A 217973-nucleotide genomic window follows, 5' to 3' on the forward strand; every position below is an offset into this window, starting at 1 on the left:
GCGACCTCGCCGCGGCTGTCGTACCTCTTCGTGCTGGTCACACCTGTGGGGGTGGTGCGGCTCAGCGTCCGCCCCGCCGCATCGTGCGTGAAGGTGGTGGTCCGGCCGTTGACGGTCTCCGAAAGGAGGCGTCCTTCGGGGTCTCGCCGGAGGACCACCGTGGCGTCCCGGCCCACGGCCTCGCAGAGACGGTCGTTCAGGTCGTAGGTGTACGTGCTCACCGCACCGTCCACGTCCTTGACGATCATGCGACCGAAGGTGTCCCTGGTGATGCGGACCGTCTGCCCGAGCCCGTTCCTGCGCAGGACGACCTGGCCCTTGGCATCCCGGCCGTAGTACCTGGACCGCCCGTCGAAATCCGTCTCCGAGGCGAGTCGCCCCGCGACGTCGTACTCGTACGTCCAGTGACGACCGTCAGGGCGGCCCACCTCGATCAGCCGCAGGGAGGGGTCGTACGCGAAGGTGTGGCGGACGCCGTCGGGCCCGGTCCGTGCCGCGAGCAGATTGAAGTGGCCGTACTCGAAGCGTGTGACGGCTCCCATGGCATCGGTGTGGCTGACCCGGTTCCCCTCGGCGTCGTACGTCCACACCTCCGTCCGCCCGTCCGCGTCGGTGCGCCGCGTCAGTTCGCCGTCCGCGCCCCACTCCATGGAGGTCATGTGGCTCAGGGGGTCCGTGACCGTCGCCACGCGGCCGAGGGCGTCGTGTGCGTAGCGCGTGACACCGCCCAGGGGATCGGTGACGTGTTCGGCCAGGCCCGCCGGGTTGCACCGCACCCGGGTGAGGCCCCCTGCCGGATCAGTCACCGATGACAGGTGTCCGGCGTCGTCGTAGGTGTAACGAGTCGTCGCTCCACCGGGCTTGACGACCGTGACGCAGTTGCCGCGGGCGTCGTACTCCCGACGCAGCACCCGGCCGTCCGGGCGGACGGTGGTGACGAGGTGGCCCCGGGTGTCGTACGCGAGACGCACAGGTGCACCGTCCGGGCGCCTGACCTCGAGGAGTCGACCGAGGTCGTCGTAGCTCCTGGTCGTGGTGTGGCCCAGCTCGTCCGTCCAGGAGGTCGGCCGGTGGTGCTCGTCCCATGCCGTGCGGGTCGTGCCGCCGAGCGGATCGATCTCGGCGACGACCTGGCACCTGTCGTTGACGACGAACCGGCTGACAGCGCCCTCCGCCGTGGTGACGGTGGTGATCCGGGCATCGGGCCAAGCGGCGTCGATGCCGTCGTAGTCCAGGCTGAGGCTGAGGTGCCCCGCCTCCCCTCCTTCCGCTACGCATCGGTCCGCCGTGTCGTACGCGTACGAGTAGCCGCGGCCGTTGCGATCGGTCCACGACGTGATGCGGTGCCGCTCGTCATAGGTGAACCGCATCGGATGGCCCGCGGCGTTGACGACGGTGGTGAGGCAGCCGTCGGTGTAGCCGTAGGAGCGCAGGAGGAGGTTCGAACCGTCCTCGCCCGCGCCCGCGAGGTGAAGAGCCGTGACCCGACCGTCAGTGACCGTGACCTCGATTCGGTAGCCACCGGAGTGCCGGATCGCGAACGGGGTTCCGTCGGGGGCGTGATCGAAATCGATCGTTTCACCGTTGCGGTTGGATATGCGCTTGAGGAGAGCGATGCCGTCGACCGGAACGTCGAACTCACGAGTGATGCCGGTGAGCGGGTCGTCCACTCGGTAGCGGCCGTCACCGAGACGGGTCAGGGGGAAACGCGGGCCCGTCTCGGGAAGGACCGATCGCTGCGGCTCCACGGGATGGGCATAACTGAGGAGCAATCCGTCCTCGGTGACCAGCACGACGCCGGCTCCGTCGACTTCCAGGCGCTGGTCGACCGTGGAGGCCCAGGTGCTGCCGAACCACCAGCCCGTCCGGTAATCGGACGCGGCCCTGCGCGTGAAGACGAGGGGCAAGCTGCCGGGCAGACTGACGTCGGTCTCCGGGAAATACATGGCCCCGGTGGCCATGTCCACGGGGTCGCTGCCCTTGGAGCGGACCGCGTTCTTGAGCCGGTTGTACGCGCCCTTCGCACCGTCCACGAGCATGCCACGGGCGTTCTTGCCCAGCCCCCGCGCCGCCAGGCTCATCCCCTTCAGCCCGCCCTTGAGCCCCTTCATCGCGGCAAGGCCGCCCTTGAGCCCCTTGGCGAGTCCGCCGAGGGTGGTGAGCCCCTTCATGCCCGGGATGCAGTCCAGCGCCGCGAAGGCCACGTCCCATAGGGAGGCTTGGCCCTTCGCGTACTTGTTCAGCGTGTCGGCGAGGACGACCAGGGCCGCGATCAGCACGATCGCGCCGAGGATCGGCCCACCGATGATCATCACGATGATCCCGAGCACCGCCACCACGACCTTGCACACCGTGACGATGGTGTCCCAGTTGTCGGTGAACCAGTCCCCGACCTCCTCCCACCACTTCCGGTTGCGGATACCGGCGTCCGACGCCTCGTCGATCTTCGACTTCGCGTCCCGCGCCGCCTCCTCCCGCATCTTCCGCGCGTCCGCGGCCATCTTCTTCGCCGCGTCCAGCGCGCTGTTCGCGTCCGTCACGTCCGACCGGGCGCTGGTCTGCGCGGACTTGGCGTGCTGGGCGTCCCTCGTGGCGGCGCGGACCTTCGCCTCGTCCGGCTTCTCGGTGTCCTTGCTGCCGGTCGGGTCGTCCTTGTACTTGTCCGCTTCCTTGTTGGCCCGGGTCACCCACGAATCGGCCGACGACAGACGGGACTTGGCGGACGTCAGATCGGCCTGCGCCTCCCGCCCCCGCGCCAGCGCCTTGTCCGCCAGCGCCTGCGCCCGCTCCAACCTCGGCCAGTAGTCCGCGAGCGCGTCCCCCGCCATCTCGTAGGACTTCTTCAGCTTCTTCAGCTGCTTCGGCACATCCGAGAACTCGGCCTGGAACGCCTCCGCCGACTTCCCCGCCCACGCCAGGACCGCGTCCTCACCCGCCATCCCCTTGATCAGCCGCAACGCGTCCGACACGTCGTCGGCGAAATCGTGCAGGTCCTTCGACAGCTTCCGCACCCGGTCCGGATCACCCGGCGTCGGATCCCGGTCCAGATCCAGCACATGCCAGTCACCCGGCCGGTTCCCCGCCATGCCGCAACCCCCGTCACGTCTGCCTCGACAACACCCGTACGCACAAGCGAACTTACAGGGAACACCCATGCGGCACGACGGCCGTCGCGGGGCGGGGCGCGGGTGCGCCACCGGCCCCGGGCCCGTGCGCCACCGGCGCGCCGAGCCCGGAATCAGCCCATCCACCCGCAGGGCGGCGGCCGTTGGGCTCGTAGCCTCTCCCCATGACTCGCACCACTCCCCCGCGGCCCCTCGACATCACCGTCCCGTTCCCCGAGCTCGCGCCGCTGGCCCGCACCGCCGTCCGGCTGCATCCGCGTCCGGGCGCGCCGACGGCCGAGGACAGTTCGATCGGCGGCCCCCTGCTGTGGCCCGCCGGCGAGCCCTGGCCCACCTGCCCGGACCACGACGCGCCCACGCACCTCGGCCTGGCCCCCGGTGACGTACGACAGGGTCGGCGCGTCCTCGGCGAGGCATGGACCCGGCCCCGCGCGGAGGGCGCCGACCTGCTCACCCCCGAGGAGCGCGAGGTCGTCGACCGCGCCAACGCCGAGAGGCGGATACCGCAGGACGGCCCGGTCCCGCTCGTCCCCGCGGCCCAGCTCTACGCCGCCGACGTCCCCGCGCTGCCCCGCCCGGCCGGCACGGACCTGCTCCAGGTCCTGTGGTGCCCGTTCGACCACGACGAGGACCACCTCCCCGCCGTGGAGCTGTACTGGCGGTCCTCCGCCGACGTCACCGACCCGCTCGCCGCGCCCCCCGAGCCCTCGGTGATCGGCAACGACGACTACCTGCCCGAGCCCTGCCTCCTCCACCCCGAGACGGTCACCGAGTACCCGGCCCCGCACGAGCTCCCCGAGGAACTGGCGGAGCGGATCGAGGCGTGGGAGGAGGAACAGGACCCGGACGAGGAGGACGAGAGCGAGGAAGGCGAGGAGGGCGACGTCGAGGAGAGCGAGGAGGGCGACGTCGAGACCGTCGACTATCAGTACGACCTCAGCGTCGCCCCCGGCTGCAAGCTCGGCGGCCACGCACCCTGGAGCTTCAGCGACCCGTTCCCGATGTCCTGCCCCGAGTGCGGCTCGGACGTGCGCCCGCTGCTGACCATCGACGGCTCCGAATGGGACGGCGGCAGCGGCAGTTGGCGCCCCCTGGAGGACGCCGGCTACGACGGCCTGCACTTCCTCGGCCCGGCCTGCGCCACACGGCTCAACATCGGACGCGGCTACGCGATGCAGATCTACGTGTGCGTGGCGTCGTACGACCATCCGCACGTGCAGAACATGCAGTGACCGTTTCCCGGGGGGAGGCGGGTGGGTCTCACCCGGGCGCGAACAGCCGCTCCAGCTCCGCGTCGTAGGCCCTGTACCCCGCTTTGCCGGGCTCCGGTGCACCGGAGCCCGGGCGCAGGATGTCCGGCAACTCGGCCACCCGCCACATCCGGAACACGCCCTCCGGAGTGCTGCGACCGGCATCACCCACGAGCTCACAGGCGATGCGGACGATCCCGGCGGTCAGGTTCCCGCCCTCCTCGGCGTCCACCCCGGCCGCGATTCCGGCGGTCACCAAGGCGTCCAGCAGATGGGCCAGCTGGAGGTCCGCGCCCATGCGGCACATCCGGCGCACCACCCGCGGGTCCTTCAGATACGCGAGGTCCTCCGACGACTCCGGGTCCCAGGCGACGCCCGCCGACCAGAGCAGCAGGAACTCGGGAGTCACCGGGTGCTCCCTGAGGTACCCGAGTTCCTCCGAGATGGCCATGACGGGGTCGTCGAACCGGCCGATCGTCCGGATCGCCGCCATGATCCGCGCGACTTCCCCGCCCCTGGGCGCCAGGAAGTCCCCCACCGAGACGTCGGCCAGGTCCCAGGTGCCGGTGTGGTTCACCGCGCCGATCTCGACGACTCCGCCGAGGGCCGCGAAGACGGTACGGGCGTAGCTCTGCGGGTGGATCTCCGCTCCCCCGGTCAGCCCTGAGCGGCGAAGCCGATGAACGCCGTCCAGGCCGCCGGGGCCATCGCCAGACGGGCGCCGCCCGGATTCTTGGAGTCGCGGACGTGGATCGTGGTGGGGGTAGGGGCTATCTCGACGCAGTCACTGGGGTTGCTGCTGTCGCTGTAGCTGCTCTTGAACCACGTCAGCCCCGAGGTGTCCTCGGGGGAGGTCGCATGGGTCATGTCTCTCCCAGCACTCGCTCGATGAAGGCCAGCGACTCCCCCGGGGAGAGAGCTTGGGCCCTGATGATGCCGTACCTCAATTCGAGAATCCGGAGCTGCCTCGGGTCGGAGACCGGACGCCCGTTGAACTCGTCATCAGTACGTCCCACTGCCGTGCCATCCCCGAACTTCAGCACCTGGATCCGCCCAGCCGCACCGGGATGATCGGCACGCGCAATAGGCATCACCTGGAGCTCGACATGCGTCAACTCGGCTACCTCAAGCAGATGTTCGAGCTGGCGTCGGAGCACCATTGTGCCTCCGACCGGACGACGCAGGGTCACCTCTTCCTGTACGAAGCTGAGTTCCGGAGCGGGCGAGCGGTCAAAAACGGACTGCCTGGCCATGCGCGCGGCCACAGCCCGTTCCAACTCATCCTGCGACAACGTGGGCCGCCACGTACCGAAGAGCGCCCGTGCGTATTCCTCCGTCTGCAACAGCCCATGGACGTTGTGGTTGCTGTACAGCAGCAACTCGACCGCCCGCTCCTCCAGCATCTTCAGCTCGCGCACCTTCTTCGGGTACCGGGCCTTCTCCATGTCCTCCTTGAAGGCCCTGAGGTGCCCGTCGGCGTTCAGGACGTCGTCCGCGCGGTCCAGGAAGTCCGCCCGGGGGATCCGGGCACCCCTCTCGACCTTCCGGACCAGGTCCTCCCCGTACCCGATCGCCCGCCCGAAGTCGACCACCCGCATCCCGGCCGCCTCCCGCCACAGCCTGACCTGGCGGCCGGTCGCCTCGACCACCGGGGCGATCTCGTCCTCGGGGCTCACGTCCCACCCCGGCTCGTCCGCGCTCTCGCTGCTCACACCCACCCACCTCCAACGCCCACCGTTCCCGTACGACACCCGGGACAGCCGGGACAGATCGGGACAACGACCGGACAGTCCCTGTACGCACAGGCGTCATCGCAGCTCAGAGTAGGCAGGGTCGGACACGCTGAGTGATGTGAATCAGGAAACCGCCGGGCGCGAAGCCCAACGTGTCGAACCCGTCCGCAACTTCAGCGTGCTGCTGTCCCCCACGCCACGCGGCGCACGTCTGGCGAGGCTGCTCGCGACCGAACAACTCCGCTCCTGGGAGCTCCCGTTGAGCCCGGCGGACCAGGTCGTCGCGGAGCTCGCGAACAACGCGGCGACGCACGGCCGCGTACCGGGACGGGACTTCCGTCTCACGCTGTACGTCATCGGCGACACCCTCCGCGTCGAGATGACGGACACGATGGGTGACCGGCTTCCCCGGCTCGGCGTGCCGGAGGCCGAGACCGAGTCGGGCCGCGGCCTGCTCCTCGTGACCGCGTTCGCGGACCGCTGGGGCGTGACGCCAGGGCCGCCCCCGCGCAAGACCGTCTGGGCCGAACTGGGACTCCGGAAACCGGAGCGTGAAGTCCCGTGCCTCGGCGTGACCAGCGGTCTTCCCTAAGAACCACCGGGGAGAAAGAACCCCACCAAGCCCCACCCCTCCCGCCCGCGGCGCGGCATCACTCCCCCGAGTGAATATGCCCAACTGGACTGGATTTGGGACGGGTTGCCTGCCCTACGCTCAGCGCGACAGAGCACGACCGCAGGCCGACCGTGGACCTGCGGCAGAAAATGTGACGGCCCCCGCCGGGAGTAGCAATCCCAGTGCGAGGGCCTGACCACCGAGGAAGTAGGAGCTTCCCGATGGACACCGAAAACCCTAGCGCGCCCGCACGCCCCCAGTCCCGTATCCCGGGCAAGAATCACCCTCGCAGACGCCCGCATTCCGGCGTGGTCCACGACAACGTCCGCCTCACCTCTCACTTCACGGTGGTCAGCAACGACCTCGCCCAGCACCCGGAGCTGTCCGGAGTCGCCATCGGGCTGGGCCTCTACATCCAGTCCGTCCCCACTGGCACCCCCGTCGACATCAAGACGCTCTCCGCCCGCTTCTCCGAGGGCGCCACCCGTATCGCCGCCGCCCTGCGTGAGCTGGAGACCCACGGCTACCTGCGCCGCACCCGCGAACGCACGTCCGACGGCCGGATCGCCACCCGCACAATCTTCTGCAACAACCCTGGACGCCACGGCACACAGGCGGCGACCACAGCCCCCGAGTCACCGGCCCGACGCCCGGCCCCGGCCGACCGCCCCCGCCGCAAGGCGCTCCCGGCCGTCCCCCAGCCCTCGTGCCCCTCCCCCGCCCTCCTCCGGACAGCCATCGACCTCCTCGCCGGACTCCGCCGCGAGGACCCCCGCCTCCTCCTCTCCGCCACCGACACCGAACACCTCGCCCCCGGCGTCGCCGCCTGGCTGGAACGCGACCTCACCCCCACCGCCGTGCGCCACGCCCTGACGAGCGCCCTGCCGGACGAACCCCTGCACCGCCCGGCCGCCCTCATCGCCCACCGCCTCACGGCCCAGTTGCCGCCACCACCCCCGTTCCGTGCCCCCGCGCCGCCCCCGACCGTCCGCCACCCCCTCCAGAACTGCGACAACTGCGACCTGGCATTCCGTGGCCCCGAACCAGGTACCTGCCCGTCGTGCACATCGAAAGGCCGCCTTCCAGGCATCTCCAGCAGTTCCCTGACCGACCCACCAAGATGAACCCCGTCACCCGACAGGACCTCATGTGCTGCCATCCTTCGCCGCGAGCGGATTCCTTCCCCTGGGCCGGTACTCCGTCTCCTTCGACGAAGCAGAGTCCCTGCTGGTCAGCGCACCGGAATTCTTGGATTCCGCGACACGCACGGGATTGTGGGACGGCCTCCGCGACTACCTCGACCGTTTCCTCACGCTCGAGGATGTGTACGCGGACGCGCTGGCCGGTCTCCCGCTCGTCCACAGGCTGTGGCTCGGCGGCAGCTTCGTCAGCACGAAACCCGATCCCGGGAACGTCGACGCCACCCTCCTGATCGACACGCGTGCGGAGCGTGCGGTACGGGGAAAGCCCGGCTCCAAGTGGCTGACCACCGCTTTTCAGAGCCGCGAGAGGATGAGGGAGAAGTTCGGCGTCTCGCCGCTGAGAATCGGGTACCAGCCCGTTGCCCATATCTTCCGGCCAGAACTCTTCACTCCCGACGAACAGACATACTTCACCCAACGAGGTGTGTGGGACGACTGGTGGCAGCGTCGCAGGCTGCCCGACCAGGACGACCGCTCGCCGTCGGAAGAGAGTGCCGCTCCGGCACGCGGATACCTGGAGGTGCGACTGTGACCGGCGGAAGTCCCCGAGAGCGCAGGCGTGAACTCCTGGCGGACGATCCGGAGGCGATGGCTGACGTCACCGCGCGCCTGCTGGACGAGATGGGCACCGAGGACAGGGACGACGAGGAGATCGAGGCGGAGCACCGGGCGAGCCGACTCGCCGCGGCACGCGAGTACGCACCGGATGCCCGGCTCGACGAAGAACTCCAGCTCCGCCTGACCGGTCCGGACACGGACGCCGGCGCCCTCCGCTTCCAGTGGGGTGACGCCCTCCTCGGGCCCGTCGAGCACGCGGTCTCCGTCGCCGCCCGTACACCCGTCCAGCTGGAGCTCACGGGAATCTCGGCGGGTAGCACCGTGGTCCACGCCCGGCCTGTCGTCCCCGCCGTCCCCCCGGAGCCGGACGTCCTCGGGGCTCCCGTCGTATCCGCCGCGAGCACCGGCATGAGCGCACTGACCGAACTGCTGGCCGCGCTGGAGTCCGAGAGCGACGTCCGCGAGTGGGCACGGCTCTTCGACACCGTCGAGACGCTGTCCCGTGCGCTCGGCAAGTACGACCTGGACCTGGGGGTGACCTGGTACGGCGCCGACGGCGGCATGCGCCGCGCCCGGCTGACCGAACGAGGCAGACACTACGTCGAACGCCTCAGCGAGACACGGGACCGCGATCAGCCGATCACCATCTCGGGCCGCGTCACCGAGCTGCGCGAGAGTGGCTGGGTGAAGGTCAAGACGGGCACGGCCAAGAACGCGCCGGCCTATGACGTCCGCTTCGAGGAGCCCGAGGAGCTGTTGCGGATGCGCCCCGGCCTCGGGGACAACGTCCATTTCCGGGTCCGTTTCCGGCAGCGGCTGGACTCCGTGGGCACCGCGAGGTCCACGGAATACACGTACCTCGGACCGGCCGCCGAACAGACGTCGATCCCACTCGAACCGTAGACACGTCCGCCCTGCCGGGCCGTCGTCGGCGACCGTAGGACCTTTGGCCGACCGCTTCCGCCGACTCATCGCACCCGAGAACGGCGTCATGCATCACGCCCGATACCCGCCACCTCACTCTCGCGGGTGAACATCGCCAACTCGACCGGGTTCAAGGCTGGTTGCCCGTCTTACGTTCAGTACGACACAGCACGAGCCCAGCCGTGCGACGGCCCCGCCGGAACGGCGATCCCAGCACGAGTGCCTGACCGCCCAGAAAGGTGTCCCTTCATGATGAGCGCGAAAAACGCCGGCGTACCCACGCGCGCCAAGTCATGGCCCACCGCCGACGGACACCCGGACCGAGGCTCCGACCACGGCGGTCTCATCCACGACAACGTCCCGCTCACCGAAAACTTCACGGTGGTCAGCAACGACCTCGCCCAGCACCCGGAGCTGTCCGGAGTCGCCATCGGGCTGGGCGTTTACATCCAGTCCGTCCCCACCGGCACCCCCGTCGACATCAAGACGCTCTCCGCCCGCTTCCCCGAAAGCCCGACCGAGATCGCCGCGGCCCTGCGCGAGCTGGAGACACACGGCTACCTGTGACGCTCCGCGCGGGTGCGGCGATCGCCGGGCTGCCCTAGGGGCTGCGCTCCAGCGCCTTCGGAGAAGGAGACGGTCGACCTGGCACTGCGGGAGTACGCCGAGCGTCGGCGGCGCGCCGAGACCCGGCTGCGGCACCTGAAAAGGGCCCGGCAGTGGGACGAGGACGAGTTCTGGGCACGGCACGCGGCGGAGAAGGGCCCCATGGGTGACGACCGCGCGGGCAGCGCCGGAGCCCGCCCCCGGCCGCTGCCGCGACTGCCGATCCGATCCTCCGGGAGCCGCCTAGCATGAACGGGACGATCCTTGCCCCCGGGCACAGACGAGGAGCGAGCGCCATGACCATCGCCCCGGACAACGCGCAGCAGGGCGCCGCCCACCGGTACCGGGCCATGCGCGATTTCGTTCAGTCCATGGACGACACCCTGCCCGGCAAGTTCGAGGTCACCAAGGAAGGAATCGTCCACGACATGATGGCGCCCATCGGCCCACATGAGCTGACCACCCTGCACCTGCGGAAACGGCTCGAAAAAGTGATGCCGGACGAGAACGTGGCCCACACGGGCGAGCCAGATGTCGAGAACGCGCCCGAGGGCATCATGCGACGCCCGGACGTGATGGTGATCGCGCTCGCCGACATGGAGGTCCCGGGCAGCTTCGATCCACGTACGCTCATCGCGGCCATCGAGGTCGTCTCCCGCTCCAACCCCGACAACGACTGGGTGAGCAAGACACGCGACTACCCCCTGATGGGCATCCCCGTCTACGCGATCTTCGATCCCCGCACCGGCACCGGCGCCGTTCTCACCGACATCCACCCCACCCCGGACGGCCCCCGCTACGCGACCCGGAAGGACTTCGTCTACGGCGAGGACGTCACCATCGCCGACTGGACGATCTCCACGGCGGACCTGCCGCTCTACCCGGGCACCTGACCCGGACACGGTGAAGGGGCCCGTACGGACGAAATCGTACGGACCCCTCTGAAGCTCGGCTCAGACCGAAGTCACCGGGTCAGATCACACCCTGCTCCAGCATCGCGGAAGCGACCCGCTCGAAGCCCGCGATGTTCGCGCCGCTGACGTAGTCGCCCGGGACGCCGTAGCGCTCGGCGGTCTCGTGGCAGGTGTCGTGGATGCCGTTCATGATCTGGGTCAGCTCGTCCTCGACCCGCTCGCGCGACCACGAGGTACGGGCGTGGTTCTGGCTCATCTCCAGCGCGCTGACCGCGACACCGCCCGCGTTGGCCGCCTTGCCGGGGCCGAAGGCGACGCCCGCCTTCTGGAAGAGGTGGACCGCCTCGGGGGTGGTGGGCATGTTGGCGCCCTCGGAGACCGCCTTGACGCCGTTGCCGATCAGCGTGGCCGCCGCGGCCGCGTCCAGCTCGTTCTGGGTGGCCGAGGGCAGCGCCACGTCGGCCGGCACGTCCCAGACGCTGCCGTTCGCGACGAACCGCGCCGACGCGCCGCGCCGTGCCGCGTAGTCGGCGACCCGGCCGCGCTCGACCTCCTTGATCTGCTTGAGCAGTTCGAGGTCGATGCCCTTGTCGTCGACGACGTAGCCGGTCGAGTCGGAGCAGGTCACCGCGTTGGCGCCGAGGGCGGCGAGCTTCTCGATGGTGTAGATCGCGACGTTCCCGGAACCGGAGACGACCGCGGTCTGGCCCTCCAGGTCCTCGCCGCGCTGCCGCAGCATGGCGGCGGCGAACAGGACGTTGCCGTAGCCGGTCGCCTCGGGACGGATCAGCGAACCGCCCCAGCCCGTGCCCTTGCCGGTGAGGACACCGGCCTCCCAGCGGTTGGTGATGCGGCGGTACTGGCCGAACAGGTAGCCGATCTCCCGGCCGCCCACGCCGATGTCGCCCGCCGGCACGTCCGTGTGCTCACCGATGTGCCGGTACAGCTCCGTCATGAACGACTGGCAGAACCGCATGACCTCGGAGTCCGACTTCCCGCGCGGGTCGAAGTCGCTGCCGCCCTTGCCGCCGCCGATGCCGAGACCGGTCAGGGCGTTCTTGAAGATCTGTTCGAAGCCGAGGAACTTCACGATGCCGAGGTTCACCGACGGGTGGAACCGCAGACCGCCCTTGTACGGGCCGAGCGCGCTGTTGAACTCCACGCGGTAGCCCCGGTTGACGTGCACCTTGCCGTGGTCGTCCTGCCACGGGACGCGGAAGATGATCTGCCGCTCGGGCTCCACCACGCGCTCGACGAGAGCCGCCTCGGCGTACTCCGGGCGCTGCGTCAGGACCGGGGCCAGCGTTTCGAGCACCTCGTGCGCGGCCTGGAGGAACTCGGGCTGCGCGGGATTGCGCCGCTCGATGTCGACGAGCAAGGAGGCGATACGGCTCTTGGTGTCGGGGCGGGTCACCTGGGGTCCCTTCAGACGGGGGTTGCCGGAACGGCTGACCGGGGTCGGTTTCGACCGGGTCGTTTCCGGCGGCATCGGCGTAAGGGGCCAGGGCTCACCCGCACACGGCGGACGCCTGGGGCCCCGGCACTCCGGTACGACCGGACGGGGTGCGCTCGGCGCCGTTGCCGGTGCGCAGTCCTATGGATCCCCCGCCCAGAGACGGAAGACCGCCCCTACAGTGTTACTCCTGAATTACGTCTGCGTTACGTGATTCTGCATACAGGCGGCAGGAATCGTTTCACCTGCGGGGATCGTCTCGACACCGTACGCCTGCGCGAGTTTCGTATACGCATACGACCAACTGGCGAGACGGGCGCGAGCGGCGGGACAGAGGCCCCTCGCCTCACCGCACGACCGCTCCCGGGCATGCGAAAGGGGCCCGTACGACCGAAGTCGTACGGGCCCCTTCGTGGAAGCTCAGCTCAGGCTGAAGCTACCGGGTCAGGCACAAGGTCACTTCGTGATCTTGGTGACCTGGCCGGCGCCCACGGTCCGGCCACCCTCACGGATGGCGAACTTCAGGCCCTCTTCCATGGCGACCGGCTGGATGAGCGCGACGGTCATCTCGGTGTTGTCACCCGGCATGACCATCTCGGTGCCCTCGGGGAGGGTCACAACGCCCGTCACGTCCGTCGTACGGAAGTAGAACTGCGGACGGTAGTTGTTGAAGAACGGCGTGTGGCGGCCACCCTCGTCCTTGGACAGGATGTAGGCCTGGGCCTCGAACTCGGTGTGCGGGGTGACCGAACCCGGCTTGATGATGACCTGGCCGCGCTCGACGTCCTCGCGCTTGATGCCACGGAGGAGCAGACCGACGTTCTCACCGGCCTGGCCCTCGTCGAGCAGCTTGCGGAACATCTCGATGCCGGTGACCGTGGTGGTGGTCTTCTCGGTCTTGATGCCGATGATGTCGACGGTCTCGTTGACCTTCAGGACACCACGCTCGATACGGCCGGTGACGACCGTACCGCGACCGGTGATCGTGAAGACGTCCTCGACGGGCATGAGGAACGGCTTGTCGACGTCACGAGCCGGGGTCGGGATGGACTCGTCGACGGCGGCCATGAGGTCCAGAACGGTCTGGCCCCACTCCTTGTCGCCCTCGAGCGCCTTGAGCGCCGAGACCTTGACGACCGGCAGGTCGTCGCCCGGGAACTCGTACTCGGAGAGGAGCTCACGGACCTCGAGCTCGACGAGCTCCAGGATCTCCTCGTCGTCCACCATGTCGGCCTTGTTCAGGGCGACGACGATGTACGGAACGCCGACCTGGCGGGCCAGGAGCACGTGCTCCTTGGTCTGCGGCATCGGGCCGTCGGTGGCGGCGACAACGAGGATGGCGCCGTCCATCTGCGCCGCACCCGTGATCATGTTCTTGATGTAGTCAGCGTGACCGGGGCAGTCGACGTGGGCGTAGTGACGGCCCTCCGTCTGGTACTCGACGTGCGCGATCGAGATCGTGATACCGCGCTGGCGCTCCTCGGGAGCCTTGTCGATCTGGTCGAAGGCCGAGGCCTCGTTCAGGTCCGGGTACGCGTCGTGCAGCACCTTGGTAATGGCGGCCGTGAGGGTCGTCTTACCGTGGTCGATGTGACCGATGGTGCCGATGTTGACGTGCGGCTTAGTCCGCTCGAACTTCGCCTTCGCCACTGGGGTCCTCCTACGGAGTGGTTCTGTACGCCTTACTCATCGGCGCCAGGTGATCTTTGCTGGGGTGCCGTCCGCCGGGGTTCTCCCTTGCCGGTCGAACCCCGGCGGTCGGTGTCAAGCCTAAAGCGTGTAAACGAGCTGTGTTACTCGCCCTTGGCCTTCGCGATGATCTCCTCGGCGACGTTCCGCGGAACCTCGGCGTAGGAGTCGAACTGCATCGAGTAGCTCGCGCGACCCGACGTCTTGCTGCGGAGGTCTCCGACGTAGCCGAACATCTCCGAGAGCGGGACCAGACCCTTGACGATCCGGGCGCCCATGCGCTCCTCCATGGCCTGGATCTGGCCACGGCGGGAGTTGATGTCGCCGATGACCTCACCCATGTAGTCCTCGGGCGTGGTGACCTCGACGGCCATCATCGGCTCGAGGAGCACGGGAGAAGCCTTGCGCGCGGCCTCCTTGAAGGCCTGCGAACCGGCGATCTTGAAGGCGAGCTCGGAGGAGTCGACCTCGTGGTAGCCACCGTCGAGAAGAATGACGCGGACGCCCGTCATCTCGTAGCCGGCCAGGATGCCGAACTGCATGGCCTCCTGCGCACCCGCGTCGACCGAAGGGATGTACTCCTTCGGGATGCGGCCACCGGTGACCTTGTTCACGAACTCGTACGAGGCGTCGCCGCCCTCGATCGGCTCGATCGCGATCTGCACCTTGGCGAACTGACCGGTACCACCGGTCTGCTTCTTGTGGGTGTAGTCAAGACGCTCGACGGCCTTGCGGATCGTCTCGCGGTACGCGACCTGCGGCTTGCCGACGTTGGCCTCGACCTTGAACTCACGGCGCATACGGTCGACCAGCACCTCGAGGTGCAGCTCGCCCATACCACCGATGATGGTCTGGCCGGTCTCCTCGTCCGAGTGAACCTGGAAGGAGGGGTCCTCCTCCGCGAGACGCTGGATGGCGACACCCAGCTTCTCCTGGTCACCCTTGGACTTGGGCTCGATGGCGACCTGGATGACCGGCGCCGGGAAGTCCATGGACTCCAGGATCACCGGGTTCTTGTCGTCGGACAGCGTCTCACCGGTGGTGGTCTGCTTCAGGCCCATGACGGCGACGATGTCGCCGGCGCCCACCGACTCGATCTCCTCACGCTTGTTCGCGTGCATGCGGTAGATCTTGCCGATGCGCTCCTTCTTGCCCTTGACGGAGTTCAGCACAGCGCTGCCCGCCTCGAGGCGGCCCGAGTAGACCCGGACGAAGGTGAGCTTGCCCAGGTGCGGGTCGCTCATGATCTTGAACGCGAGCGCGGACAGCGGCTCGTCCACGGACGGCTTGCGCTTGATGACGACCTCGGGGTCCTTCACGTCGTGGCCCTCGATGGCCTCGACGTCAAGCGGGGTCGGCAGGTAGCGCACGACCGCGTCGAGCAGGGGCTGGACGCCCTTGTTCTTGAACGCGGTACCGCAGAACACGGGGGTGACCGTGACGTCGCTGGACTTGCCGGACGCGATGGTGACGCGACGGATCGCGGCGTACAGCTGCTCCTCGGTGGGCTCCTGGCCCTCCAGGAACAGCTCCATGATCTCGTCGTCGTGCTCCGCGACGGTCTCGACCAGCTTGCCGCGGTACTCCTCGGCGGCCTCGGCGTGCGTGGCCGGGATGTCGACGACGTCGTACATCTCGCCCTTGGCCGCCTCGGCGGACCACACGAGCGCCTTCATGCGGACCAGGTCCACAACGCCCTTGAAGTCCATCTCGGCACCGATCGGGAGCTGCATGACGATCGGGACGGCGCCGAGGCGGCTCTCGATCATGTCGACACAGCGGTGGAACTCGGCGCCGGTACGGTCCAGCTTGTTCACGAAGCAGATGCGCGGCACGCCGTAACGGTCGGCCTGACGCCACACCGTCTCGGACTGCGGCTCGACACCCGCGACACCGTCGAACACCGTGACGGCACCGTCGAGGACGCGCAGCGAGCGCTCCACCTCGACCGTGAAGTCGACGTGGCCCGGGGTGTCGATGATGTTGATCGTGTGGTCGACGTCCTCGAGCGACCAGTGACAGGTGGTGGCAGCAGAGGTGATCGTGATGCCACGCTCCTGCTCCTGCTCCATCCAGTCCATGGTGGCGGCGCCGTCGTGGACCTCACCGATCTTGTAGCTGACGCCGGTGTAGAAGAGGATCCGCTCGGTGGTGGTCGTCTTGCCCGCGTCGATGTGGGCCATGATCCCGATGTTGCGGACCTTGGCCAGGTCAAGTGAAGTGGTAGCCATAAGGCTTCAGTCTTCTCTCGGTCTCGATGTGGGTAGCGACTACCAGCGGTAGTGCGCGAAGGCCTTGTTGGACTCGGCCATCTTGTGGGTGTCCTCACGCTTCTTCACAGCGGCGCCGAGGCCGTTGGAGGCGTCGAGAAGCTCGTTGAGCAGACGCTCGGTCATGGTCTTCTCGCGACGGGCGCGGGAGTAACCGACCAGCCAGCGCAGCGCGAGCGTGTTGGCACGACCGGGCTTGACCTCGATCGGAACCTGGTACGTCGCACCACCGACACGGCGGGACTTGACCTCGAGGGTCGGCTTGATGTTCTCCAGCGCGCGCTTCAGCGTGATGATCGGGTCGTTGCCCGTCTTCTCACGCAGACCCTCCATGGCGCCGTAGACGATGCGCTCGGCGGTGGAGCGCTTGCCGTTCAGCAGCACCTTGTTGATGAGGGAGGTCACCAGAGGGGAACCGTAGACCGGGTCGATGATGACCGGGCGCTTCGGGGCGGGGCCCTTACGAGGCATTTCTACTTCTCCTTCTTGGCGCCGTAGCGGCTGCGGGCCTGCTTGCGGTTCTTGACACCCTGGGTGTCGAGGGAACCGCGGATGATCTTGTAACGAACACCAGGCAGGTCCTTCACACGGCCGCCGCGCACGAGCACGATGGAGTGCTCCTGCAGGTTGTGTCCCTCACCCGGAATGTAGGCCGTGACCTCGATGCCGCTGGTCAGACGCACACGCGCGACCTTACGCAGGGCCGAGTTCGGCTTCTTCGGGGTGGTCGTGAACACACGCGTGCAGACGCCACGACGCTGGGGCGAACCCTCGAGTGCGGGCGTCTTGTTCTTCTCGACCTTGTCCTGCCGGCCCTTCCGGACCAGCTGCTGGATCGTAGGCACTACTTCTCCGGTTTCTGTGTGCCGAATGGTGAAGCTAACCTGGAACGCCACCGACCCACGCGGTCGGGTGTGTCGAATGCTGCAGACCCCTCGCCGCAAGGCGGAAAGGGCGCAGATCGCGGTGGCCACTTACGGCTCCCCTTGCGGTCTGAAGGCACGCACGAGAGCCAGGGCACACCCCAGGCACAAGGTATGAGCGTACCTACCTCACGGACTTCGGTCAAAACAAATGCCGTGGTGCCCGACACGCCGGACTTCTCCCGATCCATTCTCGGGGCACTTCACACTTGGCGCAGCTTGTCACCGGTTCCGCGATGAAAGTCCCCGATTCGGTTCGCACCGCACACACTGGGTGATGACGTTGACCCATTGCGACGCGCCGGTCACGGTGCGTCGCGACGGGCTGGCCCGGGGGACGGGGGATGGACCATGGCGGCTGCGCCCTTGAGCGGGGACGAGAGCCTGGACGACCGGGTGCCGTTCCTGGCACGCCTGGAGAACGAGGACCGCTCCGCGCTGCTGTCCCTCGGCCACGAACTGTCCTTCACGCCCCGGACGGTGCTCCTGCGCCAGAGCGATCCCTCGTCGCACGTGCTGATCGTGACGCACGGCTGGACGAAGGTGACGGCGTCCGCCGCCAACGGCTACGAGGCGCTGCTCGCGCTGCGCGGCCCCGGCGACATCGTCGGGGAGTCCGCCGCGCTCACCGGCCGACCGCGCTCCGCGACGGTCACGGCCCTGGAACCGGTCCGCACGGTCGCGCTCGTACGCGAACACTTCCGGGACCTCCTCGCCCGCTCCCCCGCGGTCTCCTTCGCCCTCCTCGGCCTCACCTCGGACCGCACCCGCGCCGCCGACCGCCGCCGCCTGGAGTTCGCCTCCATGAGCGTCCGCGAGCGCTTCGCGGCGCTCCTGCTCGACCTGGCCCGCACGAACGGCCGGCGCACCGAGGAGGGCGTCGAACTCTCCGTCCCGCTGAGCAAACAGGAGCTGGCGGGCTCGGTGGGGGCGTCCCGGGAGATGGTCCAGCGCCTGCTGAAGGAACTCCGGGAGCGGGAAGCGGTGCTGACGGGCCGTCGGACGATGGTGATCCTGCGCATGGACGTCCTGCGGAGGATCGCCCGGCGATGAACCCCCAGCCCCTACGGGGACGCGCCGACGGCCCCGCCGGCGGCGCGCCGCCCGGCACCGGACTCCCCGACGGCCGGTACTCCCGTGACCGCGGAGCACTTATGTGCACACGGTCACACTTCGAGTGGGACATCCGTCCTCACACCCGTCCCACCGGTGACGCCACCCTGCTTGCCAGGCGAGGCACCCACCGAAAGGCGACCATGACCGACCCCGTGAGCCGGACGATCCTCCTGCTGGACATCGAGAAGTACAGCGACCGGGACGACGTGGAGCAGGCCTACCTGCGCCGGATGCTGTACGACATCACGGACCGCGCGCTGGAGAGCGCCGGCATCGACGAACGGCTGCGCCTGCGGGCGGACCGCGGCGACTCGGTGATGGAGCTGATCGACGCGGGCGCCTCCGTCACGGCCCTGCTGCGCACCCTGCTCGCCGAGGTGCCCGACCTGCTCCAGGCGGTCAACCGGACGGCGTCCAGCTCGGCCCAGATCCGGCTGCGCGGTGTCGTGGCCACCGGATACGTCGCCGTCGACGAGCACGACGGCTGGGTCGGCTCCGACCTCAACCACGCCTGCCGGCTCCTCGACGCCCACCTGCTGCGCGCCGCCCTGCGGGAGCGTCCGGACGACTTCGCCCTGTGCGTCTCCGAGGGCGTGCACGCCGGGATCGTGCGGCACGACCACCCGGGCGTCCCGGCGCAGGACTTCCACGCGGTGACGGTGGACAGCAAGAACGGACCCCTGCGGGCCTGGCTGCACGGCCCGGTCCCGCACTGGGCGAAGGGCCCCGGAAGCGGGGGAGCCCCGGCGCCGGACTGCTCGGGGGAGAGCCCGGCGCCGGGGGCGGACACCACCGGGCCCCGGGCGGAGCCGAAGGGAACGGCGGGAACGCCGGCGCCGCCCGGGAACGTCGTCTTCAATTTCAGCGGCGGCTCCCCCGCCTTCGGCGGCAGCCTCGTCGCGGGGGACCAGCACGGGGTGTCCGGCGGACAGGTCACCGGGGACGTCCACCTGGGCCGGAGCGGGGGTGGGCCCGCGTGACGGCACCCTCCCCCACCGACCGGGGCGGCCCCGACGAGGCGGCCCCGCCGTGGCCGCCGGGACCCCGCCCCGACACCGAGGCGGACACCGGCACGGGCGAGCCCGAGGAGGAGACCCAGGAGGCCAGGGCCGCACAGCGCGAACTCGTCGCGCACACCCCGGGATTCATCTTCGGCGAGGCCTCGTCCTTCGGCGGCAGCCTGGTCGCCGGGGCCCAGCACGGGGTGTCGGCGGGCGGCTCGGCCCGTGACGTGTTCCTGGGCGGCAAGACGGAGATCCACCACCACGGCACGGGCCCCGCGTCGGCGGCGTACGTCTCCGGCGAGATACCCCGGCAGCGGCTCGACGCGCTCGCCGCGGTCTTCGTCGAGAGCCCCTCCTTCGCCGCCGCCCTGGCCCGGCTGCGCGACGAACGCGTCCTCGTCCTCGCCGGCGCCCGCTCCACCGGCCGCCACTCCGCCGCGCTCATGCTCCTGCACCGCCTGGGCGTACCCGCCGTGCACGCGCTGTCCGCCGAGACCGGCCCGGCGAACCTGGGCACCCAGCTCCCGTCGCCCGCCGGCCACGTCCTGCGCGACCTGACGCTCAGCCGCAACCGCCCGCTGCGCGACACCCACCTGTACGCGGCCCGCGACCGGCTCGCGAAGACCGGCGGGTATCTGGTCGTGACCCTGGAGAACTCCCCGTTCCTGCTCGGGGTCACCCCCTCCGCCTGGGAACCCCCCGAGGCCGCCGCCGTGCTCCGCGCCCACCTCGCCGACCTGCGGAAGGAGCCCGCGGACATCCCCGGCCTGCTCGACCTCGCCCCGGTCCGCGACTTCCTCGCGCGCGGCGCCCACCGGCCCGCCGAGGCGGCCCGGTTCGCCGCCGAGGTCGCCCGCTACGACGGCGGCGAACAGGCGGCGGCCCGCCTCGCCGACTTCGGACACGCGGCCGTCGAACAACAGTGCCGCGAATGGCTCGGCGACCCCGAGACCACCCTGCGCGACAAGGCGTTCCTCATCTCGCTCGCCGTCTTCGACCAGGCGCCCTACGTGCTCGCCGCCGAACTCGCCGACAAGCTGTACGTGCACTTCCAGCGGCTCCAGCACCCCGAGCAGCCACCGGAGATCCCGGTGTTCGGACTACCCGCCGAGACCCGGCTGGAGCGGGCGCGCGCCGAGGGCGAGTTGCGCGACGAGGACACCGACTGGGGACCGGTCCCGCAGTTCACGGCCCGCTTCAAGAAGGAGAACACCCCCCGGGTGCTGCTCGGCGAGGTCTGGACGGGACACCCCTCGGCACGGCCCGCGCTGGTCGCCTGGCTCAAGGAGCTGGCCCGCGACGGCCGGCCGGTCGTCCGGACCCGGGCCGCCGCGGCCGCCGCGCTGCTGGCCCACGCCGACCTGCCCTCGGCGATGGCGCTGCTGATCGACGGCTGGGCGGTGTCCAAGGCCTTCGGACCCCGGATCACCGCCGCGAACACCCTCACGCTCGCCCAGCTCCTCGACGCGCCCGTCGTCCTGCGCCTGCTCACCCGGTGGTGCACGGACGGCCACTGGGCCCGCCGCTGGACCGCGATCCGCGCCTTCGGCCTGCTCACCCCGCTGCGCCCCGACCTCGCGGGCCCGGCGCTCAGCGCCCTCGCCGCCCGTGCCCGCGCCGGAGGCAGCGACAGGACCGAGTCGAAGAACCTGGTCGACTCCACGGCCCTGCTGCTCTCGGTGGGCGCGCGGCGCGGCGAGATGCTCTCCGAGCTGGTGCGCCTGCTCCACCACGACACGGCCTCGGTCCGGGCGCTCGCGCTGGCCGCGTTCGTGCGCTCCTGCGACAACGCGGAGGAGGGCGCGCTCGTCGAGTGGTACGCCGACACCGGCATGTACGAGACGGACTCGGCCCGGGACCTCGCCACCCTCTGGCGGACCGCGCTCGGCGACCGCGGGCACACCCGCGCCGCCCTGGCCGCCCTGCGCACCTGGGTACGGCTGGCCGAGCGCCGCCCGGACGTCGCCCAGGCCCTGGAACTGCTGCTGCCCGCGCTGGTCGTCACGGCGGACGACCGCAAGCGGCTGGGCCACGAACTGGCCGGCATGCCCGCCCCGGACGGCGGTGCCCGCTCGCCCGTGGCCGACCGGCTGCTCGGCCTCCTGATCCCCTCCACCCCAGATCCATCGAGAGATCCATCGAGGAGTTGAACCATGGCGGAGTTCCGCCGTCAGCCGGAGTGGCAGCAGGACGCCAACCGGCACACCATGCTCATCGACCCGGTGCTCACCGTGCGGCCCATGTCCCGCTTCGACCACACCGTCCGCCGCACGGTCACCGCGATCGACCACGCACTGGTCTTCGTCACCGCGAAGGGCACGTACGACGTCTACACACCGCCGCACCGGCCGAGCCGCTCGGACGCGGCCACCCGCCGCTACACCTCCGTCTACGAGGTGGACATGGGCAGCCACCCCGTCCAGCTCGCGCTGGAGATGCCGAGCGACGACGACGCGTTCTCCTTCGGCGCCACGGCCGACCTGACCTGGCGCGTCGCGGACCCGATCGCGTACGTGGCGAGCGGCGAGCGTGACGTGCCGACGCGGCTCACCCGTGAACTGCACCAGCTCGCGCGGCCGGTGAGCCGCGCCTTCTCCATCGAGGACAGCCCGGCCGCCGAGCGCGCCGTCCAGCGGGCCGTGGACGAGGGCGGTTTCGCCACGGGCATCGGACTCGCCGTGACCTGTGCCGTGCGGCTGCGGCTGGACGACGAGGCCATCGCGCACCGGCGCCGACGCCGGAACCTGCGCTACGAGTCCGACATGCTCGACCCCGAGCACGAGTACCGGCTGCGGGCGGCCCGGCAGCAGCACGAGCTGGAGATGCTGCGCCGGCAGCAGGAGCACCAGCTGATCGCCGAGAAGATCGGCTTCTACCAGTACCACCTCCAGCACGGAGGCGTCGCCGCCTGGGCCCTGCACCTGTCCCAGCACCCCGAGGACACCAAGATGGTCGTCGGGTCCATCCAGAAGGACCAGCTGGCCATCATCAGGGGCCAGCTGCAGGTCCTCGCCGGGGACAGCCTGGAGGACTTCCAGAAGGCGGAGTCGGCGCGCTCGACCCTGCGCGCCGTGGACGAGCTGATCCAGCAGCAGACGCCTCCGGCGCAGGGGGCGCTGCCCGCCGGAGCGACACCCGGACAGCCGCCGGCACCGCCCCAGCCGCCGTACCCGGGCCAGTCCCCGTACCCGGGCCCGTCGCCCCAGCCGCCGTACGCCGGACAGCCTCCGTACGGGGGCGGCCCGCCCTCGTACGCCGGGCAGTCCCCGGCCCCGTACGCGGGCGGTCCGCCGCCGTACGCGGAAGGTCAGCCGCCGTACGCGGGACAGCACCCGTCCTCGGACGGACAGCCTCCCTACGCGGGAGGCCGGCCGCCGTACGCCGGACAGCCCCCGTACGCCGGTGGTGCGGACGCCGGGTCCCCCGTGGTGCCGGGACCGGCCCCGGCCGTGCCTCCCCTGCCCGGCCGCCCCGACGACACACGAGCCGCCCTGCCGCCGGACGCGACCTCGGAGGACGGGCCCGCCTGACCACGCCCGCCGAGGCGCCGTCGGCCGCGCCGACCACCGGCTGACGTCCCCGCACAGCCACCAGCCACACCGAAGGAGCCGTCATGTCCCAGCCTCCGGGCCCGCCCCACGAGCCCGCCTACCCGGGAACCCCGTATCCGGGAACCGCGCCCCCGCCGCCCGAGTACCCAGGGGCCTCCGCTCCCCCGCCGCAGTACCCCGGCGGACCGGAGCCCCAGTACCCCGGAGCGGGAGGCCCCGCGCCCCAGTACCCGGGCGGTCCCTACCCGGGAGGCCCCTACCCGGGAGGCCCAGGCGGACCGGGCCCGCGGTACCCGGGGACGGCGGCCGCGAGCCCGGCGCCGCCCCAGTACCCCGGAGCCGGAAGCCCCGCGCCCCACTACCCGGGCGGTCCCTACCCGGGAGGCCCGGGCCCCGGCGGACCAGGACCCCAGTACCCCGGCGCCCCCGGCCCCGGCGGACCGGCACCCCAGTACCCCGGAGTCGGCGGAGTCGGCGGGCCGGGACCTCAGTACCCGGGCCCGGGGGCCGAGCCCCGGTTCGCGGGGCAGCAGCCGGAGCCGAAGCCGTTCATCCCCCGGCCCGCCGTCGCGCCCGACGACCTCGACTACCGCCACCAGGGCTCACGCGTCCACCTGGCGAGCCACCAGCGCGGCGCCGACGCCACCGCCATCGGACAGCTGGCCACACAGGTCCCGGGCGCCCTGGTGAGCCTCGCCGTGGTGTCGGCCTTCGCCCTGGGGCTGCTCGGCACGGTCCTGGGCTGGGTGGTCGTCGTGGCCTGGCTGGCCTCCGGCGCGCTCGTCTTCCACCGGCCCACCGAACTCCGCTTCGCCCGGCACGTGCTCAAACTGCGGGAGCCGCTGGCCGAGGAACGCGCCCGGCTGGAGCCGATCTGGCGCGAGGTCACGGCCCGCGCCGGCATCGCGGCCGACACCTACGAGCTGATGATCGAGAACAGCGAGGACCTGAACGCGGTCGCCGCCGCCGGCCACGTCGTCGGCGTCACCACCTACTCCCTCAACAAGATCCCCAGCAGCAACCTCGCCGCCGTGCTCGCCCACGAACTCGGCCACCACACCGGCGGCCACGCCTGGGCCGGCCTCCTCGGCTACTGGTACTCGCTGCCCGGCAGGCTCGCCTGGGCCTTCACCCGCGCTCTGGCCAGGATCGCGCTCGCCGTCGCCGGGGTCTTCTCCGCGGCCGCGACCGGGCTGCTCATCCTCTTCATGGGCATGTTCGTCGTCGCCGGGTTCCTCGTCGCCTGGTACATCACGGTCCCCCTCGTCGTCGCCCCCTACCTCCTCGCCTGGGCGGGCCGCCTCGGCGAACTGCGCGCCGACCAGCAGGCCGCGGCCCTCGGCTTCGCGCCCGAGATGGCCGAGGTCCTGCACCATTTCCAGGCCGAGGAGGACGCGGCGAAGTCGGCCGCCGCCGCCCGGGGCAAGAAGCTCCAGGAGCCCACCGGCCTCGCCAGGCTGCTGTCCACCCACCCCGACAACCACACCCGGCTGCGCGCCCTGGAGCCGTACCTCCAGCTCGCGCGCTGATCCCGGGAACGCCGAAGGGCGGTCACCCCCGGTGGGGATGACCGCCCTTCGTACTAGCTAGCGCCTATCGGCAGCCGCTCACTGGTTGTACGGACCGTAGTCGTAGTCCTCCAGCGGGACGGCCTGGCCGGAGCCCGTGCCGAACGGCGAGTAGTCGATGTCGTCGTAGCCGACGGCCGAGTACATCGCGGCCTTGGCCTCCTCGGTCGGCTCGACCCGGATGTTGCGGTAGCGGGACAGACCCGTACCGGCCGGGATGAGCTTACCGATGATGACGTTCTCCTTGAGGCCGATGAGGCTGTCGGACTTGGCGTTGATCGCCGCGTCCGTCAGAACTCGGGTCGTCTCCTGGAAGGAGGCGGCCGACAGCCAGGACTCCGTCGCCAGCGAGGCCTTGGTGATACCCATCAGCTGCGGACGGCCGGAGGCGGGGTGACCGCCCTCGGTGACCACACGACGGTTCTCGGTCTCGAACTTCGAGCGCTCGACCAGCTCGCCGGGCAGCAGCTCCGCGTCGCCCGACTCGATGATCGTCACACGGCGCAGCATCTGCCGGATGATGATCTCGATGTGCTTGTCGTGGATCGACACACCCTGCGAGTTGTAGACCTTCTGGACCTCGCCGACCAGGTGGACCTGGACGGCACGCTGGCCCAGGATGCGCAGCACGTCGTGCGGGTTGGTGGCACCCACGGTGAGCTTCTGGCCCACCTCGACGTGCTCGCCCTCGGACACCAGGAGACGGGCGCGCTTCGAGATCGGGAACGCCGTCTCGTCGCTGCCGTCGTCCGGGGTGACGACGATCTTCTTGGTCTTCTCGGTCTCCTCGATCCGCACGCGGCCGGAGGCCTCGGAGATCGGGGCGACGCCCTTCGGGGTACGGGCCTCGAAGAGCTCGACGACACGGGGCAGACCCTGGGTGATGTCGTCACCGGCCACACCACCGGTGTGGAAGGTACGCATCGTCAGCTGGGTACCGGGCTCACCGATGGACTGGGCGGCGATGATGCCGACCGCCTCACCGATGTCGACCAGCTTGCCGGTGGCCAGCGAGCGGCCGTAGCACATGGCGCAGGTGCCGACGGCGGACTCACAGGTCAGGACCGAGCGGGTCTTGACCTCCTCGATGCCGTGCTTGACGAGCTCGTCGATGAGGACGTCGCCGAGGTCGGTGTTGGCCGGGGCCAGCACCTTGCCGTCGACGGTGATGTCCTCGGCCAGCGCACGTGCGTACACGCTGGTCTCGACGTTCTCCGTCTTGCGCAGCACGCCGTCCTCGCCGCGCTCGGCGATGGCCAGACGCAGACCGCGGTCGGTGCCGCAGTCCTCCTCGCGGATGATGACGTCCTGCGAGACGTCCACCAGACGACGGGTGAGGTAACCCGAGTCGGCGGTACGCAGGGCGGTGTCGGCCAGACCCTTACGGGCACCGTGCGTGGAGATGAAGTACTCCAGCACGGACAGGCCCTCACGGAACGAGGCCTTGATGGGACGCGGGATGGTCTCGTTCTTGGCGTTCGACACCAGACCACGCATACCGGCGATCTGACGCATCTGCATCATGTTGCCTCGGGCGCCCGAGTTCACCATCATCGAGACCGGGTTGGTCTTCGGGAAGTTCTCGTTCATCGCCTCGGCGACCTCGTTGGTCGCCTTGGTCCAGATCGCGATGAGCTCCTGAGTGCGCTCTTCCTTGGTGATCAGACCACGCTCGTACTGCTTCTGGACCTTCTCGTCCAGGTCCTCGTAGCCCTTGACGATCCCGCGCTTGGCGTCGGGAACGACGATGTCGGAGATGGCCACGGTGACACCGGAACGGGTCGCCCAGTAGAAGCCCGCGGACTTCAGGTTGTCGAGCGTCGCCGCCACGATGACCTTGGGGTAACGCTCGGCGAGGTCGTTGACGATCTCGGAGAGCTGCTTCTTGCCCACCTCGTAGTCCACGAACGGGTAGTCCTCGGGCAGCAGCTCGTTGAAGAGCGCGCGGCCCAGGGTCGTCCGCAGGCGGAAGGTGTCACCCTGCTGCCACTCCGGCTCGCCCTCCTCCTGCGCCGGCGGGGTCCAGCCGCGCGGCGGGATGGTGCCCACCGGGAAGCGGATGTCCACGCGCGACTGCAGCGAGAGCTCGCCGGCGTCGAACGCCATGATCGCCTCGGCCACGGACGCGAAGGAGCGCTCCTCGCCCTTGACGTTGCGCAGCTCGCCGTCGGTGGTCAGGAAGAACAGACCGAGGACCATGTCCTGGGTCGGCATCGTGACCGGGCGGCCGTCGGCGGGCTTGAGGATGTTGTTCGAGGACAGCATCAGGATGCGGGCCTCGGCCTGCGCCTCCGCGGAGAGCGGCAGGTGCACGGCCATCTGGTCACCGTCGAAGTCCGCGTTGAACGCGGTGCAGACGAGCGGGTGGATCTGGATGGCCTTGCCCTCGACGAGCTGCGGCTCGAAGGCCTGGATGCCGAGGCGGTGCAGCGTGGGCGCACGGTTCAGCAGGACCGGGTGCTCGGCGATGACCTCTTCGAGGACGTCGTACACGACCGTGCGGCCGCGCTCGACCATCCGCTTGGCGCTCTTGATGTTCTGCGCGTGGTTCAGGTCGACCAGGCGCTTCATCACGAACGGCTTGAAGAGCTCCAGCGCCATGGCCTTGGGCAGACCGCACTGGTGCAGCTTCAGCTGCGGACCGACGACGATGACGGAACGCGCGGAGTAGTCCACGCGCTTGCCGAGCAGGTTCTGACGGAATCGACCCTGCTTGCCCTTGAGCATGTCGGACAGCGACTTCAGCGGACGGTTGCCGGGGCCCGTGACCGGGCGACCACGACGGCCGTTGTCGAAGAGCGCGTCGACGGCCTCCTGGAGCATGCGCTTCTCGTTGTTCACGATGATCTCGGGCGCGCCGAGGTCGAGAAGCCGCTTCAGGCGGTTGTTGCGGTTGATCACGCGGCGGTACAGGTCGTTCAGGTCGGAGGTCGCGAAGCGGCCACCGTCCAGCTGCACCATCGGACGCAGGTCCGGCGGGATGACCGGCACGCAGTCGAGCACCATGCCCTTGGGGCTGTTGCTGGTCTGCAGGAACGCGGAGACGACCTTGAGGCGCTTGAGCGCGCGGGTCTTCTTCTGGCCCTTGCCGGTGCGGATGATCTCGCGGAGGCGCTCGGCCTCCTCGTCGAGGTCGAAGGACTCCAGGCGCTTCTGCAGCGCCGCGGCACCCATCGAACCGTCGAAGTACGTGCCGAAGCGGTCACGCAGCTCGCGGTAGAGGAGCTCGTCGCCCTCCAGGTCCTGGACCTTGAGGTTCTTGAAGCGGGTCCACACCTCGTCGAGACGGTCGATCTCGCGCTGCGCGCGGTCGCGCAGCTGCTTCATCTCGCGCTCGGCGCCCTCGCGCACCTTGCGGCGCACGTCGGCCTTGGCGCCCTCGGCCTCCAGCTCGGCCAGGTCGGTCTCGAGCTTCTTGGCGCGGGCTTCGAGGTCGGCGTCGCGACGGTTCTCGACCTGCTGGCGCTCGACGGAGACGTGGGCCTCCAGCGAGGGCAGGTCGCGCGTGCGGCGCTCGTCGTCGACGTACGTGATCATGTACGCGGCGAAGTAGATGACCTTCTCGAGGTCCTTCGGGGCGAGGTCGAGCAGGTAGCCCAGACGCGACGGAACGCCCTTGAAGTACCAGATGTGGGTGACGGGAGCGGCCAGCTCGATGTGGCCCATCCGCTCACGGCGCACCTTGGCGCGAGTGACCTCGACGCCACAGCGCTCACAGATGATGCCCTTGAAGCGGACGCGCTTGTACTTGCCGCAGTAGCACTCCCAGTCCCGGGTCGGACCGAAGATCTTCTCGCAGAAGAGTCCGTCCTTTTCGGGCTTGAGGGTGCGGTAGTTGATGGTCTCGGGCTTCTTGACCTCGCCGTGGCTCCACTGACGGATGTCGTCAGCGGTGGCCAGACCGATCCGGAGCTCATCGAAGAAGTTGACGTCGAGCACTATGCGTCAATCCCTCTCAGGGTTGTAAGTCTTAGGGGTCTGATACGGGGGTCCTGGGGCCGGCGGGCCTCCGTCACCTTTTCCACAGGTGGCCGAAGGCCCGCCGGACTCCCGTCAGACCTCTTCGACGCTGCTCGGCTCGCGCCGGGACAGGTCGATGCCGAGCTCCTCCGCCGCGCGGAAGACGTCCTCGTCGGTGTCACGCATTTCGATGGACATACCGTCGCTGGACAGCACCTCCACGTTGAGGCAGAGGGACTGCATCTCCTTGATGAGCACCTTGAAGGACTCGGGGATGCCGGGCTCGGGGATGTTCTCGCCCTTGACGATGGCCTCGTAGACCTTCACGCGGCCGGTCACGTCGTCGGACTTGATCGTCAGCAGCTCCTGGAGGGCGTAAGCGGCGCCGTACGCCTCCAGCGCCCACACCTCCATCTCACCGAAGCGCTGGCCACCGAACTGAGCCTTACCACCCAGCGGCTGCTGGGTGATCATCGAGTACGGACCGGTCGAGCGGGCGTGCAGCTTGTCGTCGACCAGGTGGTGCAGCTTGAGGATGTACATGTACCCGACCGAGATCGGGTCCGGGAACGGCTCGCCGGAGCGGCCGTCGAACAGCCTCGCCTTGCCGGACGGGAGGACCAGGCGGTCACCGTCGCGGTTGGGCAGGGTGTGCTCGAACAGACCCGCGAGCTCGTCCTCGCGCGCACCGTCGAAGACCGGGGTGGCGACGTTCGTCCGCGGCGGGACCTGGTCGGCACCGATGGCCTGGAGGCGCTTCGCCCAGTCGTCCGCGAGGCCGGAGACGTCCCAGCCGCGGCTGGCGAGCCAGCCGAGGTGGATCTCCAGGACCTGTCCCGGGTTCATTCGGGACGGGACACCGAGCGGGTTGAGGATGATGTCGACCGGGGTGCCGTCCTCCAGGAACGGCATGTCCTCGATCGGCAGGATCTTCGAGATGACACCCTTGTTGCCGTGGCGGCCGGCGAGCTTGTCACCGTCCGTGATCTTGCGCTTCTGCGCCACGTAGACACGAACCAGCTGGTTCACGCCCGGCGGCAGCTCGTCGCCCTCCTCACGGTCGAAGACGCGGACGCCGATGACCTTGCCGATCTCGCCGTGCGGGACCTTCAGGGAGGTGTCGCGGACCTCGCGGGCCTTCTCACCGAAGATCGCGCGCAGCAGGCGCTCCTCCGGCGTCAGCTCGGTCTCACCCTTGGGCGTGACCTTGCCGACGAGGATGTCGCCGGCGACGACCTCGGCACCGATACGGATGATGCCGCGCTCGTCGAGGTCGGCGAGGACCTCCTCGGAGACGTTCGGGATGTCCCGGGTGATCTCCTCGGGGCCGAGCTTGGTGTCACGGGCGTCGACCTCGTGCTCCTCGATGTGGATCGAGGAGAGGACGTCGTCCTGCACGAGGCGCTGCGACAGGATGATCGCGTCCTCGTAGTTGTGACCCTCCCACGGCATGAACGCCACGAGCAGGTTCTTGCCGAGGGCCATCTCGCCGTCCTCGGTCGCGGGACCGTCGGCCAGGACCTGGCCCTCGATCACGCGGGCGCCCTCGTCCACGACAACCTTCTGGTTGACGGAGGTGCCCTGGTTCGACCGGGAGAACTTGTGCAGGCGGTACGTGGTGTACGTGCCGTCGTCGTTGGCGGTGGTGATGTAGTCCGCGGAGACCTCCTGGACCACACCGTCCTTCTCCGACTTCAGGACGTCACCGGCGTCGACCGCGCAGCGGTACTCCATGCCGGTGCCGACCAGCGGCGCCTCGGACTTGATGAGGGGCACGGCCTGGCGCATCATGTTCGCGCCCATGAGGGCACGGTTGGCGTCGTCGTGCTCCAGGAACGGGATCATCGCGGTCGCGACCGACACCATCTGGCGCGGGGAGACGTCCATGTAGTCGACGTCGTCGCCGGCGACGTAGTCGACCTCGCCGCCACGACGGCGGACCAGGACGCGGGACTCCTCGAAGCGGAGCTCGTCCGTCAGCGGCGCGTTGGCCTGCGCGATGACGAAGCGGTCCTCCTCGTCGGCCGTGAGGTAGTCGACCTCGTCGGTGACGACACCGTCGGTGACCCGGCGGTAGGGCGTCTCGACGAAACCGAACGCGTTCACGCGGCCGTAGGAGGCGAGCGAGCCGATCAGACCGATGTTCGGGCCTTCGGGGGTCTCGATCGGGCACATGCGGCCGTAGTGCGACGGGTGCACGTCACGGACCTCGAAGCCGGCCCGCTCACGGGAGAGACCACCCGGGCCAAGGGCCGACAGGCGGCGCTTGTGGGTGAGACCCGACAGCGGGTTGTTCTGGTCCATGAACTGCGACAGCTGGCTGGTGCCGAAGAACTCCTTGATGGAGGCGACGACCGGCCGGATGTTGATCAGCGTCTGCGGCGTGATCGCCTCGACGTCCTGGGTCGTCATGCGCTCGCGCACGACGCGCTCCATACGAGCCAGACCCGTGCGGACCTGGTTCTGGATGAGCTCGCCGACGTTGCGCAGACGACGGTTGCCGAAGTGGTCGATGTCGTCGGTCTCGACGACGATCGACGTGCCGTTGTCGCCGACGGTCTCGGTCTCACCGGCGTGCAGCTTCACCAGGTACTTGATCGACGAGATGATGTCCTCGACGGTCAGGATGCCGGCGTCGAGCGGGGCGTCGCCGCCCAGCTTCTTGTTGACCTTGTACCGGCCGACCTTGGCGAGGTCGTAGCGCTTCGGGTTGAAGTAGAGGTTCTCCAGAAGCGTCTGCGCGGCCTCGCGGGTCGGCGGCTCGCCCGGACGCAGCTTGCGGTAGATGTCCAGCAGCGCGTCGTCCTGGCCCTGGGTGTGGTCCTTCTCCAGGGTGGCGCGCATGGACTCGTACTCGCCGAACTCCTCGAGGATCTGCTCGGTGGTCCAGCCGAGGGCCTTCAGGAGGACGGTGACGGACTGCTTGCGCTTGCGGTCGATGCGGACACCGACCATGTCGCGCTTGTCGATCTCCATCTCCAGCCAGGCACCCCGGGAGGGGATGACCTTGGCCGAGAAGATGTCCTTGTCGGACGTCTTGTCGATGGAGGAGTCGAAGTAGACACCCGGCGAGCGGACCAGCTGCGACACGACGACACGCTCGGTGCCGTTGATGACGAAGGTGCCCTTGTTGGTCATGAGCGGGAAGTCGCCCATGAAGACCGTCTGGGACTTGATCTCGCCGGTCTCGTTGTTGGTGAACTCGGCGGTGACGAAGAGCGGGGCCGCGTACGTGAAGTCGCGGTCCTTGCACTCGTCGATGGAGTTCTTCGGCGGCTCGAAGCGGTGGTCGCGGAACGTCAGGGACATCGACCCGCTGAAGTCCTCGATCGGGGAGATCTCCTCGAAGATCTCCTCCAGACCGGACTTGGTGGGGACGTCCTGTCCGTTGTCCAGAGCCGCCTCGACACGAGCCTTCCACGCGTCGTTGCCGAGCAGCCAGTCGAAGCTCTCGGTCTGCAGCGCAAGAAGGTTCGGAACCTCGAGGGGCTCCTTGATCTTTGCAAAGGAGATGCGCAGCGGGGCGGTGCTGGCGCCGTTGTTCGTATTCGCGGTCGAGGCAGTGCGCGAGGCGGCCAAGAGGGGGTCCTTCCGAGGGCTCGGACTCACTACGCGCGTACCGGTCCCATGTCCGACCTGGCGCCGAACCGGTCCCCGTCCGGCCGTATAAGGCCAGGTCAGAGATGGTCCAACAGTCGATGCTCGAACACGGGCATGCCCCTGGTGACGGGCAGGAGGCAGCTAACAGGCAGCGCAAAGGGTCAGTGTAGCCACTAGGCCCACTGATGTCCAGTCCCTGTTTTTTGAGACCTTCACTGCTCTCAACACCTGCGGCAAGCCACGCCCTCAATGCACATCGATACTGCCCTCTTCGTCGGCGATCCATGCCTCGGATACGGATCGTTGTGACGACGCGTCCTGAGAATTGCGCGCTGCGTGCGGTTCGTCAAGGCCCCCCATGCCCAAAGCAAGTGCCGCGATCGTCACGTGCGGCTCGTCTTGCAACCCGTCCCTCTGCCTGTCACGGGGCGGCCGGAGGCACAACGAAGATCACCATACTCGTCGCGGCCCACAGCGCAAGGCTGCCGCTTCAGAGACCCCCTGGAACGCCGAAGAGCGACCACCCAACTGGGTGATCGCTCTTCGGTGCTTCAGCGTTACAGCGCTACGAGAGCGGCTGTGACAGCCTCACAGGAGTCCTCGGGGGACTCGCCGGGTTTACTTGACCTCGACGGAGGCGCCGGCGCCCTTGAGGGACTCGGCAGCCTTCTCGGCGGCCTCCTTGGCGACCTTCTCGAGGACGGGCTTCGGAGCGCCGTCGACGAGGTCCTTGGCCTCCTTCAGACCCAGGGAGGTGAGCTCGCGCACGACCTTGATGACCTGGATCTTCTTCTCGCCGGCACCCGTGAGGATGACGTCGAACTCGTCCTGCTCCTCGACGGCCTCGGCGGGGGCACCGGTGGCGGCGGGGCCGGCAACGGCGACCGCAGCGGCGGCGGTGACGTCGAACTTCTCCTCGAAGGCCTTCACGAACTCGGCGAGCTCGATGAGGGTGAGGTTCTCGAACTGCTCGAGCAGCTCTTCCTGGGACAGCTTCGCCATGATGGCGTCCTTCCACTAATTCGGCAGGTGCCGGATGTACGGGTGAGGCGGGCGTACGTTCGGCCCGCTACGACCGTCGCCTCAGGCGGCGGTCAATGCGCGAGCCGAATTACTCGGCACCGCCCTGCTCGGCCTGCTTGACACGAAGCGCCTCCGCGGTGCGGACGAACTTCGAGGGCAGGGCCTGGAAGAGGCGAGCAGTCTGCGTCTGCTTGCCCTTGAAGGCACCCGCCAGCTTGGCGAGCAGAACCTCGCGGGACTCGAGGTCCGCAAGCTTCTTGATCTCGTCGGCGGACAGCGCCTTGCCGTCAAGGACACCGCCCTTGATGACGAGGTTCGGGTTGTCCTTGGCGAAGTCACGAAGACCCTTCGCCGACACCACCGGGTCACCGGTGATGAAGGCGACCGCCGTCGGACCGTTGAACAGGTCGTCGAGCGTGGAGATCCCGGCCTCGTTGGCCGCGATCTTGGTCAGCGTGTTCTTCACCACGGCGTACTGGGCGTCTTCACCGAGCGAACGACGCAGCGTCTTGAGCTGCGCCACGGTGAGACCCCGGTACTCGGTCAGCACGGCGGCGTTCGAGCTGCGGAACTGGTCCGCGAGCTCGGCTACCGCGGCAGCCTTGTCGGGCCTTGCCATAAGCGTGGCCTCCTTCCGGGTGATGAGGACCGCTCAGAAGGGGCCGACACAACAAAACGCCCCGGCGCAGGCGCACGGGGCGTAGCTCGACCGGATTCCTCCGCACGCTGGGCGTACGGACTCCGGGAACACATCCACGATCACCTGCGCGGGTCGTCCGCAGTTCAGCGGATCCTTCGGTCACCACGCCCTCTTGCGAGCGCGAGGCAACGACCAGCGGTCTTTGGCTTCTCGAGGAGAGTACGTGAAGGGGACGGCGTCAAGCAAATCCGGCCGAACGGCCCGGCCGGCGGCCGCGTTTCGCGGCCGTCGCCGACCGCGTCCGGCGGACCCGGCGGCGCGGATCAGCCCTCCTGGGCACCCTTCATCATCTCGGCGAGGTCGACGGTGTCCTTGGCCGGCGGGGCGGTCACGGACACGGGCTCGTTGAAGTCCAGGAAGGTGATGGTCATGTCGAGCGGGCCCTTGTCGGCGGTCCCGCGCATGCGGAACTGCTTGGTGTGGTCCTCGCCGTCGATCCACATGTCCATCGTGAGCGAGTCGACGCCCATCTTCGTGTACTGCTCCAGGGCCTTCTCCCGCTTCTCCCGCGTGGCCTTGTCCCGGCTCTTGAGCGACTTGCGGAACTCGTCGAGCGGGACCGTTCCCTTGTAGTGCGTGGTCTTCACGCCGTCGACGGTCTCGGTCCCGACCTTCTTCAGGTCCTTGGAGCCGGTGAGGAAGGTGGACTCGGTGGCCGGGTTCTTGTCGGCCTGCCCGCCGCCGAGCTGACCCGCGTTCAGCTCCTTGTCCTTGCCCAGGGCGGACAGGTCGAACTTCATCCAGCTCTTGCCGTCCATCTCCTTGGCGGCCGCGGCACCCCCGCCGATGTACATGGCGTTGTCCACGAGACGGATCTCGACCGGACCGTCGGTGCCCTGGTCCTCGGCGGTCATCTTCATGCTCATGGCCAGCGGCTTCATGCTCATCGCCGCCTCGCCGCTGACACGGCCCTGCTCCGGAACCTTGCCGGTCATCCGGTAGTGGAGCGAGGTGATGTCCTCGGTCTTCTTCGCCGCCTTCGCCACGGCCGCGGCGGGCGTGAGCGCGGGCGACTCCTCCGCGGTGCCCTTCGAACAGCCCACCGCGCCCCCGCCGAGGGCCAGGGCCGCGAGTGCCGCTCCGGTCGCCCGGCGCCGTACCGGGATGCTCACAGAAAGCTTCAAGGTTCCCCCCAAGGAACAGTTGAACGATTCACAGATTCGGCGTGAGCGTAGCCCAGGAAATCCGGACGATCACCTGGGTTTTCACGCAACTCCGTTGTGCCCGAAGGATTTTGGGAAGGCACCGCAAGATCCGGGACGGGCGGGGAGCGGAATTCAGGAGCCGGTGCCGAAGCCGGTCGCGCCGTCGCCGCTGCCCGGCGTCACGCCCTGCTTCGTCAGGAGGTCCTTGAAGTCCTCGGTGTCGGAGGCCGGGGGCGCGACGGCGGAGACCTTCACCCCGTAGTCGCTGTAGTACGTCGTGGAGGACAGCGTGCCGCTCGCCATCTCGGCCTTGGAGACGGCCTTGACCAGCAGGTCGTCGGCGTCGACCCAGATGTCCACGTCCTCGGTCGTGATGCCGGCCTGGGTGAACTGCTTCTTCATGTCGGAGAGTTGACCCGCGGTGAGGTGGGAGCTCCGGGCCGCGAGGTCGCTCACGTCCACCGTGCCCGCGTAGTGCGTGGCCTTCTTGCCGCGGACCGTCTCCTCGCCGACCTTCTCGACGTCGCCGGACGCCAGCAGGAGCTTCACCGACTGGTTCGGCGAGCTGTTCTGCATCTGGTCCTTCAGGAGCGCGCCGGAGCCGCCCCCGAGCTTCGCCAGGTCGTCGTACCCGTACCGGATCCAGTGCCTGCCGCCCGCCTGCTCGGCGAAGGCGTCGCCCATCTTCGCGTAGTAGGCGTCGGACAGATAGCGGGCCTCCATGGAGTCGCTGCCCATCCGGCGCATCGTGTCGGCCATCGTGCCGCCGGTGTACGTGATCGTCATGTTGCCGCTGAAGCCGTCGTCCCAGGCCATGACGCCGCGCGACTCCATGGACATCAGCGTGCCCATGGCCGTCGTGGACTCGATCCTCGCGGAGTCGGCGCCGTCGGTCGACCTCTCCGCGGAGCGCAGGGCCGCGATCGGGCTGACGCGCGTGACGCTCTTGCGGTCGGCCTTGCCGTCCTTGCCCGAACTCCCCGAGGAGTCCGAGGAGTTGCAGGCCGCGACCCCCGCCAGCGCCGTCGTCAGCGCGATCGAGACACTCACACGGCGCACGATGGTGCTCTTCATTCGTCCCACCCTTATGCGATCTCTGTGCACCGCACGCTAACGCGGCCCACTGACACTCGTACCCGGATCCCGGCCGGGGCGTTCGCCCCGTAAAGGCCGGGAAAGGTCCTCGAACATGAGGACGGGCCCCGCACCTCGAAAGGTTGCGGGGCCCGTTCAGATACGCGTGCGCGACGCGGTCACCGGGGTGAGCGGAGGGCTCAGACGGCGGCCGGGTCCTCCTCGACGAGGAGGTTGCGGGTGCGGTTGGGGTCGACAGGAATGCCGGGGCCGATCGTGGTGCTGATCGCGGCCTTCTTGACGTAGCGGCCCTTGGCGGCCGACGGCTTCAGACGGAGGATCTCGTCGAGCGCCGCACCGTAGTTCTCCACCAGCTTGGCGTCGTCGAAGGACACCTTGCCGATGATGAAGTGCAGGTTCGAGTGCTTGTCGACGCGGAACTCGATCTTGCCGCCCTTGATCTCGGTGACGGCCTTGGCGACGTCGGGGGTCACGGTGCCGGTCTTGGGGTTCGGCATGAGACCACGGGGACCGAGCACGCGGCCGAGGCGGCCGACCTTGCCCATGAGGTCCGGGGTGGCGACGACGGCGTCGAAGTCCAGACGGCCCTTCGCGACCTCGTCGATCAGTTCGTCGGAGCCGACGATGTCGGCGCCCGCGGCCTCCGCGGCCGCAGCACGGTCACCGGTCGCGAAGACCAGGACCCGGGCGGTCTTGCCGGTGCCGTGCGGCAGGTTCACGGTGCCACGGACCATCTGGTCGGCCTTGCGCGGGTCGACACCCAGGCGGAAGGCGACCTCGACGGTGCCGTCGAACTTCGAGGTGGAGGTCTCCTTGGCGAGACGGACGGCCTCGAGCGGGGCGTAGAGCTTGTCCCGGTCGACCTTGGCGTCCGCAGCCCGGAGGGACTTGCTGCGCTTGCTCACTACTGCTCCTGATGTGTTCTGAGGAGTCGTGGTACGGGCCGAGCAGGCCCCGCCACGTGCGGCCGAGGCCGCATGGTTCCTACGAAGGTGGGTGTCAGCCCTCGACCGTGATGCCCATGGAACGGGCGGTGCCGGCGATGATCTTCGCGGCGGCGTCCAGGTCGTTGGCGTTGAGGTCGGGCATCTTGGTCGTGGCGATCTCGCGGACCTGCGCCTCGGTGATCTTGGCGACCTTGGTCTTGTGCGGCTCGCCGGAGCCCTTCTCGACACCCGCGGCCTTGAGGATCATCTTGGCGGCCGGCGGAGTCTTGGTCACGAAGGTGAAGGAACGGTCCTCGTAGACCGTGATCTCCACCGGGATGACCCAGCCACGCTGCGACTCGGTCGCCGCGTTGTAGGCCTTGCAGAACTCCATGATGTTGACGCCGTGCTGACCGAGCGCGGGGCCGACCGGCGGGGCCGGGTTCGCCGCACCGGCGTTGATCTGGAGCTTGATGAGCCCCGTGACCTTCTTCTTCTTGGGAGGCATTCCGGGTCCTCTTTCGTTTTCGCCTTCCTACGTCCGAGTCGCCCCGGACGGCTGCCCACAACCGAGGAAATGATCCGGATGGAGGCATACCGCACAACGATAACGGGTATCTGCGCGCGGCTAAAAACCGAGCAGGTCAGACCGGCTGTGACAGCCCGTCTGACCTGATCGGAAGACGTACGTCCAGAAGGTGCTAGTTCTTCTGGATCTGGTCGAAGGAAAGCTCGACCGGGGTCTCGCGGCCGAAGATCTCGACGAGGCCCTTGACCTTCTTCGAGTCGGCGTTGATCTCGTTGATGGTGGCCTGCAGCGTGGCGAACGGGCCGTCGGTGACGGTGACCGAGTCGCCGACCTCGAAGTCCAGCACCTGGACCTCGACCTTGCGCTGCGGAGCGGGCTTGCCCTCGGCCTCGGCGGCCTCGCGGGCGGCCTTCTCCTCGGCCTCCGGGGCGAGCATCTTGACGATCTCGTCCAGGGTCAGCGGGTACGGGTCGTAGGCGTTGCCCACGAAGCCGGTGACGCCGGGGGTGTTGCGGACGACGCCCCAGGACTCGTTCGTCAGGTCCATGCGGACCAGGACGTAGCCCGGGAGCTTGTTCTGCTTGATCGTCTTGCGCTCGCCGTTCTTGATCTGCGCGACCTCTTCCTGCGGCACCTCGGCCTGGAAGATGAAGTCCTCGACGTTCAGCGAGACGGCGCGCTGTTCGAGGTTGGTCTTCACGCGGTTCTCGTAACCGGCGTACGTGTGGATGACGTACCACTCGCCGGGGAGCAGGCGCAGTTCGTCGCGCAGGGCGGTCACGGGGTCGACGGGCTCGGCCTCGACGGCGGGCTCGTCCTCGGCCTCGTCCTCGTCGGACGCGTCCTCGTCCTCGACGTCCTCACCGGACTCGTCCTCGGCGCCCTCGCCGGCAGCCTCGAACTCGTCCTCGACGTCCGCTCCCTCGACGATCTCGAGCTCGTCGTCTACGGACTCGACCGACTCGGAGGCGTCGTTCAGGTTCGGGTCAGACACGGTGGCTGCTTCTTCCTGGTTACATGGGGGTGGAACGCGCGAAAGGGGCGCCGATGTCGGCGCCCTTCGCTCTCGGCTCAGCCGAAGACGTACTTGGCGGCGTGGTTGAGCCCATAGTCAATCACGGTCACCAGGCCGATCATGATGACGACGAACACGATCACCACAGTGGTGTAAGTCGTCAGCTGGCTGCGAGTCGGCCAGACGACCTTCCGGAGCTCAGCGATGATCTGGCGGTAGAAAGTGGCCAGGCGCTTGAGCGGGCCCTTCTTGGCGCGCTTGCCGCCCTTGCGGGCCTTCTTCTTGGACTCCGGCGCCTCGGCATCAGGCATGTCGATGGAGCCCACGGCGTCCGTCACTCGTCCTCACCTGATTCCCGGGTCGTGACCGTGCCGCGCCCGGTTGAGCCGCACGGCGGTGCATTGCAGTACGTACATGCGCACACATCCTGGCGAAAGGTGTGTGTAGCAGGGCCGGAGGGACTTGAACCCCCAACCGCTGGTTTTGGAGACCAGTGCTCTACCAATTGAGCTACGACCCTTTGGTTCCCCCAACGTACCGCATTCGACCGGGTGCTCGGTGTGCACCGGTTGAGCGCGGCCGGTGAAGGCCAACGAGGTGAGAGTGTACGTGGTCCTGAGCCGGGCGTCGAACAGAAAGTGTCGGCACGGACCCGTCGCGCTGAAGATCCACTGGTGGGACGTGCGGATCCGTACGGATGTTCTGCCCCCGTTCAGTCCGTGAAACCCGTGTACCGGGGGCGTTTCCGGTCTGAAACGATAGGGGTCATGAGCCCTGCAACCCCTCCCACCGAGCGCCGGGTCTCCGCCCGAGTCGGCGCGATCTCCGAATCCGCCACCCTCGCCGTGGACGCCAAGGCCAAGGCACTCAAGGCCGCCGGACGTCCGGTGATCGGTTTCGGCGCCGGTGAGCCCGACTTCCCGACCCCGGACTACATCGTCCAGGCCGCCATCGAGGCCTGCTCCAACCCCAAGTACCACCGCTACACGCCGGCCGGCGGACTTCCCGAGCTGAAGGCCGCGATCGCCGCGAAGACCCTGCGCGACTCCGGCTTCGAGGTGGAGGCCGCCCAGGTCCTGGTCACCAACGGCGGCAAGCAGGCCATCTACGAGGCCTTCGCCGCGATCCTCGACCCGGGCGACGAGGTCATCGTCCCGGCGCCGTACTGGACGACCTACCCTGAGTCCATCCGTCTCGCCGGCGGCGTCCCGGTGGAGGTCGTCGCCGACGAGACCACCGGCTACCGCGTCTCGGTCGAGCAGCTCGAGGCCGCCCGCACCGAGAACACCAAGGTCCTGCTCTTCGTCTCCCCGTCCAACCCGACGGGCGCGGTCTACACCCGCGAGCAGATCGAGGAGATCGGCCGCTGGGCCGCCGAGAAGGGCCTGTGGGTCCTGACCGACGAGATCTACGAGCACCTGGTCTACGGCGACGCGGAGTTCCACTCGCTGCCCGTGGTCGTGCCCGAGCTGCGCGACAAGTGCATCGTCGTCAACGGCGTCGCCAAGACGTACGCGATGACCGGCTGGCGCGTGGGCTGGGTCATCGGCCCCAAGGACGTCGTCAAGGCCGCGACCAACCTCCAGTCGCACGCCACCTCGAACGTCTCGAACGTGGCCCAGGTCGCCGCGCTCGCCGCCGTCTCCGGCGACCTCGCGGCCGTCGCGAAGATGCGCGAGGCCTTCGACCGCCGCCGCAAGACCATGGTGCGCATGCTGAACGAGATCGACGGCGTGCTCTGCCCCGAGCCCGAGGGCGCCTTCTACGCGTACCCCTCGGTGAAGGGCCTGATCGGCAAGGAGATCCGCGGCAAGCGCCCCGCGGACACCGTCGAGCTGGCCGCGCTCATCCTGGAGGAGGCCGAGGTCGCGGTCGTCCCGGGCGAGGCCTTCGGCACGCCGGGCTACCTGCGTCTGTCGTACGCGCTCGGCGACGAGGACCTCGTCGAGGGCGTCAGCCGGATCCAGAAGCTGCTGGCCGAGGCCACGGACTGACCTCGGGCGTCCTCGCGCGCCCTTGGGGGCACCGGTGACGTCACCGCGCTCCACGCGCGCGCAACGGGGGCCGGCCACTCTCCGCGGAGTGGCCGGCCCCCGTTCGTCCGTTCGAGCAAGCGCCCGATCAGGGAAAGCCCTACCGGCACGGCGTCCGGGTGCGGCAGGATCTCCGGATGGAGCGCGTACGTGATGTCAGTCAACTTCCGAAGGCCCATCTGCACCTGCACTTCACCGGGTCGATGCGGCCCGGCACCGTTCTGGAGCTCGCCGACAAGTACGGCGTACGGCTGCCCGAAACGCTGACCGAGGCGCTGGTCAGCGGGGAACCGCCGAAACTGCGGGCGACCGACGAACGCGGCTGGTTCCGCTTCCAGCGCCTGTACGACGCCGCGCGGTCCTGCCTGAGAGAGCCCGAGGACATCCAGCGCCTGGTGCGCGAGGCCGCCGAGGAGGACCTGCGGGACGGCTCCGGCTGGCTGGAGATCCAGGTCGACCCGACGTCGTACGCCCCGCGCCTGGGCGGTCTGATCCCGGCCCTGGAGATCATCCTGGACGCGGTCGACTCGGCCGTGCGGGACACCGGGCTCGGAATGCGCGTCCTGGTCGCCGCCAACCGGATGAAGCACCCCCTGGACGCCCGCACGCTGGCCCGGCTCGCCGTGCGCTACGCGGACCGGGGGATCGTCGGCTTCGGGCTCTCCAACGACGAGCGGCGGGGCATGGCGCGGGACTTCGACCGGGCCTTCGCCATCGCGCGCGAGGGCGGGCTGCTGTCCGCGCCGCACGGCGGCGAGCTGACCGGGCCCGCCTCGGTCCGCGACTGCCTGGACGACCTGCACGCCTCCCGGATCGGTCACGGCGTGCGGGCCGCCGAGGACCCGCGGCTGCTCCAGCGCCTCGCGGACCGCGGGATCACCTGTGAGGTCTGCCCCGCCTCGAACGTCGCCCTCGGCGTCTACGAGAAGCACACCGACGTCCCCCTGCGAACCCTGTTCGAAGCCGGGGTCCCGATGGCCCTCGGCGCCGACGACCCGCTGCTCTTCGGATCCCGGCTCACCGCCCAGTACGAGATCGCCCGCCGCCACCACGCCTTCACGGACCGGGAACTGGCCGAACTGGCCCGCCAGTCGATCCGCGCCTCGGCCGCGCCCGAGGACGTCCGGGCGAAGCTGCTGTCCGGGGTCGACGACTGGCTGACCGGCTGAGCGCCGCCCGACCGCTCCGGCCGGACTATCCCGCGTCGACGGCCGCGGCACCCGTGTCCCGGGGCGCGATCCCGGCGAGCAGGGTGCGGGCCAGCGCCGGAGCGAAGGCGTCCAGGGGCGGCGGCGTGCCCTCCTCGGTGGCGTCGTAGGCGAAGGCCCGCTGCGCACAGGCCCCGAGGAGCAGGGAGGCCGCCGCGTAGGTGTCGGCGTCCGGCTGCACGCGCCCGGCCCGCTGCTCCGCCAGCAGATAGGCGGCGACGCCCCGGATCGGCATGTGCGGCCCCGCGCCCATGGCCCGCACGGCCTCGTCGTGGCGGCGCTTGAGCTGCGGGTCCGCGTACAGCGAGGCGGCGATCGGGAAGCTCTGCTCGTAGAAGAGGGCCGCCTGGCGGGCGATCTGCGTGAGGTTCTCCTCCAGGGAGTGCTCCCGCGGCTCGGCCGTCAGCCGCTCCAGGAGAGGGCCCAGCCGGGGCAGCCGCTCGTGGAGGACCCGGATGAACAGCTCCTCCTTGCTCGCGAAGTACTTGTAGAGCGCCGCCTCGGAGCAGCCGGCCGCCCTGGCGATCTCCTTGGTGGTGGTGCGGGAGAGGCCGAGCGTGAGCATGAGCTCGTGCGCCGCGTCGAGGATGCGGATCCTGGCCGGCTTCGGCGGCGTGGTCTCCGTGGCGGATTTCTGCTGCATGGGGCCCAAGGATTCCATGGCCCGTCCTCTTGGGGTTGACGAGTGGGTGAGTACTTACTCACCCTAGAGGGGACAGGGGTGAGTGAACACTCACCCACCCGGACGGAGGCCGCCCGGCCGGACGGACGGCCGTCCCGGCGTTCCGTCCCTCGTCCACCCCATCTCCCCTCTCACACGTTGCGGAGCAGGTCATGAAACTCACCGTTCTGGGTGCCACCGGAGGCATCGGCCAGGAGATCGTCCGCCAGGCCCTGGGCGCGGGCCACCAGGTCACGGCGGTCGTCCGCGACCCCGCGCGGCTCACCGTCACGGGCGCGGGTCTGGAGGTCGTCCGCGCGGATCTCACCGACCCGGGACCGCTGCGCCCCGCCGTCGCGGGGCGGGACGCGGTCCTGTCCGGCCTCGGCGCGCGCAGCCTCAAGGACGCCGGGGTCGCGGCCCGGCTCACCCGTACGGTGCTGGCCGCCGTGGAGGCGGAGCAGGCACGGCGGCTGCTGGTCGTCAGTGCGGCCCCGGTCGGACCCGCCGCGCAGGACGACACGCTCCTCGACCGCGCGATGCTGGGGCTGATCTCCGCGCTGCTGAAGGACGTCTACGCCGACCTGCGGGAGATGGAGGGCGCGCTGGCGGCCAGTGCCACGGACTGGACCGTGGTCCGGCCGCCCCGGCTCCGGAACAAGCCGCTGACCGGCTCGTACCGCACGGTCGTCGGAGGCTCCCCGCCCCGGGGCCGCTTCATCGCGCGCGCCGACGTGGCCCACGCGATGCTGGCGATGATCGACGATCCGGGGACCGTGAAGCAGGGTGTGGGGATCGCCTACTAGGGCGCGCCCGCGCGGCTGCGTGGGAGCGGGGGCGTGGGTGACGGGCGCCCGCCGGGGGGCCGGGGTGCCGTGGTGCCCGGGTGCCGGTACGCCGGTACGCCGGTACGCCGGTCAGAGGCTCGCGTTCACCGTCACCGGCTCGTTGACGAGCGTGATCCCGAACGCCTCGCGGACACCGGCGACGACTTCCCGGGCCAGCCCGAGCAGGTCCTCGGTGGTGGCCCCGCCCCGGTTGGTCAGGGCGAGGGTGTGCTTGGTGGAGATGCGGGCGCGCCCGGTTCCGTAGCCCTTGGTGAAGCCCGACCTGTCGATGAGCCAGGCCGCGGAGGTCTTGGTGTGTCCCTCGCCCGCCGGGTACGCCGGCGGTGCGGCGTCGGCGCCGAGCCGCTCCTCCACGCGCGCGCGGAACGCGGTGAACGCCTCGTCCGTGAGGATCGGGTTGGTGAAGAACGATCCCGCGGACCAGGTGTCGTGGTCCTCGGGGTCGAGCACCATGCCTTTGCCCGCACGGAGCTTCAGGACGGTCTCGCGCGCCGCGTCGAGGGGCACGCGGTCGCCGGGCTCCACGCCGAGCGCACGGGCCGTCTCGGCGTACTTGATCGGCGCCGACAGCCCCTGGGCGTCCTCAAGACCGAAGCGCACCCGCAGCACCACATGGCGCTCGGGGTCCGCCTTGAAGCGGCTGTGGCGGTACGAGAAGTCGCACTCGGCGTTGGTCAGCGTGACCGTCTCGCGCGTCTTCCGGTCGTAGGCGATCACTTCGGTGATCGTCGACGACACTTCCTGGCCGTACGCGCCCACGTTCTGGATCGGTGTCGCACCGGCCGACCCGGGGATCCCCGCGAGGCACTCGATCCCGGCGAGCCCGGCCTCGACGGAGCGGGCGACCGCGTCGGTCCACACCTCGCCCGCGGCCAGCTCCAGGTTCGTACCGTCGAGGGAGAAGCCCTTCGTGGCGATGCGCAGGGCGGTCCCGGCGAAGCCCTCGTCGCCGATGACCAGGTTCGAGCCGCCGCCGATGAGCAGCAGCGGCGTACCGGAGTCGTCGGCCTCGCGCACGGCGGCGACGACCTCGTCGTCGGTCGTGGCGGTGATCAGCCGGGCGGCCGGACCGCCGAGCCGGAAGGTGGTCAGCGGGGCGAGCGGGGCATCGTGGAGTTCCTGCACGGGCCCAAGAGTACGAGAAGGGGTGGGGGCGCCCCGCCACCGGTGCGCTCCCGGCGTGCGAACGGCCCCGCCCGTGGGGGCGGGGCCGTGGCACCGGCGCCTTCGGCGGGGCGTCCCGTCAGCGGGAGACGGTCTCCAGCGGGACGGCCTCCGGAGCGTCCGGCAAGCGCGTGGGAGCGTCGGCCGTCGGCTCGGTGCGCCGGGCGGCCGGGATGGCCAGGACCGCGATCCCCGCGAGGGCCACGGCGAAGGCACCGACCACGAGCGCGGGCCGCAGTCCGTCGATGAAGGTCTCGGCCGTCGCGTAGCCGCCCTGCGCCGAGAAGATCGAGGACATCACCGCGACGCCGAGCGCGCCGCCCACCTCGCGCAACGCGTTGTTGGCGCCGGAGGCGACGCCCTGCTCCTGGGGCCGGACGCTGGACATGACCAGGTTGGAGGCCGGGGCGAAGTAGAGCGACATCCCGATGCCGCTGATGATCAGCGCGGGCAGCTGGGAGGCGTACGAGGCGTCGGCGGCGACCACGACGGCGTAGTACGCGAGCCCGGCGGCCTGCAGGAAGAGCCCGGTGGCGACGACGGGGCGCCCGCCGACGCGGTCGGACAGGTAACCGGCGACGGGCGCGACGAGCATCGGCATGCCGGTCCAGGGAAGCATCCGCAGCCCCGCCTCGGTCGGCGAGTAGCCGAGCACGCCCTGCATGTACTGGCTGAGCAGGAAGATCGAGCCGAACATCCCGAGGAACATCAGCAGGCCGGCCGCGTTGATCCCGGCGAAGGCGCGGGAGCGGAAGAGCCGCATCGGGAGCATCGGGTTCTTCGCCCGGGTGCCGTGGACGACGAAGCCGACGAGCAGCGCGGCGCCGAGGATCAGGCCGGTCAGGACGTACGTGCCGGTCCAGCCGTCGGCGGGCCCGCGGACCAGGCCGTAGACGATCCCGAAGAGGCCGCCGCTGGCGAGCAGGGTGCCGGGCAGGTCGAGCCGGGCGCCGGCGCCGAACGACTCGGACAGGCGCAGCCGGGCGAGCGGGAGCACCGCGAGCCCCAGCGGAACGTTAAGCCAGAAGATCCAGTGCCAGGAGACGTGCTCGGTGAGGCTGCCGCCGATGAGGGGCCCGGAGGCGACCGCGAGTCCGTTGACGGCGCCCCAGATCCCGTACGCCGTTCCGCGCTTGGCGGCGGGGACCGCGGCCGTCAGCAGGGTCAGGGTCAGGGGCATCATGATCGCCGCGCCGACGCCCTGGACCGCGCGGGCGGCGATGAGCGAGTCGATGCCGGGCGCCATGGCCGCGGCGGCCGAGGCGCCGGTGAAGACGCTCAGGCCGACCAGGAAGAGCCTGCGGCGGCCGAACCGGTCCCCGAGCGCAGCGCCGAACATCAGCAGGACGGCGAAGGTGAGCGTGTAGGCGCTCACGGTCCATTCCAGGTCGTCGAGCGCTCCGCCGAGATCCTCGCGGATGGAGGGCAGTGCGGTGGTGACGACGAGGTTGTCGAGGGCCGCCATGAAACCGGCGACGCTCGTGACGAGGAGCGCCCACCCGGCTCCGCCGCGACGCGTGGTCGGTTCCGGTTCCGGTGCCGTGTCCGCCGTCTTTGTCGTCCTCTGAGACATCGCTCCCCCTGAGCGTGATGTGATCGCCATTGACGTTAGTTATTGATGACTAACTTTGATGGGCATGAAAAGGCGCGGAGTTCCGCCTTCCCTCTCGCGCTACTTCTCCAGCCGGCCCGTGATCCGCGCCGACGGGTAGACCCCTTCCCAGACCCGGTGCCCGGGCGGGAACCCCATCGCCACCATGCAGTTGATGAGCATCCCGTACGCCATGAAGGTCGAGGTCTCGCCGACGTCGGCCCCGAGCGGCCCGTGAACGGCGTCCCACAGCCGCATCCAGCCCGCCCGGACGGCCTCGCCGAACTCGTGGTCGCCCGCCTCCTCGGCCGCCGCCACCGCGACGTACGTCTGCATCTGCATGAGCAGCCGCTCCGGGTGCTCCGAGATGACCTTGACGTAGGCGTTGGCCATGGCGTGCAGGGCCTCCTCGCCCTCCAGCCCTTCGGCGGCCCCCACCATCGTCTGCCGGGACAGTTCCATGCAGCGTTCGGCGGCCGCCAGGAAGATCGCCTTCTTGCCCGGGAAGAGCCTGAAGAGATACGGCTGCGAGACGCCCACGCGCCGGGCGATCGCCTCGGTGGACGTGCCGTGGTAGCCACCGCGGGCGAACTCGCTCATCGCCGCGCGAACGACGCTCTCGCGCCTCTCCTCCGCGCTCATCCTGACCATGCGACAAAGTTAGTACTCAATCACTAACTGGGTCAAGGACGGACGGAGGCCGGAAACGCGTAAGGGGCGCCCGTCATGGACGGGCGCCCCTTACCGGGAAGCCGAAGCACTGCCGCCCGGCAGCCGGAGCGCGGACGCCCGGTGGCCCCGGGCGCCTCCGGACCCCGAGGTCAGGCCAGCCGTACGACCGCTCGCGACATCCCCAGCACCTTCTGGCCGCCGCTGGTCGCCGTGAGGTCGACGCGCACGGTGTTGTCGTCGAGCTTGGCGGCGACCTTGGCGCTCACCTCGACGGTGGCGCCCTTGTCGTCGTTCGGGACGACGACGGGCTTGGTGAAGCGGACCCCGTACTCGACGACGGCGGCCGGGTCGCCCGCCCAGTCGGTCACCACACGGATCGCCTCGGCCATGGTGAACATGCCGTGCGCGATGACGTCGGGAAGGCCCACCTCGACCGCGAACTTCTCGTTCCAGTGGATCGGGTTGAAGTCCCCGGAGGCCCCCGCGTACTGCACGAGCGTGGCGCGCGTCACGGAGAACGTCCGGGCCGGCAGCTCGGTGCCGACCTCGACGTCCGCGTAAGAGATCTTCGCCGCCATGTCAGCCCACCTCCGCCGCGCGGGCCACGAGCTTCGTGACGGCCGTCACGACGTGCTCGCCCGCCTCGTCGTGGACCTCGCCACGGACGTCCAGGATGTCGTTGCCCGCGAGGGACTTGATCGACTCGATGGTCGAGGTGACCGTGAGCCGGTCGCCCGCGCGCACCGGGCGCGTGTAGACGAACTTCTGGTCGCCGTGCACCACGCGGCTGTAGTCGAGGCCCAGCTGCGGGTCCTGGATGACCTGGCCCGCCGCCTTGAACGTGATGGCGAACACGAAGGTGGGCGGGGCGATCACGTCGGGGTGACCGAGAGCACGTGCGGCCTCGGGGTCCGTGTACGCAGGGTTGCTGTCCCCCACGGCCTCCGCGAACTCGCGGATCTTCTCCCGACCGACCTCGTAGGGGTCGGTGGGCGGGTAGGACCGCCCCACGAAGGACTGGTCGAGCGCCATGGGCTCGGCACCTCCTGGTTGTCTTCGCTGCGCTGGTTGTCTTCGCTGCGCCCGGCACCTTCACCGCACCGGGTGTCTTCACCGCGCCGGCCGCCTTCGTCGTGACGGCCGTCACGGCTGCCGCAGCGGGACCGGCCGTTTTGGCCGGACGGCCCATCTTCGCTCGAAAACTCCGGTCCCGCTCATGACGCCGGGTACGCACCGGGCACCGGTTCCACAACGACGCGAGGCCGCCCCCCGTGAGGGGGACGGCCTCGTGTACGAGCCTGAATTATCGCGTTTCGCGGTGCGCGGTGTGCGCGTTGCAACGCGGGCAGTGCTTCTTCATCTCCAGTCGGTCCGGGTTGTTACGCCGGTTCTTCTTGGTGATGTAGTTCCGCTCCTTGCACTCCACGCAGGCCAGCGTGATCTTCGGGCGGACGTCGGTGGCAGCCACAGGAGTGCTCCTTGACGAACGGATGGGACATTAACGCATAGAAGAGTAGCCGATCGAAGGACCGACCCCACAATCGGCTACTGTCTGTAGCGGTGACCGGACTTGAACCGGTGACACAGCGATTATGAGCCGCTTGCTCTACCGACTGAGCTACACCGCTGAGATGCGATCGGGCCCCGTCTCTCGACGGGAACCTCTCACACCAGAGCCCCAATACGGAATCGAACCGTAGACCTTCTCCTTACCATGGAGACGCTCTGCCGACTGAGCTATTGGGGCGAGCGATGAAGACATTACACGGTCCGCCGCCGATCGCCCAAATCCGTTTCGCGGCACCCGCCCGGCCCTGATCACGGGCCTTTCCCCGGACGTTCCCGGGAGCCCTCACACGTCCCTTGGGGCTCCTGGATCACAGGGGGTGACGGCTCTCCGGCCACCGGGGCGGCACGGCCGGTGCCGGGCCGGTACCGAAGACCTCCGGCCCCCGGGCCCACCCCGAAGACGGCCGGTCCCGGCCCACGGGCCACGCCGGTACGACTATTGCGCTCCTCCCTGACGCCGACGGGTCGCCGTCCTAGGCTCGACCCACACTGCGTGATCTTGTGTCCCCACGCTCCGCAGCCGTCCCTCCGCAGCCGCCCCCGAGCCACAGGAGCGCGATGCCCGACAGTCAGCAGCAGCCGCCCCACTCGTCCTCGGGACGGACCGCCACGGCCGCTCTCCTGCTGTGCGGGGCACGGCTCACCGACGGCCGGACCGTGGACGTACGGCTGGGCGGCGGCCGTATCGAGGCGGTGGGCACCGCCGGAAGCCTGGCGGCGGGCGCCTCGGGGGCTCGCGCCGCGAAGGTGGACCTCGACGGTTACCTCCTCCTGCCGGCCCCCGCCGAGGCCCACGCGCACGGCGACACCGCCCTGACCGCCGAGGACGACGGACCTCTCGCCTACGACGACCGGGCGGTCCGGCGCCGGGCCACCGAGGCGGCCCTGCTGCAACTGGGGCACGGGGCGACGGCGTTGCGGTCCCACGTGCGCGTCGGTGACGTACAGGGGCTGGACGCGCTGGCGGCGGTGCTCGAGGTGCGGCGGTCGCTGCGGGGGCTCGCCGAGGTGGCGACGGTCGCGATGCCGCGGGTGCTGACCGGGGCGGCCGGTGCCGACGGTCTCGCGATGCTGCGGGACGCCCTGAAGATGGGCGCTTCCGTGGTGGGCGGCTGCCCGGACGCCGACCCCGATCCGACGGGGTACGTCGAGGCGGTCCTGGAACTCGCCTCCGAGCACGGCTGTCCGGTCGACCTGCACACGGACGCGGCCGATCCCGCCCGGCTCGCCCGCCTCGCCGCGATGGCGGGCGGGCTGCGGCCCGGGGTGACCCTCGGCCCGTGCGGCGGGCTCGGCCGGCTGCCCGCCGGGGCGGCCTCCCGCGCCGCGGACCAACTCGCCGCGGCGGGAGTGACGGTGGTGTGTCTGCCGCAGGGCGGCTGCGGCTCGGCCGACCGGCGGGGCACCGCTCCCGTACGGCTGCTGCGGGCGGCCGGGGTACGGGTCGCGGCGGGCAGCGGCTCCCTGCGCGACGTGTCCAACCCGGTGGGCCGCGGGGACCCGCTGGAGGCCGCGTACCTGCTGGCCTCGCGGTACGGGCTGCGTCCCGAGGAGGCGTACGACACGGTCGGTCGTGCCGCCCGGGCCGTCCTCGGGCTGCCCGAGGTGCGTGTGGAGGCGGGGTTCCCGGCCGAGTTGCTCGCCGTCCGCGGGGACCGGCTGGCGGGGGTGCTGTCCCTCGCGTACAGCCGGATCGTGATCCACCGCGGGCGCGTGGTGGCACGGACCAGCGCGGTGCGGGAGTACTGCGACTCGGCGGCCGATTCCGGGCTCGAACTGCCCCGGCAGGGACGGGAAGAGCCGTCCTGGCCGGGGTTCTGACGCCTCGGGCGGCAGGAACCCGCCCCCCCCTTTTTCGCTAGAGCCCGCCGCCCATGAAGGCGCCCAGCGGACTGTCGCCGGGAATCTTGCCCACGGGGAACTCGGTGGCTCCGGACGGCGCCCCGACGTCACCCGCTTCGGAGAACTTCAGGACGAGGGGAAGCTTGGCCTTGACCGGGCCGTCGACGAGAACGGACAGGTCGAACCGGATCTGCCGGAGGTCGCCGTCCTTCAGGGTGAAGTCGACGGCGGCCTTCTTGTTCGGCGCCTCCTCCAGCTCCTCCGCGGCGGGGAGTTCCGCGCCCGCCGGAAGGTCCTTCTGCAGCGGACGGAGCTTGTCGAAGACGCCGGTGAGCAGGTCACGGACGTTGCCCGTGGCGATGACGTGCTCGACCCCGCCGGAACCGCCCTTGGTCCGGAACCTGACCTCGTGGCCGATGACACCGCGCACGGCGTCGAGAACCTTCTTCTGGGTCTTGGCGTCGATCTCCTCGTCGTCACCCTTCGGGGCGCCCCCGGCGGACTTCCGCGCCCGCTCCAGCTCCTTGGTGTCGACCTTCACCCACTCGCCTTCGAGGATCTTCCTGAACTCCTTCTGGTCCGAGGAGAAATCGTCGGCCGTCGGTACGGGAAAGCCCATCGCCTCACCGATGGCCTTCATGTCGCTGCGGTAGTACATGAAGTCGCCGACGATCCGGTACTCGACCAGGACGCCGTCGGCGCCCGCGATCTTCACGCTCGTTCCGACGAGGTCTTTCTCACCCGAATCCGCCAGTTCCTTGCGGGACTTGACGGAGACGTCGACCTGCAGACCGCTGACGAACTTCGCGAACTCCGGCGGAAGGGGTTCCTCGGAACCGTCCTCGCCCGCGACGGCGTCGATCGCGGCCGCGTCGGCGTCCAGGTCCAACTGGAAGGCGAGCGACTTCTGTTCGCCGAGACGGGAGACGGCCTGGTCCACCTTCTGCCCGGCCGTGAGGTTCTGGACCGTGCCGCAGGCGGCGGCCGCGGTGAGAAGGACGGCGGTGCAGCCGACCGCGGTGACGGTCTTGCGTATGACGGTGATGATGGTCTCCTCGTGCGACGCCGCACGGCCCCGCACGGCGTTCCTTCGTTCGCGTGTTCACTCGTTCCGACGCGTTCTCGCGGCGATCACCCACGCGTTCACAGTGATCACCCATGTGACGCACGAGTTGCCCACAGGGTTGTGCGGCGAACGCGGTCATCCGGGCGTACGGTCGGAAACATGCGCATTGTCATCGCTGGTGGTCATGGTCAGATCGCGCTGCGGCTGGAGCGGCTGCTCTCCGCACGCGGGGACGAGGTCGCGGGGATCATCCGCCGCGCCGAACAGGGGGACGACCTGCGGACGGCCGGCGCCGAGCCCGTCCTGTGCGACCTGGAATCGGCATCGGTGGAGGAGGTCGCCGCGCATCTGCAGGGCGCGGACGCGGCCGTCTTCGCGGCGGGCGCGGGCCCGGGCAGCGGCGCGGACCGCAAGCAGACGGTGGACAAGGGCGCCGCGATCCTGTTCGCGGACGCCGCCGAGCGCGCGGGCGTACGTCGACACGTGGTCGTCTCCTCCATGGGCGCGGACCCGGCCCACACGGGTGACGACGTCTTCGACGCGTACCTGCGCGCCAAGGGCGAGGCCGACGAGTACATCCGCGGCCGTACGGGTCTGGACTGGACGATCCTGCGCCCCGGCGGCCTGATCGACGACGCCGGAACCGGCCTCGTACGCCTGGAGGTCTCGACCGGCCGCGGCACGATCCCCCGCGACGACGTCGCCGCGCTCCTCGCCGAACTGGTCGACACCCCGGCCACCACCGGCCTGACCCTGGAAGCCGTCAGCGGCTCGACACCGGTCTCGGTCGCGGTGAAGGCGGTGGCGGGGAACTAGGGCCGCTCCTGACCGCCACCGGGGCTGCCAGGCCCCCACTCTCCGCTTCCCGCTCCCCGCTCAGAACAGCGGGAGCTGGCCGGGAAAATCGGGAACGACGTAGCCGTCCAGCGTGGGCTGCGCCGCCCCGATGAACGCCTCCCGGCGCGAACCGGGGCACGAGACCAGTTCCCCGGTCCCCCGCGCGCCCTGCGGATCGTGCCGGGCGAACCGCCCGGCGACGACGGCGATCTCCCGACGGCACTCGGGGCAGCTCCTGCGACGCGATGACATGGGATCAGTGTGCCCCGCGGACCAGGACTCCCGTCACCACCCACCGCACCGATGCACTACGCCGGACCGGACGAAAACTCCCCGTCCGAGGAATGTCACGCATTTTCGTATCCGTATCCGCATCCGTCACCGGGTGAAACTTTCCCCCGCAGGAAGAATTCGAAGCACGGGAACGAAACAGACCATGGCCGACGCCCGCCTGGTATCAGCTCCCCCGCATCAACTCACCGCCCTCACCCGGGCAGTTCATCCACGTAGCGCTTCGCCATCACGAGCGAGACGTACGGGTGCTCCTCACGCACCGCCTTTGTCACGTTCCCGATGCAGTCACCGGCCCGGGCGGGTGGTGAACCAAACAGCACCGACGCCCCCGCCGCAGTCACCCCGGCCAATGACCGCTTCAACCTCTTGGAGTTCATGCCGCCCCGATGTTCCCGATCGCCACAGGGCGAACAAGGGGTAGCTTTCACTCCGGTTGCAGTTTTCATGTGCAGCCCGACAGGGCGCGGGGACGACACGGGTGCGCACACCACCGCATGAAACGCAACGCGCCAGCCGCTGCCCCCTGGGACGGGACTTCGGCACGGCACCCCGCCATCCCGGTGCCACCGCGATGGCGGCGGCAGACCCGACGTCCGGCCGTCCGTGATCAAGCGCAGTCGTTTCTGCAGCTGGCTACGCACGCCGATCCGGCTGGGGCCGGTCCAGGCCCACTGAGCCGACGCCGGGGTGTCGGCTCGCCCGAACGGTCCTCTCGGCGAGAAAGACGAGCCCGAAGGAAGCAAGCCTTGCCACCCATCGGATCGGGTCGGTGAGCACCACCATTTCGACCGCCAGCGAGGCCACCCCGACGGCCATCACCAGCATCCCCCAGCCGAAGACGCGGGGCCGCACGACATGTCGCCCAGCACGGGCGAACAGCCGACCACGCGTGATCGCCGCGATGCCTTTGCCGGCAGACCACAGCGCCGCCACCCCCATGAGCATCGCGAAACAGATCACGACCTGGTGCATCACGCCCCCCCACGCGCCGGATTCACGCCGGACGCCAGCGTGAGCATGACAGCGCGGCCGTCACACGTCCACGCATCCTCGTGAACCGCAGCCATCCCCGTTCGGCCGAACACGAAGCCCCCCGATCCCTGCGTCCGCCCACCACACGGACCGTGCGGACGCCCCGGGGTGAACACCGGATCCACCAGGGCGCCACGCGGTCCGTGAACGCCGTCCGGTGCCGATCCCGCCGCACTTCGTCCGCATGCTGCGGGAGCACATCACCGCGCACGGCACGGCACCCGACGGCCGGCCCTTCCGGGCGAACCGCAATGGGCTCCTGCAAGAGACGGGCTACGGAGAGGTGTGGGCGAACGCCCGAAAGAACGTGCCGAGCAAGACGGAGACGGCTTCTCCGCCGGCCCGCCGCCCCTACGACCCACGGCACGCCGGGGTGTCGTTCCGGCTCAGTTCCGGGGTGGACGCCAAGGTGCTCGACCAGACCCGGGGGCGCGCGGACAGCCGGATCGAACAGGACCGGGAACGAAGAAACCCCCTCCGACCTGCCGTTAAGGCTGGTCGAAGGGGGTTTACCTTCATGTGGCGGCGCCAGGATTCGAACCTGGGAAGGCGAAGCCGGCAGATTTACAGTCTGCTCCCTTTGGCCGCTCGGGCACACCGCCGGGGTTGCTGCCCCTGAGCCTCGCTTTCGCGGTGCTCCCTGGCAACGACGTAAACGATACCCGATGCTCGGGGATGCTTCGCCACCCAATTGATCGACGCTTGGGGGGAGGGGGGTGGCTAGGCTTATGCGGATGCGGCCGGAGGCCTACGTCGGGCTCGACGGCCGCCCCTACGCACCCCGATACAAGGAGCCACAGGACATGGCCGACTCCAGTTTCGACATCGTCTCGAAGGTCGAGCGGCAGGAGGTCGACAACGCCCTCAACCAGGCCGCCAAGGAGATCTCGCAGCGCTACGACTTCAAGAACGTCGGCGCCTCCATCTCCTGGTCCGGCGAGAAGATCCTCATGGAGGCGAACTCCGAGGAGCGGGTGAAGGCCGTCCTCGACGTGTTCGAGACCAAGCTGATCAAGCGCGGCATCTCGCTGAAGTCGCTGGACGCCGGTGAGCCCCAGCTCTCCGGCAAGGAGTACAAGATCTTCGCGACCATCGAGGAGGGCATCTCCCAGGAGAACGCGAAGAAGGTGGCGAAGATCATCCGCGACGAGGGCCCCAAGGGCGTGAAGGCCCAGGTGCAGGGCGACGAGCTGCGTGTCAGCTCGAAGAGCCGCGACGACCTGCAGGCCGTTCAGGCCCTCCTCAAGGGCAAGGACTTCGACTTCGCCCTGCAGTTCGTGAACTACCGGTAGAACGCCCGGCAGGCGCCATGACGGGCCCGCGGGAGCGGACAGCGGTACGAGGAAGGGTGGGCACCCCGGGTGTCCACCCTTGTCGTCCGTCGGCCGCGGTCCGGGCGACGCCGGCTCAGCGGCGCGAGTCGCCGAACAGGATGCGGTAGAGGATCAGCAGGACGAGCGAGCCGCCGATGGCCGCGACCCAGGTGGCACCGTCGTAGAAGTGCTTGCTGACGGGGTGGTCCAGCCAGCGGGCCGATATCCAGCCGCCGACGAAGGCGCCCACGACACCGATGACGGTCGTTCCGACGAAGCCTCCCGGGTCACGCCCCGGGAGCAGGAACTTGGCGATGGCGCCGGCGAGCAGCCCCAGAACGATCCAGCTGATGATCCCCATGCCCTGAAACCTGCCCTTCCGTCCCGTGTTCACGCTGTCCAGGCCCTGTGATCCCGGTCCGGACGGGCCGTGTCCGTGCTGTCCGTGTCCGGTGCGAGTCGCACGTACCGGTGCCGTTCGGGCATCGGGCTGATGAACAGGACGTCTCCACGGCTCCCGGCGGTTGCGGTGATCAGTAGGGTGCGGCGTATGCCACCGTCCAGTCCCGAATTGCGCCGCACCCTAGGGGTCGGTGACGCCGTGGTCATCGGGCTCGGCTCGATGATCGGTGCCGGTGTCTTCGCCGCGCTCGGCCCCGCCGCGCGGGCGGCCGGGTCCGGGCTCCTGCTCGGGCTCGCGGTCGCCGCGTTCGTCGCCTACTGCAACGCGATGTCCTCGGCCCGCCTGGCCGCCCTGTACCCCGCTTCCGGCGGCACGTACGTCTACGGGCGCGAGCGGCTGGGGACCTTCTGGGGATATCTGGCGGGCTGGTCGTTCGTCGTCGGCAAGACGGCCTCCTGCGCGGCGATGGCACTCACCGTGGGCGCGTACGTCTGGCCCGCGCACACGCACGCGGTGGCGGTCGCCGCGGTCGTCGCGCTGACCGCCGTGAACTACGGCGGCATCCAGAAGTCGGCCTGGCTGACGCGGGTGATCGTGGCGGTGGTCCTGGCGGTCCTCGCTTCCGTGGTGGTGGGGTGTCTCGGGTCCGATGCCGCCGATGCCGGGCGGCTGGGCATCGGTCTGTCGTCCGGCGCGGCCGGGGTGCTCCAGGCCGCCGGTCTGCTCTTCTTCGCGTTCGCCGGGTACGCGCGGATCGCCACGCTCGGCGAGGAGGTGCGCGATCCGGCGCGCACCATCCCGCGCGCGATCCCGTCGGCGCTGGGCATCGCGCTCGCGGTGTACGCGGCGGTCGCCGTCGCCGTCCTTTCGGTGCTCGGAACGGACGGGCTGGGACTCGCCCCGGCGCCGCTGGCGGACGCCGTACGAGCGGCCGGACTGCCGGGGCTCGTGCCGGTCGTGCGGGTGGGGGCCGCCGTGGCCGCGCTCGGCTCTCTTCTCTCCCTGATCCTGGGTGTCTCGCGGACCACGCTGGCCATGGCCCGCGACCGTCATCTGCCGGGTGCCCTGGCCGCCGTCCATCCTCGATTCCAGGTCCCGCACAGGGCGGAACTGGCCGTGGGCGCGGTGGTCGCGGTGCTGGCCGCGACCGTGGACGTGCGCGGTGCGATCGGCTTCTCCTCCTTCGGTGTGCTGGCGTACTACGCGATCGCCAACGCCTCCGCCTGGACGCTGGGTCCGGCCCCGGCATCGCGGGTCGTGCCGGTGCTGGGTCTCCTCGGCTGCGTGACGCTGGCCTGTGCACTGCCGGGGGCTTCGGTGGTCGCCGGCGCGGCGGTCCTGGCGGTGGGGGCGGCCGCGTACGGCGTACGGCTGTGGGCGGCCTCTCGCTGAGTGCCGTCCCGTGCTCCCGTGGTTCAGGAGGTCAGGGAGCCCGCGTCGCCGTCGTACGCAGGGGGAAGTCGGGCCAGGGAGGGAGGTCCGCGTCGTCGCTGGACTCCTCGTACCAGCCCGTTCCCTCCAGCCATGCGAGCAGCCAGGTCGCGAGGTCGGGTGCGTCCACGTACCAGGCGTGGTCGGCCCGGTCGGCGTTGGGCTCGAAGAGCAGGACGGTGCCGTCGGGGCTCCGGCAGTCCACGCACGCGTACATTCCGCAGCCCCAGTGGGATATGGGCAGGACGCCCTCGGGCCAGGGCCAGTCGGGGTCCTTGCGGCCGCTCTCGCGGCTGGCGAGGTACTGCGGAACAGCCGCCGGCTCGCCCGACGGCTGGCCGTCGAGCAGGGGCAACAGGCCGTATTCCGGACCGAATCCGCCGTCCCCTATCCGCAGGTAGAGCGAGGCGAGCAGTGCGGGCAGGGGGAAGCCGAGGGCGGCCTCGGCGCGGGCGACCTCGTCCGGCCCCACGGGGGCGGGGAGCGAAGGCCAGCCCCACGGACGGGTGTTGCGGGCCTCCGTGGCGACCCGTGCCAGCAACTGCTCGATCTCGGTCATGGGTTCATGATGCAGCGCACCGCCGACAATCGGGCGGCCTGTGGACAACCCGGACGCGAGAGGGACACCGGCCCCGTTCCCGGCGCGGAGCGCGGTGGGTGGTCCCGTGCTCCTACCGCCCGGCGAACGGCTCGTCGGTGCGGACGATTTCGCGTCCCAGCGGGAACAGCGAGATCGGGATGAGCTTGAAGTTGGCGATGCCGAAGGGGATGCCGATGATCGTGATGCACATGGCGATGCCCGTGACGACGTGGGCCAGGGCGAGCCACCAGCCCGCGAGGACGAGCCACAGGACGTTGCCGATGCAGGACGGGGCGCCGGCGTCGTGGCGCTCCACCGTCGTATAGCCGAACGGCCACAGCGCGTAGATGCCGATACGGAACGACGCGATGCCGAACGGGATTCCGATGATCGTGATGCACAGGATGATGCCCGCGGCGAGGTACCCGAGGAACAGCCAGAAGCCGCTCAGGACGAGCCAAATGACGTTCAGAATTGTCTTCATTGCTGACGGCCTGCCATCTGCTCGAGCCGGGAGATGCGCTCCGCCATCGGCGGATGCGTGGAGAACATCTTCGACATTCCCTGTCCCGGACGGAATGGGTTCGCGATCATCATGTGGCTTGCGGTCTCGATGCGCGGCTCGGGAGGCAGCGGGAGTTGCTTCGTGCCCGTCTCGAGCTTGCGCAGCGCGCTCGCGAGGGCGAGCGGGTCGCCGGTGAGCTGGGCGCCGGACGCGTCCGCCTCGTACTCCCTGGAGCGGCTGATGGCGAGTTGGATGAGAGATGCGGCGATCGGGCCGAGGATCATGACCAGGAGCAGTCCGAGGATGCCGGGGCCGTCGTCGTCGTTGGACCGGCCGACGGGGATCAGCCAGGCGAAATTGACCAGGAACATGATCACGGAAGCGAGGGCGCCGGCGACGGACGAGATCAGGATGTCGCGGTTGTAGACGTGACTGAGCTCGTGGCCGATGACACCGCGCAGCTCGCGCTCGTCCAGGATGCGCAGGATCCCCTCGGTGCAGCACACGGCCGCGTTGCGCGGGTTGCGACCCGTCGCGAAGGCGTTCGGCGCCTCCGTCGGTGAGATGTACAGGCGCGGCATGGGCTGGCGGGCCTGTGTCGAGAGGTCGCGGACCATGCGGTACAGGGCCGGGGCCTCGAACTCGCTCACCGGGCGGGCGCGCATCGCGCGTAGAGCCAGTTTGTCGCTGTTCCAGTACGCGTAGGCGTTCGTCCCGACGGCGATGAACAGCGCGACGATCAGGCCTGTGCGCCCGAAGAAGCTGCCGATGACCAAGATGAGTGCGGACAGTCCCCCGAGGAGTACGGCTGTCCTGAGCCCGTTGTGCCGGCGGTGCACGGTAGCCCTCCAAGTCGTGCGGCGGGGGAACCCTTTGCTTGCTGATGCTCTGCTTCCACTCTTCAGTGGATCCTCCCGTACTGGTCAACGCCAGACGGGAGGCACTAGTTCCCTTGTGCGCGTTGCCTGGCGGGTGGGCCGTCCGGGTGATTCGGACGGCCCGTCCACGCGCGCGCGTGTGCCCCTCGGGGACTCCGTGGAGGGCCGTTTCAGGGGGTGGCGGTTCAGAAGAGGGCGGTCTCCGAGAAGCGGAGGACCAGCTGGGGCGCCCCGGACAGGACGACGCCCAGGACGGCTGTCAGGGCGATGGCCGCGGTGAGCGGAGCCGGTGCGCGGTGCGTGCCCGGCTCGCCTTCGGGGGCACGGAAGAGCAGCGCCGTCCACTGGAGGTAGTAGAAGAGCGCGATCACCACGTTGACGGCCATGACGACGGCCAGCCAGCCGAGCCCCGCGTCGACGGCCGCCGAGAAGACGGTCACCTTGGCGAAGAGGCCGATGACGCCCGGCGGCAGGCCGGCGAGGCAGAGCAGGAAGAAGCCGAGGACCAGCGCGGAGAGGGGGCTCTCGGCGTACAGGCCGCGGTAGTCGCTGATGCGGTTCAGGGGGCTCCGGCGGGCCACCACGGCGGCCACGGCGAAGGCTCCGAGGTTCACGGCGGTGTACATGAGGGCGTACGCGACCGTGGAGCCGATGGCCTTCTGGGCGTCCTCGGAGTAGGCGGCGGCCGCGATCGGGACCAGGAGGTATCCGGCCTGGCCGACGGAGGACCAGGCGAGCAGCCGTACCGCGCTGTACGCGCGCGTGGGCCGCTGCCGCAGGGCGCCGACGTTCCCGACGGTCATGGTGAGGGCCGCAAGCGCCGCCAGCGCCGGGCCCCAGACGTCCGCGTACGAGGGGAGGGCGACGACGGTGACGAGGATGAGCCCGGAGAAGCCGACCGCCTTGCCGACGACCGACAGGTAGGCGGCGATCGGCAGGGGCGCGCCCACGTAGGTGTCGGGCACCCAGAAGTGGAAGGGCACGGCGGCCGTCTTGAAGGCGAAGCCGACGAGGGTGAGGACGACACCTGCCTGGGCGAGGGTGTGGAACTGCCCGTCGACGTGCTGGATCCCGTCCGCGATCCGGGTGAGGTAGAGGGTGCCTGTCGTCGCGTAGACGAAGCTGACGCCCATGAGGCTCACCGCGGTCGCGGTGACGGAGGACAGGAAGAACTTCAGGGCCGCTTCCGAGGACTTCTTGTCGCCGCGCTTGATGCCGACGAGCGCGAAGGCGGGCAGCGAGGCGACCTCCAGCGCGACGATGAGGGTCGCGAGGTCGCGGGAGGCCGGCAGGAGGGCGGCGCCCGCGGCGGAGGAGAGCAGCAGGAACCAGTACTCCCCCTCGGGGAGTTCCCGGTCGGCGTCCTTCAGCGCGGTGACCGACAGCAGGGCGACGAGGAGCGCGCCGCCGAGGACCAGGAGCTGGATGACCAGGGTGAAGCCGTCCGCCACGTAACTGCAGGTGTCGGTGGCGCCGGTCAGGCAGAACGTGGCCCGGTCGCCGTCGCGCAGGGGCAGGAGCAGGAGCGTGGACGCGGCGAGGCCCGCGACGGACATCCAGCCGAGTACGGCCTTCCTCGTGTCGCCGATGAAGAGATCGGTGACGAGGACGACGAGTCCGGCGACCGCCGCGAGGGTGGGCGGCGCGATGGCGAGCCAGTCGACGGACTGGACCAGGGAACTCATCGGGTGCCTCCTGCGAGGAGCTGCTGTACGGCCGGGTCGGTCAGACCGAGCAGGGCCCGGGGCCACAGGCCGGCGGCGACGGTGAGGGCGACGAGCGGTGTCCAGGCGGCGAACTCGTAGGTCTGGACGTCGAGGAGTTTCGGTGTCTCCCGGGGTGTCGCGCCCATGCAGACGCGGCGGACGACGATGAGCATGTACGCGGCGGTGAGCAGCGTGCCGAACGCGGCGATCGTCATGAACGTCAGGTAGGCGGGGCGGCTGAGGCCGGGGGCGGGTTCGAACGCGCCGAACAGCGCGAGCATCTCGCCCCAGAAACCGGCGAGGCCCGGCAGTCCGAGCGAGGCGACGGCGGCGAAGGCCAGCAGGCCGCCGAGTCGCGGTGCCTTGCCGTACAGCGCGGCTCCGGACTCCTCGGCGAGGGTGTCGAGGTCGGTGGTGCCCGTGCGGTCCTTCAGCGCTCCCACGAGGAAGAAGAGGAGGCCGGTGATGAGGCCGTGGGCGATGTTGGCGAACAAGGCGCCGTTCACGCCGGTCGCGTCCATCGTCGAGATGCCGAGCAGGACGAAGCCCATGTGGCCGACGGAGGAGTAGGCGATGAGCCGCTTGAGGTCGCCCTTCGCGCCCTGCTTGGCCAGGGCCAGGCAGGCCAGGGAACCGTAGATGATCCCGACCACGGCGAAGGCGGCGAGGTAGGGGGCGAAGGTCCGGAAGCCGTCGGGTGTGACGGGCAGCAGGATCCGTACGAACCCGTACGTGCCCATCTTCAGCATGACGCCGGCCAGCAGGACCGATCCGACGGTCGGGGCGGCGGTGTGGGCGTCGGGCAGCCAGCTGTGCAGCGGCCACATCGGGGTCTTGACCGCGAGCCCGATCCCGATCGCCAGAACGGCGGTGACCTGCACGGATGTGCTCAGCGACCGGCCGTTGTCAGTGGCGAGTGCCACCATGTCGAATGTGCCCGCCTTGATTCCGATCAGGAGCAGGCCCAGCAGCATGACCACGGAACCGAGCAGGGTGAAGAGGATGAACTTCCAGGCCGCGGCCTGGCGCTGGGCTCCTCCCCACCGTGCGATGAGGAAGTACATCGGGATGAGCACCGTCTCGAACGCCAGGAAGAACAGCAGCAGATCGAGGACGGCGAAGGTCGCGAGCGTGCCGGACTCGAGGACGAGCAGCAGTGCGACGAACGCCTTCGGGGTCGGGCCCGAAGGCATCTTGAAGTAGGAGTACAGCGCGCAGAGGAAGGTCAGCAGCGCGGTCAGGACCAGAAGGGGGAGGGAAATGCCGTCGACGCCGAGGTGGATCCGCACGTCGAGTGCGGGGATCCAGCTGATGTCCGTCGTGGCCTGCATCTTCGACGGGTGGTCGTGGTCGAAGCCGAACGCGAGGACGACCGCGGCGATGAGGACCACGCCCGTGACGGTCACGCCGTGCCGCAGCACCGCCTGTTCGGGCGACTTCCCCTTCAGTCCCGGCGGTGCGGGGAGAAGAGCGGCGGCGGCCCCGATGAGCGGGCCGACGACGATCAACGCGAGAAGAACCTGCATCACGGATTCACTGATATCGATCACGCCTGCTCACGCTCCCGTGGCGACGAGGAGGGCGGCGACCACCAGGACGACGGTGCCGGCGAGCAGCGCGCTCACATAGGTCTGCACATTGCCGGTCTGCGCACGCCGTACGGCGGTGCCGAGCCAGCGGGGTAGGGCGCCCGCGCCGCGTACGTAGGTGTCGACGACCTCTCGGTCGAGGAACCGGACGAGCGAGGCTCCGGCCTGGACCGGGCGGACGAACAGCGCGGAGTACACGGCGTCGAGGTGGAAGCCGACGGCCGCGTGGCGGTGCAGCGGGCCGAGCAGCAGCCGGCCCGGGTCCGCCGGGTCGGGTGCGTGGGCGACGTCTCCGAAGACGGGCTCGTGGGCGGCGATGGCCTCGGCCTCGACGTGTCCCGCGTCGGCGTCCGGGTGTGCCGCGACCGCCCCCAGGGGGACGCGCGACACCAGGGCGGTGGTGTGCCGCCAGGCTCCGTAGGTGACGATCCCGCCGACCAGGGCGAGTCCCGTGCCGAGCACCGAGGTGGTGAGGACCGGCGTCAGGTCGCGGCCGTCGAACCAGTCGGACAGCGGGCCGAACGCCAGGCCGAACACGATCGAGGGAACGGCGAGCACCCACAGCACGGCCGTCATGGTGACCGGCTGCCTGCCGTGGTCGGGGGCGTCGGCTCCGTGGCCGCGGAAGGCCAGCAGCCACAGCCGGGTCGCGTACGCGGCGGTGAGGACGGCGGTGACCAGACCGGTCACCAGGACGATCCAGCCCGCGGCGCCGGGGGCCTGCTCGGTGTGCCCCGTGGCGACGTGCTCGGCGGCGCCGAGGACGGCCTCCTTGGAGAAGAAGCCGCTGAAGGGAGGGATCGCGGCGAGTGCGAGCAGCGCCACGGTCATCGTCCAGAAGGCGTCGGGTACGCGGACGCGCAGGTCCTTCATCCGGGACATGGCGGCCAGCGAGTTGGTGCCGGTGGCGTGGATGATCACGCCGGCGGCGAGGAACAGCAGCGCCTTGAAGGCGCCGTGCGCGAGGAGGTGGAAGACGGCGGCACCGCGGTCGCCGACGGCGAGGGCACCGGCCATGTAGCCGAGCTGGCCGATCGTCGAGTAGGCGAGGACCCGCTTGATGTCGTCCTGGGCGAGCGCCGCGAGTCCCGAACCGACCATCGTGACGCCGGCCATGACGGCGAGGACGACCATCGCGGCCGCGGAGGCCTGGAAGACGGGGAGGAGCCGGGCGACGAAGTAGACACCGGCGGCGACCATCGTCGCGGCGTGGATCAGCGCGGAGACGGGTGTGGGACCCGCCATCGCGTCGGGCAGCCAGGTGTGCAGCGGGAACAGCGCCGACTTGCCCGCCACGCCCGCGAGGAGCAGCAGGGCGACGACGGTCGGGTGGTGCAGCCCGCCGCTCGCCACGGTGCCGAGGACCGTGGTGATCCGGAAGGAGCCGGCGTCGGTGGCCAGCGCGAACAGACCGATGAGGAAGGGGACGTCGCCGAGCTTGGTGACCAGGAAGGCCTTGAGGGAGGCGGCGCGGGCTTCCGGGGTCTCCCAGTAGTGGCCGACCAGGAAGTACGAGCAGATGCCCATGATCTCCCAGCCGACCAGCAGCACCATCAGGTCGCCGGAGTAGACGACGAGCAGCATCGCGGAGGTGAACAGGGAGACGAGGGCGGCGTACGAGGGGTAGCGCGGGTCGTCGTGGAGGTAGCCCGTCGAGTAGATCTGCACGCAGGTGGCGACGACGCCGACGAGTACGGCGACGAGGGCGGCGAAGCCGTCGATGTGCAGGCCCAGTTCGATGGGGACCGAGCCGGTCGGGGTGAGTTCGGTGTGCGTGTCGACGGCCCGGCCGCCGCCCTGGTCCACCGCGACCGTCACGGCGAGGACGAGCGAGGCGAGGACGGGCAGGACGGCGAGCGGGCGGACGAGGCCCGGGGCCGTGCGGCCGAGGAGGAGTCCGGCGACGGCGCCGAGGAACGGAAGGAGGGGGACGAGGACGGCGAGGGTGGTCGTGGTCACGCGGTGGCCTCAGCCTTCTCGGCCGCGGGGGCGTCGCTGTCGGGGTCGTCGGGGCCGTGGCCCTCGGCGGTGTCGCGGAGCTTGTCGATGTCCGAGGTGCCGCGGTTGCGGTACACGGCGAGGACGATCGCCAGGCCGATGCCGATCTCGGCGGCGGCGACGGCGATGGTGAACAGGGTCAGGGCCTGGCCGGAGTGCAGGGTGTCGCGGGCGGCCCTGGAGAGCCAGACGTCGAAGGCGACGAGGTTCAGGTTGACGGCGTTGAGCATCAGCTCGACCGACATCAGGACCAGGATCGCGTTGCGGCGCGCCAGGACTCCGTACAGGCCCGTGCAGAACAGGAGGGCGGCGAGCACGGCAGGGTAGGCGAGGTGCATCAGCGGACACCTTCCTTGTCCTGCTCGCCGTCGCGGCCTCCGGGGACGCGCGGGGTGGTGGCGGTCGTGGTCGCCGCGGCGGTGTCCGCCTTCGCCTTGCGGGAGAGGACGATCGCGCCGACCAGGGCGGCGAGGAGGAGGACGGAGAGCGCTTCGAAGGGGAGGACCCAGTTCTGGAACAGCGAGGCCCCGGTCACCTCGGTGGAACCGGCGGGGGCGCCGTCCAGGTCGACCCACGTCGTGCGGAAGGCGTCGACGACGACCCAGACCAGGGCGCCGGCCGAGGCGACGGCCACGGTCAGGGCGGCCCAGCGGTTGCCCGAGTCGGCGTCCGGGGAGCGGCCGATCGGGGCCTTGGTGAGCATCAGACCGAACAGGAGGAGGACGACGACGGAGCCGACGTAGATGAGGACCTGCACCCAGGCGATGAACTCGGCCGTCAGCAGGAGGTACTCGACGGCGAGGCCGCCGAGGGCGACCACCAGCCACAGCGCGGCGTGCACCAGCTGCTTGGTGGTGACGGTGACGACCGCGGCGCCGAAGGTGAGCAGGCCGACGAGGAGGAAGGCGACCTCGACACCGGTCGGGGAGAGGAAGCCGTGGTGCCCGTCGGCGACGGTGGTGGCCGTGCGGGACGCCGTCGCCGTGGCTGCTGCGAAGGTCACGACTGTCCCTCCTGCGTGCCCGAGGGGGGTGTGACCGGAGGCTCCGGCTGCCCGGCGTCCTCGGCCGCCTGCTCGGCGGCGAGTTTGTCGGCGGCCTTGCGGGCGGCCGCGATCTCCTTGGGCTCCTCGGCTCCGGGGTCCAGGGCGGGCGGGGCCGGCACGGTCCACATCCACTCGCGGAGCTTGTCGCGTTCGTGGGTGAGCTCGTGGATGTCGGTCTCCGCGTACTCGAACTCGGGGGTCCAGAACAGCGCGTCGAAAGGACAGACCTCGATGCAGATACCGCAGTACATGCACAGGGAGAAGTCGATGGCGAAGCGGTCGAGGACGTTGCGGCTGCGCTCGCGGCCTCCCGGCGCGGCAGGCGGGACCGTCTCCTTGTGCGAGTCGATGTAGATGCACCAGTCCGGGCACTCGCGGGCGCACAGCATGCAGACCGTGCAGTTCTCCTCGAAGAGGGCGATGACACCACGGGTGCGGGGCGGGAGTTCGGGCTGGACGTCCGGGTACTGCGCGGTGACGGTCTTCTTCGTCATCGTGCGGAGGGTGACGGCCAGACCCTTGGCGAGGCCGGAGCCAGGAATGGGGGCCATGGTTACGCGATCACCACCTTGACGATGCCGGTGAGGGCGATCTGGGCGAGGGACAGGGGGACGAGGAGGGTCCAGGAGAGTTTCTGGAGCTGGTCCTCGCGCAGACGGGGGTAGGTGACGCGGAGCCAGATGACGACGAAGGCGAGGATCGCGGCCTTCAGGAGGGTCCAGACCCAGCCGAGGCCGTCGGCGCCCCAGGGGCCGTGCCAGCCGCCCAGGAAAAGAACGGTGGTCAGGCCGCACAGGACGACGATGCCGGCGTACTCGGCGAGCAGGAACAGGGCGAAGCGCAGGCCCGTGTACTCGGTGTACGCGCCGAAGATGATCTCGGAGTCGGCCACGGGCATGTCGAAGGGGGGCCGTTGGAGTTCGGCGAGACCGGCGACGAAGAACACGATCGCGCCGACGATCTGCCAGGGCAGCCACCACCACTGGAAGGCGTCCACGATGCCGGGGAGCGAGACCGTGCCCGCCGCCATCGCGACCGAGGCCGCGGTCAGGAGCATGGGGAGCTCGTAGGCGAGGAGCTGGGCGGCGGTGCGCAGTCCTCCGAGGAGGGAGAACTTGTTGGCCGACGCCCAGCCCGCCATGAGCGAGCCGAGGACGCCCACGCCCATGACGGCGAGGACGAAGAAGATGCCCGCGTCGACGACCTCGCCGACCGCGCCCTCGCCCGGGCCGATCGGGATGGCGAGGAGGACCAGGAGGTACGGGAGGAGGGCCACCGCGGGGGCGAGCTGGAAGATGCGCCGGTCCGCGCCCGCGGGGACGATGTCCTCCTTCTGCGCGAACTTCACGCCGTCCGCGACGAGCTGGGCCCAGCCGTGGAAGCCGCCCGCGTACATCGGGCCGAGGCGGCCCTGCATGTGGGCCATCACCTTGTGCTCGGTCTGACCGACGATCAGGGGGAACGTCAGGAACACGACGAAGACGACGAGGAGGCGTAGGGCGACGTCGAGAACGTCGTTCACTGCGTACCTCCGGAGGGGTCGTCGGGGTTGGGGCCGGGGTCCCCGCCCGGAGCGGGCGTGGACCCGGGCTGGGGCTGGGACTCAGCCTTCGTCTGCGGCTCGGGCTTCGTCCCGGGGGTCCGGGCGGGACCGGCCTCGGACTCCGGCCCGGACTCCGGTCCAGGCTCCGGCTCGGGCTTCGCCTGCGGCCGGGGCTCCGGCTCGGGCTTCGTCCCAGGGGTCCGGGCAGGACCGGCCTCGGGCTCCGACGTCGGGGCCGGAGTCGTCTCCGGCTTCGGTGCCCGGTCCGGCTTCGGCTCCGAGTCGTCGAACGCGGGCTTCGGCTGATGCCACGGCGCGTCCGAGCTGCGCGGTGAGGCGGGCCTTCTGGCGGGCCTCGTCGCCGCGTCGGGCTCGGCTGCCCGTGAGGCACTCGCCGGAACGGTCGGTTCGGAGGAGGCCGCCGGTTCCGGCGCGGCCGACGGTTCGTTCGGAACAGCCGCTTCCGGCGCGGTCGGCGGCTCGTTCCCGGCCGCTGTCGGCGAGGCGGGCGCCGGGGCCGGAGGGGTCGTCTGCTGGGCCCGCTGGCTGGCGGAGCCCTGACTCGCGCTGCGGGACCGGCGCGCGGGGCGCGCGGCCTCGGTGCCGGAGGCGGCACCCGCCGCGGCGGACGCCGCGTCTGCTCCCGTGGCGCCGGTACCCGGGGCCCCGGGCGCCGTGGTGCTCGCGGCCGCGGCGGGGGCCGGTGTCTGGCTGGCCGAGCCCTCACCCGCCGTACGGGCCCTGCGGACCGGCCGGTCGCCCGCGGGACGGGCCGCGCCACGGGCCGGGCGGGCCGGAGCCGGGGGGAGCTGGCCCTTGAGGGGGCCCCACTCGTTGGGGTCGGGGACGCCGGGCGGCAGCATCTGGCGGCGCTTGGGGCCACCGTGCTCGGACTCGCCGGGCTCCTTCGCACCGGGCCAGGCCTTGGCGACACGGGCGGCCAGGACGAAGTCCTTGCGGAGGGGGTGACCCTCGAAGCCCTCCGGCAGCAGGAGGGGGTCGAGGCCGGGGTGGCCCTCGAACGTCACCCCGAACATCTCGTGCGTCTCGCGCTCGTGCCAGGCGGCGCCCGCGTAGACGGAGACCGCCGACGGGAGCACCGGGGCGGTGTGCGGGACGGTCGTGCGGACGAGGAGGCGGTGCAGCGGGGACAGGGCGACGACGTGGGCCGAGACGCGGAAGCCCGTGCCGGGTTCGTCGACGGCGCTGAGCCAGTCGAAGTAGGTGCAGCCCAGCGTGGAGCGGGCCGTCTCCAGCGCCGTGATCCAGGACGTCGGCGGTACGTCGACGGTCAGGACCTCGTACGACTCCTCGACCGTGGCGTCGGGGCCGAAGAGTTCCTCGGCGGGGCCGGGAAGCCAGCCGACGGTCATCGGTCCTCCTCACCGGGAGCGGCCGGGTCCGTCCCCGGAGCGGTCGTCGCCGAGGGGGCCGGTGGCTTCACCAGGCCGCTCTGGAGCGCGGCGGCGGAGGGGCGCGGCGCGGCGGAGCCGTAGCGCTCCCCCAGCGATTCCCGGGCGATCTTCTCCTGGAGCTTGAGGATGCCCTGGAGCAGTGCTTCGGGGCGCGGCGGGCACCCCGGGACGTAGACGTCGACGGGGATGATCTGGTCGACGCCCTTGGTGACGGAGTAGGAGTCCCAGTACGGGCCTCCGCAGTTGGAGCAGGCGCCGAAGGAGATGACGTACTTCGGCTCGGGCATCTGCTCGTACAGGCGCTTGACGGCGGGGGCCATCTTGTCCGTGACCGTGCCCGAGACCACCATCAGGTCGGCCTGGCGGGGGCCCGGGGCGAACGGGATCACGCCGAGGCGGATGAAGTCGTGGCGGGCCATCGACGCGGCGATGAACTCGATCGCGCAGCAGGCGAGGCCGAAGTTGAAGACCCAGAGCGAGTAGCGGCGGCCCCAGTTCAGGACCACCTTCATGGGCTCGGGGGCGAGGCGGGCGAGCGCGCCGAGCCGCTTCGGCTCGGGCAGCGGCACCGGCTGCCCCGGGGCGGCGGGGGTCACGTCCATGTCAGGACGCCCTTCTTGTATGCGTACAGCAGGCCCACGGCCAGGAAGCCGAGGAAGATGAACATCTCGACGAGCGTCGCGGCGCCGTAGCCGGGAGCGGCGAAGACCGTGGCCCAGGGGAAGAGGAAGATCGAGTCGACGGCGAAGATGACGTAGAGGAAGGCGTACACGTAGTAGCGGACCTGGGTGTGGGCCCAGCCCTCGCCGACGGGGTCGACGCCGCACTCGTACGTCAGGAGTTTCTCGGGGGTCGGTACGACGGGCCGCAGCAGGCGGCCCGCCCCGAAGGCGACGGCGACGAACAGCACGCCCACGACGGCGAGCAGCCCGACGACCGAGTAGGACTGGAAGTAGTCCGCCGCGACGACGGCCCCGGTCGCCGTGACAACGGTCGGTTCCGGCACGTCAGCCCCTCACTCCCTGACCTCGTTGCGCCCCGTCGTGCGCCGTCGCGCACTCTGTGATGCGCCATGTTCGACGATCTGTACGGACGGGAGTCTAGGGCCTGCTAAAGAGAGCGTAAGCAGCCCGTCACACGTCGACCATTCCTCGGTCCTCGGTGACGTGTTCACGTCTCACGGTGTGAACACGGCCCCGTGGCGCTCCTCCGGCCCGACCGCGCCGGTCCGTCCCGGCCCGTGCCGGCCCGTCCCGGATCGGCGTCCTGTCCGCTCCTCACCTCCAGGGGTTCCCGGGAGTCCCCTGGGGGTGGGGTTATCCCCAGTGCATCGCGGCGGCCCACCTCATGGCGCGGCGGCGCGCCGCCGGGCAGGCTAACGGATATGACCGAACGCCTCACGCCCGCCGGCCCGCCGGACGCCCCGTCCGACACCGACCGCCCGCCCGCCGTACGCCTCGCCCTCGACCCGCAGACCTGGAGGGAGATCGCCCATCTCCTGGTGAACCTGCCGGCCTCGCTCGTCGGGTTCGTGTACGTGGTGACGATGCTCGCCGTGGGCGCGGGGCTCGCGGTGACCGCCGTCGGGCTGCCCCTGCTCGCGGCGGTTCTGCGGGGGTCGCGGCAGCTGGGCAAGGTGGAGCGGGCGCGGGCGCGGGCGCTGCTGAGGCTGCGGATCGACGAGCCGAGTCCGTTGCCGGTGCGCCGGGTCGGCTTCTTCGGCTGGCTGTGGTCGAGCCTGAAGGACCCGGTGGGCTGGCGGGCGGTGCTGTACGACCTCATACGGCTGCCCTGGGGCATCGCCACCTTCACGATCACGCTCGTGTCGCTGTTCGTGCTGTGGCCGGTGCTGCCGTTCATCGCGCGCGGGCTGACGAACGTGGACCGGGCGATGGTGCGCGGGCTGCTGTCACCCTCCGACGAGCTGGAGCGGCGCATCGCCGAACTGGAGTCGGACCGGGGGGTGGTGGTCGACACGGCCGCCGCCGACCTGCGCCGCATCGAGCGCGATCTGCACGACGGGGCGCAGGCCCGGCTCGTCAACCTCGCGATGGGGCTCGGCCTGGCGAAGGAGAAGCTCCTGGAGGACCCCGACGCGGCCGCGTCGATGGTCGACGAGGCGCACGGCGAGGTGAAGCTCGCCCTTCAGGAGCTGCGTGACCTGGCCCGCGGCATCCACCCGGCGGTCCTCACCGACCGGGGTCTGGACGCCGCCCTGTCCTCGATCGCCTCGCGGTGCACCGTGCCCGTGAGGGTGACCAGCGAGCTCCGGTCGCGGCCGGCCGCCGCCATCGAGGGCATCGCGTACTTCACGGTCTCCGAACTGCTCCAGAACGTCAGCAAGCACAGCGGGGCGAGAACCGCGTCGGTCGACGTCTGGCGGACGGACGACCGTCTGCTCATCCAGGTCCGGGACGACGGCCGCGGCGGGGCCGGCGTGGACGGCGGTACGGGCATGGCGGGCCTCGCGGACCGGCTCGGCGCGGTGGACGGACTGTTCGTCGTCGATTCCCCGGTGGGCGGCCCGACGGTCATCACGGCCGAACTGCCGTGGCGTGACCGCCAGAACGAGCCCGCGCGGTAATCGCCGCGAGGGCCCGGGGTTCACTCGATGGATACCTCCGGCCGACGGGCCGTGGGTGGAGGGCCCGGGAGCGAGGACCCTGAGCAGTGGTCCCCGGTCCCGGGCCCTCTCCCGTTCGCGTGGGCCGGCGCAGGCCCGTCGGGGTAGGGAAAACCCCCCGCTCAAGACGCCGATCCGCTCCATGTCCGGCTGGGCTCCGGAACGGCAGGCTTGGGGAAGAGGAAGCAGCCGACGCGTGGAACACGTCGACGCGCGGAACGGACCGGCACGCGGAACGGACCGCGGCGCACGACGGACCGGGGCGCGAGACGGACCGAGGCGCAGGACGAGACGAGAGAACGGACGAACCGATGGCCACGGAGTACGGACACGGATACGGGCACCGCGGCGGGTCCGGATTCGGCGGGGCGGGCGCCGACGGGCGGTCGCACCGTCTCCCGGCCCCGCTGCGGGCGCCGTTCGAGGCCCGCACCTGGCGCGAGTTCGGCTACGTGCTGCTGGGCCTGCCGCTCGGGATCCTCATGTTCACGTTCGCGGTCACGATGGTCTCGCTCGGCGCGGGCCTGCTGGTCACCTTCCTGGGGGTCCCGGTGCTCGCCGCCACACTGGCCGGCTGCCGCGGCCTCGGCTCGCTGGAGCGGGCGCGGGCGCGCGGGCTGCTCGGGGCCGAGGTGGCCGAGCCCGAGCCGCTGCGGATGAAGAAGCACGGGGCGATGGCATGGATGGGCGCCGCGCTCAAGAGCGGCACGTCGTGGCGACACCTGCTGTACGCGGTGGTCCAGTTCCCGTGGTCGGTGTTCTCCTTCGTCGTCGCGGTGAACTTCTGGGCGTACGGGTGGGCGATGCTGACGTATCCGCTGTGGTTCTGGGTCTTCCCGATGTACGGCGGTCAGGACGGGCTCCAGCTCTACGGCGACGACACGCACTCGATCTACCTGGACAACCCGTTCGAGATCACGGTGACCGCGCTGGTGGGACTGCTCTTCACGATGGCGACCCCGTGGATCGTGCGGGCGCTGACGAGCGTGGACCGGCTGATGGTGGGCGGGCTGCTGGGCCCCTCGCGGCTGGCCACGCGCGTGGTGGAGCTGGAGTCGGACCGGGGTGTCGTGGTCGACACGGCCGCCGCCGACCTGCGCCGCATCGAGCGCGATCTGCACGACGGGGCGCAGGCCCGGCTCGTCGCCCTGGCGATGGACCTGGGGCTCGCCAAGGAGAAGCTGGCCGAGGACCCCGGGGCCGCGGCGCGGATGGTGGACGAGGCGCACGGCGAGGTCAAGACGGCGCTGCAGGAGCTGCGGGACCTCGCGCGCGGCATCCACCCGGCGGTGCTGACCGACCGCGGGCTCGACGCCGCGCTGTCCGCGGTGGCCTCGCGGTGCACGGTGCCGGTGCAGGTGGAAGTGGACCTGGCGGCGCGGCCGGCGCCCGCGATCGAGGGGATCGCCTACTTCACCGTCTCCGAACTGCTCCAGAACATCAGCAAGCACTCCCGTGCGACGCGGGCGACCGTGGACGTGTGGCGGGTGGACAGCCGGCTGATGATCCAGGTCAGCGACAACGGGGTCGGCGGTGCCGACGCCACCGAGGGGTCGGGACTGGCGGGGCTCGCGGAACGGCTCGACGCGGTGGACGGGATCCTGGTGGTGGACTCGCCGCCGGCCGGTCCCACCCGGATCACGGCGGAGCTGCCCTGGCGGGGCTGAGACTCCCCGCAGAACGCGCGCGAGGGCCCCGGTGCTTCCCACCGGGGCCCTCGCGCGAAGCGCGGCCTCCCGCCGGGATCGCCGCGCGGCGCGGTGCCACCGCCGTCGCACCCCGGCGCACCGGGATGATCGCGCGGTGGTCGTCGCGGCGCACACCCCACCGGGGTGATCGCGCGCAATCGTCGAGCCGTACACCCCACCGGGGTAGCCCCCGGTCCGGTCCCCTGCCCACCCGGGCCACCACCAGGCCCCTCTTCACGCCGCCCGGGCGCATCCGCATCCGAATGCTGGAATGCTGGGGTCTGTCGTACGAGCGGGCACGAACCCGGTGGAGCCGGGGGCGGCCGGGGGCGGGCTCTGGGGGGCCGAGGAATCGTGGAGGACAGGGTGCGGGTGGTCATCGCCGAGGATTCAGTGCTGCTCAGGGAGGGCCTGACCCGGTTGCTGACCGACCGCGGACATGATGTCGTGGCAGGGGTCGGGGACGGCGAGGCGCTGATCAAGACGATCACCGAGTTCGCGGCGCAGGACGCGCTGCCGGACGTCGTCGTCGCGGACGTACGGATGCCGCCGACGCACACCGACGAAGGCGTGCGCGCGGCCGTGCAGCTGCGCAAGGCCCATCCGGGACTGGGTGTGCTCGTGCTGTCACAGTACGTGGAGGAGCGCTACGCCACCGAACTGCTGGCCGGTTCGAGCCGGGGCGTCGGCTATCTGCTCAAGGACCGGGTCGCCGAGGTGCGCGAGTTCGTGGACGCGGTGGTGCGGGTGGCCCAGGGGGGCACCGCACTCGACCCGGAGGTCGTGGCGCAGCTGCTGGGCCGCAGCCGCAAGCAGGACGTGCTGACCGGGCTGACGCCGCGGGAGCGCGAGGTCCTCGGGCTCATGGCCGAGGGCCGGACGAACTCCGCCATCGCCCGTCAGCTCGTGGTCAGCGACGGAGCCGTCGAGAAGCACGTCAGCAACATCTTCCAGAAGCTCGGCTTGTCACAAAGTGACGGGGATCACCGGCGTGTTCTGGCCGTCCTCACATACCTGAACTCATGACGACCTGACAGTCTGTCAGTTGTCGAGCAGAACCAAAGCGGGAGCGGGGAACGTCTTTCGAGGAAGGGGCCGGGGGCGGGAAAAATCGTGACACGTCAGGATGCCAGGACGTCTCATAACGGCGTCCACCATGCGAATGGCCTAAGGAAGGCGACCCTTACCGACGTAGGGTTGAAGAAGGAAGGGTCTGTGGGAAGGCCACTCCCGGACAGCCGCCTCAAAGGAGGTCCAGTTCAGTGACGAGCAAGGTCAGCAGCCCAACGGAACAGACCGACGAAGCCGTCGTAGGAGAACAGCGCAAACCGCCGGGGGCGAAGGACGTCCGCCGGGTCGACCGGGTCATCATCCGGTTCGCGGGGGACTCCGGTGACGGTATGCAGCTCACCGGCGACCGCTTCACCTCGGAGACTGCCTCCTTCGGCAACGACCTCTCGACCCTGCCGAACTTCCCTGCCGAGATCCGCGCGCCCGCAGGCACACTGCCGGGCGTTTCGTCTTTCCAACTGCATTTCGCCGACCACGACATCCTGACCCCCGGTGACGCGCCCAACGTCCTCGTGGCCATGAACCCGGCCGCGCTGAAGGCGAACATCGCCGACGTGCCGCGCGGCGCGGAGATCATCGTCAACACGGACGAGTTCACCAAGCGGGCGATGCAGAAGGTCGGCTACGCGGCCAGCCCGCTGGAGGACGGCTCCCTGGACGGCTACAACGTCCATCCCGTCCCGCTCACGACGATGACCGTCGAGGCGCTGAAGGACTTCGAGCTGTCCCGCAAGGAGGCGGAGCGCAGCAAGAACATGTTCGCGCTGGGTCTGCTGTCGTGGATGTACCATCGGCCGACCGAGGGCACCGAGAAGTTCCTGCGGACCAAGTTCGCCAAGAAGCCCGACATCGCGGCGGCGAACCTGACCGCGTTCCGCGCGGGGTGGAACTTCGGTGAGACGACGGAGGACTTCGCGGTCTCCTACGAGGTCGCGCCGGCCTCGAAGGCCTTCCCGCCCGGCACCTACCGGAACATCTCCGGGAACCTGGCCCTGTCCTACGGTCTGATCGCCGCCTCCCGGCAGGCCGATCTGCCGCTCTACCTGGGCTCCTACCCCATCACCCCGGCCTCCGACATCCTTCACGAGCTGTCCAGGCACAAGAACTTCGGGGTGCGGACCTTCCAGGCGGAGGACGAGATCGCGGGCATCGGCGCGGCGCTGGGCGCGGCGTTCGGCGGCTCGCTGGCGGTGACGACGACGTCGGGTCCGGGCGTGGCGCTGAAGTCGGAGACGATCGGGCTCGCCGTCTCCCTCGAACTGCCCCTGCTCGTCATCGACATCCAGCGCGGCGGCCCGTCCACGGGTCTGCCGACCAAGACCGAACAGGCCGATCTGCTGCAGGCGATGTACGGGCGCAACGGCGAGGCCCCGGTGCCGATCGTCGCGCCGCGCACGCCGGCCGACTGTTTCGACGCGGCGCTGGAGGCGGCCCGGATCGCGCTGACGTACCGCACCCCGGTGCTGCTGCTCTCCGACGGCTACCTGGCCAACGGCTCCGAGCCGTGGCGCATCCCGGAGACGGACGAACTCCCGGACCTGCGGGTGCAGTTCGCGCAGGGCCCGAACCACACGCTGGACGACGGCACCGAGGTGTTCTGGCCCTACAAGCGCGACCCGCAGACCCTCGCCCGCCCCTGGGCGGTCCCCGGAACACCCGGCCTGGAACACCGCATCGGCGGTATCGAGAAGCAGGACGGCAGCGGCAACATCTCCTACGACCCCGCCAACCACGACTTCATGGTCCGCACCCGCCAGGCCAAGGTCGACGGCATCGACGTGCCCGACCTGGACGTCGACGACCCCACCGCGGGCACCGGCCGGGCCGCCGGCACCCTCGTCCTGGGCTGGGGTTCCACCTACGGACCCATCACCGCGGCCGTGCGCAGGCTGCGCAACGCCGGGGAACACATCGCGCAGGCCCACCTGCGCCACCTCAACCCCTTCCCGCGGAATCTGGGCGCGGTGCTCAGGCGTTACGACAAGGTGGTGATCCCCGAGATGAACCTCGGTCAGCTCGCCACCCTGGTGCGGGCGAAATACCTGGTGGACGCGCACTCCTACAACCAGGTCAACGGCATGCCCTTCAAGGCCGAGCAGCTCGCCACGGCTCTCAAGGAGGCCATCGATGGCTGACACGTCAACCACAGGCCCGGGCGGCACGATCGAGGCGCTCTCCCTGGTCCCCCGGGCCGAGGCCAGGCAGTCCATGAAGGACTTCAAGTCCGACCAGGAAGTGCGCTGGTGCCCCGGCTGCGGCGACTACGCCATCCTCGCCGCCGTCCAGGGCTTCATGCCCGAACTCGGCCTGGCCAAGGAGAACATCGTCTTCGTCTCCGGCATCGGCTGCTCCTCCCGCTTCCCGTACTACATGAACACCTACGGGATGCACTCCATCCACGGCCGCGCCCCCGCCATCGCGACGGGGCTGGCCTCCTCGCGCCGCGACCTGTCCGTGTGGGTGGTCACCGGCGACGGCGACGCCCTGTCCATCGGCGGCAACCACCTCATCCACGCCCTGCGCCGCAACGTGAACCTGAAGATCCTGCTGTTCAACAACCGGATCTACGGTCTGACCAAGGGCCAGTACTCCCCGACCTCCGAGATCGGCAAGATCACCAAGTCGACACCGATGGGGTCCCTGGACGCCCCCTTCAACCCGGTCTCCCTGGCCATCGGCGCGGAGGCGTCCTTCGTGGCCCGGACCGTCGACTCCGACCGCCAGCACCTCACCGAGGTGCTCCGCCAGGCCGCCGCCCACCCCGGCACCGCCCTGGTGGAGATCTACCAGAACTGCAACATCTTCAACGACGGCGCCTTCGAGGTCCTCAAGGACAGACAGCAGGCGCAGGAGGCCGTCATCCGCCTCGAACACGGACAGCCCGTCCGCTTCGGCGCCGACGGCTCCCGCGGTGTGGTGCGCGACCCGCACACCGGCGACCTCCAGGTCGTCACCGTCACCCCCGACAACGCCTCGCGGATCATCGTCCACGACGCGCACGCCGCGTCCCCGACCACCGCGTTCGCGCTGTCCCGCCTCGCCGACCCCGACACCCTGCACCACACCCCCATCGGTGTGTTCCGCTCGGTCGACCGGCCGGTCTACGACACCCTCATGGCCGACCAGCTCGACACGGCCGTCGAGCAGAACGGCAAGGGCGACCTCGCCGCGCTCCTCGCCGGCGGCGACTCCTGGACGGTCGTCGGCTGAACCCGCCCGCAGGCGGTTCTCACGAGGCCCGGGGCCCGAGTCCCCGGGCTTCGTCGTACGCGGCGCGGGCCCGCTCGACGTCCGTCATGCGCTCATTGGTCCACAGCGCCAGCGACCGCACCTGCTCGGCGGCCTCGCGGCCCAGGTCGGTCAGGGAGTAGTCGACGCGGGGCGGGATGACCGGCTTGGCGTCCCGGTGGACGAGCCCGTCGCGCTCCAGGGTCTGGAGGGTCTGGGTCAGCATCTTCTCGCTGACGCCCCTGCCGACCGTGCCGATCGCCCGGCGCAGCTCGCTGAAGCGGTACGAACGCTCCAGGAGCTCGATCAGGACGAGGACGCCCCAGCGGCTGGTGACGTGTTCCAGGACGAGACGGTAGGGGCACATCGCCTCGCCGGCGTCGTACCCGTTCGCTGCGCTGATGCCGACGGCCATCCTCACACCTTACGCCGAGGCGGGTACCCCACGGGAAGACCCGCACCTTACTTCTAGGTGGTTACCTTACTTCAAGGTGGGTACTTTCCCATAGTTAGTGCAGCTCTTAGGGTGAGTGACATCCGCACCCCACAAGGAGATGTACGCCATGAGCATCGTCGTCACCGGAGCCACCGGACACCTCGGCCGTCACGTGGTCGAGCAGCTGCTGGAGAAGGTCCCCGCCGGGGAGATCACCGCCGTCGTGCGGGACGAGTCCAGGGCCGCCGACCTCGCGGCCCGCGGCGTACGGCTCGCGGTCGCCGACTACAACACCCCGGAGACCTTCGAGGGCCTGTTCGCCACCGGCGACAAGGTGCTGCTGATCTCGGGCAACGAGTTCGACAAGGGCCGCGTCCAGCAGCACCGGGTCGTCATCGACGCCGCGGAGGCCGCCGGGGTCTCCCTCCTCGCCTACACCAGCGCCCCCGGCAGCCTGACGGCCGCGCTGGCCGACGACCACCGCGCCACCGAGGACGTCCTGACCGCCTCCGGACTGCCCTACACGCTGCTGCGCAACGGCTGGTACCACGAGAACTACACCGAGAACCTCGCCCCCGTGCTCGCGCACGACGCCGTCGTCCAGGCCGCCGGCGAGGGCCGGATCGCCTCCGCCTCGCGTGCCGACTACGCGGCCGCCGCGGTCGCGGTGCTGACCGGCGAGGGACACGAGAACAAGACGTACGAGCTGAGCGGCGACGAGGCATGGGGCTTCGCCGAGTACGCGGCCGAGCTGAGCCGGCAGACCGGCAAGGAGATCGTCTACAACTCCGTCTCCCCCGAGACCCTCACCTCGATCCTGACCGGCGCCGGACTGCCCGAGGCCTTCGCCGGGAGCCTCGCGGGCGTCGACGTCTCGGTCGAGAAGGGCGAGCTGGCCGTCACCACCGGCGACCTGTCCCGGCTCACCGGCCGCCCGACCACCCCGATCGCCGAAGCCGTCGCGGCGGCGCTGAAGAACTGACGTCCCGGGGGAGCGCCCGGCGGCCCTGGAGAACCGACGTCCCGAGGAACGCCCGGCGCCCGTGCCGCACACCTCGTCTGTCATGACCGTATGGCGATACGGGCATGACAGGCGGGGGTGTGCGGCGCTACCTTCTTTCATGCTGCACGGAAGTTCCCCGACCGCACGGGAGCTCCGGGGCGCGGGACGCGACAGACGTCCGAGACCGTGGGAGAAGGAGACGCCGGTGGCCGGGCAGTCGAGGGGCGAGCAGCGCGTAGGTCTGCTGAACGGCTTCGCGGCGTACGGGATGTGGGGGCTCGTCCCCCTCTTCTGGCCGCTGATGAAGCCCGCGGGAGCGGTCGAGATCCTCGCCCACCGGATGGCGTGGTCCCTCGCGGTGGTCGGGATCCTGCTGCTGGTGATGCGCCGCTGGTCCTGGGCGGGCGAGCTGCTGCGGCAGCCGCGCAAGCTCGCGCTGATCACGGTCGCGGCGGCGGTCATCACCGTCAACTGGGGCGTCTACATCTGGGCGGTCAACTCCGGGCACGTGGTCGAGGCGTCCCTCGGCTACTTCATCAACCCCCTGGTCACCATCGCGATGGGCGTGCTGCTCCTCAAGGAACGGCTGCGGCCGGTGCAGTGGGCCGCCGTGGGCGTCGGCGCCGCGGCCGTCCTCGTGCTGACGATCGGCTACGGCCAGCCGCCGTGGATCTCCCTCTGCCTCGCCTTCTCCTTCGCCACGTACGGCCTGGTGAAGAAGAAGGTCAACCTCGGCGGCCTCGAATCGCTCGCCGCCGAGAGCGCGATCCAGTTCCTGCCGGCGCTGGTGTACCTGCTGTGGCTGGGCTCGCGGGGCGACGCGACGTTCGCCGCGCAGGGACCGGGGCACGCGGCGCTGCTCGCGGCGACCGGCGTGGTCACCGCGGTCCCCCTCATCTGCTTCGGCGCCGCCGCGATCCGCGTGCCGCTGTCCACCCTGGGCCTGCTCCAGTACATGGCGCCCGTGTTCCAGTTCCTCCTCGGGATCCTCTACTTCCACGAGGCCATGCCGGCCGAGCGGTGGGCCGGGTTCGCGCTGGTGTGGCTCGCGCTGTCGCTCCTGACCTTCGACGCGCTGCGCGCCGCGCGGCGGGGTGCGCGGGCCCTGAGGGAATCGGCCGAGGCGGCGAGGGCCGTCGCCGCGGACACCTCCGGGGAGGTCGCGGAGGTCGTCGCCGTGGCCGCGGGTACCGCGCCGGAGGCCGCGGGAGTCACCGCCGGGGCCGCCGAAACCGCCGGGTCCACCGGGTCCACCGGTCAGACGGGTGCACGCGGCGCCGTGTGACGAACGGACCGCGCCCGGGGCGAACCGGCGGGGCCCGCTCCCGTACGGCGCGGGGCGGGCCCGTACGGGATGAGGCCCCGACCGGCGAGTGACCTTGCCCGCACGGCCGGGGAAGCACTATGAGTGGCTCCATGACGCCGACTCCCGAGCCCGCGCCGGCAATCGCACCCGTCCACTGGAAGATCGTCATCGACTCCGCCGATCCGCACGCGCAGGCCGACTTCTGGTCCGCCGCGCTCGGCTACACGGTCGAGGACAACAGCGCCTTCATCGAGCGGCTGACGGGCCTCGGCGCCCTGCCGGCCGACGCCACCGTCGACTTCCACGGCCGCCCGGCCTTCCGGGACCTGATCGCCGTACGGCATCCCGAGGACCCGTACGACGAGGAACGCGGCACCGGCCTCGGGCGGCGCCTGCTCTTCCAGCGGGTCCCCGAACCCAAGACGCACAAGAACCGGCTCCACCTCGATCTGCACCCCGGCGAGGGGCGCCGCGCCGACGAGGTCGAGCGGCTGAGGTCACTGGGCGCGGGCGTGCTGCGCGAGGTGAAGGAACCGGCGGGCGAGTGGACCGTGATGACGGACCCCGAGGGGAACGAGTTCTGCGTCAGCTGAGTCCGGCCCCCGCTCGGACGCTCCGCTCCTCACTCACCGTGGGCACGGGGCGGCCGGGCGTACGGGTTGTCCGCGGCGAGGCGGGCGCGTTCCGCGAGGCGGACCATGCGGGTGCGGGCCGACTCGAGCTGTTCGAGGTCGTCGGCGGCGGGACCGTCGTCGGCCGCGAGCTCGGCCCACAGTCCGATCAGGTCCCGCCCGAGGTGCAGGCCCTGGAGCGGATCGCGGACCGCGCGCCACGCGGCGGCCGCGCTCTGGACGTTGCCGTAGGCGGCGCCCGCGTCCCGGTGGCGTCGGCGGACCCTCGCGAGGTCCAGCGACAGGTGGAACGACCTGAGCGCGTCACCGGCCAGATAGGCGATGTACGCGGTCAGCTCGCGCAGCTTCAGCACCTCGGGGTGTTCCTGGCCCAGCGACTGCGCCGCCTCCGCGACGGCGCGCTCCGCCATGCCCGCGGCGGCCTCGATGCGGCCCATCTTGACGGCCTCGTTGATCCGGGCGACGGGCTCGGCGAGGAACGCCGACGCGGCGTCCCGTTCCGGGGCCGGCTCCTGAGGACTCGGCGCGAGCACCGCCTCGGCCACGGCGTCGAAGCCGCGGGCGGGAGTGGGCTTCGGGTCCGGTTCCGGCTCCGGGCCCAGCAGCGACAGGGCCTCCGCCGCGGAGGCGGGCTTCCGCTCCGGGGCGGCCGCCTCCGGCCCGGGGACCCGCTCCGGCTCCGGCGCGGAGCCGGTCACCGGGGCCGGGCCGAACTCCCCCGTCGGGGCGGCCACGGCGGCGGCCGCCGACTCCGGCACCGCCCGCAGAACCCGCGTCGACGCGGAGCCGGGCAACGGCCTGGGTTCCGGTACCGCCCGCAGCACGAAGGTGGACGGCGTGGGGGTACCGGGCACGGCGGGCTCGGCCGCGGACACCTGGCCGGGACCCGGGGCGGGAACGGAAGCGGGAGCGGACACGGGGGCGGGCGCGGGAACCGGGGGCGCCTGCGGCACGGACTGCGGCTGCGGCACGAACTCGGCGGTCACCGCCGGCTCCGGCCCGCGCACCGGCGCGGACTGCGGCTCCGGACGCACCGGCACCTCCGGCACGACCTGGGGCTGCGGCTGCGGCTGCGGCTGCGGCACGAACTCCGCCGTCACCGCCGGCTCGGGCGCGCGCACCGGCACGGGCCGGGGCTCCGGAACGGGCTCCGGGCGGACCTGCGACTCGGGCGCGGGCGGTGCCGGGTGCTGGTACTCGGGCGTGGGCGGTGCCGGGTGCTGGTACTCGGGTGCGGGCGTCGCCGGGACCGGCGGTGGCCCGTTCTCCGGTGCCGGGACGGGGTGCGCCTGCGGTTCCGGCACCGCGCGCAGGACGTACGTCGCCTTGTCCCGGCGCGGAGCGGCCGGTGCCTCCGGAGTCTGCGCCGGCGCCTCCGCGGACACCGGGACGGGCGGAACCGGCGGGACCGGCGGCTCCGGACGCCGCTGCGCAGACGGTTGCGGCACCCCCTGGACCGGCGCCTGCGGCATCCCCTGGGCGGAGGCGTGCGGGACGTCGCCGGCCGGATGCCGCGGGCTCTCGTGGCCCGGGGCCCGGTGGTGCTCCTCGGCCCCGAAGCGCGGACTCTGCTCCGGAAGCCGGGGCTGCGGACGCTGCCCCTGGTCCGAAGGCCGGGGACGGTACTCCGGAGCCGACGGCTGCGATCCGTACTCCGGCGCCTGGGGCTGCGGGACGTACCCCGGAGCCTGGGGCTGCGAGCGCCGCTCCGGAGCCGACGGCTGCGGGCGGGGCTCGTGGAGTCGCGCGGGCGGTGCCACCTGGACCGGCTCCGCCGTGTAGCGGCTGGAACCGTCGACGTGCACCTGGAGCGGTACGACGTAGCCGATGCGCTCGTCGTGGACGCTGGCCAGCACCGGGTGTCCGGTGGCGAGGGCGAGGCGGTGGAGGTAGTTCAGGATCGCGCCCTGGACCGTCTCGCCGGGCGCCGCCACGACCGGCATGCCGCCGACCGTGGCACAGCCCTGCGCCACCGCGGCACCGGGCGCCACCGCCGTGTCCGCGGACGCCGGCACGTGCACCTCGATCGGCGTCATCCCGGCGGTCGGCTGCCCTCCGGCACCGGGCGCCGAGCGCTGCCGCTTGAGTTCCCGCTTCTGTTCGCGGCTGAGTCGAGACATCGGTTCCCTCACGAAGGGGTGGTCGAGGACGGGTTCGAGGACATCATCGGGGCCGAGGGCGAGATCGCCGCCGGTGACGAGGAGGACGAGGACGCGGGCCCGGAGGCCGACGGCGAGGGAAGCGGGTCCGCCGCCTCCACGGCCTCCACCTCGGCGACGCGCCACGGACGGCCGTCACCCGCCCGGGTGAGCTTGAGGTAGACGCTCGCGCGCGGACCCGTGCCCGTCCAGCCGTCGCGGCCGTGGGCCGTGCCCTCCACGAAGAGGGCGCGGTAGGCCAGGACGGCCGTGTCGGCGGGGCCGTCGGCCTCGTCGTCCGCGGTCACGTCCACCGTGGTCCAGGCCCGGTGACCGGCCCAGGCGTTCCACTCGGCGCCCGCCCCGCTCGCGGGACGGTACGACCGCTCGGCCGCGGCCCTGGCCGGGGTGAACCAGCGGGCGGAACGCAGCACGGCGTCGTGGGGACCGTAGTCGTACTTCGTGTCGTAGCCGTACGCCACCTCCGCCCACGCCTCCGATACCTCTGTCGCGTCCGTCCCGTCGACGCCCGACGGGCTCGGCACGTGCGCGTCCTCGCCCAGCGGTCTGCCCGCCGGGAGGGACGCCTTCGGCGCCACGGACGGCACCGCGGAGGGCGACGAACCCGGCGCACCCACGTCATCACGATGGTCCCGCAGGCCACAGCTCGTCAACGCCAGGATCCCGGCCAGGGACACGACCGTCAGCGCGGCGAAGTTCCCGCGCGTCCCGGTGCGGACCGCCGCGGCCGTACGCGGGGCACTTGTCGTCCGCGTCGTATGTGTCGCACGCGTCGTCCGTGTCGTCCGTGTCGTCCTCATCCTCGCCTCCCTCCTCACTTCAGCCCCAGCCAGGGTGCCGGATCCACGTACTCGCCGTTCTGCTGGACCTCGAAGTGCGCGTGCGGTCCGGTCGACAGGCCGGTGGAGCCCACCTCGCCGACGCTCTGGCCGACCCGCACGTGCTGGCCGACGCTCACGCTGGCACGGCTCCTCATGTGGTTGTAGGTCGTCGAGATCCTGTCGCCGTTGATGGTCCCGTGCGAGATGATCACGCGGTTGCCGTACCCGTTGGACCAGCCGGCGAAGGTGACCGTGCCGTCCCGGGCCGCCTTGAACGGCGTACCCAGCGGCGCGGCGAAGTCGATGCCGGTGTGCAGCTTGCGGACGTGCTTGATCGGGTGCATGCGCATGCCGTACGGCGAGGTTATCCGCGGGGTGCCGGAGAGCGGCATCGCCAGTTCCTGTCCGGCGGGGATCCTGCCCGGCGGATCGTCCACCGACTCGTACTTGGGTATCAGGGACTTGATGCGGGCGACGTAGTTCCGGGTCTCGGTGTACGGCGGCATGCCGCCGTACTGGTGCACCGCGCCGGGCCCCGCGTTGTACGCCGCGAGCGCGAGGTCGAGTGTCTCGCCCCTCGCCTCGCCGCGCCTCTTGTACCTCTCGACCTGCTTGGCGAGGGCACAGTCGTAACGGCCCTGGGCCATGATCGCGTCACCGGGATCGTACGGAGAGGCCCGGCCGTTGCCGTCGTCGTCCTTGCCCCAGCTCGGCCAGGTCCCCGGCATGAACTGCGACAGGCCCTCGGCGCCCACGGGAGAGCGTGCGTTGGGGTTCCACCCCGACTCGGCCTCGATCTGCGCGGCGACGACCGCCGGTTTGATGACGTCGCACATGGCGCCCGCCTTGAGCACCCAGGGGACGTAACTCGCGGGCACGGCACCGTCCTTCAGCCCACCGCCGCCCGACCCCGGGTTCTCCTCGCTCGAGGCCCCGCTCACCGCGACCATCATGACCACCGGCATGATCACGACGGCCAGGCAGCCGCCGATCACCCAGCTCGTGGTGGATCCGCCCCCGTTGGACACCGGCCCCCCTCAGCCTCATGTTCCGGTCGTGTACATGCGGTCGAGTCTCTCGGTTCCCACCCGATTCCCGCGTCACCACGGCGTCACAGGCTCGTCCCAGGAACTCACGCCCCGTTACCCGACCCGCCCGGGCGCCGGGAGGATCGGTGCACCGACGAGGACGGAGAGACCCATGCAGGGGATCGAGGGGGTGGCGATGCGGACGAACGAGGGGGTGACCGTGCGCGGGAACGAGGGCGCGGTGCCGCACGGGAGCGGGCCGCGCGGGCCCGAGATATGGCTCCGCGGGGCGGCCGGGGAGCCGGAACAGCCGTCGCGGCAGTACGAGGAGGAGCACCGACTCCTGCCGCGGGCACGGCAGTTCTCCTGGATCGCCACGCACGGCGGAGCCGGGTCCTCGACGCTCGCCACCGTCTTCGGCGGCCACGACGCGGGCCGCGACTGGCCCCGGCCGGACCGTGGCGAGCCCGCCTCGGTCCTGCTCGTCGGGCGTACGCACGCGGCGGGCCTGGACGCCGTGTCGCACACCCTCGACATCTTCCGCCGGGGCGACGCGCCGCCGGGACTCGATCTCGACGCCATCGTCCTGGTCGCGGACGCGCCCGGCCGGCTGCCGCGTCAGCTCACCCAGCGCGTCAAGGTGATCAACTCGGTCATCGACGTCTACCGCGTGCCGTGGATGCCCGCGTGGCGCACCGGTGACCTCACCGGACCGCTGCCGCGCGAGGCCGCCCCGCTGGCCCGCCTGACGGGAAGGACCGCGCCGTGACCACCCTGCACACGCTCGCCGCCACCCAGTTGGCCGTGAACTCGGACGTCACCGGTGAGCTCGACAAGGTCCTCGGCATCCTCGCCTGGCTCGTCACGGCCGCCGGTGTGGCGGGCCTGATGATCGTGGGGTCCCGGATGGCCCTGGCCCTCAAGTCCGGTGAGTTCGAGGAGCACCTGAGCCAGTTCCTGACGGTGCTGGGCGCCTGTGTCATCGGCGCCGCGGCAGGACCGATCGTCGGCTTCGTGCTCTGAGCCGCGACGGGACCGGCCGCCGGCTTCGCACCCCGGGCCCCGGACCCCGGCCCGGCCCACGGGCCGCCACCAGCCGCCCGCCGCCAGCCATTTGTCGTCTACCGCCTACCGTTTGCCGCTTGCCGTCCACTGCCCGCAGGCCCCGCCCGCCGACCGCGCGCGTTGCGCCAACCCCCCGAGGCACCATCACATCTGATGGTGCCTCAGTTCTTTCGCGGGTCTCCCACCTCGCCCTTCATGACGATCTCTTCCCGTCTGTCACGGACACGTCACCGACAGGTGCTGGATCCCTACATCGCTTGGCCCCGGCCCACGGGAGTCGCCAAGCTCACTGTGCACCGGAAACGCGGGGCGTCCCACGGATCCTCATCGCCCCCACGTACCGCTCACAGCAAGCACGTACCGCTCGTACCGAGCAAGTGCCGCTCAGACCCGGCGAGTTCCGCACCCCGTCCCGGACGGTCGCGCGGACGGCCGGCCTCATCGGGGAGAAACCATGTTCAAGGCGATAGCAGCCCAGGCCCACCAGTACGTCTACCTGGCGGACGGAAAGATCCCCAACCCCGACCGTGACGCGCCGGGCGCGCTGACCGGCAAGGTCGACACCGTCCTCGGCATCCTGGCCTGGGCCGGCACCGCGGCCGGCGTCGCGGGTGTGCTCATCACCGGCGCCATGATGGCGATCTCGATGCGCCGCGGCGAGGGCTCCGAGCACATGGGCCGCCTCGGCATGGTGCTCGGCGGCTGTGTCCTGGTGGCCACCGCGGGCCCCGTCGTCACGTTCGTCTTCGCCTGACCGACGCTCCGTCAGAGCCTGAGCGAAGGGAGCGCAACCATGCTGAACTCCGGCCGTCCCCAAGGGGGCAGCGGGGAGTGGGAGCGGCCGTTCTGGCAGCAGCGGAGCTGGATCCTGTCGGCCGGGTTCCTGCTGGTGCTGCTCGTGCTCGCCGCCTTCACGACGCTGAGCGGCGGCGAGGGAACGCCGGCGAACGCTTCGGGCGGCGACAGGCCCGCCCCGTCCGCGGACCCGGACCGGGACCGCGGCGGGCGGCCGGGCACCCGCCCCGCCGGCTGCCGCACCGACGACAGCGACCAGGCCAAGCCCACCCGGGCCCCGAAGGACTTCACCTGGAAGGCCGACGGGACGGGCCTGGTGCCGGTCTCGAAGACGGTGGGACCGCTCACGTTCGACGGGCCGGTCTGGTCCTGCTTCGCCCACACGCCGATGGGCTCCGTCATGGCCGCCCACACCATCACCGACCATCTGAGCTTCCCGGGCTGGCGCGAGGTCGTCGACCGGCAGGTCGTACCCGGCGCGGGCCGCGACACACTCGTCGCGAGCCGTGCCGCGGCGGGCGACAGACCGACCTCGGGCGAGGCCGACGGGGGCGGCTACGCCGGCTTCACCGTCCTGTCGTACGACAAGGAGAAGTCGACCGTGATGTTCGTCGTGCGGGTCCCCGGCGAGAACGCCTACGGCACCGCGTCGGTGACGCTGCGCTGGCTGGACGGCGACTGGAAACTCGCGCCCGACGCCGACGGGACCGTCTATTCGGGCATGTCGCAGATCAGCGGCACCAAGGGCTTCGTCACCTGGGAGGTGTGAGATGGCTTGTACCTGGCGGGTGTACGACTGCGTGATCGACGAGGCCGGCTCGCAGTTCACCGACGGTGCCGTCCTGGCCTTCGCCAGGGCGATCGGCGACGCGACCGCGGAGGTGCTCCAGGCGCTCAACGGCGTGTGGCTGAAAGTCGGCCTGGAAGACTCCTCCGGCCCCATCGCCAAGATCGACACGGAGGTGGACTGGCTCGTCGGCTACGTGGCCGTGGCCTCGCTGCTGATCGCGGCGATCCGCATGGCGCTGGACCGCAAGGGCCAGCCGATGAAGCAGGCGTTCCTGGGGATGTGGAAGGTCATCCTCGTCGGAGCGGTCGCCGTGCCGGTGGTCCAGGCGCTCACCCGTGCCTCCGACCTGTACGCGGAGGACGTGTACAGAAAGGCCGATCTCGGCGACCAGGCGTCCAAGATCCTCGGTGTGATGGCCCTCGAACAGCCGGGCCTCATCCTCATCTTCGGCCTGCTGGTGATGCTGTCGAGCTTCGTGCAGATCTGTCTGATGTACATCCGCATCGGCGTCATGATCATGCTCGTCGGCACGCTGCCGCTGGCCGCGGCCTCCTCGATGACCGGGTGGGGCGAGGGCTGGTGGAAGAAGCACGTCGGCTGGCTCGCGGCCTGGCTGCTGTACAAACCGGCGGCCGCGCTGATCATCTACTCGGCCACGTCGATGACCCAGGACACCGAGAAGCTCGACCAGACCATCGCCGGCATGGGCATGCTGATCATGGCGGTGTTCGCCCTGCCCGCCCTGCTCAAGCTGATCGTCCCGGCGACGGCGGCCCTCGGCGGCACCTCGGGCGGCACGGTCACCCTGAACGCGGTCAACAACGTCGCCACCGGCGCCGTCAGCATCGCCGCGGGCGGTGCCGGGGGCGGCGGGGGCGGCGGCGCCCCCGGTCCGCAGGGCTCGCCGTCCGCGGGTGCCGGAACTTCGGCGAGCGGCGGTGCGGGCGGTGCCGGTGCGGCCGGCGGCGCGGCGGCCGCGGGTGGTGCGGCCGCCGCGGGCGCGGCCACCGGCGGCGCGACCCTCGCCGTGCAGGCAGCGGCGGTCGCCGTGCAGACCGGTGTCGCGGCGGCCAGCGAGGTGGCCAACTCCCTGAACGACAACGACGGGATGAAGGGCCACAACCAGTAACGGCCGGGAGGCCGAGGAGCCACCGGGCTCCGGGAGTTCCGGGGCGGTGCGCGGGCCGCCCGTCACAGGGCCGGTCGCCGCCGCCCCGGAACCCCACCCAGTCACGTATCCAGCGCTTCGAGCCGGAAGAAGGAACCCCATGTCCACCGACGCCATGACGCGTCCCACGTACGGGAACTGGCGCAGGCCCCGCCGTCCCGGACTCGGTCCGCTGGGTCTGCTCGGCACCGTCGTCGCCTTCGGCGGACTGCTGGTGGCGCTGCTGGCTTCGCTGGTCTCGCTGAGCGCCGCGATCGCCGTCCTCGTACCGGTCGGGCTGTTCCTCGCCCCGCTGGCGCTGCGCACGGTCGACGGCCGCAACGTCTACCAGGTCCTCGCGATCCGCGTCGGCTGGGCGCGGCGCAAGTCGTCCGGCTCGCACACCTACCTCTCCGGACCGCTGTCCAAGCGCCCCGGCGGCCGCTACCAACCGCCGGGACTGCTCGCGCGCACCCGGATGCACGAGGGCCGCGACGCCTACAACCGTCCCTTCGGCGTGCTGCACCACCCGGGCCGCGGCCTGTACACGGTGGTCCTGGCCTGTGAACCGGACGGCGGCTCGCTCGTCGACCCCTCCCAGGTCGACATCTGGGTGGCCTCCTGGGGCGACTGGCTCGCGCGGCTCTCGCACGAGCCGGGCCTGCGCGGCGCCCAGGTGGTCGTGGAGACCGCCCCGGACACCGGGACCCGGCTCGCCGCCGAGGTGCTCCCCCGGATCTCCCCGGACGCCCCGGCCGCCGCGCGCGCCGTGATGGAGGAGGTCGTCGAGCGCTATCCGTCGGCGTCCTCCGAGATGCACACGTACATCGCCCTGACCTACGGCCCGACGGGCGGCCCCAGGCGCGGCACCGACGACATCGTCACCGACCTGTCGATGCGGCTGCCCGGACTGCTGTCCGGACTGGTCGCGGCGGGCGGCGGCAGCGCCTACCCGCTGGCGGCCGACCGGCTCGCCGAGATCGTCCGGGTGGCGTACGACCCCGCCATCGCCCCCGACGTGCTCAGCGCCCGCGCCGAGCACACCACGACCGGCGTGGAGTGGGCGGACGCCGGCCCGGCCGCGACCGTGGAGACCGTCACCTCGTACAGGCACGACTCGGGTGTCTCGCGCACCTGGATGCTGACGCTCGCGCCGCGCGGCACGGTCCGCTCCAGCGTGCTGCGCGGGCTCCTGGAACCGGCTCCGGGCACCCGGCGCAAGCGGGTCTCCCTGATCTACCGGCCCATCGACCCGGCGACCTCGGCCCGCATCGTCGAGTCCGACCGGCGCACCGCGCACTTCATGGCGGGCTCGCAGCGCGGTCTCGTCCAGGCGCGCGCCAGCTCGGAGATGCAGGCCGCCGAGCAGACCGCGGCCGAGGAGGCGGCGGGCGCGGGACTCGTGGAGTTCTCGCTGATGATGACGGTCACCGTGGACGACGAGGAGCAGTTGCAGGACGCGGGCATCACCGTGCGCAACCTCCAGGCCTCGTCCCGCATCCTGATGCGCCCGGCGGACCGGATGCAGGCCGCGGCCTTCACCTGCACGCTGCCGGTCGGCCTGCTCCCGTGGGAGCACACCCTCGTTCCGTACCAGATCAGGGAGGCACTGTGAGCAGCCGGCAGACGCAGGGGAACCCGGTCACCGCGCCGCCGCGCGGCTGGTACGGCCCCGCGGGCGGCCAGGTCGGGCACGTCGACCCGCCCGCGCTGTGGCGCGCGACCACCGTGCAGGCGTGCGGGCTGTGGCCGTTCGCGGCCGGCTCCGGCGCGCCGATGACCGGGGTCCCGCTCGGGCAGCACCTGCACACCGGGGCGACGGTGTGCGGCGACCCCATCTCCTGGTTCACCCGGGCCCGTTACATCTCCAACCCGTCGCTGTTCATGCTCGGCATGCCGGGCCTCGGGAAGTCGACCCTGGTCAACCGCATGCTGATCGGGATGTCCGCGACGGGCGTCACGCCGCTGGTCCTCGGCGACCTGAAGCCCGACTACGCCGACACCGTACGGGCGCTGGGCGGCCAGGTGATCTCCATCGGGCGCGGGGTCGGCGGCATCAACGTCCTGGACCCGGGCGCGATGGGCGAGGCGGCGGCCCGGATCGGCGGCGAGCGCGGCCGGATCCTGGCCGCGGAGGCGCACGGCCGGGTGCTGAACATGGTCGCGGCGCTGATCACCATCGTGCGCGGGCGTCCGATGGACGACCACGAGCAGTCGGTGCTGTCCGCCTGTCTGCACCATCTCGCGGAGCGTACGAAGCCGGGGCGGGCACCGCTCCTGCCGGACCTGCTGAAGGTGCTGGACGAGGGCCCCGACCGGGTCCGCGCGGTGACCCTGGACCGCGGGAACGTGGCCCGCTACCAGGAGGCCGTGGATCCCCTGCACCGCTCGCTCCTCGGCGTGCTCGACGGCCCGCTCGGCGACACCTTCGCCGACGAGACGTCCACCCGGATCGACCCGGCGTCGCCCGCCGTCTGCGTGGACATCTCCCGCATCGGCGAGGCGGACACCCAGCTCACCGCCGCCGCCATGCTCGCGGCCTGGTCGGACGGGCTCGGCACGGTCGCCGCCGCGCACGCCCTCGCGGACGCCGGACTCGCCCCGCAGCGCTGGTTCTTCACCGTCCTCGACGAGCTGTGGCGTCCGCTGCGCGCCGCCTCCGGCATCGTCGAGCGGATCGACGCGCTGACCCGGCTGAACCGCTCGCTCGGCCTCGGCGACGCGAAGATCACCCACACGCTGAAGGACGCCGAGGCCCTCGGCAGCGAGGCCGACCGGGCGAAGGCGCGGGGCTTCGTGGAGCGGGCGGGCATGGTCGTCTGCGCCGGACTGCCGCGGTCGGAGATGCGGGAACTCGGCGAGATCGTCGGCATGTCCGAGCGCGAGATCGAGCTCGTGTCCTCCTGGTCGTCCCCGCCCGGCTGGGCGAGCACCGGAGGCAACGAGGAGCCGCCCGGACGCGGCCGCTTCCTGATCAAGGTCGGCGGCCGTCCCGGCATCCCGATCAAGGTGTCGATCACCGACACCGAGCGGGCACTGCACAACACGAACACCCGCTGGTCGGAAGCGGGCAAGCCGTCCCTGCACAAGGGTCCCGGCCCCCATTCCAGCCCGTCCGGGGGAAGTTTCAGCCCGTCCGGCGTTTGAGGACCCGCGCGGAGCGCGGCTGGGGGCAGGGGGGCGCCGCCCCCGGGACGGGACGGGTAGGGGCGGCGGGGGCGAAAACCATCGACGGGGGAGCAAGGATGAGCAGCACACGCAGGACAGGACCCGGAGCCGGAGCCGGGGAGGACCTCCTCCCCTGGATCGTGCCGGGGGCCGCGTTCCTCATCGGCACGATGTTCCTCGGCGCCTGGCTGGGCGGAACCCTGGGCGCGGCGGTGAGCGGCGCCGGCTGGCACCCGCCACCGTTCGCCCTGTCCACCCTGTCGACCCTGGTGAAGGAGGGCCCCGGCCCGCTGTGGCCGACGGCCTCACCGACCGCGCTCGCCGCGGGCATGGCCACCGTCTTCGGGGCCGTCGTGGCGGCGATCACCGTCCCGGCCGTGCTCGTACGACGCCGGCTCGCCGCGCCCACCGGTCTCGCGGGCCGCAGGGAACTGGCCGCCCTCCTGCCCAAGGGCGCCGCCCGGCGGGCCCGCGAGCTCCGGCCGGGCCTGGCCAAGCTCGGCAAGGTCACCGCGGACGACACCGGGAACCTGCTCGGCAACCTGGAACCCCGCGGCCCCGAACTGCGCTCCAGCTACGAGGACGTCGAGCTCGACCTGATGGCGCCCCGCGCGGGCAAGTCCACCGGCATCGCCGTCCCGCGCGTCCTGCGCGCCCGCGGCAGCGTGCTGCTGACGTCGAACAAGGCGGACGTCTACAGCGTGACGCGGGCCGAGCGCGAACGGGTGGGCCGGGTCTGGACGTTCGACCCCCAGGGCATCGCCCACACCCCGCGCGGCCTGTGGTGGGACATGCTCGCGGAGGCGGCCACGATCGAGGGCGCCCGCCGGCTGGCCGGGCACTTCGTCGGCGCGGTCAACGACGACGCGTCCCGCCGCGACTTCTGGATCTCTGCCGCCCAGAACACCCTGACCGCCCTCTTCCACGCGGCCCACCGCGGCGGACGGCCGATCGGCGAGGTCCTCGCCTGGCTGTCCGACCCGGCCGACCGCACCCCGGTCGACCTGCTGCGCGACGCCGGGATGACGGCGCTCGCGGACCAGTTGCAGGGCACCGTGCAGGGCGCGGTGGAGACCCGGGACGGCATCTACGAGACCAGCCGCCAGTGCGTGGCCTGTCTGCTCGACCCCGCGATCGCCGCGTGGGTGACCCCTGATCCCGCACTGCCCCAGTTCTTCCCCGACCGGCACGTCCTGTCCCGTGACACGCTCTACCTGCTGTCCAAGGACGGCGGCGGTTCGGCCGCCGGTGTCGTCGCCGCGGCCGCCGACTCCGTGCTGCGCGCGGGAGTCGTCGCCGCCGAACGGATGGGCGGACGCCTCGAACCGCCGATGACGGCGGTCCTCGACGAGGCGGCGAACGTCTGCCGGATCTCCGATCTCCCCGACCTGTACTCGCACTTCGGCTCACGCGGCATCAACATCGTGACCCTGCTGCAGAGTTACCGGCAGGGCTCACGGGTCTGGGGCGAGGCGGGCATGGACGCGCTCTGGTCGGCGGCGACCGTCAAACTGCTCGGCGCGGGACTGGACGACGCCGACTTCGTGGAGAAGGTCTCCCGGCTGGTCGGCGAGCACGACGTGTCGACGGTGAGCTGGTCCAGGGGCAGGGACGGGCGGTCCCGGTCGACGTCGTACCGCCTGCAGCGCGTCCTGCCCGCCGACCGCATCCGCGCCCTGCCCAAGGGCACCGCCCTGCTCCTGGCCACCGGCGTCAGGCCCGCCCTGGTCCGGCTGCGCCCCTGGTACGCCGAACCGGGCGCCGAACGCATCGCGACGGCCGCCCAGGCCGAGGTGAGGGCCATCACCGCCCGCGCGGCCGAGAGGATCACGTCCCGATGACATCCGCGGCAGGGACGGCCCCGGTCGGCCGGGCCCGACGAAGTCCGCCGCCGCGGCCATCCTGGACGGCCGGGGCCCGACGAAGTCCGACACCGGAAGGAAGTGTTCTCGATGACGACCACCCCGGACGGGCGACAGCCCTCCGCCGCACCGCCGTTCATCCTGTTCCTCGACGGCCCCGAGTACGCCGGGGAGATGGGCCGGCTGGCCGTCTGGGTGAGCGACCTGCTCCTTCCCGTCTACGGCCGCGAGGCCACCTCCCAGCAGCCCTGGTGCCCCCGCTGGTGGGAGCACCCGGAGGCGGTCGCCCGGCTGCACGGGCTGTGGCTGGCCTGGCAGGAGCACACCGACCCGGCGGCGGGCGCGTCGGGACCGGCCGTCTGGCACCGGGACCACCTCGGCGCCGTACTGTCCGAACTGCGTTCCCCCAGCGGCCCGTTCGCGGGCTGCAAGAACGGCAGCCACCGCCCGAAGACGCCCCCCGCGGTCGAGTCGTACGAGGACGCGGTCACCGCGTCCTCCCGGCAGGCCGACCCGGATCCGTACGAGACCAGTCTCTGGTGAGCAGACGAGGAACACTCCGCCCATGAACGACACCCCCGCGCCCGACGCGTCCACGGCCGGCCCCGCGCCCTCCCTGCGCGCCTACCTCGGCCTCTACGCCGCCGGATTCGTGGAACGCGAGCAGATGATCGCGACCGTGGCCGCCTGGCCCTTCGAGGCCGAGGAAGGGCTGGACGAGGGCCATCCCGAGCCGACCCACCAGGACAACACGCCGTCCGTGCTCGCCGCGGCGCGGCTGCTCGGGCAGGTGACCCGCGAGGACGTCGAGGAGATCCAGCGCAGGATCGACAGCCGGCCGGACGGCCCGGCGGACGGGACAGAGCGGCGGCCATGACCACGGGCGAGAGGCCGGAGGCGGGACTCAGGCCCGAATACCGCGCGCTGTACAGGGAGTTGCAGACCCGTATGTCACCGGGCGGCGATCTCGCGCCGGGCGACGCGGACACGTTCAGCAGGTTCCGGCGCGGCGCGCTGTGGACACCGGAGCGCGAGCGGATGCACTCCGCGATCCTGGAGGAGTTCACCGCGCGCTGCGCGGGCCTGCCGCGCGACGGCCACGCCGCCCTGCTCACCGCCGGGGCGCCCGGCGCCGGGAAGGGCGGCGCGCTGCGCGGACTCGACGCGTGGCAGGGCCGCGACGACGGACTGGGGCACGAGCTGAGGCGGGTGCACGGCATCGACGTACGCGACTACGTGGTCCTGGACCCGGACCAGTTCAAGGTGGCGATCTTCGAGCACGGCGGATCGCCCCGTCTGCCGCCCCACGCACGCCTGTTGTCCGACGGGCGGCCGGTCGCGCCGTCCGAGACGGCCTCGCTCACCCACCGCGAGTCGGCCTTCCTCCAGGACGTCTTCGAGCAGTGGGCGCGCGCCGAGGGCTACAACCTCCTCTACGACGCGACGCTGCGCGACCAGCGCTGGAACGAGAAGCTCCTCGGCGATCTGCGTGCCGACGGCTACGACCGGCGGGTCCTGCTCTCGGTCGAGGTCCCCGTCGAGCAGTGCCTCGCCCAGAACGCCGGCCGCTGGCAGCACGGCCGCTCCGAGTTCGACGCGGGCCGCGACCGGTACGGCGGGCGCATGGCCCCCGAGGTCATGATCGAGGACCTGTACGCGCGCAGCACCTCGGGGCGCGGGTTCTCCATCGGCCGCGAGAACGCGGAGAAGCTGGTCGAGGGAGGTCTGGCCACCGCGCTGATCACCTCGGAGCGGGGTGTGTTCCCCGGCGGCCGGGGAACGGGCCCGGCACCGGGGCTCGGCGCCTCGGCCGGGGCGGTCTCGGGGGCCGGTGTCCCACCCGGCCCGATGCCGGGACCGGGCGTCCCGGTCGGCCCGGTGCCGGGGCCGGGTGTCCCGGCCGGGACGGGTTCAGGGCCAGGTGTCCCGGCCGGAGCGGGCTCGGGGGCCGGCGCCTCGGCCGCGTACCGGCAGGGGGACGCCACGGTCCGGGTCGCCACCGCGGCGCGCCTGCGGTCCGGCGGCGGGAGCGCCGCCCCGGCTGCCGGGCGGACACCGGGCGCGCCGGGTGCCGCGTCTCCGGCCGCCGCCGTACCGCGCCCGGCGCCCCGGCCACCGCGAGCGCCGTGAACGGGGTGAGCGCCCGGGACGGGTTACGCGCCCTGGTGGGGGGCGGTGCGGCCGGCGCCCTCCAGGACGCGGCGCTTGCGGGCGACGTTCTCGAGGAGCGCGGCCCGCTCGAAGCGGTGCGGGGCCCTGTCGTGCTCCGCGCGGCCGCGCTCCGAGGTGAACAGCTCCCCGGGAACGCTGTCGACGCCCCGCGGAAGGAACTTGAGGACTTCCTCGACCGCCGCGAGCGCGAACGCGGAGCCCTCGCGCTGGGCGTGCCGCTCGGCGGGCGGGGTGCGCAGCAACCGCAGCCCGCTGTCCGTGGCGACCTGGTCGCTGACCCACAGGAACTCACCGGGGTCGATGATCCGCGAGGGCTCGGGGCCGCCGAACGCCGGTGGCGCGGGCGGGAGTTCGTCGATGAGCCGGAACTCGAAGGAACGGGCGCGACCGCACCGCGGGCAGACGCCCTCGTACACCGCGACCAGGACACCGTCCCGCTCGTCGAGACGGTGCTCGCTCTCGAAGCCCTCCGCCCCGCACGCGCACGCGTGCAGGTCCATGTAGAGGTGTGCTTCCTGCGTCGAACGGGCGATCAGCATGCCGAGATCTTACGTGCCACGAGGCCGTTCAAGGGGGAAAGTGCCAGTGGACCAGGAGCCGATCGACCGTGGGAACAGCGGCCGTTCCGACCGGGCGGACGCCCGGCGCGACGTCCGGGGAGACGCCCGGAGGGATGCCCGGGAGGACGTCCGGGGAGATACGCGAGGCGACGTCCGGCCTGACGCCGGCGGGGACGTCCGTCCCGCCGGGGGTGCGGCGCCGCGCGCGGAGCCCGTCGTCATCACCGCGACCGACGTCGCGGGCAGCCGCTTCGTCTCGGGCACCGGCGCCGCGCCCGACCCCGGCCGGCAGGCGGCCGTCGTCGCGCAGGCGGAGAGCACCCTGCCGATGGTGGTGCGGAGCCTGTACCCACAGCGGCTGACCTCGCTCGAACTGCGGTCCGGCGCAGCCGGAGACCGCTTCTTCGCGCTCACCGACGACCGGGGCAGGGACCTCACGCTGCGCCTGGACGCCGTACCGCTCCCCTCCGGCACGGTCGCGCGGACCCACGTCAACACCACCTCGGACCAGCACGTCGTCCAGCTCTCCGACCGGATGGACCCGCGCCAGGTGGGCCGGGCGCTGAGCCACGAGATCGGCGAACTGCTCGCGGTGCGCGACCGGGCGACCCGGGCCGCCGCCGGTGATCCCGAGGTGGCGGGCGTCGCGCCGAACCGCCAGGACCTGCTGACCCGCGGCGGGCTCGGCGGCGCGGACCAGCGCCTGCGCCTCACCGAGGAGGACCTCGGCCGGGTCGGCGAGCTGAACTACCTGGCGGCCCGCATGAACGACGCCACCCTCGACGCCACCCGACGCGCCGAATCCCGGGGAGAGCTGTCGGCACTCGTCGACCACGTCGGCCTGCGGCCGCAGGCCCCGGCCGACTCCGACCGCCACGCGCCGGAGCTCCGGGACGCCGACATCCGCCGTGACGTCATCGACCAGCACCTGACCCGGGCGACGGGCGACGCCCTGCGTGAACTGGCCGTCCCCATCGAGCGGTTGAGCGCGGGCGACGCGGCCGAGCTGCGGGAGTTCCGGTCTCGGGCCGAGCACGCCCGGCCCCTCGGGGCGTCCTTCGCGGCCCCCCTCGTGCCGGGGCTCCGGCCCGACGGCTCCCCCGTTCCCCGCGAGGAACTCGCCGCGGCGGCGGCCCGGGCGGCCGAGGAGCGCACCCGGGCCGGTGCCGCCACCCTGGACCAGCTGCGCGCGGAGATCGCCGCCACCGGGGAGTGGCCCACCCGCCCCGTCGTCATCGGCGGTGGCGCCAGCCTCGTCGGACGCGACCCCCGGGCCCTGCTCGTCGACGCCCGCGGCCGCTGGCACCTGGACCCCGGCCAGGGCATCGTCCAGTCCCCCGACCAGACGAGGGACATGCGGGCCAACGGCGCCGGTGACGCCCACCAGTTCGCCGACCCCACCGCGCGGGTGCCGCGCGACGCGATCCGTCTGTGGGAGGACCAGCTCGCCGTGCGCGGACCGGTCGTCGACGGGACCGCGACCCTGGTCCCGGGACAGGACGGCCGCCTCTACGCGCGCATCCGGCCCGGCGACGGCTCCCAGGACCTCTACGTGAAGGTCGAGGGCACGCCGACCGTGGCCACCGGGCTGCCGCCGGAGATGGTGCCCGGCGTCGACCGCCGGGACGCGGTGGACCTGCCGGAGGCCCTCGACTCCGTACGCGGACAGCTGCCGGCAGGCTCACCGGCGCACGCCCGGCTGGCCGGTGGGGTCAGCGCGGAGCGGGCGCTCCAGGTGCTGCGGGAGGAAGGAGTGCTGGACGGTCTGCGCTCGGACGGCGGGGCGCGGGCCGCGCTCCGGACGCTCGACGCGACCGCCCTGTGGGAGCGGGCGCGGGCCGCCGCGCCCGGACGTGTCTTCATCGGGGACGAGATCGCCGAGGGGCGTTTCGACGCGCGTGCCGCGGGGGCCGAGGGGGCTCCGAAGACGTGGCTCGTCGCGGGCGCCGGGGGCACGGGGGTGGCCAACGCCGAGATCATCCTGGAGGCCGATCCCGAGGCGCGGGTCACCATCTACGGGCCGAACCTTCCTCCCGCGCTGGAGAACCAGGTGCAGTTCACCGCGCTGCGGGAGCGGTTCGTCAGCGAGTACGGGGGTGACGGGCGCCTCACCGTCGACATCCACCCCGACAACCGGGTCGGCGCCGTGCAGATGCACTTCGGGGCCGACGGGAAGCCGCGGTTCCGGGAGGGGCACGTGGAGGCGGACGCGTACGTGGCGAGCCTCGGGCGGACCGCGCCGATGCCGGAGGCCCTCCGGGAGCTGAGCGGGCGGACCCGGGAGGGGGGCGGGCGGGTTCGGGGGGACCTGCTGTTCGACCGGGACCGGCAGTACCTCGGTTACGGCGTCACGTTCGAGGCGGGGGGCGGGCAGCACCGGGTCGAGGTGACCGGTGCGGCGTCGCAGTTGCTGCCCCGTGACGTCTTTCCCCGGGAGACCCAGGCCGCCCTGGAGGCCATGGCCGTCCGCCAGGTGCCCTCGCAGAGCGGCAACGCGGCTCCGGGGTTCGCGCCCGTGGCCGAGCAGACGGCTCGGCTCGCGGAGGCGCGTGCCCAGGGGGCGGTGGAACGGCACGCCTCGGTTCCGGAGAGCTGGCGCAGGCCGGCTGTGGCGGGGGGCGGGGCCGTCAATCCCGTGGCGAGCGCGGCCCGTCTTCAGTCCGGCGGCGGGCGTCCCGGCGCCCCGGGCGGGGGTGCCGCTCCCGTCCCGGCACCGGGGGCTGTTCCTCCGGCACCTCGGCCACCGCGGCCGGGTCGGTGAGATCGGCGGATCGTGCCGGTCCGGTGGGGGGTCGGGGCCGTGCCGGTGCATCAGCCCGTCGCCGTTGGATGAGGCGTGGCCGTCGGTGGCGACGGGCATCGATGTACCGGCACGGCCCCTCCCGTGCGTCGCCGGGTGCGGATGCGTCGTGGCTCGGGTGCGAAAGTTTCAGCCCCTCCGGCGTTTGAGGAGCGGGGGTCCGGGGGCAGCGCCCCCGGGTTCGGGTCGGGTAGGGGCGGAGGGGGCGAAAGAACGCTGGGGGGGGGCGGGCGCCGGGCTCCGGGGGGGGCAGGCCCCCAGGGCTGATCCAGGAAGGTCCGGCCTGGACAGGTAAATGCGTGTGCATATATTGTTCACGCAAGTGATAGGCGCTGAAGCATCTCAGGGGGAACCATGACCCGCCGATTCCTGTTCGTGCTCGGCAGCAGCCGCCCGGACGGCAACACCGAGACCCTGGCCCGCAGGGCCGCCGAACAACTGCCCCCCGGCACGGAACAACGCTGGCTGTCCCTCGCCGAGCACCCGCTCCCCGACTTCGTGGACCTGCGCCGGGACGGCGACCACGTACGCCCTCCCGCCTCCGGCGCCCAGGGCCTCCTGCTCGACGCCACCCTCGCGGCCACCGACATCGTGATCGCCTCCCCGCTGTACTGGTACTCGGTGTCCGGGCTGACCAAGCGCTACCTGGACCACTGGTCGGGCTGGCTGCGCACGCCCGGCGTCGACTTCAAGGCCACCCTCGCCGGACGCACCCTGTGGGGCGTCACCGCGCTCGCGCACGAGGAGCCGGAGGTCGCCGACCCGCTGATCGGCACGCTGAACCACACGGCGGCGTACATGGGGATGCGCTTCGGCGGGGTCCTGCTCGGCAACGGCAGCCGGCCCGGCGACGTACTGAACGACACCGGGGCGCTGACGCGCGCGAAGACCTTCTTCGCCCAGGAAGCGCCGCTCGCGCGCTTCTCGTACGAGCGGTGAGACGCCCGGCGTAATGGCGCTCCCGCTCAGGCGGTGATGTCCTTCGTCGTGAACCGTGCCCACGCGGCCGACCCGAACACGGCCACGTACAGGCTCTGGAGGCCGAGGTCGCGGACCAGGTCGTCCCAGTAGACGGGGTCGCGCATGAGGTCGGCGAAGGACAGCCAGTAGTGGGAGAAGAAGTACGGCTGGAGTGCGTGCAGCTGGGGGATCTGGTCGAGGATCTGGACGGTGATCAGGAGCCCGACCGTCGTCGCCATGGCCGCGATGCCGCTGTTGGTGAGGGTGGAGACGAACAGACCTAGCGCGGCGACACCGGTCAGTGACGCGGCGACGACGAGGGCGATGAGCAGGGCCCGGCCGAGCCCCTCGGCGAAACCGATGCGGGTCCCGGAGATCGTGGTCAGCTCGCCCAGCGGGAACAGCAGGGCGCCCACCGCGAACGCCGAGACCGCCACCACCAGGGTCGCCACCAGGCAGAACGTCATCGTCGTCGCGTACTTCGTGAGCAGCAGCCGGGTACGTCCGGCGGGCGCGACGAGGAGGTAACGCAGGGTGCCGGCATTGGCCTCGCCCGCGATCGCGTCGCCCGCGATGACGCCGATCGCCATCGGCAGGAAGAACGGGAGGGTCGCGGCCAGGCCGGTGAACACCAGGAACAGGCCGTTGTTGGTGATCTGCGCGATGAACGCGGGGCCCTCGCCGCCACCGCCCGCGGTCGAGCCGCCCCTCGTCTCGATCCTGACGGCGACGCCGATGAGGACCGGCACGGCCGCGAGCACGCCGAGCAGCGCGATGGTGCGCCAGCGGCGGAAGGTGGTGACGAGTTCGTCGCGGAAGAGTCCGAGTGTCCACAGGAGGTTGGGGGCTCGGACGGTCCGCGGTCGTGCTCCCGTCGTCGTGCGGGCCGCTCCGTCGTCTCCCGGCCTCGCCGCCGGGGCCGCGCCCGGCTCCGTCGTCCCTGCGTCCTGCCTCGGCGTGCTTTCAGCCCGCGACATCGAAGCCCTCCCCCGTCAGCGCCACGAACGCGTCCTCCAGCGAGGCCCGTTGGACTCCGAAGCCGCGGACGCGGACGCCCGCCGCGACCAACGCGGCGTTCAGTTCGGCGAGTTCGCGATCCGGTTGTTCCGCGGTCACTCCCGTCCCGGTCACGACGAGATCCGTGACGCCCTGCTCCTTGAGGATCCGTACCGCGTCCCCGGTGTCCGGGGTGGTCACCACCAGCCGGCCCCGCGCGCCGGCCGCGAGGGCGGCCACCGGGCCCTGGACGACGAGCCGCCCCTGGGTCATCACGGCCGCGTGGGTGCAGACCTGCTCGATCTCGTCGAGGAGGTGCGAGGAGAGGAAGACGGTCGTGCCGTCGGAGGCCAGCTCCCGCACCAGGGTGCGGATCTCCCGCATCCCCTGCGGGTCGAGGCCGTTGGTCGGCTCGTCCAGGACGAGCAGTCGGCGGGGCTGGAGCAGCGCGGCCGCGAGTCCGAGCCGCTGCTTCATGCCCAGGGAGTACGCCTTCGCCTTCTTTCCCGCCGCGGTGGTCAGTCCGACCCGGTCCAGCGCGGTCCCGACACGGGCCCTGCGGGTCCGGGGGTCGGCGGTCGGGTCGGCGGCGTCGTACCGGAGGAGGTTGTCCCGTCCGGAGAGGAAGCCGTACAGGGCGGGGCCCTCGATCAGCGCGCCGACGTGCGGGAGCACGGCGCGCGCCGACCGGGGCATGGGCCTCCCCAGCACGCTCGCCGTGCCCGAGGTCGGCTCGATCAGGCCCATCAGCATACGGATGGTGGTGGTCTTGCCCGAGCCGTTCGGTCCGAGGAAGCCGAAGACGCTGCCCGCCGGGACGGTGAGGTCCAGGCCGTCGACGGCGAGCTGTCCGCCGCGGTACCGCTTGCTCAGCGCGCGGGTGGCGATCACCGCGTCGGCGGCGGACAGCTCCTCCATGGACTCCCTCGGTTCGTTTCGCCCGGCTGCTTCTACCGGGCCGCGTCGGCCGCCTCGACCAGCGCGGCCTTGGTGACGGCACCGGCGTACACCTTGCCGTCGTCGGTGATCAGCGCGTTGACCAGGCGGGTCGAGAAGACCGTGCCCGAGCCGAACTTGCCCTTGACCTGGTCGCCGAGGGAGTTCAGGAACCCGTCGACGTCGCTGTTGCCGGTCGAACCGGAGGCGCCGGACGGCAGTCCCTCGCCACCGCCGTCCAGGACGACGATCGTGTTCCAGCCCTCGCCGATGGTCTTCGGGGCGCCGGGGCCGTCGGCCGGTCCCTCGTGCTCCTTCGGCAGCGCCTTCCCGAAGTCCTTCGGCGCGTCGCCCTTCGTGCCCTCGAGGTCGTCGCCCTCGGTGACCTTCGCGCCCTTCGGCGGGGTGAAGTCGAACACCGACGCGGCCGGCCGGGAGAAGTCGACCTGGGTGAAGCCCGCGTCCACGACGGCCGCGCCGCCGCTCGCCGGGGTCAGCGTGAACTTCAGCGGCAGTCCGGTCCTCGCGTCCACCGCGATGCTGATCGCGCCGACCGTGGTGCCGGACTGCCGGGGCTTCACGACCAGCCTGTAGGCGTCGCGGCCCGCGACGTGCGCGGTGCCGTCGACGGTCACGGAGGTCGTGTCGTCCACGGACTTGAGGACCTCGTCGGCGAAGTCCTTCGGGGTGGCCGGGACCTCGCGCGGTGCCTTGCTCCGGCCGCCGTCGGCGTGCCCGGACTCGTCGGACGTCGTGTGGAAGACCTCGTTCGACTTGCTGTCGTACCCCCACACGTCCTTGCCGTCGTGGATGACGCTGTATTCGGCGGCGTCGTCCAGCAGGGAGACCTTGCCCCTGTCCGGGCCGTCGGCCGCGACGCGCAGCGTGTGCGTGCCCGAGGCCAGTTCGAGGAGCTTGGACTGCGGGTCGGCGGAGGAACCGTCGCGCCCCTCGACCGCGCCGGACAGCAGGCCGCTCTCCAGACCGCCCAGGTCGGGCAGTCCCAGATCGGTGCTGATCTTCACGGTGCCGGACAGCTGCTGGACGTCGGACTCGGCGATCTTCTCGATGAGCTGCTGCGCGGTGACCTTCGGCAGGTCGGGGTCCCCGGAGTCGGCGAGCGCCGGGACGAGTCCGATCGTCGCCGCCGCCACCCCCATCACCGCGACCGGAACGACGTACCGCGCGGCCTTGCGTCGCCCGGCGAGCCTGTCGTCGTCCTCCGCGGCCCTCGTGCTGTCGTCGGATTCGTACGGTGCCATGTGTGCCTTACCTCCGTCGTCGGCGGCGGCCCTGCCCTCGTTCCGTGTTCCACTCCCAAGCCGCCATTCTCACCCGGACCGGTGAGGAGTGGTGTTCTCCATCTGACCAAATGCGCCGGACGAACGCGTCAACCCCCGGGCTCAACTCCTCGTAGTCCTGCGGTATGACGTGGCGGGGCGGTGCCTCCCCCGACCCGTAGGGGTCACGTGCGGAGAGACACCGCCTGGTCACGCCCTCGGCCGGTCCTCTCCGGACCGGCCGCCCGTCTCAGCGCTGCACGAACACGTAGTCCGCCCGGTAGGGGACGCCCACGACCGCGCCCGGCGTGCACGGGCCCGCCGGGGCGACACCGCCCACGGTGTTCAGGCGCAGGATCTCCTGCGTGCCGGCCAGCAGGCCGTGGTCCTCGCCGGACCGTGTGGCCCGGAGGTCGAGCTCGGGGATGTTGGCCGCGCCGTTCGGGGTCTTCGCGATCAGCGTGCCGGTGACGGCGCTGCCGTCGGGCGCGATCCACTGCGGGGTAACGGAGTTGGGCTTCACGAACGAGTGGGCGATGTGGCCGCCGAGCCGTGCGGCGACATCGCGCTGGGCGAAGGCGTGGCCGCCGTCGGCCGGCTTGCACTCGTAGATCTGCTCGCCCTCGACCACGGACGCCTGGAAGTTGCGGAGGACGTCGCGGAAGTCGAAGGTGCCGGTCACCTTGTGCAGCTGTCCGCGGACGGCCCCGCCCGGGAACTTCGTGGTGTGCAGGTCGGCGTGGAACGACCCGGGGTCGGCCTTCAGCGTGTCGAGCAGGGCCGCGTCCTCGACCTTGACGGTCCCGACGGCGCTGTGGCCCCCGGTCCGGCGGAGCAGCCCGGTGAAGTCGATCTCGATGTCGCCGTCGGCGCCCTTCGCGCCCTGGTGGACGTGGAGCAGGGTGGGCCTGCCGGTACCGCGCCAGGTCACGGCGACGGACACCTCGTCGCCCTCGACCTTGATGAACTCCAGCGCGGCGCCGTCCTCGTCACCGGCGGCGGGGCCGCCCTCGGCGGATGCCGCGCCGTCGCCGCGCAGGCTCGCGGCGAGGACGGTGCCGCCGCTGCCGCCCATCACCGCGTGGCTCGTCACGACCGTCCGGCCGTGACGCCCGGAAGCGTGCGTGGCACCGCTCCCGGTGCGAGAGCCGTGGTCGGCGGCGGCCGCCGGGACGACGACGGCCGCGACTCCGGCCGCTGCGGCCACCGCGACGCCGGTCAGGATCAGGTTCTTGCGACGCGCCGCGGACATGGCGTTCGGTCCCATGGTTCCGGTTCCTCCCCATAACCAGGCCGACGCCCCCTGCGTCAGCTTCCGCGCACGATTACGGGCCCGGTCCGGCACGGGACTCACCCACCTCCTGTGGCGCCGGTCACACCACTCTGCATCGCTCAGAAGCAGTCAAATGTGGCGACCTTTCGAGCAAAAATCGGTTCGAATCCGTACGTACGGGTGGCAGCGACCGGAGTGCCCGGCACTCCGGGATCACAGGATCGAGGGATCGCCATGGTTGCCATCAGACACGTCACGGGATACGCCGCCACGGGCGCCGCCGTCCTGGCGCTCGCGCTCGCCGGATGCGGAGGGGGAGGCGGCAGCAGTGGCGGCGGCGACAACGGGAGCGGCACCGAGCGGAGCGGCAGCCCCGCGCGGAGCGGCACCACGGGGTCGGCGACGTCGACGCTGACCACCGCCGAGATCGCGAAACTGGGCACGGTCGTGACCGACGGCAAGGGGTACGTCCTGTACCGCTTCGACACGGACTCGGCGAACCCGACCAGGGTGAGCTGCTACGACACCTGCGCCACGCTCTGGCCCGCGGCCACGACCACGGACCGGGGCTCGGTGACCACGAAGGGGATCGACAAGAGCCTGGTCTCCACGGTGAAGCGCAACGACGGCACCACCCAGATCACCCTCGCCGGCTGGCCCCTGTACCGGTACGCCAAGGACGACGAACCGAAGGAGCCCTACGGCCAGGGAGTGGACGGAACGTGGTGGGCCGTCACACCCGGCGGAGCGAAGATCACCACACCGGTCGCGACGAGCCAGGGAGGCGGCGGAGGCTACTGACGGCCACCCGGCACGGGCGGGGTCACCCTGGCCGACACGGGCCGGTCGACACGGCCGGCCCGGACCGGGCATCCGCCGTCCGCGCCCCGGTCGGCTCGTGAACGGTGATCCACGCGTCGGCTTCCCGGCCGACCCGCCGGCCGGACCGACAGGCCGGCTCAGCCGGCCCGGTGCACCACCGCGTCCACCAGCTCGACCAGCGCGGCCTTCGCGTCGCACTCGCGCAGCGGGGCCAGCGCGGCGCGCGCCTCCTCCGCGTAGCGCACGGTGTCCCGGCGCGCCTGCTCCAGCGCGGGGTGCTCCCGCAGCCGGGCCAGCGCCTCCGCGTGCCGGGCGTCGTCCGTCAGGTCGGAGGCGAGCAGCTCGCACAGGGCGATGTCCTCGGCGAGCCCCAGCCGCTCGGCGCGCTCGCGCAGCCGCAGCACCGGCAGCGTGGCGATGCCCTCGCGCAGGTCCGTACCCGGCGTCTTGCCGGACTCGTGCGAGTCGGACGCGATGTCGAGGACGTCGTCCGCGAGCTGGAAGGCGACGCCCAGCCGCTCGCCGTACTGCGTGAGCACATCCACGACCGTCTCGTCGGCACCCGACATCATCGCGCCGAACCGGCACGCGACCGCGACCAGCGATCCGGTCTTGCCACCGAGCACGTCGAGGTAGTGGTCGACCGGGTCCCGGCCGTCGCGCGGCCCCGCGGTCTCCAGGATCTGCCCGGTCACCAGCCTCTCGAACGCCTCGGCCTGGATCCGGACGGCCTCGGGCCCGAGGTCGGCCAGGATGTAGGAGGCGCGGGCGAAGAGGAAGTCTCCGGTGAGGACGGCCAGCGAGTTGCCCCAGCGGGCGTTGGCGCTGGCCACCCCGCGCCGGACCTCGGCCTCGTCCATCACGTCGTCGTGGTACAGCGTGGCGAGATGGGTCAGCTCGACGACCACGGCCGAGGGCACGACACCCGGCGCGTAGGGGTCGCCGAACTGTGCGGCGAGCATCACGAGCAGCGGCCTGAACCGCTTCCCGCCGGCCCGCACGAGGTGCTGGGCGGCTTCCGTGATGAACGGGACCTCGCTCTTGGTGGCTTCGAGCAAACCCTCCTCGACAGCCGCCAATCCGGCCTGGACATCGGCTTCGAGAGCCTGGTCCCGCACGCTCAGCCCGAACGGCCCGACGACGGTCACGAGAGGTTCTCCTGTCTGCTGACGATCACATGCGAACTCGGTCGATCATTCGGTCGATGACACGGTTTGTCGATGTGTCGCTGCCATCACTCAAGTCAGCGTATCCGGTCAGGTTTCGATCACCGCGAGCGCCCACCGTCCCCCGGCCCACTTCGCTCCGCCAGGAGGTATGCGGGAGTACACCCGGAAGGCACACGGGAAGCACCTGCGTGCCCCAACGACGGATACCCCGGCTCACGGGCTCCACCCGATCACCGGCGATATGTTCATGATCAGACGATATGAACCGGCTTGCGACCGCATGCGGTGAGCGCCCCGCGCATGCATACGCCCCCCCTTACGGGATCACTCACGAGGGCGTCTCCGTCCCCCTCCCGGGCGACACCCGGTCCCCCTCCCGGGCGGCACCCGTCCGCACGCCCGGCGCCACGGCGCGGCGCCGCGTCCGGTACGGGACCCGCCGGGCCGGCGAAAGGAAAACGCCCGGTCGGTCTGCTTCGGCTTCGGCTTCGGCTTCAAGGCGACGGAGGAGGGACCCGGAGCCTGGAGGAGACCTGGAGCCCGGAGGCGAACCCGGGGCTCGACGGAGCCCGCGCGCACCCCGCAGGCCCCGGGCGCGCGGAGGGGACCCGGAAGACGTACACGATCGACGCGCGGGACTTCGTCACGAGCGGCGCACTCGCCCGCGGGAGCGGCGGCGGGGCTACCCGCGGGGTCGCCGGCGAGGGCTGCGACGAAGCCGTTCTCCGCCAAGCCCGAAAGAAGAGCCTTCCTCCCAAAGGTCACTGACCGAACGTCACACCGAAACCCGTTACCGCGAGGCGCACTTCGCCGCACGGCCGCCGCCCGGGTCCGGCCCGCTTCCGGCTGGCGGGCTCCGCCCCCACAGGCCCGTGCCCCCATGTGTCCCGCACCACAATTCCCGCTCCACCGGGGGCTGCTCGGCATCTTTCGAGGAGCCCGACACGTCCGCCGACACGGCCGCAATGCCCGAATTACCCCTCATGCGACCTTGATGCTCTTTGGTCTCGTGAATTGGGTCACCGGGCGACCGGGGCGCCACCGCGCGGCTCCCTCGACCCACCCCTTCCACGGAAGGCGAGTTGAGGATTCAATTCCGACACAATCGGACTTTTTGCCCGTGCATCAACTAGGCCAAAGCGATCTTCGCGGTCAAATCTCGTCTTGTTTCGGACATGTGCTCTCACATACGTTCTGGTCGACCCCGGGCGGACCGCCGAATCCTGCCGCCGCCCGGCAACCCATCGACCCACGCACGGCAGGAGCGGGGGAACCACAGGTAAGCCGCCGATCCGGACACACCGGACCGGCTCGGGGTGAAGCCGTGCCCACAAGCGCGGCCGGGCATCTCCCGCCCGAACCCGACAGCTCACCTCGCAGGCGCCGGAGAGGAAATTCGCCATGCCCGTACGAGGCAAGCACCGCCGCACGAAGACCAACGTCATCACCCGGGGCATGATCGTCGCCGGAACGGGCGGTATCGCCCTCGCCCTCCCGCTCGTGAGCGCGACCGGCGCCAACGCCGCCACCCCGGCGCAGGCCCCCCAGGCGGCGAAGGCCGCCCCCACCGCGGTGGTCCCCAACGTGCAGCTCGTCACCTACAAGGTGGTCAAGGGCGACACCCTCTCCAAGGTCGCGCAGAAGTACCCCAAGAGCGGCGGCTGGAAGAAGCTGTACGCGGCGAACCGCGCCGTCATCGGCGACAACCCCTCCGTGCTCCGTCCGGGCCTGAAGCTGACCGTGGGCACGAAGACGCTGAAGTCGACGACCGTCAGCACCACGGCGAAAGCGACCCCCGCCGTCGCCAAGTCCAAGGCGACCACCGCCACCCAGGCCTCCGCCAAGTCGTACGCCGACAACCTCGACGGCTGGATCAAGGAATCCCTGGACGTCATGGCCAAGGCCGGCATCCCGGGCAGCTACAACGGCATCCACCGCAACGTGATGCGCGAGTCCTCCGGCAACCCCAACGCCATCAACAACTGGGACTCCAACGCCGCCGCGGGCATCCCCTCCAAGGGCCTGCTCCAGGTGATCGACCCCACCTTCCGGGCCTACCACGTCCCCGGCACGTCGACGAACATCTACGACCCGGTCGCGAACATCACCGCGGCCTGCAACTACGCGGCCGACAAGTACGGCTCCATCGACAACGTCAACGGCGCCTACTGACCGCACCGCCGCACCCCGTCTTCACCGCACCCGCCGACGACGCCTTCCAGGCCCGTCGGCGGGTGTGTCGGTGGTGCATACGGGTGTGGCGGTGATGCGGTACGGACGCGGCGGCGGGTACGGCAGCGTCGCTAGAAGCCGAAGAGGCGCTCCAGGACGACCGCGATCCCGTCGTCCTCATTCGACAGGGTGACCTCGTCGGCCACCGCCTTCAGTTCCGGATGGGCGTTGGCCATCGCCACACCCCGGGCCGCCCAGTCGAACATCGGGATGTCGTTGGGCATGTCCCCGAAAGCGATCGTCGCGCACGGGGTGAGCCCGAGATGCGCCGCGGCGAGAGCGAGCCCCGTCGCCTTGGTCACCCCGCATGGCTGGAGTTCGACTGTGCCGGGCCCGGACATGGTGACCGTCGCCAGCGAACCGACCACCCCCCGCGCCGCCGACGCCAACTCGTCGTCCGACAACGACGGGTGACGGAGCAACACCTTGCTGATCGGCTCCGCCCAGAGGTCGTCCCGGCGCGGCACCCGCACCGCCGGCAGAGTCGGATGCGGCATGACGTACCCCGGCTCGATGAGCGTCAGCCCGTCCACACCGTCCTGGTCGACCGCCGCGTACAGCAGCCCGACCTCCGCCTCGATCTTGCCGAGCGCCGTCTCCGCCAGTTCCCTGTCCAGGGTCACCGACCACAGCATGCGGTCCGCGCCGGCGTCGTAGAGCTGCGCCCCCTGTCCGCACACCGCCAGTCCCTCGCCGCCGAGTTCGTCGAGAAGCGGTCGCACGCGCGGTGCGGGCCGGCCCGTGACCACGAGATGCCGGGCACCCGCCCGGGTCACCTTCGCCAGCGCGGCGCGTGACCGGTCGGAGAGTGTGTCGTCGCCGCGCAGCAGCGTTCCGTCCAGGTCAGTGGCGATGAGTGAATATGCAGTCGGAGCGGCCATGATCCGAAGAATACGGATCGAACGACTCAACGGCCCGGCCTGAACCGGACGACGTCCGGTATCCCGTCAGCAACGCCGTTCACCGCACGGTGGTAAGCGCGTTGCGACCACTTCGGATCACCCAGGCTCCGCTTCCGCCCACACCGACTTTCCCACACACGACCGACCACAACTCCCCAACACCCCCTGGAAAACGCCGACTCGACCACCGGCCGCCCCAACGACCGCGCATTCCCTGCCCGACCCGGAACGGACATATCCAAGTCCGTTGAACGGAGCGCCCGTTGCTACGGAAAGATCTGAACTCCCTTCCGGCTCCCTCCCGCGCACGAAGGACGTCACGGAGTCCGCGCGAGGGCAGCCGCGGGCAACCGTGACGACATGGGCGCCCGCAGGCGGTCACGGACACGCGGTCCGGAACGCACGGCCCGCGACGTGCGGCCCATGGCGCGCGGCCCATGGCGCGCGGCCCGGGATGTGCAGCCCGGACGCATGCCCCGTGACGCACGCCCGGGACACAGGACCTGGACCGGAGCAGCACCACCCATCACCCGGCGGTCGGTGCGCCGCAGTCCGCCGGCCGTCCGCCCCGCGCGGGGCCAATTCGGACATTGCAAACCCTTTAGGCCCTGCCACAGCATGGGCACTCCCCCGTAACGTGTGCCCCGACCACATGAAACGCGTGGAACGCATGGATCACATGGCGAGTACGAATCCGAAAGCGAGGCACCAACCGATGCCCCCCTTCGATGTCCCCGAGGGCGATCCCTTCGGCCCGCACAACCTGCCGTACGGCGTGTTCTCCCTGACCGACCCGGCCGGCACCCCCGAGCGACGCGTCGGCGTACGGCTCGGCGACCACGTGCTCGACGCGGGCGCCGCGGCCCGCGCGCTCGGCTCCCCCTACGCCGGGCTGCTCGCACAGCCGACCCTCGACCCGCTGCTCGCCGCGGGCCGCACCGCCTGGTCCGACGTCCGGCGCGCGCTGACGGCCTGGGTGACCGTCCCGGCCCACCGGGAGACCCTCGCTCCCCATTTCCACCCGCTCTCCGGCGTGACGCTGCACCTCCCGTTCACCGTCGCCGACTACGTGGACTTCTACGCCTCCGAGAACCACGCCCGGAACGTCGGCCAGATCTTCCGCCCCGACGCCGCCGATTCGCTCACGCCGAACTGGAAGCACCTGCCGATCGGCTACCACGGCCGCTCCGGAACGGTCGTGGTGTCCGGCACTGATGTCGTCCGCCCGTCGGGCCAGCGCAAGGCCCCCACGGACGCCGCCCCGGTCTTCGGCCCCTCGATCCGCCTGGACATCGAGGCGGAGGTCGGCTTCGTGGTCGGCACTCCCTCGGAGCAGGGCCGGCCGGTGCCCCTGGGCGACTACCGCGACCACGTCTTCGGCCTCTGCCTGCTCAACGACTGGTCGGCACGGGACATCCAGGCCTGGGAGTACGTCCCGCTCGGCCCCTTCCTCGGCAAGTCCTTCGCCACCTCCGTGTCGGCGTGGATCACCCCGCTGGACGCCCTCGACGAGGCCCTGGTGGCCCCGCCCTCCCGCACGCACCCCCTCCTCCCCTATCTCGACGACGCCTCCGAGGAGCCGGGCGGCTACGACCTGCGGATCTCCGTGGCCGTCAACGGCCACGTCGTCTCCGAACCGCCCTTCTCCACCATGTACTGGACGGCCGCCCAGCAGCTGGCCCACATGACGGTCAACGGCGCCTCCCTGCGCACCGGTGACCTCTACGGCTCCGGAACCGTCAGCGGCCCCTCCGAGGGCGAGCGCGGCTCGCTGCTCGAACTCACCTGGAACGGCCGTGACGCCCTCGAACTCCCCGACGGCAAGCGCACGTTCCTCGAGGACGGCGACGAGGTCACGCTGACGGCCTGGGCGCCCGGTCCGGGCGGGACCCGGGTGGGCCTCGGCGAGGTCCGGGGCCGCATCACACCGGCCGTCTCCCGGTAGGGGTCTCCGGGAGAACCCTCCGGCGGAGGTGTCCTGGAGACCCCTTCGGGACGGGTGTCCGGGAGACGTCCGTGCCGGATCTCCGGGAGGCCTCCGGCGGGAACGGGGCCCGTGTCACGGTGGCCAGGACCCTGGCCACCGTGCCTCGCGGAACCCCGTGGGGTCGGCGGAGCCGGGCGGGGCGGCACCCTCGTCCTCCGGTCCCCTGCCGGCCTCCGGCACCGGACCCACTACATCCAGTCCTCCGGCTCCGGCTCCTGGTCCAGTTCGGGCCAGTCCAGGTCCGGGTCCGGGTTCGGACCCGCGGCGGCCGGTGCGGTCTCGGGTCTGCCGTCGGCCTGCGGAGCCGCGACCGTGCCGCCGCCCAGCGAGGCGAGCACCCCGATGACGCCCTCTCCGTACGTCGCCAGCTTCTTCTCCCCCACCCCGCTGATGCCGCCCAGGTCCTTCACGGAGGCGGGCCACACCGTGACGATGTCCCGCAGCGTGGCGTCGTGGAAGATGACGTACGCCGGGACGCCCTGCTCGCGCGCCTGCTCGCCGCGCCAGGCACGCAGCGCCTCGAAGGCGGGAACGAGCTCGGCGGGCAGTTCGGCCACCGCCTTGGCCTTGCGCTCGCCCTTGGGCGTCGACGACCGGGACGCGGCCGGCTTCGGCGCCTCCTTGCGCAGCGGCACGTCACGCTCGCGCCGCAGCACGGTCCCGCTGGCGTCGGTCAGCACCAGCGTGCCGTACTCGCCCTCGACCGCGATCAGCCCCTGGGCCAGCAACTGCCGTACGACACCGCGCCATTCGGGCTCCGCCAGATCCTCGCCGATACCGAAGACGGACAGCTGGTCGTGGTCGAACTGGATCACCTTGGCGGTCTTCCGCCCCAGCAGGATGTCGATGATCTGGCCCGCGCCGAACTTCTGTCCCCGCTCGCGCTGGAGGCGCACCACCGTGGACAGCAGCTTCTGTGCCGCGACCGTGCCGTCCCAGGTCTCCGGGGGTGTCAGACAGGTGTCGCAGTTACCGCAGGCCGGGGTGTCGGGGTCCTGGCCGAAGTAGGCCAGGAGTCCGGAGCGCCGGCACCCGGCCGTCTCGCACAGGGCGAGCATCGAGTCCAGATGGGCGGTGGCCCGGCGTCTGAACGCCTCGTCGCCCTCCGAGCCCTGGATCATCTTGCGCTGCTGGACGACGTCCTGAAGGCCGTACGCCATCCAGGCCGTGGAGGGCAGTCCGTCACGGCCGGCACGGCCCGTCTCCTGGTAGTAGCCCTCGACCGACTTCGGCAGGTCGAGGTGGGCGACGAACCGGACGTCCGGCTTGTCGATGCCCATGCCGAAGGCGATCGTGGCGACCACCACGAGGCCCTCCTCGCGCAGGAAGCGGGACTGGTGGGCGGCACGGACGCCCGAGTCAAGGCCGGCGTGGTACGGCACCGCCTCGACGCCGTTGCGGGAGAGGAACTCGGCGGTCTTCTCCACGGAGTTGCGCGACAGGCAGTACACGATGCCCGCGTCGCCCGCGTGCTCCTGGCGCAGGAAGGACAGCAGCTGCTTCTTCGGGTCGGCCTTGGGAACGATCCTGTACTGGATGTTGGGGCGGTCGAAGCTCGCCTCGAAGTGGCGGGCCCCTGGCATGCCCAGACGCTGGGTGATCTCCCTGTGCGTCGCCCGGGTGGCGGTGGCCGTCAGCGCGATGCGCGGGACGTCCGGCCAGCGTTCGCCGAGCAGCGAGAGCGCCAGGTAGTCGGGGCGGAAGTCGTGGCCCCACTGGGCCACGCAGTGCGCCTCGTCGATCGCGAAGACGGAGATCTTCCCGCGGGAGAGCAGGTCCAGCGTGTTGTCGAGACGCAGCCGCTCGGGGGCCAGGTAGAGGAGGTCGAGCTCTCCGGCCAGGAACTCCGCCTCGACCACGCGCCGTTCGTCGAAGTCCTGCGTGGAGTTCATGAACCCGGCCCGCACGCCCAGCGCCCGCAGCGCGTCCACCTGGTCCTGCATGAGCGCGATGAGCGGCGAGACCACAACGCCCGTACCCGGTCTGACCAGGGAGGGAATCTGGTAGCAGAGGGACTTTCCGCCACCGGTCGGCATCAGGACGACGGCGTCGCCGCCCGCGACGACATGCTCGATGATCGCTTCCTGCTCGCCGCGGAAGGCGTCGTACCCGAAGACCCTGTGGAGGGTGGCCAGTGCCTCGCTCCCGCCCAGCGTCTCCGTCGCGTCCGCTCCGGTCATCACACCCGTCCCACCCATCGTTCCGTCCCCCGTACGTCGCGCCTCGACCACTGCGTCCACGATAGGGGTCCGCGCCGACAGCCCGAGAGTTGTCCACAGGCTGCGAGGGACCGGCTTCCCTGCGTATCTGCGCCTGCCCCGTCTCACTCCCCTGCACGACGCGCCCCGGAGGTGTTCAACCCGTTGGCCCCGCCCGCATGGCGGCACTTCGGGCCGAGGGCCATGCTGCTCGGGCGGGAGGAGGGGGCCCGCAGCCGACGGACCCGTGCAGTCCGTACGCCTCTCTCGTGCCTCTAGGAGCCTCCGCATGCCCCAGCGTCCCCTCAGGACCGCCATCACCCTCGTGACAGCCGCCGCGTCGCTGGCCCTGTCCGCCGGCCCCGCCCCGGCCGCGGACCGCTCGGCCGACCCGAAGGTCGTGCGGGATCTGGTCAAGGCATACCTGGCCAGCGTCAAGTACCGCGACGAGAAGGCCGCCCTCACCGACGGATACGTACCCCACCAGTGCTCCTCGGACCCCGCGGGGCACGGCAGCATGGGTTACCACTACTTCAACGAGTCCCGTTACGGATCACTCGATCCGGCGAAGCCCGCCGCCCTCCTGTTCGAGGACGGCAAGGACGGAAAGCGCAGGCTCACCGGGGTCGAGTGGATCACGCTGGACTCCGACCAGGACGTGAAGACCGTCAAGGACCGGCCGTCGATGTTCGGCGGCCAGAAGTTCGACGGTCCGATGCGGGGCCATTACCCCGGCATGCCGATCCACTACGACCTGCACGTCTGGCTGTGGAAGAACAACCCCGCCGGGCTGTTCGAGCGCTGGAACCCCAGCGTGAAGTGCCCTGCCGCTCCGGCCCGTCCCGGCAAGTCGGACACGGCGCACACCGGGATGCCGGACACGGCACACCCCGGTTCAGCGGGCGCGGCCCGCACCGACCGCTGAGATACGGCTCGGGCCCCGCTCCCCCCGAAGGGAGCGGGGCCCGAGCCGCGTGAGGAACCGGTCAGCGCACGAAGACCCCGGCCTGGCTCGCCAGGTCCAGGAAGTACTGCGGCGCCACACCGAGCACCAGCGTGACCACGACACCCGCCGCGATCGCCGTCATGGTCAGCGGCGACGGCACGGCGACCGTCGGCCCCTCGGGCTTCGGCTCGCTGAAGAACATCAGCACGATCACCCGGATGTAGAAGAACGCCGCGATCGCCGACGAGATCACACCGACCACGACCAGCGCGGACGCCCCGCCCTCGGCCGCCGCCCTGAACACGGCGAACTTTCCGGCGAATCCCGAGGTGAGCGGGATACCCGCGAAGGCCAGCAGGAAGACCGCGAACACCGCGGCCACCAACGGGGACCTGCGTCCGAGACCGGCCCACTTGGACAGGTGCGTGGCCTCTCCGCCCGCGTCCCGTACGAGCGTGACGACGGCGAAGGCGCCGATCGTGACGAAGGAGTACGCGCCCAGGTAGAAGAGGACCGATGAGACACCGTCCGGCGAGGTCGCGATGACACCCGCGAGGATGAACCCGGCGTGCGCGATCGACGAGTACGCCAGGAGCCTCTTGATGTCGGTCTGGGTGATCGCGACGATCGCGCCGCCCAGCATGGTGACGATCGCGACGGCCCACATGACCGGCCGCCAGTCCCAGCGCAGACCCGGCAGGACGACGTACAGCAGGCGCAGCAGCGCGCCGAACGCCGCCACCTTCGTCGCCGCCGCCATGAAGCCGGTGACCGGGGTCGGCGCGCCCTGGTAGACGTCGGGCGTCCACATGTGGAAGGGCACCGCGCCGACCTTGAAGAGCAGGCCCATGACGACCAGGGCGGTGCCGATGAGCAGCAGCACGTCGTTGCCCATGGTGTCGGCGAGCGCCGGGTTGACCTCGGTGACCGTGCCGTCCACGACGTGCGCGATCTTCGCGTACGACATCGAGCCCGCGTAGCCGTACAGCAGGGCGATGCCGAAGAGCGTGAACGCGGAGGCGAAGGCGCCGAGCAGGAAGTACTTGACGGCCGCCTCCTGCGACATGAGCCGCTTGCGGCGGGCCACGGCGCACAGGAGGTAGAGCGGCAGGGAGAAGACCTCCAGCGCGACGAACAGCGTCAGCAGGTCGTTGGCCGAGGGGAAGACGAGCATGCCGCTGATCGCGAAGAGCAGCAGCGGGAACACCTCGGTGGTGGTGAACCCGGCCTTCACCGCGGCCTTCTCGCTGTCGCTGCCGGGCACCGACGCGGCCTGCGCGGCGAACGCGTCGACCCGGTTGCCGTGTGTCTGGGGGTCGAGGCGCCGCTCGGCGAAGGTGAAGACGCCGAGGATTCCGGCGAGCAGGATCGTGCCCTGGAGGAACAGGGCCGGTCCGTCGACCGCGATCGCGCCCATCGCCGCGATGTGCGCCTTGGTGGTGCCGTATCCGCCCGCCGCGAGCGCGACGACCGCGGAGAAGGCCGCGGCCAGTGCGACGACGGCGACGAACACCTGTGTGTAGTAACGGGACTTGCGCGGCACGAAGGCCTCGACCAGTACTCCGACGACCGCCGCGCCGATGACGATCAGAGTGGGCGACAACTGCGCGTACTCGATCTTCGGTGCGTCGATCTTGGAGATCGGTTCGGCTGCGGTTGCCGCCGTTGTCCACAGGCTGTGGACGGCTGATGCGCTCACTTGGCCGCCTCCACCTCGGGCCGGGGGTCTGTCTTGTGTACGTCTGACATGGTCTGCTCGACCGCCGGGTTGACGATGTCGGTGACCGGCTTCGGGTAGACGCCCAGGAAGATCAGCAGAGCGATCAGCGGGGCGACGACCAGGAGCTCACGCACCCTGAGGTCCGGCATCTCGGCGACCTCGGCCTTGACCGGGCCCGTCATCGTCCGCTGGTAGAGGACGAGGGTGTAGAGCGCGGCGAGGACGATGCCGAAGGTGGCGATGATTCCGGCCACCGGGTAGCGCGCGAACGTGCCCACCAGGACCAGGAACTCGCTCACGAAGGGGGCGAGCCCCGGGAGTGACAGCGTCGCGAGGCCACCGATCAGGAAGGTGCCCGCGAGCACCGGAGCGACTTTCTGCACCCCTCCGTAGTCGGCGATGAGACGCGAGCCGCGCCGCGAGATCAGGAAGCCGGCCACCAGCATCAGGGCAGCGGTCGAGATCCCGTGGTTGACCATGTAGAGCGTCGCGCCCGACTGGCCCTGGCTGGTCATCGCGAAGATGCCCAGGATGATGAACCCGAAGTGCGAGATCGACGCGTAGGCGACCAGCCGCTTGATGTCCCGCTGCCCGACGGCGAGCAGGGCCCCGTAGACGATGCTGATCAGTGCCAGTACGAGGATCGCGGGCGTCGCCCACTCGCTCGCCTCCGGGAAGAGCTGGAGGCAGAAGCGGAGCATCGCGAAGGTGCCGACCTTGTCGACGACCGCCGTGATCAGCACGGCGACCGGCGCGGTGGCCTCGCCCATGGCGTTGGGCAGCCAGGTGTGCAGCGGCCACAGGGGCGCCTTCACCGCGAAGGCGAAGAAGAAGCCGAGGAACAGCCACCGCTCGGTGCTGGTCGCCATGTGCAGGGACCCGTCGGCCCGCGCGTGGACGATCTCCTGGAGCGAGAAGCTTCCGGCCACCACGTAGAGGCCGATCACGGCGGCCAGCATGATCAGGCCGCCGACCAGGTTGTAGAGGAGGAACTTCACCGCGGCGTACGAGCGCTGCGTCGCCGCCGCCTCGTCGCCGTGCTCGTGGGCACGGTCCCCGAAGCCGCCGATGAGGAAGTACATCGGGATCAGCATGGCTTCGAAGAAGACGTAGAACAGGAAGACGTCGGTGGCCTCGAAGGAGATGATCACCATCGCCTCGACGGCCAGGATCAGGGCGAAGAAGCCCTGGGTCGGACGCCAGCGCCTGCTTCCGGTCTCCATCGGGTCGGCGTCGTGCCAGCCCGCCAGGATCACGAACGGGATCAGCAGCGCGGTGAGCGCGACGAGCGCCACCCCGATGCCGTCCACGCCCAGCTGGTAGCGCACCCCGAAGTCAGGGATCCAGGCGTGGGATTCGGTGAGCTGGTAGCGGGCGCCGCCGGGGTCGAAACGCACCAGGGTGACCACGGCGAGCGCCAGCGTGCCGAGGGAGACGAGCAGCGCCAGCCATTTCGCGGCGACGCGCCGCGCGGCCGGCACGGCGGCCGTGGCGATCGCCCCGAGGGCCGGGAGCACCGCCGTCGCTGTCAGCAGAGGAAAGGACATCGGTATCAGACCGCCCTCATCAGCAGGGTCGCGGCGACGAGGATCGCCGCGCCGCCGAACATCGAGACCGCGTAACTGCGCGCGTAGCCGTTCTGCAGCTTGCGCAGCCGCCCGGAGAGGCCGCCCACGGAGGCCGCCGTCCCGTTGACGACTCCGTCGACCAGGGTGTGGTCGACGTACACCATGGAGCGGGTGAGGTGCTCACCGCCGCGCACCAGCACGACGTGGTTGAAGTCGTCCTGGTACAGGTCGCGCCGGGCGGCGCGGGTGAGCAGGGAGCCGCGCGGGGCGACGACCGGAACGGAGCTGCGTCCGTACTGGAGGTAGGCGATTCCGGCGCCGACGACGAGCAGCACCATGGTGGCCAGGGTGACCGTGAGGGGGCTCACGGGCGAGTCGCCCTCCGAGTGCCCGGTGACCGGCTCCAGCCAGTGCAGGAAGCGGTCGCCGATGCTGAAGAAGCCACCCGCGAACACCGACCCGAAGGCCAGCACGATCATCGGGATCGTCATGGACCTGGGCGACTCGTGCGGGTGCGGCTCGTGGCCTTGGGCGTCGGGCTGCCAGCGCTTCTCCCCGAAGAAGGTCATGATCATCACGCGCGTCATGTAGTACGCGGTGATCGCCGCGCCCAGCAGGGCCACACCGCCGAGGATCCACCCCTCGGTGCCGCCCTTGGCGAAGGCCGCCTCGATGATCTTGTCCTTGGAGAAGAAGCCGGACAGGCCCGGGAAGCCGATGATCGCGAGATAGCCGAGGCCGAAGGTCACGAACGTGATCGGCATGTACTTCCTGAGGCCGCCGAACTTCCTCATGTCGACCTCGTCGTTCATGCCGTGCATGACCGAACCGGCGCCGAGGAAGAGCCCGGCCTTGAAGAAGCCGTGCGTCACCAGGTGCATGATCGCGAAGACGTAGCCGATGGGGCCGAGGCCCGCCGCCAGCACCATGTAGCCGATCTGCGACATGGTCGAGCCGGCGAGCGCCTTCTTGATGTCGTCCTTCGCGCAACCGACGATCGCACCGAACAGGAGCGTGACGGCGCCCACGACGGTGACGACGAGCTGTGCGTCGGGTGCCGCGTTGAAGACGGCGGCCGAGCGCACGATCAGATACACACCCGCGGTCACCATGGTGGCGGCGTGGATGAGGGCGGAGACCGGGGTCGGGCCCTCCATCGCGTCCCCGAGCCAGGACTGCAGCGGCACCTGGGCCGACTTGCCGCACGCGGCGAGCAGCAGCATCAGCGCGACGGCCGTGAGCCTGCCCTCGGTGGCGTCCCCGGCGATCCCGGGGTGCCCCTCGGTGCCGAGCAGCGGTCCGAAGGCGAAGGTCCCGAAGGTCGTGAACATCAGCATGATGGCGATGGACAGGCCCATGTCGCCGACGCGGTTGACCAGGAAGGCCTTCTTGGCGGCGGTGGCCGCGCTGGGCTTGTGCTGCCAGAAGCCGATCAGCAGGTACGAGGCCAGACCCACGCCTTCCCAGCCGACGTACAGCAACAGGTAGTTGTCGGCGAGGACGAGCAGCAGCATCGCCGCCAGGAACAGGTTCAGATAGCCGAAGAAGCGGCGGCGGCGCTCGTCGTGCTCCATGTACCCGATCGAGTACAGGTGGATCAGCGAGCCGACACCGGTGATCAGCAGGACGAACGTCATCGACAGCTGGTCGAGCTGGAAGCCGACGTCCGCCCGGAAGTCTCCGACGGCGATCCAGCTGAACAGATGCTGGGTGAAGGTCCGGTCCTCCGGGCTCTTCCCCAGCATGTCGGCGAAGAGCACGACGGCGATCACGAAGGAGGACGCCGCGAGCACCGTGCCGATCCATTGGCCGACGGCGTCCAGCCGCCGCCCGCCGCACAGCAGTACGGCCGCTCCGAGCAGAGGCGCCGCGATGAGCAGCGCAATCAGGTTCTCCACGATTCAGCGACCCCTTACAGCTTCATCAGGCTGGCGTCGTCGACCGAGGCCGAGTGGCGGGAACGGAACAGCGACACGATGATCGCGAGCCCGACCACGACCTCCGCGGCGGCGACGACCATCGTGAAGAAGGCGATGATCTGGCCGTCGAGATTGCCGTGCATCCGGGAGAAGACGACGAAGGCGAGGTTGCAGGCGTTGAGCATGAGCTCGATGCACATGAACACCACGATCGCGTTCCGTCTGATCAGGACACCGGTGGCGCCGATCGTGAACAACAGGGCTGAGAGGTAGAGGTAGTTGACCGGATTCACTTGGACGCCTCCTCCGGCTTCGTGCGCTCCAGGCGCTCCTCGGCACGCTGCTCCAGCGCCTTCAGGTCCTTCAGCGCGTCGGCCGACACGTCACGGACCTGTCCGCGGTCGCGCAGCGTCTTGCTGACGGTCAGCTCGGACGGGGTGCCGTCGGGGAGCAGGCCCGCGACGTCCACCGCGTTGTGCCGGGCGTAGACACCCGGCGCCGGCAGCGGCGGAATGTGCTTGCCCTCGCGCACCCGCTGCTCGGACAGCTCGCGCTGGGTCCTGGCGCGCTCGGTGCGCTCGCGGTGGGTCAGCACCATGGCGCCGACGGTGGCCGTGATGAGCAGGGCGCCGGTGATCTCGAAGGCGAACACGTACTTCGTGAAGATGAGGGCGGCCAGGCCCTCCACGTTGCCGTTCGCGTTCGCCTTCGCCAGGCCGTCGAAGTCTTGGACGGACGCGTTGCCGATGCCGGCGAACAGCAGGATGCCGAAGCCGGCTCCGCAGAGCAGGGCCAGCCAGCGCTGCCCCTTGATGGTCTCCTTCAGCGAGTCCGCGGCGGTGACACCGACGAGCATGACGACGAAGAGGAAGAGCATCATGATCGCGCCCGTGTAGACGACGATCTGGACGATCCCCAGGAAATAGGCGCCGTTGGCGAGGTAGAACACCGCCAGGACGATCATGGTCCCGGCGAGGCACAGAGCGCTGTGCACGGCCTTCCGCATGAAGACGGTGCACAGGGCGCCGATCACCGCGACGGTGCCGAGGACCCAGAACTGGAAGGCCTCCCCGGTGGAGGTGGAGTACGCGGCCAGGTCGGCGGTCATGCCTCCGCCCCCTCTCCGGAGGACGCGCCCGACGGGCCCGAGGGGCTCGCCGAGGGGTGCAACTCGCCCTTGGAGACGGCCACCTGGCGCTCGGTACCGGGCGCCGCCTCGGTCACCAGACCCCGGTAGTAGTCCTGCTCGTCCGTGCCCGGGAAGATCGAGTGCGGTGTGTCGACCATGCCTTCCTGGAGTCCGGCGAGCAGCTGCTCCTTGGTGTAGATGAGGTTGGCGCGGCTGCTGTCGGCGAGCTCGAACTCGTTCGTCATCGTCAGCGCGCGCGTGGGGCACGCCTCGATGCACAGGCCGCACAGGATGCAGCGGGCGTAGTTGATCTGGTAGACGCGGCCGTAGCGCTCACCCGGGGAGTAGCGCTCCTCCTCGGTGTTGTCCGCGCCCTCCACGTAGATGGCGTCCGCGGGACAGGCCCAGGCGCACAGCTCGCAGCCGACGCACTTCTCCAGGCCGTCCGGATGGCGGTTGAGCTGGTGCCGGCCGTGGAACCGCGGTGCGGTGGTCTTCTGCTGTTCCGGGTACTGCTCGGTCAGCCGCTTCTTGAACATGGCCTTGAAGGTCACGCCGAAGCCGGCGACGGGGTTCTGGAAACCGGGTTTGGTCTCCTTCGGCTCCTCAGCCATCGGACCCCTCCTTTCCGTCACGAGATCCGGTAACCGGTCCATCACTCGCAGTATCGGACCCGCCACTGACAATCAGCTCCCGCTCGCGGCGCGGACGGCGCCGCGGTACCGGCGGCAGCTCCTGGCCGGGCAGCGGGGGCACGGGGAATCCGCCGGCCATCGGGTCGAAGGCGGCGGGCTCGGCGGGCGCCTCCTGGTCCTTCCTGTCACGGAAGGCGTCCGCCACGAAGGACAGCAGCAGCAGGACGAGGACGCCTCCGCCGACGTACAGGGCGATGTCCGCGAAGTCGTAGTTCTCGTTGCGCAGCGTCCGCACCGTCGCGACGAGCATCAGCCAGACCACGGAGACCGGGATGAGCACCTTCCAGCCGAGCTTCATGAGCTGGTCGTAGCGGACGCGCGGCAGCGTGCCGCGCAGCCAGATGAAGAAGAACAGCAGCAGCTGCACCTTCACCACGAACCAGAGCATCGGCCACCAGCCGTGGTTGGCGCCCTCCCAGAAGCTGCTGATCGGCCACGGTGCCCGCCAGCCGCCCAGGAAGAGCGTCGTGGACACGGCCGAGACCGTCACCATGTTCACGTACTCGGCGAGCATGAACAGCGCGAACTTGATCGACGAGTACTCGGTGTTGAAACCGCCGACGAGGTCGCCCTCGGACTCCGGCATGTCGAACGGGGCCCGGTTGGTCTCGCCGATCATCGTCACGACGTAGATCAGGAACGAGACCGGCAGCAGGACGATGTACCAGCGGTCCTGCTGCTGCTCGACGATCGTCGAGGTCGACATCGACCCGGAGTAGAGGAACACCGAGGCGAACGCGGCACCCATGGCGATCTCGTACGAGATCATCTGGGCGCAGGAGCGCAGACCGCCGAGCAGCGGGTAGGTGGATCCGGAGCTCCAGCCGGCGAGCACGATCCCGTAGATGCCCACGGAGGCCACCGCGAGGATGTAGAGCATCGCGATCGGCAGGTCGGTGAGCTGCATCGTGGTGCGCTGACCGAAGATCGAGATCTCGTTGTCCGCGGGCCCGAAGGGGATCACCGCGATCGCCATGAAGGCCGGGATGGCCGCGACGATCGGCGCGAGGACGTAGACGACCTTGTCCGCGCGCTTGACGATGATGTCTTCCTTGAGCATCAGCTTCACGCCGTCGGCGAGCGACTGGAGCATGCCCCAGGGCCCGTGCCGGTTGGGGCCGATGCGCAGCTGCATCCAGGCGACGACCTTGCGCTCCCACACGATGGAGAAGAGCACGGTCACCATCAGGAAGGCGAAGCAGAACACCGCCTTGATGACGACCAGCCACCAGGGGTCGTGGCCGAACATCGAGAGGTCTTCAGCAGCGAGGTACGGCGTCATGCCTCCACCTCCTCGGGGGCCTCGGCGAGGGTCGTCGCCGGGCCGATGCGGACGAGTGCGCCGGGCAGCGCGCCGGTGTCGGAGGCGACGCCCCCTCCGGTCGAGTTCAGCGGGAGCCAGACCACGCGGTCGGGCATCTCGGTGATCTGCAGCGGGAGTTCGACCGCTCCGGTGGGGCCGGTCACGGCGATGACGTCGCCGTCCTCGACCCCGGCCTCGGCGGCGGTGGCGGCCGACACGCGCGCGCGTGCGGCGTGCCGGGTCCCGGCGAGCGCCGTGTCGCCCTCCTGGAGACGCCCCTGGTCGAGCAGCAGCCGGTGCCCGGCCAGTACCGCCTCCCCGGCATCCGGGCGGGGCATCGGCACCCCGGTCTCCCGGGGTTCGCCGGCCTGCGGCCCGTCCCAGGCGCCGAGCCGGTCGATCTCCCCGCGCGTGGTGCGCAGATCCGGCAGCCCGAAGTGGACGTCCATGGCGTCGGCGAGCATCTGCAGGACACGCGCGTCGGCGGGCGCGAGGCGCCGGGTCATCTGGTCGGGCTTGAGGGCGGCCTCGAAGGAGCGCACCCTGCCCTCCCAGTTGAGGAAGCTTCCGGCCTTCTCGGCGACCGCGGCGACCGGCAGGACGACGTCCGCGTGCTCGGTCACCTCGCTGGGCCGCAGTTCGAGCGACACCAGGAAGCCCACCTCGGACAGGGCCGCACGCGCGCGTGCGGGGTCGGGGAGGTCGGCGACCTCCACGCCCGCCACCACCAGAGCCCGCAGTTCGCCGCCGACGGCGGCCTCCACGATCTGGCCGGTGTCACGGCCGTGGCGGTGCGGGAGTTCGGAGACGCCCCAGGCGGCCGCGACCTCGTCCCGCGCGCGCGGGTCGGTGGCCGGGCGTCCGCCGGGCAGCAGCGACGGAAGCGCGCCGGCCTCGATCGCCCCGCGTTCCCCGGCCCGGCGCGGGATCCACACCAGGCGGGCACCGGTGGCGGTGGCGGTCCGCACGGCGGCGGTCAGCCCTCCCGGCACGGCGGCCAGCCGCTCACCGACGACGATCACGGCGCCCTCACCGCGCAGCGCCTCGGCAGCCCTGGCACCGTCCTCCTCCAGGCCGACGCCGCTCGCGAGCGCGTCCAGCCACTCGGTCTCGGTGCCGGGCGCGGCCGGCAGCAGCGTGCCTCCGGCCTTCTCCAGACCACGGGTGGCGTGGGTCGCGAGGGAGAAGGTCCTCTGTCCGTGCCCGCGCCACGCCTTGCGCAGCCGCAGGAAGACGCCGGGGGCCTCCTCCTCCGACTCGAAGCCCGCCAGCAGCACGGCGGGCGCCTTCTCCAGAGCGGTGTACGTGACGCCGGTGCCGTCGAGGTCCCGGCCGCGTCCGGCGACCCGGGCGGCCAGGAAGTCGGCCTCCTCGGAACTGTGCACGCGCGCGCGGAAGTCGATGTCGTTCGTGTCGAGGGCCACGCGCGCGAACTTGCTGTACGCGTAGGCGTCCTCGACGGTGAGCCGGCCGCCGGTGAGGACACCGGCCCGGCCGCGGGCGGCGGTCAGCCCCCGCGCGGCGGCCTCCAGCGCCTCGGGCCAGGAGGCGGGCTCGAGGACGCCCTCGGCGTTGCGCACCAGAGGCGTGTCGAGGCGGTCGCGCTGCTGCGCGTACCGGAACCCGAACCGGCCCTTGTCGCAGACCCACTCCTCGTTGACCTCGGGGTCCGGCGCCGCGAGCCGGCGCATCACCTTGCCGCGCCGGTGGTCGGTGCGCGTCGCGCAGCCGCCGGAGCAGTGTTCGCACACGGAGTGCGAGGAGATGAGGTCGAAGGGGCGCGAGCGGAAGCGGTACGCCGCCGAGGTGAGCGCGCCCACCGGGCAGATCTGGATCGTGTTGCCGGAGAAGTACGACTCGAAGGGGTCGCCGTCACCGGTGCCGACCTGCTGGAGCGCACCCCGCTCGACCAGTTCGATCATGGGGTCGCCCGCGATCTGGTTCGAGAAGCGGGTGCAGCGGGCGCACAGCACGCACCGCTCGCGGTCGAGGAGCACCTGGGTGGAGATCGGGACCGGCTTCTCGTACGTCCGCTTCCTGCCCTCGAAGCGGGACTCGGCGTTGCCGTGCGACATCGCCTGGTTCTGCAGGGGGCACTCGCCTCCCTTGTCGCAGACCGGGCAGTCCAGCGGGTGGTTGATGAGCAGCAGCTCCATCACACCGTGCTGTGCCTTCTCGGCGACCTGGGAGGTGAGTTGAGTCTTGACGACCATCCCGTCCGTACAGGTGATCGTGCAGGACGCCATGGGCTTGCGCTGGCCCTCGACCTCGACGATGCACTGGCGGCACGCGCCGACCGGGTCGAGGAGCGGGTGGTCGCAGAACCGGGGGATCTCGATGCCGAGTTGTTCGGCGGCCCGGATGACCAGGGTGCCCTTGGGCACGCTCATCTCGACGCCGTCGATCGTCACCGAGACGAGGTCCTCCGGCGGAACCGCCGCTTCCCCGCCTCCGGAGGGAGCGCTGGTGGTCACTGTCATGCGTTCACCTCCGTGTGCTTGTCCGCCCAGACCGTTGACCTGGCGGGGTCGAAGGGGCAGCCGCGGCCCGTGATGTGCTGCTCGTACTCCTCGCGGAAGTACTTGAGCGAGGAGAAGATCGGCGAGGCGGCACCGTCGCCGAGGGCGCAGAAGGACTTGCCGTTGATGTTGTCGGCGATGTCGTTCAGCTTGTCGAGGTCGGACATGACGCCCTTGCCGGCCTCGATGTCACGCAGCAGCTGCACGAGCCAGTACGTTCCTTCGCGGCACGGCGTGCACTTGCCGCAGGACTCGTGGGCGTAGAACTCGGTCCAGCGGGTGACGGCGCGGACGACGCAGGTCGTCTCGTCGAAGCACTGGAGTGCTTTCGTGCCGAGCATGGAACCCGCGGCACCCACTCCTTCGTAATCAAGAGGGACGTCGAGGTGCTCGTCGGTGAACATCGGGGTCGAGGAGCCGCCCGGGGTCCAGAACTTCAGCCGGTGGCCGGGGCGCATCCCGCCGCTCATGTCGAGGAGTTGACGCAGGGTGATACCGAGCGGTGCCTCGTACTGGCCGGGGCTGGCGACGTGGCCGCTGAGCGAGTAGAGCGTGAAGCCCGGAGACTTCTCGCTACCCATCGACCTGAACCATTCCTTGCCTTTTTGGAGAATTGCGGGAACTGACGCGATGGACTCGACGTTATTCACAACAGTCGGACACGCATAGAGGCCCGCGACAGCAGGGAAAGGGGGACGGAGCCGCGGTTGACCACGGCGGCCTTCGAGCGAGTCGAGCAGCGCGGTCTCCTCACCGCAGATGTACGCGCCCGCGCCCGCGTGCACGGTGAGCTGGAGGTCGAGTCCGCTGCCCAGGATGTTCTCGCCGAGGTAGCCCGCCGCGTAGGCCTCACGTACGGCCTCGTGCAACCGCCGCAGTACGGGGACGACTTCACCGCGGAGATAGATGAAGGCATGCGAAGACCGGATGGCATAGCACGCGATCACAATGCCCTCGATGAGGCTGTGCGGGTTCGCGAAGAGGAGCGGGATGTCTTTACAGGTTCCCGGCTCCGATTCGTCGGCGTTGACAACTAGATAGTGAGGTTTGCCGTCTCCCTGGGGAATGAACTGCCATTTCATTCCGGTCGGGAAGCCGGCGCCGCCGCGGCCCCGCAGCCCGGAGTCCTTGACGTACGCGATCAGGTCGTCCGGTGACATGGCGAGTGCCTTGCGCAGGCCCTCGTACCCCTCGTGCCTTCGGTAGACGTCCAGCGACCAGGACCTGTCCTCGTCCCAGAAGGCCGACAGCACGGGTGCGAGCAGTTTTTCGGGACTGGTCTCGTTGATCTCGGCTGCCAAGGTCATCACTCCCCCTCCTCTGCCACAGGACCCGCCGGGTGGGACGGGTCGGAGGCCGACGTGTCCTGCGGCGCGTCGTGCGAACTCGGGTGCTCGGCGGGCCGCTGGTTCTGAGGTGCTCCTCCGCCCCGGGGATGCACCACGCGCGCGGGGGCACCCTCCCCCTTGGCCAGGCGCAGCCCCACCAGGGACGCGTGGCCCGCGCTGCCACCGGCCTCCACCGCGCCCTCGCGCTCGTCGGGGAAGCCCGCCAGGATCCGGGCGGTCTCCTTGAAGGTGCACAGCCGGGCGCCGCGGGTCGGGTCGACGTCCTCGCCCGCGCGCAGGTCGTCGACGAGACGCTTGGCCGAGTCCACGGTCTGGTTGTCGAAGAACTCCCAGTTGACCATCACGACCGGGGCGAAGTCGCAGGCCGCGTTGCACTCGATGTGCTCCAGGGTGACCTTGCCGTCACCGGTGGTCTCCCCGTTGCCGACGCCCAGGTGGTCCTGGAGGGCCTCGAAGATGGCGTCGCCGCCCATGACCGCGCACAGGGTGTTGGTGCAGACACCCACCTGGTAGTCACCGCTCGGCTTGCGCCGGTACATGGAGTAGAAGGTCGCGACGGCGGCGACCTCGGCCGTGGTCAGGCCCAGTACCTCCGCGCAGAACCGCTGTCCCGTGCGCGTGACATGGCCCTCCTCCGACTGCACGAGATGCAGCAACGGAAGGAGCGCCGAGCGGGAGTCGGGGTAGCGGGCGATGATCTCGCGCGCGTCCGCCTCCAGCCGGGCCCGGACATCGGCCGGATAGTCGGGCGCGGGCAGTTGCGGCATGCCCAGGCTGACGCCCTCGGGGGTGGTGGTCACCGGTCGACGCCTCCCATCACGGGGTCGATGGACGCGACGGCGACGATGACGTCGGCGACCTGGCCGCCTTCGCACATCGCCGCCATGGCCTGCAGGTTGGTGAAGGACGGGTCACGGAAGTGGACCCGGTAGGGGCGGGTGCCTCCGTCGGAGACGACGTGCACCCCGAGCTCGCCCTTGGGCGACTCGACCGCCACGTACGCCTGTCCCGGCGGTACGCGGAAGCCCTCGGTCACCAGCTTGAAGTGGTGGATCAGGGCCTCCATGGAGGTACCCATGATCTTCTTGATGTGGTCGAGCGAGTTGCCGAGACCGTCGGGGCCGAGCGCGAGCTGGGCGGGCCAGGCGATCTTCTTGTCGGCGACCATGACCGGGCCGGGCTGGAGCCGGTCCAGGCACTGCTCGATGATCCGCAGCGACTGGCGCATCTCCTCCAGGCGGATCAGGAAGCGTCCGTAGGAGTCGCAGGTGTCGGCGGTCGGGACCTCGAAGTCGTAGGTCTCGTAGCCGCAGTACGGCTGGGACTTGCGCAGGTCGTGCGGCAGGCCCGCCGAGCGCAGGATCGGGCCGGTGGCGCCGAGGGCCATGCAGCCGGCCAGGTCGAGGTAGCCGACGTCCTGCATGCGGGCCTTGAAGATGGGGTTCCCGGTGGCGAGCTTGTCGTACTCGGGAAGGTTCTTCGTCATCTTCTTCACGAACTCGCGGATCTGGTCCACCGCGCCCGGGGGCAGGTCCTGGGCGAGTCCGCCGGGGCGGACGAACGCGTGGTTCATCCGCAGGCCCGTGATCAGCTCGTAGATGTCGAGGATGAGCTCACGGTCACGGAAGCCGTAGATCATGATCGTGGTGGCGCCCAGCTCCATGCCGCCGGTGGCGATGCACACCAGGTGGGAGGAGAGCCGGTTCAGCTCCATGAGGAGCACGCGGATGATCGAGGCGCGGTCGGGGACCTGGTCGGTGATCCCGAGGAGCTTCTCGACGCCGAGACAGTAGGCCGTCTCGTTGAAGAACGGCGTCAGGTAGTCCATGCGCGTCACGAACGTGGTGCCCTGGGTCCACGTGCGGAACTCGAGGTTCTTCTCGATGCCGGTGTGGAGGTAGCCGATGCCGCAGCGGGCCTCGGTGACGGTCTCGCCGTCGATCTCCAGGATGAGCCGGAGCACGCCGTGGGTGGACGGGTGCTGCGGACCCATGTTGACGATGATGCGCTCGTCGTCGGACTTGGCCGCCGACTGGGCGATCTCGTCCCAGTCGCCGCCGGTGACCGTGTATACGGTGCCCTCGGTCGTCTCGCGGGGCGAGGCGGCCGACGCCCCGGAAGGGGTCTGCGTGCTCATGAGTACGACCTCCGCTGGTCCGGAGCCGGGATCTGGGCGCCCTTGTACTCGACGGGGATGCCGCCGAGGGGATAGTCCTTGCGCTGCGGGAAGCCCTGCCAGTCGTCCGGCATCATGATCCGCGTCAGCGCGGGGTGGCCGTCGAAGATCAGGCCGAAGAAGTCGTAGGCCTCGCGCTCGTGCCAGTCGTTCGTCGGGTAGACGGTGACGAGCGAGGGGACGTGCGGGTCCGCGTCCGGGGCGCTGACCTCCAGCCGGATCAGCCGGTTGTGGGTGATCGAGCGCAGGTGGTAGACGGCGTGCAGCTCGCGGCCCTTGTCGTGCGGGAGGTGGACGCCGGAGACACCGGTGCACAGCTCGAACCGGAGGGCCGGGTCGTCGCGCAGGGTCTGGGCGACGGGGAGCAGGTACTCGCGTTCGACGTGGAAGGTGATCTCGTCGCGGTCGACGACCGTCTTGTCGATGACGTTCTCGGGGACGAGTCCCTGTTCCTCCAGGGCGCCCTCCAGTTCGTCGGCCACCTCGTCGAACCAGCCGCCGTAGGGGCGGGTGGCCGCGCCGGGCAGCCGGATCGAGCGGACCAGGCCGCCGTAGCCGGAGGTGTCGCCGCCGTTGTCGGCGCCGAACATGCCGCGCTGGACGCGGATCTCCTCGCCCCGGTCGCCCCGCTGGCCGGGGAGGTTGGAGGCGCTGAGGTCCTTCTCGGGGTTGACCCCGTTGCCGTTCGCGTCGCTCACCGCAGCAGGCCCTTCATCTCGATGGTGGGGAGCGCCTTGAGCGCCGCTTCCTCCGCCTCGCGGGCCGCTTCCTCGGCGTTCACGCCGAGCTTGGAGGTCTGGATCTTCTGGTGGAGCTTGAGAATCGCGTCCATCAGCATCTCGGGCCTCGGCGGACATCCGGGCAAATAGATGTCGACCGGGACGATGTGGTCAACTCCCTGCACAATGGCGTAGTTGTTGAACATTCCACCCGATGACGCACAAACCCCCATGGAGATGACCCACTTGGGGTTGGGCATCTGGTCGTAGACCTGCCGCAGCACCGGCGCCATCTTCTGGCTGACCCGGCCGGCGACGATCATCAGGTCGGCCTGGCGGGGCGACCCGCGGAAGACCTCCATGCCGAAGCGCGCCAGGTCGTAGCGCCCCGCGCCGGTCGTCATCATCTCGATGGCGCAGCAGGCGAGTCCGAACGTCGCGGGGAAGACGGACGCCTTGCGCACCCAGCCCGCGGCCTGCTCGACGGTCGTCAGCAGGAATCCGCTCGGCAGCTTTTCTTCGAGTCCCATGTCTTAAAGGCCCCTCAGTCCCATTCCAGGCCGCCGCGCCGCCATACGTACGCGTAGGCGACGAAGACGGTGAGCACGAAGAGCAGCATCTCCACGAGCCCGAAAACACCCAGGGCGTCGAAGGTGACGGCCCAGGGGTAGAGGAAGACGATCTCGATGTCGAAGACGATGAAGAGCATCGCCGTCAGGTAGTACTTGATGGGGAAACGCCCACCGCCGACCGGCGTGGGGGTCGGCTCGATGCCGCACTCGTACGCGTCGAGCTTGGCGCGGTTGTACCGCTTCGGACCGATCAGCGTGGCCATGACCACGGAGAAGATCGCAAAGCCTGCCCCGAGGGCTCCCAGTACGAGGATCGGCGCATACGCGTTCACGCTCCTCGCTCCTCTCAGTCGGCACTGACTGGTGGCGGTTTCGGCGGGCCCGCACCCCTGCCCCGCCAGCACCGCGAACCCCACCCGTCCCGGCGAAGATCGCGGACATGTGAAGCAGGTCACAAGCCCAACTGCCTCGCATCCTATGCCTGGCGGTCTGTGATCTGCGACACGGGGTATCCCCTTACCTTTGTGATCTCCACCACCTGACGAACGATCATGAAGTCGGATGAGCGGTGATCTTCACACGCGAAGCGTCAACTCGATCACCAGACGTGACATTTTTGCTCATCACCGCAGGCCCAGAGGGTCGTCTCAATATCAAGAGACTTCCGCCGCATGCAAATTCGCGCTGGACGCAACCCCTTGATAGGGGGACCCGTTCACACTTCGGGGGGATCAACGGGACCGATGTGGACACGTGCACGCGTTCACGAGCGGGGATGGCGCGAAGGCGGCGGAGGTTCACGCGCGGGACGCGGCCGCCGGGGTGACCGTTCCGTGACCTGCGCCACATCTCGTCGAGGGCAAATAAGCCGGGCTTGGCCATCCGCCTCAACCAGTGGTAGGCGGCGGGCAATTCGGACTTAATACTGAAAGGCCATGATCACGGGCCTGATGGACAGTGTCCGCAATGCCCGTTACGGCGTCAATAAAGAGTGACGGGCGACGAATTCGGCCGCCGATTGAACAACTGTGGCGCACCGCACGTTTCTTGAAGGTATGGACGAGCCCCTGGTACCGCTAGTACCCATGTCCCACACCGCACACATACGAAGCCACCGGAAGCCCCGTCGCAACGCCCCGTCGCTCGCGATGCGCGCCGGAGTCGCCAGTGGCGTCATCGGCACCCTGGCCGTGGCCGCGGCGGCGGGTTCGGCGAGCGCCGCCGAGCCCGTGGCGCAGACCATGGAACTGCCGACCCTGACGGCCGACCTGGCCACCCAGGTCGCCGAGTCCGCGGACGCCACCCAGCAGGCCGCGGCCGACTACCAGCTTCAGGCGGAGCGCGACGCGGCGGCCGCCAAGGCCGCCAAGCAGGCCAAGGCCGACCTGGCCGACGCCAAGAAGGCCGAGGCCAAGAAGAAGGCCGAGGCCGCCCGCAAGGCCGCGGCGGCCGAGGCCGTCTCGCGCTCCTCGGCGCGGACCGCCCTGTCGGCCAGCGCCTCCACCTCCACGAACGTCGCCGCTCCCGCCAGCGGCAACGTCTCGACCGTCATCGCCTTCCTCAAGGCACAGGTCGGCGACGCGTACGTCATGGGCGGCACCGGACCCAACGCGTGGGACTGCTCCGGCCTGGTGCAGGCGGCGTTCAAGCAGGTCGGCGTCGACCTGCCGCGCGTCTCCGAGGCCCAGTCGACGTCCGGTACGCCGGTTTCGCTGTCCAATGTCCAGGTCGGCGACATTCTGTACTGGGGTGCGGCGGGTTCGGCGTACCACGTCGGGGTGTACATCGGTAACGGGCAGTACCTCGACGCGGCCAACCCCTCCAAGGGCGTCGTGATCCAGGACCTCTCGGGCTACCCGGCCACGGGCGCGGTGCGCGTGCTCTGATCCACGGGTGACTCCCGAAGGACCGCTTCCTGTGCGGGGAGCGGTCCTTCGGGTTGCCCTGGAGCCGGTCCCGGCGGCTTGCGGGGCGGCACTCCCCACCCGCACCGCACGCCGCACACTCCCTCACGCCGCGCGTGCCGTCGAAAGGCCGGGGCCGCCCGGCAACCACCGGGCGGCCCCTTCTTCGGACACATGACCGTCGAGTGACCGCCCGGGCGGCCCATGAACGGTCAGGCCTTCGGCGCCACCTTCGAGAGGCCGTTGATGATGCGGTCCATCGCGTCGCCGCCCGTCGGGTCGGTGAGGTTCGCGAGCATCTTGAGGGTGAACTTCATCAGCATCGGGTGGGTCAGACCGCGCTGCGTGGCGATCTTCATGACCTTCGGGTTGCCGATGAGCTTCACGAAGGCCCGGCCGAGGGTGTAGTACCCGCCGTAGGTGTCCTTCAGGACGCGCGGGTAGCGCTGGAGGGCCAGCTCGCGCTGGCCGGGAGTGGCGCGCGCGTGGGCCTGGACGATGACGTCGGCCGCGATCTGGCCGGACTCCATGGCGTAGGCGATGCCCTCACCGTTGAAGGGGTTCACCAGACCGCCGGCGTCACCCACCAGCAGCAGGCCCTTGGTGTAGTGCGGTTGACGGTTGAAGGCCATCGGGAGGGCCGCGCCGCGGATCGGGCCGGTCATGTTCTCGGGGGTGTAGCCCCAGTCCTCCGGCATCGAGGCGCACCAGGCCTTCAGGACCTCGCGCCAGTCGAGCTCCTTGAAGGAGTCGGAGGTGTTGAGGACACCGAGGCCGACGTTCGAGGTGCCGTCGCCCATGCCGAAGATCCACCCGTAGCCGGGCAGCAGGCGGTCCTCGGCGCCCCGGCGGTCCCACAGCTCCAGCCACGACTCCAGGTAGTCGTCGTCGTGACGCGGCGAGGTGAAGTACGTGCGGACGGCGACGCCCATCGGACGGTCCTCGCGGCGGTGCAGGCCCATCGCGAGGGAGAGGCGGCTGGAGTTGCCGTCCGCCGCCACCACCAGCGGGGCGTGGAAGGTCACCTCGCGCTTCTCCTTGGAGTCGGCGTCGCCCAGCTTGGCGTGCACGCCGATGATCCGGCCGGTGCGCTCGTCGAGGACCGGGGCGCCGACGTTGCAGCGCTCGTACAGCCGGGCGCCCGCCTTCTGCGCCTGGCGCGCGAGCTGCTCGTCGAAGTCGTCCCGCTTGCGCACGAGCCCGTAGTCGGGGAAGGAGGCGAGATCCGGCCAGTCGAGCTGGAGGCGTACGCCGCCGCCGATGATGCGCAGGCCCTTGTTGCGGAGCCAGCCGGCCTCCTCGGAGATGTCGATGCCCATCGACACCAGCTGCTTGGTCGCGCGCGGGGTCAGTCCGTCGCCGCAGACCTTCTCGCGCGGGAAGGCCGTCTTCTCCAGGAGCAGGACGTCGAGCCCCGCCTTCGCCAGGTAGTAGGCGGTGGTGGAGCCGGCTGGCCCGGCCCCGACGACGATGACGTCGGCGGTGTTCTCGGAGAGGGGCTGGGGCTCGGTCACGGCGGGGTCTCCCCAAGACTCGAAATCAACGTGCCGACGGGCACTGGACATGGGCAGTCTATGCAGCGGTACCGATCACCCGGCTGAAGGGCTGCCCCGTGAACCGAGCTCTCCCCGATGTACGACTGCGCGTCCCCACCGACGAGGACGCTCTCGCGTGGCACCGGGTCTTCGACGATCCCGAGGTCATGGAGTTCCACGGCGGCCGCGCGGCCGAGCGGTCCGTCTACGAGGAACTCACGGCCCGGCAGCGGCGGCACGACGCGGAGCACGGGTTCTGTCTGTGGACGATGGTCGGTCCCGGGGACGAGGTACTGGGCTTCACGGGCGCCCAGCCGTGGCCGCACTCCTGGGGCCCGGCCGGGAAGATCGAGATCGGCTGGCGGCTGGGGCGGGAGCACTGGGGCAAGGGGTACGTCACGGCGGCGGCGCGGACCACGCTGGAGCGGGTCCGCGCGGCGGGCGTCACGGACGTCGTCGCCATGGTCAACTCGGGCAACACCCGTTCCATCGCGGTGACCAGACGGCTCGGCATGGAGCTCGCGGAGCGGTTCACGCTGCCCTCGTCGCACCAGGAGGGCCACCGCTACCGGCTGGCCCTGTGACGGAGCCCCGCGCGTCTCCGCACGGGTTCCGGAAGGGCACGGCCGAGGCTTACCCTTCCGGTACCGCTGGGGGTGACGTCTGTGCGCATGACACCCAAGACACCCGAAGTGCGCGTGCCGCGGCTCGTCGGTCTGATGGCCGTGGACGCGCGTGAGACGGCAGAGGCTCGCGGTGTTCTGCTCGCCGCGCCCGACCGGCCCGATTTCCATCGGACGGTCGTCGACCACGTCGTACGGCAATTTCCGCAGCCCGGGGCCGAGGTGCCGCGCGGAGCCGTCGTCACGGTGTGGTTCGACCCGGGCGACGCGGAGGGCGGCGCCGGGGTGCGTGAGCCCTGTCCGCCGCGTCCGCCGTCGGGCGGGCTGCGCCGCGAACTCGACCTGCCCGGCGACCCGTTCGAGGTCCTCGGGTAGCCGGCCCGGGCACTTCCCCCGGGCCGGGCGTCAGGCCGGCTTGTAGCCCCGGTGGAGGGCCACGATGCCGCCCGTCAGGTTGCGCCAGGCCACCTTCGTCCAGCTGGCGCCGATCAGCCGCTGGGCCAGTTCCGGCTGGGTCGGCCAGGCGCGGATGGACTCGGCGAGGTAGACGTACGCGTCGGGGTTGGAGGAGGCCGCGCGGGCGACCGGGGGCAGCGCGCGCATCAGGTACTCGGTGTAGACCGTGCGGAACGGCGCCCAGGTGGGGTGCGAGAACTCGCAGATCACGACGCGCCCGCCCGGCTTGGTGACGCGGTACAGCTCGCGGAGCGCGGTGTCGGTGTCCTGCACGTTGCGCAGCCCGAAGGAGATCGTGACGGCGTCGAACGTGTCGTCCTTGAAGGGCAGCCTGGTCGCGTCGCCGGCGGTCAGCGGCAGCCAGGGGTGGTTCCGCTTGCCGACGCGGAGCATCCCGAGGGAGAAGTCGCAGGGGACGACGTACGCGCCGGTGCGGGCGAAGGGGAGCGACGAGGTCGCGGTGCCTGCCGCGAGGTCCAGGATCTTCTGCGCGGGGCGCGCGTCGACCGCCTTCGCGACCTCCTTGCGCCACGCCCGGTCCTGTCCGAGCGACAGCAGGTCGTTCGTCAGGTCGTACCGTTCCGCCACGCCGTCGAACATCGAGGCGACTTCGTGCGGCTGCTTGTCCAGGGATGCGCGGGTCACGGTTCCCATTGTGGCAGTAGGGACCTGACGGCTCCGAGGCACCCGGCCGCCGACGCGGCCGCTTTCCGGGCGCGGGGCGTTCACGAAGGTCCCGGTACGTCTCCGCGAGGTCTCGCCCGCCCGGCGACGCGCGGCACGCCCTCGCGGGCCGGACCGGCGTCACCTGCCCTGGAACGGGCGCCTTTCGCGATCAGCGGCCGCGGTACACCAGCCGCCCGCCGATCACGGTCGCCACGCAGGTCCCCGCACCGCGCCGGACCAGTTCGGCGCGGTCCGCGACGTCGAACACGGCGAACCGGGCGGGACCGCCCGGCACCAGCGCCGGCAGCAGGACCAGCGGGACCGGGGACAGCGCCGCCGGACCCGGCAGCCGGTCCGGCCGCCGCCCCACCGCGAGCCCCGACCTGCGCACCGCGTCGGCCACGGCGCGCGACCGCAGCTCCCCCGCCACCGCCACCGTCCCGTGCGCCAGCATGCGCTGGACCCCGCGCCGGGCGCTCGCGCCGAGGCGCGCCGGATCGGCGCGGAAGATCGCCCTGGCCCGCTCCCCGCCGATGGGCTCGGTGCCGAGGGCGTCGGCCTCGCGCGGGTCCGGGTGGTAGGTGGCCTCCAGGAGCTCCGGGCCGTACGGGTTCAGCAGGCCCGGCGTCAGGATGCCGGGCCAGCGCCGCACCTTGGCGCCCGGGTGGGCGGCGGCCAGTTCCTCGTACGGGCCGACGGCGGCGACGGCCGCCCCGTCGACCAGGACCGCGGTGCCGGGTGACTGCTCGGCGACGTGAAGGGTCGTCATCGGTACGTCAGTTGGAGGCGAGAAGCTTCAGCTCGGGGTGCGCGGTGCCGCCCTCGATCGCCGTCGAGGAGATGTGGGACATGACGCGCTCGTCGACCGGGTCGTCCGCCGGGTCGTCGTGGACGACGACGTGCTCGTACGTCGTGGTCCGCTGGGCGGGGACGCGGTCCGCCTTGCGGATCAGGTCGATGATCTCCAGGCGGTTGGAGCGGTGCTTGGCGCCGGCGGAGGAGACGACGTTCTCCTCCAGCATGATCGAGCCGAGGTCGTCCGCGCCGTAGTGCAGGGAGAGCTGGCCGACCTCCTTGCCGGTGGTCAGCCAGGAGCCCTGGATGTGGGCGACGTTGTCGAGGAAGAGGCGGGCGATCGCGATCATCCGCAGGTACTCGAAGAGCGTCGCCTGCGTGCGGCCCTTCAAGTGGTTGTTCTCGGGCTGGTAGGTGTACGGGATGAACGCGCGGAAGCCGCCCGTGCGGTCCTGTACGTCGCGGATCATCCGCAGGTGCTCGATGCGCTCGGCGTTGGTCTCGCCGGTGCCCATCAGCATCGTGGACGTCGACTCGACGCCCAGCCCGTGCGCGATCTCCATGATCTCCAGCCAGCGCTCGCCGCTCTCCTTGAGCGGGGCGATCGCCTTGCGCGGGCGGGCGGGCAGCAGTTCGGCGCCGGCGCCCGCGAAGGAGTCGAGACCGGCCGCGTGGATGCGGGTGATCGCCTCCTCCACCGACACCTTGGAGATCCGGGCCATGTGCTCGACCTCGGAGGCGCCGAGGGAGTGGATGACCAGCTCGGGGTACGCGCCCTTGATCGCGGCGAAGTGCTTCTCGTAGTACTCGACGCCGTAGTCCGGGTGGTGTCCGCCCTGGAACATGATCTGCGTTCCGCCGAGCTCGACGGTCTCCGCGCAGCGGCGCAGGATGTCGTCGAGGTCGCGCGTCCAGCCCTTGTCGGTGTCCTTGGGAGCCGCGTAGAAGGCGCAGAACCTGCACGCCGTGACGCACACGTTCGTGTAGTTGATGTTGCGCTCGATGATGTACGTCGCGATGTGCTCGGTACCCGCGTACCTGCGGCGGCGTACGGCGTCGGCGGCGGCGCCGAGCGCGTGCAGCGGGGCGTCGCGGTAGAGGACGAGCGCCTCCTCCGGGGTGATCCGCCCACCCTCGGCGGCACGGTCCAGCACGGACTGAAGGTCGGCCTTCTCGGTCACCGGGAGCGTCCCTTTCGTAAGGGTTGTGGACAGACTCAACCACCCTACGCCAGCCCGCCGCACCGGCCGACGCCAGGCCCGCCGGGCGGGGTCGCGCCCCCCTGGACGGGCCCCGTCGCGCCGGCCCGCGTCACCCCGCCCGGCGCCACCCCGGCGGATCCCTTCGCGCCGGCCCGGCACCCCCCGGCAGGGGCCCCTTCTCGCCCGCCCGGCGTCAGGCCGCGTACGCCCCGATCAGCAGTCCCACGTACGCCCCGGCGATCAGGAACGGGCCGAAGGGGATCGACGTCTTGCGCCCCGCGCGCCGGGCCACCACCAGCGCCGTGCCGTACAGCGCGCCGAACAGGAACCCGGCGAAGGTGCCGAGGGCGACCACGCTCCACCCGTACCAGCCGAGCACCGCGCCGAGACCGAGGGCCAGTTTCACGTCGCCGAAGCCCATGCCGTTCGGGTTGACGAGGAACAGCACGAAGTACCCGCCCCCGAGCGCGAGCGCCCCGAACAGCGCCGTCGTCCACCGTCCCGCGTGCTCGGGCAGCACGGCGGCCGCCCCGAGCAGCACGAGCGCCGCCGCCGCCAGCGGCAGGGTCAGCGCGTCCGGCAGCCGCTGCACCCGGAAGTCCACCACGGCGAGCAGGACGCCGAGCGGTGCCAGCAGCAGCCACACGCCCAGCTCGGGGCGCGTACCGGTCGCGAGGGCGAGCCCGGCGCAGAGCAGGGCGGTGACCGGCGAGACGAAGAGGACGCCGGGACCGTAACGGGTGCCGCCCGGCGACCGGGCGGGCCCCAGCCAGCCGCGCGCGGCCCCGGTGATCGGCAGCCCCTCGGGGCAGCGGTCCCGCCACGGCTCGCCGGGTTCGACGGCGAAGCGGTACGCGGGCCGGGGCACCAGAAGCCCCGCCGCCGCGCCCCAGAGCCCGGCGACGACGACGAGCCAGCGGTCGAGATCCACGCGTTCCCCCAATGAATCCGGTGTTCCGGATGAATCCGGTGTTCCGGCCGGGCCGGCGAGCCCGGCCGGTCGGCGCACGGGCCACGGCCGAGGCCGACCGCCGTGCGAACGGCGGCCGGACCCGGCGGGCGCGACGGCGGCCGGTGCCGGCCCGTGTGCCGACCGCGCCCGGCCCGTCGGCATGCGGACCGCGGCCACAGGCCGCCGGTGTGCGGGCCCGCCGGTGTGCGGGCCGGGCCGCGGGACCCGGCTGTTCAGCCCGCCGCCGGCGTACCGCTGCGCCAGGCCGGGAGCAGTTCGTCGAGCAGCGCCTCCGTCCGGGGCGGCAGCCCCCGCGCCCCGCTGCGGGCCACGAGGTCCGCGGCGAGCCGCCTCACCCTGTCCTCGTCCCCCGTCGCGTGCGTCGCGCGCAGCAGCTCGTTCCACAGCCGCTCGTCCGCCGGCGCCGAGTTCATCGACGCGTCCAGCGCCTCGATCGCCTTCTCCGCCCGGCCCTTCTCCAGGTGGAACGCGGAGAGCGCGAGGCCGATGTCCGCGACCAGCAGCGGCAGCTGGGCGTCGACGATCTCGTGGGTGAGCCAGCCGTAGCGCCCCTCGGGACGGTCGGCGAGCAGCGGACCGCGGACGAGGACGAGCGCGTCGGTCAGCAACCGCCCGCGCACGACCCGGCTGTCGACGCCCTTGCCCTGCGTGGCCTCGTGGTAGAGGGAGCGCAGCACGTCCAGGTCGGAGACGACGGACCTGGCGAGCGTGAGCCGCCCGGTCTCGTCGGTGCCGAGGCGGGGGGTGCCGTCGGGGTCGTCGCCGAGCCAGCCGCGCAACCGCTCGACGAGCGCGTCACGCACGTCCTCGGTGACCCCGCGCGGCCACAGCGCGGAGGACAGCACCCGCGGGTGCACCCCTTCGCGGTGCAGCAGGAGCAGCGCCAGCGCCTCGTGCAGCAGCGGACTGCGTTCGCCCTCGGGCGTCTCCAGGCCGATGATCTCGTACGGGCCCACGAGCCGCGCGTACACCGCGGGCCGCCCCTGCTCGCTGATGTCGACGAGGAACGGCGGAGAGCTGGTCGGGCCGTCGGGCCCGCCCTCGGGGTCCGCGGCGGCGAAGAGTTCGACGACCGCCCCCCGCTGGGCGGCGGGCAGCATCTGCGCGTCGAGTTCGAGGCCGAGGAGCGGCGCGAGCAGCCTGCCCTCGCTCGTGACCTCCATCTCCCAGGCCGCGCCCGGAAGTTCGCCGCTCTCGGTGCCGACGAGGTAGCCGATTCCCAGCCGTCCCGCGTCGGCGGCCAGTTCGGCGAGCCTGAGGGCGTCGGCGGGTGACGGCTCGACGGCGAGGAGGACGAGGTGCGGGGCCCAGCGGGTGTGCTGGGCGGGCCCGGTGCGGCCGGTGAGCACGGAGTCGTGTCCGGCGGCGCCCAGGGCGCCGCGCCGCTGCCGTGTCTCGGCCTCCATGGTCTCGACGAGCGCCTCGATGTCGTCGAGGTGGCGCAGCCGGTTGGGCGCGAGCGGTGTCAGGTCCTCGCCGAAGCCGACGAGGGTGATCGTCATGCGGTCCGACCAGCCGTTGGTGGCCAGTTCGGCGGCGACGGAGGCGAAGACGGAGGCGCGGTCGGTCGCGCTTCCGCTCAGCGAGACGATGCCGGGCACGGCCTCCAGGTTGAGGAGCAGCCGCGAGTCGTCCATGGTGCCGAGGCTGACGAGGCCGGGGTAGGGGGCGGCGGTGCCGTCCTCCTCGTACCGCTCGGCGTCGGCCCGTGCCAGCATCCAGAACGTCTGGTCCTGGCCGAGCTGCCACGGCGCGGGCGGCTTTCCGGCGGGCTGGGCGAGCTGGAGGTGGAGGTCGCCGCTGCCGCCGAGCCAGGCCGCGTAGACGGTCGGCAGCGGACGCGACTCGGCGGCGAGGGCGGCCGCGAGTCCGCGCAGCGACAGGTCGAGGAGGCGTACGCCCTCGGGGTCGGCGCCGACGAGCAGCGCGTCCTGGGCGTCCTGGGCGGATCCGGTCGGGACCGGCGGCTCCATGCCCCGGCGGCCGCCGACCGCGCCGAGCGCCGACTGCCACAGGGCCTGGCGGCGGCGCCGGCCGAGGGCGCCGAGGAGGCCCGCCGCGAGGAGGGGCGCGCCGACGAGGGCCTCGGGCAGGCCGAAGCCGCTCTCGTCGGAGGCCGGGTGCGATCCCCGTCCGTGGCGCGAGTCGGCGGACGCCTCCTCGGAGGAGGCCCGCTCGCGGTCCTGGCCGTGGTCGCCGCCGGCCCGCTGCTGGGGCACGCGGAAGTGCGCGGTGTCCCGGTCGCCCTGGCCGCTCCTCCCGTCCTGCCGGTCGGCGCCGCCCCGCTGTCCGTCGGCCTGCCGGTGGTCGCCGGTCTTCGCGTAGTCGTGGATCTGCTGCTGGACCTGCTCGGGGACCTTGGGTCCGGCGTCGGGCATCTCGACGAGTTCGCCGCCGTGGGCGTCGCCGGGCATCTCCATGATCCAGCCGGGCCGGATGAGGCTGGCCTCGGACAGCCTGGACCCGTCGGGCTGCGTACGGTCCTTGTTGAGCTGGTAGATCTCCTTGTACCGGCGCCCGTCGCCGAGGTGGCGCTGCGCGATCTCCCAGAGCGAGTCGTGGTGGCGGCCCTCGGGGGGCTGGATCCGGTAGTACTTCGTGTCGCCGTGCCGGGCGGAGGCGGCGTCGTCCGCCTGGGACGCCGCCCGGGACGCGGCGTCGGCGGCCTGTTCGGCGACGGCCGCGGCGGTCACGGCGGCGGCCTGCTCCTGCTGCTGCCCGAACAGCACGCCCGGCGTCCGCTGAGCGGCGGCGACGGAGCCCTGCCGACCGCCTTCCGGGCTCTGGCCGAGCTGGGAGAGGCCGGGGGTGAAGCTCGCGGCGGCGGCGCCGACGAGCAGGAGCGCCGCGACGAGCTGGCGGGCGAGCAGCTGGCTGGGCCCTGCGCCCGGTACGCGGTTGGGCAGCCCGACGCCCGAGAGCGCGGCCTTCATCTCGACGAGGACGCACGCGGCGAACTGCGCCCACGCGAACCACACGACGACCGTCAGGATGTCGATGAACGTGCCGACGGTGATCTCCTGCTGGAGCCAGTCCAGCGAGGGCGCCCCGTGCGGCAGCGGCCAGCCCACGGCGACCACCAGCGCGCCGGGCACGCCGACGAGCAGCACCAGCAGGGCGACGAGCGCCCCGAACGCCTTCACGAAGTCCCCGAACGTCCGACGACGCCGGGGCAGGGGCTGCGGCGTCCGATTCCTCGGACCCGGCGAGCCGCCCGTCGGACTGGAGTTGGTGCGTCGCGCCATGGCGGGTGTCCTGATGTCGTTTGGGGTGGGTATGAGTTCGGGGGGGGTGGACCGAGCCTACTGAGAGTCTAGGGAGGGTGTCGAAGGCAGGGCGGATGCCGCGTACGGCCTCCCGTCCGTTCCGTCACCGGCCTTCCAGGACGGCCGAGTTGCGGCACCACTCGGATCCTCCCCGTTCCCACGCCCCTCCGCAGCGGCGGCGGAACGGTCTTCACGGACCCCGCACGACCGCCTCCGGGCCGCCGGGCAGCGGCTTTCGCGCCACCGATTCCGGACCTTCTCCGGGCCCTCCGGGGCGGTCGCATAATCTGCCCCGGACGAGTCATGTTCACCGGCACTCCGAGAGGGGAAACCGATGGCACTGAGGCGTGACGCGACGGCGCGTCAGGTGCGTCTGGCGGCGGAACTGCGCCGGCTCCGCCAGGCGGCCGGACTCGCGTCGCGCGAAGCGGCCGTCCTGCTCGGGGCGAGCCCGGCGCAGATCAGTCAGATCGAGGCCGGCCTCGCGGGCGTGAGCGAGAAGCGGCTGCGCAGGCTCGCGGCACAGTACGTCTGCACGGACGAGGCGTTCGTGGAGGCCCTGGTCGCCATGGCCACCGACCGGACACGCGGGTGGTGGGAGCCGTACCGCGGCCTGCTGCCCACGCCGTTCCTCGACCTCGCCGAGCTGGAGCACCACGCGGCCTTCCTGCGGGACGTCCAGTTCCTCTACGTCCCCGGCCTCCTCCAGACGGAGCAGTACGCCCGCGCGGTGTTCTCCTACCGCGTGCCCGAACTCCCGGCCGAGGAGGTCGAGTTGCGCGTACGGCACCGTATGCAGCGCAAGGCACTGCTCGAAGGCCCCACGCCCAAGCGGTACGACGGCGTCGTCCACGAGGCCGCCCTGCGCATCATGGTCGGCGACCGTGCCGCCTCACGGTCTCAGCTCGCCCACGTGCTCGAACTCTCCGAGGCCGACCACATCACCGTGCGCGTCATCCCCTTCGACCTGGAGGGGTTCGGTGGCGCCACGAGCGCCATGACCTACGCGGGAGGGCCGGTGCCCAAGCTGGACACCGTCGTGCGCGACGCTCCCCAGGGCGCCGCGTTCATCGACTCCGAAGCCCAGCTCAACGCCTATCGCACGCTGTTCCATAAGGTCGAGGAAGTGTCGCTGGACGCCGGCCGGTCCCGCGACTTCATCCACAGGTTGACGAAGGAGCTGTGAAAGGCACCCATGAGCACCCCTGACAACTGGCAGAAGTCGTCCTACTCGGGACCCGGCGACGGCGACTCCTGCGTCGAGCTCGCCGCCGGCCCCACCACCCTCCACCTCCGCGAATCCGACGCCCCCGACACCGTCCTGACCACCGGCCCCGCCCCGGTCGGCCACCTCCTCCGGGCCATCCGCTCCGGAACGGTCGGCGCGCCCCGCACGTAACGACCCCTCGACGAAGCCCTGTTCGGCGTTCCGGCCGCAACGAACGGCGCGATACGTTCACACGTACGTTCTGATGCAGAGGCTGCGGACCAGGACCTGACCAGCGGGAGAACCATGCCCGACATCAACCGTTGCCAGATCTGCGGCGAAGCCGCTCCCCATCTTCCAGAGCCGGATGTCCGATCGCTGGATGCTCGTGAAGAAGACCGGTCCGTGGTTCGGCTTCGGGCTCCCCCAGCTCCGGGCCATCGGCTCGGGCGGAATCCCGCTCTCGGCTTCCGAGGTGACCCGTTACCGGCTTCCCGCCGATCTCGGGGGCGAGGTCGGTGCGTATGGACTCTCCGGTCTCCTGGAAGCCCTCGGGGTCGCGCACCGGTACGCCGAAGCGGCTGAACTGGCCCGTGCGCAATACCGCTTCGTCGACTACTACGCGCCGAAGAAGCTCATCGACTACGTGGCCGTGACACCCCTGCCCCTGCCCGAGGAGGCCCGGACCTTCCTCACCGCCCACGCGAAGACGTACACCCCCGTCACCTTCGGCGAAGAGGACGGGTGATCGAGTACACCCACCGCGAGGATCTCCGGGCCGGAACGACGGCGACCCGGCGACCGTGCCGCGCCGGACGTCCGGCGCGGAGGACTTGGCCGTCGCGCGGGGCGACACCCGTACCCTGCGTATGGTGCCGGCCCAGACGTACGTCCCGGTCCCGGGAACCACCGACCAGGTGGTTCTCGTCTCCGGAGCCGGCCCGGTGCTGGACCCGGCCGAGGCGTTCCACGACGTCTTCGACGCGGTGACCAGCACGTTCCGGTTCGTCTGGCCGGGACTTCAGGACTCGAGGAGGGGACCCGGCATGGGTGGTGGCGGCAAGAGCGACCTCGCGCTCCCGCTGAGCGAACTGGAGGACTACGGCGGGCGGCTGCGGGACATCAAGAGCCGGCTGAACCACACCAAGAAGCTCTTCGAGTCGTACAAGGACGACCTGGGCGACCACACCGTCTACGACGCCCTGGACGACTTCGAGTCCGGCTGGGAGGACGGTCGCGAGGACATCGGCCAGGCCCTCGACGCCCTCGCGAAGATGTCCGACGCCGTGGTCCGCGAGTTCAAGAAACTCGACGACCAGCTGGCCAAGGACGTCGCGGAGGGCGTGAAGACGGAGAAGAAGGACGGGGCGGAGTAGCCCGGATGCGGCACCAGGGCCGAGACACAGGGGCGATCCGGCCCGTCGGGTTCTTCTCCGAACTCGTGCCCGGGTGGGGGTTTCCCCCGGGCGGGCTCCTGCGGGATGCCGTGAATCCGGTCGGTGAGCCCGACGAGGCGGAGATCGTCGGGTATCTCGGACGGGGTGCCGGGATCTGGGCCGAGACGAGTGCCGGGTCCGACGTCCTGGACCCGGGTGGCCCCGTCATGGCCGGCATCGGGTCGCTGTACACGGACGGGACCTGGCTGTGGCGTCAGGACCTGCCGTACTACCTCGGCAGGTACCACGTGTCCCTGCCCCCGGACTTCCTCACGCACGTCAGGAACGCCCGTCACCGGGTTCCGGACGTGCCGGAGGCGCGGCTTCTGGAGATCCTCACCCGGGACCTCGGCGTCGCCGTGGACTGAGCGGACCGGGTGGCACCTCAGCCCACCTCGTTCTCCGCCACCGCCCGCCCGTGGACGGTCACGTCACCGCCGTAGAACATCCCCGTGAAGACCGGCGAGTAGGTGAGCTGGACCTCGACCTCCACCTGCTGGGCGTCGGCGGTCACGCAGTGGGTCGCCGCGATGTCCGCGCCGGACATGCCCATCTCCCGGGCGAACGCCTTCACCCGGGCGCCGCAGTTCTCGAAGTTGATGGGCGCCGGGCCGTTCTCGTTCTCGTAGAGGGATGCGAGGTCGATGTCCTGGGCCGCGAAACGGGCCGCCTGCTCGGCGATGTCGGCGGCCCGCTCCCGCTTGGAGATGGACATGCCGCCGTCGATGACGAACGCCGACAGGGAGAGGAAGACGAGCGCGAAGATGATGACCGCCCCGGCGCCCGAGCCCCGGTCGTCGAGCCGCTCCCGGCGCGCGGCGGCCCAGCCGAGAACGGCGGGGCCCGGCCCCGGGTCCTGCCGTACGGAGGCCGGCCCCGGGTCCCGTCGTACGGGGGTCGGCCCCGGGCCCTGCCGTACGGGGGCCGGCTTCGGGCCCGTCGCCCACCGGGATGCCCACCGGGTCCGGTCCCCACCGGCGGAGATCGGTCTCATGCCGTCCTCCGGAACGGGTCGAGCGGGGAGCTGAAGGACGCCTCCAGGGTCGTGGGCACGTCGAGGCCGATCATCGCGAGGCCCCGCACCTCGCAGCTCACCTCGACGGTGAAGAGCGTGTCCGGCTCGAAGCCCGTGCTGGTCTGCGTCACGTCCACCGGCCCCGAGCAGACGTCCGCGAGGTCGGCCTCGGCCGCCTTCCTCGCCTCGGCCATGGCGGTCGCGTGGTCCTTCTGGATCGAGCCCGCCCGCGCGGCGTCCCGGGCCGCTCCGTCCAGCGCTCCACGGCCGTCGACCAGCTGCCCGAAGGCCACCAGCACCAGGATGAAGAGGATCATCACCGGCGCGAGGATGACCACCTCGATGGTGGACAGCCCCCGGTCGCGCCGGTGCCCGGACACACGGTCCAGGAACCCTGCGCGCAGGGCCTTCGCTCCCGTCACGGCCCCTCCTCCCTCACGAACCTCTCCACCGGCCCCGAGGACTGTGCGTGCACCGTCAGGTCCAGGCCCGGAAAGACCGCCGGGACCCTCGCCCTGATCTCCACCCCGACGGTGTCCGGCTCCGGCTGGAGCATCGTCACGTCCGGGGACAGCACCAGGTTCGGCCCGAGCTGGCGGATGTAGCTGTCGACGACGTCACCCGCCTCCCCGCGCCACGCGCCGGGCTGCGCGTCCGCGGTGGCACGGGCCTTGCGGGCGCCCGCCTGGGCCGCCGCCTGGGCGACGTGGTCGGCGAAGAAGTACAGCGCGAACTGCACCGTCGCGAAGATCATGAAGAAGAGCACCGGGGTGAGCAGCACGAACTCGATCGCGGTCATGCCGGAGTCACCGCGGGCGGAGGCCGCCTCCACCCTGCGGCGCACCCAGCGGCGTACCCCTCGGCCTCCGCGCACTCGCATCACCGGAGCTCAGCAGGTCTTGCCGGCGTCGGCGCCCTTGATGCAGTCGCCGACCTTGTTGGCGCCGTCGCTCAGCGCGGCGTTGATGATCGCGGCGACCACGCCGACGATGGCGACGACGACGGCGGAGATGATGACCCACTCGACCGCGGACGCGCCCCGGTCGAGTTCGCCGGAGCGGGCACGCTGCACCCGGCCCTGGAGAAAGGTGATCAGGAAGTCCACCCCCGGGATCCCGGTGCTGAAGTTCCGTCCGTTCATGGTGAGTTGTCCTCTCGAAGGATTGTGGTGGTCGGCGGGCGGCCGTGCGGGCACCGCGGACGATCAGACCTGGAACACGCGCATCGCCGCCGGGAAGATCAGGAAGACCAGGAAGCCCGCGCACAGCAGCAGTTGGGCGACGAGCATCGACTGCGACTTCTCGCCCGCGCTGCCCTCGATCTCGGAGAGCTCGCGGTGCCGCATCGTCTCGGCGCGCGAGGCGAGCGACTCCCGCACCTTCGCGCCGTCGTCCGCGACCAGTGCCAGCGAGGCCGACAGGTCCTTCAGCTCCTCGACGCCGAGCTCCTCACCGAGCGAACCGAGCGCCTGCCACTGGGAGGTGCCGGTGATCCGGGCGTCCGCGAGCGCGTTGCGGATGCGCTGGGTGGCCCAGCCGTCGGAGATCTCGGCCGCGGCCATCAGCGCCTCGGGCAGACCGCGGCCGCCGGCCAGGCTCATCGACACCAGGTCCAGGTACGCGCCGATCACGCGCCGCAGGTCGCGCCGCTTGGCCACGGCGTCCCTGCGCACCTCCAGGTCGGGGAGGAAGAAGAAGACGACCGCGAAGAGCAGCGCGAGCCAGACCGGGACGATCGGGCTGCGGCTGACACTGAGCGTCCAGACCACGGCGAAGAGGAACGGGCCGAAGAAGACACCGGCCGCGGCCAGCAGCACCTTCGTCGCGAGGAACCTCTCCCAGCTCCGGTCCAGGACCGCCAGGTCCGCGCGCAGCGAGCGCTGTTCCCAGCCCTGCTGGAGGTACAGCTCGGCGACGCGCGAGCCGACCTGGGCGCGCAGGCTGCCGAAGCGCCCGCTGTCCCGCTGCCCCTGGTGCGCGGACTCGTACGCCGCCCCGCGGGCCCGCATCGCGTCGATGCGGGCGACCTGCGCGACCGCGCTGCGCTTCGACGGCATGAGCGCGCGGACGAGGGCGTAGACGCCCAGGCCCAGGACGGCGCCGATCAGGATCGGCATGGTCAGGTTCATCGGCGTACCGCCTCATCCCCGGAAACCGGTGTACGGGGCCGCACGAACCGTACGGACGACTCGTCCCGCACCAGGAAGCGCTCCGGCGTCTCGATCGTGGACAGCTTGCGCAGCCACCAGAAGCCGAGGCCGAACAGGCCGCAGACACAGGCCAGTACGAGCTGGCCGACCGCCGTGCCGTACGGCTCGACGAACTCACGGTTGAAGATCGACAGTCCGAGGACGAAGGCGATGGACACCGCGACGACGATCTGCACGGAGCGCCGCGTCGAGGCGCGCTGGGCCATCACGCGCTGCCGCATGTCGACCTCCTCGCGCGCCGACTTGGCCAGGGCGCCCAGCACCTGGCGCAGGCCGGGTCCGCGCAGGCGCGCGTTGAGGATGAGCGCGGCCACGATGATGTCGGCGGAGGCGTCGTCGATCTCGTCGGCCAGTTGCTGCAGGGCCTCGGGCAGCGGTGTCCGGGAACGCAGCCGGTCCACCAGCGCGTCGAGGTGCGGCCGCAGTACGGGGGCGGAGGCGCGTGCCGAGGCCGGGATGGCCTGCTCCAGGCCGACCGCGCCCGCGATGGTGTCGCGCAGCGACTCGGTCCAGGACGCCAGCGCCTCCACACGGCGCATCGCGGCCCGTTCCTCGGAGGCGCCGCCGAAGAGCTTGTCCCAGAAGAAGACGAGGATTCCCGCGGCGAGACCGGCGACGGCCCAGCGGGTGAGGAGAAGGACGACGAGGCCGGCGATGGCGGCGATCGAGCCGCGCTGTCCGGCGAACCGGATCAGCTCGTTCGCGCGCGCGCTCGCCTTCTGCCTCTCGTGCTCGGGTCGGACGGGCAGTCCGCGCACGGCGACGACGAGCAGCGCGAGGCCGCCGCCGACGGTGACCCCGCACCCGAGGGCGTACAGGACGGGCAGGGAGAACAGTCCGCCCATGGAGCCGAGCGGGTCGAGCGCCGCGAGCGTCGTCGTGCCCGGGGTCCCGCCGGGCACCGCGGCCGTGGCCGGCGTCATGTCCTGGGTCATCGGCATGTCCTGGGTCATCGGCATGTCCTGGGTCATCGGCATGTCCTGGGTCATCGGCGTCACCAGTTCCCGCTGCCGGGCAGCCGGTAGCCCTGCGCGACGAGTTCGTCGAGGCAGGCGATGGGCGCGTGCGGGACGATCCGGCCGTCCGGGGCCTCGGCGAACACCTCGCTGGACAGCACCCGTCCGTCGACGCCGTTGACCTCGCGCACGGAGGTCACCATGCGCTGGAGGCGGCCGCCGGACTCGTAGTCGTTGCGGCGCTGGATGAAGACCACGAAGTTCACCGCTCCCGCGATGAGCATCTGACTGGCCTCGATGGGCAGTCGCTCGGTCGCCTGGAGCGCGTACGTGGAGATGCGGTTGAAGACCTCGCTGGAGCTGTTCGCGTGGATCGTGGAGAGCGAGCCGTCGTTGCCCTGCGACATCGCGTTGAGCATCGTGACGATCTCGTCGCCGAGGACCTCGCCGACGATGACCCGCGAGGGGTTCATGCGCAGCGAGCGGCGCACCAGTTCGGCCATGGTGATGGCGCCCTGGCCCTCGGAGTTGGGCAGCCGCTCCTCGAACGCCACGACGTTCGGGTGCAGTTCGGCGAAGGTGTCGAGGCCGAGCTCCAGGGCGCGCTCGACGGTGATGAGCCGTTCGTGCGGCGGGATCTCGTTGGCGAGCGCGCGCAGCAGGGTCGTCTTGCCGGCGTTGGTGGCGCCCGCGATCATGATGTTCTTGCGGGCCCGGACGGCGCAGGCGAGGAAGTGCGCGACCTCGGGGGTCAGGGTGCCGTTGCCCACGAGGTCGGACATGAAGACCTTGCCCAGGCGCGCGCGGCGGATCGACAGGGCGGGCCTGCGGGTCACGTCCATGACGGCGGAGAGCCGGGATCCGTCCGGCAGCCTGAGGTCGAGCTGCGGGTTCGCCGAGTCGAAGGGCCGGGACGACAGGCCCGAGTACGCGCCGAGGACCTGGATCAGCTCGACGAGTTCCTCGTCGGTCTCGGCGACGGGGTCCCCCTTCGTCTCCCGGCCGTCGGCGTAGCCGATGAAGACCTCGTCGCACCCGTTGATGTCGATGTTCTCGACTTCCGGGTCGTCGAGGAGCGGCTGGAGACGGCCCACGCCGAACAGCGCGGCGTGGACGGCGGCCGCGTACTGCTCCTCGGTCTCCGCGTCGAGCGGGGTCCGCCCGAGGTTGATCTCGGTACGGGCGTGGTCCTCGAGTATCTGGGCGATGACGGCGCGGGCGTAGTGCCGTTCGTCCTCGCCGGACATCGGGGTGACGCCGCGGACCTGGTCCTCGCGGCGCTGCTCGGAGATGCGGTCGCCGGCGTCCTGCCGGAACCGTTTGACGAGCTGGTGGTCGACGGCGGTCATCGGCCGGCTCCGGCGGCGGGCTGTCCGTGCCCGGCGTGGGGTCCTTCGGCGGGTACGGACCAGGCGGCGCCGTACTGCTGGTACAGGTCCGCGGTCACCTTGCGGGCCGAGCGGATGAGCAGCGACTTGTCGAGGCGCCCGCGCCGGCGTCCGGCCAGCTGGGCGGCGCCCACCGGGTCGTCGGCGATCGTCCCCATGACGAGGGCCCCGGTCCGGGCCGCCACGAGCATGTCGTTGACCTGGTTGACCAGCTTGGCGGAGTCACCCGGGTCGGCGACGAGGACGACGCCGATGAACGGTGTGGCGAGTCCGCCCGCGCCGCGCGGACCGCCGTGCAGCTTGGCGGACAGGGCGGCGGCCCGGTCGCGGACGCGAGCGATGGCCTCGGGCTCGGTGCGGGAGAGCAGGAGCACGAGGGCGGCGTGCGGGAAGAGTTCGGCCGCGGGGGTGTCCCCGCTGATCCGGCCGCAGTCGGCGATGACGTCGGCGGGCGCGTCCGGGGAGTCGGCGAGCTGCGCGAACGCCCGGCCCAGGGTGGGCCAGAGTCCGGCGAGACCGGCGGCCTGCTCGGCGATCCCGAGGCCGACGAGGACGTCGAGTCCGCCGCTCAGCGGCTGTACGTGGTCCCAGAGCTGGTCGGGGACGAGGCCGCGCCGGGCGGTCGCCGCGATCGACAGCATGCCGGTGTTCGGGTTCAGCGGGCCGCCGTGGGCCGCCGCGCTGCGGTACACGAGGTCGCCGCCTGCGGGGTCGGTCTCCGCGAGCAGGACCCTGCGGGGCCAGACCGCCGCGAGCGCCACCGCTGCGGTGGTGACTCCGGGGGAACCCTTGTCTGCGGCGAGGGCGATGAGCGCCATGTCCGTCTACCCACTCGCCTCTAGTTGCCGGGAACGATGACGAGGGCGACCTGGCCCGCCGAGGCGGCGATGGTGACGGCCGCCGCCTGGGCCTTGTCCACGATCAGGGTGACCGGCAGGTTGGTGCTGCTGATCGTGCTGTCGGTGTCGGCGCGGACGGAGTCGACCTTCGCCTGCTCGACGATGGGGGTGCCGTCCGTGCCCGACGAGCCCGAGTTCGGGGAGCCGGACGAACCCGAGGAGCGGCTGCCGCCGGATCCGGTGTCGCCGACCCGGTAGACGGCCACCGTGTCACCGGGCTTGATGCCCGCGGGGTACTGGCCCTCCTTGAGGGAGACGCCCACGGACGCCTTTCCCGCGGGAAGGGCGGAGCCCTCGGCGAACATCTCGCCGACGACCACGGTCCCCTTGTAGATGGGGGACTTGGCCTTGAGCTTCCTGAGCAGGGGGAGGTCCTTCCACTCGACGTAGTGGATGGAGGCGTCCTCCGCCACCAGTACGGAGACCACGTGATCGCCCACGGAATCGCCGGCCTGGATGTCGCTCGTCACCTTCACGACCTCGACACGGTCGCCGGCGCGCAGCACCAGCATGGTGGCGCCGAGCGCGCCGACGAGGATGAGGAGCACCGCGAGCGCGGCCAGCGCGGGTTTGCGCTCGCGAGGCGGGGTGGGAAGGCGCTCGCCCATCGCCGGCTGGGCCGACGCGGCGGAGCGGTTGCCGCCCGCCCCCGTACGCTCTTGGATCCTCACGCGACCGCTCCCCGTACACCCAAGAAAATGTCTGTCAATTCATGTGCCAACCAGGACACTTCGCCCCCGAGCCCTTCAACGGGACGGACCGTGCGACCTGGTCGGACATCCGGCGCCGGGGCGAGTTCCGAGCCATGGCACCGTATCAGCCGCACATAAGCCCCTCAAGGAGCGCCAAGGCCCCTGAAGCGCAACCGACTCGACGTTATCGACGCGCAACGACGGCCTTCCGGTTCCGCGTTGGTCCCGGCCGGCCGCGACTCCGTCGCCTGTGCGCCAGCGAATCACCGCCGGGGTCGGGGCAGTTCGTCACGGACCGTGCACGGGGCCTGCACGAGGTGCTCACGAAGAAGGCGGGGAGGACCGGGCTCAGAAGCCCCAGGGGTCCGGGTGGGGCCTGGCGGACGGGTCCTGCGACCAGACGAGGCGGGCCTCCAGGTCGTCGCCGACGAGTCCGGCCAGGCGGTCCACGGCCCAGCCGTTCCAGTAGACACCGCCGCGGTACTCGGGGACCCGGAACGCGGCGAGTTCGACGGGCAGGGCCTCCGGGCGGAAAACGGCCTTGGTGATCTCTCCCGTCGTCTTCTTCGGCTTGGACGACCGGCGTGTGTCCAGGCAGTCGACGACCTGGTCCACGAGGTGGAGGACGTAGTCGTCCGAGCCGTCGGCACCGGAAGGGAAAGCCGGATCGGCTGCTTCGATGGCGACCGGCACGAAGGATCCCGATGCCGACAGGTCCGCGGCGAGCAGGTCCGCGACGCGTCGGCTCAGGACCGGAGCGCCCGGATAGCCGCTCGGGAACTCGCCCTTGCGCCAGCCGGGGTTGCCGTCCCACGAGCCGCTGAACGAAGTCGGCAGATCCGTCGCGGACCCGGTGATCTGCCAGCGGATGAGCTTCCTGAGGGAAGTGCCGAGGAGCAGTGTCCGGAACTCACCCATGCGCGGAAGCAGGCGGTAGACGGCGAGGGAGTGTGAGGTGCTGTCGGTCATTTACGGTCCCGTCCAGACTGCGGTCGGTGAGGGTACTCCGGTCGAGAGCTCTCCCTCGACCTCGCGTCCGATGGCGCGCAGCTCCCGCCGGAGCTCCGTGCGGATGGCCCGGACGCCGAATCCGCGGGCCGTCCTGTCCTGCACCAGTTGGTCCAGTCGCTGGTTGACGCGTTGCAGGAACGGCTCGCGGTGGGTGAAGTTGTGCGGGCTGGGGTGTCCGAGCGGTATGCCGTTCGCCGCGTCGTTCACGTCGACACCGTACCTTTGCAGCAAGTCACGGCTCCTGGCTCCCGGGACCCAGTGGCCGGCGGTGCCTCCGGAGGGAACTATGTGGGCGGCGGCCTGTCCTCGGCTCACCGGGCGCCCCTCGCGCCGCATGTTCCTGCGCAGCCGCCTGGCGTTCTGCCGGCAGGTCAGCAGTCCCAGGTAGTCGGTCCACAGGAGCGGGTCGACGACGTAGGCGCGCGGGTTCGGCCCCGCGTCCATGCCCAGTGGATCCGGGCTGAGATACGCCCCCGTCGCCGGGTCGTAGTACCGGAAATAGTTGTAGTGGAGTCCGGTCTCGGGGTCGTCGTACTGTCCGGGAAAACGGAGCGGTGTGGTCGTACTGGCGTCCTCACTCCATGTGGTGAGGCCCCACAACGTGGTGGTGGCCCGCCAGTCGACGACACCGTCCTCCGAGACGAGCTCCGTAGGAGTCCCGACCAGGTCGGTGACGATGGCGTGGAAGCGTTCGTCGACACTCCGCCGCGGATCGTCGGGCGCGGTGCGGCGTTCCGTCTGGGCGAGCGGCCGGATGCCGTCCCGGTCCCAGGTGAGGGTGACCTCCTCCACACCGCCGGCGGTCCGGGTCGTCTGCTCCACCAGGTGGGGGCCGTCCCAGGTGAAGAGGGTTTCCTCCACGACCGTCGACCCGTCGGGTCCGAGGCGCTGTTTGGCCGTCCGCCGGCCCATCGGGTCGTAGAGGTATCGCCAGACCGTTCCGTCCGGGGTGACCACCGAGGTGAGGCAGTCCTCGGCGTCCCAGGTGTAGCGCCAGACGGAGGGCTTGCGGGACAGACGCGTCCTGCGGCGCAGGACGACCCGGCCCGCCGTGTCGTACTCGTAGTGGACGGAACCGGCTCGGCTGACACGGTTGCCGTCGTAGGCGCGGTCGCCCCGCGCATCGGGGACCGGCAGCCCGTCCGGCCACACGGCCCGTGTCTGGTTGCCGACCACGTCGTAGGCGTAGGACTCCGTCCAGTCCACCGCCCGCACGCCGGTCACCCGGCCGGCCCCGTCGACATCGAGGCTGCGCCGTCCGCGGACCGAGTCCTCCAGCGCGGTGACGCTGCCGTCGGCACGGTAGGTGTAGGAATCGTGCTTCAGCCGCCGGCCCCCGACATCCAGGGTGCGGCCGGTGAGGCGGTCGTCCGTGTCCCAGGTCTGGGTGAGGGTGAGCCCCCGGTCACCGAGCCTGCGGGTGATCTCACGGCCGAGCGGGTCGTACGCCGAGGCGACACCGCGTCCGGCGGTTCTGAGCAGGGTGCGGTTGCCGACGGCGTCATAGGCGTAGGAGGCGGTGGCGCCGGCGGGTGTGGTCCGTCCGACAGGACGGCCGAGCGCGTCGTACGCCGTGGTCAGTGTCCGCCCGTCGGCCTCCTGGACGGTGACGCGGCCGGCCGGGTCGTAGGCGAGGACGAGGGTGCTGTCGGGGCCGGTGGCCCGGAGGAGACGTCCGTTCGCGTCGTGCGCGAAGACCGTGGCCCGGCCGTCGACCGTCTTCTCGGTCCGGTTGCCGACGAGGTCGTAGGCGTACGCCGTCTCCTGGCCCAACGGATTCGTGATGCTCAGCAATTGGCCCGCGGGGTCGTGGGCGTAGCGCAGGGTCCGGCCGTCGAAGTCGGTCTCCGAGGTGAGGTTGCCCGCGGCGTCGTGGACGTAGTCCCAGGTCAGTCCGCGGGGATCGGTGACCCGGGTGAGCCGCAGTTCGGTGTCGTACGTGAACGTGTGACGGACGCCCTCGGGAGTGGTGCGGGACTTGAGCAGGTCGAATCCGCCGTAGGTGAAACAGGTCACCCGGCCGAGGACATCGGTGTTCGTGAGGCAGTTGCCCTCACCGTCGTACGTCCACGACTCCGTGCCGCCGTCGGGGTCGGTGCGGGACGCCTGGTGCCCCTCGACGGTCCAGGTGAGGGAGGTGGTCGCGCCCAGCGGGTCGATGAGCGTGACGGGTCGGCCGAACGCGTCGTAGGCGACGCGTGTCCGCGCTCCGAGCGGATCCGTCGCCGAAACGGGCTGTCCCGCCGGGTTGTTGACGAACCTTCGCACCGCGCCGAGCGGATCGGTCAACGAGGTCAGGGCGCCGGTCTCGTCGTGGGTGAAGACGGTGAGGGCGCCCGACGGGTCCGTCACGGAGACGCAGTTGCCCCGCTCGTCCCAGTCCTGCCGCGTGACGGCCCCGTCGTATCCCGTCAGCTCGACCGGGAGATTCAGCTCGTTGAACACGGCGGTCGAGACGGAACCGTCGGGCAGGCGTACGGCGATCAGGTTGCCCTCCCCGTCCCACTCGAGCCGCAGGGTGCGGCCCAGCGGATCCGTACGGGAAACCAGCTGATCCCTGTGGTTCCACTCCTGGACGGTGGTGCGCCCCAGCGGATCCGTCTCGGCCGTCAGCCGGTAGGCATCGTCGAACTGGTAGACGGTGGTGTGACCGAGGGAGTCGACGACGGTGGTGCGGCGAGCCGCCTCGTCATAGCTGAAGCGGTAGTCCAGGATGCCGTCGTCCCCGCGCCCGGCGACGCATCGGCCCGCCTCGTCGTACGCGAAGCGGTACACGAAGCCGTTGCGGTCCTCCCAGCTCGTCATGCGACGCCGGTCGTCGTAGCGGAACTCCAGGGAGAGACCGGAGGAGTTACGAACCCCGGTGAGGTCTCCCCGCCGGTCGTAGGCGTATCGGACCAGCGTGGGCCGCTCGGGACGGCTGTTCAGCGCGAGCTCGACGATACGGCCGTCCTCGCAGGTCACACCGATACGGTAGCCACCGTGGTGGACGAGCTCCGTGGGGGTGCCGTCGGCCCCGTACGAGACCGAGACGGTGTTGCCGTTGCGGTCGGCGAGGAGGACGAGGCCCAGTTCCGAGGGCGGCAGGCCCGGCAGGGGCCGGAAGCGCAGCGTCTGGCCCGTTTCGGGGCGCCGCACGACGAGTTCTCCGCCCTCCCGGCCGAGCGGCCAGTACGGCCCTTCCACCGGCATGACCGGGACGTCGGGCTCGGGCACGGGATACGTCAGCACCATTCCGTCGTCCACGACGAGTCTCACCCCGGTCGCGTCCAGCAGCAGCCTCTGGTCGAGCGTCGAGGTCCAGCCGGGTCCCAGGAGACGACCGCTGTGGACACCGGTGCGATGGTGGCGCTCGAAGAGCAGCGGCAGCATGCCGTCCAAGCTCACGTCGGTCGCCGACATGACCATCTGCCCGGTGGCCATGTCGATCGGATCACCACGAGTGACGAGCTTCTTCATCTGACGCCCGAGGTTCTTCATCCGCGGGCCGAGTCCCCGCAGGCTCATGGCCATGCCCTTGAGCCCGGTCTTGCCGAGGCCCTTCAGCCCCTTGAGTCCCTTGGCGAGTCCGCCGAGGGTGGTGAGCCCCTTCATGCCCGGGATGCAGTCCAGCGCCGCGAAGGCCACGTCCCATAGGGAGGCTTGGCCCTTCGCGTACTTGTTGAGCGTGTCGGCGAGGACGACCAGGGCCGCGATCAGCACGATCGCGCCGAGGATCGGCCCTCCGATGATCATCGCGATGATCCCGAGCACGGCCACGACGACCTTGCACACCGTGACGATGGTGTCCCAGTTGTCGGTGAACCAGTCCCCGACCTCCTCCCACCACTTCCGGTTGCGGATACCGGCGTCCGACGCCTCGTCGATCTTCGACTTCGCGTCCCGCGCCGCCTCCTCCCGCATCCTCCGCGCGTCCGCGGCCATCTTCTTCGCCGCGTCCAGCGCGCTGTTCGCGTCCGTCACGTCCGACCGGGCGCTGGTCTGCGCGGACTTGGCGTGCTGGGCGTCCCTCGTGGCGGCGCGGACCTTCGCCTCGTCCGGCTTCTCGGTGTCCTTGCTGCCGGTCGGGTCGTCCTTGTACTTGTCCGCTTCCTTGTTGGCCCGGGTCACCCACGAATCGGCCGACGACAGACGGGACTTGGCGGACGTCAGATCGGCCTGCGCCTCCCGCCCCCGCGCCAGCGCCTTGTCCGCCAGCGCCTGCGCCCGCTCCAGCCTCGGCCAGTAGTCCGCGAGCGCGTCCCCCGCCATCTCGTAGGACTTCTTCAGCTTCTTCAGCTGCTTCGGCACATCCGAGAACTCGGCCTGGAACGCCTCCGCCGACTTCCCCGCCCACGCCAGGACCGCGTCCTCGCCCGCCATCCCCTTGATCAGCCGCAACGCGTCCGACACGTCGTCGGCGAAATCGTGCAGATCCTTCGACAGCTTCCGCACCCGGTCCGGATCACCCGGAGTCGGATCCCGGTCCAGATCCAGCACATGCCAGTCACCCGGCCGGTTCCCCGCCATGCCGCAACCCCCGTCACGCCCGACCCGCCAACACCCGTACGCGTGAGCGAATTTACTGGACTGACGCGAGGCGAGAAAGGGAAGCCGCCCCGGGCCTACCGGTCCGCGAAGCGGAACGTGGAGGTGACGGCGTCGAAGATGTCGAAGAAGGAATCGGCGAGATCGAGGACCTGGCTGCTGCCCGCGACCAGGGCGACCTTGCCCTCCTGGCCGGGCACCGGGATGAACGTCTGCATGAGCACGGCGCGGACCGTGCGCCCGAGGCTGTCGTCGGGGACGGCGATGTCCTCGATGCCGTACGTCCGCGCGGCGGGACCGACGCCGGGTATCTCGACGGTGGTCACCTTCCGCCAGGCGTCCCCCTCCTTCTTCGCCTCCCGCACCGCGAGTTGGGCCACGACGGCCTGCGGGTCGGTGGGAAGCGGCTCACCGTTCCGGTCACGGCCTCCGACGATCGAGACGGTGACCGAGCCGGTGATCGGGGTGTCCCCGCCGAAGGACTCCGCCATGCAGCCGCAGTACAGGGCGCCGGACTTCCAGGCGTCGGCGGCGGCCTTGCGGAGGAAGCCGGTGTAGGTGTCACGGTGCCGCGCCAACTCCGGCTTCCCCTCGATCCGTTCGCGCACCATCCGCCGGATCGAGTCGTCCCGCGACTCCGGTCGCACGTCGAACTCCCACCACGACTCCGGCACCTTGATCCGGAATCCGCCGCGCTCGACGGTGAGTGTCTCGATGTAGCGGTCCACGGTGTCCCCCGGGTTCGTCGTCCATCCGCCCGTACGAACCGGACCCGCCTGTTCGACCCGTCCGGCTCGGGCCAGCCTACGAGGTGACACCGGGACGGATCACCTCACAGGCCAAGGCGGTGAACTCCGCCCCGAGTCACATGAAGGTGCCGAACGCAAAGCCCGGACGAGATGGGAAACACACCACGCTCCCGCACGGCCCGACCCACCCCGGAACGCCATCACCCCACGACAGCAGGGCACTTCACCCCGGAACGCCCCTTTACAACCACCCCCAGCGGCAGGTTTCCGCCTGGCGAAACCGGAAGCCGCACGGATACCGTCATTGACCTCGACCGACTTCGCCCGACCCATATCCCACGGGGAGACACTGTGAAGCGCCGCTCTTTGCCCGTTGCTACCGCGTTCGCCGCGACGACAGCCCTGCTGCTGACGGCCTGCGGCGGCGGTGACGACAGCCCGAAGGCGAACGACAAGATCCCTGGCGCGGACACGACCACCACCGCACCGGCCTCCCCCACCACGAGCGCTCCGGCCGACACGGAGCGGCCGGACATCACTCTTCCGGGGGACGTGAAGGACGAGTTCGAGGGGTGGAAGACGGGGGACGCTACGAAGGACACGATCCTGGCGGACGCGGGGCGCGCACAGACGGCCACGAACTACGCCATCATCAAGGGCACGCCCGACACCCCTGGGCTGGCCTTCTACTACAAGAGCAAGGCGCTGACGTCCTCCGCCAAGTGGGTCCAGAAGTGGCTCGACGCGGGCATCACGTACACGGGAACCACGCGCTACTACAGCCCCAAGGTCGAGATCTTCGACAGCAAGTCCGCCGGTGTCTCGTACTGCGCCGATGAGACCAAGGCGTACAACAAGGACCGGAAGACCGGGAAGGTCGACAGGACATCCGCCGGAAACGACGCCTACGTCCTGTACAACACGCGCCTGGAGAAGACCGCTCGGGGCGTGTGGCAGACCTCGGACGGCACCTCCGTACGGGGGAGCAAGACGTGCGTACGGTGACCAGGCGCCGCACCTTCGTCACGGCCGGAGCGCTCGCGATCACCTGCGCGCTGTCCGTTCCCACCACCGCCTTCGCCAAGGGGCCCGGTGGATCCCAGTTCGACGTCGAGGGGAGCAACCAGAAGGACGGCGGCAAGACCCTCGAATCACGGATCGTCTACAGCGGATCCACCGGTGGTTCCAGCGGCAAGCGTTCCGGTGGATTCACTCCCGTCGGCGACTGGACTCCTCCCGCCTGCTGGTACGAGCCCAAGTGGACGCCGGCCGAATTCGCCAAGGAGTTCCAGGAGGAGTGGGAAATCCCGCACTCCAGTGGCGTGGGAGAGGCGCACAACCTGGCCGAGGAGCACTACAAGAACGGGCAGCCCTACAAGGACTTCAACAAGTCCGAGACGGGCAAGGGCATGTGGTGGGACGCGGTCCGCGACCCGGGTCGCGAGGAATCCGGCGACCCCGCCGCCTTCGCGTGCGACACCGCCACCTTCTGGGTGGAGAACGGCGAGACTCCGGCCGTGAAGAACGCGGTGACACCGGAGATCCTGGCCCAACTCGCCTACAGCCGTATCAAGGTGCCCGACACCGAAGTCGCCCTCGCCCCCCGCGACGTCACCAAGGTCAACCTGCCCACCTGGGCCTGGCTCGACAAGGCGACGTTCAAGGACGTGTCCGTCACCGCCTCGCTCGACGTCGCCGGGCTCGACATCTCGGCGACCACCACCGCGACACCCGTCTCGCTCAGACTGGAACCGGGCACCGGCGACGCCGAGACCTACCCGGCCTCCGGGGAATGCCTGCTGAACGACGACCACTCGATCGGCGAGCCCTACGCCAAGGGCAAGGCCGGCCGGACCCCGCCCTGCGGCATCAAGTACCTGCGCTCATCGGGTGACGGAACCTACGAACTCCGGGCCACCATCACCTGGAAGGTCACCTGGACCGGCACGGGAGGCGCCGGCGGCGACCTGCCGGACGGGACCTTCGGGACCACCCAGGACATCACCGTGCAGGAGATCCAGTCCGTCAATCGATAGACCGCACGATCGCAGTCGGCGCAGACCTGCTTCAAGCCTGTCACGCCCAGTGCAGTGTTCCGGAAACCGTGTCGAACAGTTCCACCATTTGATCAGCCAGGGGACCGACAGGCGTGGAGAAGTTGAGGAGCAACCAGCTCTTCGTCGCGGGAATCCGGATGTAGTAGGTCACGTTCGTGGTCGGAAGGGTGTTACCCATCTGCGCCGCAGGATCAGGGGCTTCGCGATGACGGTGGCGTACGGCCCTTCCCGCCATCGCCAAGTCCACGACACCGAGTTCGGCCTCCTCCCCCACGTCACCGCCCGCCAGATGCTCCGCCAGTTCGTCGGCGTCCTCGCACTTCGGCCACTCGCCCGGGGCCGGAAGGCTGATCAGCAGAGAGGACGCCAGCGGTACCGGCCCGATCGTCAGCGTGGACAGATAGAGCTCGATGCCGCCGACCTTGTAGGCGTCCTTGGCCTTGCGCTGCAGGTCCCGCATGAACTGGTCCCGAAGATGCGGCGCGTTGTCCACTCCTCGAAACGTGCGCTCGGCGAGGGCGATGATGCCGCGGTCACGATCGTCGGGATCGAGCTGCAGTTGGAACCACTCGTCCGGCACCACGAGGTTGTAGTCCTGCGGCGGGGAAGTGAACTCCGCTGCGTGCTTCATTCGGTGACCCCGTCGGCGATCGACACGCCGTCGCCCGTGGCGAGGGGGGTGAGCCGCAGTGTCTGCACAGCCTCGTCGACGAGCTCGGTGATCTCCTCCGTACGGGCGATCGCCTCCCAGGTCACGGTGATGACGATCAGGCTCTTCATCCCGGGCGGGAAGACCGCGTACTTGATGAACTCGGTCAACTTTCGGCCGAAGCCCAACCTGCGCTTCACCTGAAGCATCGCCTGCACCCGCACGGCAGGCCCGGCGGGCAGGTCGAGGTAGGTGACCTGTGGATCACCCGTGACCTCGCCGTTCACCCACTTCAGAAGGACGGGCTGAACCTCCTCCCGTGTGGGGCGCTCCACGCCCTCGTCGCCGTACGAGTCGACCACGAGGTTGGCCAGAGCTTCGCCGCTCTCGGTGTAGTAGGCCGCCGCGAGCGTGGGGACGTCTTCGTTCAGATCCACAGCCCGACCGACCATGTCGTCGAAGACGGCGCTCTTCTCGATCTCCAACGCGAGCGGGTTCAAACTGTTCACGACTTGGGTGGCCATCGCTTTGGCCTCGGCTTTGGTCCCCTCGCGAAGCGTGAGATCGATCCATCCGGGCTGGAACTCGAATCGGCACTCGAAGTCCTCCACCAGGGGAGCGCCCTCGTCCGGAGTGGTCATGTTCTTTCCTTTCGCGCCGGGGCGCGGTCAGGGGATCAGCCCAGGAGCGGGTTGACGTTGTCGTCCAGGCTCAGGCCGCCCAGCGTAATCCCACCGCCGACAACGGACATCCGTGTGGCTGTCCTGGAAATCTTGTTGAGAGCATTGGTGTCGAACTGTCCACCCAGCGCCGATGTCCCCGATTTAATGGACTTGAGATCGGAGGCGATGCCGGGGTCCGCGATGGAGAACGACTTCCCGAGCCCCTTGAAGGGATTTCCACCTCCGCGCACCCGGATTTCGTTCACGGCTTTTCCATAGTTTCCGCCGCCAGGCTTGAGTGCCTTGAGGTTTTCGCTCCAGATGCTCTTGGAGAACGGTTCGGTGAAAGGTTCCTTGAGCGACTTCCACACGTCACCCTTCCCCAGCTTGAAGGACTTTTCGGAGATCCTGTTGAGGTTCTTGTTCGCGCGGCTCACCTGGCGGACCGTCCTGGCCGATCCCGCCCTTCCCAGCCTGCCGAGAGCACCTTTCGCGAACTTGCCGGCGATTTTCGAGAAGCCCTTGCCGACCCCCATCATGACAAAGCCGAGCGCGGCCAGGCCCAGGTCCATCCACTCGGCGTTGCCCTGGAGAACCTGCACGAACGTCGCAGCGAAATTGATGAGCGTGGCAACCATCGCAACGGCTCCCAGCACTCCGGCCAAGGCCTGACCGATCACCGGAATCCAGCCGACGACGAGCGAGAGGACGCCGCACCACGTGGCAACGAGGGACACGGCGTCCGCGACCGTCTTCACCATCGTGTCCCAGAAGCCGTCCTTCAGGGAATCGTGGCTGATGACGGCGTCGATGGAGTCGCGGGCCCGTCTGGCCGCATCGTCCCGGATCCTTCTCGCCGCATTGATCTTCTCGCGCGCCGCATCGATCTCGTCACCGGCGGCGTCACGCTTGTCCTCGAGGTCCTTGCGGTCCTTGTCGGCGCCTTCCTTCTTCTTTCCCTTGCCCGACAGGCCGTCCAGATTCCTCTGGGCGGCCCCTTTGCGTTCGTCGGCGTCCCGGGCTTCCTTCAGGGCCGCGTCGGCGATCTCCTGGGCGCGGTTCAGATCGGAGGCATAATTGCGGGGCGCGGCGTGAAGCCTGTCCTGATACCCTCCCCCGACCTCCACGACTTCGGGGCCGATGGCGGTGGCCGCCGCGTCGTATCGCTTGAAGGCGGCTTCGAGCTTCTTGACGTTGCCCTTGGCCTTCTTCCGGAACTCCTTGCCGGACTTGTTGTCCCAGGCGTCGACATCGACAACCGCCTTGAGGTTGCGGATCTGCCGGGCGAGTTCCTCGGCGGTCTTGCGCAACTGCCTTCCGAGAGCGGCCACACGGTCCGGATCGCCCGGAACGGGATCGCTGTCGGCTACCGGATGCCAGTCGTGCGGCCGTCCCGCCATCGTCACTTCCCCTTCTTCTTGGGATCCCGGGCGCCTCGGACGGCTTCGGCCAGTTGGTGATCGATGTCTTCGTACGCCTTCGCGGCCGCTTTGGCGATCTGCGCCAGAGCGTCGATCTCTCCGGTCAGCTTCTCGCGACTGATCTCCCAGTTTTCCGCGAAGTCGACGAACTTGTCCGCGAGATCACCGTCGCCGAAGTCATCCTCGTATTTTTCGCTCAGCTTTCCGAGACCGTCGAAAGCTTTCTTGACGTTGCTGAGGCCCGTTCCCATTTCCCTGATCACATCGAGATCAAGCCGAGTGTGATCGCTTCCGTCACCCATGACGTCCCCGTTGCACCTTGCTGCCGAGTTGCCGTGAATCCGCCGATACCCGCGAGAACCGACCGGTGTGGCACGCGCCGGAACCCTCCGCTGCGCCGGACCCGCTGTGCGCCAAGCGGGCTCCCAGCCTCTAGCCCTTGGCGGTCGCGCAACCGTCCGTGATGTCCGAGTCTTTGCCGCCGGCCATGTGGCGTCCTCCATGCTCCAACTCGCCGCAGGACCAACCCCCGTGGCTCCCGATGCGGATGGTGTAACCGTCCGCATCGGGCAAGTAGCTTACTTAAGGTACTTGCACGAGCACAGTCGGTTGTCTCAGGAGTGTGTGCCAAGGGCCTTTGCCGGCCGATGGGGGCACGCCGCCGCCCGATGGCGTCGCAGGGCGCTGACGTTGCCAGTCGCAACGGGCGGACCGTGCGGCGTGACCGTGCTCGGGGAGGAGGAGAGCGTCACCGCTACGGCCCCGGGATCGTCCGATCGTGGGTCATGGAGCCTGTTCCCTCTGCGGTACAGGACGCTCAGGGGCGTCGGGGAAGAACTTCCGGGACGTCGCGTACATCCCGTAGTAGGGATACGCGGCCGGGACATCAGCTCCACCCCGGCGGGCGATGCCCACGATCTCGCGGTACCTGCGTGCCCTGATGCGCACGTTGCGCAGCGACGGATCCATGAGGCTGGGGCGTCGCCACAGATACAGCCCGAGGATCAGACCGACGACGATCAGTGTGTCCACGACGACGAAGGCGATCTGAAAAGGGCGTGGCTTCTGGGATGCCACGAGATCCCAGAACGGCCAGGCACCGAATCCGAAGAAAGCCAGCGGTACGGCCGCCAGGCACCCTCGTCCACGCCACTTCCTGTTGTCCTCCCAGCGGTGGAACAGCATTCCGTGGACGGCCTCGTCGTCGAGGAAGTCGAAGCGCACTTCACGGCCGTACCTCTCGGCCGCCTCCCTGGCAGCGGGAACCGCCGCGATGACGGAGGAGGGCACCATGGCGTGCGCGCCACCGTCGTCGCCGACGAATTGTCCGTGCTTGAGGGCTCGTTGGTCGGTCATGGTTCCTGTCCTACCGGATGAGCGTCGGCACGGCTCGGAACGAACTCGGCGACGGGCTGGCCTACGGGGTCGGCGAAGGAACTACGCGGCCCCTATGGATCACATGATCCAGCGCAGCGACTCCGCCATCGAGGTGCACAGGCGTTCCATGGGGCCGGTGACGCCGGTGACGGGTACGACGAAGCCGAGTGCCAGGTAGCCCGCCGTCCCGGGCATGTGGACGTACAGGTCCAGGGTGGTCCGGGAGCGGATCCGGACCGCCTCACCGGCCGGAAGGGCGACGATCGACACCTCGGCACCGCGTCCGCTCCGGCGCTCCCTCTCCTCGAACAGGGCCAGGAGGTCCCCGGGCGTCGGAGCGCCCGGCCTGGGGACCAGCGACACGACGAGCGAGACGGGCATGATGCTGCCGTCGTGCAGCTCCGGCCGCAGGAAGAACTCCAGCGCACCGTTCGCGACGGCGGACTCGGCGGTGTTGCGAAGGCCGGCCCACGCCTCCTGCTTGACCTCCGCCGGGCAGTTCCTGCCCTCTGCCTGAAGGTCCACGAACGTCTTGAGCTGCTTGCGCCACCGGTCCTGGACCAGGTCGATCCTGAACCACTCGCGCGGAACGAGCAGCCGGTAGTCCTTGGGACGCGCCGACACGTCGGGTCCGGTCGTCATCCCGGCATCACGACGGGCTCGCCCTCCGCGTCGAACAGGCGCACGCTCTTCACGACTCCGGCGAACATGGACGAGAACACGTCCCACCCTTCGGGCGTCGGGGTGCCCATCTCCATGACCACGGCGGTCCCGTTGGCCAGCGGAACCTGGACCTGGATGAAGGACGTCCGGACCGTCTCGTCCTGGCCCGACCCCGTGAGACTGCCGTCCAGGCTCCCCTTCCGCTCCCCGACGCAGCAGACGGCGGGACCACACGGCAGCTCTATCTCGCTGACCTGGCCGATGCCGAGGTGCCGCATCGAGGTCCCCATGAATCCGACCGGGTTCGATCCCGCCCGGTCGTCGAGGTCGATCATGCTCACCGTCACCGTGGCCGTGCACCGTGTGCCCTCCACCTCGGTGAGGACGAATCCCGCGTACTGGACTCCGGCTTCCACGAAGGAGTCGTAGTGAGCCGCGCACATGACGGCCCACTGGAGCTGCACGTCGAAGTCGGCCTCCGGCATCACACCGCGGGCGAGTTCCATCAGTTGGTCCGCGGTCTCGTCCAGGTCCTCCGCGTCCAGGGGGATCTCGAAGAAGCCGTCGGGCATGATCCAGCGGACGTCGATGCCGTTCTCGCCCGCCGGACCCCGGAGCCGGCCCTCGGCCGATATCGCGGTCATGACTGTTCTTCTCCATCGGGGAGGCCCGCTTCGTCCGCGCCCGGACGGTACGTGGCGGCGAAAGGGTACGGACCGTAGTGCGGATAGTGCGCGGGGACGTCCGCTCCCCCTTTACGGGCGGCGTGTGCCACCGCGCGGTACCTCTGGGCCCGGGCCCGGAGGTTCTGCCGGACCGGGTCGCCCCAGTGAACCACCGCGGCCCGGATCCACAGACCCAGCAGGACCAGTACGACGACCGCGGCTCCGGCGAGATAGCCGAGCCGCGCCCTGTCCGACTCCCAGTACTGGGCCACGCCACCCCAGTACACGGCCACCCCGAAGCCGATGAGCGCGAGCGGGACCCCGGTCCTGAAGCCGGCGCCGAACATCTCCTGTTCGTCCTGGTGCCGAAGCCGCAGCATCCGGAGCACCGCCTCGTCGTCCAGGAAGTCGAAGCCGACCTCGCGGCCCGCCTCCTCGGCCAGGCTCCGCGCCCCGGGAACCGCGGCGATCACCGTGCCGGGCACCAGCCGGGCCGGCTCCCCGCCCCTGCGGCCGATGAACTCCCACTCTCCGAGTTCGCCTGTGTCACTCATCAGTTCCCTGCTCCTCTCGGGCTGTGTTCGCGCGGACGCCGGCTAGGCGGCCAGCGCGGCGTGGAAGGGCTTCGGCGAGGGACCGGGAGACGGCCTCGGCGTGGGCAGCGGAGTCGGTGCGGGCTTCGGGGGCTGGTATCCGGTGGTCCCGCCGTTCTCACCGCTGAACATCCGGTGAAGGGCGCTCGCGAGGCCCGTCCCCTTGATGGCGGCCGTGATCTCCTTGCCGCCTATCGGCACGAACTTCTCCGGAAGGCCGGAGACACCCAGCTTCTGACCCAGCTTCAGCCCGCCCGCCAGCGTCTTGTTGGTCAGGGTCACGCTGACGCCGTTGAGGAAGTTGTGGCCGATCCCGTCCACGGCGGCGAGGCCCCTGAAGGATCCGAAGGTGCCGAGTTTCCCGAACGCCCTCAGTTTCGCCACGCCCTTGAGTCCGACCAGGGCCCGGAACCCCTTGAGGGCCCCCAGCCCGGGAAGGATGCCCAGGGTGTCGGTGCCCAGCTTCAGCCAGTCGACCTTGCCGCCGCGCACGGACATGTCGTACGCGTGGCCGGCCAGCGCCGCGGCGCTGGAGAGGACCGCGAGAGTGGCCAGAATCGGCACGAGGAACTGCAGCGGCGGGACGAACGCGCAGATCACCGCCAGCACCGAGAGAATGGCCGAGATGTTGGAGAACGTGTCCGCCCAGTCGGCGAGCCAGTTCATGAAGCCGCCGGGATCCCGGACGGCATCGTGGTGCACGACATCCTTGATGTGCCGGGCGGCGCGGTCTCCGGCATCGTCGAAAATGTCCCTGGCGTCCTTGACCTCCTTCCGGGCCTGACCGATCCGGTGCAGCGCCTCGCTCTGTTTCTTCTGCCAGCGTTCGTATTCGGGCCTGTCCGCCTCGGGGATCTCGCCGACGAGGTGCTTGTCCGTGAATTTCTTCACCTCACGCTCCGCCATGTCGTGATCGTCCTTGGCCTCCCGGTAGTCCGCCAGCGCCTTGTCGGCTTTCCGCTGTGCGCGGTGCAGTTCTCCGGCGAACTCCTTCGACTCTCCGTCCGCGACGTTCTCGCCGAGCGCTTTCGCCGCTTCGTCGTACCGCTCGAACGCCTTCTGCAGCCGGTCGCCCGCGCCGTCGGCCACTTCGTTGAAGGCGCGCCCGGCGTCGCTGTCCCATCCCTCCACGGACGACAACGCCTTGATGACCCTGGCCTGTTCGTCGATCATCTCGGCCGTCGTGCGCAACTTGCGCCCGAGTGCCGCCACTTCGTGAGGGTCGCCGGGCGTCGGGTCCTCGTCCCACAGGGGCGGCCAGTCACTCGATCGCCTGCTCACCGCTTGTCCTTCCCCTTCGCCCCCGAAATGGCTTTCGCCAACTCGTGGTCTATCTCCTCGTACTTCTGCGCCGCGACCGATGTCGCTTCGGAGAGTTTCTTTATTTCCTTCATGAGGGTCTTGCGCGTCTTCTTCCAGGTGCCGCCGAAATCATCGAAGGCGTCCTTCAATCCACCATGGCCGAGCGCGTCGTCGTAACCGTCCGCCGGATTGCCGTGCTGCTCGAACTCGCGGTGAATCTTGCCCAGCGAACGCGAGCACTCCTTGATCAGGTCCAGGTCGTAAGCGGTTCTGTCACCCATCGATGAATTCCCCCATCATGAACATGAGACACTGCTGCGATACTTCGCCCCGCAGACAGCGAGGAAGGTGAGACGGGTTGTCCAGGAGCAGCGACCGCACGACACGCAACCGCCTCGGCGTCGTTCCGGACGCCGGTGCGTGGTGCGCGATAGGCCGGATCCCGCGACCTCCGGCGGACGTCCACCAGGCGGCCGGTGCGGGCCCCTTGCGGCCGGCGTTCCTGCGGCCGCTCGGCATCCTCGGTGCCGTGCTCGTCGCCCCGCTGATGCCCGTCGCCATGCTGTTCAGCCTCCTGGCCTCCGGCGAGGAGGCGCTCAAGCGCCTCCTGTCGACGAAGGAGGAGCGCGACCGCGGCCGGGCCGACGACCTGGCCGTCCGCGAACGGGACGAGGCCATCGCCGAGCAGGGCCTCGACGACACCTTCGACGGTGACTGGGACAAGGCCGCGGGACAGTTCCTGCTGCGCTGGTACGGCCATTCCTCCCATCACCAACGTTTCGTCGTGCTGACGGAGGGCCGCATCGTGCTGGCCGCCCCGCCCAAGCGGGTGTCCGTCCGCAGGGAGGACCGCATGCGCGTCGTCGCCGAGATTCCCGCGGGAACGGCGGTCGTCGAGGACCCCTTGCCCGAGTACGACAACCGGAAGCTGCGCGTTCACTTCGCCGACGGCTCCTGGCTGATGCTCACCACGGAGGAGCAGCGCAGCGAACTCCACATGTACTTGATGCGGCAGTCGCGGACCGAGGGGTCCCGGACCTCCGACGTCTGACGCGACGGTGCGACGGGGCACGGCACGCGCCCCGTCGCACCCGGTCGGCGCCCACTGCGGTCCGCGGGGGACGGCTAGCCCTTGACGCCCTTGGCCAGCTGGTCGTCCAGGTCCTCGTACGCCTTCGCCGCGTCCTCGAGGAACTTGGCCATCCCCTTGAGACCTTCGAGGGTCTCCTTCACGCCCTTGGTGAACTCCTTGAAGGAGTCGTCGAAGGCCTGGGAGCCCTTGGACGTCGTGTAACCGTCCGCCACGAGGCCGTCGATGTAGCTGTCGAGAGCGTGGAGCTTGTCCTCCATCTTCTCCTTCTCGTGGCCGAGCTTCTTCGCAGCGCCCCGCATCTTCTCGTAAGTGATGTCCGCGTCTTTGCCGCCGGCCATGTGGCGTCCTCCATGCTTCAACTCGCCGCAGGGCCAACCCCCGTGGCTCCTGATGCGGATGGTGCGACCGTCCGCGTCGAGCAAGCAGCTTAACTACGGCGCTTGCAGCAGCACACCCCGGTTGTGTCACGAGCGCGCACCAAGCCCGGTTCCCGGCCCGGGCCTTCGTCGTTCCCTCACACGGGCCGTTGCCTGCGGGAAGCGGTGAGCGGCTATGGTCGGAAGCACTGTGGTCCGCGTTCCGGAAGCGGCCTTCGGTGTCTGGGGGAGGACGAGCGTGCGGTTGACTCTGACCGTCGTCGACCCGCTCGGCGGCGCCACCGCCGACGTGGTTCTCGACGCGGATCCCGAGTCCTCGGTGGGGGACATCGCCAAGGAGCTCGCGGAGCACGTCGGTTACGGCGGTGGTGCGCGGATCATCCCCCTCGGTCAGCACCAGGGGGCCGCGGGCGACGGCGTTCCGGCCGCGTACGTGGACGGGTACCCCGTCGATCCCGCCGCGACCATCGCCACCTCGCCGCTGCGCGAGGGCGCCGTCGTGAGTCTGCGCGACCCGGCGGGATGCCTGCCCGGCGAGCCGACCGGGCTGGTCGAACTGCGTTTGGCGGGCGGGCCGTCGGCGGGCGCCGTGCACCGGCTCGGCATCGGCCGGTACGACATCGGCGCCGGGGCGGCCTCGTACGTCCGCATCGACGATCCCGAACTTCCGCAAAGGGCGCTGACGTTGTCAGTCGCAACGGACGGGACCTGCGGCGTGACCGTGCACGGGGAGAAGGCGGGCGTCACCCTCGACGGCGAGCCCTTCGAGGAGCGCGAGGACGACGGCTGGCCGCTCGGCAGCCAGATCGCGGTCGGCAACACCCTTCTGCAGCTGGACCGTTACACCCCGCCCGACGCCGCGCTCAAGTGGTCGGACGACGGCGCGGGGCTGGACTACAACCGGCCCCCGCGGCTGCGTCCGCCGGAGCGCGAGACGAAGTTCCGGCTGCCGAACCCGGTACGGGACTACGAGGCCCGGCCGCTGCCCTGGCTGATGGCGCTGACGCCGCTGGTCAGCGCCGTCGTCATGGTGATGGTCTTCGGACGCTGGTACTACATGATCATGGCGCTGCTGAGCCCGCTCATCATGCTCGGCAACTACCTCATGGACAAGAAGCAGGGCCGCAAGTCCCACGCCAAGCAGGTCAAGGAGTACAACGAGCACAAGGCGCGGATCGAGAAGGACGCCAAGGACGCGCTGGTCACCGAACGGCTCGACCGGCGCCGCGCGATCCCCGATCCGGCGACCGTGCTGTCACTGGGCACCGGGCCGCGCACCCGGCTGTGGGAGCGCCGCCGCACCGACGCCGACCATCTGCTGCTGCGCGTCGGCACCGGGCAGCTGCCCTCCGAGGTCGTGCTCGACGATCCCGAGCAGGACGACCACAAGCGCCAGGTCACCTGGACCATCGAGGACACGCCGGTCGCCCTGCCGCTCACCGAGCGCGGTGTCGTCGGCATCGCGGGGCCCGGCGACTCGGCCCGGGCCCTCGGCCGTTGGGCCGTCGCGCAGACGGCGGCGCTGCACAGCCCGCTGGACGTCCAGTTCTACGTCCTCACGGAGAACGGCGGCCAGGACAGCTGGGACTGGGTGCGCTGGCTCCCGCACAGCAGGCCCGCCGGCGCCCAGGACGCCAACGTCCTCATCGGCACGGACGCCGAGACCGTCGGCGCCCGGATCGGCGAGCTGACACAGCTGCTCGACGCCCGCCAGAAGGCCGCCGGGCAGAACGGCAACAAGGCCTCGTTCAGCGATCCTGACATCGTCGTCGTCTGGGACGGGTCCAGGCGGCTGCGGTCGATGCCGGGTGTGGTGCGGCTGCTGCGCGAGGGCCCGGCCATGTCCATGTACGCGATCTGCCTGGACGCCGAGGAGCGGTTCCTGCCCGGCGAGTGCCAGGCCATCGTCATCGCGGAACCCAGGGCCGAGGAGCACACGGACGAGCAGCGGCCCGCCGGGGCCCTGCCCGCAGCCCCCGGCGGCTTCCCCTCCTTCCACGCCTGGCACGCCGCCGAGGCCCACGACCCCGCCGGCGGCACGCCCAAGACGCTCGAACTGCGGTTGCGCGTCCAGCAGACGGGCGTCGCGCGGGTACGGGACGTACGGCCCGACTTCGTGTCGGCCGCCTGGTGCTCCCGGCTCGCGCGGGCCCTGTCCGCGCTGCGCGACATCAGCGGCGAGACCGAGGACTCGGCCCTGCCCGGTGCCAGCCGGCTGCTCGACGTGCTCCAGCTGGAGCCGCCGACCGCCGACGCGATCGGCGCGCGCTGGCGGATGGGCGGGCAGTCGACGACGGCGGTCATCGGCGAGTCGTACGACGGCCCGTTCGGCATCGACATGCGGCGCGACGGCCCGCACGGTCTGATCGCCGGTACGACGGGCTCCGGAAAGTCGGAGCTGCTCCAGACCATCGTGGCGTCGCTGGCCGTCGCCAACACCCCCGAGAACATGACGTTCGTCCTCGTCGACTACAAGGGCGGCTCGGCGTTCAAGGACTGCGTCCAACTCCCGCACACCGTCGGCATGGTGACCGACCTCGACGCCCATCTCGTCGAGCGGGCGCTGGAATCGCTCGGCGCGGAGCTCAAGCGGCGCGAGCACATCCTCGCCGCCGCCGACGCCAAGGACATCGAGGACTACCAGGACCTCGTACGCCGTGATCCCTCGCACGCGCCCGTGCCCCGGCTCCTCATCGTCATCGACGAGTTCGCCTCCATGGTGCGCGACCTGCCCGACTTCGTGACGGGTCTGGTCAACATCGCCCAGCGGGGCCGTTCGCTCGGCATCCACCTGCTGCTGGCCACCCAGCGGCCCAGCGGTGTCGTCTCGCCCGAGATCCGGGCCAACACCAACCTCCGGATAGCGCTGCGCGTGACCGACGGCGGCGAGTCGAGCGACGTCATCGACTCCCCCGAGGCCGGGCACATCTCCAAGAGCACACCGGGACGCGCGTACGTCCGTCTCGGGCACGCCTCGCTCGTGCCGTTCCAGTCGGGGCGCGTCGGCGGCCGCCGGCCCGGTGCCGCCGATCCGGCGGCGCTCGCGCCCTGGGCGGGACCGCTCGGCTGGTCGGACCTCGGGCGGGCCGCGCTGGTCAAGCCGAAGGCCGAGCAGCGCGAGGAGGAGGAGATCACCGACCTCAAGGTGCTGGTCGACGCCGTGCGCGAGGCCAACCGGGCCCTCGGCATCCCGCCCCAGCACAGCCCCTGGCTGCCCGCCCTCGCCGAGACGCTGCTGCTCGACGAGATCACCCCGCCCGTGTTCTCCGGCGGTCCGGGCAAGCTCCCGCCCGCCCCGTACGGGGTCGAGGACCTGCCCGCCGACCAGGCCCGCCGGCCCGTCGTGGTGGACTTCGCCTCCTTCGGGCACCTGCTCGTCGGCGGCGCCCCCCGCAGCGGACGCTCGCAGATCCTGCGGACGATCGCGGGCTCGCTGGCCCGCACCCACTCGGCGGCCGACGTCCATCTGTACGGCATCGACTGCGGCAACGGCGCCCTCAACGCGCTGACCCGGCTGCCGCACTGCGGCGCCGTCGTCGGCCGCAACCAGACCGAGCGCGTGGTCCGGCTCATCGCCCGCCTCAAGGGTGAACTGACGCGCAGGCAGGACCTGTTGGCCGACAAGGGCTTCGCGGACATCGGTGAGCAGCGGGCCGCTTCGGCGGAGGACGAACGGCTCCCGCACATCGTGGTGCTGCTCGACCGGTGGGAGGGCTGGCTGCCGACGCTCGGCGAGTACGACCACGGCGATCTGACCGACCAGCTCACCGCGATGCTGCGCGAGGGCGCGAGCGTCGGACTGCACCTGGTGATGACGGGCGACCGCCAGATCCTCTCCACCCGGATCGGCTCGCTCACCGAGGACAAGTACGCCCTGCGGCTCGCCGACCGCTCCGACTTCTCGCTGATCGGCGTCAACGCCCGCAAGGTCCCCGAGGAGATCCCGCCCGGCCGCGGTTACCGCAACGAGCACGGCACCGAGACCCAGTTCGCCCTGCTCACGGAGGACTCCACCGGGCAGGGACAGGCCGCGGCGCTCGCGGCGATCGGCGAGGCGGCCACGGTCCGGGACGCCGGACTGCCGCGCTCCCGGCGCCCGTTCCGGGTCGACGTGCTGCCCACCCGGATCGGCTTCGCCGACGCCTGGGAGATGCGCGACCCGGAGGCGTCCCGCTCCCGGCTGTGGAGCCTCGTGGGCATCGGCGGCGACGACGTCCAGGGCTTCGGCCCCGACCTGTCCCAGGGCGTGCCGACGTTCGTCGTCGCGGGCCCCGCCAAGTCCGGCCGCAGTACGACGCTGATGAACATGGCACGGTCGTACCTGGCGCAGGGCGTACGTCTGGTCGTCGCGGCGCCGCGCCCCTCGCCGCTGCGTGAACTGGACGGCCGAGAAGGCGTGTTGAAGGTCTTCGACGAGGACGACATCGAGAGCGACGACCTGCGCGAGGCCATCGACTCGGCGACGCCCGAGGAGCCGATCGTGGTGCTGGTCGACGACGGCGAGGTCCTGGAGGACTGCGACGCCGAGACGGTCTTCAAGCGGATCGTGCAGCGCGGCGCCGAACGCGGCCTCGGTCTGGTCATCGCCGGTGACGAGGAGGACGTGTGCAGCGGGTTCTCCGGCTGGCAGGTCGAGATGAAGAAGGGCCGCCGCGGCATCCTGCTGTGTCCGCAGGACTCCTCCGCCGGTGAGCTGATCGGCATCCGTACGAACCGCAGCATGGTCGGCGGCCCGGTCGCCCCCGGCAAGGGCCTGCTGCACCTCGGCGACGGGGAGCCGCTGACGGTGACGACGCCGATGTGAGCCGCGGGCCGGGCCACGGTCGGACACGCCGCAGGAAGGGCAAGAGGATGAGGGGGAGCGGCCGGTGAGCGGATCGGCGAAGCCCAAGCGGCGGAAGGCGGCCGGGGCGGCCCTGCGCTACGAGCACGTGCGGAGGCGGCCGTCGGCGTGGGCACAGGCGAGGGAGAAGGCGTCCCGGGGGGAGGCGTTCGGTGGCTGTCTGATCCTTCTGGCCGCCATGGCCGCAGCCGTCGGGTTCGCGTTCATGGTCATGACCTGGGGATCCGAACTCTGGGGCGACACGGCCCCCGCCTGGCCCGGCAACGGATACGGTTTCGCGGCCGCCGTCGGGGCCCTACCGCCCCTCGGACTGGCCGCGGTGATCGTGACGCTCGACAGGATGAAGTGGAGGACGAGCCCGCTCCGCTCGCTCGGCTGGGTGCTCGCGTCGCTGCCCGGAGTCGCCGCCTGCTTCCTGTGGGCCGTGGTCGTGTTCGCCGCCTTCCGCCCCAGGCACCGGCGCGACTGGGACTCCGGGTGCCACAGCAGGGGCAACCCCTGCTGGGTCCACGTCGAGTACCCGTATGTCTGGGCCGTCGGCCTGCTCTCGACGGTGCTCGTCGCCGCCGCGCTGATCACCGTGCTCATCAGGATCGCGAACGCCCGCGAGAAGGCCCCGTCCGCCTGAGCCGCACGCCTCCCGTCCCCGCTCCGATCCCGCCTCCTCGCCCGGCGTCCGGTGGCCGTACGGCATCCGCGCCACCCCGTGTGACGCGGGTCACGGGAACCCGGGGCGCGCGGATCGACAGTCAATGAGGGTGAGCACTGACATGCGTACCCGGATACGGGCCGGGGATCCGAGCGCGTTCGCCGAGCTGTACGACAGCTACGCACGCGCCGTGTACAACCACGCCTTCCGCCTCACCGCCGACTGGACCGCGGCGGAGGACGTGATGGCCGAGACCTTCATGGAAGCGTGGCGGCTGCGTGACCGGGTCAGCGCCGAAGGCGGCAGCCTGCGGCCGTGGCTGCTGGGCGTGGCGGTCAACGTCGCCCGCGGCCACCACCGCAGCAACCGGCGCTACCGGGCCGCGGCGAACGCCGCGGCGGAGGCCGAGACGGCACTGCCCGACCACGCCGACGAGGTGGCGGGCCGGCTCGACGACCGACGGCGTATCGCCGCCGCCCTGCGCGCGCTCGCCGCACTGCGCAGACCCGAGCGCGAGGTCCTGACGCTGTGCCTCTGGGAGGGGCTGGAGTACACGGCCGCGGCCGAGGCGCTCGGCATCGCCGTCGGAACGGTGCGCTCACGCCTCTCCCGCGCACGCGCCAAACTGCGCAGACTCACCGAGGCCGAACTCGGCGGCCGGCCTGCCGCCCGGGCGGCGCCGGTCCCGTACACGGACTACCGCACTCAAGAACGCGCGGGAAAACCCGTACGAGGAAATCGGGAACTCGGCCGGCCGGATCGACAGACAAGAGGAGAACACATCCACTCGATCCGGCCCGTATCGGAAGGAAATCGATGAAAGCGACCCAGTCCCGGCAGAATCCGGCCGAGTGGGAGGAGAGCGCGCTTCTCCTCCCGAAGACTGCGCGCGATCTCCCGACGGGCCGTCACCAGTTCCACAAGGAGCGTTTGATGGCCCACATCCAGCAGGACACCCAGCGGGACGCGAGCACCACGAAGGCCGCCCCCGCCCTGCCGAAGCCCCGAGGGCTCCGCCTGCTGCGCCCGGCGTTCGCGCTGCCCGCGATGGCGCTGGCCGGCGCGGTCGTCGCCGGGACGCTGCTGATCGACAGCGGCGTGCACAGCGATGGTCTCGCCACCGGTCCCGCAGCGGTCGTCCCCGTCGGCGCCACGACCACCAAGGGCCTGCCGCAGCTGATCGACCAGGTCTCACTGGCGGCGGCCGAGGAGACCCACCCCACGGTCGGGCCCGGCCAGTACGTCTACGTCGAGTCCCAGACGTCCGACACCTTCGTGAAGACGGTCGGCGACGACAGCAGCCTCGCCAGCTACGCGCTGCACCGGCGCCAGGTCTGGCGGTCCGCCGACGGCACCAAGGGCTGGCTGATCGACGCGGCCTCCAACGACAGCGCCGAGGGCGAGACGCTGAGCCTGCCCGACGAGCAGGGCAACACCCCCGAGGCCACCCTGAACAGCCCGTCGTACGACTCCCTGACCCGGCTGACCACCGACCCCGACGAGCTGCTGAAGCTGATCTACAAGGAGACCGCGGGACAGGGCAACACCCCCGACCAGGAGGCGTTCACCACGATCGGTGACCTGCTCGGCGAGAGCTACCCGCCCGCGGAGCTCTACCCGGCCCTGTTCAAGGCCGCCGCGAAGATCCCGGGCGTGGTCGTGGTGAAAGACGCCAAGGACGCGCTCGGCCGCTCGGGCGTCGCGGTGGCGCGGCTGGACGAGACCGGCGGCGAACGCGAGGAGTGGATCTTCGACAAGAAGACCCACATCTTCCTCGGCGAGCGGACCGTGCAGGTCAAGCCGGTCACCCAGGACGGGGTCGTCATCAAGCCCGGCACCGTCCGCAACACCAGCGCCATCACCGCGCGCGCGATCGTCGACGGCATGAAGCAGACCCCCGGGCAGAAGGGTTGAGGTCCCGCCGCCCAGGCTGAGACGCACCGCTGCTCACCGGCCCGTGGCCGCCGTCCCAGGACGGCGGCCACCGTGCCGTGCGGGCCTCGGCGGGCGAGGCCCGGCACCGGCGTCGGCACCGGCACCGGCACCGGCACCGGCAGCGCACGGCAACCACCGGTGATCTCCGGCGCAGGACGGACCTAGCCCACCTTGTTCATCCGGGCCACCGGGTCCCCCGCCTCGGCGTTGTCCGTCTCGTAGGTGAGGTCGCCGCCGACGGGGGTCAGCCGGACCTCGTGCCGGCCCTTGGTGCAGACGTCGCGGTTGGACTCCGCGGCCACGCTCGTGGCGACGAGCTGTTTCCTGGTGACCTTCTTGAGGACGAGGACGTCGTCGCAGATGCCGCCGATCTGGTCGGTCTGCCGGAAGGTGCCCAGCTCCTGGCCCACGGCCGCCTGGTGGACGGTGACGCGGAAGGTTCCCATCGGGAGGGTGCCGTTGAGGGCCAGGCCCTCGCCCTCCCAGGTGCCGAGGTAGGAGACCGGGACCGTGGACCGCTGCTCGCCCGGGTCGGACGCGCTCGCGGTGGAGCCCGGCCGGGTGGCGTCCGCCGAGGAATCGGAGGCGGGGGCGCTCCGGCTCGCCGTGGCCGAGGGACGCCCGCCCGCCACGCTGCCGTCGCCCTTGCCGCCGCCCGGCAGCAGGTCGAAGAGGAACGCGGATCCCACGGTCACCGCCGCCAGCGCCCCCGCGACGGCGAGCGCGACCGTGCAGCTCATCCTGCGGCCCTGCCCGCCGGCCCCGGGCGCGGAGGTCGCCGCCACGCTGACCGAGAGCTTGCCGGGCCGGTCGGACGTCCGCCGGTCCGGTGTCTCCTCGTGGTGCACGGCGTCCCGGGGCCCGGCGTCCGGGCCCGCGCCCTGCCCCGGTACGTACGCGGGCATCGTGGGCGGCGGCCCGAAGCCCGGCGGAGGCGGCCCGAAGCCGCCGCCCGGCCCCGGCGCCCCGGCCGTCCCCCCACCGGGACCGGAACCGGACCCGGAGTCCTGGACGGCCCGAGATCCGGTCCCGGCCGCCCGGCCGGCCCGGTCGGGCTCGATCGAAGGGGTGCTGAAGCCCAACGGACCCGAGGGCGCGGCCTGCGCGGCGCCCGCAGCCTCAAGGTTCAGCAGCTGTACGGCACTTCGGCTCACCCGCTCGACCAGGGCGCCCGGCAGCCAGCCCGCCGCGACCAGCCGGGCGGCGCCCTGCGGGGCGAGCCGGACGGCCACCTCACCCGGAGCGGGCCGCGCCCCGGGCTCCTTGGCCAGACAGGCCGCCACCAGCTCGCGCAACTCGCCTTCCAGGGAGTCGAGTCGCGGCTCCTCGTGCACCACCTTGTAGAGGAGGGAGGCGGAGGAGTCACCGGGGAAGGGGGGTTCCCCGGTGGCGGCGTACGCGAGGACCGCGCCGAGCGAGAAGACGTCCGCGGCGCCCGTGACGCCCTTGCCGAGGATCTGCTCGGGAGACATGTAGCCGGGCGAGCCGACCGAGACCCCCGTCGAGGTCAAGGAGGCCGTGCCGTCCGTGGCCCGCGCGATGCCGAAGTCGATGAGGAGCGGACCGTCGAGGGTGAGCAGCACGTTGGAGGGTTTGACGTCACGGTGGACGAGGCCCAGCGCGTGGACGGCCGTGAGCGCCTCGGCCAGACCGGCTCCGAGGACGCGCGCGGAGTGGGCGGGAAGCGGTCCGCCGTCGGCGATCGCCGCCGTCAGGGAGGGGCCGGCCGCGTAACCGGTGGCGACCCAGGGGACCGGCGCCTCCGGGTCCGCGTCCAGGACCGGCGCGGTCCACGCGCCGCCTACCCGCCGCGCGGCCTCGACCTCGCGGCGGAAGCGGGCGCGGAACTCCTCGTCGAGCGCGAAGTGCGGATGCACGATCTTGACCGCGACCGTACGTCCGCCCGCGCTGCGTCCCAGGTACACCCGCCCCATGCCGCCGGACCCCAGCCGGCCGAGCAGGCGGTAGGGCCCCACGGTCGTGGGTTCGTCGGCTCCGAGCGGCTGCATGGCACTCACGGTTCCCCCTCCCCCGTACACACTGCCCAGCAGCCTAGGGCCTTGACCGCTTCGGGCCCCGGTACGAACGGGACCGGGGCGGCCGGTGCCTCACGGCTGCAGGAGCCGTACGTTCACGTCCGCCGGGAACCCGGTGGTCGAGCCGACCCGGCGCGCGAACTCCCGTACGGCCTCCAGCTGCGGGGCGCCGAAACGGAAGTCGAGCGTCGTGAAGTACTGCTCCAGGACGGACTCGTCGAACTCCTCCCACCGGGCCGCCTGCTCGGCGACCTTGGAGACCTCGTCGAGGGAGAGGTCCCGGGAGGCGAGGAACGCCTGGTGCACCTTGCGGGTGACGAGCGGCTCGCGCTCCAGGTAGTCGCGCCGGGCCGCCCACACGGCGAAGACGAACGGCAGGCCCGTCCACTCCTTCCACAGCGCGCCGAGGTCGTGCACCTCCAGCCCGTACTTCGGCGCGTCGAGCAGGTTGGCCCGCAGCGCCGCGTCGCCGATGAGGACGGCGGCGTCGGCCTCCTGCATCATCAGGCTCAGATCGGGCGGGCACGTGTAGTACGAGGGGGTCACCCCGACCTTCTCGGCCAGCAGGAGCTGGGCGAGCCGCACGGAGGTGCGCGAGGTCGAACCGAGGGCGACGCGGGCGCCGTCCAGCCGGTCGAGGGGCACCTGCGAGACGATCACGCAGGACATCACCGGTCCGTCGCAGCCGACCGCGATGTCGGGAAAGGCGACGAGGTCGTCGGCGTGCCTGAGGAACTCGACGAGCGTGACGGGCCCGATGTCGAGATCTCCTCGCACCAGCCGCTCGCTGAGCTTCTCCGGAGTGTCCTTGGTGAGCTCGAAGTCGAGGAGCGTGCCCGTTCTCGCGAGCCCCCAGTACAGGGGCAGGCAGTTCAGGAACTGGATGTGGCCGACGCGCGGCCGGGTGCGAGAATTGTCCACATCGCGAGGCTAGCCCCCGTGCGATAGCGTGCAGGCTTCAGGGTCGGCGTGTGCGGATGGAAACCGTTCCGACTCCTCGTGTCAACTGTTGTGACACCTCGCAGTCAACGCACGTCAGGCCGCTGGGCCCATGGGAGCCACCCGTCCGGATGACGTGATCTTTCCCTCTATTGCTTTCTGCTGCCTGCGTGCTAGGCTCGCCGCAAGTTGCAGTTTGGTTTCCCTTGCAGTACAGAGCCTGCGGAGCATGTGACCGCGGGCTCTCGTCGTTTTCAGACGTATGCAGTTGTTTACACAATCGCAGGTTCTGGAGCAGGGCAACCCTTTGGGCCCAAGGAGGGCTTATGGCTACCGGAACCGTGAAGTGGTTCAACGCCGAAAAGGGCTTTGGTTTCATTGCCCAGGAAGGCGGCGGCCCGGACGTCTTCGTCCACTACTCCGCGATCAACGCGAACGGCTTCCGTTCGCTCGAAGAGAACCAGTCGGTTTCCTTCGACGTCACGCAGGGTCCGAAGGGCCCGCAGGCGGAGAACGTCACTCCGCTCTAAGCCTGCGGCTCCATGAGCCCGAAGCTTTGATCCGGAACGGATAGCAGTACCCAAGGAGCCCCGCGCCAGCCGGCAGCGGGGCTCCTGCCTTTTCCCCTCACGACGGCCCGCGCCTCCTCCCCGCCCCGGGACTACGTCGCGTACAGGGCCTCTATCTCCTCGCCGAAGTCCTTCTCGATCGCCGTCCGCCGCAGCTTCATGGAGGGGGTCAGGTGGCCCGCCTCCTCGGTGAAGTCGACGGGCAGGACGGTGAACCGGCGGATGGACTCGGGGCGCGAGACGAGCCGGTTGGTCTCGTCGACGGCGCGCTGCAGGACGGCCAGCAGCTCCGGGTCGTCCGTGACGAGTTCGGGGGGAACCGGGTGCTTGCCGTTCATCCGGCGCCAGTGGGCGATGCCCTCGGGGTCGAGGGTGACGAGGGCGGAGACGAACGGGCGGCGGTCGCCCAGGACCATGCACTGGGAGATCAGCGGATGGGAGCGCAGCCGGTCCTGGAGGGGCGCCGGGGCGACGTTCTTGCCGCCCGCGGTGATCAGGATCTCCTTCTTCCGGCCGGTGATGGTGAGATAGCCCCCGTCGTCCAGTTCTCCGATGTCGCCGGTGGCGAACCAGCCGTCCGGGGCGGCGTCGACGACACCGCCCGCGTTCGGGTCCCAGTAGCCGCGGAAGACCTGGGCACCGCACAGCAGCACCTCCCCGTCCACGGCGATCCGCACCCGGGTGCCCGGCAGGGGCAGGCCCACCGTGCCGAGGCGCGGTTTCCGCGGGGGCGTGACGGTCGCGGCGGCCGTGGTCTCCGTGAGGCCGTACCCCTCGAAGATCTCGATCCCGGCTCCCGCGTAGAAGGCGGCGAGCCGGCGGCCGAGCGGGGAGCCGCCGCAGACGGCGTGCCGGACCCGGCCGCCGAGGGCGTCCCGGATGCGGCGGTAGACCAGGGGGTCGTAGAGGGCGCGGGCCGCGCGCAGGTAGCGGCTCGGGCCGGGACCGGTGCCGTGCTGCCCGGCCTCGACGGCCTCGCCGTACTTCCGGGCGGTCCGGGCCGCCCGGTCGAAGGACGAACCGCGGCCCATCCGTTCGGCCGTCGCCCGGCTGGTGTTGAAGACCTTCTCCAGGACGTACGGGATGGCGAGCAGGAAGGTCGGCCGGAACGAGGCCAGGTCCGCGAGGAGTTCCTCGGTCCCCAGGCTCGGCGCGTGGCCGAGTTTCACCCGCGCGCGCAGACAGGCCACGGCCACCATGCGGCCGAAGACGTGCGAGAGGGGGAGGAAGAGGAGGGTGGAGGCGGGGTCCCGGGTGTGGTCCTTGAAGACCGGGTGGAGCAGTTCGACGGCGTTGTCGACCTCGGCGAAGAAGTTGCCGTGGGTCAGGACGCAGCCCTTGGGGCGGCCGGTGGTGCCCGAGGTGTAGACGAGGGTGGCGGGCGTGTCCGGGCCCAGCATCCCGCGCCGTACGGCCACCTCCTGGTCGGGGACCTCGCGGCCGAGCTCCGCGAGCCGCTCCACGTGCCCCTTCTCGAAGACCCACATGTGCCGCAGATCGGGTATGCGGTCGCGCTCGGGGCCGAGCGCCGCCGCCTGCCCCACGTCCTCCACGGCGAGCGCGGCGGCCCCCGAGTCCTGGAGGATCCAGCGGGTCTGGAAGACCGAGGAGGTCGGGTAGACGGGCACGGTGACCAGGCCCGCGGCCCAGGCGGCGAAGTCGAGGAGCGTCCATTCGTACGTCGTCCGGGCCATGATGGCGATCCGGTCGCCCGGCACCAGCCCTTCCGCGATCAGCCCCTTGGCCACCGCGAGGACCTGGCCGGCGAACTCCGCGGCGCTCACGTCCCGCCAGCCCTCGCCGTCCGGCGTCTTCCGGCCGATGACCGGCTCCAGCGGTGCGGCGGCCGCGTTGTCGAACGGGATGTCCGCGAGGGAGCCGTGCGTCACCCGGTCCGCGACGGGTGGTACCGCGACCTCGCGCACGACACCGTCCAGCCTCTTGATCTCGGGTTCCGGGAGGAGGGGCGCGGAGTCTGACGGGTACGGGCTGGACACGGGGCGGCTCCTTGTCGGCCGGAGGCCGGGGGTGCGAAGCGTGTTCGGGCTCCGGGGAGCGCGTGGGGGCGCGCGTCCTCGTGGGGTCCGGGGGAGTGGGGGGAAGGGTTCTGGGCACTTGGTGAGACGGGGATACTACGGCGCCGAAGTGTGGGGTTTGTGGCGTTTTGCCGCAGGCGAGGTGGGGGTTACCCGGGGTAGCTGTGCTCTTTTCCGGCCAACGGACCCGACCCCGGCAACGGCCCCGCGCCCCGCGCCCGGCTCGCCGAACTCGGGGCGGCGGGGAAGCTTCCGGCTCTGTGGCCGTACCACTCGCCGCGGCGGGCGGGGCGTACCCCGGAGGCGTCCTGGAGCGCAACGGCCTCGACGAGAAGGGCAGAGCGCCGACGTCCGCGCCGGGCACGGGAAGCGCGGGCCCCCTGCGGACGGTGATCCGCCGGGCCGCGCGCGGCGGCGCCGAGTCCCTCTGCCGCGTGGGCCGGGAGCGGGTCGCCCCCGCGCTGCGGCGCTGGGGCCGCGACCGACCCGCCCGGCACGGGCGGGCCCGCGGGCCGAAGGCCTCAGACCTCCGCGGCGGACCGGGACGGGACCCCGGCGGCCGGCGGGCACCAGGGCCGGCCCTGCATGAGGGTGCCGAGTCCGGTCCAGGCGAAGTTCATCAGGGTGGCGGCGGCCTGCCGGGCGGAGACGCCCGGGGTGGCGTTGGCCCACGCGGCCATCGACTCGGCGGCGCCGACCAGTGCCTCCGCGAGCCCGGCGACCTCCCGCGCGGGCAGCGACGGGTCGCGGTGCGCCTCGCGCGCGGCGATGACGATCAACTGCGTGACGAAGCGGACCAGTTCCTCGCGCATCGCGAAGACCTCGGCCGCGAAGGGCTCGCCGTGCGTACGGGCCTGGAGGTGCAGGACCGCCCAGCCGTCCGGGTTCTCGGCGGTGTGGCCGAAGAACGCCCGCAGTCCTTCCCAGAGTTGCCGGTCCGCGGACAGCTCGGGACGGACGCCGGCGCGGACCGCGTCGGTGAGCGCCTTGGCCTCACGCCGGATGCACGCGATGAACAGGTCTTCCTTCGAGTTCAGGTACAGGTACACCAACGGCTTGGACACGCCCGCCAGTTCGGCGATCTCGTCCATCGACGCCGCCCGGTAACCGCGCTGCCCGAAGGTCCGTACGGCCGCGTCCAGCATCTGCTGTTCGCGTACCGCGCGAGGCATCCGCTTGTTCTTCACAGCATCCATGCGCCAAGCCTACGAGGGGCCGCCGCGCGGCCGGGCGCACAACGGATCCAGCCTGCTCTTGCGACGAACCCCAGGGCCTCAGCTCCGGGAGGAGCGCCGCCAGTGGTGCCCGTTGCGCAAGCCCGGCGTTTCAGCGCTGGGTGGTTGACGAAGCCTGGTTCGGGGCACCCTGGACGGACTCGTCCAGGGCGGCGTCCTCCTGGTTGCGGTTGCGGTCCAGGTTCGCCTTGGCGCGCTCGACGCGGGCGACGACCTGGACCGAGGCGCGGTCGCGCGCGCCGCGCAGGACGACGAAGCTGATCGGCGCGGAGATCACCAGGGCCAGCAGGACGATCCACATGAAGTTGGAGTCGCCGAGGCCGCGCGGGGCGACGCCGGAGTAGACGAGGCCCCAGACGACCACGAAGCAGCCCACGAAGATACCGAGGCGCATCAGTGTGTAGCGGAGCATCTCAATCCACTCTTCCGTTCCGAACGTTCCCAAAGAACCCTGTCCAGTGAAGCACGCCGGGACAGTGATCTTGCAGGGGGTCCTCGGTCGCGGGCGGAGGATCACCCGGCCGTGGCACGGAGAGGCTCCTCAGACGCGGCGAGGGAGGGGCAGCAGCATCGTGATGTCGTCCCGTTCGTCGCCGGGGGCGACGCGGATCGCGCCGGGCACCCGCCCGACCTCCTTGTAGCCGCAGGAGGCGTAGAAGCGCTCCAGGCCCTGGCCGCCCCGGCAGGTCAGCCGTATCGCGTCGACGCCGTCGAGGCCGCCCGCCGCCGCCTCCGCGGCGGCGAGCAGGTCCCGGCCGTACCCCTTGCCCTGGTGCCGGGGGTGCACCATCACGGTGTACAGCCAGACCCAGTGCCTCATCAGCCGGTGGGTGTTGTGGGTGATGAAGGCGGTCGCCGCGACGGCGCCCTCATCGTCCCGGCCGACCAGCAGCCGGGTGCGGCCCTCCGCCATGGCGACGAAGTGCTTCACGAGTTCGGGGCGCACGTCACCGGCGGCCACCGGCGGCACGAAGCCGACGGAGCCGCCCGCGTTCGAGACGTCCACCCACAGGGCGACGACACCGTCCCTGAGTTCGGGGGTGACCGCCGGATCCAGTTCGAAGGCCAGCGCCACGTCAGACCCGCATCGGCTGCGGCGCCTCACGGCGTGCCGGGTCCGGGCCGTCGTACTCGCGGATGATCTCGTACCGCGTGTTGCGCTCCACCGGGCGGAAGCCCGCGTCCCGGATGAGGTCCAGCAGGTCCTCGCGGGTGAGCTTGTTCGGCGTGCCGTAGTTGTCCGCGTCGTGCGTGATCTTGTACTCGACGACCGAGCCGTCCATGTCGTCGGCGCCGTGCTGGAGCGCGAGCTGCGCGGTCTGCACACCGTGCATGACCCAGAAGACCTTGACGTGCGGGACGTTGTCGAAGAGCAGCCGGGAGACCGCGAAGGTCTTCAGCGCCTCGGCGCCGGTCGCCATCTGGGTGCGCGCCTGGAGGCGGTTGCGGACCTTGCCGTCCTGCATGTCCACGAAGTCGTGCTGGTAGCGCAGCGGGATGAAGACCTGGAAGCCGCCGGTCTCGTCCTGGAGCTCACGCAGCCGCAGCACGTGGTCGACGCGGTGGCGGGGCTCCTCGATGTGCCCGTACAGCATCGTGCACGGGGTCTTGAGGCCCTTCTCGTGCGCGAGGCGGTGGATGCGCGACCAGTCCTCCCAGTGGGTGCGGTGGTCGACGATGTGCTGGCGGACCTCCCAGTCGAAGATCTCCGCGCCGCCGCCGGTCAGCGACTCCAGACCGGCCTCGATCAGCTCGTCGAGGATCTGAGAGGCCGACAGCCCCGAGATGGTCTCGAAGTGGTGGATCTCGGTGGCGGTGAACGCCTTCAGCGAGACGTTCGGCAGGGCCTTCTTCAGCTCGCTCAGCGAACGCGGGTAGTAGCGCCAGGGCAGGCTGGGGTGCAGGCCGTTGACGATGTGCAGCTCGGTGAGGTTCTCGCCCTCCATCGCCTTGGCGAGGCGGACGGCCTCCTCGATGCGCATCGTGTACGCGTCCTTCTCGCCCGGCTTGCGCTGGAACGAGCAGTACGCGCAGGACGCGGTGCACACGTTCGTCATGTTGAGGTGGCGGTTGACGTTGAAGTGGACGACGTCGCCGTTCTTGCGCGTGCGCACCTCGTGCGCGAGCCCGCCGAGCCAGGCCAGGTCGTCCGACTCGTAGAGCGCGATGCCGTCCTCGCGGGTCAGCCGCTCACCGGCCCGGACCTTGTCCTCCAGCTCGCGCTTGAGCCCGACATCCATGCGATTACCTCTCCCTGTGACGAACGCTGCCAACCGTACTCCCCGCCCTGCCGACGAAAGGCCCCCACCTGGGCCTTTCGCCCCCGGGGTGTCCCCGGTGCCGGGGGACTAGTCCTCCTCGGGCAGCTCGCCGACCCGGTTCTCCCACTTCGTGGAGAGCACGATCGTCGTACGGGTGCGGGAGACGCCCTTGGTCCCGGACAGCCGCCGGATGGTCTTCTCCAGTCCGTCGACGTCGCTGGAGCGCACCTTGAGCATGAACGAGTCGTCGCCCGCGATGAACCAGCAGTCCTCGATCTCGCTGAGGTCGCGCAGCCGCCGGGCCACGTCCTCGTGGTCGGCCGCGTCGGACAGCGAGATGCCGATCAGGGCGGTGACGCCGAGGCCGAGCGAGGCCGAGTCGACCGTCGCGCGGTACCCGGTGATGACACCGGCCGCCTCCAGCCGGTTGATGCGGTCGGTGACACTGGGTCCCGACAGACCGACGAGGCGCCCCAGCTCCGCGTAGGAGGCCCGGCCGTTCTCCCTCAGGGCCTGGATGAGCTGCCTGTCCACCGCGTCCATGCGATCGAAGCCTTCCGCTGAAAAGGTCTGAGAGTCCTGAGAATCTTGCGAGTCTAGGCGGTGGCGTCCCGGGAACCGCTCCCGAGTCCGCCCTTCCACCGGCGGTAGAGGCCGTGTTCGACGCCCGCCGCGTCGAGGGCCCGCCCGGCGACGAAGTCCACCAGGTCCTGGATGTGCGTGGCCCCCGCGTAGAACGCCGGCGAGGCGGGCAGCACGACGGCGCCCGCGTCGTCCAGGGAGACCAGGTGACGCAGGGTCTGCCCGCCGAGCGGGGTCTCCCGTACGGCGACGACCAGCTTGCGCCCCTCCTTGAGGGTGACGCTCGCGGCCCGTTGCAGCAGGTCCTTGGAGAGGCCGAGGGCGACTCCGGCCACACAGGCGGTGGACGCGGGCACGATCAGCATGCCCTTGGCCGGGTACGAGCCCGACGAGGGGCCCGCCGCCAGGTCGCCGGCGCTCCAGTGCCGTACGCCGTCGAGGTGTTCCTCGGTGACGTCGAAGGTGCCGGGCTTGCCGTCGGCGCCCCGCTCCAGCCAGGCGCGCAGATCGCCGCGCCAGTGGGCGTCGCGGAACGGGAGGCCGGTCTCGTCGAGCAGCGTGAGCCGTGACGCCCTGCTGACGACCAGGTCGACGCTCTCCCCCGCGTCCAGCAGCGAACGCAGCACTGCGGCCGCGTACGGCGTACCGGACGCGCCGGAGACCCCCACGATCCAAGGCCGGCGCTGCGTCTGTCCTGGCTTCATGATGTCGAGCCTATCCGGCCACCGCCCATGGTCAGACCGTCAGCCCGCGCACCAGCAGGTCGAGCAGGGCACACACGAACAGGGCGATCCCGATGAAGCCGTTGACCTGGAAGAACGCCCGGTTCAGCCGGCTCAGGTCGTGCGGTTTCACGATGGAGTGCTCGTAGAGGAACGCGCCGGCGACGATCACCAGGCCCAGCCAGAAGAAGGCGCCGGCGCCGGTGGCCGCCCCGTACCAGACGAAGAGCGCCGTCGTCACCGCGTGGCAGACCCGCGCGCTCTGGACCGCGGCCGGGATGCCGAACCGGGCCGGCACGGACATCACGCCGATCTCGCGGTCGGTCTCGACGTCCTGGCAGGCGTAGATCAGGTCGAAGCCGCCGATCCAGACGCCGACCGCGAGACCGAGGACGACCGCCTCCCAGGACCAGGTGCCGGTGACGGCGATCCAGGCGCCGACGGGGCCCATCGCCTGGGCGAGCCCGAGGATGGCCTGCGGGAAGTTCGTGAACCGCTTGCCGTACGGGTAGACGACCATCGGGATGACCGCGACGGGCGCCAGCGCCAGGCACAGCGGGTTGAGCAGCGCCGCCGCGCCGAGGAAGACGACCAGCGCGACCAGCGCGCCCGTCCACGCGTGCTTGACGCTCATCGCGCCGGTGACCAGTTCGCGCTGGGCCGTACGGGGGTTGCGGGCGTCGATCTCGCGGTCGATGATCCGGTTCGCGGCCATCGCGAAGGTGCGCAGGCCGACCATGCACACGGTCACCAGGAGCAGCTTCCCCCAGTGGATGTTCTTGTCGACCTCGAACATCGCGGTGAGCGCCGCGATGTACGCGAAGGGCAGCGCGAACACCGAGTGCTCGATCATGACAAGTCGCAGGAACGTCCTGGTGCGGCCCGGCTGCGGGAGCGCCGCGGAAGCTGAACTCACAGCCCGTATTCCTTCCAACGCCGTGTCACCCGTTCGGCCGTGTCCGGGTCCGACAGGACCATCTCCGGCCAGCCCCCGTCCCTCGTGTAGCCCTCCTCGGGCCACTTCTTCGTCGCGTCGATGCCCGCCTTGCCGCCCCAGAACTGCTGGTAGGAGGCGTGGTCGAGGTGGTCGACCGGGCCTTCGACGACGGTGAGGTCACGGGCGTAGTCCGTGTTGCCGAGCGCGCGCCAGGCCACCTCGTGCAGATCGTGGACGTCGCAGTCCGCGTCGACGACCACGATGAGCTTCGTCAGGGACATCATGTGCGCACCCCAGACGGCGTGCATCACCTTCTGGGCGTGCTTGGGGTACTTCTTGTCGATCGAGACGATCGCGCAGTTGTGGAAACCGCCCGCCTCCGGCAGGTGGTAGTCCACGATGTCCGGGACGATGATCTTCAGCAGCGGGAGGAAGAAACGCTCCGTCGCCCGGCCGAGGGGCCCGTCCTCCGTCGGGGGCCGGCCCACCACGATGGACTGGAGCAGCGGCCGCCGGCGCATCGTCACGCAGTCGATGGTCAGCGCCGGGAACGGCTCCTGCGGGGTGTAGAACCCGGTGTGGTCGCCGAACGGCCCCTCGGGCAGCATCTCGCCCGGCTCCAGCCAGCCTTCGAGGACGACCTCGGCGTTCGCGGGCACCTGGAGCGGAACGGTCTTGCAGTCGACCATCTCGATCCGCTTGCCCTGGACGAACCCGGCGAACAGGTACTCGTCGATGTCCCCGGGCAGCGGGGCGGTGGAGGCGTACGTGACGGCGGGCGGGCAGCCGAAGGCGATCGCGACGGGCAGCCGCTCGCCCCTGCGGGCGGCGACCTGGTAGTGGTTGCGGCTGTCCTTGTGGATCTGCCAGTGCATGCCGATGGTGCGCTTGTCGTGCCGCTGGAGCCGGTACAGACCGAGGTTGCGGATGCCGGACTCGGGGTCCTTGGTGTGGGTGAGCCCGAGGTTGAAGAAGGAGCCGCCGTCGTCGGGCCAGGTGAACAGGGCGGGCAGCGCGTCGAGGTCGACGTCCTCGCCGTGGAGCACCACTTCCTGCACCGGCGCGTCCTTGACCTTCTTCGGCGGCACGTGCGCCATCGCGCCGAGCTTCCCGAACGCCTCGCGCACGCCCACGAAGCCGTGCGGCAGCTCCGGCCTGAGCAGACCGCCGATCTTGTCGGAGATCTCGCCGTACGACTTCAGCCCGAGGGCCTTCAGCAGGCGCCGGTCGGTGCCGAAGACGTTCATCGCGAGGGGCATGGCGGAGCCCTTCACGTTCTCGAAGAGGAGCGCGGGCCCGCCGGCCTTCTGCACCCGGTCGACGATCTCCCCGACCTCCAGGTACGGATCCACCTCGGCCTTGATGCGCTTGAGGTCTCCCTCGCGCTCCAGCGCCCTGAGCAGGGAACGAAGATCGTCGTAAGCCATGTGTCCAAGTATCGGCCACCCGCTAATCTGTGCCCGTCACCGGGGGCCCGTGCCGCCCCGCCGTCGCTCACTGGGGGACCGTTCGGCCATGCTCAGGTATCTGCCCTTCCTGCTGGTCCTGGCGCTGTGGATCTACGCCTTCATCGACTGCCTGAACACGCCGGAGGAGGAGGTCAGGGGCCTGCCCAAGGTGGTCTGGGTCATCATCATCCTGCTCTTCGGCGAGGTGCTGGTCGGTCCGGTCGCCTGGCTGGTCGCGGGCCGCAACCGCCGGGGCCCCGCGGGCGGCTCGACGCCCTCCGAATGGCACCGCGACCACCGGACGGAGTTCGTCGCGCCCGACGACAACCCCGAGTTCCTGAAGTCCCTCAAGGCCGAGAACCGCAAGGACGAGGCCCTGCTGAAGGACTGGGAGGCGGACCTGCGCCGCCGCGAGGAGGAACTGAAGCGACGCGAGGAGCAGGGCAGGTCCGACGAGGAGTCGTGACATGGAGCTGCGCCTGCTGGTGACCTTCGAGAAGGTCGCGACCGTGCTGAGTTTCACCCGGGCCGCGGCCGAGCTGACGTACGCGCAGTCCAGCGTGACCAGCCAGATCCGCGCCCTGGAGTCCTCGCTCGGCACGGAGCTCTTCGACCGGCTGGGCAGCAGGATCCGGCTGACCGAGGCGGGTGAGCGGCTGCTGCCCTACGCCCGGCAGATCATCGAGCTGACCGAGGAGGCGCGGGCCGCGGTCGTCGGCGCCGGGGAACCCGCCGGGGCGCTCACCATCGGCACGATGGAGTCCCTGACCTCGTACCGGCTGCTGCCGCTCCTGGAGTTCTTCCACCACCGCCACCCCGGGGTGCGGCTGTCGCTGCGCACGACCATCGGCGACGAGACCCGGCAGGCCCTGCGCCAGGGCACGTACGACGTCGGCTTCCTGATGGAGGCGGAGACCGAGCACGCGGGTCTGGAGGTCGCGGTGCTCGCGGAGGAACCCCTCGCGCTGGTCGCCGCACCCGGCGATCCGCTCGTCGGCACGGCACCGGCCACCGCCGACCTCACCGGCCACTCCCTGCTCGCCACCGAACCCGGCTGCGCCTACCGGGACCTGTTCGAGCGGGAGCTCGACTCCCGCCTCCCGGAGGGTTCCTCCGTCGCGTTCACGGAGTTCGGCACGATCGAGGCGACCAAACGGGCCGCGGCGGCCGGCCTCGGCATCGCACTGCTTCCCGAGGTGACGGTCGCCGCCGAACTGGAGCGGGGCACGCTCGTACGGCTGGACTGGGAGCCGCCGTTCACGCTTTCGACGCAACTGGCCTGGCGGGCCGGGAAGCGGCTTCCGTCCCATGCGCGGCTGTTCGTGGAGCGGGCCCGGCAACTGGTGTCCGAGGAGTCCGGCCCGCGGGGGTGAGCGAGGCGTTCTCGGCGATCCGGCGGGCCATGATGCTCCTGGCGCTCCCGGTCTTCCTGGGAAGCGTCACCTTCAGGCTGGCGGTCACGATCAGCGGGACGCCGAGGGCCTGGACGAGACCGATGTGGTGGCCGTACACCGCCCAGTCCATGACCATCGCGACGGCCGGGTAGGTGAAGGCGAGCACGGCGATCTTCGCGGTCGGGAGCTTGGCGTACGCGGCGTACATCAGGACGTACATCAGCCCCGTGTGGACGACTCCGAGCCCGACCAGCCAGCCCCAGTCCGCGCCGGTCCCGCGCATCGCGCCGAAGTCGGCGAAGGGGAGCAGCAGCGGGATGCCGACGACGACCTGGACGAGCGCGATCAGGTGCGGGCGGACTCCGGTGATCTGCTTGGTGACCAGGGTGGAGAGCCCGTAGAGGAGCGCGGCGAGGAGCGCTTGTCCGACGCCGGTGAGATAGGCGCCGCCGTGCGCGAAGTCGGCCGGGGAGACGCCCGAGACGAGGACCAGACCGGCGAAGGCCAGCGCGATCCAGCCGGCCTTGGCGGCGGTGAGCCGTTCCCGGAAGAGCAGGGCGCCCAGCAGGACCACGTAGAACGGCTGCGTGTGGTAGACGACGGTCGCGACGGAGATCGAGGTGTTCTCGTACGACTGGAAGAGCAGGACCCAGTTGAAGACGATGAACACCCCGCCGAGCGCGGCGAGTCCGAGCGTGCGCGGGGTGAAGCCGTGGCCCCGGAAGTAGCCCCGGGCCAGTGCGTAGCCGCCGAGGGCGAGCGCCCCGAACAGGACGCGGAAGAAGACGACGTCGAAGGGCGAGGCCCCGGACTCGACGACGAAGACGCCGAGGGTCCCGGAGAGCATCATGGCGGCGGTGAGCTGGGCGATGCCCTTGTTCTCGACTGCGGTGGCTGAGGTCATGTGCCGAAGGTAGGAGCGGGACCCGCTGCCGGGCCACGGCCCACCGGGGCGTCCTGCCGATGCCCCCATCGGCACCGCCGATGCGTCCTGGTGGACGGCGTCAGGCTCCGGCCTGGAGGCGGAGGCCCGCCAGGGTCAGGTCCAGCGCGGCGAGGAACTGTTCCTTGTCGTCGTGCCCGTCGAACTCCTCGACGATGTCGTGCACGAACGGGAACTCCCCGGCGTCGAGGGCACGCCACGTCTCGGTGTAGCGGCCGAGGAACTCGTCGCGGTCGACGAAGCCGTCGAGAACTTCCTCGGGCGGCTCCTGCCCCATGTCGGCGGCGTTGCCGACCACGACGCCCACGATCGCCGACACGGCGTGGAAGCGCTGCCGCGGCGCGAGGTCGAGTCGAAGGGTCTGCTGCCCCAGCTTCTCGAAAAGCCGCAACGAGTTGCCCTGGACGTCGGTGCGGCGCATGAAGTGCGCGCCCAGCCACGGCCGGTCCACGATCGCGTCGAACAGGGCGAGGGCCATCATGCGCAGGTCGTCGATCGCGTCGTCGCTGCCGGCCTGCCCTTCGATCGCGGTCAGCACCCCGCCGAGCACGTGGTCGATGGCGCGGTCGATCAGGTCGTCCTTGCCCGAGACGTACCAGTAGATGCTGCCGACGCCGGTGCCGAGCCGGGTCGCGAGCGCACGGAGGGTCAGCGCCTGCTCGCCCGCCTCGTCGAGGAGGGCCACCGCCGCGCCGAGAACGGCCTCGATGGAGTGCGAGGCCCGCTGCCGCCCTCGGGAAGGGCGATCGGCGGGTCGTGTTCGCGGGCCTGTCATGACGTCCATCCAATCACAGCTTGCGCATTTATCGAACTGCGTTCTATCGTCGAACAACGTTCCATAGTCGAACGCCGTTCCATAGTGGACGGCGTCCCGAGAGGAGGCCCGCCATGACCACGACCGCCCCAGCGCCCGCCGCATCGCGCACCTATCCGTCCCTGCGCGCGGCGTGGATACCCCTGGCCGCGCTCTGCCTGGCCTTCTTCGTCGAGATGGTCGACAACACCCTGCTCTCGATCGCGCTGCCCACGATCGGCCGGGACCTCGACAGCGGCACGACCGCGCTGCAGTGGGTCACCGGCGGCTACTCGCTGACGTTCGGCGGCCTGCTGCTGACGGCGGGATCGATGGCCGACCGGCTCGGGCGCCGGCGCGTCCTGCTGGCCGGCCTGGCGGTGTTCGGCCTGCTGAGCCTGGCCGTCGTCGCGGTCACCACCGCGGGGCAGCTCATCACCCTGCGGGCCGGCCTCGGCGTCGCCGCGGCGGCGATGGCCCCCATCACCAACTCGCTGGTCTTCCGGCTGTTCGACGACAAGGCGCTGCGCATGCGCGCGATGACCTTGATGATCGTCGTCGGCATGTCCGGCTTCGTCCTCGGCCCGTTGCTGGGCGGCACCGCCCTGGCCCACTTCCAGTGGCAGTGGCTCCTGGTCGTCAACGCCCCGATCGCGTTGGTCGCGGCCATCGGCGTCCGCCTCGGCGTCCCGGCCGACCGGCCGCAGGACCTGACCCACGACAAGCTCGATCTTCCCGGCGCCGGTCTGAGCGTCACCGCCATCGGCCTCGCCTGCTACTCGCTGACCAGCGGCGTCGAGCACGGCTGGCTCTCCACGAGCACGCTCGCGTCGGTCCTCGGTGCCGTCGTCGCGGGGATCGCGTTCGTGTGGCACGAGCGCCGCAGCGCGTCGCCGATGCTGGACCTGCGCCTCTTCTCCGACGGCACCGTCCGCGGCGCCGCCATCGCGCAGATCGGCACGGCCATCGCGATGGCCGCCGTGATGTTCGGGCTGATCCTCCACTTCCAGTACGCCTACGGGTGGAGCCCCGTGCGGGCCGGCCTGGCGAACCTGCCGATCATCGTGACCATGATCCTCGCGACTCCCCTGTCCGAGTGGCTCGCGGGAAGGTTCGGCCACCGCGTCGCCTGCCTGGTCGGCGCGGCCTGCCTGGCCGGCTCACTGGCCGGCCTGTCCTGGGGCGTCGACCACGGCTACGGCGCGATCGCGCTCTGCATGGTCGTGATGACCGTCGGACTGCGCACCGTCATGACGATCTGCGCCATCGCGCTCGTCGACGCGATGCCGGGCAACCGCACGTCGATCGGCACGGCGCTCAACGACACCGCCCAGGAGGTCGGCACCAGCATCGGCACCGCCGTGGTCGGCACCCTCATCGCCGCGCTGGTCACCACCCGGCTGCCCGCGGGCACCTGGGGCGACTCCCTGGTGGCGTCGTTCTTCCACGCCGAGCGGATCACCTACGCCGTACTGGCGGTCGTCGTCGGCCTGGTCGCGGCCGGCGGCGCGCTCACCCTCACCGACTCCCGCGCCACCGAAGAGCACGCCTGAGACGTCCGCGCCGAGGTCGCCGGGTGCCACCACGGCACGGCCGGGCCCCGGCGGGAGAGCTCAGCGGTCCGGCTCCTCGCGCAGGACGAGGTCGAGGAGCCCGGGGAAGCGGGCGTCGAACTCGGCCCGGCGCAGCCGGTTGACCCGTCTGGGGCCCTCGTCGCGCTGCTCGACGAGACCGGCGCCGCGCAGCACGGCGAAGTGATGGCTGAGGGCCGCCTTGCCGACGGGCACGTCGAAACTGCCGCAGGTGCGGCTCCACTCCGGGGACCCGGCCAGCTCCCTGACGAGCCGGATGCGCACGGGATCGGCGAGCGCCGCGAGGGCGGCGGGCACGGGGACCTCGTCGGGGTGGGTGTGCTCGGGCGCGGCCCGGTGACTGGTGCGCTCGGCCATGCCGGCCTCCCTGGTGTTCCCTGACTGCCCGATCCGCGGCCGGTGCTCCGCGGTCGGCGCTCCGCATCCGATGCCCCGCGGTCGGCGCTCCGCGACCGGCTTGCCGAGTGTTCGATGAAAACCATACACTCCCGAGTGTTCGCTTTTCATTGAACAGTCGGACGTCAGCCGGAGGTGTGCCATGCGTACGGTCGAATTCCAGGAGTACGGCGGTCCCGAGGTCCTGCGGGCCGCCGAGGCCAAGGTCCCCGAGCCGGGCCCGGGGCAGGTGAGCATCGACGTGGCCTACGCGGGCGTGAACTTCGCCGACCTCAAGGCGAGGTCGGAGGGCTACCGCGTCCCCGAACTCCCGTTCGTGCCGGGACTGGAGGTCTCCGGCCGGGTCCGGGCGGTCGGCCCGGACGTCACGGGGCTGCGGGTGGGCCAGGAGGTCGCGGCGCTGACGGAGGGCGGGGCGTACGCGGAGGTGACCGTGGCCGACGCCGTGACGGTCTTCCCGCTGCCCGACGGCGTCGGACTGCGCACCGGGGCCACCCTGCCCACCGTCCTGCCCACGGCGTACGCGCTGCTGCACACGGTGGGCCGGCTCCAGCCCGGCGAGACGGTGCTCGTGCAGGGCGCGGCGGGCGGCGTGGGCACGGTGCTGGGCCGGCTGGCGAAGGCGGCCGGGGCCGGCGCGGTGTACGGCGTGGTGTCCGGCGCGCCGAAGGCCGAGTACGCCCTCGGCCACGGCTACACCGAGGTGTTCGTGGGGTCCTTCCGGGACGAGGTGCGCGCGGCGACCGCCGGCCGCGGGGTGGACCTGGTCCTGGACCCGGTGGGCGGCGAGACCCTCCGCGCCGGCCTCGCCTCCCTCGCCCCCTTCGGCCGGCTGGTCTCCTTCGGCAACGCGAGCTCGGCGGAGCCCTGGACGGTGGGTCAGCCGGAGCTCTACCCGACCGGCCTGTCGGTCTCCGGGTTCTCGATCCTCGGCCTGGCGAGAACGGCCCCGGCCGCCCTCCGCGAGATCGCCTCACGGGCGTTCGAGACGGTGGCCGACGGGACGGTGACCCTGCCGGTGACGGCGGAGTTCCCCCTGGAGTCGGCCGCGGAGGCGCACGCGCTGATGGGCTCGCGGACGAGCACGGGCAAGCTGCTGCTGCGCGTGGCCGCTTCCGGGGCGTAGCTCCGCGCTTCCCCCGCCCCGCCCTCGTGTTCCGGCGACGGAAGAGGGGGGTCCGGGGGACAGTGGAGCCATGCAGCGCATCGATCAGGCACAGGCCCGCGCGTGGCTCGCGACGGCCCTGGAGGAGGCACGCGCCGGACTCGCCGAGGGCGGCATCCCCATCGGGGCCGCGCTGTACGGCGCGGACGGCACCCTGCTCGGCCGCGGCCACAACCGCCGCGTCCAGGACGGCGATCCCTCGGCGCACGGCGAGACGGCCGCCTTCCGCGACGCGGGACGGCAGCGGACCTATCGCGGTACGACCATGGTGACCACCCTGTCGCCGTGCTGGTACTGCAGCGGGCTCGTCCGGCAGTTCGGGATCTCCCGGGTGGTCGTCGGCGAGGCGGCCACCTTCCACGGCGGGCACGACTGGCTCGCCGGGCACGGCGTGGAGGTCGTGCTGCTCGACGATCCCGAGTGCACCGCGCTGATGCGCGACTTCATCGAGAAGAACCCGGACCTGTGGAACGAGGACATCGGTGAATGACGCCGCGAACGACCCCAGGAAGACGGCCGATACGACCGGGACCCCGCACTCGGCGACCTCCGGCCTCCCCGACGCCGACTCCCCGCACCCAGCGGGTTCCGGCTCCCCCGGTGCCGCCGGTTCCGGGGGCCCGGTGGCCTCCGCCGTCCCCACGATCGACCTCGGACCGTGGATCTCCGGGGCCCCGGGCGACCGTGCCGCGCTCGCCCGCACCGTCGACGACGCCCTGCGGACGGCCGGCTTCCTGCTCGTCACCGGGCACGGCGTGGACCCGGGGCTGCGCCGCGCCCTGCGGGACGCGGCCCGCGCCTTCTTCGTCCTGCCCGCCGCGGTCAAACAGCCGTACGCGGCCCGGGTCGGCGGGCGCGGCTGGCTCGGGCCCGGCGCCGAGGCCAACGGCTACGCCGAGGGCACTAAGACCCCGCCGGACCTCAAGGAGTCGCTGACGTTCGCGACGCACGAGCCGTTCGAGGACCCGGAGACCAACAGGCAGTGGTACGCGCCGAACGTCTGGCCCGCCGAGGCGCCCCGGCTGCGGGCGCTCTGCGAGGAGTACGTGGCGCGGATGGCACGACTGGAGAACCTGCTCCTCGAACTGCTCGGCGGGGCGCTCGGACTCGAACCGGACTTCTTCACCCGCCACATGGACCACCCGACGTACGGCTTCAACATCAACTGGTACCCGGGCACGGAGGTCGTCGGCGAGGCGCGGCCGGGTCAGTTCCGGATCGGGCCGCACACGGACTTCGGCACCGTCACCATCCTCGACCGGCAGGCGGGCAAGGGCGGGCTCCAGGTGTTCACGGACGCGGACGGCTGGCAGGACGCGCCGTTCGACCCGGCGGCGCTGACGGTCAACATCGGGGACCTCATGGCCCGCTGGACCGGCGACCGGTGGCGCTCGGGGCGGCACCGGGTGCTGCCGCCGCCGACCGACGCGCCCGCTGAGGAGCTGATCTCGCTCGTCTACTTCGGCGAGTGCACACCGGGAACGCTGGTCGAGTCGGTCCCCGCCCCCGTCGGCCGCGTGACGTACGAACCGGTGGACTCCCACACCTACCTGCGCCGGAAACTCGATTCGATCACTGTCGGTTGAACGGTAGAACGTTTTCGTAACTGAACAGACACCGGATGCTCTATCCCGAACCAACCCCCCCTTCTTAAACTGTTGTTGATACACCTCACATCAGCACATACGGAATGGACCGGACCGCGGACCAGGGGGAGATGCGGTGCACACAGGGCTGCACGGCCGGGGGGCGCTCTTCGACACCGATCCGCCCGGACTCGCGTCACGACTGGTCGGCCTGCGTCCGTACCAGCTCCGCGCCACCCCGTACGAACACCCCGAGGAACCGCCCTTCGTGGTCTTCGCGGGCGGCCGGGGACTGGGGAAGACCGCCGTACTCCTCGCCCTGCGCGACGCCTACCGCGGGCACACGCCCGTCGCCCTGGTCGACGGCGAGGACCGGCAGTTCGACGCGCCGCCCCCGGACCGTCCGGCCGAGTCCTGGTCACCGGTGGGACAGGCGCTCACCACGGCCGCGGAACAGCTCGCCGAACCGGTGAAGGGCGCGGGCCGGATCGGCTTCCCGCGGCTGTCGTCCGGACTGCTGGCCGTGGCGGCGGGCGGCTGGAGCGACCGCGACGTGCCGCGCATCCGGCAGGAGGCGGAGCGCATCCTGCTGCTGACCGAGACCGAGTCCTGGCTGTCGGGGTTCGCGGGACGCTGGGTGAGCAAGGTGATCTCCAAGCTCGTCGCGTCGACGAGCGGGACCGGCCCGGTGGTGGAACCCATCATCGAAGCGACCCTGGAGGCCTTCACGGAGGGCGTCTCCCCGGCCCACCGCCGGCTGCGCAGGGCCGCCGGCTGGTACCGCGACTACCCGAACGCCGGCGGCAGCCCCAAGCTCGCGCTGATCCTGCTCTCCCGGCACTTCCGGGCGGGCGGCGACTCCCGCAGACACGCCGAACGCCATCTCGTACGGGCCCTGCTGGCCGACCTCGACGACGCGTACGCGGGCGTCGTCCAGCGCTCCCACCGGCGCGGGCGCCCCGTCCTGCTGATCGACAACGTCCAGGAACCGGCGGGCCTCGGACTGCTGGAGCCGGTCCTGCGCGACCGCGCCGACGGCATCAAGGACCAGGCCGTGTTCTTCGCCGCGCTACGGGGCCACGCGCATCCGGCGCTGCGCAACGCGGGCCGCCTCGCGCTGTCCGAGACGGCCCGGTCCACCGGCTGGCGGCCCGGCACCTCCCCGTCCTCGCGGGCCCTGCTCGTCCCGCTGCCGCCGCTGACCCCCGACGACACCCTGCACATCATGGACACCGCGTCCGGCGGCCTCGGCACCGGACCCGCCCCGGCCGCCGTCCCGCCCCAACTCCCGCACGCCACGCACCGGCTGACCGGCGGCAGCCCGCTCGGCATCACCCTGCTGGCCGCCTCGGTCCGGCAGAACCCGCCCGAAGACGCCGCCTCGCTCGGCACGCTGCTCACCGCCGACATCGCCCCGCACGAGGACCAGGCCGGCCGCCCCGCCTATCAGGAACTCCTCGGCCGGCTCGTCCCCGGCGGCCGGCTCGACGAACTGACCGTGCTGGCCGCGGCCCACGACCGCGACTCGGCGTGCTCGCTCGCCCAGTCGCGACTGCCGGAGGACTTCGGCGCGTCCGGCGTCCTGGACCTGGAGGAACGGCTCGCGTCGGAGGGCTGGGCGACGGCGGCCGGGCAGTTCGTCGGCGACCCGTTCCTGCGCGCGCTCCTCCTGCTCAGGCTCCACCACGACGGCGCCGACCACGCAGGATGGCGGGCGGTGCACCGCGCCCTCGTCGACCACTACCAGGACCTGGGCCGGACCTCCCCGGCGGACAGCGACCGCTACCGACTGCACCACGAACTCGCCCTCGGAAAAGCCGACTTCGCGGTGGCCCATCTACGCGACACCTTTCCCGGCTCCGACACCCGCGACTGGCTGTCCGCCCTGCTCTTCATCGCCTCCGCGCCCTACTACCACGCCCACGGTCCGGACGGCCGCGACTTCGAGGGCCCCGACCACCGCGCCTCCGTCGCCCTCGGCCGCACGGACGCCGCGCACCACCCTCCGGAGGGCGTGGACGCCGTACTGCACCTGCGGGTACGGCGGTTGCTGCACGCGGTGTGGCAGCTCACGGACCCCCTGGTGCTGCCGGACCCGAGGGTGGCCGAGCGGCTGCGCTTCGAACTGGAACAGCTCTCGAACCTGCGGCCCGCGGGCAACGCCCTGCTGTGGCGGGCCTCGCGGGACTGGCCCTCGGACGTCCTGGCCGGACGTCCGCTGCGCGTACCGGACGACGAGGACGGAGGACGGTGATGGCGCGCTTATGGGTGTGGCTGCGCGAGGACATCTGGGAGATTCGTTTCCGCAGGTATGTGGCGCTAACGCTCGCGGCCGCCCTCGTGGGCCTCGGCGTGTGGGGCGGCATGACGGCCGCAAAGACGGACCGGTCGTGCGCGCCGGGGGTCGTCCAGCCCGAGGACGGCGACGAGTGCGTGGGCGTCTCCTGGACCGATTACTCCTTCGGACGTTCGCGGTTCGCCGAGACCGTCCGGGCGATCGACCGCGAGAACCACCGCCTGAAGCCCGGCAGTTACGTCACCGTCGCCCTGCTCGAACCCTTCACCGCGACCGACGCCGACAACCTCGCCGACACCCTTCACGAGATCCAGGGCGCCTATCTGGCGCAGTACCAGGCCAACCACGACACGACCGGGCTGAAGCCGAAGATCCGGCTCGTCCTCGCCAACCCCGGTGCCACCGGGGCCTCCTGGCGGCACACGGTCGACCAGCTCGACCGGATGACCAGAAGCCCTGACCGGCTGCGCGCGGTGACCGGGGTCGGCCTGAGCACCGAGAACAACAGGAAGGCGGTCGCGGAACTCACCAGGCGGGGCATCCCGGTGATCGGAAGTTCGATCACCGCCGACAGCCTCGCCAACGGGCAGGACGGCAAGGACCCCTTCCCGGGACTCGCCCGGGTCTCGCCCACCAACACCGACGAGGCACGCGCCCTCGCCTCCTTCGCCAAGGTGTCGGCCACCAACGCCTTCCTGGTCTACGACCGGACCGGCGACCCCTACACGCGCACGCTCCAGGCGTCCTTCGAGAAGATGCTCAAGAGCGCGCGGTCCCAGCCGTTCACCCCGCCCGCCGACCGCAGCGAGGAGGGAACCACCGCCAACGTCTTCGCGCAGATCGTCAACATCCTGTGCAACACCCCGAAGACCACGAACACCGTCCTGTTCGCCGGCCGGCACACCCAGCTGCGGCAGTTCATCAACGCGCTCGGCGCCCGGGGCTGCTCCGACCGCCGCTTCACCGTGCTCACCGGCGACGAGGGCTCGTACCTCGCGGGCGACGAGGACCTCGACCCGGCCGCCCTGAAGGACCCGCTGCTGACCGTGCGCTACACGGCCCTCGCCCACCCCGACGCCTGGATGAAGGACGGCGCGCGGACCGGCGGCAGCGCGGCCGACGCGAAGGTGCTCCAGCGGCTGCTGGCCGACGCCGTGCGTGAGCCGGTCGGCCCCATCGGCCCGGTCTCCCTCGACGACGGCCAGCTGATCATCGCGTACGACGCCATGCGGCTCGCCGTGCGCGGCATCCGCGGGGCCTCGCCGACCGGGCGGATCCCCGCGCTCGCGGACGTCGGACTCCAGTGGCCCCAGGTGAAGGGCGCGCAGCTCCGGGTGAACGGGGCGAGCGGGTGGATCTGTCTGGACATCCACGGGAACCCGTACGACAAGGCCGTGCCGATCGTGGAGCTGACCCGTGAGAGCCGCGCCCGCTTCGTGAGGATCGCCTGGCCGGACGGGAAACCGCCGGCGGCCCAGTGCCTGCCGCCGTCCTAGGACGGCGGCCGTGCGGCCGGGAAAGGGAACGGCCTCCGTGACAGGAGTCACGGAGGCCGTTCTGTACGGGTCCGGGCGGGTCAGACGTCCGCGTAGGCGTGCTTGCCGCCACCGAAGAGGTTGATGCCGTAGTAGTTGAACAGCCAGCAGCCGAAGGCGATCAGGGCGATGTAGGCGGCCTTGCGGCCCTTCCAGCCCGCCGTGGCGCGCGCGTGCAGGTAGCAGGCGTAGGCGACCCAGGTGATGAACGCCCAGGTCTCCTTGGGGTCCCAGCCCCAGTAGCGGCCCCAGGCGTCGCCCGCCCAGATCGCGCCCGCGATGATCGTGAAGGTCCACAGCGGGAAGACGGCGGCGTTGACGCGGTAGGAGAACTTGTCGAGCGAGGCCGAGGCGGGCAGCCGTTCCATGACGGAGGTGGCGAACCGGCCGGGCGTCCCGCCGTTCACGAGCTTGTTCTCGTACGAGTCCTTGAAGAGGTACAGCCCCGCGCTGACGGCGCCCACGTAGAAGACGGCGCCGCACAGGATCGCGGTCGAGACGTGGATGTACAGCCAGTACGAGTGCAGCGCGGGGACCAGCTGGTCGCTCGCGGTGTACAGGACGGTGACGGCGAGACCGAGGTCGAGCAGGACCGAGGTGATCAGCGGGAGGCCGAGCCAGCGGACGTTCTTCTTCAGCGCGAGCAGGACCAGGAAGACCCCGACGGCGACGGTGGAGAAGGTGATGTTGAACTCGTACATGTTGCCCCAGGGGGCACGCCGCACGGACAGGGCGCGGGCGACCACACCGGCCGCCTCGAGACCCCAGGCCAGCACGCTGAGGGAGACGGCGATCCGCCCGTAGAGGTCGCCCTGCTCGTCCCCGCCGTGCGCTCCGGGACCGTCGGGCACGTCCCGCGCGCCGGCCGCGGACCGGGTGACGACCTCGGGCCGCTCCAGCACGGTGGTCCCGCCGGCCTTGCGCGTGGTGACCGCGGGGGCCGCCGCCTTCGCGCCGTTCGCGGTGAGCGCCTCGGCGGTGCGGGCGACCTTGCTGCGGCTGCCGAAGAGCCATTCGGCGATGAACGCGAAGAAGGCCAGGGTGTAGACGGCCATCGCGGAGTAGATCAGCGTGTTGCTGAGGTCGGCGAGGTGTTCGTTGGTCGCGGTGGCCAGTTGGGTCACGGCGCCCAGGTCGTGTGCGGTGGCGAGCGTCACTGCTTCTCGGCCCCTTCGGCTGCGGGTACGGGGGGTTCGGCGTCGGCGTCGGTGGGTGCGGCGTCCTCGTCGGACGTGGTGGGCGCCTGTTCGTGCACGAGCGCGGCCAGGTCGCCGAGCTCCTCGGGAAGCTTCGCGGACTCGCTGCGGCCGAGCCCGGCCATCTCGACGACGGTGACGCCGTCGTCTCCGGTGGTCGCCCGCACCCAGACGCGGCGGCGCTGGATGAACAGCGAACCGGCGAGTCCGAGGATCGCGGCGAACGCCCCGGCCAGCGCCCAGTCACTGCCGGGCTGCTGGGTGATCTGGAAGTTGGCCCACTCCTTGATGTCCTTGTCGAAGGTGATCGACCCGGCACCGTCCGGCAGCGTCATCGTCTCGCCCGGCCGCAGCCGCGCCTTGAGGATCTCGCCCTTGGCGTCCTTGAACTGCTTCATGTGGGACGTGTCGAGCTGGTAAACGTTCTGCGGGAGGCCCGCGTCGACGCCGAGGCTGCCGTGGAAGCCGCTCAGCGCGAGCACGGGGTAGTCCAGCGCGGGGAACTGGGAGAACATGTCGCCCTTGCCCGCCCCGGCGAAGGTCGGTACGAAGAAGGCGGAGAAGCCGAGCTGTTCGCTCTTGCCCCGCGCGTTCCTGTAGCCGTCCATGACCTTGACGGCGCCCTGCGAGGTGACGTTGGAGTCGAGCGGCAGCATCGGCACGGCGTTGCGGAAGACGACCTCGCCCTTGCCGTCGCGGACGGTCACGGTGGGCGCGTAGCCGTGGGCGGTCAGGTAGACCTTCGTGTCGCCGATCTCCAGCGGTTCGTTGACCTTGACGAGCGTCTTGCGCTCCTTGCCGTAGGCGCCCTCGCTGTAGGTGATCGCCGCCTGGTACGTGCGGGGCGTGCCCTTGTTGGGGCCGGTCCGCTCGTAGGTGCCGGTGAAGTCCTTCAGGTCGAAGCTGAACGGTGTCAGGTCGTCGGTGCTGAAGAGGTTGCCGGACTTGAAGTCGTCGTAGGACAGGAGCGCGTTGGCGAAGCCGTCGCCCTCGACGACGAGCTTGTCGCCCTCGGACCGGAAGAGCTGGCCCCAGGCGAAGGCGACGAGCATCACGATCAGCGCTACGTGGAAGACCAGGTTGCCGGCCTCGCGCAGGTAACCCTTCTCGGCGGCGACGGCGTCCTTGTCGACGTGCGCCCGGAACCGCTTGGCCTTGAGCACCTGGAGCGCGGCCTCGCGGACCTGCTCGGGCGCGGCCGCGGTGCGCCAGGTCGTGTACGCGGGCAGCCGGGTCAGCCGGCTGGGGGCGCCCGGCGGACGGCCCCGGAACTGTCCGACGAACTGCCAGGTGCGCGGCACGATGCAGCCGATGAGCGAGACGAACAGCAGGATGTAGATCGCGGAGAACCACACCGAGCCGTACACGTGGAACAGTCCGAGCCGGTCGTAGAGCGGGCCGAGCACGCTGTGCGCGTCCTTGAACGCCTGCACCTTCGCGGCGTCGGTGCCGGACTGCGGGATCAGCGATCCGGGGATGGCGCCGAGCGACAGCAGGAAGAGCAGGATCAGCGCGACCCGCATCGACGTGAGCTGGCGCCAGATCCAGCGGCCCCAGCCGGTGATCTCACGGACGGTCCAGGCGAGCCGGCCGAGGGCACCGGGGGCGCGCGCGCCGCCGAAGGAGCCGGGCATCGCCGTCTCCACGGGCGCGGTGGACAGCTGCGACCCGGCCTCGTCGATCTCGCGGGCGTCCAGCGCCTCCCGGGAGACGAGGACGTCCTCGCCGGCCGGCTCGCCGGCGCCGGCCGGACCGGTGGTCTTGCCGGTGTCAGTGCTGCTCATGGGTCAGATCCCTACCGTGAAACCGTTGGACCAGGTCTGCATCTGCTGCACGATGCCGTCCCAGGCACCGGTGAGCAGGAGGAGGCCGGTCACGATCATCATTCCGCCGCCGATCCGCATCACCCAGGCGTAGTGGCGCTTGACCCAGCCGAACGCGCCGAGGGCCTTGCGGAAGGCGACGGCGGCGAGGACGAAGGGCACTCCCAGACCGAGACAGTAGGCGACCGTCAGTATGGCCCCGCGCCCGGCGCTCGCCTGGTCCATGGAGAGCATGGTGACGGAGGTGAGCGTCGGGCCGAGGCACGGCGTCCAGCCGATGCCGAAGAGGGCGCCCAGTATCGGCGCCCCCGCGAGCCCGGTCACCGGCCGCTTGTGGAAGCGGAACTCGCGCTGGGTGAGCCAGGGCATCAGGCCCATGAAGAAGACGCCCATGAGGATCATCAGCGCGCCGAGGACCTTGCTGAGCGTCCCGTTGTACTCGTGCAGCGTCGAGCCGAAGTATCCGAACAGGGCCCCGCCGGAGACGAACACGGCGGTGAAGCCGAGCACGAACAGGCTCGCCCCCGCGACCATCCGCCCCCGTCGGGCCTCGGCCAGGTCCGTGCCGCTGACCCCGGTGACGTACGACAGGTAGCCGGGGACGAGCGGCAGGACGCAGGGGGAGAAGAAGGAGACGAGCCCGCCGAGCACGGCGACGGGCAGCGCGAGCAGCAGGGCGCCGCTGTAGACCGTGGTGTTCATGCCGGTCGAGGCGGCGAGGTCCGTGGTCGTCTGGAGGAGGGCCACGCCGGTCACTTCTCCGCGAGGACGGGGTCGAGCATCTCGTGCAGCTTGTCCTCGCTGAGCGCCTGCAGCGTACGGGCGGCGATCTTCCCGTCCCGGTCGATGACGATCGTGGAGGGGATCGTCTGCGGGTTGAGCGTGCCCTTCTTGAAGCGGAGCATCAGTTTGCCCGTCGGGTCGTACAGGCTGGGGTACGGGACGTTCTGTTCCTTCTCGAACGCCCTGGGCAGATCGGTGTTGCCGTCACGGGTGTTGATGCCGACGAACTGCACGCCCTTGTCGGCGGTGTCCTTGGCGACCTTGACGAGGTTGGGCGTCTCGGCGCGGCACGGCGGGCACCAGGAGCCCCACACGTTGAGGACGACGACCTTGCCCTTGTAGTCCGCGACGTCGAGCGGCTTGCCGTCGAGGGTCTTGCCCGAGAGGTCCGGGGCGGCGTCCCTGGACCCCTTGGCGACGGTGGAGATCCCGTCCTTGCCGGGGACGAAGCCGCTGTCGCCCGCGCCGCCCGCGGTGCCGCCGGAGGTGCACGCGGACAGCACGAGCGCGGCAACGGCGGCCCCCGCGGTGTACAGGACGACGCGGGGGCGGTTCGGGCGCTGGTCTGCGCGGCAGGCGGCACTCATGTGAAAAGTTTCGCATGCCCGTTTCGGGGATCTTCCGCACCCCCCGTGCGGGCGGAAACCCGCATTTCAGGCGGCCTGCCCCCGGAGGTAGCGGTGCCAGCCGCCGACGGGCTCCTCGGCCACGTCCATCGCCTGGAGCTTCGACAGCACCTCGGGCCGCTGGACGTCCAGCCAGTCCACGAACTGCCGGAAGGAGACCATGCGCACGTCGCCCCCCTTCTGCTTCTCGCGGGCGACGTGGGTGAGGACGTGCTCGACGGCGTCCATGTAGATGCCGCCGTTCCACTCCTCGAAGTGGTTGCCGATGAAGAAGGGCGCCCGGTTCGTCTCGTACGCCCGCTTGAATCCCGCCACGTACGACTCGGACGCCTGGGTGCGCCAGCCCGGGTAGTTGTGCGAGGGCGCCCGGGTGGTGGCGACCGACTGGTTGGCGAGGATGTTGTAGTCCATGGAGAGGACCTCGAAGCGGTGCCCGGGGAAGGGCATCGCCTGCAGGGGCAGGTCCCACAGGCCCGACCTCTTCCGGGGCCAGCGCTGGACACCGCCGGGCGAGGAGGCGTCGTAGCGCCAGCCGAGCTTCTTGGCGGCGGGCAGCAGGTTGTCCTGCCCGAGCAGGCACGGGGTGCGGGCGCCGATGAGCTCCTTCTCGTAGTCGAAGGGCAGCGGGGGCAGGTCGGTCCAGCCCGTGTTGGTGCGCCACTCGGTGACGAAGGACTTGGCCTGCTCGATCTCGCTGGTCCACTGCCGGGCCGTCCAGTTGCCGACCGAGCCGGAGCCGCCGCAGAAGTGGCCGTTGAAGTGGGTGCCGATCTCGTGGCCGTCGAGCCAGGCCTGACGGATCATCTTCACGGTGGAGCGGACGTGGTCGTCGGTGAGGTAGCCGATGTCCGAGGCGCCGCGGGGGTTGTTCGGCGGGTCGTAGAGGCGCTTCTTCGACTCGGGCAGCATGTACAGGCCGGAGAGGAAGAACGTCATGTGCGCGTCGTTCTCGCGGGCGAGCTGGAGGAAGCGGTCGAAGAGGCCGGTGCCGACCTCGCCGGCTCCGTCCCAGGAGAAGACCACGAACTGCGGCGGGGTCTCGCCGGGTTCCAGCGGTACGGGGGCCTCCGGCTGGTGCGGCTGCTTGCCGGTGTAGGCGGTGGAACCGTCGCCGATGAGACGCGCGGCCGGCTTCTTCGGGGCGCCGGGGCGGCCGGTGCCGGGCTTGGCGGAGCCCTTAGGGTGCCGCGGGGCCTCCTTGGCCGGGGTGGTACCGCACGCGGCGAGTCCGAGCGCGGTCGCCGCACCCGCACCGAGGCCGATCATTCCTCTTCGGCTGACGTCGCGCATACGGTCCTCTTTTCATCGCACCCTCTCAGCTGACTCTCAGCTTGTATCCCATGAGAGGGCACGACGAAGACGGGGGTTCCGTTTAACGCGCTGCGACTTATACGATTTTACGAATATGCGCCCATTTGGACCGGCCCTTCGCTCCTTCTGGTCAGGCCCCGAACGCCTTGCTCTTGCCCTGCACCGGCTTGGCGCCCGCGAGGAGATGAGCCGGAACCAGGTCGCGCGCGGGCTCGGTGTAGCCCACGGACACGATCTTGTCGCCGCGGTAGGTGAACGTGGTCAGCGACGCCAGGGTGCACTGCCGCTTGCGCGGGTCGTGCCACAGCCGCCGCTTCTCCGCGTAGCTGCGGACGATCCAGATCGGCAGCTGATGGCTCACCAGCACCGCCTCGTGACCGCGCGCGGCGTCCTTGGCGGCGTCCAGCGCGCCCATCATGCGGACGACCTGGTCCACGTACGGCTCGCCCCAGGACGGCTTGAAGGGGTTGACGAGGTGCTTCCAGTTCTCCGGCCGCCGCAGCGCGCCGTCCCCGACGCCGAAGGTCTTGCCCTGGAAGACGTTGTCGGCCTCGATGAGCCGCCCGTCGGTCGCCAGGTCGAGCCCGTGGGCCTTCGCGATCGGCGTGGCCGTCTCCTGCGCCCGCTCCAGCGGGGAGGCCACGACGTGCGTGACATCGCGCGAGCCGAGGTGCTCGGCCACCCGGTCGGCCATCTGCCGCCCCAGCTCGGACAGGTGGTACCCGGGCAGCCGCCCGTAGAGCACCCCCTCCGGGTTGGCGACCTCGCCGTGCCGCATCAGGTGGACGACGGTGATGTCCCCCGCGCCGTTCTTTCCGGTGGTCTCGCTCATGCCGTGGCCTCCGCCGCTGCCCGTGCCGCCGCCGGAAGGGCGTCGGCGATCCTCTGAACCGCCTGGTCGTCATGGGCCGTCGACACGAACCACGACTCGAACGAGGACGGCGGCAGGTAGACACCCTGCGCCAGCATCGAGTGGAAGAACGCGGTGTAGCGGAAGGACTCCTGCGCCTTCGCGTCCTCGTAGTCGCGCACCTCACGCCCCGTGAAGAAGACGGAGAACATGTTGGAGGCGCTCTGCAGACGGTGGGTGACACCCTCCTTGGCGAGCGCCTCGGTCACCAGCGCCTGGATCCGCGCCGACACCGCGTCGACCTTGTCGTACGCGGCCTGGTCCAGCAGCCGCAGCTGCGCGAGCCCGGCGGCGGTGGCGACGGGATTGCCCGAGAGCGTGCCCGCCTGGTACACCGGCCCGGCCGGCGCGAGGTGCGCCATCACGTCCGCGCGACCGCCGAACGCGGCCGCGGGGAAGCCGCCGCCCATCACCTTGCCGAAGGTCATCAGGTCGGGACGCACGCCGTCGATCCCGTACCAGCCGGCCCTGCTGGTGCGGAAGCCGGTCATCACCTCGTCGGAGATGTAGAGGGCGCCGTTCTTCGCGCAGGCGTCCTTGAGGCCCTGGTTGAAACCGGGCGCCGGCGGCACCACACCCATGTTGCCGGGCGATGCCTCGGTGATCACACAGGCGATCTCCCCGGGGTGCGCGTGGAACGCGGCCTGCACGGCCTCCAGGTCGTTGTAGGGCAGGACGATGGTGTCGGCGGCCTGGGCGCCGGTGACGCCGGGGGTGTCGGGCAGCGCGAAGGTCGCGACCCCGCTGCCCGCCGCGGCGAGCAGCGAGTCGACGTGGCCGTGGTAGCAGCCGGCGAACTTGATCACCTTCGTGCGCCGGGTGAACCCGCGGGCCAGCCGGATCGCCGACATGGTCGCCTCGGTGCCGCTGGAGACGAGCCGGACCTGCTCGACGGGCTCGACGCGGGCGACGATCTCCTCGGCGAGGACGACCTCTCCCTCACCGGGCGTGCCGAAGGACGTACCGCGCGCGACGGCCTCCTGGACGGCGGCGATGACCTCGGGACGGGAGTGCCCGAGGATCATCGGACCCCAGGAGCAGACGAGGTCGACGTATTCACGCCCGTCCGCGTCGGTCAGGTACGGTCCGGTACCGGACACCATGAACCGGGGCGTACCGCCCACGGCCCGGAAGGCGCGCACCGGAGAATTCACGCCACCTGGCGTGACGGCCGCCGCACGGTCGAACAGCGACTGCGAGGCTGGGGCTTCGTAGGGATAAGGCAGTTCGGTCATGACCTGCGACGTCTCCGACTCCGGGGGGCTAGTGACCTCCTCAGGGTAGGCCAGGGGCCCCGGTGGGCCGTGAGGGGAAGAGCGGGACACCGTGAACGGACGGCCCCGGCTCGACGTACGGCTGCACAAGAGGAATGATCCCGGCCATCGCCGGGCCGGTGTGACGGAGCCCGGCGGGACAACCGGGTCCCCTTCCCCGGCCATCTGCGAAACTGGGACCACGAACGGACAGCTCACATGAACAACGGTGTTCAGGGGCCGCGAAGATCCCGCGGGCGGGTGTTTCGGCACGCACGTTTCGTCGTGCGACCGTGGGGGAGGTCACTGTCACGATGATCGGGTTGCGTGGCGGGGGTCGCGCGACTTAGAAAAGCAGTCGGGTGGAGATATGCATCGCGGTGGACTGGGCGAGGGGACCGATGACCTCAACCCTCGGCGTGCCCGGCGGGGGAAGCACCGGCGTGAGGCGGAGGAAGCGGCCGGCAGAGCCGGTCAGGTACAGGGATCGCAGGGTGACCCTGACGAACGGATCGATCACGCGGTCGAACGGCTGCGGGCTGAGAGCGGGAATGGTGGCCGAGTGGGGGTGACGTACAAATACTTCGGAGCGCCCGACGGCGCGACGGCCGCCAGGGTCCCGATCTCGATGCGCCCCGAGGAGCTCGGCGGCGACGAGCTCGGCATGAACGGCATGTTCACCAAGATCAAGCCGGAGACGATGGCCGCGATGGTCCTCACCGGCATAGAAGGCGTCCCCCTGAACAAGGTGCCGCCGCTGGAGCTCGTCGTCCTGCACCCCGACTACGCCGTGGTCAAGCTCCCGATGACCGTCGTCGACCCGCTGCGCGGCATAGGCGAGGAGGCCGTGGGCGCGGCCGCCTTCATATGGTCCACCGTCCCCGACCGGGGCGGCCCGCGGGACGCGTTCAACGTCTACCAGCTCCTGCACGAGTGGCAGGACTTCTCCCACCGCCTCCACGAGGCGGGGCACCAGCCGTACTGCCTGGTGTGGCCCTGATCCGGGGCTCCTGAGACAACGGGCGGGGTTCTTGGACCCCGCCTCTTTCATGTCCCGGGGACGACCGTGGGCGATCACACGCCCGGGAGCGGAGCACCGGGGACCACCGGCTGGTGCCGCGGCCCTAGAGCCCGCCCGAGACCCGCAGGACCGCGCCCGTCGTGTACGAGGCGTCGTCCGACAGGAGCCAGGCCACCGCGCCGGAGATCTCCTCCGGCCGGCCCGCGCGGCCCATGGGGATCACGGCCGCCACCTTGGCCGGGCGCTGCGGGTCCTCGTGGAAGTCGGTCCAGAGCGTGCCCGGCGCGACACAGTTCACACGGATGCCGTCGGCCGCCACCTCCTTGGCCAGGCCGACGGTCAGGGTGTCGACGGCCGCCTTCGCCGCCGCGTAGTGGACGTACTGCCCCGGACCGCCGAGGGTCGCCGCGGCGGACGAGATGTTGACGATCGCGCCCCCGCCGGACGCCGTCATCTCCCGCACCGCGCGGCGCGCGCAGAGCAGGTAGCCGAGGACGTTGACCCCGAGGGCGTCCCGCATGCCTTCGGGGTCGGCGTCGGCCAGGGGCCCGTTGGGTCCGCTGACGCCCGCGTTGTTCACCAGTCCGGTGACCGGACCGAGTTCGGCGACGGCCGTGTCGAAGAGCGCGTCGACCGCGGCGGGGTCGGAGGTGTCCACGGCCACCGGCAGACAGCGCCGGCCCGCCTCCGCCACGGCGCCGGCCACCTCCTCGGCCGCCTCACGGTTCGACCGGTAGCCGATGACGAGGTCGTGCCCCTCCAGGGCCAGCCGCCGGCAGACGGCCGCGCCGATACCGCGACTGCCGCCGGTCACCACCGTGATCTTCCGCCGGTTCCCCATGATCACCTCTCATCAGGACGTGAGCCCTCAGTGTGACGTCGGACGGCGCTCATCGGTGCGACGGCATGACCTCGTCCATGGACCTCCTCCTGATCTTCCCCCGCGCCCGGGACGGGAACCACCGGGACAAGAGCCGCCGGGACAACGGGATCTGACGGTCCGGGACAACAGGACCTGACGGTCCGGAACAACGGCGGATCCGTCGGCGGGCGCCTCGCACGGCCCATCCGGCGAAGCAGACGTGTCGCCGCCGATCGGGTCATGCGTGAAGCACCCCGTGGGGCGGGTCCGCTCGGGACGAGAGCGGCGAACCGGCAGGTCAGAGCGGCTGGGCCCTGCCGGGGCCTTCACCGGGACGACCGGCGGACGGGGCCCCGGCCGTAGGCCGGGTGAGCCTCCCGGGTGGTGCGCCGGGCTCATCGGATTGACGGTTGATCACGTCGCACCGGGTTTTCGCCTGCTGACAAGAGGTCAGCAACCTGGTTCTGACGGAAGGACTTCGACGATGCGATCTGCCCGCATGTTCCTGGCCGCAGCGACGGCCACCGCCGCTCTCGCGATCGGCGCCCCGGGCGCGTACGCCGTCACGGCCGGTGACTGGGACCACAGCGACTCCTCCTCTTCCTCCTCCAAGGAGCAGGAAGACTCCGGTTACGGCAAGGAGCAGAAGGAGGAGAAGGGCTCCGGCTACGGCAAGGAGCAGGAAGAGCAGAAGGACTCCGGCTACGGCAAGCAGGAGGAGCAGAAGGACTCCGGGTACGGCAAGGAGGAGGAGCAGAAGGACTCCGGGTACGGCAAGGAAGAAGAAGAGTCCGGGTACGGCAAGGAGGAGCCCGTCAAGGAGGAGCCGGTCAAGGAGGAGCCCAGCAAGGAGGAGCCCGGCAAGCCCAGCTGGCACCACCACCACCCGAAGCCGGAAGGCGGCGTGCACACCGGCGGCGGCGCGCTGATGTCCGTCAAGACGGACGACTCCGCCAAGGACGACAAGAAGTACGACCCGGAGACCTACAAGGACAAGGACTCCTCCAGCGGCAGCGGCTCCTGGGGCTCCGGGACGGACAAGGGCTCGTGGGACTCGGGCAGCAAGGGCTCGTGGGACTCGGGCAGCAAGGAGTCCGAGGGCCGGCCGCACGGCGGCGTCCACACCGGTGGCGGCGGTCTCGCCACGTCGTCCGGTATCACCGCCGGCGGAGTGGGTGTCCTGGGCCTCGCGGCGGCGGGCGTGTACATGATGCGCCGTAGAAGCTCCGAGGGTGGTGCGTCCTGACCATGTCCGACGACATATCTGCCGACATAGCGGTCCGGGCCGTCATCCCCTCACCCCATGGCGGCCCGGCCGGTCGCTCGTCCGGCCTCCGCGGCGCTCGCCGCTTCCCACACTGTTCCCGCCCAGTCCGATCCGCTGCCCCGACCCGATGAGGTGGTGCCCGATGGCAGCCCGGTTGTCCTCTCCCGCCGAGACCCCGCACACGTCACCCGAGCGGTCCCTCCGGCGCCGTGTGACGTGGGTCGTGTGGTGCGCCGGCATCGCGGTCCTGCTGAGCACGAACGTGCTGCACCGCCAGGACGAATCGTCCGGCCCCTCCCCCGCGTCCCCCGCCGCGGCGGCCCCCGCGCAGTCGCGCGCGCCCCTGTCGTCGGCCTCTCCCTCGAACGACCGCCCGGCCGCGAAGCACCTCCCGCGGTCCCGGCCGACCCGGCTGCGCATCCCGAAGATCTCGGTGGACGCGCCCTTCACCGACCTCGCCATCGACGCCACGGGAAAGCTCCAGCCCCCGCCCCCGGACGACACGAACCTGGTCGGCTGGTACGCCAAGGGCGTGTCCCCCGGTGAGACGGGAACGGCGATCATCGCCGGGCACGTCGACACGAAGACCTCCGCCGCCGTTTTCGCCGGTCTCGGAGGTCTGGAGAAGGGCGACACGTTCAGCGTCGAGCGGTCCGACGGGCGGACGGCGTCCTTCGTGGTCGACAGCGCGGAGACCTACGCGAAGAACGCCTTCCCCGACGACAAGGTGTACGCCGACACCGCCGACGCCGAGGTCCGCCTCATCACCTGTGCCGGCACCTACGACCGCGCCGCCAAGGACTACACCGACAACCTGGTGGTCTTCGCCCATCTCGTCTGACCGGGCGAGCGGTCCGGCTAGCGCGTCGTGAGCGGGTCGCCGTAGACGTTGTAGACGGTCACCGAGGCCGTATCGCCCTTGCTCTTCGCGTAGGCGCGGTAGGCCGCGGCGACCTTCTCCGCCTTGCCGACGGCGCCGTCCTCGGCGCCGATGTCGGTGGAGATCAGGGCGTGGCCGTCGGCGCGTTCCTGGATGCGCTCGACGTCCTCGGTGACCTGCGCGAGGTGATGGGCCTTGCCGTAGTCGCGCAGCGCCTTCGCGCTGGACTCCATGTCCGCGCTGTCGCCGGTCGCGGGGAACTCCTCCGGGATCGCCGACTCCTTGGAGGCCTCACTGGTGCAGGCCGTGGCCAGCAGGCACGCGGTGAGGACGGGAAGGGCCATGAGGGTGCCGGCACGGCGGATGATCACGATCTTCTCCTTGTGGGGGAAACGGCGGGGGCCCGGTCGGGCCCCCGCCGTCAGAGGTGGACCGTCGGGGTCGGGTCGGTACCCGTCGGGTCAGTGCTCGTCAGGTCAGTACTTGATGGCGTCGACCTTGTCGTTCCAGTTGCCGCCGCCCGAGATCCAGGGATAGTCGTAGTTCTTGAAGTTCTTGTAGAGCGAGTATCCGGCGCCCAGGAACAGGTGCGGGTCCGGCATTCCCGTGCGGATGTCGTAGCACTCGACACCCCGCTGCGGGCGGTTGACGTAGGCACTCGACGTCTTGTCCCTGAAGCCCCACTCGGAGAGGTGGCGCGTCTTGGCGGTGGCGTGGGTCGGGAACTTCAGCATGCGGCCCTTGTAGCCGGCGTCCTCCCACAAGCACACGGTGTTCGCCGGGCAGGCCGTGTACAGCTTGGAGATGAAACCGGAGCCGGGACCGCTCCCCTCGGCCGGGTCGGGGGCCGCCGTGGTGCCGCCGCCGTCACCGGTGGCGTCGTCGGTGTAGTCGTCGCCCGTGTCGTCGTCGGCCGGGGCGGCGGCCGGACGGGCCGCGGCGGTCATCCCGGACTTCGCGCTCCGCTCGGCCTTCCTGCCGCTCCCGCGCGCGGCCGAAGCGTGCGCCTCGCCCGATCCGGCCGCGTCTTCGTTGGACTCCTCGACGGAGTCCCAGCACTTGGCCTTGCCCGTGTCCGGGTCCTCCCCGCAGACCTCGGCGCCCTGCCAGCCCTCGGCGAGGTTGATCTTCTTCCCGTTGTAGTCGGCTATGACGCCGCCGTTCGTGTCCTCGTCGGCGAGGGCGCCGTGCAGCCGGGTCTCCTCACCGGGGGTCAGCAGACCGGACACCGCCTTGGTCCCGGTGGACGAGGTGCCGTGGCCGAGGGTGGCTGCGGTCGCCGGCGTGGACATCATGGCCGCGGTCACGGCAGCGATTCCGATATAGATCATTTTGCGCATGAACCTGACCATATAGTCATGGACATGATTATTTTCTGAGAAAGTGAGCACATCGGAGTGATCGTCGTCACCCGGGGTGTCCACCCCCTGCCGGAGAGCCACCCGGTCACTCCCGCAAGACGGTCAGACGGGCCGTCAGGTCACCTGGGGGACATGTGAGTTGAGTCACCGTTCATCACCCCGTAGGCCACAAGTCCCCCGAGTGCGACGACATCGGGGCGCACTGGGCGTCACCGGGCGGTCGGGGCGTCACCGGGCGGGGCTTCGCGGACGCGCCCCGGGCCCGCGTCCCGCCACACGATCCGGACGGCAGGCCCTAACCCGTCACCCGACGGATCCGGCCACCCTTGACGCCTCCCATACGGGGCACACCGCACCTTTGACGCGCCCCTTACGGGGCGGGCGCACCGGCGGGCGGCCAGGCCTCCGAACGGGCTACGGCCGCCTCGCGCCGGACGCTCTCGTGATGCGCGACCAGCAGGTATTAACGCAAGCTTGACGCCTGAGGCCCCTGGACGCCCGGGCTCGTGAATCGCTCTCTGCCTACGCTGATGGGCGCCGTCTCCACGATGGCCAAAACCGTTCGACGAGACGTACGTCAGGAGAGTCACCGATGGCCAGCACCGAGCCCGCCCCGCCGAGCCGCTTGCGGGCGTGGATGCTGGAAGGCCTGTCCGACATCAGCAAGGGCAAGGGCCGCCGGCTGCCGCAGCCGGCCGCCGAACCCACGCCCGTGCACAAGGGGCAGCGCTGGTGGCGCGTCATGTGCCTGACCGGCGTCGACTACTTCTCCACCCTCGGCTACCAGCCCGGCATCGCCGCCCTCGCGGCCGGACTGCTGTCCCCCGTGGCGACCGTCGTGCTCGTCATCGTCACCCTGGCGGGCGCACTGCCCGTCTACCGCCGGGTCTCGCAGGAGAGCTCGCGCGGCGAGGGCTCCATCGCGATGCTGGAACGCCTGCTCTCCTTCTGGAAGGGCAAGCTGTTCGTCCTCACCCTGCTCGGCTTCGCCGCCACCGACTTCCTGATCACCATCACCCTCTCGGCGGCCGACGCCTCCACCCACCTGGTGGAGAACCCCCACCTGAACAGCGCCCTGCACGACAAACAGATGGTGATCACCCTGTTCCTGGTGGCCCTGCTGGGCGCCGTCTTCCTCAAGGGCTTCCTGGAGGCGATCGGCGTCGCGGTCGTCCTGGTGGGCATCTACCTCGGCCTCAACGTCGTCGTCGCCGTGGCGGGAGTCTGGGAGGTCGTCACCCACGAGACCCTCGTCACCGACTGGACCACCGCGCTGACCGCCGAACACGGCAACGTCTTCGCCATGATCGGCGTCTCCCTGCTGGTCTTCCCGAAACTCGCGCTCGGCCTGTCCGGCTTCGAGACCGGAGTCGCGGTCATGCCGCACGTCAAGGGCGACCCGTCCGACACCGAGGACAAGCCCGCCGGACGCATCCGCGACACCAAGAAGCTCCTGACCACCGCCGCCGTGATCATGAGCGTCTTCCTGATCGTCACCAGCCTCATCACCACCGTGCTGATCCCCGAGAAGGAGTTCGAGCCGGGCGGCCAGGCCAACGGCCGCGCCCTCGCCTACCTCGCCCACGAGTACCTCGGCAACGCCTTCGGCACGGTCTACGACATCTCCACCATCTGCATCCTGTGGTTCGCCGGCGCCTCCGCCATGGCCGGGCTCCTCAACCTCATGCCGCGCTACCTCCCGCGCTACGGCATGGCCCCCCACTGGGCCCGCGCCGTCCGCCCCATGGTGATCGTCTTCACCCTGATCGCGTTCCTGGTCACCTGGCTCTTCGACGCCGACGTCGACGCCCAGGGCGGCGCGTACGCGACCGGTGTCCTCGTCCTGATCAGCTCCGCCGCCATCGCCGTCACCATCGCCGCCCGCAAGGCCCGCCAGAAACACTGGACCATCGCCTTCGCGGTCATCTCGGCCGTCTTCCTCTACACGACCGTCGTCAACATCATCGAACGCCCCGACGGTGTGAAGATCGGCGCCTGCTTCATCGCCGGCATCATCACGGTCTCCCTGCTCTCCCGGCTCGCCCGGGCCTTCGAGCTGCGGGTGACCAGCATGACCATGGACGACATGGCCGAACGGTTCGTACGGGACATCGCGAGCCGGCGGATGCGCTTCATCGCCAACGAGCCCGACAAGCGCGACATCACCGAGTACCGCGAGAAGATCGAGCAGATCCGCGCCGACCACGACCTCCCGCCCCAGGAGGACTTCGTGTTCCTGGAGGTCACCGTCCGCGACCCCTCCGAGTTCGAGTCCGTCCTGAACGTACGCGGCGAGGTCATGCACGGCCGCTACCGCGTCCTGACCCTGGAGTCCGCCTCCATCCCCAACGCCCTCGCCACCCTGCTCCTCTACGTGCGCGACACCACCGGCGGCACCCCGCACATCTACTTCGAGTGGACCGAGGGCAACCCCTTCACCAACTTCCTGCGCTTCTTCCTCTTCGGCCAGGGCGAGGTCGCCCCCGTCACCCGGGAGGTCCTGCGCGAGGCCGAACCCGACCGGGCGCGCCGGCCACGGGTGCACGTCGGCTGAACCCACGGGTGCACGTACGACACTCCGGAACGAAGTGAGAGGCCGGTAAGAAGGCCCGTCACCGAGCCGCCCGCCGGACCGCGCGCGGCCGACGGCTTGGCAGACTGGGCGAGTGCCCCAGAACGTACTGCTCGCCGAGGACGACCGCGCCATCCGCCACGCCCTGGAAAGGGCGCTGACACTGGAGGGCTACCAGGTGACGGCCGTGGCCGACGGGGTGGAGGCACTGGCCCAGGCCCACCGCACCCCGCCGGACGTCCTCGTCCTCGACGTCATGATGCCCGGCATCGACGGCCTCCAGGTGTGCCGCGTGCTGCGCGCCGAGGGCGACCGCACACCGATCCTGATGCTCACCGCGCTCGTCGAGACCGCCGACCGCATCGCCGGCCTCGACGCGGGCGCCGACGACTACGTCGTCAAGCCGTTCGACGTCGAGGAGGTCTTCGCCCGGCTGCGCGCCCTGCTGCGCCGCACCGGGAGCGGCACCTTCGACGAGGACCCCCCGGCACCCGCGCCCCGGGAACCCCTCGCCTCCGGCGCGCAGATCTCCGCGGCCGGGCTGCGCATGGACGTCCGGGCCCGCCGGGCCTGGCGCGGCCGGCGCGAACTGGAGCTGACCCGGACCGAGTTCGAGCTCCTCGAACTGCTCGTCCGCAACACGGGCACCGTCCTCGACCACTCCACCATCTACGACCGGATCTGGGGCTACGACTTCGGCCCCGGCTCCAAGAACCTCGCCGTGTACGTGGGCTACCTGCGGCGCAAGCTCGACGAGCCGGGCGCTCCGGCGCTGATCCACACCGTACGGGGCGTGGGGTACGTCCTGAGGGAGGACTGAGTGCGCCGACGGCTGCGGCGGATGTCCTCGCTGCGGACCACCTTCACCGTGTCCTTCGCCGCCGTCGCCGCCGCCGTCACGGTCCTCGTCGGGTTCCTGAGCTACGACGCCGCGGCCCGGCTGGTGCGGGTCGACCAGCAGACCGTCTTCGCCGAGGTGGTGCAGGACCTGCGCGACCAGGTCCGTGAACACCCCTTCCACACCGACGACTTCACCTCCTCCGGCCCGCACCGCCAAGGGCCCCTCGACGACATCATCAGGCCCAGCCGCACCGACGTGCAGGTGCTCGGGCCGGACGGTTCGGTCGTCGACGAGGGCGTCTCCCCCCTGCCCGTGGACGGCCACGACCGGACGGTCGCCGGCGGCGCCGCCGCGGGCGCGCTGGCCGAGCACAAGGACGTCGACGTCGGCGGCGACCGCTACCGGGTGGCGACCGTCTCGCTCGGCGGCGGACGGGGTGCCGTGCAGGTCGCCCAGCAGTTCAGCGACACCGAGGACCTCCTCCGGGAGCTCCAGCAGCGGACGGTGCTCCTCGTCGGGGCCGTCGTGACCGCCGCCGGGCTGTTCGGCTGGTGGCTGGCCCGGCGCATCACCCGGCGCCTGGTGCGGCTCGCCGGGGCCGCCGAGGACGTCGCGCGCACCGGACGTCTCGGCATCCAGGTGCCCGTCACCGGACACGACGAAGTCGCCCGGCTGGGACGGTCCTTCGACCGGATGCTCGGACGGCTCGCCCAGTCCGAGGAGGACCAGCGGCGCCTGGTCCAGGACGCGGGACACGAACTCCGTACGCCGCTGACCTCCCTGCGCACGAACATCTCGATGCTCCGCCGGATCGACGAGCTTCCGCCCGACGCCCGTGAGGAACTCGTCGCCGACCTGGCGCTGGAGTCCCGGGAACTGACCGACCTGGTCAACGAACTGGTCGCCCTCGCGGCCGGGCAGTCGGACACCGAGCCCGTACGGCGGCTCGACCTCGCCGAACTCGCCGAGGACGTCGCGGTCGTCGCGCGCCGCCGCACCGGACGGGACGTCACCGTCCGGGTCTCCGGCGACACGGTGGTCGAGGGCCGCCCGAGCGCCCTGCAGCGCGCGGTCTCCAACCTCGTGGAGAACGCGGCCAAGTTCGACCGGGGCGGAACGGCGCCGATCGAGGTCGTGGTGACGGGCCCGACCGCGCGGCCACCGTCGCCCGACTCCCCCTCGGGTCCTCCGGTCACCACGGGCTCGGTCGACCGTCTCGAACCGGTGCGCGTCGAGGTGTCGGACCGGGGGCCCGGCATCGGTGACGACGACCTCGCGCGTGTCTTCGACCGCTTCTACCGGACCGCCGACGCCCGCAGCCTCCCCGGCTCGGGGCTCGGTCTGTCGATCGTGCGCGAGGTCTCCGCGGCCCACGGAGGCAGCCCGTTCGCCCACCCCCGGGAGGGGGGTGGCACAGTGATCGGCTTCACGGTGGAGGGCACGCGTCCGATCGGCTGAGGCACCTGCGGACCGGGCCGGTGGGGGGGGGCGGGGCCGTGCCGGTACATCCGCCCGTCGCCGTTGGACGGAGATGTGACCGTCGGTGGCGACGGGCATGTGATGTACCG

196 protein-coding genes, 4 tRNA genes, 1 pseudogene and 1 riboswitch (1 of these 202 cut by a window edge) are annotated in these 217973 nt (G+C 70.8%); of the genes and pseudogenes, 74 read left to right on the forward strand and 127 right to left on the reverse strand.

Annotated features, from left to right (window positions below):
* Positions 1–3086, reverse strand: the 5' portion of a protein-coding gene (locus ACFW6B_RS06940) for a DUF6531 domain-containing protein (RefSeq protein WP_386592817.1). 1414 nt of this gene lie to the left of the window's left edge; only the first 3086 of its 4500 coding nucleotides appear in the window; it begins with the start codon at positions 3084–3086; its stop codon lies off the left edge, out of view.
* A gap of 203 nt (positions 3087–3289) precedes the next feature.
* Here ACFW6B_RS06940 and ACFW6B_RS06945 point away from each other — a divergent pair, with 203 nt between their 5' ends.
* Positions 3290–4357: a hypothetical protein gene (locus tag ACFW6B_RS06945; protein WP_386592819.1), complete on the forward strand. Its 1068-nt coding sequence runs from the start codon at positions 3290–3292 to the stop codon at positions 4355–4357.
* Positions 4358–4385: 28 nt separating this feature from the next.
* On the opposite strand, the gene ACFW6B_RS06950 is transcribed toward ACFW6B_RS06945, so the two are convergent.
* The 3 genes from ACFW6B_RS06950 to ACFW6B_RS06960 all read right to left on the reverse strand — a co-directional run bounded on the left by ACFW6B_RS06950 (position 4386) and on the right by ACFW6B_RS06960 (position 6087).
* A complete protein-coding gene (locus tag ACFW6B_RS06950; RefSeq protein WP_386592820.1) occupies positions 4386–4952 on the reverse strand; it encodes a hypothetical protein in 567 nt (188 codons plus the stop codon).
* A gap of 80 nt (positions 4953–5032) precedes the next feature.
* On the reverse strand, positions 5033–5242 hold the full coding sequence (locus tag ACFW6B_RS06955; protein WP_386592822.1) for a DUF397 domain-containing protein: 210 nt from the start codon (positions 5240–5242) through the stop codon (positions 5033–5035).
* Positions 5239–6087: a helix-turn-helix domain-containing protein gene (locus ACFW6B_RS06960; RefSeq protein WP_386592824.1), complete on the reverse strand. Its 849-nt coding sequence runs from the start codon at positions 6085–6087 to the stop codon at positions 5239–5241. The genes ACFW6B_RS06955 and ACFW6B_RS06960 overlap by 4 nt, the downstream gene beginning before the upstream one ends.
* 139 nt (positions 6088–6226) lie before the next feature.
* Here ACFW6B_RS06960 and ACFW6B_RS06965 point away from each other — a divergent pair, with 139 nt between their 5' ends.
* The 6 genes from ACFW6B_RS06965 (at position 6227) to ACFW6B_RS06990 (ending at position 10904) form a co-directional block, all read left to right on the forward strand.
* Positions 6227–6700, forward strand: coding sequence for an ATP-binding protein (locus tag ACFW6B_RS06965; RefSeq protein WP_386592827.1), 474 nt, complete (start codon positions 6227–6229; stop codon positions 6698–6700).
* Positions 6701–6942: 242 nt separating this feature from the next.
* Positions 6943–7845 carry a helix-turn-helix domain-containing protein gene (locus ACFW6B_RS06970; protein ID WP_386592829.1) on the forward strand — a complete coding sequence of 301 codons (903 nt, stop codon included), beginning with the start codon at positions 6943–6945 and terminating at the stop codon, positions 7843–7845.
* A 25-nt stretch (positions 7846–7870) separates the two neighbouring features.
* Positions 7871–8455 carry a DUF6932 family protein gene (locus ACFW6B_RS06975; RefSeq protein WP_386592831.1) on the forward strand — a complete coding sequence of 195 codons (585 nt, stop codon included), beginning with the start codon at positions 7871–7873 and terminating at the stop codon, positions 8453–8455.
* Complete coding sequence (locus ACFW6B_RS06980; RefSeq protein WP_386592833.1) at positions 8452–9384, forward strand: hypothetical protein; 933 nt, start codon at positions 8452–8454, stop codon at positions 9382–9384. Before ACFW6B_RS06975 ends, ACFW6B_RS06980 begins: the two co-directional genes overlap by 4 nt.
* A 270-nt stretch (positions 9385–9654) precedes the next feature.
* Positions 9655–9972 (forward strand): hypothetical protein, encoded by a 318-nt coding sequence (locus ACFW6B_RS06985; RefSeq protein WP_386592835.1) that lies wholly within the window; start codon positions 9655–9657, stop codon positions 9970–9972.
* Between the two features lie 335 nt (positions 9973–10307).
* Entirely contained in the window at positions 10308–10904 is a 597-nt protein-coding gene (locus ACFW6B_RS06990) for a Uma2 family endonuclease (protein WP_386592837.1), read from the forward strand.
* A gap of 79 nt (positions 10905–10983) precedes the next feature.
* On the opposite strand, the gene gdhA is transcribed toward ACFW6B_RS06990, so the two are convergent.
* From gdhA to rpsL, 5 genes are all read right to left on the reverse strand, one after another.
* On the reverse strand, positions 10984–12339 hold the full coding sequence (gene gdhA, locus ACFW6B_RS06995) for an NADP-specific glutamate dehydrogenase (RefSeq protein WP_386592839.1): 1356 nt from the start codon (positions 12337–12339) through the stop codon (positions 10984–10986).
* A 495-nt stretch (positions 12340–12834) separates the two neighbouring features.
* The gene (gene tuf, locus ACFW6B_RS07000; RefSeq protein WP_386592841.1) at positions 12835–14028 is read right to left on the reverse strand and encodes an elongation factor Tu; all 1194 of its coding nucleotides are present in this window, start codon (positions 14026–14028) and stop codon (positions 12835–12837) included.
* A gap of 143 nt (positions 14029–14171) precedes the next feature.
* Complete coding sequence (fusA, locus tag ACFW6B_RS07005) at positions 14172–16298, reverse strand: elongation factor G (RefSeq protein ID WP_386592843.1); 2127 nt, start codon at positions 16296–16298, stop codon at positions 14172–14174.
* 39 nt (positions 16299–16337) lie between these two features.
* Complete coding sequence (gene rpsG / locus ACFW6B_RS07010) at positions 16338–16808, reverse strand: 30S ribosomal protein S7 (protein ID WP_003992340.1); 471 nt, start codon at positions 16806–16808, stop codon at positions 16338–16340.
* 2 nt (positions 16809–16810) lie between these two features.
* A complete protein-coding gene (rpsL, locus tag ACFW6B_RS07015) occupies positions 16811–17182 on the reverse strand; it encodes a 30S ribosomal protein S12 (protein WP_003948652.1) in 372 nt (123 codons plus the stop codon).
* 429 nt (positions 17183–17611) lie between these two features.
* On the opposite strand from rpsL, the gene ACFW6B_RS07020 reads away from it, so the two are divergent.
* From ACFW6B_RS07020 to ACFW6B_RS07040, 5 genes are all read left to right on the forward strand, one after another.
* Entirely contained in the window at positions 17612–18313 is a 702-nt protein-coding gene (locus ACFW6B_RS07020; protein WP_386592845.1) for a Crp/Fnr family transcriptional regulator, read from the forward strand.
* Positions 18314–18516: 203 nt separating this feature from the next.
* Positions 18517–19356 (forward strand): hypothetical protein, encoded by an 840-nt coding sequence (locus ACFW6B_RS07025; RefSeq protein WP_386592847.1) that lies wholly within the window; start codon positions 18517–18519, stop codon positions 19354–19356.
* On the forward strand, positions 19353–21530 hold the full coding sequence (locus tag ACFW6B_RS07030) for a hypothetical protein (protein WP_386592849.1): 2178 nt from the start codon (positions 19353–19355) through the stop codon (positions 21528–21530). Before ACFW6B_RS07025 ends, ACFW6B_RS07030 begins: the two co-directional genes overlap by 4 nt.
* Positions 21531–21533: 3 nt before the next feature.
* Positions 21534–22910 carry a PE-PGRS family protein gene (locus ACFW6B_RS07035; RefSeq protein ID WP_386592851.1) on the forward strand — a complete coding sequence of 459 codons (1377 nt, stop codon included), beginning with the start codon at positions 21534–21536 and terminating at the stop codon, positions 22908–22910.
* A gap of 83 nt (positions 22911–22993) precedes the next feature.
* Complete coding sequence (locus ACFW6B_RS07040; RefSeq protein WP_386592853.1) at positions 22994–24460, forward strand: M48 family metalloprotease; 1467 nt, start codon at positions 22994–22996, stop codon at positions 24458–24460.
* A gap of 78 nt (positions 24461–24538) precedes the next feature.
* Here ACFW6B_RS07040 and ACFW6B_RS07045 read toward each other — a convergent pair whose 3' ends face one another.
* From ACFW6B_RS07045 to ACFW6B_RS07095, 11 genes are all read right to left on the reverse strand, one after another.
* Complete coding sequence (locus ACFW6B_RS07045; RefSeq protein WP_386592855.1) at positions 24539–28438, reverse strand: DNA-directed RNA polymerase subunit beta'; 3900 nt, start codon at positions 28436–28438, stop codon at positions 24539–24541.
* 114 nt (positions 28439–28552) lie between these two features.
* Positions 28553–32038 carry a DNA-directed RNA polymerase subunit beta gene (gene rpoB / locus ACFW6B_RS07050; protein ID WP_386592857.1) on the reverse strand — a complete coding sequence of 1162 codons (3486 nt, stop codon included), beginning with the start codon at positions 32036–32038 and terminating at the stop codon, positions 28553–28555.
* Positions 32039–32677: 639 nt separating this feature from the next.
* Complete coding sequence (gene rplL / locus ACFW6B_RS07055) at positions 32678–33061, reverse strand: 50S ribosomal protein L7/L12 (RefSeq protein WP_386592859.1); 384 nt, start codon at positions 33059–33061, stop codon at positions 32678–32680.
* A 109-nt stretch (positions 33062–33170) separates the two neighbouring features.
* Entirely contained in the window at positions 33171–33701 is a 531-nt protein-coding gene (gene rplJ, locus ACFW6B_RS07060; RefSeq protein WP_153289132.1) for a 50S ribosomal protein L10, read from the reverse strand.
* Positions 33702–34045: 344 nt separating this feature from the next.
* The gene (locus ACFW6B_RS07065; protein WP_386592861.1) at positions 34046–34906 is read right to left on the reverse strand and encodes a DUF1396 domain-containing protein; all 861 of its coding nucleotides are present in this window, start codon (positions 34904–34906) and stop codon (positions 34046–34048) included.
* Between the two features lie 153 nt (positions 34907–35059).
* Positions 35060–36001: a hypothetical protein gene (locus ACFW6B_RS07070; RefSeq protein WP_386592863.1), complete on the reverse strand. Its 942-nt coding sequence runs from the start codon at positions 35999–36001 to the stop codon at positions 35060–35062.
* A 200-nt stretch (positions 36002–36201) separates the two neighbouring features.
* The gene (rplA, locus tag ACFW6B_RS07075; protein ID WP_386592865.1) at positions 36202–36927 is read right to left on the reverse strand and encodes a 50S ribosomal protein L1; all 726 of its coding nucleotides are present in this window, start codon (positions 36925–36927) and stop codon (positions 36202–36204) included.
* Between the two features lie 94 nt (positions 36928–37021).
* Positions 37022–37456, reverse strand: a complete 435-nt coding sequence (rplK, locus tag ACFW6B_RS07080) for a 50S ribosomal protein L11 (protein ID WP_037627044.1) — start codon at positions 37454–37456, stop codon at positions 37022–37024.
* 193 nt (positions 37457–37649) lie between these two features.
* Positions 37650–38471, reverse strand: a complete 822-nt coding sequence (nusG, locus tag ACFW6B_RS07085; RefSeq protein ID WP_386592868.1) for a transcription termination/antitermination protein NusG — start codon at positions 38469–38471, stop codon at positions 37650–37652.
* A 77-nt stretch (positions 38472–38548) separates the two neighbouring features.
* On the reverse strand, positions 38549–38830 hold the full coding sequence (gene secE, locus ACFW6B_RS07090; RefSeq protein WP_037627049.1) for a preprotein translocase subunit SecE: 282 nt from the start codon (positions 38828–38830) through the stop codon (positions 38549–38551).
* A 109-nt stretch (positions 38831–38939) separates the two neighbouring features.
* A tRNA-Trp gene (locus ACFW6B_RS07095) sits at positions 38940–39012 on the reverse strand.
* Between the two features lie 247 nt (positions 39013–39259).
* Between ACFW6B_RS07095 and ACFW6B_RS07100 the strand changes: the two genes are divergently transcribed.
* Both ACFW6B_RS07100 and ACFW6B_RS07105 read left to right on the forward strand, forming a co-directional pair.
* Positions 39260–40486 (forward strand): pyridoxal phosphate-dependent aminotransferase, encoded by a 1227-nt coding sequence (locus ACFW6B_RS07100; RefSeq protein WP_386592871.1) that lies wholly within the window; start codon positions 39260–39262, stop codon positions 40484–40486.
* A 176-nt stretch (positions 40487–40662) separates the two neighbouring features.
* The gene (locus ACFW6B_RS07105; RefSeq protein ID WP_386592873.1) at positions 40663–41694 is read left to right on the forward strand and encodes an adenosine deaminase; all 1032 of its coding nucleotides are present in this window, start codon (positions 40663–40665) and stop codon (positions 41692–41694) included.
* 25 nt (positions 41695–41719) lie between these two features.
* Here ACFW6B_RS07105 and ACFW6B_RS07110 read toward each other — a convergent pair whose 3' ends face one another.
* A complete protein-coding gene (locus ACFW6B_RS07110; protein ID WP_386592875.1) occupies positions 41720–42376 on the reverse strand; it encodes a TetR/AcrR family transcriptional regulator in 657 nt (218 codons plus the stop codon).
* A 191-nt stretch (positions 42377–42567) separates the two neighbouring features.
* Between ACFW6B_RS07110 and ACFW6B_RS07115 the strand changes: the two genes are divergently transcribed.
* Positions 42568–43200 carry an NAD(P)-dependent oxidoreductase gene (locus tag ACFW6B_RS07115; RefSeq protein WP_386592877.1) on the forward strand — a complete coding sequence of 211 codons (633 nt, stop codon included), beginning with the start codon at positions 42568–42570 and terminating at the stop codon, positions 43198–43200.
* A gap of 111 nt (positions 43201–43311) precedes the next feature.
* On the opposite strand, the gene ACFW6B_RS07120 is transcribed toward ACFW6B_RS07115, so the two are convergent.
* The 8 genes from ACFW6B_RS07120 to ACFW6B_RS07155 form a co-directional block, all read right to left on the reverse strand.
* Positions 43312–44367: a UDP-N-acetylmuramate dehydrogenase gene (locus ACFW6B_RS07120; protein ID WP_386592879.1), complete on the reverse strand. Its 1056-nt coding sequence runs from the start codon at positions 44365–44367 to the stop codon at positions 43312–43314.
* Between the two features lie 118 nt (positions 44368–44485).
* The gene (locus ACFW6B_RS07125; RefSeq protein WP_386592881.1) at positions 44486–45979 is read right to left on the reverse strand and encodes a DHA2 family efflux MFS transporter permease subunit; all 1494 of its coding nucleotides are present in this window, start codon (positions 45977–45979) and stop codon (positions 44486–44488) included.
* Between the two features lie 99 nt (positions 45980–46078).
* On the reverse strand, positions 46079–46648 hold the full coding sequence (locus ACFW6B_RS07130) for a TetR/AcrR family transcriptional regulator (protein ID WP_386592882.1): 570 nt from the start codon (positions 46646–46648) through the stop codon (positions 46079–46081).
* A gap of 170 nt (positions 46649–46818) precedes the next feature.
* Positions 46819–47247: a MaoC family dehydratase gene (locus ACFW6B_RS07135; RefSeq protein ID WP_386592884.1), complete on the reverse strand. Its 429-nt coding sequence runs from the start codon at positions 47245–47247 to the stop codon at positions 46819–46821.
* 1 nt (position 47248) lies between these two features.
* Positions 47249–47701, reverse strand: coding sequence for a MaoC family dehydratase N-terminal domain-containing protein (locus ACFW6B_RS07140; protein WP_386592886.1), 453 nt, complete (start codon positions 47699–47701; stop codon positions 47249–47251).
* Positions 47702–47972: 271 nt separating this feature from the next.
* Entirely contained in the window at positions 47973–48137 is a 165-nt protein-coding gene (gene rpmG / locus ACFW6B_RS07145) for a 50S ribosomal protein L33 (RefSeq protein ID WP_003948671.1), read from the reverse strand.
* An 87-nt stretch (positions 48138–48224) separates the two neighbouring features.
* Positions 48225–48297, reverse strand: a tRNA-Met gene (locus ACFW6B_RS07150).
* A gap of 46 nt (positions 48298–48343) precedes the next feature.
* Positions 48344–48416, reverse strand: a tRNA-Thr gene (locus tag ACFW6B_RS07155).
* A gap of 380 nt (positions 48417–48796) precedes the next feature.
* Here ACFW6B_RS07155 and ACFW6B_RS07160 point away from each other — a divergent pair.
* Positions 48797–50059 carry an amidohydrolase family protein gene (locus ACFW6B_RS07160; protein ID WP_386592888.1) on the forward strand — a complete coding sequence of 421 codons (1263 nt, stop codon included), beginning with the start codon at positions 48797–48799 and terminating at the stop codon, positions 50057–50059.
* 37 nt (positions 50060–50096) lie between these two features.
* Here ACFW6B_RS07160 and ACFW6B_RS07165 read toward each other — a convergent pair whose 3' ends face one another.
* Entirely contained in the window at positions 50097–51161 is a 1065-nt protein-coding gene (locus ACFW6B_RS07165; RefSeq protein WP_386592890.1) for a hypothetical protein, read from the reverse strand.
* Positions 51162–51305: 144 nt separating this feature from the next.
* Here ACFW6B_RS07165 and ACFW6B_RS07170 point away from each other — a divergent pair, with 144 nt between their 5' ends.
* Positions 51306–51962, forward strand: coding sequence for an SDR family oxidoreductase (locus ACFW6B_RS07170; protein WP_386592891.1), 657 nt, complete (start codon positions 51306–51308; stop codon positions 51960–51962).
* A gap of 60 nt (positions 51963–52022) precedes the next feature.
* Here the strand turns inward: ACFW6B_RS07170 and ACFW6B_RS07175 are convergent, their stop codons facing one another.
* The 4 genes from ACFW6B_RS07175 to ACFW6B_RS07190 form a co-directional block, all read right to left on the reverse strand.
* Positions 52023–52235 (reverse strand): hypothetical protein, encoded by a 213-nt coding sequence (locus tag ACFW6B_RS07175; RefSeq protein ID WP_386592894.1) that lies wholly within the window; start codon positions 52233–52235, stop codon positions 52023–52025.
* Between the two features lie 233 nt (positions 52236–52468).
* A complete protein-coding gene (locus ACFW6B_RS07180) occupies positions 52469–52654 on the reverse strand; it encodes a hypothetical protein (RefSeq protein WP_386592896.1) in 186 nt (61 codons plus the stop codon).
* Positions 52655–52910: 256 nt separating this feature from the next.
* Positions 52911–53249 carry a hypothetical protein gene (locus ACFW6B_RS07185; protein ID WP_386592898.1) on the reverse strand — a complete coding sequence of 113 codons (339 nt, stop codon included), beginning with the start codon at positions 53247–53249 and terminating at the stop codon, positions 52911–52913.
* A gap of 580 nt (positions 53250–53829) precedes the next feature.
* Positions 53830–53911, reverse strand: a tRNA-Tyr gene (locus tag ACFW6B_RS07190).
* A 201-nt stretch (positions 53912–54112) separates the two neighbouring features.
* Between ACFW6B_RS07190 and ACFW6B_RS07195 the strand changes: the two genes are divergently transcribed.
* Complete coding sequence (locus ACFW6B_RS07195; RefSeq protein WP_386592900.1) at positions 54113–54601, forward strand: YajQ family cyclic di-GMP-binding protein; 489 nt, start codon at positions 54113–54115, stop codon at positions 54599–54601.
* A gap of 115 nt (positions 54602–54716) precedes the next feature.
* Here the strand turns inward: ACFW6B_RS07195 and ACFW6B_RS07200 are convergent, their stop codons facing one another.
* Complete coding sequence (locus ACFW6B_RS07200; protein ID WP_386592902.1) at positions 54717–54983, reverse strand: GlsB/YeaQ/YmgE family stress response membrane protein; 267 nt, start codon at positions 54981–54983, stop codon at positions 54717–54719.
* A gap of 189 nt (positions 54984–55172) precedes the next feature.
* On the opposite strand from ACFW6B_RS07200, the gene ACFW6B_RS07205 reads away from it, so the two are divergent.
* Positions 55173–56417: an APC family permease gene (locus ACFW6B_RS07205; protein ID WP_386592904.1), complete on the forward strand. Its 1245-nt coding sequence runs from the start codon at positions 55173–55175 to the stop codon at positions 56415–56417.
* 31 nt (positions 56418–56448) lie between these two features.
* Here the strand turns inward: ACFW6B_RS07205 and ACFW6B_RS07210 are convergent, their stop codons facing one another.
* From ACFW6B_RS07210 to ACFW6B_RS07270, 13 genes are all read right to left on the reverse strand, one after another.
* Positions 56449–57015: an SMI1/KNR4 family protein gene (locus tag ACFW6B_RS07210; RefSeq protein ID WP_386592907.1), complete on the reverse strand. Its 567-nt coding sequence runs from the start codon at positions 57013–57015 to the stop codon at positions 56449–56451.
* A 112-nt stretch (positions 57016–57127) separates the two neighbouring features.
* Positions 57128–57520: a YccF domain-containing protein gene (locus ACFW6B_RS07215; protein WP_386592908.1), complete on the reverse strand. Its 393-nt coding sequence runs from the start codon at positions 57518–57520 to the stop codon at positions 57128–57130.
* The gene (htpX, locus tag ACFW6B_RS07220) at positions 57517–58380 is read right to left on the reverse strand and encodes a zinc metalloprotease HtpX (RefSeq protein ID WP_386592910.1); all 864 of its coding nucleotides are present in this window, start codon (positions 58378–58380) and stop codon (positions 57517–57519) included. Before htpX ends, ACFW6B_RS07215 begins: the two co-directional genes overlap by 4 nt.
* Positions 58381–58604: 224 nt before the next feature.
* On the reverse strand, positions 58605–60104 hold the full coding sequence (locus ACFW6B_RS07225; RefSeq protein WP_386592913.1) for an NADH-quinone oxidoreductase subunit N: 1500 nt from the start codon (positions 60102–60104) through the stop codon (positions 58605–58607).
* On the reverse strand, positions 60101–61675 hold the full coding sequence (locus tag ACFW6B_RS07230) for a NuoM family protein (protein ID WP_386592914.1): 1575 nt from the start codon (positions 61673–61675) through the stop codon (positions 60101–60103). The genes ACFW6B_RS07225 and ACFW6B_RS07230 overlap by 4 nt, the downstream gene beginning before the upstream one ends.
* A 6-nt stretch (positions 61676–61681) precedes the next feature.
* Positions 61682–63673, reverse strand: a complete 1992-nt coding sequence (locus ACFW6B_RS07235) for an NADH-quinone oxidoreductase subunit L (RefSeq protein WP_386592916.1) — start codon at positions 63671–63673, stop codon at positions 61682–61684.
* Positions 63670–64050, reverse strand: coding sequence for an NADH-quinone oxidoreductase subunit NuoK (gene nuoK / locus ACFW6B_RS07240; RefSeq protein WP_386592919.1), 381 nt, complete (start codon positions 64048–64050; stop codon positions 63670–63672). Before nuoK (ACFW6B_RS07240) ends, ACFW6B_RS07235 begins: the two co-directional genes overlap by 4 nt.
* Positions 64050–64715, reverse strand: a complete 666-nt coding sequence (locus ACFW6B_RS07245) for an NADH-quinone oxidoreductase subunit J (protein ID WP_386592921.1) — start codon at positions 64713–64715, stop codon at positions 64050–64052. The genes nuoK (ACFW6B_RS07240) and ACFW6B_RS07245 overlap by 1 nt, the downstream gene beginning before the upstream one ends.
* Entirely contained in the window at positions 64712–65308 is a 597-nt protein-coding gene (locus ACFW6B_RS07250; RefSeq protein ID WP_386592923.1) for a NuoI/complex I 23 kDa subunit family protein, read from the reverse strand. The genes ACFW6B_RS07245 and ACFW6B_RS07250 overlap by 4 nt, the downstream gene beginning before the upstream one ends.
* 2 nt (positions 65309–65310) lie before the next feature.
* Positions 65311–66279, reverse strand: coding sequence for an NADH-quinone oxidoreductase subunit H (locus ACFW6B_RS07255; protein WP_386592925.1), 969 nt, complete (start codon positions 66277–66279; stop codon positions 65311–65313).
* Positions 66276–67673, reverse strand: a complete 1398-nt coding sequence (locus tag ACFW6B_RS07260; RefSeq protein WP_386592927.1) for an NADH-quinone oxidoreductase subunit C — start codon at positions 67671–67673, stop codon at positions 66276–66278. Before ACFW6B_RS07260 ends, ACFW6B_RS07255 begins: the two co-directional genes overlap by 4 nt.
* On the reverse strand, positions 67670–68317 hold the full coding sequence (locus tag ACFW6B_RS07265; protein ID WP_386592929.1) for an NADH-quinone oxidoreductase subunit B: 648 nt from the start codon (positions 68315–68317) through the stop codon (positions 67670–67672). The genes ACFW6B_RS07260 and ACFW6B_RS07265 overlap by 4 nt, the downstream gene beginning before the upstream one ends.
* Positions 68308–68721 carry an NADH-quinone oxidoreductase subunit A gene (locus ACFW6B_RS07270; RefSeq protein WP_095936005.1) on the reverse strand — a complete coding sequence of 138 codons (414 nt, stop codon included), beginning with the start codon at positions 68719–68721 and terminating at the stop codon, positions 68308–68310. Before ACFW6B_RS07270 ends, ACFW6B_RS07265 begins: the two co-directional genes overlap by 10 nt.
* 378 nt (positions 68722–69099) lie before the next feature.
* On the opposite strand from ACFW6B_RS07270, the gene ACFW6B_RS07275 reads away from it, so the two are divergent.
* The 5 genes from ACFW6B_RS07275 to ACFW6B_RS07295 all read left to right on the forward strand — a co-directional run bounded on the left by ACFW6B_RS07275 (position 69100) and on the right by ACFW6B_RS07295 (position 76307).
* Positions 69100–70299 carry a sensor domain-containing protein gene (locus tag ACFW6B_RS07275; protein WP_386592931.1) on the forward strand — a complete coding sequence of 400 codons (1200 nt, stop codon included), beginning with the start codon at positions 69100–69102 and terminating at the stop codon, positions 70297–70299.
* A gap of 350 nt (positions 70300–70649) precedes the next feature.
* Entirely contained in the window at positions 70650–72005 is a 1356-nt protein-coding gene (locus ACFW6B_RS07280; RefSeq protein ID WP_386592932.1) for a sensor histidine kinase, read from the forward strand.
* 387 nt (positions 72006–72392) lie between these two features.
* Entirely contained in the window at positions 72393–73052 is a 660-nt protein-coding gene (locus tag ACFW6B_RS07285) for a LuxR C-terminal-related transcriptional regulator (RefSeq protein ID WP_386593166.1), read from the forward strand.
* 236 nt (positions 73053–73288) lie between these two features.
* Entirely contained in the window at positions 73289–75232 is a 1944-nt protein-coding gene (locus ACFW6B_RS07290) for a 2-oxoacid:acceptor oxidoreductase subunit alpha (protein WP_386592934.1), read from the forward strand.
* On the forward strand, positions 75225–76307 hold the full coding sequence (locus tag ACFW6B_RS07295; RefSeq protein WP_386592936.1) for a 2-oxoacid:ferredoxin oxidoreductase subunit beta: 1083 nt from the start codon (positions 75225–75227) through the stop codon (positions 76305–76307). The genes ACFW6B_RS07290 and ACFW6B_RS07295 overlap by 8 nt, the downstream gene beginning before the upstream one ends.
* A gap of 19 nt (positions 76308–76326) precedes the next feature.
* Here the strand turns inward: ACFW6B_RS07295 and ACFW6B_RS07300 are convergent, their stop codons facing one another.
* The gene (locus ACFW6B_RS07300; RefSeq protein ID WP_386592938.1) at positions 76327–76740 is read right to left on the reverse strand and encodes a winged helix-turn-helix transcriptional regulator; all 414 of its coding nucleotides are present in this window, start codon (positions 76738–76740) and stop codon (positions 76327–76329) included.
* Between the two features lie 148 nt (positions 76741–76888).
* On the opposite strand from ACFW6B_RS07300, the gene ACFW6B_RS07305 reads away from it, so the two are divergent.
* The 3 genes from ACFW6B_RS07305 (at position 76889) to ACFW6B_RS07315 (ending at position 79663) form a co-directional block, all read left to right on the forward strand.
* Entirely contained in the window at positions 76889–77743 is an 855-nt protein-coding gene (locus ACFW6B_RS07305) for an SDR family oxidoreductase (protein WP_386592940.1), read from the forward strand.
* 226 nt (positions 77744–77969) lie between these two features.
* Positions 77970–79049 (forward strand): EamA family transporter RarD, encoded by a 1080-nt coding sequence (rarD, locus tag ACFW6B_RS07310; RefSeq protein WP_386592942.1) that lies wholly within the window; start codon positions 77970–77972, stop codon positions 79047–79049.
* Between the two features lie 119 nt (positions 79050–79168).
* On the forward strand, positions 79169–79663 hold the full coding sequence (locus ACFW6B_RS07315; RefSeq protein WP_386592944.1) for a VOC family protein: 495 nt from the start codon (positions 79169–79171) through the stop codon (positions 79661–79663).
* 29 nt (positions 79664–79692) lie between these two features.
* On the opposite strand, the gene ACFW6B_RS07320 is transcribed toward ACFW6B_RS07315, so the two are convergent.
* The 3 genes from ACFW6B_RS07320 to ACFW6B_RS07330 are packed head-to-tail and all read right to left on the reverse strand — an operon-like array spanning position 79693 to position 83710.
* Positions 79693–81822 (reverse strand): hypothetical protein, encoded by a 2130-nt coding sequence (locus ACFW6B_RS07320; protein ID WP_386592946.1) that lies wholly within the window; start codon positions 81820–81822, stop codon positions 79693–79695.
* A gap of 8 nt (positions 81823–81830) precedes the next feature.
* Positions 81831–82661 carry a hypothetical protein gene (locus ACFW6B_RS07325; protein WP_386592948.1) on the reverse strand — a complete coding sequence of 277 codons (831 nt, stop codon included), beginning with the start codon at positions 82659–82661 and terminating at the stop codon, positions 81831–81833.
* Positions 82662–82675: 14 nt separating this feature from the next.
* Positions 82676–83710: a peptidoglycan DD-metalloendopeptidase family protein gene (locus tag ACFW6B_RS07330; RefSeq protein ID WP_386592950.1), complete on the reverse strand. Its 1035-nt coding sequence runs from the start codon at positions 83708–83710 to the stop codon at positions 82676–82678.
* Between the two features lie 196 nt (positions 83711–83906).
* On the opposite strand from ACFW6B_RS07330, the gene ACFW6B_RS07335 reads away from it, so the two are divergent.
* The 11 genes from ACFW6B_RS07335 (at position 83907) to ACFW6B_RS07385 (ending at position 94667) form a co-directional block, all read left to right on the forward strand.
* The gene (locus ACFW6B_RS07335; RefSeq protein ID WP_386593168.1) at positions 83907–84479 is read left to right on the forward strand and encodes a hypothetical protein; all 573 of its coding nucleotides are present in this window, start codon (positions 83907–83909) and stop codon (positions 84477–84479) included.
* Positions 84476–84733, forward strand: a complete 258-nt coding sequence (locus tag ACFW6B_RS07340; RefSeq protein WP_386592952.1) for a hypothetical protein — start codon at positions 84476–84478, stop codon at positions 84731–84733. The genes ACFW6B_RS07335 and ACFW6B_RS07340 overlap by 4 nt, the downstream gene beginning before the upstream one ends.
* Before the next feature lie 496 nt (positions 84734–85229).
* A complete protein-coding gene (locus tag ACFW6B_RS07345) occupies positions 85230–85529 on the forward strand; it encodes a hypothetical protein (RefSeq protein WP_386592954.1) in 300 nt (99 codons plus the stop codon).
* A 39-nt stretch (positions 85530–85568) separates the two neighbouring features.
* A complete protein-coding gene (locus ACFW6B_RS07350) occupies positions 85569–86339 on the forward strand; it encodes a hypothetical protein (RefSeq protein ID WP_386592956.1) in 771 nt (256 codons plus the stop codon).
* 1 nt (position 86340) lies between these two features.
* Positions 86341–87489 carry a hypothetical protein gene (locus ACFW6B_RS07355; protein ID WP_386592957.1) on the forward strand — a complete coding sequence of 383 codons (1149 nt, stop codon included), beginning with the start codon at positions 86341–86343 and terminating at the stop codon, positions 87487–87489.
* Positions 87490–87628: 139 nt separating this feature from the next.
* Positions 87629–89122, forward strand: coding sequence for an SCO6880 family protein (locus tag ACFW6B_RS07360; protein ID WP_386592959.1), 1494 nt, complete (start codon positions 87629–87631; stop codon positions 89120–89122).
* Positions 89119–90654, forward strand: a complete 1536-nt coding sequence (locus tag ACFW6B_RS07365; RefSeq protein ID WP_386592961.1) for an ATP/GTP-binding protein — start codon at positions 89119–89121, stop codon at positions 90652–90654. Before ACFW6B_RS07360 ends, ACFW6B_RS07365 begins: the two co-directional genes overlap by 4 nt.
* 98 nt (positions 90655–90752) lie before the next feature.
* Positions 90753–92516 (forward strand): type IV secretory system conjugative DNA transfer family protein, encoded by a 1764-nt coding sequence (locus ACFW6B_RS07370; protein ID WP_386592963.1) that lies wholly within the window; start codon positions 90753–90755, stop codon positions 92514–92516.
* A 111-nt stretch (positions 92517–92627) separates the two neighbouring features.
* On the forward strand, positions 92628–93080 hold the full coding sequence (locus tag ACFW6B_RS07375; RefSeq protein ID WP_386592965.1) for a DUF4913 domain-containing protein: 453 nt from the start codon (positions 92628–92630) through the stop codon (positions 93078–93080).
* A gap of 22 nt (positions 93081–93102) precedes the next feature.
* A complete protein-coding gene (locus ACFW6B_RS07380) occupies positions 93103–93414 on the forward strand; it encodes a hypothetical protein (RefSeq protein WP_386592967.1) in 312 nt (103 codons plus the stop codon).
* Positions 93411–94667, forward strand: a complete 1257-nt coding sequence (locus ACFW6B_RS07385; protein ID WP_386592970.1) for a zeta toxin family protein — start codon at positions 93411–93413, stop codon at positions 94665–94667. The genes ACFW6B_RS07380 and ACFW6B_RS07385 overlap by 4 nt, the downstream gene beginning before the upstream one ends.
* A 23-nt stretch (positions 94668–94690) precedes the next feature.
* Here the strand turns inward: ACFW6B_RS07385 and ACFW6B_RS07390 are convergent, their stop codons facing one another.
* Positions 94691–95248 carry a hypothetical protein gene (locus ACFW6B_RS07390; protein ID WP_386592972.1) on the reverse strand — a complete coding sequence of 186 codons (558 nt, stop codon included), beginning with the start codon at positions 95246–95248 and terminating at the stop codon, positions 94691–94693.
* Between the two features lie 46 nt (positions 95249–95294).
* On the opposite strand from ACFW6B_RS07390, the gene ACFW6B_RS07395 reads away from it, so the two are divergent.
* A complete protein-coding gene (locus tag ACFW6B_RS07395) occupies positions 95295–98030 on the forward strand; it encodes a hypothetical protein (protein ID WP_386592974.1) in 2736 nt (911 codons plus the stop codon).
* A 393-nt stretch (positions 98031–98423) separates the two neighbouring features.
* Complete coding sequence (locus tag ACFW6B_RS07400; protein ID WP_386592976.1) at positions 98424–99008, forward strand: flavodoxin family protein; 585 nt, start codon at positions 98424–98426, stop codon at positions 99006–99008.
* Between the two features lie 26 nt (positions 99009–99034).
* Here the strand turns inward: ACFW6B_RS07400 and ACFW6B_RS07405 are convergent, their stop codons facing one another.
* The 4 genes from ACFW6B_RS07405 to ACFW6B_RS07420 all read right to left on the reverse strand — a co-directional run bounded on the left by ACFW6B_RS07405 (position 99035) and on the right by ACFW6B_RS07420 (position 103508).
* Positions 99035–100006 (reverse strand): ABC transporter permease, encoded by a 972-nt coding sequence (locus ACFW6B_RS07405; protein ID WP_386592977.1) that lies wholly within the window; start codon positions 100004–100006, stop codon positions 99035–99037.
* A complete protein-coding gene (locus ACFW6B_RS07410; protein WP_386592978.1) occupies positions 99993–100943 on the reverse strand; it encodes an ABC transporter ATP-binding protein in 951 nt (316 codons plus the stop codon). The genes ACFW6B_RS07405 and ACFW6B_RS07410 overlap by 14 nt, the downstream gene beginning before the upstream one ends.
* A 32-nt stretch (positions 100944–100975) precedes the next feature.
* Positions 100976–102223 (reverse strand): DUF2092 domain-containing protein, encoded by a 1248-nt coding sequence (locus tag ACFW6B_RS07415; protein ID WP_386592980.1) that lies wholly within the window; start codon positions 102221–102223, stop codon positions 100976–100978.
* 268 nt (positions 102224–102491) lie between these two features.
* On the reverse strand, positions 102492–103508 hold the full coding sequence (locus ACFW6B_RS07420; RefSeq protein ID WP_386592982.1) for a CHRD domain-containing protein: 1017 nt from the start codon (positions 103506–103508) through the stop codon (positions 102492–102494).
* Between the two features lie 240 nt (positions 103509–103748).
* Between ACFW6B_RS07420 and ACFW6B_RS07425 the strand changes: the two genes are divergently transcribed.
* Positions 103749–104315, forward strand: a complete 567-nt coding sequence (locus ACFW6B_RS07425; RefSeq protein WP_386592983.1) for a hypothetical protein — start codon at positions 103749–103751, stop codon at positions 104313–104315.
* A gap of 158 nt (positions 104316–104473) precedes the next feature.
* On the opposite strand, the gene ACFW6B_RS07430 is transcribed toward ACFW6B_RS07425, so the two are convergent.
* Positions 104474–105484 carry a polyprenyl synthetase family protein gene (locus tag ACFW6B_RS07430; RefSeq protein WP_386592985.1) on the reverse strand — a complete coding sequence of 337 codons (1011 nt, stop codon included), beginning with the start codon at positions 105482–105484 and terminating at the stop codon, positions 104474–104476.
* A 1257-nt stretch (positions 105485–106741) separates the two neighbouring features.
* Positions 106742–106903: riboswitch (cyclic di-AMP (ydaO/yuaA leader) on the forward strand.
* Positions 106904–106906: 3 nt separating this feature from the next.
* On the opposite strand from ACFW6B_RS07430, the gene ACFW6B_RS07435 reads away from it, so the two are divergent.
* The gene (locus ACFW6B_RS07435) at positions 106907–107677 is read left to right on the forward strand and encodes a transglycosylase SLT domain-containing protein (protein ID WP_386592987.1); all 771 of its coding nucleotides are present in this window, start codon (positions 106907–106909) and stop codon (positions 107675–107677) included.
* A 131-nt stretch (positions 107678–107808) separates the two neighbouring features.
* Here ACFW6B_RS07435 and ACFW6B_RS07440 read toward each other — a convergent pair whose 3' ends face one another.
* Positions 107809–108618: an HAD family hydrolase gene (locus ACFW6B_RS07440; RefSeq protein ID WP_386592989.1), complete on the reverse strand. Its 810-nt coding sequence runs from the start codon at positions 108616–108618 to the stop codon at positions 107809–107811.
* 736 nt (positions 108619–109354) lie between these two features.
* On the opposite strand from ACFW6B_RS07440, the gene fahA reads away from it, so the two are divergent.
* A complete protein-coding gene (gene fahA / locus ACFW6B_RS07445) occupies positions 109355–110584 on the forward strand; it encodes a fumarylacetoacetase (RefSeq protein ID WP_386592991.1) in 1230 nt (409 codons plus the stop codon).
* A 230-nt stretch (positions 110585–110814) separates the two neighbouring features.
* On the opposite strand, the gene recQ is transcribed toward fahA, so the two are convergent.
* The gene (recQ, locus tag ACFW6B_RS07450; RefSeq protein WP_386592994.1) at positions 110815–112824 is read right to left on the reverse strand and encodes a DNA helicase RecQ; all 2010 of its coding nucleotides are present in this window, start codon (positions 112822–112824) and stop codon (positions 110815–110817) included.
* 289 nt (positions 112825–113113) lie between these two features.
* On the opposite strand from recQ, the gene ACFW6B_RS07455 reads away from it, so the two are divergent.
* The gene (locus tag ACFW6B_RS07455; protein ID WP_386592996.1) at positions 113114–113749 is read left to right on the forward strand and encodes a hypothetical protein; all 636 of its coding nucleotides are present in this window, start codon (positions 113114–113116) and stop codon (positions 113747–113749) included.
* A 61-nt stretch (positions 113750–113810) separates the two neighbouring features.
* Here ACFW6B_RS07455 and nuoN read toward each other — a convergent pair whose 3' ends face one another.
* Genes nuoN through ACFW6B_RS07525 form a run of 14 tightly spaced genes read right to left on the reverse strand, consistent with a single transcriptional unit; the run spans position 113811 to position 129771 of the window.
* Positions 113811–115469 carry an NADH-quinone oxidoreductase subunit NuoN gene (nuoN, locus tag ACFW6B_RS07460; protein ID WP_386592998.1) on the reverse strand — a complete coding sequence of 553 codons (1659 nt, stop codon included), beginning with the start codon at positions 115467–115469 and terminating at the stop codon, positions 113811–113813.
* Positions 115466–117037, reverse strand: a complete 1572-nt coding sequence (locus tag ACFW6B_RS07465; protein WP_386593000.1) for an NADH-quinone oxidoreductase subunit M — start codon at positions 117035–117037, stop codon at positions 115466–115468. Before ACFW6B_RS07465 ends, nuoN begins: the two co-directional genes overlap by 4 nt.
* A gap of 5 nt (positions 117038–117042) precedes the next feature.
* On the reverse strand, positions 117043–118956 hold the full coding sequence (gene nuoL / locus ACFW6B_RS07470) for an NADH-quinone oxidoreductase subunit L (protein ID WP_386593002.1): 1914 nt from the start codon (positions 118954–118956) through the stop codon (positions 117043–117045).
* Between the two features lie 14 nt (positions 118957–118970).
* The gene (gene nuoK / locus ACFW6B_RS07475) at positions 118971–119270 is read right to left on the reverse strand and encodes an NADH-quinone oxidoreductase subunit NuoK (protein WP_103548331.1); all 300 of its coding nucleotides are present in this window, start codon (positions 119268–119270) and stop codon (positions 118971–118973) included.
* A complete protein-coding gene (locus ACFW6B_RS07480; RefSeq protein ID WP_386593005.1) occupies positions 119267–120085 on the reverse strand; it encodes an NADH-quinone oxidoreductase subunit J in 819 nt (272 codons plus the stop codon). The genes nuoK (ACFW6B_RS07475) and ACFW6B_RS07480 overlap by 4 nt, the downstream gene beginning before the upstream one ends.
* The gene (gene nuoI, locus ACFW6B_RS07485) at positions 120082–120720 is read right to left on the reverse strand and encodes an NADH-quinone oxidoreductase subunit NuoI (protein ID WP_386593007.1); all 639 of its coding nucleotides are present in this window, start codon (positions 120718–120720) and stop codon (positions 120082–120084) included. The genes ACFW6B_RS07480 and nuoI overlap by 4 nt, the downstream gene beginning before the upstream one ends.
* A complete protein-coding gene (gene nuoH, locus ACFW6B_RS07490; protein WP_386593009.1) occupies positions 120713–122083 on the reverse strand; it encodes an NADH-quinone oxidoreductase subunit NuoH in 1371 nt (456 codons plus the stop codon). Before nuoH ends, nuoI begins: the two co-directional genes overlap by 8 nt.
* Positions 122080–124584 carry an NADH-quinone oxidoreductase subunit G gene (locus ACFW6B_RS07495; RefSeq protein WP_386593011.1) on the reverse strand — a complete coding sequence of 835 codons (2505 nt, stop codon included), beginning with the start codon at positions 124582–124584 and terminating at the stop codon, positions 122080–122082. The genes nuoH and ACFW6B_RS07495 overlap by 4 nt, the downstream gene beginning before the upstream one ends.
* Positions 124581–125933: an NADH-quinone oxidoreductase subunit NuoF gene (gene nuoF / locus ACFW6B_RS07500; RefSeq protein WP_365493855.1), complete on the reverse strand. Its 1353-nt coding sequence runs from the start codon at positions 125931–125933 to the stop codon at positions 124581–124583. The genes ACFW6B_RS07495 and nuoF overlap by 4 nt, the downstream gene beginning before the upstream one ends.
* Entirely contained in the window at positions 125930–126739 is an 810-nt protein-coding gene (nuoE, locus tag ACFW6B_RS07505; RefSeq protein WP_386593170.1) for an NADH-quinone oxidoreductase subunit NuoE, read from the reverse strand. Before nuoE ends, nuoF begins: the two co-directional genes overlap by 4 nt.
* Before the next feature lie 29 nt (positions 126740–126768).
* Entirely contained in the window at positions 126769–128109 is a 1341-nt protein-coding gene (locus ACFW6B_RS07510) for an NADH-quinone oxidoreductase subunit D (protein ID WP_386593014.1), read from the reverse strand.
* Positions 128106–128846 (reverse strand): NADH-quinone oxidoreductase subunit C, encoded by a 741-nt coding sequence (locus tag ACFW6B_RS07515; protein WP_386593016.1) that lies wholly within the window; start codon positions 128844–128846, stop codon positions 128106–128108. Before ACFW6B_RS07515 ends, ACFW6B_RS07510 begins: the two co-directional genes overlap by 4 nt.
* Positions 128843–129397 carry an NADH-quinone oxidoreductase subunit B family protein gene (locus ACFW6B_RS07520; protein ID WP_003998928.1) on the reverse strand — a complete coding sequence of 185 codons (555 nt, stop codon included), beginning with the start codon at positions 129395–129397 and terminating at the stop codon, positions 128843–128845. Before ACFW6B_RS07520 ends, ACFW6B_RS07515 begins: the two co-directional genes overlap by 4 nt.
* Before the next feature lie 14 nt (positions 129398–129411).
* Positions 129412–129771 (reverse strand): NADH-quinone oxidoreductase subunit A, encoded by a 360-nt coding sequence (locus tag ACFW6B_RS07525; protein ID WP_037627175.1) that lies wholly within the window; start codon positions 129769–129771, stop codon positions 129412–129414.
* A gap of 723 nt (positions 129772–130494) precedes the next feature.
* Between ACFW6B_RS07525 and ACFW6B_RS07530 the strand changes: the two genes are divergently transcribed.
* A complete protein-coding gene (locus ACFW6B_RS07530) occupies positions 130495–131325 on the forward strand; it encodes a C40 family peptidase (RefSeq protein ID WP_386593018.1) in 831 nt (276 codons plus the stop codon).
* 230 nt (positions 131326–131555) lie between these two features.
* On the opposite strand, the gene ACFW6B_RS07535 is transcribed toward ACFW6B_RS07530, so the two are convergent.
* A complete protein-coding gene (locus ACFW6B_RS07535; RefSeq protein WP_386593020.1) occupies positions 131556–132857 on the reverse strand; it encodes a geranylgeranyl reductase family protein in 1302 nt (433 codons plus the stop codon).
* Positions 132858–132955: 98 nt separating this feature from the next.
* Between ACFW6B_RS07535 and ACFW6B_RS07540 the strand changes: the two genes are divergently transcribed.
* A complete protein-coding gene (locus ACFW6B_RS07540) occupies positions 132956–133462 on the forward strand; it encodes a GNAT family N-acetyltransferase (RefSeq protein WP_386593022.1) in 507 nt (168 codons plus the stop codon).
* An 87-nt stretch (positions 133463–133549) separates the two neighbouring features.
* The gene (locus tag ACFW6B_RS07545) at positions 133550–133876 is read left to right on the forward strand and encodes a PASTA domain-containing protein (RefSeq protein WP_386593023.1); all 327 of its coding nucleotides are present in this window, start codon (positions 133550–133552) and stop codon (positions 133874–133876) included.
* A 30-nt stretch (positions 133877–133906) separates the two neighbouring features.
* Here the strand turns inward: ACFW6B_RS07545 and ACFW6B_RS07550 are convergent, their stop codons facing one another.
* The 5 genes from ACFW6B_RS07550 to ACFW6B_RS07570 form a co-directional block, all read right to left on the reverse strand.
* A complete protein-coding gene (locus ACFW6B_RS07550; RefSeq protein ID WP_386593024.1) occupies positions 133907–134602 on the reverse strand; it encodes a demethylmenaquinone methyltransferase in 696 nt (231 codons plus the stop codon).
* A gap of 190 nt (positions 134603–134792) precedes the next feature.
* Positions 134793–135392, reverse strand: a complete 600-nt coding sequence (locus ACFW6B_RS07555; protein WP_386593026.1) for a hypothetical protein — start codon at positions 135390–135392, stop codon at positions 134793–134795.
* Between the two features lie 7 nt (positions 135393–135399).
* A complete protein-coding gene (gene mqnC, locus ACFW6B_RS07560) occupies positions 135400–136599 on the reverse strand; it encodes a cyclic dehypoxanthinyl futalosine synthase (RefSeq protein ID WP_386593028.1) in 1200 nt (399 codons plus the stop codon).
* 214 nt (positions 136600–136813) lie between these two features.
* The gene (locus ACFW6B_RS07565; RefSeq protein ID WP_386593030.1) at positions 136814–137551 is read right to left on the reverse strand and encodes a prepilin peptidase; all 738 of its coding nucleotides are present in this window, start codon (positions 137549–137551) and stop codon (positions 136814–136816) included.
* 254 nt (positions 137552–137805) lie between these two features.
* Positions 137806–140838, reverse strand: coding sequence for a BTAD domain-containing putative transcriptional regulator (locus ACFW6B_RS07570; protein WP_386593032.1), 3033 nt, complete (start codon positions 140836–140838; stop codon positions 137806–137808).
* Between the two features lie 355 nt (positions 140839–141193).
* On the opposite strand from ACFW6B_RS07570, the gene ACFW6B_RS07575 reads away from it, so the two are divergent.
* The 5 genes from ACFW6B_RS07575 (at position 141194) to ACFW6B_RS07595 (ending at position 143870) form a co-directional block, all read left to right on the forward strand.
* The gene (locus ACFW6B_RS07575) at positions 141194–142045 is read left to right on the forward strand and encodes a helix-turn-helix domain-containing protein (protein WP_386593034.1); all 852 of its coding nucleotides are present in this window, start codon (positions 141194–141196) and stop codon (positions 142043–142045) included.
* A gap of 9 nt (positions 142046–142054) precedes the next feature.
* The gene (locus ACFW6B_RS07580) at positions 142055–142258 is read left to right on the forward strand and encodes a DUF397 domain-containing protein (RefSeq protein ID WP_386593036.1); all 204 of its coding nucleotides are present in this window, start codon (positions 142055–142057) and stop codon (positions 142256–142258) included.
* Between the two features lie 175 nt (positions 142259–142433).
* Entirely contained in the window at positions 142434–142814 is a 381-nt protein-coding gene (locus ACFW6B_RS07585; protein ID WP_386593038.1) for a hypothetical protein, read from the forward strand.
* A gap of 298 nt (positions 142815–143112) precedes the next feature.
* Positions 143113–143442, forward strand: a complete 330-nt coding sequence (locus tag ACFW6B_RS07590) for a hypothetical protein (RefSeq protein ID WP_386593172.1) — start codon at positions 143113–143115, stop codon at positions 143440–143442.
* Positions 143443–143552: 110 nt separating this feature from the next.
* Positions 143553–143870 carry a hypothetical protein gene (locus ACFW6B_RS07595; RefSeq protein ID WP_386593040.1) on the forward strand — a complete coding sequence of 106 codons (318 nt, stop codon included), beginning with the start codon at positions 143553–143555 and terminating at the stop codon, positions 143868–143870.
* A 17-nt stretch (positions 143871–143887) separates the two neighbouring features.
* On the opposite strand, the pseudogene ACFW6B_RS07600 reads toward ACFW6B_RS07595, so the two are convergent.
* From ACFW6B_RS07600 to ACFW6B_RS07655, 12 genes and pseudogenes are all read right to left on the reverse strand, one after another.
* Positions 143888–144328 (reverse strand): annotated as a pseudogene (locus ACFW6B_RS07600) (pilus assembly protein TadG-related protein); the annotation flags it as partial.
* 164 nt (positions 144329–144492) lie between these two features.
* Positions 144493–144939 carry a TadE/TadG family type IV pilus assembly protein gene (locus tag ACFW6B_RS07605; RefSeq protein ID WP_386593042.1) on the reverse strand — a complete coding sequence of 149 codons (447 nt, stop codon included), beginning with the start codon at positions 144937–144939 and terminating at the stop codon, positions 144493–144495.
* Positions 144936–145397: a TadE family protein gene (locus ACFW6B_RS07610; RefSeq protein ID WP_386593044.1), complete on the reverse strand. Its 462-nt coding sequence runs from the start codon at positions 145395–145397 to the stop codon at positions 144936–144938. Before ACFW6B_RS07610 ends, ACFW6B_RS07605 begins: the two co-directional genes overlap by 4 nt.
* A 9-nt stretch (positions 145398–145406) precedes the next feature.
* Positions 145407–145658, reverse strand: a complete 252-nt coding sequence (locus tag ACFW6B_RS07615) for a hypothetical protein (protein WP_028805786.1) — start codon at positions 145656–145658, stop codon at positions 145407–145409.
* A gap of 63 nt (positions 145659–145721) precedes the next feature.
* On the reverse strand, positions 145722–146645 hold the full coding sequence (locus ACFW6B_RS07620; RefSeq protein ID WP_386593046.1) for a type II secretion system F family protein: 924 nt from the start codon (positions 146643–146645) through the stop codon (positions 145722–145724).
* Complete coding sequence (locus ACFW6B_RS07625) at positions 146642–147571, reverse strand: type II secretion system F family protein (RefSeq protein ID WP_386593176.1); 930 nt, start codon at positions 147569–147571, stop codon at positions 146642–146644. Before ACFW6B_RS07625 ends, ACFW6B_RS07620 begins: the two co-directional genes overlap by 4 nt.
* Before the next feature lie 149 nt (positions 147572–147720).
* Positions 147721–149031, reverse strand: coding sequence for a CpaF family protein (locus ACFW6B_RS07630; RefSeq protein WP_386593047.1), 1311 nt, complete (start codon positions 149029–149031; stop codon positions 147721–147723).
* Positions 149028–149888 carry a hypothetical protein gene (locus ACFW6B_RS07635; protein WP_386593049.1) on the reverse strand — a complete coding sequence of 287 codons (861 nt, stop codon included), beginning with the start codon at positions 149886–149888 and terminating at the stop codon, positions 149028–149030. Before ACFW6B_RS07635 ends, ACFW6B_RS07630 begins: the two co-directional genes overlap by 4 nt.
* Before the next feature lie 20 nt (positions 149889–149908).
* Complete coding sequence (locus ACFW6B_RS07640) at positions 149909–150640, reverse strand: hypothetical protein (protein ID WP_386593051.1); 732 nt, start codon at positions 150638–150640, stop codon at positions 149909–149911.
* A 369-nt stretch (positions 150641–151009) separates the two neighbouring features.
* Entirely contained in the window at positions 151010–151630 is a 621-nt protein-coding gene (locus ACFW6B_RS07645; RefSeq protein ID WP_386593053.1) for a hypothetical protein, read from the reverse strand.
* On the reverse strand, positions 151631–156181 hold the full coding sequence (locus tag ACFW6B_RS07650) for a DUF6531 domain-containing protein (RefSeq protein WP_386593055.1): 4551 nt from the start codon (positions 156179–156181) through the stop codon (positions 151631–151633). It lies immediately after the preceding gene.
* Between the two features lie 95 nt (positions 156182–156276).
* Positions 156277–156927: a hypothetical protein gene (locus ACFW6B_RS07655; protein WP_386593179.1), complete on the reverse strand. Its 651-nt coding sequence runs from the start codon at positions 156925–156927 to the stop codon at positions 156277–156279.
* Between the two features lie 387 nt (positions 156928–157314).
* Between ACFW6B_RS07655 and ACFW6B_RS07660 the strand changes: the two genes are divergently transcribed.
* Both ACFW6B_RS07660 and ACFW6B_RS07665 read left to right on the forward strand, forming a co-directional pair.
* Complete coding sequence (locus tag ACFW6B_RS07660) at positions 157315–157953, forward strand: hypothetical protein (RefSeq protein WP_386593057.1); 639 nt, start codon at positions 157315–157317, stop codon at positions 157951–157953.
* Positions 157941–158984: a hypothetical protein gene (locus ACFW6B_RS07665; protein ID WP_386593059.1), complete on the forward strand. Its 1044-nt coding sequence runs from the start codon at positions 157941–157943 to the stop codon at positions 158982–158984. Before ACFW6B_RS07660 ends, ACFW6B_RS07665 begins: the two co-directional genes overlap by 13 nt.
* 40 nt (positions 158985–159024) lie before the next feature.
* Here the strand turns inward: ACFW6B_RS07665 and ACFW6B_RS07670 are convergent, their stop codons facing one another.
* From ACFW6B_RS07670 to ACFW6B_RS07715, 10 genes are all read right to left on the reverse strand, one after another.
* Positions 159025–159636, reverse strand: a complete 612-nt coding sequence (locus ACFW6B_RS07670) for a hypothetical protein (protein ID WP_386593061.1) — start codon at positions 159634–159636, stop codon at positions 159025–159027.
* Positions 159633–160295, reverse strand: coding sequence for a hypothetical protein (locus ACFW6B_RS07675; RefSeq protein WP_386593064.1), 663 nt, complete (start codon positions 160293–160295; stop codon positions 159633–159635). Before ACFW6B_RS07675 ends, ACFW6B_RS07670 begins: the two co-directional genes overlap by 4 nt.
* Before the next feature lie 35 nt (positions 160296–160330).
* Positions 160331–161722 carry a hypothetical protein gene (locus ACFW6B_RS07680; RefSeq protein WP_386593066.1) on the reverse strand — a complete coding sequence of 464 codons (1392 nt, stop codon included), beginning with the start codon at positions 161720–161722 and terminating at the stop codon, positions 160331–160333.
* Positions 161719–162039 (reverse strand): hypothetical protein, encoded by a 321-nt coding sequence (locus tag ACFW6B_RS07685; RefSeq protein ID WP_386593068.1) that lies wholly within the window; start codon positions 162037–162039, stop codon positions 161719–161721. The genes ACFW6B_RS07680 and ACFW6B_RS07685 overlap by 4 nt, the downstream gene beginning before the upstream one ends.
* Before the next feature lie 481 nt (positions 162040–162520).
* Positions 162521–163093 carry a hypothetical protein gene (locus ACFW6B_RS07690; protein ID WP_386593070.1) on the reverse strand — a complete coding sequence of 191 codons (573 nt, stop codon included), beginning with the start codon at positions 163091–163093 and terminating at the stop codon, positions 162521–162523.
* Between the two features lie 99 nt (positions 163094–163192).
* Positions 163193–163756 (reverse strand): hypothetical protein, encoded by a 564-nt coding sequence (locus ACFW6B_RS07695; protein WP_386593071.1) that lies wholly within the window; start codon positions 163754–163756, stop codon positions 163193–163195.
* Positions 163753–164421, reverse strand: a complete 669-nt coding sequence (locus ACFW6B_RS07700) for a hypothetical protein (protein ID WP_386593073.1) — start codon at positions 164419–164421, stop codon at positions 163753–163755. Before ACFW6B_RS07700 ends, ACFW6B_RS07695 begins: the two co-directional genes overlap by 4 nt.
* Entirely contained in the window at positions 164418–164996 is a 579-nt protein-coding gene (locus ACFW6B_RS07705) for a hypothetical protein (RefSeq protein ID WP_386593075.1), read from the reverse strand. Before ACFW6B_RS07705 ends, ACFW6B_RS07700 begins: the two co-directional genes overlap by 4 nt.
* Positions 164997–165038: 42 nt before the next feature.
* The gene (locus tag ACFW6B_RS07710) at positions 165039–166316 is read right to left on the reverse strand and encodes a putative T7SS-secreted protein (protein WP_386593077.1); all 1278 of its coding nucleotides are present in this window, start codon (positions 166314–166316) and stop codon (positions 165039–165041) included.
* The gene (locus ACFW6B_RS07715; RefSeq protein WP_386593079.1) at positions 166313–166618 is read right to left on the reverse strand and encodes a hypothetical protein; all 306 of its coding nucleotides are present in this window, start codon (positions 166616–166618) and stop codon (positions 166313–166315) included. The genes ACFW6B_RS07710 and ACFW6B_RS07715 overlap by 4 nt, the downstream gene beginning before the upstream one ends.
* A gap of 77 nt (positions 166619–166695) precedes the next feature.
* Between ACFW6B_RS07715 and ACFW6B_RS07720 the strand changes: the two genes are divergently transcribed.
* Positions 166696–167388, forward strand: a complete 693-nt coding sequence (locus ACFW6B_RS07720; RefSeq protein WP_386593081.1) for a hypothetical protein — start codon at positions 166696–166698, stop codon at positions 167386–167388.
* Positions 167389–167462: 74 nt separating this feature from the next.
* Here the strand turns inward: ACFW6B_RS07720 and ACFW6B_RS07725 are convergent, their stop codons facing one another.
* Positions 167463–167768: a WXG100 family type VII secretion target gene (locus ACFW6B_RS07725; RefSeq protein WP_386593084.1), complete on the reverse strand. Its 306-nt coding sequence runs from the start codon at positions 167766–167768 to the stop codon at positions 167463–167465.
* 277 nt (positions 167769–168045) lie between these two features.
* Between ACFW6B_RS07725 and ACFW6B_RS07730 the strand changes: the two genes are divergently transcribed.
* The 4 genes from ACFW6B_RS07730 to ACFW6B_RS07745 all read left to right on the forward strand — a co-directional run bounded on the left by ACFW6B_RS07730 (position 168046) and on the right by ACFW6B_RS07745 (position 175213).
* The gene (locus ACFW6B_RS07730) at positions 168046–172611 is read left to right on the forward strand and encodes an FtsK/SpoIIIE domain-containing protein (RefSeq protein ID WP_386593086.1); all 4566 of its coding nucleotides are present in this window, start codon (positions 168046–168048) and stop codon (positions 172609–172611) included.
* A gap of 64 nt (positions 172612–172675) precedes the next feature.
* Complete coding sequence (locus tag ACFW6B_RS07735; protein WP_386593088.1) at positions 172676–173278, forward strand: hypothetical protein; 603 nt, start codon at positions 172676–172678, stop codon at positions 173276–173278.
* 130 nt (positions 173279–173408) lie between these two features.
* Complete coding sequence (locus ACFW6B_RS07740) at positions 173409–174119, forward strand: RNA polymerase sigma factor (protein WP_386593090.1); 711 nt, start codon at positions 173409–173411, stop codon at positions 174117–174119.
* Positions 174116–175213 carry a CU044_5270 family protein gene (locus ACFW6B_RS07745; protein ID WP_386593093.1) on the forward strand — a complete coding sequence of 366 codons (1098 nt, stop codon included), beginning with the start codon at positions 174116–174118 and terminating at the stop codon, positions 175211–175213. Before ACFW6B_RS07740 ends, ACFW6B_RS07745 begins: the two co-directional genes overlap by 4 nt.
* A gap of 182 nt (positions 175214–175395) precedes the next feature.
* Here ACFW6B_RS07745 and ACFW6B_RS07750 read toward each other — a convergent pair whose 3' ends face one another.
* Together ACFW6B_RS07750 and ACFW6B_RS07755 are read right to left on the reverse strand one after the other, a co-directional pair.
* Positions 175396–177243 (reverse strand): serine/threonine-protein kinase, encoded by a 1848-nt coding sequence (locus tag ACFW6B_RS07750; RefSeq protein WP_386593181.1) that lies wholly within the window; start codon positions 177241–177243, stop codon positions 175396–175398.
* A 99-nt stretch (positions 177244–177342) separates the two neighbouring features.
* Positions 177343–178191: a menaquinone biosynthetic enzyme MqnA/MqnD family protein gene (locus tag ACFW6B_RS07755; protein ID WP_386593095.1), complete on the reverse strand. Its 849-nt coding sequence runs from the start codon at positions 178189–178191 to the stop codon at positions 177343–177345.
* A gap of 344 nt (positions 178192–178535) precedes the next feature.
* On the opposite strand from ACFW6B_RS07755, the gene ACFW6B_RS07760 reads away from it, so the two are divergent.
* Positions 178536–178739, forward strand: a complete 204-nt coding sequence (locus ACFW6B_RS07760; RefSeq protein ID WP_037627265.1) for a cold-shock protein — start codon at positions 178536–178538, stop codon at positions 178737–178739.
* 131 nt (positions 178740–178870) lie between these two features.
* On the opposite strand, the gene ACFW6B_RS07765 is transcribed toward ACFW6B_RS07760, so the two are convergent.
* The 9 genes from ACFW6B_RS07765 to ACFW6B_RS07805 all read right to left on the reverse strand — a co-directional run bounded on the left by ACFW6B_RS07765 (position 178871) and on the right by ACFW6B_RS07805 (position 187978).
* Positions 178871–180775, reverse strand: coding sequence for an AMP-dependent synthetase/ligase (locus tag ACFW6B_RS07765; RefSeq protein ID WP_386593098.1), 1905 nt, complete (start codon positions 180773–180775; stop codon positions 178871–178873).
* Between the two features lie 560 nt (positions 180776–181335).
* Positions 181336–182010 (reverse strand): TetR/AcrR family transcriptional regulator, encoded by a 675-nt coding sequence (locus ACFW6B_RS07770; RefSeq protein WP_386593100.1) that lies wholly within the window; start codon positions 182008–182010, stop codon positions 181336–181338.
* Between the two features lie 130 nt (positions 182011–182140).
* Positions 182141–182461, reverse strand: a complete 321-nt coding sequence (locus ACFW6B_RS07775; RefSeq protein ID WP_386593102.1) for a DUF4229 domain-containing protein — start codon at positions 182459–182461, stop codon at positions 182141–182143.
* 129 nt (positions 182462–182590) lie between these two features.
* On the reverse strand, positions 182591–183124 hold the full coding sequence (locus ACFW6B_RS07780; RefSeq protein ID WP_386593106.1) for a GNAT family N-acetyltransferase: 534 nt from the start codon (positions 183122–183124) through the stop codon (positions 182591–182593).
* 1 nt (position 183125) lies between these two features.
* The gene (mqnE, locus tag ACFW6B_RS07785) at positions 183126–184289 is read right to left on the reverse strand and encodes an aminofutalosine synthase MqnE (protein WP_386593108.1); all 1164 of its coding nucleotides are present in this window, start codon (positions 184287–184289) and stop codon (positions 183126–183128) included.
* A gap of 108 nt (positions 184290–184397) precedes the next feature.
* Entirely contained in the window at positions 184398–184853 is a 456-nt protein-coding gene (locus ACFW6B_RS07790) for an Lrp/AsnC family transcriptional regulator (protein ID WP_037627278.1), read from the reverse strand.
* A 53-nt stretch (positions 184854–184906) separates the two neighbouring features.
* Positions 184907–185596: a UbiX family flavin prenyltransferase gene (locus ACFW6B_RS07795; RefSeq protein WP_386593111.1), complete on the reverse strand. Its 690-nt coding sequence runs from the start codon at positions 185594–185596 to the stop codon at positions 184907–184909.
* A gap of 31 nt (positions 185597–185627) precedes the next feature.
* A complete protein-coding gene (gene mqnP / locus ACFW6B_RS07800; protein WP_386593113.1) occupies positions 185628–186530 on the reverse strand; it encodes a menaquinone biosynthesis prenyltransferase MqnP in 903 nt (300 codons plus the stop codon).
* Positions 186527–187978, reverse strand: a complete 1452-nt coding sequence (locus tag ACFW6B_RS07805) for a menaquinone biosynthesis decarboxylase (protein ID WP_386593115.1) — start codon at positions 187976–187978, stop codon at positions 186527–186529. The genes mqnP and ACFW6B_RS07805 overlap by 4 nt, the downstream gene beginning before the upstream one ends.
* A gap of 88 nt (positions 187979–188066) precedes the next feature.
* Between ACFW6B_RS07805 and ACFW6B_RS07810 the strand changes: the two genes are divergently transcribed.
* Both ACFW6B_RS07810 and ACFW6B_RS07815 read left to right on the forward strand, forming a co-directional pair.
* On the forward strand, positions 188067–188465 hold the full coding sequence (locus ACFW6B_RS07810) for a PLD nuclease N-terminal domain-containing protein (protein WP_386593117.1): 399 nt from the start codon (positions 188067–188069) through the stop codon (positions 188463–188465).
* A gap of 1 nt (position 188466) precedes the next feature.
* The gene (locus ACFW6B_RS07815) at positions 188467–189372 is read left to right on the forward strand and encodes a LysR family transcriptional regulator (protein WP_386593119.1); all 906 of its coding nucleotides are present in this window, start codon (positions 188467–188469) and stop codon (positions 189370–189372) included.
* Here the strand turns inward: ACFW6B_RS07815 and ACFW6B_RS07820 are convergent.
* Positions 189257–190297 (reverse strand): DMT family transporter, encoded by a 1041-nt coding sequence (locus ACFW6B_RS07820; RefSeq protein ID WP_386593121.1) that lies wholly within the window; start codon positions 190295–190297, stop codon positions 189257–189259. The two genes, ACFW6B_RS07815 and ACFW6B_RS07820, sit on opposite strands and share 116 nt — an antisense overlap.
* 100 nt (positions 190298–190397) lie before the next feature.
* Positions 190398–191045 carry a TetR/AcrR family transcriptional regulator gene (locus ACFW6B_RS07825; protein ID WP_386593184.1) on the reverse strand — a complete coding sequence of 216 codons (648 nt, stop codon included), beginning with the start codon at positions 191043–191045 and terminating at the stop codon, positions 190398–190400.
* 179 nt (positions 191046–191224) lie between these two features.
* Here ACFW6B_RS07825 and ACFW6B_RS07830 point away from each other — a divergent pair, with 179 nt between their 5' ends.
* Positions 191225–192682, forward strand: a complete 1458-nt coding sequence (locus ACFW6B_RS07830) for an MFS transporter (RefSeq protein ID WP_386593123.1) — start codon at positions 191225–191227, stop codon at positions 192680–192682.
* A 60-nt stretch (positions 192683–192742) separates the two neighbouring features.
* On the opposite strand, the gene ACFW6B_RS07835 is transcribed toward ACFW6B_RS07830, so the two are convergent.
* Complete coding sequence (locus ACFW6B_RS07835) at positions 192743–193078, reverse strand: ArsR/SmtB family transcription factor (protein WP_386593125.1); 336 nt, start codon at positions 193076–193078, stop codon at positions 192743–192745.
* 181 nt (positions 193079–193259) lie between these two features.
* Between ACFW6B_RS07835 and ACFW6B_RS07840 the strand changes: the two genes are divergently transcribed.
* The 5 genes from ACFW6B_RS07840 (at position 193260) to ACFW6B_RS07860 (ending at position 199660) form a co-directional block, all read left to right on the forward strand.
* A complete protein-coding gene (locus ACFW6B_RS07840; protein ID WP_386593128.1) occupies positions 193260–194243 on the forward strand; it encodes a zinc-binding alcohol dehydrogenase family protein in 984 nt (327 codons plus the stop codon).
* A gap of 70 nt (positions 194244–194313) precedes the next feature.
* Complete coding sequence (locus ACFW6B_RS07845) at positions 194314–194772, forward strand: nucleoside deaminase (protein ID WP_386593131.1); 459 nt, start codon at positions 194314–194316, stop codon at positions 194770–194772.
* 133 nt (positions 194773–194905) lie between these two features.
* Positions 194906–195868 (forward strand): isopenicillin N synthase family dioxygenase, encoded by a 963-nt coding sequence (locus ACFW6B_RS07850; protein WP_386593186.1) that lies wholly within the window; start codon positions 194906–194908, stop codon positions 195866–195868.
* A 136-nt stretch (positions 195869–196004) separates the two neighbouring features.
* Positions 196005–198122, forward strand: coding sequence for a hypothetical protein (locus ACFW6B_RS07855; RefSeq protein WP_386593133.1), 2118 nt, complete (start codon positions 196005–196007; stop codon positions 198120–198122).
* The gene (locus ACFW6B_RS07860) at positions 198122–199660 is read left to right on the forward strand and encodes an ABC transporter substrate-binding protein (RefSeq protein ID WP_386593135.1); all 1539 of its coding nucleotides are present in this window, start codon (positions 198122–198124) and stop codon (positions 199658–199660) included. Before ACFW6B_RS07855 ends, ACFW6B_RS07860 begins: the two co-directional genes overlap by 1 nt.
* An 80-nt stretch (positions 199661–199740) precedes the next feature.
* Here the strand turns inward: ACFW6B_RS07860 and ccsB are convergent, their stop codons facing one another.
* The 7 genes from ccsB to hemL form a co-directional block, all read right to left on the reverse strand.
* Positions 199741–200856: a c-type cytochrome biogenesis protein CcsB gene (ccsB, locus tag ACFW6B_RS07865; protein ID WP_386593137.1), complete on the reverse strand. Its 1116-nt coding sequence runs from the start codon at positions 200854–200856 to the stop codon at positions 199741–199743.
* Positions 200853–202679 carry a cytochrome c biogenesis protein ResB gene (locus tag ACFW6B_RS07870; RefSeq protein WP_386593138.1) on the reverse strand — a complete coding sequence of 609 codons (1827 nt, stop codon included), beginning with the start codon at positions 202677–202679 and terminating at the stop codon, positions 200853–200855. The genes ccsB and ACFW6B_RS07870 overlap by 4 nt, the downstream gene beginning before the upstream one ends.
* Positions 202680–202682: 3 nt before the next feature.
* Entirely contained in the window at positions 202683–203420 is a 738-nt protein-coding gene (locus ACFW6B_RS07875) for a cytochrome c biogenesis CcdA family protein (protein ID WP_386593188.1), read from the reverse strand.
* A 50-nt stretch (positions 203421–203470) separates the two neighbouring features.
* Positions 203471–204088, reverse strand: a complete 618-nt coding sequence (locus ACFW6B_RS07880) for a TlpA family protein disulfide reductase (RefSeq protein ID WP_386593140.1) — start codon at positions 204086–204088, stop codon at positions 203471–203473.
* Between the two features lie 66 nt (positions 204089–204154).
* Entirely contained in the window at positions 204155–205417 is a 1263-nt protein-coding gene (locus tag ACFW6B_RS07885; RefSeq protein ID WP_386593142.1) for a hypothetical protein, read from the reverse strand.
* Between the two features lie 151 nt (positions 205418–205568).
* A complete protein-coding gene (locus ACFW6B_RS07890; protein ID WP_386593144.1) occupies positions 205569–206270 on the reverse strand; it encodes a histidine phosphatase family protein in 702 nt (233 codons plus the stop codon).
* Positions 206267–207583: a glutamate-1-semialdehyde 2,1-aminomutase gene (gene hemL / locus ACFW6B_RS07895; protein ID WP_386593146.1), complete on the reverse strand. Its 1317-nt coding sequence runs from the start codon at positions 207581–207583 to the stop codon at positions 206267–206269. Before hemL ends, ACFW6B_RS07890 begins: the two co-directional genes overlap by 4 nt.
* Before the next feature lie 580 nt (positions 207584–208163).
* On the opposite strand from hemL, the gene ACFW6B_RS07900 reads away from it, so the two are divergent.
* On the forward strand, positions 208164–208601 hold the full coding sequence (locus ACFW6B_RS07900; RefSeq protein WP_019061278.1) for a hypothetical protein: 438 nt from the start codon (positions 208164–208166) through the stop codon (positions 208599–208601).
* A gap of 124 nt (positions 208602–208725) precedes the next feature.
* On the opposite strand, the gene ACFW6B_RS07905 is transcribed toward ACFW6B_RS07900, so the two are convergent.
* Positions 208726–209463: an SDR family NAD(P)-dependent oxidoreductase gene (locus ACFW6B_RS07905; RefSeq protein WP_386593149.1), complete on the reverse strand. Its 738-nt coding sequence runs from the start codon at positions 209461–209463 to the stop codon at positions 208726–208728.
* A gap of 505 nt (positions 209464–209968) precedes the next feature.
* Here ACFW6B_RS07905 and ACFW6B_RS07910 point away from each other — a divergent pair.
* Together ACFW6B_RS07910 and ACFW6B_RS07915 are read left to right on the forward strand one after the other, a co-directional pair.
* Positions 209969–210730, forward strand: coding sequence for a hypothetical protein (locus ACFW6B_RS07910; protein ID WP_386593151.1), 762 nt, complete (start codon positions 209969–209971; stop codon positions 210728–210730).
* 163 nt (positions 210731–210893) lie between these two features.
* Positions 210894–211592 carry a class F sortase gene (locus ACFW6B_RS07915; protein WP_386593153.1) on the forward strand — a complete coding sequence of 233 codons (699 nt, stop codon included), beginning with the start codon at positions 210894–210896 and terminating at the stop codon, positions 211590–211592.
* Between the two features lie 17 nt (positions 211593–211609).
* Here ACFW6B_RS07915 and ACFW6B_RS07920 read toward each other — a convergent pair whose 3' ends face one another.
* Positions 211610–212002, reverse strand: a complete 393-nt coding sequence (locus tag ACFW6B_RS07920) for a hypothetical protein (protein ID WP_386593155.1) — start codon at positions 212000–212002, stop codon at positions 211610–211612.
* Between the two features lie 105 nt (positions 212003–212107).
* Complete coding sequence (locus tag ACFW6B_RS07925; RefSeq protein WP_386593157.1) at positions 212108–212971, reverse strand: peptidase inhibitor family I36 protein; 864 nt, start codon at positions 212969–212971, stop codon at positions 212108–212110.
* A 613-nt stretch (positions 212972–213584) separates the two neighbouring features.
* On the opposite strand from ACFW6B_RS07925, the gene ACFW6B_RS07930 reads away from it, so the two are divergent.
* The 3 genes from ACFW6B_RS07930 (at position 213585) to ACFW6B_RS07940 (ending at position 217863) form a co-directional block, all read left to right on the forward strand.
* Positions 213585–215546, forward strand: a complete 1962-nt coding sequence (locus ACFW6B_RS07930; RefSeq protein WP_386593160.1) for an amino acid transporter — start codon at positions 213585–213587, stop codon at positions 215544–215546.
* A gap of 112 nt (positions 215547–215658) precedes the next feature.
* Positions 215659–216384 (forward strand): response regulator transcription factor, encoded by a 726-nt coding sequence (locus ACFW6B_RS07935; protein WP_386593162.1) that lies wholly within the window; start codon positions 215659–215661, stop codon positions 216382–216384.
* A 21-nt stretch (positions 216385–216405) separates the two neighbouring features.
* Entirely contained in the window at positions 216406–217863 is a 1458-nt protein-coding gene (locus ACFW6B_RS07940; RefSeq protein WP_386593190.1) for an ATP-binding protein, read from the forward strand.
* Positions 217864–217973: the final 110 nt, after the last annotated feature.

It is taken from the genome of Streptomyces sp. NPDC058751 (assembly GCF_042746485.1).
In the GTDB taxonomy this organism is placed as follows: domain Bacteria; phylum Actinomycetota; class Actinomycetes; order Streptomycetales; family Streptomycetaceae; genus Streptomyces.

Coding starts and splice junctions, on each gene's coding strand:
- ACFW6B_RS07140 (WP_386592886.1), bottom strand. CDS start 47,701: ATGGCGCTCGACCAGTCCTTCGTGGGGCGGTCCTACCCGCCCACCGAC.
- ACFW6B_RS07910 (WP_386593151.1), top strand. CDS start 209,969: ATGCGATCTGCCCGCATGTTCCTGGCCGCAGCGACGGCCACCGCCGCT.
- ACFW6B_RS07860 (WP_386593135.1), top strand. CDS start 198,122: ATGGCGCGCTTATGGGTGTGGCTGCGCGAGGACATCTGGGAGATTCGT.
- ACFW6B_RS07210 (WP_386592907.1), bottom strand. CDS start 57,015: ATGACCGAGATCGAGCAGTTGCTGGCACGGGTCGCCACGGAGGCCCGC.
- ACFW6B_RS07100 (WP_386592871.1), top strand. CDS start 39,260: ATGAGCCCTGCAACCCCTCCCACCGAGCGCCGGGTCTCCGCCCGAGTC.
- ACFW6B_RS07315 (WP_386592944.1), top strand. CDS start 79,169: ATGAGTGGCTCCATGACGCCGACTCCCGAGCCCGCGCCGGCAATCGCA.
- ACFW6B_RS07915 (WP_386593153.1), top strand. CDS start 210,894: ATGGCAGCCCGGTTGTCCTCTCCCGCCGAGACCCCGCACACGTCACCC.
- ACFW6B_RS07830 (WP_386593123.1), top strand. CDS start 191,225: ATGACCACGACCGCCCCAGCGCCCGCCGCATCGCGCACCTATCCGTCC.
- ACFW6B_RS07795 (WP_386593111.1), bottom strand. CDS start 185,596: ATGAAGCCAGGACAGACGCAGCGCCGGCCTTGGATCGTGGGGGTCTCC.
- ACFW6B_RS07495 (WP_386593011.1), bottom strand. CDS start 124,584: ATGACAGTGACCACCAGCGCTCCCTCCGGAGGCGGGGAAGCGGCGGTT.
- ACFW6B_RS07440 (WP_386592989.1), bottom strand. CDS start 108,618: ATGGCCGCTCCGACTGCATATTCACTCATCGCCACTGACCTGGACGGA.
- ACFW6B_RS07805 (WP_386593115.1), bottom strand. CDS start 187,978: ATGGCTTACGACGATCTTCGTTCCCTGCTCAGGGCGCTGGAGCGCGAG.
- ACFW6B_RS07510 (WP_386593014.1), bottom strand. CDS start 128,109: ATGAGCACGCAGACCCCTTCCGGGGCGTCGGCCGCCTCGCCCCGCGAG.
- ACFW6B_RS07160 (WP_386592888.1), top strand. CDS start 48,797: ATGCCCGACAGTCAGCAGCAGCCGCCCCACTCGTCCTCGGGACGGACC.
- ACFW6B_RS07370 (WP_386592963.1), top strand. CDS start 90,753: ATGAGCAGCACACGCAGGACAGGACCCGGAGCCGGAGCCGGGGAGGAC.
- ACFW6B_RS07355 (WP_386592957.1), top strand. CDS start 86,341: ATGGCTTGTACCTGGCGGGTGTACGACTGCGTGATCGACGAGGCCGGC.
- ACFW6B_RS07520 (WP_003998928.1), bottom strand. CDS start 129,397: ATGGGACTCGAAGAAAAGCTGCCGAGCGGATTCCTGCTGACGACCGTC.
- ACFW6B_RS07905 (WP_386593149.1), bottom strand. CDS start 209,463: ATGGGGAACCGGCGGAAGATCACGGTGGTGACCGGCGGCAGTCGCGGT.
- ACFW6B_RS07195 (WP_386592900.1), top strand. CDS start 54,113: ATGGCCGACTCCAGTTTCGACATCGTCTCGAAGGTCGAGCGGCAGGAG.
- ACFW6B_RS07025 (WP_386592847.1), top strand. CDS start 18,517: ATGACCGACCCCGTGAGCCGGACGATCCTCCTGCTGGACATCGAGAAG.
- ACFW6B_RS07125 (WP_386592881.1), bottom strand. CDS start 45,979: ATGTCTCAGAGGACGACAAAGACGGCGGACACGGCACCGGAACCGGAA.
- ACFW6B_RS07455 (WP_386592996.1), top strand. CDS start 113,114: ATGCCCCAGCGTCCCCTCAGGACCGCCATCACCCTCGTGACAGCCGCC.
- ACFW6B_RS07840 (WP_386593128.1), top strand. CDS start 193,260: ATGCGTACGGTCGAATTCCAGGAGTACGGCGGTCCCGAGGTCCTGCGG.
- ACFW6B_RS07410 (WP_386592978.1), bottom strand. CDS start 100,943: ATGGAGGAGCTGTCCGCCGCCGACGCGGTGATCGCCACCCGCGCGCTG.
- ACFW6B_RS07580 (WP_386593036.1), top strand. CDS start 142,055: ATGAGCACCCCTGACAACTGGCAGAAGTCGTCCTACTCGGGACCCGGC.
- ACFW6B_RS07725 (WP_386593084.1), bottom strand. CDS start 167,768: ATGGCCGGCGGCAAAGACGCGGACATCACTTACGAGAAGATGCGGGGC.
- ACFW6B_RS07530 (WP_386593018.1), top strand. CDS start 130,495: ATGGACGAGCCCCTGGTACCGCTAGTACCCATGTCCCACACCGCACAC.
- ACFW6B_RS07625 (WP_386593176.1), bottom strand. CDS start 147,571: ATGGGCGGACTGTTCTCCCTGCCCGTCCTGTACGCCCTCGGGTGCGGG.
- ACFW6B_RS07435 (WP_386592987.1), top strand. CDS start 106,907: ATGCCCGTACGAGGCAAGCACCGCCGCACGAAGACCAACGTCATCACC.
- ACFW6B_RS07575 (WP_386593034.1), top strand. CDS start 141,194: ATGGCACTGAGGCGTGACGCGACGGCGCGTCAGGTGCGTCTGGCGGCG.
- ACFW6B_RS07790 (WP_037627278.1), bottom strand. CDS start 184,853: ATGGACGCGGTGGACAGGCAGCTCATCCAGGCCCTGAGGGAGAACGGC.
- ACFW6B_RS07380 (WP_386592967.1), top strand. CDS start 93,103: ATGAACGACACCCCCGCGCCCGACGCGTCCACGGCCGGCCCCGCGCCC.
- ACFW6B_RS07420 (WP_386592982.1), bottom strand. CDS start 103,508: ATGGGACCGAACGCCATGTCCGCGGCGCGTCGCAAGAACCTGATCCTG.
- fahA (WP_386592991.1), top strand. CDS start 109,355: ATGCCCCCCTTCGATGTCCCCGAGGGCGATCCCTTCGGCCCGCACAAC.
- ACFW6B_RS06970 (WP_386592829.1), top strand. CDS start 6,943: ATGGACACCGAAAACCCTAGCGCGCCCGCACGCCCCCAGTCCCGTATC.
- ACFW6B_RS07400 (WP_386592976.1), top strand. CDS start 98,424: ATGACCCGCCGATTCCTGTTCGTGCTCGGCAGCAGCCGCCCGGACGGC.
- ACFW6B_RS07650 (WP_386593055.1), bottom strand. CDS start 156,181: ATGGCGGGGAACCGGCCGGGTGACTGGCATGTGCTGGATCTGGACCGG.
- ACFW6B_RS07590 (WP_386593172.1), top strand. CDS start 143,113: ATGGGTGGTGGCGGCAAGAGCGACCTCGCGCTCCCGCTGAGCGAACTG.
- ACFW6B_RS06990 (WP_386592837.1), top strand. CDS start 10,308: ATGACCATCGCCCCGGACAACGCGCAGCAGGGCGCCGCCCACCGGTAC.
- ACFW6B_RS07940 (WP_386593190.1), top strand. CDS start 216,406: ATGTCCTCGCTGCGGACCACCTTCACCGTGTCCTTCGCCGCCGTCGCC.
- ACFW6B_RS07570 (WP_386593032.1), bottom strand. CDS start 140,838: ATGGCGCGACGCACCAACTCCAGTCCGACGGGCGGCTCGCCGGGTCCG.
- ACFW6B_RS07835 (WP_386593125.1), bottom strand. CDS start 193,078: ATGGCCGAGCGCACCAGTCACCGGGCCGCGCCCGAGCACACCCACCCC.
- ACFW6B_RS07385 (WP_386592970.1), top strand. CDS start 93,411: ATGACCACGGGCGAGAGGCCGGAGGCGGGACTCAGGCCCGAATACCGC.
- ACFW6B_RS07105 (WP_386592873.1), top strand. CDS start 40,663: ATGGAGCGCGTACGTGATGTCAGTCAACTTCCGAAGGCCCATCTGCAC.
- rpsG (WP_003992340.1), bottom strand. CDS start 16,808: ATGCCTCGTAAGGGCCCCGCCCCGAAGCGCCCGGTCATCATCGACCCG.
- ACFW6B_RS07670 (WP_386593061.1), bottom strand. CDS start 159,636: ATGAAGCACGCAGCGGAGTTCACTTCCCCGCCGCAGGACTACAACCTC.
- ACFW6B_RS07180 (WP_386592896.1), bottom strand. CDS start 52,654: ATGAACTCCAAGAGGTTGAAGCGGTCATTGGCCGGGGTGACTGCGGCG.
- ACFW6B_RS07675 (WP_386593064.1), bottom strand. CDS start 160,295: ATGACCACTCCGGACGAGGGCGCTCCCCTGGTGGAGGACTTCGAGTGC.
- nuoI (WP_386593007.1), bottom strand. CDS start 120,720: ATGGCTGAGGAGCCGAAGGAGACCAAACCCGGTTTCCAGAACCCCGTC.
- nuoE (WP_386593170.1), bottom strand. CDS start 126,739: ATGCCGCAACTGCCCGCGCCCGACTATCCGGCCGATGTCCGGGCCCGG.
- ACFW6B_RS07620 (WP_386593046.1), bottom strand. CDS start 146,645: ATGAACCTGACCATGCCGATCCTGATCGGCGCCGTCCTGGGCCTGGGC.
- ACFW6B_RS07170 (WP_386592891.1), top strand. CDS start 51,306: ATGCGCATTGTCATCGCTGGTGGTCATGGTCAGATCGCGCTGCGGCTG.
- ACFW6B_RS06945 (WP_386592819.1), top strand. CDS start 3,290: ATGACTCGCACCACTCCCCCGCGGCCCCTCGACATCACCGTCCCGTTC.
- ACFW6B_RS07690 (WP_386593070.1), bottom strand. CDS start 163,093: ATGACCGACCAACGAGCCCTCAAGCACGGACAATTCGTCGGCGACGAC.
- ACFW6B_RS07415 (WP_386592980.1), bottom strand. CDS start 102,223: ATGGCACCGTACGAATCCGACGACAGCACGAGGGCCGCGGAGGACGAC.
- ACFW6B_RS07345 (WP_386592954.1), top strand. CDS start 85,230: ATGTTCAAGGCGATAGCAGCCCAGGCCCACCAGTACGTCTACCTGGCG.
- ACFW6B_RS07700 (WP_386593073.1), bottom strand. CDS start 164,421: ATGACCGCGATATCGGCCGAGGGCCGGCTCCGGGGTCCGGCGGGCGAG.
- ACFW6B_RS07845 (WP_386593131.1), top strand. CDS start 194,314: ATGCAGCGCATCGATCAGGCACAGGCCCGCGCGTGGCTCGCGACGGCC.
- ACFW6B_RS07035 (WP_386592851.1), top strand. CDS start 21,534: ATGGCGGAGTTCCGCCGTCAGCCGGAGTGGCAGCAGGACGCCAACCGG.
- ACFW6B_RS07115 (WP_386592877.1), top strand. CDS start 42,568: ATGAAACTCACCGTTCTGGGTGCCACCGGAGGCATCGGCCAGGAGATC.
- ACFW6B_RS07745 (WP_386593093.1), top strand. CDS start 174,116: ATGAAAGCGACCCAGTCCCGGCAGAATCCGGCCGAGTGGGAGGAGAGC.
- ACFW6B_RS07215 (WP_386592908.1), bottom strand. CDS start 57,520: ATGAAGACAATTCTGAACGTCATTTGGCTCGTCCTGAGCGGCTTCTGG.
- ACFW6B_RS07390 (WP_386592972.1), bottom strand. CDS start 95,248: ATGCTGATCGCCCGTTCGACGCAGGAAGCACACCTCTACATGGACCTG.
- rplK (WP_037627044.1), bottom strand. CDS start 37,456: ATGCCTCCCAAGAAGAAGAAGGTCACGGGGCTCATCAAGCTCCAGATC.
- ACFW6B_RS07750 (WP_386593181.1), bottom strand. CDS start 177,243: ATGCAGCCGCTCGGAGCCGACGAACCCACGACCGTGGGGCCCTACCGC.
- ACFW6B_RS07885 (WP_386593142.1), bottom strand. CDS start 205,417: ATGCGCGACGTCAGCCGAAGAGGAATGATCGGCCTCGGTGCGGGTGCG.
- mqnE (WP_386593108.1), bottom strand. CDS start 184,289: ATGGATGTCGGGCTCAAGCGCGAGCTGGAGGACAAGGTCCGGGCCGGT.
- ACFW6B_RS07630 (WP_386593047.1), bottom strand. CDS start 149,031: ATGACCGCCGTCGACCACCAGCTCGTCAAACGGTTCCGGCAGGACGCC.
- ACFW6B_RS07130 (WP_386592882.1), bottom strand. CDS start 46,648: ATGGTCAGGATGAGCGCGGAGGAGAGGCGCGAGAGCGTCGTTCGCGCG.
- ACFW6B_RS07375 (WP_386592965.1), top strand. CDS start 92,628: ATGACGACCACCCCGGACGGGCGACAGCCCTCCGCCGCACCGCCGTTC.
- ACFW6B_RS07695 (WP_386593071.1), bottom strand. CDS start 163,756: ATGACGACCGGACCCGACGTGTCGGCGCGTCCCAAGGACTACCGGCTG.
- ACFW6B_RS07925 (WP_386593157.1), bottom strand. CDS start 212,971: ATGCGCAAAATGATCTATATCGGAATCGCTGCCGTGACCGCGGCCATG.
- ACFW6B_RS07775 (WP_386593102.1), bottom strand. CDS start 182,461: ATGCTCCGCTACACACTGATGCGCCTCGGTATCTTCGTGGGCTGCTTC.
- ACFW6B_RS07320 (WP_386592946.1), bottom strand. CDS start 81,822: ATGTCTCGACTCAGCCGCGAACAGAAGCGGGAACTCAAGCGGCAGCGC.
- ACFW6B_RS07610 (WP_386593044.1), bottom strand. CDS start 145,397: ATGCGAGTGCGCGGAGGCCGAGGGGTACGCCGCTGGGTGCGCCGCAGG.
- recQ (WP_386592994.1), bottom strand. CDS start 112,824: ATGGGTGGGACGGGTGTGATGACCGGAGCGGACGCGACGGAGACGCTG.
- ACFW6B_RS07260 (WP_386592927.1), bottom strand. CDS start 67,673: ATGACCGTCGGCTGGCTTCCCGGCCCCGCCGAGGAACTCTTCGGCCCC.
- ACFW6B_RS07295 (WP_386592936.1), top strand. CDS start 75,225: ATGGCTGACACGTCAACCACAGGCCCGGGCGGCACGATCGAGGCGCTC.
- ACFW6B_RS07880 (WP_386593140.1), bottom strand. CDS start 204,088: ATGAGTGCCGCCTGCCGCGCAGACCAGCGCCCGAACCGCCCCCGCGTC.
- ACFW6B_RS07585 (WP_386593038.1), top strand. CDS start 142,434: ATGTCCGATCGCTGGATGCTCGTGAAGAAGACCGGTCCGTGGTTCGGC.
- rplJ (WP_153289132.1), bottom strand. CDS start 33,701: ATGGCAAGGCCCGACAAGGCTGCCGCGGTAGCCGAGCTCGCGGACCAG.
- ACFW6B_RS07820 (WP_386593121.1), bottom strand. CDS start 190,297: ATGACCTCAGCCACCGCAGTCGAGAACAAGGGCATCGCCCAGCTCACC.
- ACFW6B_RS07760 (WP_037627265.1), top strand. CDS start 178,536: ATGGCTACCGGAACCGTGAAGTGGTTCAACGCCGAAAAGGGCTTTGGT.
- ACFW6B_RS07545 (WP_386593023.1), top strand. CDS start 133,550: ATGACACCCAAGACACCCGAAGTGCGCGTGCCGCGGCTCGTCGGTCTG.
- ACFW6B_RS07265 (WP_386592929.1), bottom strand. CDS start 68,317: ATGGACGTGACCCCCGCCGCCCCGGGGCAGCCGGTGCCGCTGCCCGAG.
- ACFW6B_RS07930 (WP_386593160.1), top strand. CDS start 213,585: ATGGCCAGCACCGAGCCCGCCCCGCCGAGCCGCTTGCGGGCGTGGATG.
- rplL (WP_386592859.1), bottom strand. CDS start 33,061: ATGGCGAAGCTGTCCCAGGAAGAGCTGCTCGAGCAGTTCGAGAACCTC.
- ACFW6B_RS06955 (WP_386592822.1), bottom strand. CDS start 5,242: ATGACCCATGCGACCTCCCCCGAGGACACCTCGGGGCTGACGTGGTTC.
- ACFW6B_RS07425 (WP_386592983.1), top strand. CDS start 103,749: ATGGTTGCCATCAGACACGTCACGGGATACGCCGCCACGGGCGCCGCC.
- ACFW6B_RS07705 (WP_386593075.1), bottom strand. CDS start 164,996: ATGAGTGACACAGGCGAACTCGGAGAGTGGGAGTTCATCGGCCGCAGG.
- ACFW6B_RS07815 (WP_386593119.1), top strand. CDS start 188,467: ATGGAGCTGCGCCTGCTGGTGACCTTCGAGAAGGTCGCGACCGTGCTG.
- ACFW6B_RS07205 (WP_386592904.1), top strand. CDS start 55,173: ATGCCACCGTCCAGTCCCGAATTGCGCCGCACCCTAGGGGTCGGTGAC.
- ACFW6B_RS07810 (WP_386593117.1), top strand. CDS start 188,067: ATGCTCAGGTATCTGCCCTTCCTGCTGGTCCTGGCGCTGTGGATCTAC.
- ACFW6B_RS07305 (WP_386592940.1), top strand. CDS start 76,889: ATGAGCATCGTCGTCACCGGAGCCACCGGACACCTCGGCCGTCACGTG.
- ACFW6B_RS07635 (WP_386593049.1), bottom strand. CDS start 149,888: ATGGCGCTCATCGCCCTCGCCGCAGACAAGGGTTCCCCCGGAGTCACC.
- ACFW6B_RS07875 (WP_386593188.1), bottom strand. CDS start 203,420: ATGAACACCACGGTCTACAGCGGCGCCCTGCTGCTCGCGCTGCCCGTC.
- ACFW6B_RS07335 (WP_386593168.1), top strand. CDS start 83,907: ATGCGGACGAACGAGGGGGTGACCGTGCGCGGGAACGAGGGCGCGGTG.
- ACFW6B_RS07770 (WP_386593100.1), bottom strand. CDS start 182,010: ATGGATGCTGTGAAGAACAAGCGGATGCCTCGCGCGGTACGCGAACAG.
- ACFW6B_RS07020 (WP_386592845.1), top strand. CDS start 17,612: ATGGCGGCTGCGCCCTTGAGCGGGGACGAGAGCCTGGACGACCGGGTG.
- ACFW6B_RS07350 (WP_386592956.1), top strand. CDS start 85,569: ATGCTGAACTCCGGCCGTCCCCAAGGGGGCAGCGGGGAGTGGGAGCGG.
- ACFW6B_RS07480 (WP_386593005.1), bottom strand. CDS start 120,085: ATGACCGCCGACCTGGCCGCGTACTCCACCTCCACCGGGGAGGCCTTC.
- ACFW6B_RS07110 (WP_386592875.1), bottom strand. CDS start 42,376: ATGCAGCAGAAATCCGCCACGGAGACCACGCCGCCGAAGCCGGCCAGG.
- ACFW6B_RS07200 (WP_386592902.1), bottom strand. CDS start 54,983: ATGGGGATCATCAGCTGGATCGTTCTGGGGCTGCTCGCCGGCGCCATC.
- ACFW6B_RS07615 (WP_028805786.1), bottom strand. CDS start 145,658: ATGAACGGACGGAACTTCAGCACCGGGATCCCGGGGGTGGACTTCCTG.
- ACFW6B_RS07250 (WP_386592923.1), bottom strand. CDS start 65,308: ATGGCCCCCATTCCTGGCTCCGGCCTCGCCAAGGGTCTGGCCGTCACC.
- ACFW6B_RS07280 (WP_386592932.1), top strand. CDS start 70,650: ATGGCCACGGAGTACGGACACGGATACGGGCACCGCGGCGGGTCCGGA.
- hemL (WP_386593146.1), bottom strand. CDS start 207,583: ATGACCGAACTGCCTTATCCCTACGAAGCCCCAGCCTCGCAGTCGCTG.
- ACFW6B_RS07175 (WP_386592894.1), bottom strand. CDS start 52,235: ATGTCATCGCGTCGCAGGAGCTGCCCCGAGTGCCGTCGGGAGATCGCC.
- ACFW6B_RS07555 (WP_386593026.1), bottom strand. CDS start 135,392: ATGACGACCCTTCACGTCGCCGAGCAGTCACCCGGCACCGCGGTCCTG.
- ACFW6B_RS07890 (WP_386593144.1), bottom strand. CDS start 206,270: ATGAGCGAGACCACCGGAAAGAACGGCGCGGGGGACATCACCGTCGTC.
- ACFW6B_RS07185 (WP_386592898.1), bottom strand. CDS start 53,249: ATGCACCAGGTCGTGATCTGTTTCGCGATGCTCATGGGGGTGGCGGCG.
- ACFW6B_RS07360 (WP_386592959.1), top strand. CDS start 87,629: ATGTCCACCGACGCCATGACGCGTCCCACGTACGGGAACTGGCGCAGG.
- ACFW6B_RS07645 (WP_386593053.1), bottom strand. CDS start 151,630: ATGACCGACAGCACCTCACACTCCCTCGCCGTCTACCGCCTGCTTCCG.
- ACFW6B_RS07070 (WP_386592863.1), bottom strand. CDS start 36,001: ATGAAGAGCACCATCGTGCGCCGTGTGAGTGTCTCGATCGCGCTGACG.
- ACFW6B_RS07275 (WP_386592931.1), top strand. CDS start 69,100: ATGACCGAACGCCTCACGCCCGCCGGCCCGCCGGACGCCCCGTCCGAC.
- fusA (WP_386592843.1), bottom strand. CDS start 16,298: ATGGCTACCACTTCACTTGACCTGGCCAAGGTCCGCAACATCGGGATC.
- ACFW6B_RS07225 (WP_386592913.1), bottom strand. CDS start 60,104: ATGAGTTCCCTGGTCCAGTCCGTCGACTGGCTCGCCATCGCGCCGCCC.
- ACFW6B_RS07040 (WP_386592853.1), top strand. CDS start 22,994: ATGTCCCAGCCTCCGGGCCCGCCCCACGAGCCCGCCTACCCGGGAACC.
- ACFW6B_RS07135 (WP_386592884.1), bottom strand. CDS start 47,247: ATGGCGGCGAAGATCTCTTACGCGGACGTCGAGGTCGGCACCGAGCTG.
- nuoH (WP_386593009.1), bottom strand. CDS start 122,083: ATGACGCCGTACCTCGCTGCTGAAGACCTCTCGATGTTCGGCCACGAC.
- ACFW6B_RS07465 (WP_386593000.1), bottom strand. CDS start 117,037: ATGTCCTTTCCTCTGCTGACAGCGACGGCGGTGCTCCCGGCCCTCGGG.
- ACFW6B_RS07325 (WP_386592948.1), bottom strand. CDS start 82,661: ATGAGGACGACACGGACGACACGGACGACGCGTGCGACACATACGACG.
- ACFW6B_RS07715 (WP_386593079.1), bottom strand. CDS start 166,618: ATGGGTGACAGAACCGCTTACGACCTGGACCTGATCAAGGAGTGCTCG.
- ACFW6B_RS06985 (WP_386592835.1), top strand. CDS start 9,655: ATGATGAGCGCGAAAAACGCCGGCGTACCCACGCGCGCCAAGTCATGG.
- ACFW6B_RS07870 (WP_386593138.1), bottom strand. CDS start 202,679: ATGAGCAGCACTGACACCGGCAAGACCACCGGTCCGGCCGGCGCCGGC.
- ACFW6B_RS07300 (WP_386592938.1), bottom strand. CDS start 76,740: ATGGCCGTCGGCATCAGCGCAGCGAACGGGTACGACGCCGGCGAGGCG.
- ACFW6B_RS07685 (WP_386593068.1), bottom strand. CDS start 162,039: ATGGGTGACGGAAGCGATCACACTCGGCTTGATCTCGATGTGATCAGG.
- ACFW6B_RS07405 (WP_386592977.1), bottom strand. CDS start 100,006: ATGTCGCGGGCTGAAAGCACGCCGAGGCAGGACGCAGGGACGACGGAG.
- nuoK (WP_386592919.1), bottom strand. CDS start 64,050: ATGCACCTCGCCTACCCTGCCGTGCTCGCCGCCCTCCTGTTCTGCACG.